The organism is Pseudomonas sp. HLS-6 TE3448 (assembly GCF_053629555.1).
On record NZ_JBRJIO010000001.1, the window covers coordinates 1 to 165,000 of the forward strand.

Consider the following 165,000-nt stretch of genomic DNA (forward strand, 5'->3'; position numbering starts at 1 on the left):
CCGGAACCGCCAGCCATGATTACCGGAAGCAACATGTGTTTTTGTCCTTTGAAGTCGTACTACCAAAAAATTAATTCTGCATACCGTGCAGCACGCCCAACACATTACAACAAGAAAGAAAATTAAACCTCATCGATAAACCGAGCCAGAATCCGATCCTTGTCGAGAAAATCATGGGCATATGCTGTAGCAATCAGGTTAGGCAAGGGCATAGCCAGGCAACCCTCAATCCCCCTAAGCAATGCCTCGACAGACTCGGGCTCTACCCGTTCTGCAATACCTGGATGGTCCAGGCACAACAAACCCAGAGTGGTCTCAGGGTCTGCGGTTATCACTGCATTGCCACCTACTGCAAGGATGTTGGTCAGTTTTGATGGCAGTACCGCATCTGCAGCCCCGCGTTTCTGAATGACCAAATGGCAATCGGCACTGGCGAGCAGCGCGGGCAAGTCCTCATAAGGTTGCAAAGGTGCAAAGACCACATTCGACAGTTGCTTCGATGCTGCCAACGCTTGCAATCGGGCCTTACCTGCGCCTTCGCCAACGATCAGGAATACCAGCTCCGCCCGGCCCTTAAGGCGATCCGCAGCTTCGATTACACTTTCCAGCCCCTGCTTTTCGCCTATGTTCCCGGAGTAAAGCAGCACCTTCTTGGCTGGATCAATGCCCAGTCGCGCAAGCAATGCGTCATTACGCGCAACATTGGCAAACCGTGCGGTTTCAGACCAGTTAGGGAAAAAACGCAACTGCTCAACGCAGACACCTTTGCTCTGGGCGCGCCGCAGCATAGCCGCAGAAATGCTTGAAACACGGTCAAATGCACGCAAAATGAGCCGTTCTGCACCATAAGCAATACGTTTTAGCGCGCCGCTGTTGGCAATCCCCAGGCCAAACAATGCATCGACTTCAAAATCCTGAATGTGCAGAACGGACTTAGCGCCCGTCAGCTTAGCCAGCAGGAGCGTCTGAGGTGCACAAAATAGCGTCGGGACCACCAGAATGACCAGGTCTGGCTTCCACCTCAACTGTGCCAGCATTGCCAACGAAGATGAGATAGAAAAACTTGCCAGGTGCAACAAGCGCGTTAGTGCCGTCGGTTTAGCCGGCACATAGAGCGGGCACCGATAAACACTGACGCCCTCCTCTTGAGTACAGTTGAAACGCCAGGACGAAAACGCAGGCCACACTTTCCAATCCGGATAGTACGGTGGTGCGGTCACAACCCGCACCTCATGACCGTGCTCAGCAAGCCAGCGGGCCATTTCGCCGCTGTATTTACCGATCCCAGTCAGCTCTGGGCTGTAATTGATGCCATAAAGCAGAATTTTCATCAGTGAGTCCGAGCGTTTTGCACATTGTCGACGTACCACTGATAGGCACTCTGCAAGCCTTGCTCAAGGCCAATACTGGCTGTCCAGCCCAACGCGGCCAAACGCGAAACGTCCATCAACTTGCGCGGAGCACCGTCGGGCTTCGTCGCATCGAACGTCAGCTTGCCCTGAAATCCGGTCACTTTGGCAACTGTGTGCGCCAACTCAGCAATCGTGCAATCAACGCCCGTACCAACGTTGATGTGAGAAAGCATTGGCTGTGTGTGTGCCTGATATAGCTGGGGCTCGAGCTCCATGACATGCACGCAGGCAGCAGCCATATCGTCGACATGCAGAAATTCGCGCATTGGCTTGCCACTGCCCCAGATCACAACCTCGGTATCACCTCGCTGAGTAGCCTCGTGGAAGCGACGCAACAACGCTGGAATAACATGGCTGTTTTCAGGGTGATAATTATCGTGCGGGCCATAGAGGTTGGTTGGCATCACACTACGATAATCGCGGCCATGCTGACGGTTGTAGCTTTCACAGAGCTTGATACCAGCAATTTTGGCCAATGCATAAGGCTCGTTCGTTGGTTCAAGCACACCTGTCAGCAACGCAGCCTCCGTCATAGGCTGCACTGCCAGCTTTGGATAGATGCAGGAAGAACCGAGAAATAGCAGCTTTTGAACACCACTCAGGTGAGCAGCCTGAATGATGTTGGCCTCAATCATCAGGTTGTCAAAAATAAAATCGGCCGGATAGGTGTTATTCGCATGAATACCACCCACTTTGGCTGCGGCAAGATAAACCTGGTCAATGGCATGAGTTTGAAAAAATTGCCGAACCGCCGCCTGGTCGAGCAAATCCAACTCATCCCGCGTTGCGGTGAGGATGTTCGAGTAGCCAAGCGTCTTGAGCGTGCGAACGATGGCTGAGCCAACCATTCCACGATGGCCGGCCACAAAAATCGACTGTTCCAGATTACGGGCCACAATCAGTTCTCCACAGATACAGGCAAGTCATGGCCGTGGGACTTCAGAAGCGCATGGCGCTGAGCTGCTTTCAAGTCCTCGCGCACCATCTCTTCGCACATTTGCTGTACGGTAATTTCCGGTACCCAACCCAATTTTTCTTTAGCCTTGGTTGGATCGCCCAACAAGGTTTCCACCTCAGCAGGCCGGAAATAACGCGCATCCACACGCACAACGACATCACCTACCTTCAGTGCCGGCGCCTTGTCACCTTCAATGTGTTCGACAATCGCATGCTCTTCGACGCCTTTACCTTCAAAGCGCAGCGTAAGACCAAGCTCAGCAGCCGACCACCGCACGAACTCACGCACCGAATATTGCACGCCGGTTGCAATCACGAAGTCTTCAGGTTGTTCTTGCTGCAACATCATCCATTGCATGCGGACGTAGTCCTTGGCATGACCCCAGTCACGTAGGGCATCCATATTGCCGAGGAACAAACACTTTTCCAGGCCTTGGGCGATGTTCGCCAAGGCGCGTGTAATCTTACGTGTTACGAATGTTTCACCACGACGTGGCGACTCATGGTTGAACAAAATGCCGTTGCAGGCATACATACCATAAGCTTCACGATAGTTTACTGTAATCCAGTAGGCATACAGCTTGGCTACCGCATAAGGGGAGCGAGGGTAGAACGGTGTCGTTTCCTTTTGAGGAATCTCTTGCACCAGTCCATAGAGCTCAGACGTCGACGCCTGATAGAAGCGTGTTTTTTTCTCCAAGCCCAACAAACGAATAGCTTCAAGAATACGCAGTGTGCCCATGGCATCAACGTCTGCGGTGTACTCCGGGGACTCAAAACTCACTGCAACATGGGACTGTGCCCCCAAGTTGTACACCTCATCAGGCTGTACTTCCTGAATAATGCGGGTGAGGTTAGAAGAGTCACTCAAATCGCCATAATGCAAAACAAAATTGCGATTATCTACGTGCGGGTCCTGGTAGATATGGTCAACACGCTGAGTATTAAAAGACGAAGCACGGCGCTTAATACCATGTACTTCATAGCCTTTCTCCAAGAGAAACTCAGCCAAGTAAGAGCCGTCCTGCCCTGTAACGCCGGTAATAAGTGCTTTTTTCATACCATTCCTCATTTAAACTGCCATCCGGCTACTGACGTCATTTCTAGGAAGAAACAACATCGCAAGAAAAAAAACATGCGGTACAAAATACTGACCAGCCAAAAGATGAGTATCCATACAAAAAGCTAAAGAATAAAAAACCAATAACGCTATAGAAAAAGAATCCGCATCACGAGAACTCGCTTTGAGCGCCAAAAGAAACGCATAAAACCAAGACAAAATGAAAATCACAAACCCAAAGAAACCATACCCCCAAGCAATAAACAAATAAAAATTATGTGGATGATCTACAACCCCTCCGTACTCTAGCGTGGTAATTACCCTACCGACACCGCCCCCAAAAAATAAAGCCATAGGATCCTTAACTATCATTTCAATGGCCATACGCCAAATCATGAGGCGATTACTGCCACCTGTAGCCTGAACATCTTCTACAATATTAGATTTTGTGTAAACCCAATCAGGGACGGCCACATCACTAACAGCAAAAATCACTAAGAAAGCAGTTAAGATAAGGCTTAAGAAAAAAAGCAAACTCAACTTTTTTCTTACCAAGAAAAACAAGGAGAACAACAAAGAAATGATTGCCGCACGAGAAAAGCCCATCAACAAAACAACACCATAAAAACCGACAAGCAACAGAAAAACAAAAAAAGGCATCTCCCGCTTAAATCGCAACAAAAAAACAATTGCCAAGGAACAAAAAACACCTAACACATTTGGCGAGCCGAATAAAGGATCATACATACGCCCGGAATAAGAGAACCAATCACCCTCTTTGAAAAACAAAAAGAAAATCAAAAAACAAACAGGAAAAAAAATGCAATACCCCTTTAAAATCCTAACAATATCATCACGAGGACACGTTTGAGATATAACAAAAACAGAAAATATTAACATAAAAAACTTTAAAGAATCCTGAACAAACCTATGCCCTTCAGAACCCAAGACACCTACAAAAAAATTTATTACGAAAAGCAAAAAAACAAACCCGAACAACAAAAGCGCTTGAGATGTTATTTTTTTTGCCACAAAACTAAAAAACACCCAGAAAATAAAAAAGACATGCCCCCACATCAAGTACCAACCATCTAGAACGGGAACAAAAATGGCAAACAAAAAACCCAAAAAAACATCAAGCCTTCCGGTAACAACGCGGTCACTCATCATGATGTAACACTTTAAAAGCTGGCGACAATTTATTCGCAACCGAAATATCAACACCACTCTGGGCGAGTGTCTTTTTCAAAAAAACCAAAGCATCAGAAAGAGAATACCGGCCCGTGTTCGTTTTATGAACATCACCTAAGGCTACTGGCTTTTCCTTCTTAATAAGGCTCAATATTTCACCTACCAACGGATCGCTAGGTAGGTGATCATCATAAAAATGAGGGCCACCGAAATCTATACCATGCAACTTTATATTTTTGAAGCCTAGCTGAACCGCGATATCTACACAGATCAATACAGTGGAAATACTTTGCACATATACTTTAGAGGTACTAGACAAGAGCGCACGAGCATAAAGACCAGCACTCTTATCTCCAGTTATTTTTGTAGCACAATCATTTAAAAAAACAACACCACCACCATAGTGCCTGGCAAATGAAAAGATACTATTCTTACTTTCCCACAAGTTTTTAGCGAAAAACTTTGCGCCCGATTGCTCCGCCTTTAATTTATGCACCAACAGCTTCTGAGCCTTACTAATCTTAAATCTACGCTCATCATCACTACACAACTCATACAAATACAAGTCGAAATCGATAGGTATTAAACCGGAAAAATTAAAACCGACGACATAATCTTTTTCAAAATCTATATCTTTAACACTATCGACAGCAGACCAACCCGAACCAATTATATGGCAAGCACCCGCCTTTGTATTACCAACATATAACGGCAAGTCAGACTTATTAAGCCTCTTCCACCCCCACAAAACATGCCCAATACAAAATTTCAAATTAGAAATCAATAAGGTTATCAGCGCATAAGCTCTAAAAATCAAATACTCTTTGAAAAAATCAAAAAATTTCATGACCCCTCCCTGAAAACTAAAAACCCACATCTTTTTTTGTTACTGGAGTCCCAGCTTTTACATCAAACAGAACAGACTTACCTAGCAAATCATCGAGAAACTTAGGAGCCAGACCATATCCCGGCCTCACACTCCTAACACAATCTTCATTTATAACATCACCAGCATACATATCTTTTACAAAATAAAGAGAGCGACGGAACTGCACATTACCAACCTCGCTTGATTTACGACCATAGTTTACTGCACCAAGTGAGGCCCAAGCTGTTTTACTATCACGGCACAGTGCTAGCAATTCTGCCGGCTCCAGTGAAAAGCTATCGTCAGGGCCGCCACCCTCTCTATCTAAAGTGAAATGCTTTTCTATTATCGATGCGCCAAGAGCAACACTAGCAATAGCGGTTGTATTATCAAGGGTATGATCTGATAACCCGGTTACCAAACCGTAACGCTGGGCCATGTCAGGAAGGGTTCTTAGATTATAATCACCTGCAGGAGCAGGATATCCACTTACACAATGAAGAATTGCAAGTTCCTTACACCCTCCAGCTCGAGCTGCGTCAATCGCTTCTGCAATTTCCTCAGCATCCGCCATGCCAGTGGAAATAATCATTGGCTTCCCGGTGGAGGCGACATAACGTATCAAAGGAAGATCGACGGCCTCAAATGATGCAATCTTATATGCCGGAGCATTTAGACTTTCTAGCAAATCTACGGCTGTACTATCGAATGGAGAACTAAATATAGTAATCCCTAATTTTTTTGCATATTCAAAGAGTTGCGAATGCCATTCCCAAGGCATATGTGCTTGCTGATAGAGATCATAAAGAGTACGACCATCCCACAGTCCACCACGAATTTTGAACTCTTCAGCATCGCTATGCAACGTTATGGTGTCTGCAGTATAGGTCTGCAGCTTGATGGCATCGGCACCAGCCTTATGTGCCTCTTCAATAATGCGCAGGGCTGTTTCCAGCTTGCCATTATGGTTGGCGGACAGCTCCGCAATAATGTAGGGCGGTTCGTCTACAGCGATGCGACGACCAGCAATGCTGATACTAGGGTTGCTCATAATCATGCCTCTGGTTGGAGGGCTTGCCACTCTTCGCGCAGCAGGCCGAAATGAATGACGGATTGATAATTTTCGCCGTCAAAATGCTGATCGCGCAGGACACCTTCTTGGATAAAACCCAGTGCATGGTGGAAACGTATCGAACGCTCATTGAAGCCTAGCGCCTGACCACAAACCTTGTGCAGGCGAAGGCTCACAAAGGCGAATTCCAACGCTGCCTGCCCCAGCGAGCGCCCTGTTCCGCGTGGTGCCTCTGGCGCCAAATAAAACCCCCAATCGGCAATCCGGCCGGGCGTACCTTCCGTTATGCTCACGAAGCCCAACGGCACACTCAATTGCTCAAAAATCAGCAAGTGTCGTGCAGCATTACACTGACTGCTCTCAAACCATCGACGATGCTCGTCCAGACTAATCTCATGCTGGGTATACATGTAACGGCGCACATCGGGGTGGTTGCGCCATTGCAGCACCATTTCCAGATCGCCGGTTGTCATGGCCCGGATTACAGTCATTCGGATATCTCCATTGCTGCCAGCAATCGTTCTACCCCACGACCATCAGTAATCTGACTGGCCGCGATTGCCATCGAGTGAAGTACTCCACTCTTGCTCAAACGAGTGAATGCTGACTGTAACTGCTTAGTAAGTGGTATTGTCAGATCAATCATCTGAACCCCACCAGTAGCTTCAAGCGCTAGAGCAGCCGCTTTTTGATTTTCAGCCAAAACAACCAACAAGGTTGGCAAGCCAAGGCAGCAACGCTCCCAAGATGTTCCTCCACCAGCACCAATTGCCAGATCAGCGACAGCCATTCGCTCGGCCATATCGCTAATATCGCAGAGTACTTCTACTGGCCAGGGACATGTGATTGCCATATCACGTACTGCCTGCAGATGTGGCGCGGTTGCACCCAACACTACGGTGAAACGAATACCTTCAGGCAAGTCACAGCACTTTAGCGCCTCAAGAATGGCTCCAGTCTGGTTATGCTGATCCACACCTCCCAATGCGATTAGGACTTGATGCAATGGCCTAGCAGCGCGACAAGACAAGCTCTCGTACCGCAACTTAGAAAACTCAGGACGCAATAGTGCATTATGCGGCCCAGCCAGAACAGCGCAGCCCTCAGGAACCCAAGGTCGGTAATGATCTGCCTGCCTGCCAAGATTCTGGTCAAGTAGCAAATCACATTGGTGTACTCGATCTGCAAGATCGTCGATGACCAGGAAGCGACAATGAGGAGGCCTAACGGCCTCCTCCCAACGCTTATCTAAAGCATAGTGGTCTACAACCAGCCAATCGGGCCGGAAGTTTTCAATTGTGCTGCGGCAAGCCTGGGCATCTTCTTGCTGTGAGGCACCCAGCCAGTGGGCATGGTAAAGCTCGCTGTCCTGCGACTGCCCCAGTGGCAGCCTAAACACCTCGAACCCTTGGCTCTGGACAAAAGCATTCAGATTTCCAAGATGCTCTCGACCGACGAACAAGCTTCGATGCCCTCGTTCACGAAGTGCCCGCGCCAAGGTGAGGCAACGCATGACATGACCAGTACCTATAGCTATTGAAGCGTCGACCCTAAAAAGGATGTTCATGCACAAGACTCAGCAGCTTGCAGGGCCTTGAACATCCACTCGGCGCGCACCCAATCCTCGGGGGTATCAATATCTTGTACTCGGTGTCGAGGCAGAAGTACCGCTGCCGATTCTTTAGAAAACAACGGGGTCTCGGCCAACCATGCTGCGACTTTCCCCCAATAGAACTGACCCGCGTCATGAAAAGCTTCTTCTAGATCCTGAGATCGAGTATTAAAGTGCGCTGGCTCGAACATAGACACTCGGCCATCGGGATCAAGATGCACGGCACGCTGGATTGGAAACGCATAGCTAGTAACCGAGAACGCGTAGCTCGCACAACTCTGCTCAAGTATTTCAAGACCGCGTCGCAAATCCTCTGGTGTCACGAAAGGGGCCGTAGCATAAATACAGCACACATGATCGATTTTCAGTCCCTGATGCTGCATAGCTTCGACGGCTTGCCGGATCACGGGTAAGGTACCCGTATGATCATCAGCTAAACTGGCCGGCCGCATAAACGGAACGTCTGCTCCAAATTGCCGGGCCACCTCCGCGATCTCGACGTCGTCAGTCGAGACTATAACCTTATCGAAACACCCACTCGACAATGCCGCCTCAATAGACCAGGCAATCATTGGCTTACCACAGAACAACTTAATGTTCTTCCGTGGAATACGTTTGCTTCCTCCACGAGCAGGGATTACTGCAAGCTTCATGGCTTCAGTGCTCGCTCAACCGCTTCGACCACCTTATCCTGCTGCTCCAATGTCATACTCTGGAACATCGGCAGGCTGATTGCATCACGGTAATAGGATTCGGCCTGCGGGAAGTCACCGGCCTCAAAACCCATACGTGCGTAATACGGCTGAGTGTGTACGGGAATATAGTGAAGATTGACGCCGATCCCCTGCTCACGCAGCGACTCGAACACCTGACGGTGGGACACGCTGACTTTGTCCAGCTCGAGACGAACTACATAAAGGTGCAAACCGGAGTAGCTGTCAGGGTGCTGCCAAGGGGTTACCAAGGGTAAATGTGCAAGCTTCTCATTGTAACGACGAGCCAAAACATGGCGACGCTCAACGTAACTATTCAGCCGCGTCATTTGACTGACACCCAATGCAGCCTGCAACTCGGTCATTCGGTAGTTCAGGCCCAGTTCGATTTGCTGGTAATACCAAGGCCCATCAGATTCATGCGTCATGAGCGATGGATCACGGGTGATACCATGGCTACGCAGCAAGGCCATTTGACTAGCCAACTGATCATCATTGGTCAAGGCCATACCGCCTTCAGCAGTTGTGACTATCTTGACCGGGTGAAAGCTGAACACCGTAATATCGCTATAACGGCAGTTTCCGATAAACTCACCTCGGTACTTACCACCAATAGCGTGTGAGGCATCCTCAATAACCTTGAAGCCGTAACGCAGGGCCAACTCATGAATGGCCTGCATGTCGCAAGGCTGACCACACAGGTGTACAGGAACCACTACCTTAGGTAGGCGACCTTCCCGCTCAGCCACTTCCAGCTTTGCAGCTAACGCCTTGGGGCACAGGTTATAGGTGCTCGGGTCGATATCGACAAAATCCACCTGAGCACCACAGTACAGACCACAGTTGGCTGATGCGACGAATGTAACGGGCGAAGTCCACAGCCAGTCGCCTGGCCCCAACCCCAACGCCAAGCATGCAATGTGCAGCGCCGAGGTGGCACTATTGACCGCCAGCGCGTGCCCTGCACCCACATGCTCTGCGACGCTCTGCTCAAAACGCGGAACCATTGGCCCCTGGGTCAGAAAGTCAGATTGAAGCACCTCGACCACGGCCTCGATATCTGCTTGGGTAATGTCCTGTCGACCGTACGGGATCATGAATCAGATGCTCCCAATCTTGTGTTGGTTGGCTTCGATCCAGGCCTGCAACTGAGCATCAGTCATCCACTCGCTGTTGTTGTCACTGGCATAAACGAAACCTTCCGCCACTTTCTTGCCATCCTTGATACGCTTCTCGCAAGTAGCCCAGTCATTGATCACTGGCAGAATCTTGAAGTGCTCAGGGTATTCAAACGTGGTGTAGGAGTCCTCGGCGCTGATCATCTGTTCATGGAGTTTCTCGCCCGGACGGATACCGACGATTTTCTGAGTAGCATCAGGTGCTACTACACGTGCCAGGTCAATAACCTTCATGGATGGGATCTTTTTGACGTAAATCTCGCCGCCTTCCATATCATCAAAGGCATGCCAAACCAACTCGACACCTTCCTCAAGCGAGATCATGAAGCGCGTCATACGCTCATCGGTAATCGGCAGCTCCCCCTTGTCCTTGATCGACATGAAGAATGGGATTACAGAACCGCGGGAGCCCATGACGTTACCGTAGCGCACCACAGCCATACGGGTTTCATGGCCGCCAGCATAGGAGTTGCCAGCAACGAACAGCTTGTCCGAAGCAAGCTTGGTAGCACCGTAGAGATTGACCGGGCTGCTGGCCTTGTCAGTGGAAAGAGCGACAACACGCTTGATACCCCGATCAATACAGGCATCGATGAGGTTCATGGCACCGTTGATGTTGGTCTTGATGCACTCGAATGGGTTGTACTCAGCGGTCGGAACGATCTTGGTTGCCGCGGCATGTACAACATAATCGACGCCATCCAGGGCGCGGTAAAGGCGCTCTTTGTCGCGCACGTCACCGATGAAGAAGCGCACTCGGGAATCGCCTTCGAATTTCTTGGCCATGTCCCACTGCTTCATTTCATCACGGGAGAAGATGATGATCTTCTTCGGGTTGTACTTGGCCAGCGTCATCGGTACGAAGGTGTTGCCAAAGGAACCGGTACCGCCGGTGATGAGGATGGTCTTGTTGGTCAGCATACTGCGTCTTTCCTAGATGGCGGCCTGGCGATCTGCAGGACGGAATGAACGAAAAGGTGCCGGAGTCAGTCGATAGAACGACCAGGTTTTCCAGCACAGGATGAAGAGGAAGGCTATACATAGGCCAATGGGTACGGCGAGCCCGCCGAGCCACGGCGATAACGCAGCAGTGGCCAGAACAAAGATCACCAAGCTTATGATGTGGCTACGGATGATCGGCTTATCCAGAGACTGCGCGTAAAGCGCGTAGTGGGGAATCATACCTAGGGCATACAATACCGCGCCAGCCAGTATCCAAGGGAAAAGGTACAAATGGTCGAGGTAAAGCGGCTTGTCAAGCCAAACCAGCAAGGGGTGGATAACAACCAACGCACATACGACGAATCCGACTGACAGCACAATCGTTTGGAAAAATAGCTTACGCATGCCACTGACGAACGCTGCCGGGTCTTGCGCATGGAAGGACTTGATCAACGCGGGATAAATGAACGCGAATACACCAGCATCAAGGAATGATATCAGAGCATTACAGATACCGGCGAACAGCACATAGACCCCTAGGGTATTGAGATCGACTAATGCCTGGAACCAGTAACGATCAAGCGTGAACAGCCCACGCAAAGACAAGGTGGCGATCACTAAAGGCGTAGCAACAGCAACCCCACGACGAACCCATGTCCAATCTATAGCGCTACGCCACTGACCAATACCTAGACCATAAAGACGCCATACCCCGATAACTCCCCCTACAGCCGCACCCAATACCCAAGCCTGGAGCACGCACTCCAGGGTGCGCCATCGTGGGTCGAGAAACATCAAGACAGTGATCAAAACTGCCCAAAGCCCGGAGCGAAAAAACAGAATTATGCTCGCACTCATGGGCTGGCCAATGGCAATCAAGAGACGTCCGATTTCCTGATTGACATGCTCAAGCATAAGCAGTGCGAAGAACCAAGACAGCAAAAACCAAGGCATCCAGCCAGCCCAAAACAGTACGACTACGACAGGCGCTAGAATTGCGTACAGGATCAAGCACAGTGCTGCATGAGCCTTGAGGTAGCCGCCCCAGGCAGTTGGTTGGTACTTTAAAAGCTCACGGGTAGAGTAGGTGTAAAAATCCAGACCAACGACAAACAAAGCATAGCCCACTGTAGCCGCGAGCAATCCGTAAAGCCCAACGTCGCCTGGCGCAAGAAAGCGAGCTAGAAAGAAGACCAGCAAAAACTTGCCCAGCAACGTCGAGGCGCGCAGTGAAATATTCAATAACGGAAGCAAGCGTATGATTTGCACAGAAATTACCAAAAATTACATTTTGACATCATTTTGCCAGCCATTGCCATCAAAAACCAAAACCACAATACGCAAAAATTTACAACACCCAGCGCAACCCAAAATTCTGGAATATCTACAAGCTGACACAAGAAGCCCGCTTGAGCAATCATCTGAGCGAGTAGCAAATTGGCTATACCCTACAAAATCGCAAGCCATCGCGGCTAACACCGCGCATCACACCCTTCAGCAGCCACGCTATAGTCAAGTTACTTTAATTAAAGAAACTTCAAACATGCCACTCCAAAATATCTTTCAAACTAAATGCATACTCTGCCCTAACGCTATATCAATAGCCATTTGACACACTAGCTTAAAGCAATCAGTTATTCCCCCTTATGACCTATATTACGTATTGGCGCAGAATAACTCGGGAGACAGTTCAAAGAGATAACCTCTCCCAGAGCGAATATCTTCCAAAAGCAATCAGCGCTCTCTGGCTTTGACTGAGGCATCAGCTTCAATAATTTTGGACAATGGTGCAGGGTTAATTGCAGACATATGCACGCGGTGCGCAAGCAGGAAATGACGCAGCAAAGCCAGAATGATACCCAATACCCCCCCAAGCATTAGACCCAAGCCCACAACAAGGGCCTTTTGAGGGCTGGCCGGATTAGCTGGCTCGAGGGCCAAACGGTCAACATTAACCAGACTCAATCCACGCATATCGGTACTGATGCTCGACAAGCGCACACGCTCAGCTCTAAGTGGCGCGATATCACTCAAAAACACTTCTTCATTTTCCCGCTGGTTGAGCACCTCAACCTGGCGGTTCGTGTTCAACAACAAGAGCTCCTTGCGAATTTGTGCTACCCGCGGGTCGGCAAAATCGTCAGACGTACGTTGGCGCAAGGCTTTACGCTCTGCCTCGAGGGCGTCGGTGCCCATGAAGTACAGGGGGATTTGCTGGTTGTTGACTTCGGTTCGAATGATGTTGCTGCCCGACTCACCTTCGCTGGCCATGGACGATGGCGTTGACGGTTTTTTCAGGCCGAGCGAACGCGCAATGCTGATGGCTTCATCCAGTTGGGCGATACGGTCTTCACGGCGTACTTTTAGCTGCACGCGCAGCGCCTTGAGTTCGTCCTGCAACTGCGCACGCTTGAGGTTATCGGCCTCCAGCAACGCTGCAATCTTGCCTTCTTTCTCGGCATCATAGGCAGCACGGGCGGCGTCCAGCTTGGTGTCCACTTCGCTCAAGCGGTTACTGATGATGACCTTCAGGTCGTCAGCGATCTGTTTACGTTCATTTTCAATGGCGTATTGAACAAACCCATTGAGAATCTCATCACCCTCTACCCCTTTGGGGTAGCGCATCTCCAAGCCGATATAGGCGCTCAGCAGGTCAGCCTTTTTAGGGTCTGGCTGTACCAGCTTGAGTGAGTCGCGGTTGAACTCCTCAAACACCTGCTCGGGCGACTGCCCTGCCTTGCCGAATGCTTCAAACAGTTTGGGGTTGGCACGAAAGTAACTGAGGCGCGTGTCGTAGGAGTCCAGCGCTGCACCTACTCGCACCAAGGCCTTGCCAGGCGGCAGGGAATAGACCTCGGTACGGTTCAAGGCATCCAGGTCGTTGAGGGCTGCAGGGCGCAGCAGCGTGCTCACTTCATACTCAGGCGTGGCCAAAAACGCATAAGCGCCGGCAATGGCGCCCACGAACAACGCCGTAGCCGCAATCAGCTTTTTTTGCTTCCAGATGGACTGAATCATTGCAAAAAGGTCAATTTCATCGTGGGCGACAACGGAAGGTACGCGGGTAATACTGGTCACACCAAATGCCTGTCTGATTGAGTTGAACTGACTCGCCCAAGACAGGCAAAAAACGTCCATCGTCATCGCTGCCGACTACGATCCTCGGACACTCCCTGTCGTCAGACGACGAATGGCGGCATTGTGACAGTTTCTGTAAAAGTGGACCACCCTTGAAACTAAGTAACGCTAACGACTCTCGTTCAGGTGCCCGCTAATGGGGAGCGCCTCGGCCTGAGCACTTGCCGGAACAAGTGGCGCATCAAGGCCAACCCCACACCCACCACCACACCTGCAACCAGGCCAAGCAGTACAATCAACAACTTCTTGGGTTTTACCGGCTTGTCTGGCAGCTCTACCACACCGTCCTGCCGGTAAGCCGCAACCAACGCAGGGTCGATGCTCAGGTTGCGATAAAACGTCAAGGCTGCCTGTTGCTGGCGAAGGTTCTGAATAAACGGGTCATCGGACTGGCGCTTCTGCAGGTTTTCAATTTCTGCCTCCAGTGCCTTGCTGCCACGCATATAGGTCAGCGAACCTTCCATGCCCGCAGACACTTCAGTAGAGAGATTACCGGAAATGATCGGCGGCTTTTCCAGGCCAATGGACTTGGCGACCTGAAGCGCCTCTTTCAATTGCACGATGTCATCTTCGCGTTGCTTGCGTGAGCTTTCCTGCGCGGTCAGGATTTGCCGCTGCAGGTTGTTGGCCTTTACCATGGCATCGCTTTTGATGTTCTTGAGCACTTCCTGCTTGGCGCGCTCCCCTGCCAACTGGGCATAGTTAGTAACCCATTCGGCAGCCTGCTGCGGGCTGTAAACGTTCGCGGTAATGGCAAAGCGCGTAGGGGTGTCCTTGGCGGCGACCGCCACAACCAGCAGCTTGTTGAAATCGCTGTACAAGAGATCCTGGGAACCTTTGCGCTCCTGCTCTGTGAGCGTAGGCAGGTAGGCGGTCTGGAAAAAGCTACGGCGCAGCGACTCGGACTGCAGGTGTTTCACGTAGACATCGTAGATATCCTTGACCGTAAGCGTGTCTAGCCCGGTGTCGGGGCCGCGCCCATAGTTGAGGTGCGCGATGTCATTCTGCGTCGGGGGCTGGACGAATACCTTGGCTTCATAAACAGGCCTCGCCAGAAGCGCATAGGCAAGGGCTGCCAGAAAAATCACGGCGGTCGTGACCATAATCAGCATTTTCTGCTGCCATAAGCCTTTGATCAGCTCAATCAGGTCGATGTCATCGGATTCGATCAAGCGTTCGCGGTCTTGGGCCATTTATTCTTTTTTTCCTGGATCCAAATTGTAAATGAGTTGTGATATCAACTCCTAAAACGTTCAGGGCACTCGCGAGCTGGAAATGACAGGAAATATGGCAATAAGCCATGAATTGAATAACTGCCTTTTACCTTGCTTGTTTCTGACCTTACCGCTCGGTTTTTCTCCTGGTACCACGCAGTAGGGCCCCCGCTTTTTTGCGCTCTATTTACAACTGTTCCATGTCAGAAAAATACAGGTTAATACGACTCGCCAGATGAAGTGAAGTTCATTTCACCTGGCTGCCGATCGTCGAAAAAACTGCATTTATCATTAATGATAATAACTAGCAGTAGCGCTATTAACCTCGGGCCTTTATGCGGGTATTTCCACCGAAAGTGCCTTTCCTTGCTCGTTGTAACGGCACTTCAATGCGTGCGCCAATGCGGCCTTGGCCCGCTTCTCTCCGTGCACCAGCAGCACCCTTTCAGGCCACTGCTGCATTCCGGTGACGAAATCCACCAGGCCTTTTTGGTCGGCGTGAGCCGAGTAGCCACCCAGCGTTGCGACTTTGGCCTTGATTTCGTACATCTCTGCATCCAGATCAATCATCACAAAGCCTTCGGCGCCCTCGCAGGCCTGGATCACCGCACCCGGCGTGCCCCTAGCCTGATAGCCAACAAACAGCACCTGGTGCCGCGGGTCGCCGAGCATGGCCTTGAGGTAGTTAACGATTCGCCCACCTGAGCACATGCCGTTACCTGCAATGACGATAGCAGGCCTGCCGGTGCTCGCCAGGTAGTTGACGGTTTTCTGGTGCTGCACATGGCTGTCGAGGGTGATCAGTTGCCTGAAGCGCAGCGGTTTTCGCCCCTCGCTAAGGCGTTGTTGGGCTTCATCGTTCCAGAAGTCGTTGAGTTCACGGTAGGCCTGGGTGAATCGGCTGGCCAGGGGCGAGTCAAGAATGATGGGCAGTTGTGGCCAGTCAATGGGCAGCCCGTGCCGTGCTTCCCGCTCGCCCGTGCAAGGCTCGGCAGGCAGCAGCGCCTTGCGATGGAGGATGTCTTCGATTTCGTAGAGCAGTTCTTGGGTGCGGCCGGCACTGAATGCCGGAATAAGGATGGTGCCATGGTCAGCCAAAGCCTGGTCTATTGCCTGTTCGAGCCGTTGCTGGCGGTGAGTGCGGTCTTCATGCAGGCGGTCGCCGTAGGTGCTTTCCAGCACCAGGATGTCGGCGCGCTCTGGCGATTTGGGCGGCTGCAACAACGGTGTATGGGCCGCACCAAGGTCTCCGGAGAACACGACGCGCTTGCTGGTCGCGGCTTTCGGGTAGTGGATATCGCACTCGATGTAAGCAGACCCCAGCACATGCCCCGCACGCTGAAGGCGGATGTTGCAGACCAGCTCCGGGGTATTGATGAGTGCATGCCACTGGTCATAGGGCACGGCAATGATGGCTTGCTCTACGCGCTTGAGGTAGCGGTCTACCGTGTTCTGGTCACGGGTAACGCTGAGCTTGAAGGCATCTTCCAACACCAGCGGCAGCAGCTTGGCAGAAGGCTGACTGCAGATGATCGGGCCATTGAAACCTGCGGCGAGCAGGTTGGGAATGCGCCCTACATGGTCGATGTGAATATGGCTGATCAGCAGGGCCTCGATGCCCTCGACCGGGAAGTCGACTTCAAGGTTGGCCGCAGGGCTCGACTCGTCACCCTGAAACAGGCCGCAATCGATCAGCAGGCTGTGGGCAACATCAAGATGAAGCTGGTGACAGGAGCCGGTTACGCCTTGGGTGGCGCCGTGGTGGGTAATAGCGGGAAAAACCATACGAGCCCGCTCCGTGCGTGTTTATGGAGCGCTATTACTCCACAGAAGCGTGCGGGCACGGTGCCAGAATCGGAGGGGATGGTTGTAGGAAAAGCCCTATTTTTTAGTGCTCTCCAGTATTCCGCTGCCTGAAACCAGGCTGGCTTCAGACACTGGAGCGGCGAGCACGGCCTTTGGCGCGCAGGGCGATGTACATTCCCAGCAGTGGGCCTACGGCGAGCCCCATCAACAGCGCCACCAGCACAATCACCGCAACGGGCAAGGCCGGTGCAGACCAACCAAACAAAACCAGCGCCACGGATTGTTGGTTTTCCAGCACAAACAGCAGCACAACCGCGGCCACCGCCAGAACGAACAGCACCAGCAGCAGGCGTTTAAGGTTGCGCATGTTTATCTCCTTTTCCAGACAGTATCACGCCTGTTCCTCGTCTTCATTGACCCGATCCCGTAACTCTTTACCGGGTTTGAAATGCGGCACGAACTTGCCATCAAGGCTGACAGACTGACCGGTCTTGGGGTTGCGCCCTACGCGGGGTGCGCGGTAGTGCAGCGAGAAGCTGCCGAAACCGCGAATTTCAATGCGGTCACCCGTCGCAAGGCACTGGGACATTTGCTCAAGCATGGTCTTGATGGCCAGCTCCACATCTTTGGACGAGAGCAGCCCCTGATGGGTGACAATACGTTCGATCAACTCGGACTTCGTCATATTTTTCCCTTCTTTATCAAGCAGCTAGATCATTGCTTCTTCTGTTTGTAGCATGCTCGGAGGGATTTGAACAGGGTGGATCTTGACTTAATCAAAAATTCAAAATTGCACCATGGTGGGGATGGCCCAGGATGATGGGCTGGCATCAGGAAGCGGGGGCCGATCTGCGAGGGCTGGGTTGAGGCTGATGACGCTATCGCGGGCAAGCCCGCTCCTACAAAGGCCGTGCAAGCTATAAGAGCCGGGCCTGCCCGCGATGCAGACGCCGCGAACTTACTGGCACCGCGCCGACGCCATCGCGGGCAAGCCCGCTCCCACAAGGACCTGCTCAGGGGTGTTTTTTGCGGGCACAAAAAAGGGCGACCGAAGTCGCCCTTTTTCTTAACCAGTCAGAACTTAGTTCTGCTTGGCCATTGCCTCGCGCAGCAGGGCAGCCATGGTGGTGTCACCAGTGACTTCTGGAGCGGTTTTCAGGCTTTGGATCGCTTCGCGCTCTTCTGCATCGTCTTTCGACTTGATGGACAGGTTGATTACGCGGCTCTTACGGTCGACGCTGATGATCTTAGCTTCGATCTCTTCGCCTTCTTTCAGGACGTTACGCGCGTCTTCAACGCGGTCACGGCTGATTTCGGAGGCTTTCAGAGTAGCTTCGATGTCGTCAGCCAGGGTAACTACAGCGCCCTTGGCGTCAACTTCTTTCACGATACCTTTGACGATAGCGCCCTTGTCGTTGACAGCAACGTAGTTGGAGAACGGATCGTCTTCCAGCTGCTTGATGCCCAGGGAGATGCGCTCGCGCTCTGGGTCAACCGACAGAATGACGGTTTCCAGCTCGTCGCCCTTCTTGAAGCGACGTACGGCTTCTTCGCCGACTTCGTTCCAGGAGATGTCCGACAGGTGAACCAGACCGTCGATGCCGCCGTCCAGACCAATGAAGATACCGAAATCGGTGATCGACTTGATGGTGCCGGAGATCTTGTCGCCCTTGTTGAACTGGCCAGAGAAGTCTTCCCATGGGTTGGACTTGCACTGTTTGATGCCCAGGGAGATACGACGACGCTCTTCGTCGATGTCCAGAACCATAACTTCCACTTCGTCGCCCACTTGAACGACTTTCGATGGGTGGATGTTCTTGTTGGTCCAGTCCATTTCGGAAACGTGTACCAGGCCTTCCACGCCTTCTTCCAGCTCTGCGAAGCAGCCGTAGTCGGTCAGGTTGGTGACGCGCGCCATGACGCGGGTGCTCTCTGGGTAACGTGCCTTGATAGCAACCCATGGGTCTTCGCCCAGTTGCTTCAGGCCCAGGGATACGCGGTTACGCTCGCGATCGTACTTCAGAACCTTGACATCGATCTCGTCGCCAACGTTGACGATTTCCGATGGGTGCTTGATACGCTTCCAAGCCATGTCGGTGATGTGCAGCAGGCCATCGACGCCGCCCAGATCAACGAATGCACCGTAGTCGGTGAGGTTCTTGACGATACCTTTGACTTGTTGGCCTTCCTGCAGCGATTCCAGCAGAGCTTCGCGCTCGGCGCTGTTTTCGGCTTCCAGGACGCTGCGACGGGAAACGACAACGTTGTTGCGCTTCTGGTCCAGCTTGATGACCTTGAATTCCAGCTCTTTGCCTTCCAGGTGGGTGGTGTCGCGCACTGGGCGGACATCAACCAGGGAACCTGGCAGGAAGGCGCGGATGCCGTTGACGTCAACAGTGAAGCCGCCTTTGACTTTACCGTTGATAACGCCCTTGACCACTTCTTCGGCGGCGAAAGCTGCTTCCAGAACAATCCAGCACTCGGCGCGCTTGGCTTTTTCACGGGACAGTTTGGTTTCGCCAAAGCCGTCTTCGACCGCGTCCAGCGCAACGTGAACTTCGTCACCGACCTTGATGGTCAGCTCGCCAGCTTCGTTGTAGAACTGCTCGAGCGGGATGACGCCCTCGGATTTCAGACCGGCGTGGACAGTAACCCAGTCACCGTCGATATCAACAACGATACCGGTGATGATCGCACCTGGTTGAAGGTTGAGGGTTTTCAGGCTTTCTTCAAAAAGTTCTGCAAAGCTTTCGCTCATTTTAATTCCTGTAGATTAGGGCGAAACAGACGCCCAGCAACCACACTCCAGACAATGTGGGTTTCGTTCATAGTAAGGGCAGCCTGCAGGACGTTGACTGGTGGACCTGCAAACCTCCCTGATCACCCGGCGATGTCGCGCAGTGCGACTTCACTCATGATGCGTTCCAACACCTGCTCGATGGACAATTCCGTGGAATCCAGCTGAATTGCGTCGGGCGCCGGCTTGAGCGGGGCCACTGCGCGCTGGGTGTCGCGCTCATCGCGCGCACGTATCTCATCTAGCAGACTCGACAGACTAACATCATCGCCCTTGGCCTTCAACTGCAAGTAGCGTCGACGCGCACGCTCCTCGGCACTGGCCGTCAGGAAAATCTTCAGCGGGGCATCGGGAAACACCACGGTGCCCATGTCACGACCATCAGCGACCAGCCCCGGCGATTCCTGGAATGCACGCTGGCGCTGCAACAATGCATCCCGTACGGCCGGCAGTGAGGCTACCATGGAGGCACCCGCCCCCACGGTCTCGTTGCGAATGACATCGCTGACGTCGTCGCCTTCCAGAATAATACGCTGCGGCTGGCCATCGCTGGCAGCGATGAATTGCACATCCAGATGAGCGGCCAGCGCCTTGAGCAGTTCTTCGTTGGTCAGGTCGACACCGTGGTTGCCAGCCGCATAGGCCAGCAAACGGTACAGCGCGCCCGAGTCGAGCAGGTTCCAGCCCAGGCGCTTGGAGAGCAGCCCGGCAATGGTGCCCTTGCCGGAGCCGCTAGGCCCGTCGATGGCGATGACTGGTGCTTGCTGGTTCACGACTTGCCCTCTTCAGCAACACGGATGCCGACTTCGGCACACAGCGCCAGGAAGTTCGGGAACGACGTGGCGACGTTGGCACAATCATGGATGCGAATCGGCGCATTTGCACGCAACGAGGCAACACTGAAGGCCATGGCGATACGGTGGTCACCGTGCCCATGAACTTCGCCACCGCCGATAGGGCCGCCATCGATGATGATGCCATCCGGGGTCGGCTCACATTTCACGCCCAGGGTCAGCAGGCCATCGGCCATGACCTGGATGCGATCGGATTCCTTGACCCGCAACTCTTCGGCGCCACGCAGTACGGTACGGCCTTCGGCACAGGCAGCCGCCACGAACAATACCGGGAATTCGTCGATGGCCAGCGGTACCAGCGCCTCAGGAATTTCGATGCCCTTGAGCTTGGCGCCACGCACGCGCAGGTCTGCCACAGGCTCGCCGCCGACTTCGCGCTGGTTTTCCAGGGTGATGTCGCCGCCCATCAAACGCAGGATGTCGATAACACCGGTGCGGGTCGGGTTGATGCCAACGTGTTCAAGCAGCAACTCGGAGCCTTCGGCAATCGACGCTGCCACCAGGAAGAACGCCGCCGAGGAGATGTCGGCAGGCACTTCGATCGACGTGGCGGTGAGCTTGTGGCCGGACTCCAGCGATGCGGTCGCCCCCTCAACCGTGACCGGGTAGCCGAAGCCACGCAGCATACGCTCGGTATGGTCGCGGGTCGGTGCAGGTTCGGTAACGGTGGTCTTGCCTTCGGCATACAGGCCCGCCAGCAGCAGGCAGGATTTCACCTGGGCACTGGCCATTGGCAGGGTGTAGTTCAGCGCCTTGAGCGTGTGACCACCGCGAATGGTCATCGGCGGACGACCTTCAGCAGCGGTTTCAATGACTGCACCCATTTCGCGCAGCGGGTTGGCCACACGGTTCATCGGACGCTTGGACAGCGAGGCATCACCGGTCAGTACGGTATCGAAGCTTTGCGCGGCCAGCAGGCCGGACAGCAGGCGCATCGAGGTACCGGAGTTACCCAGGTAGATCGGCCCAGGTGGCGGCTTCAGGCCATTGAGGCCAACGCCATGGATGGTCACGCGGCCGTGATGCGGGCCCTCGATCACCACACCCATGTCACGGAAGGCCTGCAGGGTAGCCAGCGCATCTTCGCCCTCAAGGAAACCTTCCACCTCGGTGGTGCCTTCGGCCAGCGAGCCGAGCATGATCGAGCGGTGGGAAATCGATTTGTCGCCTGGTACGCGAATACGGCCGGACAGGCGACCACCAGGATTTGCCAGGAAAATCAGATCGTTGGAGTTCATAGCGTCCACATAGGCCCGGCGGGCCAGGATTTTACTGAAATGCTCGCGAGCTACCCGAGCGCGGGTGAACACACCCAGCAGCTGGTGCCCGTCCCCTGCATCGACCGCATCGCGCAAGGCGTCGAGGTCGCTGCGAAATGTATCCAGTGTGCGCAGAACAGCTTCGCGGTTGGCGAGAAAAATGTCGTGCCACATTACCGGGTCGCTTCCGGCGATTCTCGTGAAATCGCGAAAGCCGCCCGCAGCGTAACGGAAGATATCCAGGTTTTCGTTGCGTTTTGCCAACGAGTCGACCAGACCAAAGGCCAACAGGTGCGGCAGATGACTGGTTGCCGCGAGCACCTCGTCGTGGCGCTCGACCTGCATGTGCTCGACGTCGGCACCCAGCGCACGCCAGAGGCGATCAACCAGCGCCAAGGCGGCGGGATCGGTCTCGGCAAGCGGGGTCAAGAATGACTTTGTGTCGACGAAACAGCTCGGCATTGGAGGCTTCCACGCCGCTTTGCTCGGAGCCGGCAATCGGATGCCCTGGCACAAAGTTCGGCAGGCGTGAGCCAAAGGCCTCGCGCGCTGCGCGCACGACATTGCCCTTGGCGCTACCGACATCTGTCAGTACCGCCTGCCCCAGTTCGAGCTGCGCGAGTTTGGCCAGGAGCTTTTCCATGGCCAGAATCGGTACGGCCAATTGAATGACATCGGCACCGACACAGGCCTTGGCCAGGTCGTCTTCGCAGCGATCGACTACACCCAGCTCAACCGCCAGCTTGCGCGACTGCGGGTCGAGATCGACCCCGACCACTTCACGGCACAGACCGCTTTCGCGCAGGCCCTTGGCAAAGGACCCACCGATCAGGCCCAGGCCGACAACGACCAGGCGCGTAATAATGGGCTCAGCCTTTTCTACTGTCACGTCAACCACAAACCGGCACCCTGTTCAGAACATCACGCATGGCTAAACCTCAGAGTACGGCTTTCGGATAGGAACCCAGTACTTTCAGGGCCACCGCCTCCTGGCTGATCTTCTCCAGCACGGCCTTGATCAGCGGATCGCGGTGGTGCCCGACGAAGTCGATGAAGAAGACGTAGGTCCATTTGCCGCTGCGCGACGGACGGGTTTCGATGCGGGTCAGGTCGATACCGTTCTCGTGGAACGGTACCAGCAGTTCATGCAGCGCACCCGGCTTGTTGCTCATCGAGACGATGATCGAGGTCTTGTCGTCGCCCGTCGGCGGGACTTCCTGGTTACCGATCATCAAGAAGCGCGTGGAGTTGTCCGGGCGGTCTTCGATTTTTTCCGCCAGACGGGTCAGGCCATAGAGCCCAGCCGCCATGTCACCGGCAATCGCCGCGGAGTTCCATTCGCCCTTGACCCGCTTGGCCGCCTCGGCGTTGCTCGATACAGCAACGCGCTCGACGTTCGGGTAGTGCGCATCCAGCCACTTGCGGCACTGGGCCAGCGACTGGGCATGGGAGTAGATACGGCTGATGCTGTCGGTCTTGGTGTTCTCGCCCACCAGCAGGTGGTGGTGAATACGCAGCTCGACTTCACCACAGATCACCATGTCGTGTTCGAGGAAGCTGTCGAGGGTGTGGTTGACCGCACCCTCGGTGGAGTTTTCCACCGGCACGACACCGAAGTTCACGGCACCGGCTGCAACCTCGCGGAACACCTCGTCGATTGCCGCCATTGGCTTGCTGATCACGGCATGGCCAAAGTGCTTCAGGGCCGCCGCCTGGGTGAAGGTGCCCTCTGGGCCGAGGTAAGCCACTTTCAGCGGCTGCTCCAGGGCCAGGCAGGAGGACATGATTTCGCGGAACAAACGCGCCATTTCCTCGTTGCCCAGCGGCCCCGGGTTGCGTTCCATGACCCGCTTGAGCACTTGCGCTTCACGCTCGGGACGATAGAACACCGGGGTTTCGCCTTCGCTCAGGGACGCCATCTTGACCCGTGCAACTTCCTGGGCGCAACGCGCACGGTCGCTGATCAGCTCGAGGATTTTCTCGTCGAGGCTGTCAATGCGCACGCGCAGCGCCTTGAGCTCCTGTTCGGACATCAGGCGTGTTCCTTCTCGAATTCAGCCATGTAGGCCACCAGTGCCTCGATCGCTTCAAGGCCCAGTGCGTTGTAGATCGACGCACGCATGCCGCCCACCGAGCGATGGCCCTTGAGGTTGAGCAGGCCACGGGCATCAGCACCAGCCAGGAAGGCTTTGTCCAAACGCTCGTCCGCCAGGCGGAACGGTACGTTCATCCAGGAACGGGCGTTGTGCGCAATCGGGTTGGTGTAGAACGCGCTGCTGTCGATGAAGCCGTACAGGCGGTCTTTCTTCGCCCGGTTACGACGCTCCATGGCCTCGACGCCGCCCTGCTCCTTGAGCCACTCGAAGACCAGCCCGGAGAGGTACCAGGAGTAGGTCGCCGGGGTGTTGTACATCGAGCCGTTGTCGGCTGCGACCTTGTAGTCGAGCATGGTCGGGCAGCTGCTGCGGGCATGGCCCAGCAGGTCTTCACGGACGATGACCACCACCAGACCGCTCGGGCCGATGTTTTTCTGCGCACCGGCATAGATCATGCCGAACTGCGAGACGTCGATCGGGCGCGAAAGGATGTCCGAAGACATGTCGACCACCAGCGGCACGTCACCGGTTTGCGGAACCCAGTCGAACTGCAGGCCGCCGATGGTTTCGTTGGAGGCGTAGTGCAGGTAGGCGGCGTCCTTGGTCAGGTTCCACTCGTTCTGCCCAGGAATGGCCAGGTAATCGTATGGCTTGGCGCTGGCGGCAACATTGACGTGACCGAAGCGGCGCGCTTCTTCAATCGCCTTCTTCGACCAGATGCCGGTTTCCACGTAGTCCGCAGTGCCACCTTCGGGCAGCAGGTTCAGTGGAATTTCAGCGAATTGCTGACTGGCACCGCCCTGCAGGAACAGGACCTTGTAGTTGGAGGGAACAGAGAGCAGATCACGCAGATCCTGCTCGGCTTTCTCGGCGATGGCCACGTAGTCGTCGCTACGGTGGCTCATTTCCATGACCGACAGGCCTTTGCCGTGCCAGTCCAGCATCTCGGCCTGGGCACGCTGCAGCACAGCATCAGGAAGCGCAGCAGGGCCTGCGCAGAAGTTAAAGGCTCGTTTGCTCACATCCACTCTCGCTCTGCTCTTGATGTCTGCGGGATTCGCTGCGAGGCCGATTGCCAGCCCCGCAGGCCCTCCCACATAAAATCCGCGTTTACACTATTCCTGCGGCGCTTCGTCTGCGTCCGCGTCCGCATCAACGTCGGTATCAACGTCTGCATCTGCATCGACGGCGGTGTCGGCTTCACCTTCGAAACCTTCCTCGTCACCCTCCTCTTCGGAAGGCTCCTGCACGCGCTCAAGGCCCACCAGAGTCTCGTCGCTCGCCAGTTTGATCAAGGTTACGCCCTGGGTATTACGACCCAGGCTGGACACTTCGCTGACGCGGGTGCGTACCAAGGTGCCCTGGTCGGAAATCAGCATGATTTCCTCACCGTCCTGCACCTGAACTGCACCGACCAGGCGGCCGTTACGCTCGTTGCTGACCATGGCGATTACACCTTGGCCACCGCGCTTGTACTCTGGGAACTCGGTGATCGCCGTACGCTTGCCGTAGCCACGCTCGGACGCGGTGAGGATCTGGCTGCCCTCCTCCGGAATGATCATCGAGATCAGTTTCTGACCTTCGCCCAGACGCATGCCGCGCACACCGCGCGCGGTACGGCCCATGGCACGCACGTCGGACTCTTTGAAGCGTGTCACCTTGCCCGCGTCGGAGAACAGCATGACCTCACGCTCGCCATCGGTAATGGCAGCGGAAATCAGGATATCGCCCTCGTCCAGCTCCAGCGCGATCAGGCCAACGCTGCGCTGACGGCTGAACTGCTCCAGCGGGGTCTTCTTCACGGTACCATTGGCGGTCGCCATGAAGATGAAGTGGCCTTCGGTGTATTCCTCGACCGGCAGCATGGTGGTGATGTGCTCACCCTCATCCAGCGGCAGCAGGTTGACCAGCGGACGACCGCGGGCGGCACGCGAGGCCTCAGGGATTTCGTAGGTCTTCAGCCAGTACACCTTGCCCTTGCTGGAGAACAGCAGCAGCGTGGTGTGGCTGTTGGCAACCAGCAGGTGCGAGATGTAGTCCTCGTCCTTGACGCCGGTCGCCGACTTGCCTTTGCCGCCGCGACGCTGGGCCTGGTAGGCCGCCAGCGGCTGGGTCTTGGCGTAGCCGCCATGGGAGATGGTCACAACCCGGTCTTCTTCCGGGATCATGTCACCCAGGGTCAGGTCGAGGCGTGCGTCGAGAATTTCGGTGCGGCGCACGTCGCCGTATTCGGCACGGATCAGTTCCAGCTCTTCGCGGATCACTTCCATCAGGCGCTCGGCGCTGTTGAGGATGCGGATCAGCTCGCCGATCTGGTTGAGAATCTCCTGGTACTCGGCCAGCAGCTTCTCGTGCTCCAGGCCTGTCAGGCGGTGCAGACGCAGGTCGAGGATCGCCTGAGCCTGTTCAGGCGACAGGAAGTACTTGCCGTCGCGCAGGCCATATTGCTCGTCGAGGGTTTCCGGACGGCAGGAATCGGCGCCAGCGCGCTCGACCATGACCTGCACGGCACTGGACTCCCAAGGGGTGCTGATCAGCGCTTCCTTGGCCTCGGACGGGGTTGGCGATGCCTTGATCAAGGCGATGACCGGGTCGATGTTGGACAGGGCAACCGCCTGGCCTTCAAGGATATGGCCACGTTCACGCGCCTTGCGCAGCTCGAATACGGTACGACGGGTAACCACTTCGCGGCGGTGACGGACGAACGCCTCGAGCAGGTCCTTGAGGTTCAGAACCTTCGGCTGGCCGTCGATCAGCGCGACAACGTTGATGCCGAACACGCTTTGCAGCTGGGTCTGGGCATAGAGGTTGTTGAGGATGACCTCAGGCACCTCGCCGCGACGCAGCTCGATCACGATACGCATACCGTCCTTGTCGGACTCGTCACGCAGCTCGGTGATACCTTCGAGTTTCTTTTCCTTGACCAGCTCGGCGATCTTTTCGATCAACCGCGCCTTGTTCAGCTGATACGGCAGCTCGGTGACCACGATCTGCTGACGACCACCGACCTTGTCGATGTCTTCGACGGTGGAGCGGGCGCGCATGTAGATGCGGCCACGGCCCGTGCGGTAGGCCTCGATGATGCCGGCACGGCCGTTGATGATGGCCGCGGTCGGGAAGTCCGGACCCGGGATGAACTGCATCAGTTCATCGACCGTGATGTCCGCGTTATCGATCAGCGCCAGGCAACCGTCGATGACTTCGCCCAGGTTGTGCGGCGGAATGTTGGTTGCCATGCCCACGGCGATACCGCTGGAACCGTTGACCAGCAGGTTCGGGATACGGGTCGGCATGACCGCCGGGATCTGCTCGGTGCCGTCGTAGTTGGGCACCCAGTCGACGGTTTCCTTGTGCAGGTCGGCCAGCAGCTCGTGGGCCAGCTTGGTCATGCGCACTTCGGTGTAACGCATCGCGGCGGCGTTGTCGCCGTCGACCGAACCGAAGTTGCCCTGGCCGTCGACCAGCAGGTAGCGCAGGGAGAAAGGCTGAGCCATACGTACGATGGTGTCGTAGACCGCCGTGTCACCGTGAGGGTGATACTTACCGATCACGTCACCGACCACACGGGCAGATTTCTTGTACGGTTTGTTCCAGTCGTTACCCAGCTCGCTCATCGCAAACAGAACACGACGATGCACGGGCTTCAAGCCATCACGCGCATCGGGCAGTGCTCGCCCGACAATGACGCTCATCGCGTAGTCGAGGTAGGACTGTCTCAGTTCGTCTTCGATATTGACCGGGAGGATTTCTTTGGCCAGTTCGCCCATGAGAAGCCTGATTCCTTTTTCTGGTGAAACTCCGCCACATCCATGATCGGACGAACGAAGCTCGCCGCCGCAAAGCTGCTGCCCTGCAACGACTTACGACAAATCAACGAGTTAAGCCATGGATCTGCGCAGTAAAGACAGCCAAATTGAGCGGTCTTGGAAACCGTCGGATGTTACCACAGTCGCCGAGGGCTTGGGAGTACGGCAAAGCGTCGCTGGTGCAGGCACCCTAGCACCCGCGACGATAAAGGCCGCCAAGGGGCACTCAGTCAATGCAGGCGCTTGCGGCACATCAATTGGGCCATTTTCGCGGTATCCGGGCGCTCGACGATGCCTTTCTCGGTGACGATGGCGTCGATAAGGTCCGCCGGGGTCACGTCGAACACCGGGTTGAAGGCATCGACATCGGCACCGACGCGCTGCCCGCCGACGTCCAGCAACTCACTGCCGGCACGCTCTTCGATCGGGATGTCATCGCCACTGGCCAGGCTCATGTCGATGGTCGAGCTCGGCGCCACCACCATGAAACGCACGCCATGGTGCATGGCGTTGACCGCCAGCTGGTAGGTACCGATCTTGTTCGCCACGTCGCCATTGGCGGTGATGCGGTCTGCCCCGACGATGACCCAGGTAATGCCCTTGGTCTTCATCAGGTGAGCCGCCGCCGAATCGGCATTCAGGGTCACCGGAATGCCTTCGTTGGCCAACTCCCAGGCGGTCAGCCGCGAGCCTTGCAACCAGGGCCGGGTTTCATCGGCGTAGACGCGCTCGATCATACCCTCTAGCCAAGCACCGCGAATCACCCCCAGCGCAGTACCAAAACCACCCGTTGCCAGCGCACCCGTGTTGCAGTGGGTGAGTACCGCCTGCTCACTGCCCTGATGCTTGCGAATCAGCTCGACACCCAACTGAGCCATGGTCAGGTTGGCCTCGCGGTCACTTTCGTGAATCGCGATGGCTTCAGCCTCCATGAGCGCCAGCGGGTCATCGGTGCTCTTCAGGCGTTCCAGGCGCTCGCGCATGCGGTTCAGTGCCCAAAACAGGTTGACTGCGGTTGGCCGCGACTCGGCCAGAACAGTGAAATCTTCTTCCAGCGCCGCTTTCCAGTCGCCACCGACGGCCAGGCGCTGACGCACGGCCAAAACGATGCCATAGGCAGCGCTGATGCCAATTGCAGGCGCGCCACGCACCACCATGGAACGAATCGCCTCGGCCACACCGTGCGCATCGGTATACGCCAGCCAGGTTTCCTCCGCTGGCAGGATGCGCTGGTCGAGCAGGTACAAGGCACCGTCTCGCCAATCGATGGCCTTTACCTTCTCTGCAGCCAACAGTCGATCGCGCATGCCTCACCCCACCATTCAGACATCAAAAGCGAATGATTATAACGATCCCCAGGCGCGGGCGCTCGGGTATACTTCGCCCTTACTCCTTTAGCCCTTGGATTTTCTACCATGCCCAAGCTTGCCACCCCCCTCGACCTGTTGCTCCTGCCAACCTGGCTGGTGCCCGTCGAACCGGCCGGGGTGGTGTTCAAGGACTACGGCCTGGGCATCCGTGACGGCAAGATCGCCTTCGTGGGCCCACGCGAAGACGCCCTGCGCCACGGCGCCGGGGAGATCCGCGAGTTGCCAGGCTGCCTGCTCAGCCCCGGCCTGATCAACGCACACGGCCACGCGGCAATGACCCTGTTCCGTGGCCTGGCCGACGACCTGCCGTTGATGACCTGGCTCGAAAAGCACATCTGGCCGGCCGAGAGCCGCTGGGTCGACGAAGCCTTCGTGCGCGACGGTACCGACCTGGCCATCGCCGAGCAGCTCAAGGGCGGCATCACCTGCTTCTCGGACATGTACTTTTTCCCGAAGATTGCCAGCGAGCGCGTACACGAGAGCGGCATTCGCGCACAGATCGCCATTCCCCTGCTGGACTTCCCGATTCCTGGCGCACGCAGCACCGATGAAGCGCTGCACCAGGGGGTCGAGCTGTTCGGCGACCTGCGCCACCATCCCCGCATTACCGTGGCCTTCGGCCCGCACGCGCCTTACACGGTGAGCGACGAGAACCTGGAGAAAATCCGGGTGATCGCCGAGGAACTGGACGCGCCGATTCACATGCATATCCAGGAAACCGCCTTTGAGGTCCAGCAGTCGCTGGAGCAGCGTGGCGAGCGCCCTCTGGCACGCCTGGCCCGCCTCGGCCTGCTTGGCCCGCGCCTGCAGGCGGTACACATGACCCAGGTCAGCGACGAAGACCTGGCGCTGCTGGTAGAAAGCAACACCAACGTTGTCCACTGCCCGGAATCGAACCTGAAACTGGCCAGCGGCTTCTGCCCGGTCGAACGCCTGTGGCAAGCCGGCGTCAACGTCGCCGTTGGAACCGACGGCGCGGCCAGCAACAACGATCTCGACCTGCTCGGCGAAACCCGCACTGCGGCCCTGTTGGCCAAGGCAGTGGCTGGCTCGGCCACCGCACTGGACGCACACCGTGCCCTGCGCATGGCGACCCTCAATGGTGCACGCGCACTGGGCCTCGACGCGATTACCGGCTCACTGGAGCTGGGCAAGGCCGCCGACCTGACCGCCTTCGATCTTTCGGGCCTGGCTCAACAGCCGGTCTACGACCCGGTTTCGCAACTGATCTACGCCTGCGGCCGTGACTGCGTGAAGCATGTCTGGGTCAACGGCAAGCAACTGCTGGACGAGCGGCGCCTGACGCGCCTGGACGAACAGGCCCTGAGTAGCACAGCCCGCGCCTGGGGCCAGCGCATTGGCGGCCATCACGAATAACCCGTCGCCAGCCCCGCTGCCGACCCGTAACGTATTATTGAAGCTTCAGAGGACTGTTCCATGAGCAACGTCGACCACGCTGAAATCGCCAAATTCGAAGCCCTCGCCCACCGCTGGTGGGACCGCGAAAGCGAGTTCAAACCGCTGCACGACATCAACCCGCTACGGGTCAACTGGATTGACGAGCGCGTCAAGCTGGCCGGCAAGAAGGTGCTCGATGTTGGCTGCGGCGGCGGCATTCTCAGCGAATCCATGGCCCAGCGCGGCGCGACCGTCACCGGTATCGACATGGGTGAGGCACCGCTGGCCGTCGCCCAACTGCACCAGCTGGAATCGGGCGTGAACGTTGAGTACCGGCAGATCACCGCCGAGGCCCTGGCCGAGGAAATGCCAGGCCAGTTTGACGTGGTCACCTGCCTGGAGATGCTGGAGCACGTCCCTGACCCGTCCTCGGTGATCCGCGCCTGCTACCGCATGGTCAAACCGGGTGGCCAGGTATTTTTCTCGACCATCAACCGCAACCCCAAGGCGTACCTGTTTGCGATCATTGGCGCCGAGTACATCATGAAGTTGCTGCCGCGTGGCACCCATGACTTCAAGAAGTTCATCCGCCCCTCGGAACTGGGCGCCTGGAGCCGTGAAGCCGGCCTGAGCGTCAAGGACATCATCGGCCTGACCTACAACCCGCTGACCAAGCATTACAAGCTGGCAGCCGATGTCGACGTCAACTACATGATTCAAACCCTGCGCGAGGAATGAGCATGCGTTTGCGAGCCGTACTTTTCGACATGGATGGCACCTTGCTGGATACGGCGCCGGACTTCGTCGCCATCTGCCAGGCCATGCTGGCCGACCGCGGCCTGCCCCCCGTAGACGAACAGAGAATCCGTGATGTGATTTCCGGTGGTGCCCGGGCCATGGTCTCTGCAACCTTCGCGCTGGACCCGGCCGACGCGGCGTTCGAAGCACTGCGCCTGGAGTTCCTTGAGCGCTACCAGGCCAACTGCGCGGTCCACAGCTGCCTGTTCGACGGCATGGCCGAATTGCTGGCCGACATCGAAAAAGGCAACTTGCTGTGGGGTGTGGTCACCAACAAGCCCGTGCGCTTCGCCGAGCCCATCATGCAACAACTCGGCCTGGCCGAGCGTTCGGCGCTGCTGATCTGCCCGGACCATGTAAAGAACAGCAAGCCCGATCCAGAGCCACTGATCCTGGCCTGTAAAACCCTGAACCTGGACCCGGCCAGCGTGCTGTTCGTGGGCGACGACCTGCGTGACATCGAGTCGGGGCGCGATGCCGGCACCCGCACCGCTGCCGTGCGCTATGGCTATATCCACCCCGAAGACAACCCGAACAACTGGGGTGCGGACGTGGTGGTCGACCATCCACTGGAACTGCGCAAGGTGATCGACAGCGCACTCTGCGGCTGCTGATAGCGACTATTTAGAGGTAAACACCATGTTCGACTACTCCGCCCGCCCCGACCTGCTCAAAGACCGGGTCATCCTTGTCACCGGCGCCGGTCGCGGCATCGGCGCAGCCGCCGCCAAGAGCTTCGCTGCCCACGGTGCGACGGTGCTGCTGCTGGGCAAGACCGAAGCCAACCTGACCCAGGTCTATGACGAAATCGAAGCGGCCGGGCATCCACAACCGGTGGTCATTCCGTTCAACCTGGAAACGGCGCTGCCACACCAGTACGACGAACTGGCGGTGATGATCGAGAATGAGTTCGGTCGGCTCGACGGCCTGCTGCACAACGCCTCGATCATTGGCCCACGGACACCGATTGAACAGCTGTCTGGCGACAACTTCATGCGGGTGATGCATGTCAACGTGAACGCCACGTTCATGCTGACCAGCACCCTGCTGCCGCTGTTGAAGCTGTCGCAGGACGCTTCGGTGATCTTCACCTCCAGCAGTGTTGGCCGCAAAGGCCGCGCCTACTGGGGCGCCTATGGGGTGTCGAAGTTCGCCACCGAGGGCCTGATGCAAACCCTGGCAGATGAGCTGGAGGGCGTTGCCCCTGTGCGCGCCAACAGTGTCAACCCAGGCGCAACCCGCACCAGCATGCGCGCCCAGGCCTACCCGGGCGAAAACCCCGAAAGCAATCCGCTGCCGGCCGATATCATGCCGGTGTATCTGTACCTGATGGGCCCGGACAGCGCCGGCATCAACGGCCAGGCGTTCGACGCGCAGTAAGCTTCAGCCTTGCACCAGAGCCATCCGTTCGCGGGGGCTCTGGCGCTCATGCGACACTTCCATTTGCATGCAGCGCTCAAGGAACAGGTACATGTATTCGTAACTCTTGCAGATGGCCTGCCGCAGCTCGGCCTGCAAGGCCTTGGACGGGTTGTTGCCAGCCAGCGTGCAGATGATCTCCAGCGCCTCCCATGGGTGCGCATCGTCATACTGAGCGTGCAGATTCAGCCACTTCATGGCGCGCTTGCGCTGCGCTTCCGGAAACGCCTCGGCATAGGCACCGGTAGAGCAGACCAAGGCCGACCACTCGCCGGTAGCCCCTTCAATGGCATAGTTGGTCGCTGCAATCGCGATGATCAGCGGGTCTGCCGAGCTGGTGTGCCAGCACCAGTGGCTCAACGCCTGCAGCTCTGTCGGCACCTGCTGCGCCTGCAGGTCGTCGAGGCTGACGCCATGGGCATGGCACCAGTTCAGCCAATAATCGGCATGATTGAGTTCGACGCGAATGTTGCGCATCAGCCAGCGCCGCGCCAGGTCCTCTCCGGGATGGCGGGCAAAGCGGGTCTTGGTCAGGTTCTGTGCCATGTACAGGGCGAACTGTTCAACCACCGGCCAGCCACCAATCAGGTACTGACGCATCGTTCGAGCCCCCAACCGGTTATCTCGCATGCGCTGGTAAAGCTCGTGCTCGACCACCTTTCGCTTACTTTCGCTGCAGGCTTCAATCAACTGTTGGGCCCAGAGCGGGTAACTGGCGGGATCCATCAACGGACCGATTCGAACAAATGCATCATTCACTGTCAGCTCCTTTTCCTTGTGATTGTTAATGTTCAGCGAAACGTTCCTGGCGCCTTCATCATCTGAGCGCGCTCCGGCGCACGTTTGCGCTGCAGGCTGTCGCACGAAAACACCGCCGGACGCTCGATGAGGTACCCCTGTGCGTAGTCCACGCCAATTTCCCGCAAGGCCTGTTCAATCAGCGGGGTTTCGACGAACTCGGCGATCGTGCGTTTGCCCATGACATGGCCAATGTGGTTGATCACTTCGACCATCGCCCGATTAATCGGGTCATCCAGCATGTCCTTGACGAAACTTCCGTCGATTTTCAGGAAGTCTACTGGCAAATGCTTCAAATATGCGAACGACGACATGCCTGCGCAGAAGTCATCAAGCGAGAACCTGCAGCCCAACCCCTTCAAGTCGTTGATGAAACGAATGGCGCTACCCAGGTTGGCAATGGCACTGGTTTCAGTGATTTCAAAGCAGATCAACTGCGGTGGAATCGCAAACTCGCTGAACATGCGGTGCAGGTATTCAAGGAAGTTGTCGTCGCCGATACTGCTCCCGGACAAGTTGATCGCGCACATGGCCAACGGCCCTTGACGCGGCCTGTCCAAGGCTTCACGAATCACCTGAAACACGTTGCGCACGACCCAGCGGTCCAGTGCGGTCATCAACCCATAGCGTTCTGCGGCCGGGATAAAGCTATCAGGCAGGATGATGCGCCCACTCTCATCGTGCAGCCGCAGAAGAATCTCAAGGTGCCCACCGGCATTGCCAGGCTCACCCAATGCCGCAATTTCCTGGGAGTAAAGGCAAAAGCGGTTTTCTTCCAATGCGACGTGCAAACGCTGAATCCAGGCCATTTCACCAACGCGCATGGACAACTCGGTGTCGTCGGCATGGTAGACCTGAACGCGGTTGCGCCCCTTCTCCTTGGCCATGTAACACGCCATGTCCGCGGCTCGCAACGATGCTTCCAGGGTCGCCGGTGGCTGGCTGAGGTGAACCAGACCAATACTGACCGTGGTCATGAACGGGCGCCCTTTCCAGACAAAGTGCAGGCTCTGCACTGTCTGGCGAAGGTTTTCGGCAATGCGCTCGGCTTGCTCCGACGGGCAGTTTTCCAGCAGGATGCCGAACTCATCGCCCCCAAGACGCGCCAAGGTGTCCCCTTCACGCAACCCGCCCTGAAGCAAGGCACAAATGTGCCGCAGCAGCTCATCGCCCGCCGCATGGCCACAGGTATCGTTGACCAGCTTGAACTGATCCAGGTCCAGGAACAGCAATGAATGGCGCGCCGTACTTCGGCTCAGGCCCGCGAGCGCCTGCTCCAGGCGGAACTCGAATTCCCGGCGGTTGGCCAACCCTGTCAGGGCGTCATGGGTGGCCTGCCAGGACAGGTTGGCAATGTATTGGCGCTCCTGGGTCATGTCATGCAGCACCACTACAACGCCACTGATACGCCCTTCGTTGACTATCGGCGCGCCCACCAGGGCGACGGAAACGGTGCTGCCATCGAGCCGCTGAATCAGCTTGGCATGCTCACCGCCTTCATGCAGGGTGCCGTTGAGAATGTGCTCAATCAGCGTCAGGCTGTCCTTCTCGGCATGCTCATCAAGCAGATTGAACAGTGCCGCCAAGGGCAAGCCCTGCGCCTGCTGGGCATCCCAGTGGGTCAACTGCTCGGCAGCCGGGTTCATGTAGGTAATACAGCCATCGACGTCGGTGGTTATCACACCATCGCCAATCGACGCCAGGGTGACTTGCGCACGCTCTTTTTCAACCTGCAGCGCACTGGCAAAGGCTTGGCGCTGAACCAGCAGCTTGTGCGAGCGCTTCCAGGCCAGGGCAATCAGGAACAATGCGGTCGCCACGTTGATGAACAGCAACAGGCGCAGGAGCACCCGCGAGCCTTCGCTCAAGGCATCGCTGAACGCCTTGGCGGCCGGCGCCACGCCCTCATTGATCGAGGCAATCCTGGCCTTCCAGTCGGCCACATTCCTGGCCGAGGCCTTCCCACGCGCAAAGCCTTGGCGTATTTCCTGGGCAAGAGTGTCGAGTTGCTGCACGAAGCCATCGCCGACGGCCCACAGTTGAATGGCCTTTTCCAGGTAACTGACATGACGAAAATTCAGGTACAACCAGATCACACTGGAGACGTCATCGGGGTGGTTGCCACCCTGCAACATGCCCTTGCGAGCCGCTGCGATGTCCGGTGTCGGCAAATCCAGTGCGGTGCGCAGCTCATGCCCCCCCATGGGCACGGCGATAGCCCGCTGGTACTTCTCGAACGCCGCCTGATCGCCACTGTCGGCATACAGCGTAAGGTAGTAGATGGCGTCCTTCTGGCCCTTGGACCAGAGGCTTTCGCCACCCACGTAACCACGCACAGCCGAGAGCGCGTAAAGGCTGATGCTTCCTAGCAACGCCTGAAACAGCACGACCGCGACAAATGGCCAAATGATGCCCAGCAACCTTGGCGCTTCGAGAGTCCGTTTTCCCTTCATGAGGTCCCTTGCTTGTTGCAGAGCCGTATGAGTCTAAACCTACAACAGACTAGGATATTTGCCACCAGGGCAAACGGCCTTTACCTCAAAATTCGCTTTTCCCGCTCAACTTTGTTGCAGATGCCCGTACAGTTTGGCGTATAAACCGCCGTCAGCGATGAGCTGCTGATGGCAACCGTCCTCGGCAACATGCCCCCCATCGAACACCAGAACACGGTCTGCCTGCTTCACCGCCGACAGACGGTGGGCGATGATCAAGGTCGTGCGGGCACTGAGAAAACGGGCCAGGGCCTGATGCAGGTTGTACTCGGTCGCCGCGTCCAGGGCCGACGTGGCTTCATCGAGGATAACCACCTTGGGCTCGGCCAGTACCATCCGGGCAATGGCCAGACGCTGACGCTGCCCACCGGACAGGCGTACCCCGGAGCGCCCTACCACGCTGTCCAGGCCCTGAGGCAGCGCAGCAATGGTGCCATCTAGCTGGGCAATGCCCAATGCCTGCCAGCACGCCTCGTCGGTGCAGTCGCGGCCCATGGTCAGGTTGGCGCGCACGGTGTCGTTGAACAGCGAGGGGTGCTGCAACACCACGGCCACCTGCTCACGCAAGGTTTCCAGGCCAATTTCCTGCAAGGTCGCGCCACCGAAGCGGATCGTCCCGGCTTGCGGTGTGTAGAGCCCCAGCAACAACTGCACCAGGGTGCTCTTGCCGCCACCGCTGGCACCGACTATCGCCACTTTTTCGCCGGGTGCGATCGACAGGTTGAGCTGGTCGAGCACCGGCTCCTCGCCGTACGCGAAACGCAGGCCGCGCACGTCGATGCCAACGGTGTCACGGCCCTTGAACGGGTCGACGCCCCCGGCAAACTGCGGTTCGTCGTCACGCGCCAGCAGTTCGTTGATGCGGGTCAGCGCACCGCCAGCGGCGTAGTAGGCGTATTGCAGGTTCAACAACTGCTCCACCGGCCCGATCATGAACCACAGGTAGCTGAACACGGCCAGCATCTGGCCAATGGAAAGGTCGGAGAACAGCACGGTGAGCATTGCCGCCGCGCGGAAAATATCGATACCAAACTGGAACAACAGGCCACTGGCACGCCCACTGGCGTCACTCTTCCACTGCGAAGCGACGGCATAGTTACGCACCTCCTGGGCACGTACGCCCAGCCGCCCGAGGAAATAGCCCTGACGGTTACCTGCTCGAATTTCCTGAATGGCATCCAGCGTTTCGGCCAGCGCCTGGGTAAACCGCGAGGTGCTGTCGTTCTCCAGTTTTTTCAGGTGCTTGACCCGCTTGCCCAATTGCACGGTGGCAAAAATCACCAACGGGTTGAACAGCAGGATCAACAGCGCCAACTGCCAATGCATCCAGATCAGGATGCCGGCCGTACCGGTCAAGGTCAGTACCGCCACCAGGAAGCGGCTGAGGGTTTCACCGACAAACTTGTCCAGGGTGTCGAGGTCGGTCACCAGGTGCGTCGTGACCGTTCCGCTGCCAAGGCTTTCGTACTCGCTCAGGGAGATGCGCTTGAGCCGCTCGATCAGGCGGATACGCAAGCGGTAGACAATGTCTTTGGCCAAGCCGGCAAACAGCCTGGCCTGAACCACGTTGAATGCCAGCGCGAATACCCGCAGGCACAGGGTCACCAGGAGCATCAGGCCGATATAGCCAGCGGGCACGTGCCAAGCCTGCGGCAGAAACTGATTCATCCATTTCAGCGCGGCGTCGCCATGCCCCAGCAGCACTTCGTCGACGAGCAGCGGCAGCAACAGCGGGATCGGCACACTGCACAGCGCCGCCAGCACGGCAACGCCATTGGCGATCCACAGGGCTTTTTTGTGTTGCAGTGCCAGGCGACGAATTTCAGCCCAGCTCAGACGATCGCCATGACTTGCCGGTGAACCCGGCACCGGGTCGGGTGAGCCCGGCAGGTCAAGCATGAGCGGCACGCTCCAACCAACGACCGAGCAACGGCGCCAATGCGTCTTGAGGCTGGTAGCCGTTGGTCAGCAGCGCCAACTGGCCATTGCGCTCGGCCAGCAGGGTCGGGAAACCGGCAATACCCAAATCCTGCACCCAGACGAAATCGGCAGCCGTGGCCTGGCGTTGTTCAGCGCTGGTGAAGCGCTCGGAGAACACCGCACGCTCAAAGCCTGCCTGGGTAGCCAGTTCGACCAATTGCGGCGCACGGGTGACATCTTCGCTGCGCTCATAGAAGGCCTGCTGGATAAGCGTGAGCAGGCCCCAGGCGCGTTGCGGGTCAAGGCTGCGCGCCGTCACCAAGGCGCGGCACGCAGGTTCGGTGTCGTAGACGAAACCCTCGGGCATCGCCCCTTCAATGCGAAACGGCTGGCCAGTCGCTTCGTGCACCGCTTGCCAGTGCTCGAGGATGTAGCGTCGGGTAGACACATCAAGTGCGCTGCTACCGCTACGCAGGCCACCGACCACCAGATGGGTCGGCACCCCCGCCGCCTGCGCCTGGGCGATCAGGGCCTCGGCCACTGGTGCAAAACCCCAGCACCAGGAGCACATCGGGTCCATCACATAGAGCAGGCGAGCGGACATCATCAAACCTCGGCAGCCTTGCGGTAATTATGGCCAATCGGGTGCGGCTGGTTGCGGGCCTTGGCCAGTTCGATCTGCTTCTGCCGGTCGATGGCGCTGCGGCGCGTCTTCTCGCTCAGGCTGTCCCAGCAGTGCGGGCAGCTGATACCTGGCGAGTAGTGCTCCGAAGCACGGTCTTCCACGCTGATCGGCGTGCGGCAGGCGTGGCACTGGTCATAATCGCCTTCGCTCAGGTCATGACGAACGGTGACCCGGTTGTCGAAGACGAAGCACTCGCCCTCCCAGCGGCTCTCTTCCTGCGGTACTTCCTCAAGGTATTTGAGGATGCCACCCTTGAGATGATAGACCTCTTCGAACCCCTCGCCGAGCATGTAGCTGGAGGCTTTTTCACAGCGTATGCCGCCGGTGCAGAACATGGCGACTTTCTTGTGGCGGCTTGGGTCGAAGTTGGCCTTGATGTACTCGGGGAACTCACGGAAGGTCGTGGTTTTCGGGTCGATCGCCCCTTCAAAGGTGCCGATGGACACTTCGTAATCGTTACGGGTATCGATCAACAGCACTTCCGGGTCGCTGATCAGTGCGTTCCAGTCCTTGGGCTCGACGTAGGTACCGACCTTCTTGTTCGGGTCGACGCCCGGAACACCCAGGGTGACGATCTCTTTCTTCAGTTTGACCTTGGTGCGGTAGAACGGCTGTTCATCGCAGTAGGACTCTTTGTGGTCGATGTCTACCAGGCGCGTATCGCTGCGCAACCAGGCCAGCAGGCCATCGATGCCTTCACGGGTACCGGACACCGTACCGTTGATGCCTTCTTCAGCCAGCAACAGGGTGCCTTTGACGCCATTGGCGGTCATCGTTTCGAGCAGCGGTTCACGCAGCTCAATGTAATCTTCGAGGGTAACGAATTTGTACAGCGCCGCCACGACGATAGCTTGGGTCATGCCTTGATTCTCCAGGTGGCTGTCCTCGCAAAGGACGAACCGGGTGTCAAAAAAAACGCGCCGACGAGCGGCGCGTTGCACATTCTAACAAAAACCCGGCAGCAAAATCAGTGTTTGCTACCACCGGCACAGGTTGGCGAGGCCGGGGCTGCACCGACCTTTTCCCACTCCTGCGGCGTGTAGGTATGCAAGGCCAAGGCGTGGAACTGGCTCATCAACTCCCCCAGGGTGGCGTACACCTTCTGGTGGCGCTTGACGCTGTTCAGCCCCTCGAACTGCTCACTGACCAAAATCGCCTTGTAGTGGGTTTCCTGGCCACGGCTGTGCATGTGGCTTTCGTCACGTACTTCAAGGTGCTGCGGGGCCAGGGCGGCCAGGCTTTGCTCAATTCGTTGCTGCATCGACATGACGGGCTCCGCTTACGGCTTCTTGGCCGGCGCGGCCTTGCCCGCGGACGGGTCCAGTTCGGTGGTCATGTCAGACAGCAGCTTGTTGACCACCGGTACTGCGCTTTCCAGTTTCTGCTGGGTCAACTGAGCCGACTGCTGGGTGACCATCGGCATTTTTTCCAGGACTTTCTTGCCCAGTGGCGACTCGTAGAACTTCACCAGGTCTTTCAGCTCGCTTTCGCTGAAGGTGCTGGTGTAGAGCTTAACCATATCGGGCTTGAGCTTGTTCCAGCCGATCGCCTGGTCAAGGGCGGCATTGGCCTTGGCCTGGTAGCTGTCCAGCACAGCCTTTTTCGAAGCGGGTGCCTTGGTCTGTTCAAAGCGCTGGGCAAACATCTGCTGCACTTGCATGTAGACCGGGGTTCCGAGCTTGTCGGCGTGCGCCAGCTTAAGGAAGGCTTCGGCGCTGGCATTGTGGCTGGCAGTATCGGCAAGCACCTGGCCGCTGGCACAAACCAGTACAACTGCGGTGCAAAGGGCGCGAAGACGGGTCATCGGAAATCCTTAATTGTCGGAAGAGGTGGCACCTCAGAGTAGAGCATTCTGCGCCGACTCGGGCTGAGCGCTCAAGTGGATCGACACGTAAAGAAACCGCCGTGTCGAATCAGGACCTAAACTGCGGAATCAGACGACAAAGGAGTGACCGCAGCATGAGCCGTAACGAGACAGACAGCCTGGGAACGGTCGAAGTTCCGGATCAGGCCTACTGGGGCGCCCAAACGCAGCGCTCGCTGATCAACTTCGCAATTGGCAAGGAACGGATGCCGCTGGCTGTCCTGCACGCCCTGGCGCTGATCAAAAAGGCGGCCGCCCGGGTCAACGTGCGTAACGGCAACCTGCCAGCCGACGTTGCCCGGCTGATTGAGCAAGCCGCTGACGAGGTACTGGCCGGGCAACACGACGAGCAGTTTCCGCTGATGGTCTGGCAGACCGGTAGCGGCACCCAGAGCAACATGAACGTCAACGAGGTGATTGCCGGCCGCGCCAACGAGCTCGCCGGCCAGGGCCGAGGGGGGAAAACCCCGGTCCACCCCAACGACCACGTCAACCGCTCGCAGAGCTCCAACGACTGTTTCCCCACCGCCATGCACATCGCCGCAGCACAGGCAGTACACGCGCGACTACTGCCGGCGATCAGCGAACTGGCTGCGGGCCTGGCAGAACAGTCGGTACGTCATCAGCACCTGGTCAAGACCGGGCGCACCCACATGATGGACGCCACACCGATTACCTTCGGCCAGGAACTGTCGGCCTATGTCGCCCAGCTCGACTACGCACAACGGGCGATCCGCTCGGCACTGCCGGCAGTCTACGAGCTGGCACAGGGTGGTACGGCAGTCGGTACTGGCTTGAACGCGCCGAAAGGCTTTGCCGAAGCCATCGCCGCAGAGCTTGCGGCCCTGGCCGGGCTGCCCTTCGTCAGCGCACCGAACAAATTCGCCGCGCTGGCCGGGCATGAACCACTGACGCTCCTGGCCGGGGCGCTGAAAACCCTGGCGATCACCCTGATGAAACTGGCCAACGATTTGCGCTTGCTCAGCTCCGGCCCGCGCACCGGGCTGGCGGAAGTGCGGTTGCCGGCCAACGAGCCGGGCAGCTCGATCATGCCCGGCAAGGTCAACCCGACCCAATGCGAGGCGCTGTCGATGCTGGCCTGCCAGGTGCTGGGCAACGACGCCGCGATCGGCTTTGCCGCCAGCCAGGGGCACCTTCAGCTCAACGTGTTCAAGCCGGTGATCATCCACAACCTGCTGCAGTCGATCGAACTGCTGGCCGACGGCTGCCATAACTTCCAGCAGCACTGTATTGCCGGGCTTGAACCGGATCCTCAGCAGATGGCCGACCACCTGGAACGTGGGCTGATGCTGGTAACGGCGCTGAACCCGCACATCGGCTACGACAAAGCCGCCGAGATTGCCAAAAAAGCCTATGCCGAAGGCAGTACCCTACGCGAGGCCGCACTGGCGCTGGGCTATGTCAGCGACCAGCAGTTCGACCAATGGGTACGGCCAGAACACATGCTCGATGCGGGCGACAACGGCTGAGTCAGCGTGCCAGGCGCACGCGCCTGGCACGCCAACCGGCAATCAGTGACGGCCCCAGCGCAATCAGCACCGAGCCAAGCACCACGATCACGGCACCAATGTACGCCAGGCCATTGATCTGCTCGGGTTGCACATAACCTGGCCAGAGCATGGCTGCCAGGGCAACACAGCCGAACGTCACCAGCGGGGTGATCGCCAGGGTCGCACTGACCCGCGATGCTTCCCAGTGGGCCAACGCTTCAGCAAAGGCACCGTAGGCAACCAGCGTGTTCAGGCAACAGGCCAACAGCAACCAGCCTTGCAGCGGGCTCAGTTGCAGCGCCTCCAGTGGGTGTGCCCATGGCGTCAGGATCAAGGCACAGATCAGGTAGATCACCATCATCACCTGTGGCGAGCTCCACACGGTGAGTAACTGCTTCTGGCCCAAGGCATAGAACGTCCACACCGCAGCGGCCAGCAGGATAATCAGAATGCCCTTGGTGTACGTGCCCAAGGAGGTCAGCAGCTCGTCCAGGCGCTGATTGAAGAACAACCCGAAGCCCAGCAGCAGAATGACCAGGCCGATCCCCTGCCCCAGGCTGAAACGTTCCTTGAAAACCACAACACTACTGATCAACAGCAGCACCGGTCCCATCTGGATCATCAGTTGCGCTGTACCGGGGCTGAGCATGCTCAGACCGATCAGGTAGAGCACATAGTTGCCGACCAGCCCGCCCACGCAGAGCAACAGCAGAAAACGTCCGTTTCGACCCAGGGCACGCACGGACGGCAGACGCCGCGTGGCGCCAAGAAAGGCCAGCAGCAGGCCGCCAGAGACCAGCAGGCGGAACCAGGTGACAGTGACCGGGTCCATCACCAGCAACACCTGCTTGAGCTTGACCGGAAGGATGCCCCAGAGCACGGCCGTCAACAACGCCAGGAACAGACCGTATACCCAGCGTCCGGAAGAAATATGCATGACCGCCTCGAAAAACCCTATGGTGGGGGGAGGCTTGATTCTACGGCGGCCACCGCAACTTACACAGTTACAGATATGGAAAAGAATTCAGCATCTCATTCCATGAAAGCCTGCAAGTACGCGGCGCCTGCAGCCTGCTCGGCCTTTGTTGGGGCAGGTGGGGTGTCCGTGGGTTCGCGCCGTTTGTATCGCGGGCAAGCCCGGCTCCTACAGGTTACGCGGGCTCTGTTGGGGCAGGCTTGCCTGCGATGGCGTCGGTGGGATGTCAGTGGGTTCGCGGTGTCTGCATCGCGGGCAAGACCCGCTCCTACAGCTGGCGCGGGCGCTGTTGGAGCAGGCGGGGTGTCAGTGGGGTCGCGGCGCCTGCATCGCGGGCAAGCCCGGCTCCTACAGGTTACGTGGGCTCTGTTGGGGCAGGCTTGCCTGCGATGGCGTCGGTGGGATGTCAGCGGGTTCGCGGTGTCTGCATCGCGGGCAAGACCCGCTCCTACAGCTGGCGCGGGCGCTGTTGGAGCAGGCGGGGTGTCAGTGGGGTCGCGGCGCCTGCATCGCGGGCAAGCCCGGCGCCTACAGGCTGCACAGGCTGCAATGGTGTCGATGGCTATTTCTTGTCGTTCTTGAACGCCGCTTCCAGCGCTTCGTTGATGGTGCGCAGCACTTTTACCCGGGCCCAGCGTTTGTCATTGGCTTCGACCAGGGTCCAGGGCGCAATTTCGGTGCTGGTACGGTCAACCATATCGCCCACCGCTTCGGCGTATTGCGGCCACTTGTCACGGTTGCGCCAGTCCTCTTCGGTGATTTTGAAGCGCTTGAAGGGGATCTGTTCGCGCGCCTGGAAGCGCTCCAGTTGGGTCTGCTGGTCAATCGCCATCCAGAACTTGACCAGCACCACGCCAGCGTTGTTCAACTGTTCTTCAAAATCATTGATCTCGCCATAGGCCCGCATCCAGTCTGCCTGCTGGCAAAACCCCTCGACTCGCTCCACCAGCACCCGGCCGTACCAGGAGCGATCGAACACGGTGAATTTGCCGCGCCCCGGGATGTGCCGCCAGAACCGCCAGAGGTAAGGCTGCGCACGTTCTTCTTCGGTCGGGGCGGCAATCGGCACGATACGGTATTGACGCGGGTCCAGTGCTGCGGCCACGCGACGGATCGCACCGCCCTTGCCCGCCGCGTCATTCCCTTCGAACACGGCCAGCAAGGCATGGCGGCGCATGCGTTTATCACGCAGCAGCCCGGCCAGACGTGCCTGCTCGGTAATCAGTTGCTCCTGGTATTCGTCCTTGCTCAGTTGCTTGCTCAAATCCAGGCTGCCCAACAAGCTGCGCTGATCAATGCTCTGGCTCAACGGCGCGATGTTACTCGGACGAACCACGCGCCCTTCGGTCTTCAGCGCGTTCTGCAAGCCTTCAAGCAGAATGCGCCCGACTGCCAGGCTTCGGTAATAGGGGTCGACACCCTCTATGACATGCCATGGCGCATAGTCTCGGCTGGTACGGCGCAACACTCGCTCACCAAAACGCACGAAGCGGTCATAGGTCTGTGACTGTTGCCAGTCCAGCGGGCTGATCCGCCAACTGTGCAGCGGGTCGTCCTGCAGGGACTTGAGGCGGGCTTTCATCTGTTTTTTGGACAGGTGGAACCAGAACTTGAAGATCAGCGCACCTTCATCACAGAGCATCTGTTCCAGGCGCTCGGCACCACCAATGGCCTGGTCGAGCACGGCGTCCTTGAACACACCATGAACCCGCCCCTGCAACATCTGGCTGTACCAGTTGCCGAAGAAAATCCCCATCCGCCCCTTGGCCGGCAAAGCCCGCCAGTAGCGCCAGGCCGGTGGATGGGCGAGCTCTTCATCGCTTTGCTGATCGAAGGTACGGACCTCGATCAACCGAGGGTCCATCCATTCGTTAAGCAGCTTGACCGTCTCGCCCTTGCCTGCACCTTCGACGCCATTGATCAATACAATGACCGGAAACCGTGCCTGCTGCTTGAGTTCGAACTGCGCTTCAAGCAACGCTTCTCGCAACGCCGGGACTTCAGCGTCATAGGTGTCCTTGTCGATGGCGTGACCGATTTCAGCAGATTCGAACATGTACCAGGCTCCCTTGGTTGATAAGCAAGCCTAGCGGATCAGCGCGGCTTTTGTCGGCAGAAAAATCAGTACCATGCGCCAAGTCAAACAGCGTTCAACCGATCGGCTAAAATGCCGGTCTTGCCGTTTTCGAGCCGAACATGATCGACGTAACCAACTATGCCCAGATTGACTGGGACGACCAGGGACGCCCGCATTCGCGGCAGTACGATGACGTCTATTTCTCCAAGGAACAGGGCCTTGAAGAAACCCGTCATGTATTCATTGAGCAGAACAACCTGCGTCAGCGTTTCAGCGCCCTTCAGGACAACCAGTGCCTGGTGATCGGCGAAACCGGTTTTGGTACCGGGATGAATTTTCTTTGCGCCTGGCAGCTGTTCGCCGAATGCGCCGGCCCTGGTGCTCGCCTGCATTTCGTGACGGTCGAGAAATACCCCCTGAGCCGCGCCGATCTGGCCAAGGCCTTGGCCCTGTGGCCGGAGCTGGCAGATTTCGGCAATGCCCTGTTGGCCGAGTATGTGGCGGTGCATGAAGGCTTCCAGCAGTTTGTCTTCGAGCAGGGTCGGGTCACGCTGACCTTGATGGTGGGCGATGCGCTGGAACAGTTGCCGCAACTCGATGCCCGGGTCGACGCCTGGTTCCTTGATGGTTTTGCCCCGGCGAAAAACCCGGAAATGTGGACCCCGGAACTGTTCGCTCAGTTGGCCCGGCTCTCGGCCGAACAGGCCACACTCGGCACCTTTACCAGCACCGGCTGGGTTCGTCGCGGGTTGATGGCTGCCGGTTTCGCACTGAAAAAGATCCCCGGCATCGGCAAGAAGTGGGAAATCGTGCGTGGCGTCTATGAAGGTTGCCCACCCGAGCAGGCTGCTCCGGCAACTGTTGTGCCTTGGTACGCCCGCCCACCTGCCCTGCTGGGCCCGCGCCAGGCGCTGGTGATTGGCGCCGGCCTGGCTGGCTGTGCGACGGCCGCAAGCCTGGCGGCACGGGGCTGGCAGGTCAGCCTGCTGGATCGCCATGCCCAACCGGCCAGCGAGGCCTCGGGCAACCCGCAAGGTGTGCTCTACCTGAAGCTCTCAGCCCACGGCACCGCCCTGTCGCGGTTGATCATCAGCGGCTTCGGTTACACCCGACGCTTGCTGGAACAATTGCAGCGCGGCCGTGATTGGGACGCCTGCGGTGTGTTGCAGTTAGCCTTCGACGACAAGGAAGATCAGCGCCAGGCCAAACTGGCCGAGGCCTTCGACCCGACATTACTGCAACGCCTGAACCGCACCGACGCCGAAACCATGGCGGGCATCGGTCTGGCCAGTGGCGGCCTGTTCTACCCTGAAGGTGGCTGGGTTCACCCGCCGGCGCTGTGCGCCTGGCAGGCCAAGCATCCGAACATCCGCCTGCTGATGCATCACCAGGTGCTGGAACTGCGCAAAGCCGATGGCCAGTGGCAGGCCTGGGAGGGCGAGCGCCTGTTGGCCAGCGCGCCGCTCGCGGTGTTGGCCTGCGCGGCGGAGATCCATCGGTTTGAGGGCTGCAGTGAACTGCCGCTCAAGCGCATTCGCGGGCAAATCACCCGCCTGCCGGCCACTGGGCAGAGTTCAACCTTGAGCACCGTGGTCTGCGCCAAGGGTTACGTTGCCCCACCGCGCCTGGGTGAACACACCCTCGGCGCCAGTTTCGACTTCACCGCCACCGAGCTGACGCCCACCGCCGCCGAGCACCAAGGCAACCTGGCGTTGCTACAAGAGATCTCCGCCGACCTGGCGATGCGCCTGGGCGCCGATCATCTCGACCCCGAGGTGCTGGAAGGCAGGGCCGCGTTCCGCTGTACCAGCCCGGACTACCTGCCAATCGTTGGCCCGCTGGCTGATCAAAAAGCGTTCGCTCAGGCCTATGCGGTGCTGGCCAAAGACGCCCGGCAACAACCGAGCACGCCCTGCCCTTGGCTTGAGGGCTTGTACATCAACAGCGGCCATGGCTCGCGTGGGTTGATCACCGCACCGCTTTCAGGCGAGCTGGTTGCTGCCTGGGCTGACGGTGCGCCGCTGCCACTGCCCCGTGCAGTCGCCGAAGCCTGCCATCCGAACCGCTTCATGCTGCGTGAACTGGTTCGCGGCAAGCGCAGACAGGGCGAAGCCAGCCAGTAACGATTCGCGTAGGATGTGAGCACTCTTAACTACGTCCAAGTCCTTTTATGCTGATTCCTTACGACCAACTGGAAGCTGAGACCCTGACCCGCCTGATCGAGGATTTCGTCACCCGCGACGGTACCGACAACGGTGACGAAACCCCGCTCGAAACCCGCGTACTGCGGGTTCGCCAAGCGCTGCTCAAAGGTCAGGCCTTTATCCTCTTCGACCTGGAAAGCCAACAGTGCCAGTTGCTGCCCAAGCACGAAGTCCCTCGGGAACTGCTGGACTGAATCAGTCCGTGCTCATCTTCTTGCCGGCCTGCTCGACAATACGCCGGTAGATTTCCGCCCTGTGCACCTCGATATGCCGTGGAGCGCTGATACCAAAACGTACGGTACCGCCTTCCACGGACAACACTTCGATCCTGATCTGACCATCAATGGCGATCACCTCACCTACCTCACGTCCGATAACCAGCATCGCTTTTTCCTCCAGCTTTTGGCGAATCTGGAGACTGCTGCATGGGCAAGGTGCCATCAATGCTGCGAGCGGGATTTAGACAGTTCCCACCGCACTTTCAGATTTTCCCTACAAATAAACTTAAAAAAGAGGCTTTCAGGCGCTGTGAAAACGCGGCCCCAATACAATGAGGGTGGCGCCCAGCACACACAGCAGCGCGCCCATCCAGTCCGTGCTCAACGGCCTGGCGCGTTCGATGACTGCCAACCAGATCAACGAGGTGACAATGTAAATACCGCCATAAGCCGCGTATGCCCGACCGGCATAGGCCGCCTCGACCCGGGTCAGGATCAGCCCAAACAGGGTCAGGCTGAACAACGCTGGCGCGATCCACCACGCGCTCTTGCCCAGTCGTAGCCAGAGATAGAAGGCATAACAACCGCCAATCTCAAAGACTGCAGCGAGGAAGAACCAGAAGTAATTGATCACGCCAGGACACCTTGGGTTGTTCAGCAAAGGCGCCCAGAATACCTGAGGCGAACGCTCAAGCCTGCGTCGAGCGAGCCTTGCCGCACATTTTCTCGGCCATTGTGGCCATCTCGTCATACAGCGCCTGAGGGTTTTGCTGCTTGAGTTGCCAGGCCTGGCGACCTTGTTCGTGAGGGAGGATCATGAATTCGCCTTGCGCGACGCGCTGGAAGATATAGTCGGCGATGTCACTCGCCGTAATCGGCGAGCTTTCCAGCAACTTGCCCACTTGCGCTTTCATTGCTGGCGTCGGGCCACGGAACGAGTCCAGCAGGTTGGTCTGGAAGTACGAGGGGCACACCACGTGCACAGCGACCTCCTGTTGGCGCAACTCCACCAGCAGGCTTTCCGACAGGGCCACCACGCCCGCCTTGGCCACGTTGTAGTTACTCATGGCAGGGGCCTGCATCAAGGCCGCCATGGACGCAATATTGATGATCCGCCCCTTGCTGCGGGTCAGCAGGGGCAAGAACGCCTTGCAGCCCTTGACCACGCCCATCAGGTTGATTGCCAGTTGCCAATCCCAGTCCTCCAGCGACAACTCGGCGAAAAAGCCGCCAGAGGCAACGCCGGCATTGTTGACGACGACATCAACGCCACCGAAATGCTCTTCGCAGGCCTGCGCCAATGCTGTCAGCTGGCTGTAGTCGCGCACGTCGCAGCGCTGGGTAAAGCCTGTTCCACCGGCCTCACGCACCAGGGCCAGGGTGTCCCGCAAGCCGGCCTCATTGACATCGGCAAGTGCCAGTTGCCAGCCCTCACGCGCCCAACGCAACGCAATTTCCCGGCCCAGCCCCGATCCCGCGCCAGTGATCATCATGCGGTTTTGCATAGACGGATGCCTCGTTCAACCATGGATACGTTCGGCGAGTGTAGCGAAGGCATGGGCCGGCCCCATCCTTCATCAGGTTGCTGAATGGCGCAGGCTAAATGAACGGTGTGACCTGAAAGCACCGCAGGGCTGGAGGCTTGAAACCAGCAACTGCGACGCAAAAACCCCAAAAAAAATGCCAGTCAATTGACTGGCATTTTTCTGTGGCTTAACCGCTCAGCGTCTTAGTGCGATACCGCACCGCTGGCGCCCAGGCCGGTTTGCGAACGAACGAACTGCGGGTAGAACAGTGCACGTTCTTCATCAGCTGCTTTGGACTTGTCGGTGATCGAGAAGAACCAGATACCGACGAAGGCAATCAGCATCGAGAACAGCGCTGGATACTCGTACGGGTAGATGGCTTTCTCGTGACCGAGGATCTGTACCCAAATGGTTGGGCCGAGAACCATCAGGCCTACTGCGCTGACCAGGCCCAACCAGCCGCCGATCATGGCGCCACGGGTGGTCAGTTTCTTCCAGTACATCGACAGCAGCAGTACCGGGAAGTTGCAGCTGGCAGCGATGGAGAACGCCAGGCCTACCATGAACGCGATGTTCTGCTTCTCGAACAGGATGCCCAGGAAGATTGCCAGTACCGCCAGAGCGATCGTGGTGATCTTCGAAACGCGGATCTCGTCCTTCTCGTTGGCGCGGCCTTTACGGAACACGCTGGCATACAGGTCGTGGGACACTGCCGAGGCACCGGCCAGGGTCAGGCCTGCAACCACAGCCAGGATGGTCGCGAACGCCACCGCCGAGATGAAGCCGAGGAAGATGCTGCCGCCCACCGCTTTGGCCAGGTGGATAGCTGCCATGTTGTTACCGCCCAACAGCGCGCCAGCCGCGTCCTTGAAGTCCGGGTTGGTGCTGACCAGCAGGATCGCGCCGAAGCCGATGATGAAGGTCAGGATGTAGAAGTAGCCGATGAAGCCCGTCGCATACAGCACGCTCTTACGCGCTTCCTTGGCGTCGCTCACAGTGAAGAAGCGCATCAGGATGTGCGGCAGGCCAGCGGTACCGAACATCAGTGCCAGGCCCAGCGAGAACGCCGAGATCGGATCTTTCACGAGGCCACCCGGGCTCATGATCGCTTCACCTTTAGGGTGAACGCTGATCGACTCGGAGAACAGCATGTTGAAGTCGAAGTTGACGTGTTTCATGACCATCAGTGCCATGAAGCTCGCACCGGACAGCAGCAGTACCGCCTTGATGATCTGTACCCAGGTGGTCGCCAGCATGCCGCCGAACAACACGTACAGCGCCATCAGGATGCCCACCAGGATCACCGCAACGTGGTAATCCAGGCCGAACAGCAGTTGGATCAGTTTACCTGCACCCACCATCTGAGCGATCAGGTAGAACGCTACCACCACCAGCGAACCGGAGGCCGACAGGGTGCGGATTTCCTTCTGCTTCAGGCGATAGGAAGCGACGTCGGCAAAGGTGTATTTGCCCAGGTTACGCAACCGCTCGGCGATCAGGAACAGAATGATTGGCCAGCCGACCAGGAAGCCGATCGAGTAGATCAGGCCATCGTAGCCAGAGGTGTACACCAGTGCGGAAATACCCAGGAAGGACGCCGCGGACATGTAGTCACCGGCGATTGCCAGACCGTTCTGGAAGCCCGTGATACGACCACCCGCAGCATAGTAATCCGCTGCCGAGTTGTTGCGCTTGGATGCCCAGTAGGTAATGCACAGGGTAGCGCCAACGAAAACCACGAACATCACAATGGCAGAGATGTTCAGGGGTTGTTTGTGGACCTCACCGGTCAGGGCTTCTCCCGCCCAGACGGCCGGCGCGAATACGCCGAAGGCCAGTGTTGCCAGTAAACGCCGGATCATTGCTGAGCCTCCTTGAGAATCGCGTTGTTCAGGTCGTCGAACTCACCGTTCGCGCGACGTACGTAGATCCCAGTGAGAATGAAGGCCGCCACAATAATGCCGACACCCACAGGAATGCCCCACGTAATCGAACTCTCAGGGCTGATCTTGGCACCCAGAATCTGGGGACCATAAGCGATAAGCAGGATGAAGCCAGTGTAAAGCCCAAGCATGATCGCCGATAGAATCATGGCGAACCGCTCCCGTTTCGAAACCAGCTCCTTGAACCGCGGGCTGTTTTGTATCGAGAGGTAAATGCTGTCGTTCATTGTTTTTGTCCTCGCAGCACAGAGTAGAAAGAACTCACCGCTACTTTATGCTGCCTTGGGACGCACTCCAGACGACCTTAGTCTTAGATGTAAAACTCTTTTGCAGTTTCTGTAACAGCCAAAAATGCAAAGGGCTGCATGATCGCAACGATTCATGCAGCCCTGGAGCCCCGAAAAAAAGGCTTGAAGCCGTTACTTGGCGGTCCACTCCGCGACGCGCTCAGGGTGCTTGGCAACCCAATCCTTGGCGGCGGCCTCAGGCTTGGCGCCCTCCTGAATCGCCAGCATGACCTCGCCGATTTCGTCTTTCGACTGCCAGGAGAACTTTTTCAGGAACGTGGCGACTTCTGGCGCCTTGGTCGCCAGCTCTTTGCTGCCAATGCTGTTGACGGTTTCAGCAGCGCCGTACACCCCTTTTGGGTCTTCAAGGAAGCGCAGTTTCCACTTGGCGAACATCCAGTGCGGTACCCAGCCGGTGACCGCAATCGACTGCTGCTTGGCATAGGCACGCCCCAGCTCAGCCGTCATCGCCGCACCAGAACTGGCTTGCAGCTTGTAGCCGGTCAGGTCGTAGTCCTTGATCGCCTGATCGGTCTTGAGCATCACGCCGGAGCCGGCATCGATACCTACAATCTTTTTCTTGAAGCTGTCGTCCGTCTTCAAATCGGCCAGCGAAACAGCCTTGACGTACTCCGGCACGATCAGGCCGATCTTGGCGTCCTTGAAGTTAGGGCCGTAATCGACCACGTTGTCTTTGTTCTTGCTCCAGTACTCGCCGTGGGTGACCGGCAGCCAGGCGGAGAGCATGGCGTCCAGTTTGCCGGTGGCGACGCCTTGCCACATGATGCCGGTCGCAACGGGCATCAGCTTGACGTCGTAGCCGAGTTTTTCCTTGATCACTTGTGCCGCGACAAACGTCGTCGCGACGCTGTCCGACCAGCCATCGACGTAGCCGATGCTCACTTCCTTGGCCATCGCTTGCGTGGCGCCCATTGCCAGTACCAGAGCGGAGGCCGCCCCCAGGAGTCGTCGCATTTTCATCAAAGCTTCCCCTCGTTACTTCACGGAAAGTGCAGCGCCCGACGATGGTCGAGCATCGTCACGTTGTTTTGGTGCATGGCGCCCCCGTCACGCCCACTTACCAGGACAGCCGAAGCATCAGCGGAGTACTGATGCAAGGCATCATCAACCGACACGTCCCGCGATCCTGCTCTGGCAGCGACCTCAAGACACCGAGAAACGACATCATCAGGCCAGCAGGCCGGGGCGTGGTTCGAACGGCTGCCGGTTATGCCCGAACTTTGCATGCCAAGGCTTTAGTGGGCGGCGTTTGCGGGTACTATTGGCGGCTTTGTTACCAGACGGCGTCGATTAATGTCCTCCACCGCCCGCTTCCCCGTGCTGCCTTACCTGTTCGCCTGCCTGCTCGGCCTGTTCGCCCTTGCCGGGCTTTGGTACGGGCTGGGGAAACCGGTGGTACTGCCCGATGCGGCCAGTGCCACGCACAAACTCCAATGCGCGTCCTATACGCCGTTCGATAAAGACCAATCCCCGTTCGACCAGCCTTTCCAACTGCGCCCGGCGCGCATGGATGCCGACCTGGCATTGCTGGCCAAGCGTTTCGAGTGCATTCGCACCTACTCAATGACCGGCCTCGAGGCGATCCCTGAACTGGCACGCAAGCACGGCCTGAAGGTAATGCTGGGTGCCTGGATCAACAGCAACCCGGTAGACACCGAGAAGGAAATCCAGGCACTGATTGCCTCGGCCAATGCCAACAAGGACGTCGTTCGTGCGGTGATCGTCGGTAATGAGGCGCTGCTGCGCAAGGAAGTGACCGGCCCGCAACTGGCCGGCCTGATTGCCCGGGTGAAAAGCCAGGTCAGCGTGCCGGTGACCTATGCCGATGTCTGGGAGTTCTGGTTGAAACATCCTGAGATTGCCCCGGAGGTGGACTTTCTGACCATCCACCTGCTGCCCTACTGGGAGGACGATCCGAAGCGAATCGACGACGCCCTCGCCCATGTCGGCGAGATCCGCCAGGTGTTCGGCAACCGCTTCGCGCCCAAGGATATCCTGATTGGTGAAACCGGCTGGCCCAGCGAAGGTCGCCAGCGCGAAACCGCCCTGCCCAGCCGGGTCAACGAGGCACGCTTCATTCGTGGTTTCGTGGCCATGGCCGAGCAGCAGGGCTGGCATTACAACCTGATCGAAGCCTTTGACCAGCCGTGGAAACGCGCCAGCGAAGGTGCCGTCGGCGGTTACTGGGGGCTGTATGACGCAGACCGTCAGGACAAGGGCGTGCTTGAAGGGCCGGTGTCGAACCTGCCGCTCTGGCCGCAGTGGCTGGGCTTCGGTGGCGTACTGTTCCTGATCACGCTGTGGCTTGCCGGCCCCGTGCGCGGCACCCGCTCGGCCTTGCTGCTGCCGTTGCTGGCAGCAACGGGTGCCGCCAGCATCGGGCTGTGGGGTGAGCTTGCGCGAATCAACAGCCGGTTTGCCGGTGAGTGGTTGTGGGCGGGCCTGTTGGTCGGCCTGAACCTGCTGGTGCTGGCCCATGCGGCCTTGGCACTGGCGACACGTGAAGGCTGGCGTGATCGCGCCTTCAACTGGCTGGAGGCCCGGGCGGGATGGTGGCTGGTAGCGGCAGGCTTTGCGGCAGCGGTAAGCATGCTGGCGCTGGTGTTTGACCCGCGTTACCGCAGCTTTCCAAGCGCGGCATTGGTGTTGCCGGCACTGGTCTATGCCCTGCGGCCGGTACGTGCGCCACGGGCGGAGGTCGGCGTGCTGACGTTTATCATCGGGGCCGGTATCGCGCCGCAACTGTTCCGTGAGGGCCTGGGCAACCAGCAAGCGTGGATCTGGGCGGCGGTCAGTGTGGTGATGGTGGTGGGATTGTGGCGGAGTTTGAGGGTGCGTCAGTAACGTACAGACGCTACCACAGCTGGCGCGGGCTCTGTTGGAGCTGGCTTGCCTGCGATGGCGTCGGCGCGGTGCCCGTGAGTGCGCGGCGTCTGCATCGCGGGCAAGCCCGGCTCCTACAGGTTGCGCGGGCGCTGTTGGAGCTGGCTTGCCTGCGATGGCGTCGGTGGGGTGTCCGTGAGTTCGCGGCGTTTGTATCGCGGGCAAGACCCGCTCCTACAGGTTACGCGGGCTCTGTTGGAGCTGGCTTGCCTGCGATGGCGTCGGTGGGGTGTCAGCAAGTACGCGGCGTTTGTATCGCGGGCAAGACCCGCTCCTACAGCTTGCGCGGGCTCTGTTGGAGCTGGCTTGCCTGCGATGGCGTCAGTGGGGTGTCAGTGAGTACGCGGTGGCTGCATCGCGGGCAAGCCCGGCTCCTACAGGTTACGCGGGCGCTGTTGGAGCTGGCTTGCCTGCGATGGCGTCGGTGGGGTGCCTGTGAGTGCGCGGCGTTTGCATCGCGGGCAAGCCCGGCTCCTACAGGTTGCGCGGGCGCTGTTGGAGCTGGCTTGCCTGCGATGGCGTCGGTGGGGTGTCAGTGAGTACGCGGTGGCTGCATCGCGGGCAAGCCCGGCTCCTACAGACTGTGCGGGCTCTGTTGGAGCAGGTTTGCCTGCGATGGCGTCGGTGGGGTGTCCGTGAGTTCGCGGCGTTTGTATCGCGGGCAAGCCCGGCTCCTACAGGTTACGCGGGCGCTGTTGGAGCTGGCTTGCCTGCGATGGCGTCGGTGGGGTGCCTGTGAGTGCGCGGCGTTTGCATCGCGGGCAAGACCCGCTCCTACAGCTTGCGCGGGCTCTGTTGGAGCAGGTTTGCCTGCGATGGCGTCGGTGGGGGGGCAGTGAGTTCGCGGCGTTTGCATCGCGGGCAAGCCCGGCTCCTACAGACTGTGCGGGCGCTGTTGGAGCTGGCTTGCCTGCGATGGCGTCGGTGGGGTGTCCGTGAGTTCGTGGCGTCTGCATCGCGGGCAAGACCGGCTCCTACAGCAGGCTTGCCTGCGATAGGCTCAACACGGTCTCAGGGGGTACGCGGCGCCTGCCTAACCAGGCGCAACGCCGCCAGCACCACGGCAAACACGGCCATACTGGCGGTGTACAAGACCAAGGCCGGAATCCCGAACAGTAATGCCAACACCGCCATACGCCAGCCGGCACGCCCCGGGATCAGCATCGCCAGCAGTGCCAGGCCCAACGCCGTCCAGGCCAGTACACGCCAGTGGATCATCAAACCCAACGTCGAACGCACCTGACACGACCAGGTCGTCGCCTGCTCCAGGCACAGGCCAACCCACTGTGGGTCTTCCATCAACACGTAACGCACCCCGTAGCTCGCGGCCAGCCACAACGACAGCAAAACCAGCAAAGCGACAAACGGTAACAAGCGGGGCATGCGCAACTCCAAAATCCTGAAAATCGGCACCCAGCATAATCGTCCAAACGGTCTATGCAAGGCGAAAGCGCCAGCCTGGGCTACTTTACCCCTATGACCAATCAAACCTGTTGTTGCAGCAACAGATACCGCAACGGCACTATCGGCTGCGATGAATGCAACACCGCTTGGCAACTTTGCCAGCCTCAGGGTTGTCCTAACCTGCGCATTTCGCTTGTATTTTCTGGGGACTCGTCATGCTTCGATCACTGCACCTTGCCACCTTGTTGGGTGGCCTCCTGCTGAGTGCGTGCGCCTTGGCGGCCGATATTGATGCCGCCAGCTACGGTTACCCACTGACCAATCCCTTTGAAGCGACTATCGCCTCGACCCCGCCCGAGCTGCGCCCGGAGCTGCCCAGTGATGAGGATATCCGTCAGTCCGATTACAGCCTGAACCTCAGGCCTGAGCGGGCGTTCAGCCTGCCCGACAATTTTTGGCCCGTGAAAAAACTGCGCTATCGAATGGCACGTCAGGACCACCCCGCACCGCTGATTTTCCTCATTGCCGGCACCGGTGCGCCTTACAACAGCAGCCTCAACGAGTACCTGAAGAAGCTCTACTACAAGGCCGGTTACCATGTAGTGCAGTTGTCGTCGCCCACGAGTTTCGACTTCATGACCTCGGCTTCGCGCTTCGCCACCCCCGGGGTTTCCAAGGACGACGCCGAAGACATGTACCGGGTGATGCAAGCAGTAAGGGCTCAGCACTCACATTTGCCCATTACCGACTTCTACCTCACCGGCTACAGTCTCGGCGCCCTGGATGCTGCGTTTGTCAGCCATCTGGATGAAACCCGACGCAGCTTCAACTTCAAGCGCGTACTGCTGCTCAACCCACCCGTGAACCTCTATACCTCCGTCAGTAACCTCGACAAGTTGGTGCAGACGCAGGTCAAGGGCATCAACAACAGCACCACGTTCTACGAGCTGGTGCTGGGCAAGCTGACCCGTTACTTCCAGCAAAAGGGCTACATTGACCTCAACGATGCCTTGCTTTACGACTTCCAGCAGTCGCGCCAGCATTTGTCCAACGAGCAGATGGCCATGGTGATTGGTACCTCGTTCCGCTTTTCCGCGGCCGATATTGCCTTCACTTCGGACTTGATCAACCGCCGCGGCCTGATCACCCCGCCCAAGTACCCGATCACCGAAGGCAGTAGCCTGACGCCCTTCTTCAAGCGCGCACTGCAGTGCGACTTCGATTGCTACCTGACTGAGCAGGTTATCCCGATGTGGCGTGCCCGTACCGACGGCGGCAGCCTGCTGCAACTGATCGATCAGGTCAGCCTGTATGCCTTGAAGGACTACCTCAAGGGCAGCTCGAAAATCGCCGTGATGCACAACGCCGACGACGTGATCCTAGGCCCCGGCGATATCGGTTTTCTGCGTAGCACCTTTGGTGACCGCCTGACGCTTTACCCACATGGAGGCCATTGCGGCAACATCAATTACCGCGTCAACAGCGACGCCATGCTGGAGTTTTTCCGTGGTTAAAAAACTTCTATTCCTATCGGCGCTGTTCACCGCCGGCCTGGCCCAGGCCGACGGCCCTTCGAACCAGACGCGTACGGCGGACGCGGATGGTTTTACCCAGCCGCTCAAGACCCTGAAGTTCAACCCGGGCCTGGACCAGCGCGAATTTGAGCGTTCGACGCTCACCGCCCTGAACGTCTACGACCCATGGGAATCCTGGAACCGCCGGGTATACCACTTCAACTACCGCTTCGATCAGTGGGTGTTCCTGCCTGTGGTCAATGGCTATCAGGCGATTACGCCAGGCTTCGTACGTAGCGGCGTAAGCAACTTCTTCAGCAACCTGGGCGATGTACCTAACCTGTTCAACAGCCTGTTGCAACTCAAGGGCAAGCGCTCGATGGAGGTCACCGCGCGCCTGTTGCTGAACACCACGATTGGGGTCGCAGGGTTGTGGGATCCGGCCACCAAAATGGGCCTTCCGCACCAAAGCGAAGACTTCGGCCAGACACTGGGCTTCTATGGTGTGCCCGAAGGCCCCTACCTGATGCTACCGATCCTCGGGCCGTCCAACCTGCGTGATACCGGCGGACTGGTGGTGGACTATAGCGGCGAGACGCAGATCAACTTCCTCAACGTTGCCGAGGTCAGCAGCAATCACCCGGAACTGGTCGTGCTACGCGCGGTCGACAAGCGCTACACCACCAGCTTCCGCTATGGCCAGACGAACTCGCCATTCGAATATGAGAAAGTGCGCTACGTCTACACGGCAGCACGGCAACTGCAGATCAATGAGTGATCAGAGCCCGAGAAACCGGCTGAGCTGCGAACGCTTGGCCAGGGCATCGCGCCGCCCCAGTTCAATCAGCTCACTGCAGTAGCTGGCCTCGAACAGCAGGTAGCTGAGCACTCCGGCGCCGCTGGTCCTGGTCGCCCCCGGCCCACGCAGGAACAGGCGCAATGCTGCTGGCAACTCGCGCCGGTGACGGGCTGCGATTTCATCCAGCGGCTGGCTGGGCGCGACCACCAGCACTTCCACTGGCGTCAACCCCAAGTGCTTGGGGCGTCGCTCGGACGGCAACAGGTGGCTCAGGTGGTTAAGCCGCTGCAGTAACTCCAGGTCGTCTTCCAGGCTGTCAATGAAGGTACTGTTGAGCATGTGCCCGCCAATTTGCGCCAAGCTCGGGTGCTGGCCTCTGAAGCTGCGCTGATGCGGGTGAGGTACCGATGGCTGCTGGGGGTTACCACTGACCCCGACCACCAGTACCCGGTTCGCGCCCAGGTGCAGCGCCGGGCTGATCGGCGCCGACTGGCGCACCGCACCATCACCATAGAACTCCTGGCCCAGCATGACCGGCGCAAAAAGCAAGGGGATCGCCGAGCTGGCCAGCAGGTGCTCGATGGTCAAGCGCGTGGGCATGCCGATGCGTCGGTGGCGCAACCAAGGGTCGATAGCACCACGCCCCTGATAGAAGGTCACGGCCTGCCCCGACTCGTAACCGAAGGCGGTCACCGCCACGGCGTGCAGGTGTTTTTGCTCGATCGCCGTGGTAATGCCATTCAGGTTCAAATGCGTATTGAGCAGACCGCGCAACGGGGAGCTGTCGAGCAACGCAACCGGTACTGGCCTACCCAGCCCCAACAGGCTGTGAAAGACAAAGCGCGCGGCCTGGCGCACCACGCCTGGCCAATCACTGCGCAGCACCTGACTGCTGCGAAAGCCTTGCCAAAGCTCGGTGAGCCGGTGAATCGTCTCGGAAAACTGCATGGCGCCGCTGGCCAGGGTGACGGCATTGATGGCGCCGGCCGAGGTACCGACAATCACCGGGAAGGGATTGGCGGCACCCGCTGGCAACAGATCGGCAATCCCGGCCAACACCCCGACTTGATAAGCGGCACGGGCACCGCCGCCGGAAAGGATCAGACCGGTGACCGGTTCTGCTGCTGCCATGCTGTTGCTCCCTGAGAACTCGCTGGAAAGTCCGTATATGGACTAACGCCGTTTTTCGTAAAGCTTCGGCGCCCCTGGTGGCCGCGATTTGAAGCGTCGATGCGCCCAGAGGTACTGCTCAGGGCATTCACGGACCGAGGCCTCGACCCACTGGTTGATGCGCAGGCAATCGGCTTCTTCGGTCTCACCGGGGAAGTCGGCCAGCGGCGGATGGATCACTAACCGGTAGCCGCTGCCATCGGCCAGGCGCTGCTGGGTAAAGGGGATCACCCTGGCCTTGCCCAGGCGGGCGAACTTGGTGGTTGCCGTCACGGTCGCAGCCTCAATGCCGAACAGCGGCACAAACAGGCTCTGCTTGGCGCCGTAGTCCTGGTCTGGCGCGTACCAGATCGCCCGGCCGGCACGCAGCAGTTTGAGCATGCCGCGCACGTCTTCACGCTCCACCGCCAGCGAGTCGAGGTTGTGCCGCTCGCGCCCCTGGCGCTGAACAAAGTCGAACAGCGGGTTCTTGTGTTCGCGGTACATGCCGTCGATGGTGTGTTTCTGGCCAAGCAAGGCCGCACCGATCTCCAGCGTGGTGAAATGCAACGCCATCAGGATGGCGCCCTGGCCATCACGCTGCGCGGCCTGCAGGTGTTCCAGCCCTTCGATGTGCGCCAGGCGTGCCAGGCGGGCTTTTGGCCACCACCAGCTCATGGCCATCTCGAAGAATGCGATACCGGTGGAGGCGAAATTTTCTTTGAGCAGGCGAGTCCGCTCGTCGGACGACAGCTCGGGGAAACACAACTCGAGATTGCGTGCGGCAATACGCCGACGCTCGCCAGCGACGCGGTACATGGCCAGCCCGAGGCCACGGCCGATAGCCAGCAATACCCGGTAAGGCAACTGTACGATCAGCCAGAGCAGGCCCAGGCCCAGCCACAACGGCCAGAAGCGCGGGTGCAAAAAATACGGACGAAAGCGCGGGCGATCCATTCAAGATTCCGGAAAGACAAAGGCCGCGCATTCTACAACGGTTCGGTGCGGGTTGCGGCTAACGAACGATCTCGTTATAAGTCTGGGCACTTTTTCGTAACAAGTCGCCCGATGCAGACCATGAGCCAAACTCAGACGCCCGACCAAGAACCCGTGTTCCAGCTCAAGGGCAGCATGCTCGCCATTACTGTGCTTGAGCTTGCGCAAAACAACCTTGAGGGCCTGGATCGGCAATTGGCCGCCAAGGTTGCCCAGGCCCCCAATTTCTTCAGCAATACGCCGCTGGTACTGGCCCTGGACAAGTTGCCCGCCAGTGAGGGCGCCGTGGACCTGCCGGGGCTGATGCGCGTCTGCCGTCAGCACGGTTTGCGCACCCTGGCGATTCGCGCCAGCCGTATCGAGGACATTGCTGCCGCAATAGCCATCGACCTGCCCGTGCTGCCGCCTTCCGGTGCCCGTGAACGGCCCGTGGAGCTGCCAGAGCCGGTGGTCGAGAAGAAAAAGCCCGAACCACCGGCAGAACCTGCGGTAAAACCGACCAAAATCATCACTTCGCCTGTACGCGGCGGCCAACAGATCTATGCTCAGGGCGGCGACCTGGTGGTGATTTCATCGGTCAGTCCGGGGGCGGAACTTCTTGCCGACGGTAATATCCATGTGTACGGGGCAATGCGGGGACGCGCCCTGGCAGGGATCAAGGGGAACACCAAGGCACGGATTTTCTGCCAGCAAATGACCGCTGAACTGGTCTCGATCGCCGGGCAATACAAGGTCTCCGAAGACCTGCGCCGCGATCCGCTGTGGGGGGCCGGGGTACAGGTCAGCCTGTCCGGCGACGTGTTGAACATCACCCGTCTTTAACGGATACTGCCGCCATTTTCCGCGCAACTTTTTTCGACGTTGCCGTTTTGTATTTTTTGGGACTGAACGTCCTTTTTCTTTAGGGGTGATACACCTTGGCCAAGATTCTCGTGGTTACATCCGGCAAGGGTGGTGTGGGTAAGACCACCACCAGCGCCGCTATCGGTACCGGCCTCGCTCTGCGTGGCCACAAGACAGTCATCGTCGACTTCGACGTCGGCCTGCGTAATCTTGACCTGATCATGGGCTGTGAGCGCCGCGTGGTGTATGACTTCGTCAACGTCGTGAACGGCGAAGCCAACCTGCAACAAGCCCTGATCAAAGACAAGCGCCTTGAAAACCTGTACGTACTGGCTGCCAGCCAGACCCGTGACAAGGACGCGCTGACCCAGGAAGGCGTCGAAAAAGTCCTGATGGAACTCAAGGACTCGTTCGACTACGTGGTCTGCGACTCGCCGGCCGGTATCGAGAAAGGTGCCCACCTGGCCATGTACTTCGCGGATGAAGCGATCGTCGTGACCAACCCGGAAGTCTCCTCGGTACGTGACTCCGACCGTATGCTCGGCCTGTTGGCGAGCAAGTCGCGCCGCGCCGAAAACGGCGAAGACCCGATCAAGGAACACCTGCTGATCACCCGCTACCATCCAGAGCGCGTGAGCAAGGGCGAAATGCTCGGCGTCGAAGACGTGAAGGAAATTCTCGCCGTGGCGCTGCTGGGCGTTATCCCTGAATCCCAGGCGGTGCTCAAGGCATCCAACCAGGGCGTTCCCGTCATCCTCGATGACCAGAGCGACGCTGGCCAGGCGTACAGCGATACCGTTGACCGCTTGCTGGGCAAAACCGTGGAGCATCGTTTCCTCGATGTACAGAAGAAGGGATTCTTCGAGCGCCTGTTTGGAGGCAACTAATCAATGAACCTTTTTGACTTCTTTCGTGCCAGCAAAAAAGTAAGTACCGCCTCGGTTGCGAAAGAGCGTCTACAGATCATCGTGGCGCACGAGCGCGGTCAGCGCAGTACCCCGGACTACCTGCCAGCCTTGCAGAAGGAGCTGGTGGAGGTGATCCGCAAGTACGTCAACATCGGCAACGATGATGTGCAGGTCGCTCTGGAAAACCAGGGCAGCTGCTCGATCCTGGAACTCAACATCACCCTGCCCGACCGCTAACAGGCAGCCGGGCAAGCCACCACGGCGGCCGCCGGGCCTTCGCAGTGCGAGGGCTCGACGGTCGCCGTTGGTGTTTACAGAGAGCACGCAATGCCGCTGTCCAACGTCCACATCCTGCACCAGGATGCCGCTGTCCTGGTGGTCAATAAACCGACCCTGCTGCTGTCCGTCCCGGGCCGCGCCGAGGACAACCGCGACTGCCTGATTACCCGCCTGCAGGAAAACGGCTACCCGGAAGCCCGTATCGTCCATCGCCTGGACTGGGAAACCTCCGGGATCATCCTGCTGGCACGTGATGCCGACAGCCACCGCGAGCTGTCCCGACAGTTCCATGACCGGGAAACCGAGAAGGCCTACACCGCACTGTGCTGGGGGCAACCGGAGCTGGACAGCGGCAGTATCGACCTGCCCCTGCGCTACGACCCGCCAACCAAGCCACGCCATGTGGTGGACCATGAACAGGGCAAACATGCACTGACCTTCTGGCGTATCGTCGAGCGTTGCGGTGACCATTGCCGGGTTGAGCTGACGCCGATTACCGGCCGTTCGCATCAGTTGCGCGTGCACATGCTCTCCATCGGCCATCCGCTGCTGGGCGATCGCCTGTACGCCAACCCCGAAGCATTGGCGGCCCATGAACGGCTGTGCCTGCATGCGAGCATGTTGAGTTTTACCCATCCGGTGACCGGCGAGCGGTTGCGCTTCGAGTGCCCGGCGCCGTTCTGATCGATTGCATCGCCTCTATCGCTGGCAAGGCCGGCTCCAGCACCCTTGCTGGAGCCGACCTTACTGGCGATTCGGGCCGCCCCAATCCCCAAGCAATACGTTAAACTCGCGCCACTGCTGTCTGGAGTGACTTATGCGCGATGCTCTGAATCAAGGCCTGATCGATTTTCTGAAGGCCTCCCCCACGCCGTTCCATGCCACCACCGGCCTTGCTTTACGCCTTGAAGCGGCGGGTTTCCAGCGCCTTGACGAGCGCGACAGTTGGGCCACCACCGCTGGCGGCCGCTACTACCTGACCCGAAACGACTCCTCGATCATCGCGTTCAAGCTCGGTCGACACTCGCCCTTGATCGACGGTATCCGTCTGGTCGGCGCCCATACCGACAGCCCGTGCCTGCGGGTCAAGCCACAGCCGGAACTGCAACGCCAGGGCTTCTTGCAATTGGGCGTGGAAGTTTACGGCGGCGCGCTGCTGGCGCCGTGGTTCGACCGCGACCTGTCCCTGGCCGGGCGGGTAACCTTCCGCCGTGACGGCAAGGTTGAAAGCCAACTGATCGACTTCAAGCTGCCGATTGCGGTGATCCCAAACCTGGCGATCCACCTCAACCGCGCCGCCAATGAGGGCTGGGCAATCAACGCCCAGACCGAGCTACCGCCTATTTTGGCCCAGGTGGCCGGCGACGAGCGCGTAGACTTCCGCGCTCTGCTCACCGATCAACTGGCGCGTGAGCACGGCCTGAACGCCGACGTGGTGCTGGACTACGAACTGAGCTTCTACGACACCCAGACCGCCGCGCTGGTTGGCCTGAACGGCGACTTTATCGCCGGGGCGCGGCTGGACAACCTGCTGTCCTGCTACGCCGGCCTGCAAGCCCTGCTCGCCGCCGACAGTGACGAAACCTGTGTGCTGGTGTGCAATGACCACGAGGAAGTCGGCTCTTCCTCGGCCTGTGGTGCCGATGGCCCGATGCTGGAACAAACCCTGCGCCGCCTGCTGCCTGACGGCGATGATTTCGTCCGGACCATTCAGCGCTCGCTGCTGGTCTCGGCCGACAACGCCCACGGCGTTCATCCGAACTACGCCGACAAGCATGACGGCAACCACGGCCCCAAGCTCAACGCCGGCCCGGTGATCAAGGTCAACAACAACCAGCGTTACGCCACCAACAGCGAAACCGCGGGTTTCTTCCGCCATTTGTGCATGGCCGAGGAAGTGCCGGTGCAGAGCTTCGTGGTACGCAGCGACATGGGTTGCGGCTCGACCATCGGCCCGATCACCGCCAGCCACCTGGGCGTGCGTACCGTCGACATCGGCCTGCCGACCTTTGCCATGCACTCCATTCGCGAGCTGTGCGGCAGCCATGACCTGGCGCATCTGGTGAAAGTACTGACGGCGTTCTACCGCAGCCGCGACCTGCCGTAACACCCGGCCTGCAGAAGCAGGCCTTGCTGGGTATTTGAACCGGGCCGTGTGGGATCAAGCTTTGCCAGCGATGCGCCTATCGCGCACTGGCTGACAGGCCGTTGATCCCATCGTAGGCAAGCCTACTCCACAGGGATCTGCGCAGAACACTGCATTTTCTGTGGTAGCAAGGCTTGTCTGCGATGCTGCCTTTTGCCGGGCCAACCACTGAAATGCATCAACCCTCTGCCATCAGTTCCCAAATGGAGAACTCGGCAGGGAGTTTGCCGAGGCGTTGTTCTTCCTTGGCAAGCAGGCGTTCAGCGATCTCGCGATCACCCGCCGGATATCGAAAACGCTCTACAGGGCTGAGGCTATCCAGTAACTCTATGTAGCTGCGATAGGCAGGGCGCGCATCACCGCCAGAGGAAATAAAGCTGGCTACTACCTTAAAACACTCGAAGTCCAAGTCACTTTTTGCGTGAAGCGCCACATAACGCTCTTCATCCGTATACTCACCGCTTTCGTCCTCCACGATCGCCGCAAGCTCCGGACGGGACAGCCCTGCAAACGGGTTAGCCGGCTTACCCTTTCCCTCATGAATGGACAGCAGAAAATCAAAAGACCTCTGCTTTCGAGACAGTTGCTCAGGCGAGCTCTCTACCGATACCTCTGACTGTTTGAAAGCCTCTGCGCCATACATCCTCACCCGCAACCAAGCTGTTTTACCAAGGCCATGGGCACCGTAAACTCTTTCGTATTTATCTCTGGCTTGATCATTCTGGCCATCGACCTGCGCCATGCTGGCGCTCAACTTCAACCCTTCTGCCGAGAGGCTTACACTCTCCTTCGTATTTGAGGTTGAAAGGTCTTCTGTGGGTGCTGGTTTTGGTGGTGCTCTAACAATAGTTGCCGATGATGGAACGGTGCCTATCTTCATGTTGTTCTCCCTAACCTAGCGAATACCATTACGCAGTCGGCAGCTACGAACTACCGCAATCCCGGCCGACGCATACGGTGTCAACCACTGAAACGCATCAACCCGCTGTTGGTATTTCCTTGTCCAGGCGTCGCTCCTCCTGTGCCATAAGCTCCCAGATGGAAAATTCGACAGGAAGTTTGCCGAGGCGTTGTTCTTCCTGGGCGAGAAGGCGCTCGCTCATTTCACGATCACCTGCGGGGTATCGTAAGCGCTCTGCAGGGCTGAGGTTGTCTAGAAAATCGATGTAGGCGCGAGACAAGGGACGCCCATCGTTACCAAAATTCATGGCTGCGCTAAAGTAGCTAAAGTCCAGTGCACTTTTTGCATACACCGCTGTATAACGCTCTACGTCGGTGTATCGTCCGGTTTCATCTTCAACAATGGCGACAAGCTCTGAGCGTGACAAACCTGAAAATGGATTGTCCGTAATTTTTCGCTGTTCATTGATAATCAGTAAAAATTCAAACGACTTTTTTATCTGGGTCAGTTGCTCATCCGAGTAATCATTGGGAGACTCAGGTATGACCGGCGTGTCCCTGCCTTGCTCTCTGATTTGCGCCCACAGTTTGTCTCCAAAATTGTAGCGACCATAGATACGCTCGTATTTCTCCCTAGTTTGGCTTTCTAGCTCCTTAGCATCCGCAATATCGCTTTTTTCCTGAAGATTCAGCGCTATCGCTTCTTGGGAAATACTGACGTTCTCTTGGGTATCTGTCATAGGCGATGACGCCGTAGACGGTTGCGGTGGTGCTAATCGTACGGGCAAAGCTGACGGAGGGTTAATGTTGATTCTCATGTTGGCATCCTGAGTAAACGAACGCGACGAGGCGCTGATTACAGCGCCTCACCTTACCGCTACTTGATTGTGAACCTCACCGTGTAATTGAAGGGCAGACTGGAGTCCATCCCAACCAGTGTTGCGGTGCAAGTTGCACGACTGGAACCTATGGACTGTGCGTCTTTTTTCCAGCTTGGTATATACCCACCCATACTTGGGGTACCCGCATGAGACGCTGAGAATCGACATTTCTTCGACCCAGAGCTGTAAGTAAAGCGCATACCGGAAGCGATATCACTCCCGCTAGTCAAACTAAATTTAACGGCATCTCCAGCCACTATATCGGATGGCGCAGGCTGCGCACTTCCAAAAAGATGCTCATATGTATAGATTGCTTTCTCATTAGTTTGATTTTCAACAATGACAGTCGCTAGGTTTCCCGCTTGAGCCCCACCCACCGAGCCCCCCAACACCACCAAAGAACCCAACAACACTTTCTTGATATTTATCATTCGCGACATCCTTTCAAAGGTTAACGACACGCAGCTGTTGCTACATGTCCGTGCCAGGGCGATTCATCAATCGCTCATGACGCTTTTAACCAGTCGGCAGGAAGCCTTGGGCGCTGTATCAGACGCGGTCTGATATCGATGTAGGAAATTTCTCTGCTGTTAGAATCAGCACGGGCCGTGCCCACGCTGACCTCCATCAACCCCAGCCCAGCGATTCCGGCCTATGCTTGCCCCATGAATTTCCACGCTTTGAGAAGGTTCTTGCGCATGTCAGAGTTCCAGATGATGTTCCTCCCGGTGATCGCCGGCCTGATCCTGTTGACCGTCGGCTTCAACATGCGTGAGCGCAATATCGGGGTGCTGATGATGTGGATCGGAACCTTGGGCATGATTGGCATCATGGCCTGGAAGATCCTTGAGAAACTGAACTGACAAATACACTACACTCGGGCGATTGATTGCCTGAGGTCGATTTGCCAGTGCCTGCCTTTTTCCGTTTTTTCGCGCTGTTTCTGATACTGCTGGCGCCCGTCAGCCTGGTACAGGCGGCAGGTTTGCCGGGTTTGCTCGGCAGTAGCAAAGCCCAGCCCGAGGCCACCGAGCCGCTGAGCCAGTCCCTGGACGAGGTCATCAAGCGCCTGGAAAACGATCAGCAACGTGCCAGTTTGCTGGCCGACCTGAAGAAGCTGCGCGACAGCACCAAACAGGCGCAGCCGTCGGTAGAGCAAGGCGTACTGGGGGTGATTGGCAACACCGTGGCCAGCCTCGAGAAGCAGTTCAGTGGTGACGCCAGCCCCTTCACGCGGTGGTCGCAGGAGCTGGACCAGGCTCAGGAGGAACTGGCCGCCCTGATGGTGCCGGTGAAAGAGTTGCCCGCCATACTGTTCGGCTTTGCCGCGGTCATCGCCCTCTGGAGCCTGTTGGCTTACGGTTTTATCTGGGTCGGGCATCGGGTGCGGCTGCGCTTCGGCCTGACCGAGGAACTCCCCCATCACCCCAAAACCTGGGACATGGTGCGCTTCGCCTTGCGTAAGCTTGGCCCTTGGCTGGTGGCGCTGATCATCACCCTGTACCTGAGTTTTGCCCTGCCCTCGTCACTGGGCAAGTCAATGGCCATGGTGCTGGCCTATGCGCTGGTGGTCGGTACCTGTTTCTCGGCCATTTGCGTGATTGCCTTTTCCTTGCTCGACGGCCCGCACCGCCATCATGCGCTGCACATTTTACGGCGCCGCGCGTTCCGCCCGCTGTGGCTGATCGGCAGTTTTGCCGCGTTCGGTGAGGCGATGAACGATCCGCGCCTGGCCACTGCGCTGGGCACCCACCTGGCGCATAGCCTGGCAACGCTGGCGAATGTGCTGGCGGCCCTTTCCAGCGGGCTGTTCATCCTGCGTTTCCGGCGCCCTATCGCTCACCTGATCCGCAACCAACCGCTGTCGCGTCGCCTGACCCGGCGCGCCCTGAGCGACACCATCGAGATTCTCGGCAGTTTCTGGTACCTGCCGGCGTTGGTGCTGGTGGCCATCTCATTGTTTGCCACCTTTGTTTCCGCAGGCGACACCAGCACCGCACTGCGTCAGTCGCTGATGTGCGCCGTACTGCTGGTGCTGTGCATGGTGATCAACGGCCTGGTCCGTCGCCATGCTGCAAAACCGCACCGGAGCAACCGCCGCCAACCGCTCTACTACGAGCGGCTCAAAAGTTTTGGCTACACCTTGGTACACCTGACGATCTGGCTGCTGTTCATCGAGTTGGGGCTTCGGGTCTGGGGCTTCTCGCTGATCGGTTTCGCCGAGGGCGACGGCCATGACGCCGCCATGCGCCTGCTTGGCCTGGGCGGCACGCTGCTCGCCGCATGGCTGGTGTGGATACTCAGCGATACCGCCGTGCACCATGCCCTGACGCGCTCACGCAAAGGCGCGGCCAATGCCCGTGCACAAACCATGATGCCGCTGATCCGCAACGTGCTGTTCGTGGCCATTTTCATCATTGCGGTGATCGTCGCCCTGGCCAACATGGGCATGAACGTCACGCCGCTGCTGGCGGGTGCAGGGGTGATCGGCCTGGCGATCGGTTTCGGCGCGCAGTCGCTGGTGGCCGATTTGATCACCGGCCTGTTCATCATCATCGAGGACTCCCTGGCCATTGACGACTATGTCGATGTCGGCGGCCACCTGGGAACTGTCGAAGGCCTGACTATCCGTACCGTACGCCTGCGTGATATCGACGGTATCGTCCATACCATCCCGTTCAGCGAGATCAAAAGCATCAAGAACTACTCGCGGGAGTTTGGTTACGCGATCTTCCGCATCGCCATTCCCCACAGCATGAACATCGATCAGGCCATCAGCCTGGTTCGCGATGTTGGCCAGAAGCTGCGCAACGACCCGCTGCAACGCCGCAGTATCTGGTCACCGCTGGAGTTGCAAGGCGTGGAGAGCTTCGAGTCTGGCTCGGCCATCCTGCGGGCGCGGTTCAAGACCGCACCGATCAAACAGTGGGAGGTTTCACGGGCGTTCAACCTGGCGCTCAAGCGCGAGCTTGATGAAGCCGGCCTGGACCTGGCCACTCCGCGCCTGTCGGTGCAGGTGATCACCGCCGGTGGCGGTGCCCAGGGCAACAACGCTTAACCGGCATCGGCTCGAATGCGAATCGCATCATGCCGCCAATACTCCAGGTCGCAGTCGATCAAGCGCCCGTGCTGATCGCTGTTGACCCGAGTGATCTGCAGCCCGGGGCTGCCCGACGATACTTTCAGGGCCATACCCGCGGCGACGGGCAATGCCGTAGGCAGAATTTCAAAACACACCCGGCCGTACTGGATCCCGTAGTGCTCGGCGTACAACTCAGTCAATGACTGGCCCAGGTCGAAGCTGAGGATATCCGGAAAGTACTCAGGGTTCAGGTAGTGCTCGGCATACAGCACCGCACGCCCGTCGATACGCCGTAACCGACAGATCTGAATCACGCTGGACAGCGGCGACAGTTGCAAGCGCGCACAAATCGCGGCGGGCGCAGGTTGCAGACGTGCCGACAACAACTCGGTAGCCGGCACCCGTCCTTGGGCACGCACCATGGCGTGAAAGTGGCTACGCTCGATCAGGTCATAGGTCAATCGCTCGGGTGCAACGAACCAGCCACGACGCTCCTCACGGTAGATCACCCCAAGGGCTTCAAGCTGCACCAGCGCTTCACGCAGGGTAATACGCGTCGTGTCGAACACTTCGCTGAGCTTGCGCTCGGCCGGCAACTTGCAACCGGCGGCCAGCAGGCCGTGCTCGATCTGTTCCTGCAACGCCTGGCATATGGCTGTTACTGCGCGTGGTGGCAGTGGACGCATCAAAGGTTACCTATCTGGACTAGTCCAGCGCCAATACTGAGCAGTAAATCGCACAGAAAGGGGCGCTCGGGAATACTTCAAGACTAGGCAATGCAGATGAACGCCAGATGACATTACCGCTCAACGGTCATCAAAACCCTCTCGATCAGGGCCTTCAGGCGTTGCGGATCAAGCACTTGAATCTGGTCTACGCTGTATTTTCAGAGCCAACTGCCATGCCGGAACAACCCGCATCGACATCAAAATGTCATGCACCCGGCCTACCTTGGCTCAGGTATTGCTGACCTAGACCAACCGAATCGCAACAACGTGCAACACCCCATGCGTTTTGCAAGGCACCCAATAAGGAGCTTCGGATGAAACAGCTTTTCCTGGCGTCACTGTTAGGTTCTACCATTGCCCTGTGCACCTCGGCGATGGCCGCCGGTACCGACTTGAAAGCCCTGGAGGACGCTGCCCGTAAAGAGGGCGCGGTCAACAGCGTCGGCATGCCCGACGCCTGGGCCAACTGGAAAGGAACCTGGGAAGACCTGGCCAGCAAGTATGGCCTCAAGCATATGGACACCGACATGAGTTCGGCTCAGGAGGTGGCCAAGTTCGAGGCAGAGAAAGACAACGCCAGCGCTGATATCGGCGACGTTGGCGCCGCCTTCGGCCCGATTGCCGCAGCCAAGGGCGTGACCCAACCCTACAAGCCCAGCACCTGGGATCAAGTGCCTGCGTGGGCCAAGGACAAGGATGGCCATTGGGCGCTGGCCTATACCGGCACCATCGCCTTCATCATCAACAAGCAGTTGGTGAAGGAAGCCGACATGCCAAAAACCTGGCATGACCTGGAAAAGGGCAAGTACAAGGTCGCCATCGGTGATGTCGGCACCGCCGCCCAGGCGGCCAACGGTGTACTGGCTGCCGCCATCGCTTACAAGGGTGACGAGAAGAATCTCGAGCCGGGCCTGCAACTGTTCACCAAGCTGGCGCAGCAGAAGCGTCTGTCGCTGGCCAACCCCACCATCCAGACCCTGGAGAAGGGTGAAGTGGAAGTGGGTGTGGTCTGGGACTTCAACGGCCTGAGCTACCGCGAGCAGATCGATCCGAAGCGCTTTGAGGTCTTGATCCCGGCAGATGGCTCGGTGATCTCGGGCTACACCACCATCATCAACAAGTACGCCAAGAACCCCAACGCCGCCAAACTGACCCGCGAATACATTTTCAGCGATGCCGGGCAAACCAACCTCGCCCGCGGCAACGCCCGGCCGATTCGTGCCGAGCACCTGAAACTGCCCGCCGATGTACAGGCCAAGCTGCTGCCCAATGAGCAGTACAAGGCCGCTCAGCCGATCAAGGATGCCGCGGCCTGGGAAGCCACCTCGAAGAAACTGCCGCAGATGTGGCAGGAGCAAGTGATCATCGAGATGGAGTGAGGCTGTGGGCGCAACCGGGAAACCGTGGCGCCCCGATCGCCGGCAAACCAGTTCCCACAAGGCTCATGTGGGCGCTGGCTTGCCAGCGATGAAGCCCTCCCGCGTACTTCGGAGAAATCATGAAACACAACGTCATTCTGGTCCTGCTTGATGGCCTCAACTATCAGGTCGCACATCACGCCATGGGCCACCTGCATGCCTATGTCGAAGCTGACCGCGCAGCCCTGTACCGCCTCGAATGCGAGCTGCCGGCACTGTCCCGCCCGCTGTATGAGTGCATCCTTACCGGCGTAGCCCCCATCGACAGCGGTATCGTTCACAACAACGTCACGCGCCTGTCCACACAGCGCAGCATCTTTCATTACGCCCACGAAGCAGGCCTGAGCACGGCGGCAGCGGCCTACCACTGGGTCAGCGAACTGTACAACCGCTCACCGTTCGACCCGTTGCGTGATCGCCACACGCACTCGCCGAAACTGCCGATTCAACACGGCCTGTTTTATTACGTCGATCACTACCCGGACTCGCACCTGTTTGCCGATGCCGAGTACCTGCGACGCCGGCATGCACCGAACTTCCTGCTCGTGCATCCGATGAACATTGACGACGCCGGCCATCGCCACGGGCTGGACAGCCGTCAGTACCGTAACAGTGCACGCGGCGCCGACATCCTGCTGGCCGACTACCTGCAAGGCTGGCTCGACAGTGGCTATCAGGTACTCGTCACCTCTGATCACGGCATGAACAATGACCACTCGCACAATGGCCTGCTGCCTGAAGAGCGCGAAGTGCCGCTGTTCGTGTTTGGCGATGCCTTCAGCCTCGACCCTGCCGCCAAACCCTTGCAGACCGAGTTGTGTGGCACGATTTGCGAACTGATGGGCATTGCCCATGACAAGCCGGTGTGCCGGGAGCTACTCACGTGAACGCGCTCACTCGCGGTAAATACCTGGCGCTGCTCTGCCTGCTGCCCTTTGCGGTGTTTTTCCTGGTCTTTCAAATTGCCCCGCTGGCCTGGGTCGCCATACACAGTGTTCAGGCCGAGAGTGGCTGGGGCCTGGACAACTTCAGCAAGGTGTTCAACTCGAAGTTCTACCGCCAGGCTATCCAGCACAGCCTGGAGATCAGTTTCTGGTCGAGCCTGTTCGGCATCCTGATCGCCATCCTCGGCAGCTACTCGCTGCGCCGGGTCGATTCGCGGCTGCGCGACTTCGTCAACGCCTTCGCCAACATGACCAGTAATTTCGCCGGGGTGCCACTGGCCTTCGCCTTCATCATCCTGCTCGGTTTCAACGGTGCCCTGACCATGCTGCTCAAGCAGGCCGGGATCATCGAAGACTTCAACCTGTACTCCAAAAGCGGGTTGATCATCCTCTACACCTACTTCCAGATCCCGCTGGGTGTGCTGCTGCTCTACCCGGCATTTGACGCCCTGCGTGAAGACTGGCGTGAGTCCGCCGAGTTGCTCGGTGCCAACGCCTGGCAGTACTGGCGGCACATCGGCCTGCCGGTGCTGACCCCGGCCCTGCTCGGCACCTTCGTGATCCTGCTGGCCAACGCGCTGGGGGCTTACGCCACGGTGTACGCCTTGACCACCGGCAACTTCAACGTGTTACCGATCCGCATCGCCGCGCTGGTCGCGGGCGACATATCCCTGGACCCGAACCTGGCCAGTGCCCTGGCCATGATCCTGGTCGGCTTGATGACGCTGGTTACCCTGGTCCATCAATGGCTGCTGAAGAGGAGCTACCATGTCGCGCGCTGAACCCGCTTCGACCCACCTCTATCATCGGTTGGTGGTCTACGCCCTGTTTCTGCTGTTGCTGTTGCCCCTGGCCGGCACCTTGCTCTACTCCCTGGCCACCAGTTGGTCAGCGAGCATTCTGCCCAGTGGGCTGACCCTCAAGTGGTACCTGGCCTTGTGGAGCGACCCGCGCTTTCTTGCCGCATTCGGCCAATCGCTGCTGGTATGCGTGGGGGCGTTGATTCTCTCGGTACTGCTGATTCTGCCGTTGCTGTTCGTGGTGCATTACCACTTCCCCCGGCTCGACGCGCTGATGAATATCCTCATCCTGCTGCCCTTCGCGGTACCGCCGGTGGTGTCCTCGGTGGGCCTGCTGCAGCTCTATGGCTCGGGGCCGCTGGCGATGGTCGGTACGCCATGGATCCTGATCGGTTGCTACTTCACCGTGGCCTTGCCCTTCATGTACCGGGCAATCACCAACAACCTGCAAGCCATTAACCTGCGTGACCTGATGGACGCCGCCCAATTGCTCGGTGCCAGTACCTTTCAGGCCGCGCTGCTGGTGGTACTGCCCAACCTGCGCAAGGGCCTGATGGTCGCGCTGCTTTTGTCGTTCTCGTTCCTGTTTGGCGAGTTCGTCTTCGCCAACCTGTTGGTCGGCACGCGCTATGAAACCCTGCAGGTGTACCTCAACAACATGCGTAACAGCAGCGGCCATTTCAACAGCGCCCTGGTGATTTCCTATTTCCTCTTCGTGCTGGTGCTGACCTGGGCAGCCAACCGCCTGAACAAGGACAAGTCGTGATATGAGCTTCGTCAGTGTGCAAAATCTGCAGAAACGTTATGCCGGCAACCCGGTGTTCAATGACATCAACTGCCACATCGAACGCGGTGAGTTCGTCACCCTGCTCGGCCCTTCCGGCTGCGGCAAATCCACCCTGCTGCGCTGCATCGCCGGGCTGACGGCAGTGGACAGCGGCAAGATTCTTCTGGACGGCCAGGACCTGGTGCCTCTGAGCCCGCAGAAACGCGGGATCGGCATGGTCTTTCAGAGCTATGCCCTGTTCCCCAACATGACCGTGGAACAGAACGTCGCCTTTGGCCTGCGCATGCAGAAGGTTGCCCCCGAAGAAAGCCGCAGCCGCGTGCTTGAGGTACTGCAACTGGTCGAGCTGCAGGACTTCGCCAGCCGCTATCCGCACCAGCTTTCCGGTGGCCAGTGCCAGCGTGTGGCCCTGGCCCGCTCACTGGTGACCCGGCCACGCCTGCTGCTGCTCGACGAGCCGCTGTCGGCCCTGGATGCGCGGATCCGCAAGCACCTGCGCGAACAGATCCGAAATATCCAGCGTGAGTTGGGCCTGACGACCATCTTTGTGACCCATGACCAGGAGGAAGCACTGATCCTGTCGGATCGCATTTTCCTGATGAACCAGGGGCGTATCGTCCAGAGCGGCGATGCCGAAACCCTCTACACCGCCCCCGCCGATGCCTTCGCCGCCGGTTTTATCGGCAACTACAACCTGCTCGATGCCGACAGCGCCAGCCGCTTGCTGCAACGACCGATCAGCAGTCGCCTGGCCATTCGCCCGGAAGCCATCGTCCTGAGCCTGAACGGCGAACTGGAAGGCCAGGTACGCAGTCATAGTCTGCTGGGCAACGTGATCCGTTACCGGGTCGAGGCCCGGGGTGTCGAGTTACTGGTCGATGTACTGAATCGCTCGTCTGCCGATCTGCATCCCAATGGTCAACGGGTATCCTTGTCCATCGATCCCACCGCCCTCTGCGAAGTTGCCTGAGGGTTGCACAGGAGTTTGAGTGAAATGGCTTTAGCGATTTTCGATCTGGACGAAACCTTGATCCACGGTGACTGCGCCTCGCTGTGGAGTGAAGAAATGGCCCGCCTGGGTTGGGTCGATGGTGAGTCTTTTCTGCGCCGCGACCGTGAGTTGATGGATGCATATGGCCGTGGCCACTTGGCCATGGAGGACTACATGGCGTTCAGCCTGGAGCCCATTGCCGGGCGTACCCAGGAAGAACTGCAGCACCTGGTGGAGCCTTGGGTCGAGAACATCATTGAGCCGATCATCTTCAGCGAAGCCTGCAAACGGATCGCCGAACACCGCAAGCGTGGCGACCGGGTGCTGGTGATATCGGCCTCCGGCACCCACCTGGTAGCACCCATTGCGGCGCGGCTGGGTATCGACGAATTTCTCGCCATTGATCTTGAGGTCGTGAACGGCGTGTACACCGGCAAGACCCGGGGCGTGCTGACTTACCGCGAAGGCAAGATCACCCGCCTGCTGGAGTGGCTGGATCAGGAAGAAGAGAACCTTGAGGGTGCCAGTTTCTACTCGGACTCGCGCAACGACTTGCCGCTGCTGCTCAAGGTGGACCACCCCATCGTGGTGAACCCCGACCCGGTACTGCGCGGGCACGCCGAGCAACACGGCTGGCCAATCCTGAGCTGGAGCTGACCAGGGCTGTTCACTTGAGCCCTTGGAGTGCTTGATACGTCAATCAACCACATCAATGAATGGGTATGTTCACGAAGTGAGTGCCAATAGCCACAAACATGCGTCGCCCCTGATGACGGCAGGCATATCCATTCGCGATGTTGGGCCCGATGCCCCGTTCCGCCTTTACGGCGTGTCACTTTTGTCGGGGCAAAAGTGGGTCGCCGTAAAAGGCGAAACCAGCCGGTGGTGCCGCTGCCGGGAATGGATATGTCCGCGAGACAAGTGCCACAAATCACAAACCTGTATCGCCGCTGATGCAAGCAGGCATATCCATTCGCGATGTCGGGCCTGATACCAGGCTATGCCGTTTCCTTGCGCAACGAATTACACAAGGCTTTCGTCAATCACCAGCACCAGCTTGCCCGACACCTGGTTACCCGCCAGTTCGGCAAAGGCAGCCTCGGCATCCTTGATCGGGTAACGACCGACCAATTGCGGCTTGAGCCGCCCTTCAGTGAACAACGGCCACACCTGCTGGCTCAGATCACTGAGCAGGTCGGCCTTGAACTGATCATCACGGTTACGCAACGTCGAACCGGTCACCTGCACGCGCTTGGCCAGCACCTGGGCCAGGTCCAGCTCGGCTTTGCGACCGCCCATCAGGCCAATGATCACCCAACGCCCATCACGCGCCAGCAACTTGAGGTTCAACGCCGCGTAATTGGCCCCGACCGGATCGAGAATCACGTCAAACGGAGCGAAATCGTTCAGGCTTTCCAGGTCGTCACCACGCACTACACCGCCCGTGGCGCCGAGGCCCTGGCAGTAAGCCAGCCGATCGGCTGAGCCCACGCTGACCCAGCATGGGCTACCAAACGCCTTGCACAGCTGGATTGCCGCCGAGCCGACACCACTGGCGCCCGCGTGCAACAGCACCTTCTCGCCCGGCTTGAGCGCCCCCAGCTGGAACAGGTTGAGCCAGGCAGTGGCATACACTTCAGGGATCGCTGCCGCTTCGTGCAGGCTCAGGCCTTCGGGCACGGGGAGCACGTGGCGGGCATCGACCACCACTTCTTCGGCCATGCCGCCACCGGACAATAACGCGCAGACCCGATCACCGACCTGCCAGGACGCGCCAGGGCCGACTTCGACGATCACCCCGGAACATTCCAGGCCCAGGTACTCGCTCGCGCCCGGAGGTGGCGGATAAAGCCCGGCTTTTTGCAGTAGATCGGCCCGATTGAGGCCCGCAGCCGCAACACGGATTCGTACTTGACCTACATCGCAGGTTGGACTTGTCGTCGTAACCCACTCCACATGTCCGTCAACGCCTTGCAATGCCTTCACAGTGCCTCCATAGTTGTGTTATCACGAGCCCGAGTGCAAATGCGTCGGGCTTTTTGCAGTATGCGTCCGGTTTTTATGGAACCGGCGAATTCAAAGACGGCCTAATATGCGTGATCAATTGCCCTTACGTCGAATCAGCATGAAGCATTTTCTGCCCAGTACCGCCCTCGCATTGTTGATCGGCCTTGGCAGCCTACCGCTGGTGGGCAATGCTTATGCCGCCAACAGTTGGGACAAACTGCAACCCGACCGTGACGAAGTGGTCGCCAGCCTGAACGTGGTCGAGTTGCTCAAGCGCCATCACTACAGCAAACCGCCGCTCAATGACGCTCGCTCGCTCATCATCTACGATAGCTACCTGAAGCTGCTCGACCCGGCGCGCAGCTATTTCCTGGCCAGTGATATCGCCGAATTCGACAAGTGGAAGACTCAGTTCGATGACTTCCTCAAAAGTGGCAATCTCGATCCTGGTTTCACGATCTACAAGCGCTATCTGGACCGCGTCAAATCGCGCCTGGACTTCACCCTCGCGCAATTGGACAAGGGCGTCGACAGCATCGATTTCAACACCCAGGAAACCTTGCTGGTCGACCGCAAGGACGCCCCGTGGCTGAAAAACGAAGCCGAGCTTGATGACCTCTGGCGCAAGCGCCTGAAGGACGAAGTGTTGCGCCTGAAGATCGCCGGCAAGGAACCCAAGGCCATTCAGGAACTGTTGACCAAGCGCTACAAGAACCAGCTGTCGCGCCTGGACCAGACCCGTGCCGAGGATATTTTCCAGGCCTACATCAACACATTCGCCCAGTCCTACGACCCGCACACCAACTATTTGTCGCCCGACAACGCAGAAAACTTCGATATCAACATGAGCCTGTCGCTCGAAGGTATCGGCGCAGTCCTGCAAAGCGACAACGATCAGGTCAAGATCGTCCGCTTGGTGCCGGCTGGCCCTGCCGCCAAGACCAAGCAAGTCGCGCCAGCCGACAAGATCGTCGGCGTGGCCCAGGGCGACAAGGAAATGGTCGACGTGATCGGCTGGCGCCTGGACGAAGTGGTCAAGCTGATCCGCGGCCCGAAAGGCTCGGTGGTGCGCCTGGAAGTGATTCCAGCCAGCAATGCGCCTAACGACCAGACCAGCAAGATCGTCTCCATCACCCGTGAAGCGGTGAAGCTGGAAGAGCAGGCCGCGAAAAAATCGGTGCTCAAGCTCAAGCAGGATGGCCGTGACTACAAGCTGGGCATCATCGAGATCCCGGCCTTCTACCTGGACTTCAAAGCCTTCCGCGCCGGCGATCCAGAGTACAAGAGCACCACCCGTGACGTGAAAAAGCTGCTGACCGAGCTGCAGAAGGAAAAAGTCGACGGCGTGGTCATCGACCTGCGCAATAACGGCGGCGGTTCCCTGCAGGAAGCCACCGAATTGACCAGCCTGTTCATCGACAACGGCCCGACCGTGTTGGTGCGCAACAGCGATGGTCGAGTCGATGTGCTTGAGGACGAAAACAACGGTGCCTTCTACAAAGGCCCGATGGCCTTGCTGGTCAACCGCCTGTCGGCTTCTGCTTCGGAAATTTTCGCTGGTGCCATGCAGGACTACCACCGCGCACTGATCATCGGTGGCCAGACCTTCGGTAAAGGCACGGTGCAGACCATTCAGCCGTTGAACCATGGCGAACTGAAGCTGACCCTGGCCAAGTTCTACCGTGTTTCTGGCCAGAGCACACAGCATCAGGGCGTACTGCCAGACATCGACTACCCGTCGGTGATCGACACCAAGGAAATCGGCGAGAGCGCCCTGCCCGAGGCGATGCCATGGGACACCATTCGCCCGGCGATCAAGCCTGCAAGCGATCCGTTCAAGCCGTTCCTGGCTCAGCTCAAGGCACGTCATGACGAGCGCAGCGCCAAGGATCCAGAGTTCGTCTACATCCGCGATCGCCTGGCCCTGACCCAAAAGCTGATGAATGAAAAATCCGTGAGCCTGAACGAAACCGAACGTCGTGCCCGACACGCCACGATCGAGGGCAAACAACTGGCGCTGGAGAACACCCGGCGTAAAGCCAAGGGCGAGGAACCGCTCAAGGAACTGAAAAAAGAAGACGAGGATGCTCTGCCGGCCGAGCCGGATGACACCAAACCCGAGGATGACGCCTACCTGGCTGAAACCGGGCGCATCCTGTTGGATTACCTGAGCCTGAACTCAGCGGTGGCCAAGCATTGAAGCACTAATGGCAAAATAATATGGCTGGACGCTGGCGCGTCATTAAACAGTCATTTATCTGTCGTGAAATAAGGGGCTGCGTACCACGGGTACGCAGCCCTTTTTTCGTAAGGAACGCCTGACATGACCGTGACCGAACAGCTTAGCGCGCTGAGCTCCATCCTGGCTCAAAGCGGCTTGCACAGCCTGTTCCAACCCATCGTCTGCCTATCAGAACGGCGTATTCTCGGTTATGAAGCCTTAAGCCGCGGCCCTTCCAACAGCCCGCTGCACTCCCCCATCAACCTGTTCGCGGTGGCCCGTCAGGCGGGTCGGCTGACTGAGCTGGAAGTGGCCTGCCGAGAAAGTGCCTGTCGTCGCTTCAGCCAGCAAAAACTGGAGGGCAAGCTGTTCCTCAACGTCTCGCCGGAGTCGTTGCTGGAGCCGCAGTATCAGTCGGGGCGCACCCTGAAAATGCTGGAAGACATGGGCCTGTCACCAAGCCGGGTGGTCATTGAGTTGACTGAACAGACCCCCACCGATGATTTCCAACTGTTGTTCAATGCCCTGCACCACTACCGCGACATGGGTTTTTCCATCGCCCTGGACGACCTCGGTGCCGGTTACTCGAGCCTGCGGTTGTGGTCGGAACTGCGTCCGGACTACGTGAAGATCGACCGCCACTTTATCGATGGCATTCACCTGGACGCGGTCAAACGAGAGTTCGTCGGTTCTATCCTGCAAATTGCCAAAGCCTCGCGGGCGCAAGTGATTGCCGAAGGCATCGAGTTGGCCGAAGAGCTCAGAGTGCTCACCGAAATGGGGGTGGACCTGGTTCAGGGCTACCTGCTGGGCCGCCCTCAGGAACAGCCGCCGCGCAGTATCCAGAACGTGCTGCCAAGCCAGACGAACGTCAGTCAAACCCTCAACGAGGAAAGTAGCGACCTTGAGGCGCTGTTGATCGACCAGCCGGCGGTGATGGGCGATACCCCTACCGCACTGGTACTGGAATCGTTCCGCCGCCAGGCCAACCTGAACTCTCTGGCCGTGCTGGATGCCAACCAGCGCCCCTGCGGCATCGTTCACCGGCATGCGTTCTCCGACGCCCTGCTCAAGCCCTTCGCGACCGACCTGTTCGCACGCAAGCCAATCAGCCGGCTAATGAGCGAGGACTTTCTTGCCGTGGAGCTTAGCCAGTCTCTGCAGCAGGTCAGCCGACTGCTGACCAGCCGGGCACGCCAACGCATCGAGGAAGACTTCATCATCACCCAGAACGGGCAGTACCTGGGCCTGGGGCGGGTCATCGACGTGCTCAAGTTGATCACCGAGCAAAAAATCCAGCAGGCCCGCTACGCCAACCCCCTGACCTTGCTGCCGGGCAACGTGCCGATCCAGCAATGCCTGACGCACCTGCTGCAGCAGCAACGTGAGGCAGCCATCTGCTACGTGGATATCGATAACTTCAAGCCGTTCAATGACATCTACGGCTATGCCCGTGGTGATGAGGTTCTGCTGTGCCTGGCGCAGTGCCTGAGTGAACGGGTAGACCCCAGCCGCGACTTCGTCGGGCATATTGGCGGCGATGACTTCATGCTGGTGCTCAGTGCCAGTGACTGGCACACACGTTTGAAGCAACTACTGGAAGACTTTCAGAAACAGTGCCGACGCTTCTACCGCGCCGAACACCTGGAGGCGGGATGTTTCGTGGGCCATGACCGTCAAGGGCAGCATCAGGCCTTTGAACTGTTGTCGCTGTCCATCGGCGTGGTAAAGCTACACGCACAAGCGGGCATGCAGCTCAATGCCGGGCAACTGGCAGAGTTGGCCTCCAAGGCCAAGCACTATGCCAAGGACATCAAAGGCTACAGCCTCTACGTGATCGAAACCGCCGAACTGGCTCAGGCCTCAGCCTCGGCCGGGTAACTGTACTCGAACACCCGAACCACTTCTGACGCATGCCAGGACGCAGCAGCCATGCCATCGGACGGCCCGGAAAAACGCCCCAGGCGTTCGACACACTCGAAAAAGCCGGTGCGTGGCAAGCGACTGGCGCCTTGGCTGATCACCAGCGAACTGCGCAGCGGCTGCTCGGCACGAGCATCCAGCACGGCCAGGTACTCCAGCGCTGCGGTGAGGGTCTGCATGGCCGGGCTCGGCAGTTGCAGGCGCTCAAGCAAGGCGCGATAGGTCAGTAGATGGCGCTGCCGACGCGCGACGTCCAGCTCGCCCAGCAGGCTTTCCCACTGCTGGCGGCTGATCCGCACGCTGCTCACGATGGATCACTCCAGCCAGGCACACCAAGCTCCCACGCCAGGCTACGGCGAATGGCGGCATCGGGCTGGCGCTCGCCACGCTCAATCATGCCCAGGTAGGCCGGGCTGATACCCACGGTTCGTGCCAGTTGCTCCGGGGCCAGGCCCTTGGCCTGACGCAACTGAGCCAACTCACTCAAGCTCGGAACACGGGCCGGTGCCGACTCGACAACCGGCTCGCAGGTGACCTGCTGGCCGCTTGAATCAACCGCAGGCTGACCGGCGGCCTTGAGCAGGGCCTGGTAGTGCTCCCAGGGTACGACCGCATATTCCGGTTGGCCGTCCCGGCTGATGACCTGAATACCCATTACAACCCCCTCGTAGGACAACTCGCATGTAATCGGTAGGCATAATCCTTATGCCAATTATATTACCAGCCAACGGAAGCGTGCGGCGTCAGCTTTTTTTATGCTCCAGGGACAATGCCTCAGGCGAATCAGGCAAACGTTCTACAACGCGCAGCTTCTCCGGAGCCTGCCGATCACGCCAGGCACGAAAAGCCGCCATTTCATCGCCCACCGCCTTGAGCACCCAGGCCAGCACCGCGATGTCATCGAGCAAGCCCACCCCCAGCAACCAGTCTGGAATGGCATCCAAAGGGCTGACAAAGTACAACAGGCCCGCCACTACCGTGACCATGGCCTTGGGGCTGATTGCCCGGTACTCGCCGCGCCACCAGGCCAGGCACAGCGCCTGCAACAGGCGTACATCATCTTTCAGCTTGCCCAGCTGCGGCCCTTTGCGGGCCACGGCAAAAATCAGCGCAGGGAGCCGCCCACGGCTGAGCAAACGCTCGGCCAAAGGCAGAAAACGAGTGAAATTCCACGGAGCTTTCATGGAGCCTCCAAGCAATACCTCAGGGAAGGTTATCCACAATTATTGTGGATAACCTTGTGAACAGACCCGCTTTTGAGGCTCAGGGTGCCCGTAGCACAAGGGCCTTACTCAAATCGGGCGTTTTTTACACACCTGTTTAAATACGCAATCGTTCGGCTGCAGCGTCAACAGGTTGGGCGATTCAGACCTCGCCCTGCATGGGCCTGATGGTACAGGGAAATGTCGCCCTGCCCCAGAAACGACAACGCCCCGTGAGTACGGGGCGTTGTCAGTACAGGCGTAAACTTACTTGGCGTCAGCTTCGGCTTCTGGCTTCGGCTGATCCTTGATGCCCAGCAGTTCCAGCTCGAATACCAGCACGGAGTTGGCCGGAATCATCGGGCTTGGGCTCTGTGCGCCGTATGCCAGATCGGACGGGATGTACAGCTTGTACTTCTCGCCAACGTGCATCAGTTGCAGGCCTTCGACCCAACCCGGGATCACGCCGCTGACCGGCAGGTCAATCGGGCTGCCACGCTCAACCGAGCTGTCGAAGACCTTGCCGTCGATCAGCTTGCCTTCGTAATGAACAGTGACCACGTCGGTCGGCTTGGGCTGAGCGCCATCGGCCTTCTTCACGACTTCGTATTGCAGGCCGGAAGCGGTGGTGACAACACCCGCCTTCTTGCCGTTTTCTTCGAGGAACTTCTTGCCGGCAGCGGCCGACTCTTCGCTCATCTTGACCAGACGTTCTTCGGCACGCTTCTGCAGTGCGGCGAAGGCTTCGACCAGTTCCTCGTCCTTGATTTTCTGCTCTTTCTTGCCGACAGCATCTTCGATGCCTTGGGCGACCGCCTTGGAGTCGAGGTCGTCCATGCCTTCCTGAGCCAGGCTCTTGCCCATGTTCAGGCCAATACCGTAGGAGGCTTTCTGTGCCGGAGTTTTCAGCTCGACGCTGGTCTGCGAATCGCAACCCGCCAGTACCAGGCCAACCAGGGCAACCGCAGCCGCCAACCGATGCTGTTTCATGCTATTTCCTTGTTCATGCGCCAATAGGGCAATCGAGTAAAGCCGCGAGCTTATCAGGCCGCCACGACCAATGGCTACCGGCATGAGAGCGAGAAAACGGGGATAAGTTCAGACAGATAAAACCTTCTTCATCCAGATAACGGCCAATGGCCGCTATCGCTCAGCGCGATACGCTCCGGCAACCTCGCGCAGCACCTCGCACAACCACTGTGCAGGCAGTGACGGGGGCAAGGCGGCATTGCTGCAAATACCGACCGAACCGCCCGGCTCACGCACGCCCAGGTCCAGTTCGCACAGCTCACCCGCATCAAGATCGACCCGTACGGCATCGCGTGGCGCGACCCAGACCGCATCACTGCCCAATACATACCGGCGGCTCAAGGCCGGGGAAAGGGTTTCCAGGCGTTGCAACGACGGCTCGATCGCGCACTGCACGAACAAACTGTCGGCATGTTTGCGGATGGTGGTCCCGGCCAACGGTAACACCAAGGGGTAGTCGCCGACACGGTTGCGCTCCAACGGTTGACGCTGCAACAACGGATGGCCCGGACGCACCACCAGGGCCATCGACTCGCTGTACAGGTGCTCGAAGATCAGGCCCTGGATTTGCGGGCTGTCGGTCATTCGGCCAATGACCAGGTCCAGCTCGCCGACATGCAACTGCGCCAAGAGGTAGGCACCGGGGCCGGTGGCGACACTGACCACCAACGCCTCATGACGCTGGTGCAAACGGCAGAGCGCCTCGGGCATCAACAGGCTTTCGACCGTGGACAGCACCCCGACCCGCACCTGCGGCGGTGCGTGCTCCTCACCGCGCACGCTGCTCACGCCCTCACGCAAGGCCTGCACGCTAGGGCCTGCATAACGCATGAAGCGAAACCCGGCCGGGGTCAGTTCAACGCCCTGCTTGCCTCGCTCGAACAAGCGCGCCTGCAGCAAGTCCTCCAGTTCCTTGAGGGTTTTGGAGGTCGCAGGCTGACTGATTGCCAGGACATCGGCAGCCTTGGCGAAACTGCCCTGCCGGGCGATTTCGAGAAAGCACAGCAGATGGCGGTATTTGATACGGGTGTCGAGGTTCATGCCAGGCAGTGTAACGGCCTGCCGCGCAGGCGGCGACTGCTTTGAACAGCCACCACCGCCCGCTCAAAAGCCGCCGTGGCCGACGTGTGCTAAGGGGCAGCCACCTCGACGCAGTCGCCATTGAAGCGCACAGCCCATACCCGCAGTACCTGCTGCGGGTCTTCCAGACAGCGCCCGTCCAGCAGACTGAAGTGCTGTTTGTACAACGGCGCCGCCACGACCGGCTGCCCGTTGAGGCTGCCAATGATTCCACGTCCGATCACATTGGCGCCGGACTGCGGGTCATGGTTGTCCACGGCATACAGTGCCTGCGCGGCCTCCGGCAAGTAGAACAGGGCCACCTGGGCGTCACCCAAGCGGGCCACCACCCCTGAATTGGGTACCAGGTCATGGCGGCTGCACACCGCCTGCCAGTCTTGCAGGTCAACACGTACCGCTTGATTCGACGGGTTCATCACAGCACCTCTTCAGTGGTCGGGATCAGGTGAAGCTCGGCCTTGCCCACCGGCCGGCGCTGGCCGCGCTCCTTGACGAAATGAATCGCCGGATCTGCACGGTGGTCATTGACGAAAGTACGGAAGCGCTTGAGCTTCTCGGGGTCTTTCAGGGCATTGGCCCATTCACACTCGTAGCGATCGACTACCTGCTGCATCTGCGCTTCCAGCTCGGCGCCCAAGCCCAGGCTGTCGTCGAGGATCACCGCCTTGAGGTAATCCAGCCCGCCCTCAAGGCGCTCGCGCCAGACCGACGTGCGCTGCAGTTTGTCAGCGGTACGGATGTAGAACATCAATACGCGGTCGATGGTGCGAATCAGGCCGGCATCGTCCAGGTCCGTGGCGAACAGCTCGGCGTGCCGTGGACGCATGCCGCCGTTACCGCAGACATAAAGGTTCCAGCCCTTCTCGGTGGCAATCACGCCGATGTCCTTGCTTTGCGCCTCGGCGCATTCGCGGGTACAGCCAGACACGGCGAACTTGAGCTTGTGTGGCGAACGCAGGCCCTTGTAGCGGTCCTCCAGGGTGAGCGCCATGGCCACGCTGTCCTGCACGCCGTAGCGGCACCATGTGCTGCCGACGCAGGACTTCACCGTGCGGGTTGATTTGCCATAGGCATGCCCGGTCTCAAAGCCAGCGGCGATCAACTCGGACCAGATCTCCGGTAACTCATGCAACTGCGCGCCGAACAGGTCGATGCGTTGGCCGCCGGTGATCTTGGTGTAGAGGTCGTACTTCTTGGCCACCTGACCAATCACGATCAACTTGTCCGGTGTGATTTCCCCACCCGGAATACGCGGCACCACCGAGTACGTGCCGTTTTTCTGCATGTTGGCCATGAAGGTGTCGTTGGTGTCCTGCAACGGCACCAGCGCGGCATCCATGATCGGCTGGTTCCAGCAGGATGCGAGTATCGAGCCTACCGTCGGCTTGCAGATATCGCAGCCCAGGTGGCCACGACCATGACGGGCGTGCAGGTCTTCGAACGTCGTAATGCCCTCGACCCGCACCAGTGCATAGAGCTCCTGACGAGTGAAGGCAAAGTGCTCGCATAGGCTCTTGTCCACCGCCACACCGCGGGCGCTCAGCTCATGTTCGAAGACCTGCTTGAGCAAGGCGGCGCAGCCACCGCAACCGGTGCAGGCCTTGGTCTGGCCCTTGAGTTGCGCCAGGTCGCTACACCCCCCGTCGATGGCCGCACAGATCGCGCCCTTGCTGACGTTATGGCACGAGCAGATGGTGGCGGCGTCTGGCAAGGCATCTGCACCCAGTGCTGGCGTGGCGCTGCCCAATGGCAGGATCAAGCCGGCGGGGTCCGCTGGCAGGGCAATAGCATTCTGCACGTACTGCAACAGGGTGTCGTAGTAACGGTTATCACCGACCAGCACCGCCCCCAGAACGCGCTTGCCCTCGGCGTCGATCACCAAGCGCCGGTAGGCGCTGCCAGCCTCGTCGATAAAGCGGTAGCTGCGCGCACCGGGGGTCGCCGCGTGTGCATCGCCAATGGAACCGACATCCACCCCCAACAGCTTGAGCTTGGTCGACATGTCGGCACCGGCAAAGGCCTCGAATGGCTCACCCGCCAAGGCTGACGCCAGGTTGCGGGCCATGCTGTAACCCGGGGCCACCAGGCCGAAGACGCTGCCGTTCCATGAGGCACACTCGCCGATGGCAAAAATCCGTGGGTCGCTGGTGCGGCATTCGCCATCGATCACGACCCCGCCCCGTGGCGCGATTTCCAGACCGCAGCCACGGCCCAGGCTGTCCTGCGGGCGAATGCCAGCCGAAAACACAATCAGGTCGGTTTCCAGGAACTGGTCGCCATCGAAATTCATCCGGTAACGGAAGTCGCTGCCTTCAACAATGCTCTGGGTGGCACGAGACAGGTGTACACCGACACCCAACGCCTCAATCTGGGCGCGCAGGGCCGCACCGCCTTCAGTATCCAGTTGCACCGGCATCAGGCGCGGTGCGAATTCCACCACATGGGCTTCAAGCCCCAGGGATTTGAGGGCGTTGGCTGCCTCCAGGCCCAGCAGACCACCACCGATGACCACGCCACGCTGTGCGCCATAGGCCGCCGCGCGAATCGCATCCAGGTCGTCCAAGGTTCGATAGACCAATCGCGCCGCACCGTCCGGCCCGGGGATCGGCGGCACGAAGGGATAGGAGCCGGTGGCCAGGATCAACCGGTCAAACGGGTAGCGGCCCTGCGCCGTCACCACTTCACCGGCCTCGCGGTCGATCTCGACGACCGCCTCCCCCAAGTGCAGCCGCACGCCATGCTCGGCATACAGTTGCGCATCACCCAAGGCCAGGGTTTCAGCATCGCTGCCACTGAAGTACTCCGACAGGTGCACGCGGTCGTAGGCACGCTGACGCTCCTCGCCGAACACCCGCAGGTCGAAGCGGGCCAAGGCGCCGCGCTCGATCAGTTGTTCGACGCAATGATGGCCCACCATGCCGTTGCCGACGATGATCAGACGTTCCCGTTGCTCGATGGTCGCTTGAGCGTTCATAGCGTTTCCTCACACTGGCCGATCACGGCGGCCGGAAAAACACCCACAAAAAAAGGCGCCTGGAGCCGAAGCTCCAGGCGCCTTTGCCTGGTTGTTCATAGTCGTGGTCCGTGGGGCGGATCGCCGTTGATCACCCCTGGACGTTGTAATGTGTCTTCAGCAGATACCGTGCCAACTGCACAAACCCCGCCTATTCAAGGGCATCGCCGCAAACACTAGGCCTCCCGCGGCGCCATCCTGGTGCAGTGCTACCCGTTCTGGGGCATTTCAGTACACATCTCGCCGGTAGCGTTTGGCCTGGCCTAACGCCGCAACATATTCGCCGGCCTGCTCGGTGCTCATCCCACCGTGCTCGGCCACCACCTGCTGCAGCGCGGCCTCCACATCCCGCGCCATGCGTCCGGCATCGCCACAGACATAGAAGTACGCGCCCGCCTCCAGCCAGCGCCACAGCTCGGCGCCCTGCTCCAGCATGCGCTGCTGTACATAGACCTTCTCTGCCTGGTCACGGGAGAACGCCGTGTCGAGCCGCGTCAGGTGGCCATCGCGTTGCCAGGCCAGCAACTCGTCGCGGTAGTAAAAATCACTGTCAGCGCGCTGCTCGCCGAACAGCAGCCAGTTGCGCCCTCGGGCGCCGCGCGCCTGACGCTCCTGGAGAAACGCCCGGAACGGTGCGATCCCGGTCCCCGGCCCGACCATGATCAGCGGCGCCGTATCATCGCTCGGTACGCGGAAATGAGCCGAGGGCTGCACAAAGATCCCAACCTGCCCGGCTTCGGCACGATCAGCGAGGAAGGTCGAACACACACCTTTACGCTGGCGGTAGCGCACCGTCGAAACCGTCAGGTGAACCTGCTGCGGGTGCAACAACGGGCTTGAACTGATGGAGTACAAACGCGGCTGCAGGGGTTTGAGCAGGCTCAGCCAGGTGTCGAGCGGCATGCTTACGGGAAACTGCTGCAGCAGATCGACCAGTTGCCGCCCCCATAGCCAGTCCTGCAACGCGGCGTTGTGCGCCGGCTCCAGCAGGCGTTGCAACTCAGGCTCAGCACTGCAGCGGGCGACCTGTTCGAGCAGCGCAGGCGTGATACGGGCAATCTCCAGTCGATCGCGCAGTGCGCTACGCAACGGCATGGGTGGCTGGCCCTTGAGGCTGACACTCGCCTCCCCGTCAAGTTTCATGGCACTCAGCAGCTCTTCGACCAGTGCCGGGCAGTTGCGCGGCCAGACGCCCAACGCGTCGCCCGCCTGATACGTCAGGCCGCTGCTCGCAAGATCGAACACCACGTGCCGGGTTTCCTTGGCGGCACCGGGCGCATTGAGCAGGCGGTTTTCCACCACCCTTACCGGCAACGGCTGCTGCTTGCTGAAGGTTGGCGCTGTCGCCGCCGGGGACGTGACCGCTGGTGCCGACTCAATTGAAGCCTGCCCAAGGGCCGTCACCAGCGTGCCCAGCCACTGTTCGGCCGGCTCGTCGAAGTCCGGCTCGCACTCGACCCGCTCCAGCAGGCGCACAGCGCCAAGCTCCGCCAGACGCTGGTCCAGCTTGCGGCCGAAACCACAGAACTCTGCGTAGCTGGAGTCTCCCAGGGCCAGTACCGCGTAACGCAGCCCTGTGCAGCGGCTGGCAGACGCAGCCTGCAGGGCCTGCCAAAAGGCCTTGGCGCAATCCGGTGCCTCACCATCGCCAAACGTGCTCGCCACCAGCAGCAGGCTGGCGGCGTTGCTCACCTGCTCAAGGCTGACCTGCTCCATGCTGCTCACCTGAACAGCCAGACCGGCCTCCCGCAAACGCTGCGCACAGTGTTGCGCCAGAGCCTGGCCGTTGCCGGTCTGCGAAGCCCAGAGCAGCCAATGGCTAGTGGCTTCGGCAGGCTCCGGGGCCTGGATTGCAGGGGCCTGTACCGAGGTACTGCGCGAAAACAACCCCGCCAGCAACCCTTCCACCAACAGACGCCGCGCCGGCGCCAGTGGTGCATTGACCGGCAAGCTCGGTACGCCCTGCTGAGGGCTGTTACGCAGACCCAGCACATAACCCTGCATATACAGTTGTTCATCCTCGGCCAAAGCCAGTTCAACGCGGTTGTTCAGGCCGAGCAGTTGGCTGAGGGTTTCGATCGGCATGGTCGCAGACTCCTGAAGCGTGTGGGCCGGCAGTTCAACAGCGGCAATACGTTCACCGGCAACCCGGCTGAGGGCCACGGCGCAGTACTTGAACGCAGGTTGCAGGGAAACCGGGTCGATGGCATCGCTGGTCAGTGCATTGATCGCCAAACGCTCGCCATAGACATCATTCCAGTGAAAGGGGGCGAAGCAGTTGCCAGGCAGTACCCGCTCACTCAGGCGCGCCGGCAATAACGCCTCACCACGCCGGGAGCGAACCTGCACCTGATCGTGCTCAGCGATACCCAATTGCCGTGCATCTTCGGGGTGAATCTCCAGGTACGGGCCAGGCTCCAGCGCATTCAACGCGCTGACCTTGCCGGTCTTGGTCAGGGTGTGCCAATGGTGCTGTACCCGCCCGGTATTGAGCACCAGCGGGTAAGCTTCGTCCGGTAGCTCCGCTGGAGGCAGGTAGGGCCGGGCAAAAAAGCGTGCTTTGCCGCTGGCCGTAGCAAAGGCGAGTGACGGCCGCTGGCCTTGGGCGTCCTCGTGCAGCCGCTGACTGATACCGTCATTCAGGTAGCGTTGCGGGTGCCGTGTATCAGCCTGATCGGGTGCACAGGGCCATTGCCGTGGCGCCTGGCGCAACAAGGGGTAACTGATACCGCGCAGGTCGTAACCTGTGTCGGGGTTCCAGGCCTGGCGCAGCTCATCGAAAATCTGTTCGGCACAGGTGTAGCTGAACGCGGCCTCATAGCCCATCGCACAGGCCACTCGGGCGATGAGTTGCCAGTCCGCCAGGCTCGCGCCCGGTGGCTCGACGGCCTGCGCCGTGAGGGTCAGGTTGCGCTCGGAGTTGACCATTACCCCATCGGCTTCAGCCCAGAGCGCTGCCGGCAGGAGGATATCGGCATAGCGATTGGTTTCGGTATCGAGAAAGGCGTCCTGGGTGATGACCAGCTCGGCCGTTTGCAGGCCCTCGATCACCTGCTGACGGTTGGCGACACTGGCCACTGGGTTACTGCAGATGATCCAGCAGGCCTTGATCCGCCCGGCAGCCATGCCCTCGAACATGGCGACGGTGCCGTCTCCGGCATCGGCCCGCAGGCTGCCACGCGGCACCTGCCAGAGGTCCTCAACGAAATGACGGTCAGCCTCTGACAGCGCCGAACGCTGGCCGGGCAACCCCGGCCCCATGTAGCCCATCTCACGTCCGCCCATGGCATTGGGCTGGCCCGTCAGCGAAAACGGTCCGCAGCCGGGGCGGCAGATCGCCCCGGTGGCCAGGTGCAGGTTGCACAGCGCATTGGTCTGCCAGGTGCCGTGAATACTCTGGTTCAGGCCCATGGTCCAGCAGCTGAGCCACGCGGGTGCTTGGCCGATCCACTCGGCGGCCTTGCGGATATCGGCTTCGGCCAGGCCAGTAATCTGCGCCACCTGCGCCGGCGCATAGTCCTGCAGGAAGTCCGGCATGGCCTCCCAGCCCTCGGTAAAGCGCTCAACGAACGCCGTATCCACCGCGCCGTTGATCAACAACAGGTGCAACAGACCATTGAGCAGTGCCAGGTCGGTACCGGGTTTGATCTGCAAGAACAGGTCGGCCTTTTCCGCTGTCGCGGTGCGCCTGGAGTCGACCACAATCAGCCGGGCGCCGGCCTTGCGCCGGTCAAGCAGGCGCAGAAACAGGATCGGATGACAGTCCGCCATGTTGGCGCCAATGACAAAGAACAGCTCGCTGTGGTCGAAGTCCTCATAGCTGCCAGGCGGGCCATCCGCGCCCAGCGAGAGTTTGTAGCCACTGCTGGCGCTGGCCATGCACAGCCGCGAGTTGGACTCGATATGCCGGCTGCGCACGAAGCCTTTGGCCAGCTTGTTGATCAAGTACTGGGCCTCCAGCGACAGTTGCCCGGAAACGTAAAACGCCAGGGCATCCGGGCCATGCTCGATGAGGAGGGTCTTCAGGCGCCGGGCCGCCTCGTCGATCGCCTGATCAATTGCGGTCTGCACCGGGTCGCGCTGACGCGAGTGACGGACAAAGGCCTGCTCCATGCGTCCCGACTCGCGCAGCGGCTGATGGCAGGTCTGCCCTTTGGTGCAGAGCCGCCCGAAATTGCTTGGGTGCTGTTTGTCACCACTGACCTTGATTACCCGGTTTTCGGCCACGGTCATGACAATGCCGCAGCCGACGCCGCAATAGGGGCAGACGCTGCGCACGGTTGTCTGGGTCATTACCCGGTCTCCTGCTTAGGCAAAACAAAAAGGCGCCCTGCCGCCCCTGCTTGCGTTGCAAGCGGGAGCGACACGGCGCCTTTGTCGTGAATTGAGCAATCTGCGTTGATTGCCTGATGAACAAGCCAAAGCAAGGGCCGCGCCAAACTGCAACAGCCCGTCATCTGCGGCGTCAAACCAACACCACAGGGGTAGCAACGCACCATTGCGGAACAACCCGCACCAGTGCGAGGCAGGCGCTGAAGACTGCAGTTTGCCGCTAACCAGCCGGGTCTCTACAATTCGCGCCAATTAGTGCCGGCGCTCTCCACTCCCCCGCCGGCTCAGGAGCATTTTTCATGGAAGAAATAGAACAGCGCTGGCTGTACGCCCTTTCTGCCCCCATGGCAGCCCTCAACGGTTCCAGTTACACCGCCCCGGACTACATCGAGATGGACCTGCAGGACGGCTGGGGCATCAGCAATCGCGAGCAGTTGCTCGAGATGCTCTACATGGCCGACCGTGGCCATGCCAGCGGGATGCTCGAGGCTTACTGGAACTGGCAGCGCTGCCTGCCCAGTGAATGGTCGGCCCTGCTCGACAGCCTGGCGCCACGGCAACGCGCGCTGCATGAGTTTGCCAGTCGGACCTTCAGCGAATGCGGCCACGGAGGCATTCGTGCCTGGGACCTGGGGCGCATGGGTTTCCTGCTGCGCAACGGCCTGCGCAGCGGCTGGATCAACCTTGATGAAAGCCTCTGGCTACACAGCCGACTGGCCTTGAGGGCACGTCATTACTACAACAGCTGGAGCACCTACCTGGGCGGCTACATGACCGGCCGCATGTACTGGTGCTGCCTGGACAGCGCAGACGACGAGCTCGGCCACGCCCTGGACCGCGAAGGCTACGCCTACTGGAGCCGCTGCAGCGCTCGCGCCCTCGCTCAGGACGCCGCCGAACTGTTTGCCGAACTGCCTTGGGACCTGCCCCTGAACCTGCCACAAAAACCTGACTCGCTTGCGGAGTTCAACTGGTCATGAGCTGCTGGATATCCCTGGGCATCGAGCCTACCCGCGATCAGGACGCCATCCGCAGCGCCTACCGTACGCGCCTGCCAGAGCATCATCCGGAAACCGACCCACAAGGTTTTCAGGCCTTGCGTGAAGCCTACGAGGCCGCACTGAAGGAAGCCCGTAGCGTCGAAACCGCAGACGCCGACGATGAGCAAAGCCCGGCCCGCGAGCTGCTGGACGCATTCGACGAACTGTTCAGCGACGGCGCACGACGTTTCGACCCGGCCGCCTGGCGGAGCTATATCGAACGCTTCGACAGCGTCTCACTTGAGGTTGTCGAAGCGCTGCGCTGGAGCCTGCTGGAGCGGCTGATCGACAGCGGGCCGATCTCCAACAATTGCGCACGCCTGTTGGCCGAGCGGCTGGACTGGCAGGGCAACCTGCTGCGTATCGATAACGTCGAGCAGGTCGAAGCATTTATCGAACGCATCGCGCAGCCGGACCTCTTCGATACCGCAACGATCTCGTCCTGGCCACCACCGGCACAGATCGAAACCCTCTGGTACCTGAACACTCTGGAACACCTCTATCAGGAACGGCCTTTGGACGAGTTCCGCGACTTCGTCAACCAGCCTACCTGCCTGCCACTGCCGAACGACGACGCCTGGCTGCAGCGTCTGCTGGTACAACTCACCCAGGCCGATGTTGCAAGCAAGACCCTCTACGCACTGTGTGCGGAAAAACATCGGCACGCACCGGATGATGTCGACTGGCTGTACCTGCTGGCCCGTCAGTGCAGTGCCCTTGGCCTGGAAGAGCAAGCCCTGAGCGGCTGGGTGCGCTTGTGGCGCGAGCACCAGCATCCGCAGGCTGCACAGTGGCTGCTCGAACTGTGCGGCAAACACCAGCCACAGCGCCTGCCGCTGCTGATTCAAGCGTTCGACCGCCGCGAGCATTTCCGCGACTGGCCGAACAACCTGAGTGAGCCAGCCCAGGCCTGGGGCAGCCCGGCGCAGCGCCCGGAGACGTTGACCCGCTGGCTCAATGCGGGTCGCCAGAACCTCGGAGGCCTTGCCGGAGCTTATGTGAACTGGCGCCTGGACGGCGATGAACTGCCATTGCTGGCGTTACTGCTCGATGAGCCTGGCGATGCGGTGTTAACGAACCTGTATCGCCAGGCCTGGGCATTGCACCGTGGCGACACCGCCCTGCTGGAACGCCTGCTGGCCGAACCCGACAGCAACGATGTGCTCGATGCACTGGTGCTGGAAGGCCTCAAGTACCAGGCCGAACAACACCTGTACTGGCTGCAGCACGCCCCCATTCCACAGGCGTTGACAGCCTTTATCAACGCACCGGATGACAGCGTGCAACTGAACCCGCTGTTGGGTCAGGGCCTGGCACTGGACGTCACCCAACATTGGCTGCGCCGGCTCAAGGCCTTTACTGCAGCGCAATGGACGCGCCTGGACAGCGCCTTTGAACAGGAGCTCATTGCCTCGCTACCGTTTGGGGTAAAGATGCTCGCAGTCCTCAATCGCGAGGGCGTTGTATTGCCGCCCCAACCTGACGGTGAACAGCTGTGGGAATGGCACCGGCAAGCGCTGTTCTTCATTGCCCTGATGTCCGACCCGCTGCGCTGGCTGACACTGATTTCCCCTGCACTGCTTCACAGCATGCGTGCCGACACCGGGCATCCACTGTCGCGCGTACTGCCGCTGTTGCAGCGCGTGCATCAACAGGAAGGCCACTTCAATGGCTTGCTGGGCTGGCTGTCAGAAGAGGAGCCTGTGCAGAACGACGTCGCACTGAACCTGCTCACCGTGCCTCAGGCGTTGGGCAGTGCCAGGCTGCTGAGCAACACACGCCTGTACGACTGCGTCGTGAGCGATTACGACACCTTCAGCGATGATCTGCTGGGCTTGATGTTGCTCTGTGGCGTGCTCTATCAGGACCCGACCCTGGATGCCGAGCAGCACCGTGTACTGCTGAACAATATCGCCGGGATCGCCTGCTCCGATGCCTGGTTCGAGTCATTCCGGGATGGCTTGATCAAGGGCGAACCGGTACGCCCACCCCGGGAGATCCTCGAAGAGCAGCAAGGCATCGACAGCAGCGCCTTCTATCTCGGCGTCGATACCCTGCGCAGGCTGGTGCTGGTGGAGAACCGTACCGGCGTGCCGCGCACCAAGGTTCTGCGCCAACTGCAGCAGGCCAAGGATGATCCGCGCCATGGACCAGGCCTGCGCCTGGCCTTGGCGGCGCTGTTGTCCTGGAGCGAGCGCCTGATGCTGGCCAGATCGGGCAGCCAACCGGTATCAGAATGGCACATGCTGAGCCTGAACAGCCGCCTGGGGCGTGTTGCCTGCGCCCAACAGAGCCTGATGTGCCAGGGATTGGCTGTTTTTCTGAGCCTCGCCAGCGGCAACGCGCAGGTGGCGCTAGGGATCGTGGCCGTTACCGTGCTGGTGCAACTGAGCATCATCCTGCGGCGGCTGCATGACATCGGGTTTGGCGTAGCCATGCTGCTGATTGGCATGGCCCTGACCATCGTGCTGCCGTTCCTGCCGTTGGTGCTGCTGGTCTTGCCCGGCGACAGCCTGCCGAACCGTTACGGTGTACCACCCGGTGGCGAAAAGCATGCACTGGAAGGCGGCCTGCAAGCCGCCCTGCGGCGCCTGAACGCTTAGCGGCTCAGAGGCCCTGCTCGTCCAGCGCTGTATTCAGGCGCTGGCGAGTGCTGTTGATGTCCTGCGCATGCTGGTTACCCAGCACTGCAGTAAAGGCTTCAAGCCACTGACCGACCTGATCACGCTGCTCACCCAGGCATTGCATCCAGGCACGCTCCAGACGCGCCAGCAGTGCACGGTTGGGCAGCGCATCGCGCGGGTGAATCTTCAACGCCGCCAGGCGACCATGGCTGGCCGCCCGGGCCGCGTCGTCGAGCCCTGCGGGGCTGCGGTCGATCACATGACTGTGGCGCTCGCCGTCCTCCAGGGCAACATCCACTTCCAACAGGCCATTGATGTCGTAGCTGAAACGCACATCCATGGACTGAATCCGGCCGGCCTGCGGCAACTCGATATCGAATGCATCGATGAAGATGTTGTCGCTCACCCAGGGTCGCTCCCCCTGATAGACCTCGATGCGTACGGTTTTCTGTTCGGGATGAGTACTCTGAAAGCGCTCGACCCGCGAGGTTGGAATGACTGTATTACGCTCGATGATCGGCACAAATGCTTGGCGCCGGCTTTCACCGCGCATGGCTGCAACACCCAGTGTATAGGGGCACACATCGGTCAGGATCAGCTCTTCGATGGCCTGGTCACGTGCCCTGCACGCGGCCTGGCTGGCCGCCCCCAAGGCAACGATGGTGTCGGGGTCCAGGTGCCGGTAGGGCAAACGCCCAAACAAGGTGGCAACCATCTGCTGGACCACCGGCATACGCGTGGCGCCTCCCACCAGCACCAGGCTATCGAGGTCGCGCGGGTTCAGCCGGGCATCACGCAACGCCTGCTCCACCGGGGCGCGCAGGCGCGTCAGCAAAGGTTCCCAGATCTTTTGCGCACGCGCTTCATCCAACGACCACTCGCGCAGCTCACCGGCACAACGCCACTGCACGTGCTGCGGGCCTTCGCCGAGCTTGCGCTTGATCTGCTCCAGGGCGTCGTACAGCGAAGCCAGGGCTTGCGGCTCAACGCTGTCGGTCGCCAGTTGCAGGTCCTTGAGACAAGCCTGCAGCAGTGCATGGGTAAAATCCTCGCCACCCAGGTAGTTGTCGCCGGTGGAGGCATGCACCTCGATCAGCGGTAAGGCGTACTCCAGTACGGTCACATCGAAGGTGCCGCCACCCAGGTCGAAAATCAGCGTGCGCTCGAATTTCTGCTCATGCAGACCGTAGGCCATGGCGGCAGCGGTAGGCTCGTTGATCAGGCGCTGTACCTTGAGCCCGGCCAGCTCGGCAGCAAAACAGGTGCGTTTACGCTGTTCATCGCTGAAGTAAGCCGGCACCGAAATCACCGCCTCGCTTACCGGGCAACCCAGCCAGGCTTCCGCGTCCTGTTTGAGCGCACCGAGCACCAGTGCAGACAACTCTTCAGGGCTGAAGGTCTGGCCGGCAAGCTCCAGACGTTTTTCACTGCCCATAAAGCGTTTGAACGCTGCTGCGCTACGTTCCGGGTGCGTGGTCAGCCGTGAGCGAGCCGCCTGACCGACCAGAATACTGCCATCCTCATCGATGCTGACTGCGGACGGGGTAAGCCATTCGCCAAGGGCGTTGGGGATCAACTGCGCTCGCCCGTCCTGCCAGACGGCAATCAGGCTGTTGGTGGTACCCAGGTCGATACCCAGCAAGGGCGTACGGGGGGTGCTTGCATCCTGCATCATGGGACTCTTCCTGAGTAGCGGGAATGAGAAACAAAAAAAGCGACCCTAAGGTCGCTTTCTTTGTGGCTTCCGGGTGTTCAGTGGGCCCTGGAAGCTTGAATATGGCGCAGCGGACGGGACTCGAACCCGCGACCCCCGGCGTGACAGGCCGGTATTCTAACCGACTGAACTACCGCTGCGCTAACACTGAGAAGTGGTGGGTGATGACGGGATCGAACCGCCGACCCTCTGCTTGTAAGGCAGATGCTCTCCCGGCTGAGCTAATCACCCATCGTCTCGGTGTGGTGCGCATTCTACGGAGCACCTTAGAGTCTGGCAAGCACTTTTTTAAAAAAATTTTTCAAGCCTTCCAACGACTTAGCAGACTTGGCCTGAGACGGCTGCTCGGAGAATAATGCCCCCCTTATGTGTTAAGGAGAGATGCACCCCATGTGGTTCAAAAACCTGCTGATCTATCGCCTGACCCAGGACATCCCGTTTGACCCCGAGGCGCTGGAAACCGCTCTGGCCAGCAAGCCAGCGCGCCCTTGTGCCAGCCAGGAATTGACCACCTACGGATTCGTCGCGCCATTTGGCAAGGGTGAAGACGCTCCACTGGTGCATGTCAGTCAGGACTTCCTGCTGATCGCCGCACGTAAAGAAGAACGTATCCTGCCTGGCAGTGTCGTGCGCGATGCGGTTAAAGAGAAGATCGACGAGATCGAGGCCGAGCAAATGCGCAAGGTCTATAAAAAGGAACGTGATCAGATCAAGGATGAAATCATCCAGGCGTTCCTGCCACGTGCCTTTATCCGTCGCTCGGCAACCTTCGCCGCCATCGCCCCCAAGCAGGGCCTGATTCTGGTCAATGCCTCCAGCGCCAAGCGTGCCGAAGACCTGCTCTCCACCCTGCGTGAAGTGATGGGCTCGCTTCCCGTACGACCACTGAGCGTGAAGATCGCCCCAAGCGCGACCATGACCGAGTGGGTGAAAACCCAGCAAGCCGCCCCGGACTTCTATGTCCTGGACGAGTGCGAGCTGCGTGACACCCATGAAGACGGCGGCATCGTTCGCTGCAAACGTCAGGACCTGACCAGCGACGAGATCCAGATGCACCTGGGCACTGGCAAACAAGTCACCCAATTGTCGCTGGCCTGGCAGGACAAGCTGTCCTTCGTGCTCGACGACAAGATGGTGATCAAACGCCTGAAGTTCGAAGAACTGCTGCAGGATCAGGCCGAGGAAGACGGTGGTGATGAGGCCCTGGGCCAACTCGATGCCAGCTTCACCCTGATGATGCTCACTTTCGGTGAGTTCCTGCCGGCCCTGTTTGAAGCGCTGGGTGGCGAAGAGATCCCCCAGGGGATCTAAGCGCAACGTCTAGATCGCGAGCAAGCCAGTTCACCTGCATGAGAGCGGGTGGCTGGTGTTGCCCGTGATAGAGGCACCACGCACTCACTGGCACCTCACCGATTCCATCGCAGGCATGCCTGCTCATAACCGCGTGAGGCGAGTGCCACAAATCACAAACCTTTATCGCCGCTGATGCAAGCAGGCATATCCATTCGCGATGTCGGGCCTGATACCCCGTTCCGCCTTTACGGCGGGTCACTTTTGTCGGACAAAAGTAACCAAAACCCTCGTCCCAACATCCGGCCCTCCGCTGCGCTGCGGGTTCTCTCACTCCGGCAGTGCTCCCGCCGGGACCGCGCTGAAGGGCCTTCCTGGCCCTCAGCCCTTGCCAGGCATCCCTGCCTGGCACCCGACTACGCACTGCCTGCGTTCGACCTCCTGAAGGGACAATTTGGCGGCGCCCGCGAGGTCAGCGTATGGAAAAGCATCGGCGCCAAGGTTGGCGCCTTGATGGATAGCGTCGATTTCCTGCGTGGGCTTTGTTTGTCAGTGCGCGCAGTGGCAGGCGCTGCAGGGTGTCCCTTCAGGAGGCTGAGTGGAGCCGTCGCGTAGTGGGGTGCGAGGTAGGGATGCCTCGCAAGTGCTGATGGGCCATGGATGGCCCGTCGGCGCGTCCACACGGGAGCGATGGCGTAAGGAAGGAACCCGAAGCGCAGCGTAGGGCCGGATGTCGGGACAGGGCGTTTTGCCCACTTTTGTGCCCTTCAAAAGTGGGTCGCCGTAAAAGGCGAAACCAGCCGGTGGTGCCACTGCAGGGAATGGATATGTTCACGAAGCGAGTGCCAATAGCCACAAACATGCGTCGCCCCCTGAGGTACTCGCCGGCGTATTGCCCTACCCCTCGAGTTTGTGCACTCTATATGCCCACAGTGAGGACGACCTCACGACGCATCGCGTGATCAATCCGGGGACGGCCCCATCACCTGATGGAGACACTGCATGTCCTGGATCATTCTGTTTTGTGCCGGCCTGTTCGAAGTCGGCTGGGCTGTCGGCCTGAAGTACACCGACGGCTTTACCCGCCCATTGCCAACCCTGCTGACCATTGCAGCCATGCTGGTCAGCCTGGGTTTGCTTGGCCTGGCCATGAAGGAGCTGCCGCTCGGCACGGCCTATGCCATCTGGACCGGCGTCGGCGCAGTGGGCACGGTGATCGCCGGGGTTATCCTGTTCGGCGAATCCATGGCCCTGATGCGCCTGGCCAGCGTTGCCCTGATCGTCACCGGCCTGGTCGGGCTGAAGGTCAGCGCCAGCTGACCTGCCCTACCCGGGTCAGCGCACCGTGCCACGCAACGCGCTGACCCGCTCGCGCAATACGGCCGGCTCTGCCGCCTCAACCGGGACGGCGGTACCGGCCACCAGGGTCACCCGCGACCACAAGCGACGGAAGAAGCCCTTGGCCGGATCCCGGCTGAAGAAACTCCCCCACAAGCCCTGCAAGGCCATCGGGATCACCGGCACGGGTGTCTGCTCGATGATCAGGCGTACACCGCCTTTGAACTCATCGATTTCACCGTCCGAGGTCAGTTTGCCTTCCGGAAAGATGCACACCAACTCACCCTGCCGCAGGCACTCGGCTATTTTCTCGAAAGCCCGTTCATAAATGTGCGGGTCTTCCTTGCGCCCGGCAATCGGGATGGCCCCAGCGGTGCGGAAGATGAAGTTGAGCACCGGCAGGCGGTAGATCTTGTAATACATCACGAAACGGATCGGCCGCCGCACCGCACCACCGATCAACAATGCATCGACGAAGGACACGTGGTTGCACACCAGCAGGGCTGCACCATCATCGGGAATCAACTCAAGGTCGCGGTGTTCGACACGGTACATGGAGTGGCTGAGCAGCCAGATCATGAAACGCATGGTGAATTCGGGGACGATCTTGAAGATGTAGGTGTTGACCGCGATGTTCAGCAGCGAGACCACCAGGAACAGCTGTGGAATGCTCAGCTTGGCCACACTCAACAGCACAATGGTGACGATGGCCGAGACCACCATGAACAGTGCGTTGAGGATGTTGTTCGCAGCAATGACCCGGGCCCGCTCATTCTCGGCGGTACGCGACTGGATCAAGGCATACAGCGGCACGATGTAGAAGCCGCCGAACACGCCCAGCCCGAGGATCGACAGCATGATCCACCAGGCCTGACTCATACCCAGCAGGGTCAGCCAGTCGTGCGGCTGCGCCCCGGCCACGACATCGCCCGAATGCCACCACCAGAGCAGGCCAAACAGGGTCAGGCCAAAAGAGCCGAACGGCACCAGGCCGATCTCGACCTTGCGTCCGCTAAGCCGCTCACACAACAGCGAACCGAGCGCGATACCCACTGAGAACAGGGTCAATACCAAGGTGACCACGGTCTCGTCGCCGTGCAGCCAGTCTTTGGCGTAGGCAGGAATCTGGGTGAGGTAGATCGCCCCGACAAACCAGAACCAGGAGTTGCCGACGATCGAACGCGACACCGCCGGGGTCTGATTCAAGCCCAGGCGCAGGGTCGCCCAGGACTGGGTGAAGATGTTCCAGTCCAGTTTCATCTGCGGCGCAGCAGCAGCGGCACGCGGAATCCATTGACTGGACAGGTAACCGAGCGCAGCCACCGATACCACGGCGGTCGCAACCACAGGGGCATAGTGACCACTGGACATCATCACACCCGCGCCAATGGTGCCCGCCAGGATGGCGAGAAAGGTGCCCATCTCAACCAGGCCGTTACCCCCCACCAACTCTTCCTCATGCAGCGCCTGCGGCAAGATCGAGTACTTGACCGGGCCGAACAACGCCGAATGGGTGCCCATGGCAAACAACGCCAACAGCATCAGCGCCAGGTGATTGGTGAGAAAACCAATGGCACCGACCGCCATGATGCCGATCTCGGCCAGCTTGATCACACGGATCAATGCGTCCTTGGCGAACTTTTCGCCAAACTGCCCGGCCAGTGCAGAGAACAGAAAGAACGGCAGGATAAACAGCAGCGCACACAGGTTGACCCAGATCGACCGGTCACCCTCGATGCTGAGCTTGTAGAGAATGGCGAGAATCAACGACTGCTTGAAGATGTTGTCATTGAAGGCACCCAGCGACTGGGTAATGAAAAACGGCAGAAATCGCCGTTTGCCGAGCAATGTGAATTGCGAGGGGTGACTCATCGTCCGTGTACCTGCGTGGGGCTTTGTTATTGGAGGTCAGCTGTGCCGTAAAAGCCACAGTTGTAGCATAAACGCCCTTGCAGGAGCCGGTCTTGCCAGCAACCGAGCCACCTGCAAGACCAGCACCTACAGAGCACTCAGGCCCGAAGATCCGCAATACACGGCGACACGAACAGCTCACCACGCCAGGCGCCACGCAGCGTCCGGCTGGCCACCAGCAGCCAGAGGCCGATCAGCGCCAGCACCAACACACTGCCGATGACCTGAAAGAAGCCCAATTCAAGCCAGGCGGCGAGCTTCAGCGTTGCCAGGGCATACACCCCCAACGGAAAGGTAAAGCCCCACCAACCAAGGTTGAACGGCATGCCGTGGCGCATGTATCGCAGGGTAATCAGCACCGCTGTCAGCAACCACCACAAGCCGCAGCCCCACAGCACGATGCCGGCGATCAGGCCAATACCCCGGGCAATTTCGCCGAGCTCGCCCAGGCCGTTGGCGGCAAACACGGCAGGTGCATCGCTGCCCAGCAACAACATGCCCAAGGCGCCGGTACCAATCGGCCCCAAGGCCAGCCAGCTTGAAGCCGCCATGCTGGCATGGGGCAACTTGTGCAGGGCCATGCGTAACAAGAGGATGGTAAGGATGCTGAACGCCACCGGCAGCGAGACTGCCCACAACACATAGCTGACGATCAACACCTGGAACTGCTGATGAGGATCCGCCAGATGCGGCGCCAACAGGCCACCGCTGGCCGCCGCCACCTCGGCAGCCACCACCGGCAATAACCAGACGGCGGTCATCTGATCGATGCTGTGCTCCTGACGAGTAAACATCAGGTACGGAATGGCCACGCCGCAGAGCACGGCCAGTGCCACGTCGAACCACCACAGCGCCTCGACCCACGACAAGATTCCCTGCCCCCAGCGTTCAAGGCCGAACAGCAGGGCACCATTGAGAATCGTTGCCAGGCCCATCGGAATCGTCCCAAAGAACATGGAAACCGTAGAGTGGGCAAAGATCCTGCGTGCCTCATGGAAGTACAACAACCAACGCGCCGCATAGACGCCGCTGAATAGAATGAACAAAGCGATCGTCAGCAGCCACAAGGCCTCGGCCACACCACTCAGCGCTGGCATCGCCTGCTTGAGTGCCAAGGCAAGAACGCCGGTCCCCATGGTGACGGCGAACCAGTTGGGTGTGAACTGGCGAATCACTTCGCGGGGATGGGCCAGTTGATGGAACGGACGCAGCGACACTGCGCTGCTTGTCGGGCATGGCATGGTTTGCACTCCTGTCCTCTGGTGAGGTAGAGCCCATGGTAGAGGCGCCTTTAATATCTATAAAACGGGTATTTTCTCTAACTGTTATCTATTTTGCCGATACAACCTGATAATTCGTGGTGTGCTTCAGACCCCGGCATTGCGATGGCCTTCAATCGGCTGCTGATCACGGTGCAATGGATGACCCTCCGTGATGCCCCTGCGACGCTGCGCCACTGCTACCATGGTCGGCACTGACTAAGCACGAACGGCATGCCAGACTGATAGATCGAGGTATACCGTTAGGCTGGAGGTGTACTCCCCCTTTTCTTCGGAGTTGTCATGTCGCTGTCCAGTGGGCTGATCGCCTTGGTCGCCCTGGCCTATATGGCCATCATGTTCGCCATCGCTTTCTACGGCGACCGCCGCAGCAAGCCGCTGCCCCCGCGCCTGCGTGCCTGGGTGTACAGCCTTTCGCTGGCCGTGTACTGCAGCAGTTGGACATTCTTCGGTTCGGTCGGCCAGGCCGCCGAACAACTCTGGGCATTCCTGCCTATCTACCTCGGCCCGGTGCTGCTGATGCTGTTTGCACCCTGGGTGCTGCAGAAGATGGTGCTGATCAGCAAGCAGGAAAACATCACCTCGATTGCCGACTTCATCGCCGCCCGTTACGGCAAGTCGCAGGCACTGGCCGTGGTGGTCGCACTGATCTGCCTGGTGGGTGTGCTGCCGTACATCGCCTTGCAACTCAAAGGCATCGTATTGGGGGTCAACCTGCTGATAGGCGCAGGCGCCGACGCCACTGGCAGCCGAGTGCAGGACACCGCCCTGGTGGTCTCGCTGGTGCTGGCACTGTTCACCATCGTCTTCGGTACTCGCAGCCTGGATGTCACCGAACACCACCGTGGCATGGTGCTGGCCATTGCCTTTGAGTCGCTGGTCAAACTGCTGGCGTTTCTCGCCGTCGGCGCCTTCGTCACCTTCAACCTGTATGACGGCTTCGACGACCTGTTCAGCCAGGCACGATTGGCACCCCGCCTGGAAACCTACTGGCAGGAAACCATCAATTGGCCGTCGATGGTAGTCCAGACCGGTGTGGCAATGATGGCGATCATCTGCCTGCCGCGGCAGTTCCATGTCACCGTGGTGGAAAACATCGACCCTCAGGACCTGCGCCTGGCGCGCTGGGTGTTTCCGGCCTACCTGATCCTCGCCGCACTGTTCGTAGTCCCGATAGCCCTGGCCGGGCAGATGATGCTGCCCGACTCGGTCATCCCCGACTCGTTCGTGATCAGCCTGCCGCTGGCCGAAGCCCACCCGGCCCTGGCGTTGCTGGCATTTATCGGTGGCGCATCTGCGGCTACCGGCATGGTGATCGTCGCCAGCGTGGCGCTGTCGACCATGGTCTCCAACGACATGCTGCTGCCGTGGCTGCTACGGCGTAACAACGCCGAGCGCCCCTTTGAAGTATTCCGCCACTGGATGCTCTCGGTTCGCCGGGTATCGATCGTTGCGATCCTGCTGCTGGCCTATGTCAGTTACCGCCTGCTCGGTTCCACGGCAAGCCTGGCAACCATCGGCCAGATTGCTTTTGCCGCCATCACCCAACTGACCCCAGCCATGTTTGGTGCGCTGTACTGGAAACAGGCCAACCGCCGTGGTGTTTTTGCCGGTCTTGCAGCCGGTATTTTCATCTGGTTCTACACCTTGGTTCTGCCCATCGCCGCTCACAGCCTCGGCTGGTCGCTCAACCTGCTCCCAGGCTTGGCGTGGCTGCACAGCAACCCACTGAACCTGCCGATAACCCCGCTGACGCAGGGTGTGGTGTTGTCGCTGGCCGGTAACTTCACCCTGTTCGCATGGGTGTCGATCCTCTCCCGCACACGGGTATCAGAGCACTGGCAGGCAGGCCGCTTCATCGGCCAGGAAACCAACGCCCGCCCGAGCAACCGCTCGCTGCTGGCAGTACAGATCAACGACCTGCTGAACCTGGCAGCCCGGTTTGTCGGCGAAGAGCGTGCGCGCCAAAGTTTCATCCGCTTCGCCTACCGCCAGGGCAAGGGCTTCAACCCTAATCAGAACGCCGACGGTGACTGGATCGAGCATACCGAACGACTGCTCGCAGGCGTGCTCGGAACCTCTTCGACCCGGGCCGTGGTCAAGGCGGCCATCGAAGGCCGCGACATGCAACTCGAAGATGTCGTGCGTATCGCCGACGAGGCTTCCGAGGTGCTGCAGTTCAACCGGGCACTCTTGCAGGGCGCCATCGAAAACATCAGCCAGGGCATCAGTGTGGTCGACCAGTCACTGCGCCTGGTGGCCTGGAACCGCCGTTATCTGGAACTGTTCAATTACCCGGACGGCTTGATCAGTGTCGGCCGGCCAATTGCCGACATCATTCGCTACAACGCCGAACGCGGCCTGTGCGGCCCCGGCGAGGCTCAGGTCCATGTTGCCCGACGCCTGCACTGGATGCGCCAGGGCCGCGCCCACACGTCCGAGCGCTTGTTCCCCAATGGCCGGGTCATCGAACTGATCGGCAACCCGATGCCGGGTGGCGGGTTCGTCATGAGTTTTACCGACATCACGCCGTTCCGCGAAGCCGAACAAGCCCTGAAGGATGCCAACGAGGGCCTCGAGCAGCGGGTTGCTGCGCGAACCCACGAACTGTCGCAACTGAACCTGGCCCTGACCGAAGCGAAAAGCCACGCCGAAGCCGCCAACCAGTCCAAGACCCGTTTCCTCGCGGCGGTCAGCCACGACCTGATGCAGCCACTGAACGCCGCCCGGCTGTTCTCCGCCGCGCTCTCCCACCAAGGCGACGGGCTGTCCACCGAGGCACAGCAACTGGTTCAGCATCTGGACAGTTCGCTGCGCTCCGCCGAAGAATTGATCAGCGACTTGCTGGACATCTCCCGCCTGGAAAACGGCAAGATCACCCCCGACGCCAAGCCGTTCGCCCTGAACGAGTTGTTCGATACCCTGGGCGCCGAGTTCAAGGTACTGGCCCGGGAACAGGGCCTGGACTTCCGCGTGCGCAGTAGTCGTTTACGGGTGCAAAGCGACATGAAACTGCTGCGGCGGATTCTGCAGAATTTCCTGACCAACGCCTTCCGCTACGGCAAGAGCCCGATCCTGCTTGGCGTAAGGCGTAGCCAGGACAACCTGTGGCTGGAAGTCTGGGACCGCGGCCCGGGCATCGCCAACGACAAGCTGCAGGTGATTTTCGAGGAATTCAAACGCCTGGACAGCCACCAGACCCGCGCAGAAAAAGGCCTCGGCCTGGGCTTGGCGATCGCTGACGGTCTCTGCCGCGTATTAGGCCATCCGCTGCAAGTGCACTCATGGCCCGGCAAAGGCAGCGTATTTCGGGTCTGCGTACCACTGGCCACGACGCCAGTCGCACCACCCGCGCCTGTTGCCGAACAAGCCGGACAACCCCTGGCGGGGATGCAGGTGCTGTGTGTCGACAACGAGGACAGCATCCTTATCGGCATGAACAGCCTGCTCAGCCGCTGGGGTTGCCAGGTCTGGACTGCGCGCAACCGCGACGAATGCGAGGCACTGCTGGCCAAAGGGCTGCGCCCGCACTTGGCACTGGTGGACTACCACCTGGATGATGGCGAAACCGGTACCGAACTGATGGCCTGGTTACGTACACGCCTCGGCGAACCGGTACCGGGCGTGGTGATCAGTGCCGACGGTCGGAGCGAAATGGTTGCCCAAGTGCATGCCGCCGGCCTCGACTACCTGGCCAAGCCGGTCAAGCCGGCAGCGTTGCGCGCCTTGCTCAATCGGCATCTGAGCCTGGTCCAGTAAGCACCTCGGCAGCCAGGCCATCGTTGTCGCTCAGTGCCCGCTCAAGCAGGTCGGCGGGCAGGCTCTTGCTGGCCCGGGCACCGAGCAGCTTGAGCTGCTCGCTGCGACTGATCAGGTTGCCGCGCCCCTCGCACAGTTTGTTGCGCGCCGCCGCATACGCCTTGTCGACCTGCTGCAGACGACTACCGAGCTCATCCAGGTCCTGGATGAACAACACAAACTTGTCGTAGAGCCAGCCTGCACGCTCGGCAATTTCCCGTGCGTTCTGGCTTTGCCGCTCCTGCTTCCAGAGGCTGTCGATTACGCGCAAGGTCGCCAGCAGGGTGGTCGGGCTGACGATCACGATCTGCCGATCAAAGGCTTCCTGGAACAAATTGGGCTCAGCCTGCAGCGCCGCCGAAAACGCCGCTTCAATAGGCACGAACAACAGCACAAAATCGAGACTGTGCAACCCCTCAAGGCGGTTGTAGTCCTTACCGGATAACCCTTTGACGTGGTTGCGCAAAGACAGCACATGCTGCTTGAGCGCCGCTTGAGCGATCTCGTTGTCAGCCGCTGCCACATATTGCTGGTAGGCCGTGAGGCTGACCTTGGAGTCGACGACCACCTGCTTGTCGCCCGGCAACATGATCAACACATCGGGCTGGAAACGCTCGCCGTCAGCACTCTTGAGGCTGACCTGGGTCTGGTACTCACGCCCTTTTTCCAACCCTGCGTGCTCAAGTACCCGCTCAAGAATCAACTCGCCCCAGTTACCCTGGGTTTTCTGCCCTTTGAGCGCCTGCGTCAGGTTGGTAGCTTCGTCACTCAGGCGCTGGTTCAACTGCTGCAAACGCTCCAGCTCTTTTGCCAGGGAAAAACGTTCGCGGGCTTCCTGTTGGTAGCTGTCTTCAACACGCTTCTCAAACGCCTGGATTCTCTCCTTGAGCGGGTCGAGCAGTTGCCCCAGGTGCTGCTGGCTGGTCTGTGCGAAACGCTGCTCACGCTCGTCGAAGATCTTCGTGGCCATCTCGGCAAACTGGGCACGCAGTTCATCACGCGAGCCCTGCAAGTCCTGCAGGCGCTGCTGATGGCTGTCCTGCTGCTCACGCAGCTCGGCAGCCAGCGCGGCACAGTGGGCATCCAGCCGGCGTAGCTCAGCCTCCTTGGCGGCGCGCTCAAGTTGCCAGGCATGAGCGGCATCGCTGGCGTTGTCACGTTCGATCTGCAGCAGTTCGAGCTCTCGCGCCTGTGCGGCCAGAGTCGCCTGCTTGGCGGCATTGGCCTGCCCCAGGTCACTGACCTCATCACGGCAGGCATCCAACTGCGCAACCAAGCCCTCTTGGGCCAACTGAGCATTGCCCAGCCGCTCCTCAAGCAGCGCACTTTCAGCCTGACGAGCAGCCAAACGACGCTGCAACTGCAGGACCAGGCCCAAACAGGGCAGCGCAGCCGCCAATACGCCCAGCAAAATACTGGTCAGATCCACCGCCATAGCCATCTCCCAAGGAAAAACTGCCCCAGCTTAACAGCCCCGGACAGCGCGCTGTATCTAGCGCTCGAGCAATTGCTTGAGCAGGCGTGCGGCCTCCTGCGAGCCCTGGCCTGCAGCCTGCTCCAGCCAGTGACGGGCCTGCTCAGGCGCGTTGAACTGAGGCTGGGCGCAGAGTCGGCCATATTCCAACTGAGCACGGCGATCACCGGCACGGGCGGCCTGGCGCAAAAGTTCATGACCGATTCGTCGGTCGCGGGCATTACCACAATCGCGGCAGAGCATTTGCCCCAAGCGACTTTGAGCAACCACTACGCCCTGGCGAGCGGGCTGTTTGAGCAGACGACCCGCAATGTGCTTGATGTTGCGGTTATCACCCAGGCGCGGGCTGTCGAGCAACCACAGGGCAACCTTCAGCGACAGGCGCCGTGGTTCGGGAAGCGGCATTTGGACAAGGCTGGACGCGGGGACTTTACTGCGAAACTTCATAAAAACGATGGAGGTAACCCGAGAGGCGCGCCACTCTACTCCTTTTATTCAGCAATGGCTCAACCGGACTCGACAGTTTTTTTTCGTCCGTTCGGCACATTTTTTCTTGACGCTTTCACAGAGACATTTCACACAAACCACCACCACCCCGGATTGTCGGACAGCAGGCAAAAAGCTGGAACGCCCGTCCTAGAGCAAGCGCTCGGGACAATCCACAGAAGCTGTGGATAACTCGGTGGACAACCCCCCTTCACACCCCGCAAAGCCCCATAGAATGTGGGCTTCAGTCAAACTGTCGATTTTTTCACCAGCTAAAAAAAGTGTTTTTTTTCATTGACTTGTCCCTGAGAGCGAGTCATTGGCCGGCCACCGAACACCTGTTGCATCGCTGCGACAGTGCGTGCTCCATGTGTGTACAACCGCCCTAAAGAAAGGCGACCCCCTGCACGGATTTGGCACAACGCCTGGCACAGAGGCTTCACAGGAGGCCCAAAAGCAGAGATACTGGCCGGCTCGCCAGAAACAAACCAATAGCGCTTGCCAAACCGAAGCCGGCACGGTAGTCTTGCCACCGTTAGTACCAAGCTGAAATTCAATTCTGGCCAAAGCGGTCCTTGCAGGCGATGCTCATCTCAAACGATAGCGCGCGCTGCTGAAACCAGGACCGGCCACCTGATGGTTCGCACACAAGTCTCTTTGTTCGCATGAACCAACCTGCAGATTGAGCAGTATTTCTCTCACCCAGCGTCCAAGAACCTTGACTCTGGCGTGTTGCCTGCCCTCTAAGTACCTACCAGTCAGCCCAAGCGCCACATGATAATGCGCTCCAAACTGGCTGCCCTGTTCCAGTCAGGTTCTTCGCACCGGCCTAAAGCCAGGCGTTACTGGAACGTTTAAAGCGTACACGGCTCCGTTGCCGTGTCTTTTGCAGGAACTTCCAATAATGATGAAACATAGCACCCATACTCAGGCTGCGATTCGCACCCTAAGCCAGGCATTTGCCCCCCTGAACTGCTTGATCCTTGCTTCACGCAAGGGCAGCTTCAGCTTCACCCTGGTCAATGAACACGGTATCGCTCAACACACCGAGCGACTGTACCCGGACCAGTACACCGGCGCCAAACCGCTGCAAGCGGTCATCGACCGCGCACGCCAGTCGCTGGTTGCGTAACCCGACGTTACGCAATACCCCCAAGCCCCGCCCTTGCAGCGGGGCTTTTTTTTGCCCGCAGCGCGCGCACCAACGATCACCGACTAAGCACCCAAGTGCATATGCGTTATAACCACGCGCTAGAAATGATTTAAAAACAGCCCTTTACACCACGAATATGACACTACACTTCAACTCAAGCGGTACAGACCGCTTCCGGCGGGCCTGACCGATTCACCAGCTGCCAAGCACCAGCGCCCCGCCGGCCACTTTCAAGTGCGAGGGCATTATGGGTATCGCCGCGAGCGAGTTAAGCCAGCACGTGATCCGCCCCACGCTGCTCTATCTGAATCGCCACTGCGCCAGCGCAGAGGCACTGCTACTGGGCATAGCGGCCAGCCAATCCAGGCTTGGCGACGCCCTTCACGATCGTCGCGGCCACGGCCTGTATCGAATTTCCGAGCCGCGCCACCAATCGCTCTGGGACCGCTTCCTCGCCCGCGACCCCGAACTGGCCAGCCTGATCCGCGGCCTTGCCAGCCAGCATGCATTCCTCGCCGGACCTCACCTGGAACTGACAGTCAACTTACGCTATGCCACTGCTATCGCCTGGATGTTGATCGAAGAACAAAGCCCACAATTGCCAGACGCCGATGACCTGCTGGGCCTGGCACGCATCTGGCGCCAGATCTTCCAGCCCCAGGGCCGCCTGCGCGACTTCACCCAGGCATGGCACCTGTGCATCGACCCGGTACACCTTCAAGCCTGCTGAGAACCCCTTGCCATCGAAACGCAAAAAAAAGGAATTTTGGTCAGATTGTCCTACAAAAGCGCGCTATCTCCCGGGATATGCCCTATAGCGCGACGGACAAAATGTTGGTAGTTTGCGAGCCGGTGATCCCAAGGAGTTCTAATAATGAAAAAAGCAATACTCAAAACGTCGCTAGGTCTCGCTGTCACGCTCGCGTCCACTCAACTGCTCGCCAGCGGCTTTGCTCTTAACGAACAAAGCATCAGCAGCATGGGAACCGGCTTTGCGGGTCGCTCTTCTTCTGCCGATGATGCCAGCACCGTATTCGGTAACCCTGCCGGCATGTCGCGCCTAAAGCGCGAACAAGTGACCGTTGGCGGCGCCGCTGTCATCGCCAAGTCCGATATCGAGGGCCGCAGCAACCTGGGCGGTACCAGCGACGGCGATATGGTGCCGGTGGTTGGCGTACCCATGGGGTACTACGTCAAGCCAATCGACGAACACTGGAGTGTCGGCTTCGGCGTCTACGTACCGTTCGGCCTGGTAACTGACTACGAAAGCACTGCTGCCAGCCGCTACTACGGCAAGAAAAGCTACGTGGAAGTCATCACCTTCCAGCCAACCGTCAGCTATGCGTTCAACGACAAGGTTTCTATCGGTTTCGGCCCGACGATCAACAAGATCAAAGGCGAGCTGAGCTCCAACACTGTCAACCCGTTCACGCCGGGCAGCAACGATGGTGAAGTCAAGGTCAAAGGCGACGACACCGCCGTCGGCTACAACATCGGTGTCCTGGTTCAGGCTACCGACAACACGCGCCTCGGCCTGACCTACCACTCGATGGTCGATTACAAGCTTGAAGGCGACACCAAGATCAACAATGCCTTGATTGGCCCTTTCAGCGGCAACAAATACGACGCCGAACTGAAGATCAAGACACCAGAATCACTCGACTTCTCGCTCACCCACGAGTTGAACGATCAGTGGACCCTCTACGCCGGTAGCACCTGGACCCGCTGGAGCCGCCTTGAGTCCATCATCATCAACAGCGATGTTCCTGCGCCGCTGACCGCTCGCTTCGGAACCATCACCGAAGAGCAGAACTGGCACGACACCTGGGCACACGCCATTGGTGCTGCGTACAAGCTGAACAAGGAGTGGACACTGCGAACCGGCTTTACCGTCGACCAGTCGCCGACCAACAACACCGACCGCTCGCCGCGCATCCCGACCGGCGACCGTAAAGTCTTCAGCCTGGGCGCCGGCTGGAGCCCGAACGACGACATGACCATCGACGTGGCTTACTCCTACCTGTGGGAAGAAGACGTCAGTATCAACTTGAGTAGCCCAACCAAAGGCACCTACAACGCCAAGTACGAGAACAGCGCACACGGTGTGGGTGCATCGCTCACCTACCGCTTCTGATCTCATGCACGCGGCAGGTTACTGCCGCCCGTGCAATACAAACGCCCCGACGAACTAGGGGCGTTTGTGTTTCCAGGCCTGCCCTGCCGGCACCCGGTAGTCTTCCATCGGCTCGGTCTGCCCATAGGCCCTCAGGGCTGTGAAGCAATGGCCTTGTCGATGGCCGCCTTGAATTGCGGGTCATCCGGCTTGGTCAGGCTGGAGAAACTGGCGACGACCTTACCTTGACGGTCCACAACATATTTATAGAAGTTCCACTTCGGCGCACTGCTCTGGCGTGCCAGCTCTTGGAACAGGTGCGTAGCATCGTCGCCACGTACGGCCTGCGGTTCGGTCATGGTGAAGGTCACGCCGTAGTTGGCATAACAGACTTTTGCCGTCTCGACACTGCTGGCAGCTTCCTGCTTGAAGTCATTGGACGGCACCCCGAGCATTTCCAGGCCTTGCTCATGATAGGCCTGGTAAACCGCCTCAAGGCCTTCAAACTGTGGCGCAAAGCCGCAATAGCTGGCGGTATTGACCACCACCAGCGGCTTGCCGGCAAACTGTTCACACAGGTTGATCTGCTCCTTGGCGCGCAACTTGGGCAGCTCACCTTGCAACAATTCAGGGCATTGGCCGGCAACAGCCGCTGCCCCGGAAACAAGCGTTAACAACGGAATCCACAACCAGCGTGTACGCATCATGCCTCTCCTGTGAATGCAGTCCGAGGGTTCAGAATACGCCTAGCAAGCGCCCATGCCCAATTGCATCAACGCCAACCCGCCCTGATGCCAGCCCCACCAGGCAAGCCCAAGCACCAACAAGCCGCCTGCCAGCGCAAGCCAGCGCAACGCCTGGGGGCTCACGCCGCCCCCACTTGCGCTTGCAGCCGCGCAACCGGACGTTCGCGCACAGGCCAGTTGAGCGCCGCAGCCAATAGGCTGAGGAGGATCGAGATCTGCCAGACCAGGTCATAGTTACCCGTACGGTCATACACCACACCGCCCAGCCAGCCGCCCAGAAACGCACCCAACTGGTGGAACAGGAAGACAATCCCACCCAACATCGACAGGTTACGCACACCGAACAAGGTGGCGACGGTGCCATTGGTCAAGGGCACCGTGGACAGCCAGAGCAAGCCCATGGCGATACCAAACAAATAGGCACTGACGGCCGATACCGGCACCCAGATGAACAGCACAATCACGACGGCACGCAACAGGTAGAGTGCCGTCAACAGGCGCGGCTTGGACATCCGGCCACCAAGCCAGCCGGCCGTGTAGGTACCGAAAATATTGAACAGGCCAACCAGCGCCAGCACCGTGGTGCCGATAGTAGCAGGCAGGTGCTGGTCAACCAGGTACGCCGGCAAGTGCACCCCGATAAACACCACCTGAAAACCGCAGACAAAAAAGCCCAGCGCCAACAGCCAGAACCCTGAGTGCGAACAGGCCTCGCGCAAGGCTTCGCCCAAGGTCTGCTCATCTGCGTGGCTCGGCAATGGACGGTCGCGCAGCATGCCCACCAGTGGCACGATCAATGCGACCAGCAGCCCCAGTACCAGCAGTGCCGCTGACCAACCGAGCCAGCCAATCAGGCTCAGCGTTCCTGGCAGCATCGCAAACTGGCCAAACGAGCCAGCAGCACTGGCAATACCCATGGCCACACTGCGCTTCTCTGCGGGTACCGCACGGCCCACGACCCCAAGGATCACTGAGAACGAGGTGCCTGACAGGCCAATGCCAATCAACAGACCAGCGCTGAGTGATAACGACAGGGGCGAATCGGCCATGCCCATCATGAGCAGGCCGACGGCATACAGAACCCCGCCGCTAATCACTACCCGGGCGGCGCCCAGGCGGTCAGCCAGGGCGCCGGCAAAGGGCTGCGCCAGGCCCCAGATGAGGTTTTGCAGGGCGATGGCAAAGGCAAACACCTCGCGCCCCCAACCGAACTCGGCGCTCATTGGCGCCAGAAACAGGCCAAAACCGTGTCGCACACCAAGCGATAACGCCAAAATCAGGGCTGCGCCCAAAAGTATCCAGCCGCTCGTTCGCCATACCGTGGTCATTATTATTGTCTCCTGACTGCCGCAAGGTTACGCGGGTATATACCCGCGTTTAGGGTCATGTTTCACGCCAACTGCTTCAGCAAGCGCACCAGTTCGTCGCGTTGCGCTTCGCCCAACGCCGCCAGCATCTTCAACTGCGCCTGCTCCCAGGCAGGCTCAGCAGCCGACAGCCGCGCCTTGCCCTGCTCGGTGAGCAGTACCAGGCGATTACGCAAGTCATCACCCTCAGCCAGCGCCACCAGGCCATCGGCCTCCAGCACCCGCAGGTTGCGCCCCAAGGTGCTGCGGTCCAGGCCCATGGCTTCGGCCAGGCTGGAGATGCTCGGACGGTCGAGGCGCTGCAAGTGCCGCAACAAGGAAAATTGGGCAACATTGATGCCGAAGCCTTCAAGGGCTTCGTCATAACGGCGGCTCACCCCTCGGGCAGCGCGACGCAAGTGGGTACAGAGGCATTGGCTGGTCAACATGGTACGTGTATATACCCGCATCGGCTTCAACACAAGCATTAACGCAGAACATCGCGCGATCACAGGCCAACGGCAGGCGGCAATCGCTACAACGCCAAGCCGACCAGTACCGCCAACTCAAGCAGCTCCAGCAAGGCGCCAGCCGTGTCACCCGTGGTGCCGCCCAATCGGCGAACCATCAGGCTGCGCAGCCAAAAGAACACAACACATGCCAGCAACAGTGCCTGCACACCCTGCCAGCCAGCGAGCAGCACACAGGCCACGCCACTGAGCACCAAGACGATGTACCCGCTGCGCCGCGGCAGATGCTCGGCCAAGGCCTGGCCCAGCCCGCCAGCACGTACATAAGGCGTACAGAGGAACAACCCAAGCATGGCCGCACGCCCGATCAGAGGCGCCAGCAGCAACGCCATGCTCTGCCCGGCCTGAACCAGCGCCAGCAACGCCGTGAACTTCAACAACAACACCAGAACCAGGGTAACCACGGCAATTGGCCCGCTGCGCGGGTCTTTCATGATCGTCAGGGTTCGTTCACGATCACCAAAGCCACCCAGCCAGGCGTCAGCACTGTCAGCCAACCCGTCCAGGTGCAACGCGCCACTGAGCAACACCCAGAGCGTCAGCAGCAGCGCAGCATGCAGCAGCAACGGGCTTGCGGCCAGCAGGCTGTCAAAGGCCCACAGCAGCACGCCGAACAATAGCCCCACCACGGGGTAGAACAGCAATGAACGCCCCATTTGCTCGGCAGCCGGCATGCCCGGCAGACGCACCGGCAGGCTGCTGAGGAACTGCAAGGCAATCCAGAAGGGCAACATCAGCGGGCCTCTTGCCATTGTCCATCGGCATCCAGCACCAGTCGCACCAGCGCCCCGTGCCCGACCTCGACCTGCAACAACTGCTCACGTGGTAACCCTCTGGCACGCGCCAGCAACAGCCGCATCACCCCACCGTGGGTGACCAGCAACAGGTGCTCGCCCAGATATCGCTGCTGCAAGCGCGCCAAGGCACGCAGCACTCGGGCCTCAAACCCTGCAACCGGCTCGCCACCGGGTGGGGTAAACGCATAGGGATCAGCCCAGAACTGACCCAGTTCCTGCGCATGGGTTTCCATCAACGCAGCCGCGCTGCGCCCCTCCCACTCACCAAAGTGCAGCTCCTGCAACTCTGGCTCCAGCTCACATGGCACGCCCAGTTGCCCGGACAGGGCCTCGGCAAAGCGTGCACAACGCTGCAGTGGCGAACTGATCAGCCGTTGCCACGGTGCGCGGCTGGCGGTCGCCGCGCGCATCTGTGCCCATCCCTGATCTGTCAGGGCGTCATCAAGGCTGCCACGCAAGCCGCCCCCCTGTTCGGTTTCGCCATGACGCAGCAGGTCAATGATCATGCCGGACGATCCGCAACGGCGGCCTCGGCAAAGGTCGCCATCTGCCCATGCAGCTCACAGGCAAGACGCAGCAGCGGCACCGCCAACGCAGCACCACTGCCCTCTCCCAACCGCAAACCGAGCTCCAGCACCGGTTCGGCATCCAGCTGCGCCAATACCAGGCGATGACCTGGCTCGGCACCACGGTGCCCGAACAGCAGCCAGCAGTGTGCCTGCGGGTTCAGACGAACCGCCAGCAATGCGGCGACTGTGCAGATGAATCCATCGACCAGCACGGCGATACCTTCCTGAGCGCAGGCCAGGTAAGCACCCACCAACGCGGCGATCTCAAAACCGCCGAAGCAAAGCAGAACCTGCAGAGGATCATCACCGGAAACGGCATGCTGTTTCAGGGCCCGCTCAATCACTTCGGCCTTGTGCCGCACACCTGCCGCATCCAGACCAGTTCCTGGGCCGCTGAGGTCGCTGGCCGCACACCCGAGCAACGCACATGCCAGGGCACTCGCGGCGGTGGTGTTGCCAATGCCCATTTCACCGCCAATAAACAACTGCGCGCCGTTCGCAGCGGCCCGCAAAACGCTTTCGCGCCCAGCCTGCAAGGCCAGCAAGCCCTGCTCAAGCGTCATCGCCGGCGCCTTGGCGAAGTTGGCTGTCCCCGCGCCAATACGCACATGTCGCACGCCCGGCAAGTCGTCTTGCAGGGTGGCTGTACCGAGGTCGACCACCTCCAGACGCGCGTCCAGCTGGCGCGCCAGAACGCTGATCGCCGCACCACCGCTGACGAAGTTCTGCAACATTTGGGCAGTGACGGCCTGCGGATACGCAGAGATGCCTTCCGCGACAACGCCATGATCCCCCGCGAAGATCGTGATCCAGACCTGTGCCAAGTCAGGCTTGAGCCGCCCTTGCAGGCTGGCCAACTGCACCGCAAATGCCTCCAGACGGCCCAGCGAGCCCGCCGGTTTGGTCAATTGTTGCTGTCGCTCCAGTGCTTGCTGGTGGATCGCTTCATCCGGTGCCTGGCAGGGGTTCTGCCACCAGTTCTGACTCATAGTGCAGGTCCTTTCAAAACAAGGGGCAAGCCGGCAACAGTCAGCACCACACGCTGACAGCGCTCGGCAATGGCTTGATGCAGCCAGCCGGCTTCATCGACATAACGGCGGGTCAGTTCGCCCATGGGCACAACCCCCAGGCCAGTCTCATTGCTCACCAGAATGATCTCGCCCGGCAGGTTGGGCAGACAGTCAAGCAACGCGTTGCGCTCATCGTTCAAGCGCTGCGTGTCTTCAAGCATGAGCAGGTTGGTCAGCCAGAGGGTCAGGCAGTCCACCAACAGGCAACGCCCGGGCGCTGCGTTGTCGATCAAGGTTCGGGCCAGTGCCAGAGGCTCTTCAATCAGCCCCCATTCAGCAGGCCGACGCTCGCGGTGCAGTTGCACCCGAGCATTCATTTCGCCATCCAGCGGCTCGCTGGTGGCAATGTAGGTCACCGGCAAGGCGCTGTGCTGCGCCCGTTGTTCAGCCAGGCGGCTCTTGCCAGAGCGGGCACCACCGAGGATCAGGTTGAGCATGTCAGTCAAGCCCACACAATTGTCGTAACCGAGAGGTATCCAGATGCCTGTCGACCAGGTCGGCCAGGCGCTCGATGTCCAGTTCACGCAGGGCGTGATAGTCGACCTGTTCAACGTCGTCCAAGCCTGCCCAGCGCAACAGTGCGCTGCAGGAAGCGGGCGACTCGAACAAGCCGTGCAGGTAGGTACAGAGGATCTGCCCGTCGGCACTGATCGCACCATCATGGCGACCATCGCTCAAGTACACGGCGGGCTGCTCCAGTGCCGGGCCACGGCTGACCCCGGCATGGATTTCGTAGCCGCTGATCGCCGCGGCTTCCAGCGACAACTGACCGGCGACATTGCGCAACTGCTTCTCAGCTTCCAGTTCGGTGACAAAGTCCAGCAAGCCCAGGCCCGGGCTGGAACCGGCGGTACCTTCCAGGCCCAGCGGGTCGTCCACCCGCTGACCGAGCATCTGCAAGCCGCCACAGATGCCCAATACTTTCCCGCCGTAGCGCAAATGACGCGCGATAGCCGCTTCCCAGCCACGCTCACGCAATTGCGCCAGGTCGCCGCGCACGCTCTTGGAGCCCGGCAGGATAATCAGGTCGGCAGGCGGAATCGCCTGGCCGGGGCCGATGAACTGCAGGTCAACCTGCGGGTGCAGGCGCAACGGGTCGAAATCGGTGTGGTTACTGATACGCGGCAACACCGGGACAATCACCTTGAGTACCTGCGCGACCTTGTCGCCCTGACGCTGATCGAGACCGTCCTCGGCCTCCAGGTGCAGGTCCATCACATAGGGCAACACACCCAACACCGGCTTGCCGGTGCGCGCTTCCAGCCAATCGAGGCCAGGCTGAAGCAGGGCGATGTCACCACGAAAACGGTTGATCACAAAGCCTTTGACTCGCGCCTGCTCCGTTAGCGACAGCAGTTCCAGGGTGCCGACCAGGTGCGCAAATACCCCACCCCGGTTGATGTCGGCGATCAGGATCACCGGGCAATCCACCGCCTCGGCAAAGCCCATATTGGCAATATCGCCGGCACGCAGGTTGATTTCCGCCGGCGAGCCCGCCCCCTCGACCATCACCACGGGATACGTCTCGCTGAGCCGCCGATGCGATGCCAACACCGCCTGCATGGCGATGGCCTTGTAGTCGTGATACGCCACGGCGTTCATGTTGGTGACAGCACGCCCATGGACGATGACCTGGGCACCGGTATCACTGTTCGGTTTGAGCAGCACCGGGTTCATGTCGGTGTGCGGCGCCAGGCCTGCAGCCTGGGCCTGTACAGCCTGGGCTCGACCAATCTCGCCACCGTCGGCGGTTACCGCGCTGTTGAGCGCCATGTTCTGCGGCTTGAACGGTACGACGCCAACCCCCTGGCGTACCAGCCAGCGGCATAACGCGGTCACCAGGGTGCTCTTGCCAGCATCCGAGGTGGTGCCTTGCACCATCAGGGTCGTCATGGCTGCTCCTTGCAGTAGTCATTCAACGCGAGGCTCAAGCGCTGCCAATCGTCTTCCGTATCGGGCAAACCAAACCGCAAGCTGGCCGGTTGCTCGAACACGCGCAGCAAAATACCGCGTCGTGCCATGAACTCATGGATGTGGGCCGCCCGCTCAGTCACCAGGTACTGGAACAGGTCACAGCCACCACTGGGCGGCAAGCCGACCGCCTCCAGCAAAAGGGCCAGGCGCCGGCTCGCATCGGCACAACGCTTGATCTGCAATTGATGAGCGGCCCGGTCCTGCAGGCAGGCCTGCCCCAGCACACGGGTTGGCCCACTGACCGCCCACGGCCCGAGCTGCTCAGCCAGCAGTTGCAGCATTTGCCGCTCGGCCACGACAAACCCCAAACGCACCCCGGCAAGCCCGAAGAACTTGCCGAACGAACGCAACACAATCAGGCCGGGGCGATCCGCGTAAGCCGCAATGCTCTGCGCGGGGGTGTTGTCCATAAACGCCTCGTCAACCAGCAACCAGCCACCATGCTGGGCCAGGCGCGCATGCCAGTTCAGCAGCTGCTCTGGCGACACGACGCGCCCGGTCGGGTTGTTGGGGTTGACCACCACCAGTACATCAAGGCTGTCGAGGTAGTGTTCGATCTGCGTCTCGTCCAGCTCACGCACCCGGTGCCCGGCACGCCGCCAGCCCTCGGCATGTTCGGCGTAACACGGCGACAGCACGCCGACCTTGCCAGTACGCCGCAGGCGCGGCAGCGCCTGAATAGCCGCCTGGGAACCCGCGACCGGCAGCAGGCGCTTGACGCCATAGTATTCGGCGGCAGCCTGCTCCAGGCCATCGTCGGTCTCCGGCAGCCGTGCCCAGGCCCGCAACGGAATCGGCGGGACACTGAATGGCCAGGGCGCGATGCCACTGGACAGGTCAAGCCAGCACTCCTGAGCAATACCGTACTGCTGGATCGCCCGCTGCAGGCGCCCTCCGTGTTCAAGCATAGAATTCTGCTCCCAGGCACAACACCAGCAACCACAACCAGACACCACGGCACACCAGTTGCCAGCCACGCTCGATAGCGTCGGCATCGGCTGCAGGGCCCTCGCCCAACTGAGCTCGCTCATGCAGTTCGCCATGGTAGACCGCCGCGCCACCCAACTCGACACCCAGCGCGCCGGCCCCGGATGCCATCACCGGCCCGGCGTTCGGGCTGTCCCATTGCGGCGCCTGGCGACGCCAGCAGCGCAAGGCCAGGCGAGTCTTGCCCAGCACGGCATAGGTCAGGGCCACCAACCGAGCAGGAATATAATTGAGTACATCGTCAATGCGCGCCGCCGCCCAACCGAAGCGCTCAAAACGCTCGTTGCGATAGCCCCACATGGCATCCAGGGTGTTGCTCAGCCGATAGAGCACCACTCCCGGCGCACCGGCGACGACAAACCAGAACAAGGCGGCAAACACGGCATCGCTGCCATTTTCCAACACCGACTCGGTAGCCGCCCGGGCGACGGCCGTCTCGTCCAGCTCACGGGTCTCGCGACTGACCAGAAAACCGACCCGACGCCGTGCCTCGTCAAGGTTGCCTTGGCGCAAGGCATCGGCCACGGGCATGACATGCTCGCCGAGACTGCGCAGCCCCAAGGCACAATAGAGGGCGAGGATCTCCACCCCCCATCCGATGTAGGGCAACCAGGACAACAGCGTAGCCGCCAGGGTCAGTGGTACCACAGCAAGAAACCAGGCCGTGACACCATGGCTGCGCCAGCCACGCCCACCCGCATTGAAACGCTGTTCCAGGCGCGAGGCGAAGCGCCCGAAAGCGACCAGCGGATGGCGGCGCTTTGGCTCACCCAGCAGCGCATCCAGCGCCACACCGGCCACGCTCAGCAAAGCCACACTCATCAACGCTCTCCCCAATGGTTTTCATACAGCATGTCATCGAGCGGACGCGCCTTGGTCCAGCCTTCCAGTTCAAGCATTGGCGCAGGATAAAATGCCGCCACCGGCCCCAGGCAGAGCACGGCCAACGGCTTGGCCCCTTCCGGCATCCCCAGCAAATCCGCCAGTGCCTGTGGCTCGAACAACGATACCCAGCCCATCCCCAGCCCTTCGGCCCGCGCCGCCAACCAGAGGTTCTGGATAGCGCAGGAGAGTGACGCCAGGTCCATTTCCGGCAGCGTACGGCGACCGAAAATATGCCCCTCGCGCTTATCCATCAATGCTGCCACCAACACCTCGGCACAGTCGCTGATGCCTTCGACCTTGAGTTTCATGAAGTCGTCGGCACGCTCGCCAAGCGCTTCGGCTGTGCGCACCCGCTCCTGCTCCACGACCACCTGGATACGCTGACGCAAGCTGCGGTCAGTAATACGGATAAAGCGCCAGGGTTGCATCAAGCCAACGCTGGGGGCCTGGTGCGCAGCCTGAAGCAGGCGCGCCAGAAGCTCAGGTGCCACCTTGCCGCCGATGAAGTGACGCATGTCACGGCGCTCGGCAATCACGCGGTACACCGCCGCCCGCTCGTCCGCGCTGAAATCGTGTTCGCTCATGGTGCCAGTAGCGCCGCCGACGCGTGGGGGTTGGAAGGAAAATAGAAATGCACATAGGAGGCGGTCAGCCGCCCACAGCGATAGACCGCTTCGGCTCCACGCCCACCATTGGGGCTCTGCCCGCGAGCAATCGGGGTCAACTCGGTCTGGGTCAACGAATGGTGGTAGGTGTGCCCGCGCAAGGTGCCTTCCGGCAATGCCACCGCTTGCAACGCCAGCGCGGCCAAGCGCTTTTGCATGACGGCTTCACCGGGCAACAGGCCGAGCAACTCGGCACGCTCACCCGCCACATCAGTGAGGGCATCCAGCAGGTAGAGCATGCCACCGCACTCGGCCAACAGCGGCTTGCCCAATTGATGATGGGTACGAATGGCCGTCAGCATGGGTCTGTTGGCCGCCAGGGCCTGATGGTGCAGTTCAGGGTAGCCGCCCGGCAAATAGAGGCTGTCGGCCTCCGGTAAATGCTCGTCATGCAACGGCGAGAAAAAGCTCAACTGCGCGCCCATGTCGCGGAGCACATCGAGGTTGGCGCCATAGGTAAAGGCAAACGCCTCATCACGGGCCACGGCGATGCGGACACCGGCCAACAAAGGCTCAACCGTGTGCGGTTGGGGGGCTGAAAATGCTACGCTCGGTGGCAACGCCGATTCGCAACTTCCCCCCAGCGCCTCGGCAGCCGCATCCAGGCGCAGGTCGAGGTCGTTCAGTTCACTGGCCTGAACCAGCCCCAGGTGACGGCTCGGCAACTCGATGGCGGTTTCCCGTGACAGGCCGCCATACCAGCGCAGCCCCTCGGTGAGGCTACCCTCCAGCAGTTGTGCGTGGCGCAATGAACCGACGCGGTTGGCCAGTACGCCAGCAAATGGCAGGTCTGGCTGATAGCGTGCCAGGCCCAACGCCAGCGCACCGAAGGTTTGCGCCATGGCTGTACCGTCGATCACCGCCAGCACCGGCACACCAAAGTGCCGAGCCAGATCGGCACTGGATGGCGTACCGTCAAACAGGCCCATGACGCCCTCGATGAGAATCACATCGGCTTCAGCCGCTGCTTCCCACAGCAAGCGTCGGCTCTGCTCGGCGCCAATCATCCACAGGTCCAGCTGGTAGACCGGGGCGCCGCTTGCACGCTCAAGGATCATCGGATCGAGAAAGTCCGGGCCACATTTGAACACCCGCACCTTGCGACCCTGGTTGCGGTGCAGCCGCGCCAGCGCCGCAGTGACCGTGGTCTTGCCCTGACCGGACGCCGGCGCCGCAATCAATACTGCCGGGCAATGCCGGGTTTCACTCATAGCTCGACGCCTTTCTGGGCACGAATACCGGCCTGAAATGCATGCTTGATCATGCCCATCTCAGTGACGGTATCGGCCAGTTCGATCAGCTCCGGCTTGGCACCGCGACCGGTAACGATCACATGCTGCATCGGTGGCCGGGCCTGCAGGTCGGTGAGCACCTGATCCAGGTCGAGGTAGCCATGTTTGAGTGCGATGTTCAGTTCATCGAGCACCACCAGGCTGATGGTCGGATCCTGCAGCAACTCGCGCGTCACCACCCAGGCGGCTTCAGCCGCGGCAATGTCACGCTGCCGGTCCTGGGTTTCCCAGGTAAACCCCTCGCCCATCACGTGATAACGCACCTGCTCGGGAAAACGCCGGAAGAACAGTTCTTCTCCGGTGCTATTGCGGCCCTTGATGAACTGCACCACGCCGCACTGCATGCCGTGGCCCATGGCGCGGGCAAGCATGCCGAACGCCGAACTGCTCTTGCCCTTGCCATTGCCGCTCAATACCAGCAGCAAGCCGCACTCGTTCGGGGAATTGGCAATACGCTCGTCGATCACCGCTTTTTTACGCAGCATGCGCGCCAAGTGGCGTTCGTCACGCTCGGTGGATTCAGTCATCGCTAGTCTCCGCAGGCAACTGTCGGCCGGGCACCACAGGCCATCGTCAGCAACGACGACCGGCACGGGCTGGGGTTTGGAAAGGCCACTGGGCGGCGCGACAGATGAATGGACAAAGCACACGAAAAACGCGCAGGGCTGCGGCCAGAGGCCGGCGTACCGCGCATCACCCTCCGTGATGCCGTTGGCTGTAACAGGCCGGTCTCCGGGCTTGTGAGCGGGGTCATGCACACCCTGGCGACGCGCCTTCCCGGGTCGTAGACCCCGTGGCCCTGCGTAACCTTGACTCACCTACCGTTGCGGGGGCAGCGCCGGAATCGCGCTGCAAGCGCCCACCGGCTTCCCTGTTTCACCCTGCCAACCGCCACGGCTGCAGAGCACCTGAAACAAGTCGCGAAGGTTAGAGGGTTGGGCCGGGAGCGTCAATTAAAGCTGTCAGAACACCTGCTGACGCCGTGCCATGCGCGAGGCGCGACAGACACGTTCAGCGCTTGCGGCATAAGGTCAGCCCATCCCCCAGCGGCAGCAACGACAAATCCACCCGCAGGTCGTCCTTCAATGCCGCGTTCAGCGCCTGGATTGCACGGGTGTCTTCACTGTCCGGTACGACCTGAAGCACGCGCCCACTCCACAGGGTGTTGTCGAACACCACCAGGCCACCCGGACGCAGCACGCGCAAGGCTTCCTCCAGGTAACGCGGGTAATTGGCCTTATCGGCATCAATGAAGATCAAGTCGAAGGATTCTGCATCGAGTGTTGCCAGGGTTTGCAGCGCCGGCCCCAGGCGCAACTCGATACACTCGGCAACACCGGCCTCTTGCCAGTAGCGCTGTGCCGTGGCGTTGTAATCGCCTGGCAGGTCGCAACACAGCAGATGCCCCCCATCCATGGCTTGCGCCATGCACAGGGCGCTGTAGCCAGTGAAGGTACCCACTTCGATGACTCGACGGGCACCGATCAACCGTATCAGCAAGGCGAGTAACTGCCCCTGTTCGGGCGCAACCTGCCAGCGCGCCTCTGGCAACGCCTGGGTTTCAGCACGCAGACGCGCCAACAGCGGCGTCTCACGCAGTGAAACACCTTGCAGGTAGTGATAGAGGGCATCGTCGAGGTAGAGCGTCTGACCGGTCATCGCCCACCTCGATTCAGATCAGGGGTTGCGTGCCAGGTTCGGCTGCGGCGGCTGCAGCACACGCTTGGCGTTCAGGTAAGCCTTTTGCCAATAGCTGTTCGCGAGGTAGTCCAGTCGCACCGTACCACCGGTACGAGGCGCATGGACAAAACGCCCTTCGCCCACATAGATACCGGCATGGCTGACCTCGGAGCCACCATTGGTGGCAAAAAACACCAGATCGCCAGACTGCAGCGCATTACGTTCGATGTTCGGCGCACGAATGCCGATCATCTCGCGGGTAGAACGCGGCAGGGAAATACCTGCGGCATCACGATAAACATAGCCGATCAGGCCGCTGCAATCGAATCCGGAGTCCGGCGTGTTGCCACCCCAACGATACGGCGTACCCACCAGGCCCAAGGCGCGGAACAGTACATCTTCGGCAACCGGGGAGAAATAGACTTGCGGTGCCATGACCGCAGGCTCGACCACTCGCGGGGCCGGAGCCTGGGTTGAGCAGGCGCCCAGCAGGGCTGCCAGGGCAAGTACAGCGAAACGCGCCATCATCGACATAGTCAGAGCATCCTGTCTGAAGCCGGCTGGCACTTGGCCAGAAAATAGTGGTAGTAAAGATTAGACGCTTTCTAAAAACAAGTACGGCGACGCACCCGAGGGCTACGTCGCCGTGTCAAACCTGATCGAGGCTCAGTTACGCGAAATGGTGGTCGGACCCGCCATTGCCAGCGCGCGCTTGGCTTCGATGAAGGTTTTGCTCCAGTAGCGATCGCCAAGGCTGTCGATTCGCACACCACCGCTACGACGGCTGCTGGAGTGAATGAACTGATCGTCGCCCAGGTAGATACCGGCGTGGCTGACACGGCCGCGACCATTGGTGCTGAAGAACAGCAAATCGCCAGGCTTGAGGTTGTTACGCGCAACCTGTGGTGCCTTGACGTTGATCATCTCGCGGGTAGAGCGAGGCAGCTTCATGCCAGCTTCTTCACGAAACAGATAACCGATGAAACCGCTGCAATCGAAGCCCGAGGCCTCGGAAGTACCGCCGAAACGGTAACGGGTACCGATCAGGGACATACCGCGCTCAAGAATGTTATCGGCCAGCGCAGGCAGCTGGTAAGGCTTGCTGCTGCCGAACTCGCTCAGCTCTTCTTCAGTAGCCAGTTCTTCATCAAACACCGAAGAGGTGCCAGAGGATTTGACCGAACCGTGATGAGCAGCGATGGATTGCTGCTCCTGCTGCTGCGATACAGGGCTATGCGCCGCGCAGCCAAAAAGCAGGGTTACAAGTGCGAGGGGCACGAGGGGTGCGAAGCGATTTAGCATGGGCACGACCGTGTCTAGAGTTCAATGAGGGGGAAACTATGCCCTCTATCGAGTCGATTTGCAAATTCAATCGAAAAAAATGTGACTTTTATGTGCCGAGGCTCTAGATCGCCGCTACCAGCCCAGGGTCTCCTTTAAAAAGGGGATCGTAAGCTTGCGCTGCGCTTGCAGCGACGCCTGATCGAGGCGTTCGAGCAGATCGAACAGCGCACTCATGCTGCGGGTGCCACGGGTAAGAATGAAGTGCCCAACCTCATCGGTCAGGTGCAGGCCACGGCGCGAAGCACGCAGTTGCAGGGCGCGCAGCTTGTCTTCATCGGACAATGCACGCATCTGGAAGATCAGCGCCATGGTCAGGCGCGACTTGAGGTCAGCCAGCTTGATCGGCAGCTCGCGAGGCGAACTGGACGCAGCAATCAACAACCGTCGACCGCTGTCACGCAGGCGGTTGAACAGGTGAAACATCGCCTCTTCCCACTCTGGCTTGCCGGCAATGGCCTGCAAGTCGTCGAGGCAGACCAGCTCGTACTGTTCGAGGTTATCCAGCAGTTCTATGCCACGGTCGAGCAACTGCGCCAGCGGCAGATAGACCGCCGGCTCGCCCATCTGCTCAAAACGCAGGCAGGCCGCTTGCAACAGGTGAGTGCGACCCACGCCCTGTTTGCCCCACAGATAGATAAGGCTTTCGGTCCAGCCGGCGTCGGCTTCGCAGAGTCGCTCGACGTAGCCCAATGCTGCGGCGTTGGCACCCGGATAGTAGTTGATGAAGGTGGCGTCATCACGTAGACGCACACCCAGGGGCAACTGGATCGGTTTCATGCTGGCTGGGCGGCTTGGGAAGCCGCAAAGGGCCTTTCTTGAAAAGTCTGCAAAGTTTATACCCGTGAGGTCACTCGCACAATCGCAGAAGACCATAAGCAAAATCAAAGGCTTGCATTAGATGCCTGACACGAGTGCAAGCCTTCTGATATCAGCCTAAAGATCAGGATCGATCTGGCCCGCATAAATATCGGATTCTTTATAAAGGTCATGGACATGCCGCACCAAAACCATGATCACCGCCGCAACGGGCAAGGCCAGCAACACACCGGTAAAGCCGAACAACTCACCGCCGGCAAGTATGGCGAAAATCACCGCCACCGGGTGCAGGCCAATGCGATCGCCGACCAGCATGGGCGTCAACACCATCCCTTCGAGCATCTGGCCAATCATGAACACGGCGACAATGCCGAGCAGCGGATACAACTCGCCGCCAAACTGGAACAGCCCGGCTACTAACGCAGCACCAATGCCGATGATAAACCCCATGTACGGCACGATGGCGGCCAGCCCGGCCAGCACACCGATCAACAAGCCGAGCTCAAGCCCGACCAGCATCAACCCGGCCGCATAGATCACGCCCAGCGCCAGCATTACCAGCAACTGGCCACGAACGAACGCCCCCAGCACTTCGTGACACTCGCCAGCCAGCACGACCACTTGGGCCTCACGCTGACGCGGCAACAGGCTGCGCAACCGGGCCATCATCAGGTCCCAATCGCGCAGCAGGTAGAAACCCACCACTGGAATCAAGACCAGGTTGGCCAACCAGCCGAGCAACGCCAGGCCCGATGCCGTCGCCTGAGACAACACCACACCGACGATGTCGCTGGTTTGCCCCATATGCGCACTGATCGCGGCCTTGACCTTGTCGAAACGCCAGAAACCGTCCGCCAGCCCCAGGCGCGCCTGCACCCAGGGCAATGCTACGTGTTGCAACCAATCCAGCATCTGCGGTGTCAGCTCATAGAGCCGCACCAGTTGCTTGGCCAGCATGGGAATCAACACCAGCAACAGGGCCAGCAACACCAGTCCGAACAGGCTGAAGACCACTACCACACCCCAGGTGCGTGACAGCCCTGCACGTTCCAGCCGATCAACCAGCGGGTCGGCCAGGTACGCCAGCATGATCCCGACCAGGAATGGCGAGAGAATCGCGTGCAACCAATACACCAGGGCTGCACAGAGCAACGCCATGCCCAACCACACCCAGCGGCGCGTACCCGTCATCAGTAACTCCCTTTACCAGCGAAAACGCAGGCCATTGAACGGCTGAACAGACGCAGCGCTTGTACCGGCAACCGCCGGATCAGCGCTGACCCGCGCAGTCGCGATCGGCGTGCTTGCAGGCACCTCCTGCAACCTGGCCAGGCCAAGCTGGGCACGCAGTTGCTCACTGCTACCGGTGACCGAGTAGGTCAGTACGTCCTTCTCGGCACTGACCAAGCGTGCACCAAATGGCTCCAGCACACGGCCCAACTCGGCATAACGCTCCAGATTCGCACCTTGCACCTGTAGCTGCATTTCACTGCTGGCTCCCGGGCGCGCAACGAATCGCGACGCCAAACGACTGCTCACTGCCAGCATTACCGCATCGGCCAGGGCTGCTGGGTCCGCACCCTCAACCTTGCCCTGCTCACGCTGGTCGCCCTGCCAGAGGCGCCAGGTACCCTGCCATTTGCCGTCGGCCTCGGTGGCATGCACTGCCAACAACGCATCGGCACCATAACGCTCGGAGGCATCGCGCAACGGCGCCGGGTCGGTACCTTCCAGGTTTTTCGCGGTAGCGACCAACTGCTCGCCCAGATCACCCAGCGGCAAGCGCAGAGGCAGACCACGGTGCTGGGCCGCACGACGCAACGCCGCGGCACTGCTTTGCCCGTCGCCGACCAGGTTCGAACCTTCAGCGCTATCGTTCAACCACCAACCGAGAATCGCCGGACGATTATTCCCCCACAGGGCCAAGCCCGCCTGGCGCAGCGCCCGATCAGTTGTGCCCGGGTCGAAGTCCACCAACAGGGTTTCGGGCGGGCCGGCTTCATAGCCAAACTGACTGATGATCTGTTGCGGGTCTTTGCGAAGGGCCACGACGGCGGGGTTCTGCAGGGCTTTACTGTCACCGGTCAGGCGCAACACCAGGGTATTGAGCGCCTGTTCGGTAGCCTGGGTGCGTGCCTCGGCGCCTTGGCCGCTGACCGGTTGACGCACCTGGTACAAACCGGAGAGGGTTTCGGCCTGAGCGGTCAGGCCAAACAGCGCGACACAGCCGAGGACCAGATATGAGCACAAACGCATGTGGGACTCCCGTCCATTCATAAATAGAGGCACCGCTTGACCGCGCCCGGGGTTGAGACCACAGGCCCCGGTAAAACATTCAATCGTCACGGCATTTTCATCAGTACACCATGGCTATACCTTATACAGCCCATGGCGCGGCAACCAGTCGCAGGTGGTTAATCATCATTTTTCTATCGATTGAGGCTCTACCCGTCGGCCTGAGGATGGCCGCTACCCGGTAACCCTGATAAAATCGCGCGCCTTCGCAGACCGGCGACGGTCAGGCAGCAGGAAAACCTCCGCTTTGCCTGGCAGGTCACGGTCGATTCCCCCGAATCCCTCCCCCCTAAAGGCCTGGATCATGAGCAAGCAACCCTCCCTGAGCTACAAGGACGCCGGTGTAGACATCGACGCCGGTGAAGCATTGGTCGAACGCATCAAAGGCGTGGCCAAGCGCACGGCGCGCCCGGAAGTCATGGGCGGCCTGGGCGGTTTTGGCGCCCTCTGCGAAATCCCGGCCGGCTACAAACAGCCGGTTCTGGTCTCGGGTACCGACGGTGTCGGCACCAAGCTGCGTCTGGCGCTGAACCTGAACAAGCACGACAGCATCGGCATCGACCTGGTCGCCATGTGCGTGAACGACCTGGTGGTCTGTGGCGCCGAGCCACTGTTCTTCCTTGACTACTATGCCACTGGCAAGCTCAACGTCGACACCGCAGCCCAGGTGGTTACCGGTATTGGCGCGGGTTGCGAACTGGCTGGCTGCTCGCTGGTCGGTGGTGAAACCGCCGAAATGCCGGGCATGTACGAAGGCGAAGACTACGACCTGGCAGGCTTCTGCGTCGGCGTGGTCGAGAAAGCCGACATCATCGACGGCTCCCGTGTTGCCAACGGCGACGCGCTGATCGCCCTGCCATCGTCCGGCCCGCACTCCAACGGCTACTCGCTGATCCGCAAGATCATCGAAGTCGCTGGTGCGGACATCGAGAACATCCAGCTCGACGGCAAACCGCTGACCGACCTGCTGATGGCCCCGACCCGCATCTACGTCAAGCCACTGCTCAAGCTGATCAAGGAGACTGGCGCGGTCAAGGCCATGGCGCACATCACCGGTGGCGGCCTGCTCGACAACATCCCGCGTGTACTGCCAAAAGGCGCCCAGGCGGTTGTCGATGTCGCCAGCTGGGAGCGTCCAGCCGTGTTCAACTGGCTGCAAGAGCAAGGCAACGTCAACGAGACCGAAATGCACCGCGTACTGAACTGCGGCGTCGGCATGGTCATCTGCGTGGCTCAGGACGATGTCCAGCGCGCGCTGGACGTGCTGCGTGAAGCCGGCGAGCAGCCATGGGTGATCGGCCAGATCGCCGCCGCTGCCGAGGGCGCTGCCCAGGTCGAGCTGAAAAACCTCAAGGCGCACTAATGCCGAGCACGCTCTGTGATGTAGTGGTACTGCTGTCGGGTTCCGGCAGCAACCTGCAAGCGCTGATCGACAGCACCCGCACCGAGGGCAACCCGGTGCGGATCCGCGCGGTGATTTCCAACCGCGCCGATGCCTACGGCCTGCAACGCGCCCGCGATGCAGGCATCGACACCGCCGTACTCGACCACAAGGCCTTCGATGGCCGCGAGGCGTTCGATGCGGCGTTGATCGAGCTGATCGACGGCTACTCACCGCAACTGGTCGTACTGGCCGGGTTCATGCGCATTCTCAGTGCCGGATTCGTCCGCCACTATCAGGGCCGGCTGTTGAACATCCACCCCTCCCTACTGCCCAAGTACAAGGGCCTGCACACCCATCAACGCGCGCTGGAAGCCGGCGATCGCGAACATGGCTGCAGTGTCCACTTCGTCACCGAGGAACTCGACGGCGGACCACTGGTCGTACAAGCAGTAATACCGGTAGAGTTGGACGACACGCCAGAAAGCCTGGCACAAAGGGTTCACCGCCAGGAACATCAGATTTACCCGCTGGCTGTTCGCTGGTTCGCTGAAGGTCGTTTACGCTTGGGCGAAACCGGTGCGTTAATGGATGGCCAGCCTCTGGCGGCCAGCGGCCACTTGATTCGACCCTAGGAGATTTTATGCGTCGCGCCCTGCTTTTCGCCCTCGCCGTGCTTGCGTTACCGCTTCAGGCAGCCGAACTGAAGCCCTACTCGGCCAGCTACACCGCCGACTGGAAACAGCTGCCCATGAGCGGCACCGCCGAGCGCAGCCTGGTCAAGAATGCCAACGGTACCTGGAGCCTCAACTTCAAGGCCGCGATGATGATCGCCAGCCTGACCGAGCAAAGCACCTTGCGCATGGACAAGGACACCCTGCTGCCACAAACCTACCACTTCGAACGTGGCGGCTTGGGCAAGGCGAAAAAAGTTGATCTGGACTTCGACTGGTCAAGCAACATGATCACCGGCACCGACCGTGGAGATGCCGTAAAGCTGCCACTCAACCGTGGCGTGCTGGACAAGTCCTCGTATCAGCTTGCACTGCAACATGACGTTGCCGCTGGCAAGAAAAGCATCAGCTACCAAGTGGTCGATGGCGACGAGATCGACACCTACGACTTCCGCGTCCTGGGCACCGAGAAAGTCTCGACCAAGGCCGGCCAGGTTGACGCCATCAAGGTCGAGCGCGTACGCGACCCAAGCCAGAGCAAGCGCATCACTGAACTGTGGTTCGCCAAGGACTGGGACTACCTGCTGGTACAACTGCGCCAGGTTGAAACCGACGGCAAGGAATACGTGATCATACTGCAGGACGGTACGGTCGACGGAAAACCTGTCAAAGGCAACTGAAGCCCGACAGCACACCTGAAAACCCCGCGCTGTGCGGGGTTTTTAGTATCAGCGCCAATAACGACAAACCCCGCCGAAGCGGGGTTTGTCGCTTTACCACATCAGATCATCAGGGATCTGATAGGCCGCGTACGGATCATCGGCATCCGGCTCCTCAACCTGAGTGTTGAGCAGGACGATACGCTTGGGATCACGCTCCTGGATCTTCAGCGCAGCTTCACGTGGAATCACTTCGTAACCTCCACCGTGATGAACGATAGCCAACGAGCCACTGCTCAGCTTGCTCCGCATCAGGGCGTTGACCGACAGGCGCTTGACCTTCTTGTCGTCCACGAAGTTGTAGTAGTCCTCAGTGTTCAGCTTGGGCAAGCGCGACACTTCAATCAGTTGCTTGACCTGAGCAGCACGGGCCTTCTGCTCGGCCTTCTCCTGCTGCTGACGGTTCAGTTCCTGGTCGCGCTTGGCCTTCTCGGCCATGGCTTCCTTGGCCAGCCGCTGCTGGGTGTCATCAACTTCTACCTGGCCTTTATGCTCCAGGCGTTTTTGCTTCTTCTGCTCTTTGGTGACCTGCTTGACCTGCTTCTGGTTGACCAGACCGGCCTTGAGCAATTGGTCACGAAGGGAAAGACTCATGGATGCTTACTCACTTATGCAACAGTTCAGCCGCAGCTGGACAGGTTCTTTTCCTGACGTTTGGCCTCGCCCCAGAGCGCGTCCAAGTCTTCGAGGGTGCAATCTTCGATCGGACGGCCCATATCGCGCAATGCCTGTTCGATAAAACGGAAGCGTCTTTCGAACTTGCCATTGGCGCCACGCAGCGCGGTTTCCGGATCGACTTTCACATGCCGCGCCAGATTGACGGCGGCAAACAACAAGTCACCCACCTCGTCGGCCAATGCCGCCGGGTCATTGTCGGCCATGGCCTGGAGCACTTCATCGAGCTCCTCACGGACCTTGTCCAACACAGGCAAGGCATCAGGCCAGTCAAAGCCGACCTGAGCCGCACGTTTTTGCAGCTTGGCCGCTCGCGACAAGGCCGGCAAGGCTGCCGGCACGTCATCGAGCAGCGACAACTGCTCAGGCTCGGCCTTCTCGGCGCGCTCCTGAGCCTTGATTTCTTCCCAGCGCTGCTTGACCTGGCCTTCATCGAGGCGCGGCGTATCCAGCGGCGCATACAGCTCCCCCGTTGGAAACACATGGGGATGACGACGAATCAGTTTGCGAGTGATGCTATCGACTACAGCCTCAAACTCGAAGCGCCCCTCCTCCCGCGCCAATTGGCTGTAATACACCACCTGAAACAGCAGATCGCCCAACTCACCTTGCAGGTGCTCGAAATCACTGCGCTCGATGGCATCAGCCACCTCGTAGGCTTCTTCAAGCGTGTAGGGAACAATGCTCGCGTAGGTCTGCTTGAGGTCCCACGGGCAACCGTACTGCGGATCACGCAGGCGCGCCATGAGATGAAGCAAGTCGTCTAGGGTGTACATCTTGGGTTCTCTGTGTCGGAGGGCTTGGCATCATCGCCCGCACTGCAGCTCCCGGGGAAACTGGCAGTGCGGGCGAAAGCACCTCAGGAAGTACGATTACGCCGCGTCTCGATGATGTTCGGCAACTGCGAAATACGCCCCAACAAGCGTCCTAGTGCATCAAGCCCCGGAATTTCGATGGTCAGCGACATCAGCGCAGTGTTGTCTTCCTTGTTCGAGCGGGTGTTGACCGCCAGCACGTTGATCTTCTCGTTAAGCAGCACTTGAGAGACGTCACGCAGCAAGCCCGGACGGTCGTAGGCACGGATGACGATATCCACCGGATACGTCTGCACCGGTACCGGCCCCCAGCTTACCTGGATGATCCGCTCCGGCTCACGCCCGGCCAACTGCAACGCCGAAGCGCAATCCTGACGGTGGATGGTCACGCCGCGGCCCTGGGTGATATAGCCAACGATGGCATCCCCCGGCAGCGGCTGGCAGCAACCCGCCATCTGCGTCAGCAGGTTACCCACGCCCTGGATCTGGATATCACCGCGCTTGCCCGGTTTGATACCGGTCGCCTTGCGGGTGATGAACTCCAGTTGCTCAACACGCTCCGGTTCCACCAGTTGCTGTGCGGCGTTGACCAAATGGGCCAGGCGCAAGTCGCCGGCGCCCAACGAGGCAAACATGTCCTCGGCGGTCTTGACGTTGGCTTTTTCCGCCAGGCGCTCAAAGTCCACCTGGGGCAGACCGAGCCGCGTGAGCTCACGCTCAAGCAAGGTCTTGCCTGCGGCAACGTTCTGATCACGGGCTTGCAGCTTGAACCAGTGTACGATCTTGGCCCGTGCCCGCGAGGTGGTGACATAGCCCAGGTTCGTGTTCAGCCAGTCCCGGCTCGGATTACCGTGCTTGCTGGTGATGATTTCGACCTGCTCACCGGTCTGCAGGCTGTAGTTGAGGGGTACGATCCGCCCATTGATCTTGGCGCCGCGGCAGTTGTGGCCAATTTCGGTATGCACGCGGTAGGCGAAGTCGAGCGGGGTCGCGCCCTTGGGCAGGTCAATGGCATGCCCGTCCGGGGTAAAGACATAGACCCGATCCGGCTCGATGTCGACCCGCAACTGTTCAGCCAGGCCACCAATATCGCCCAGCTCTTCATGCCACTCGAGGACCTGACGCAGCCAGGAAATTTTCTCTTCATAGTGGTTGGAGCTGGATTTGACATCCGTGCCCTTGTAGCGCCAATGCGCACAGACGCCGAGCTCGGCCTCTTCATGCATGGCGTGGGTACGGATCTGAACCTCCAGTACCTTGCCCTCTGGGCCGATAACCGCAGTATGCAGGGAGCGGTAACCATTCTCCTTGGGGTTGGCGATGTAGTCGTCGAACTCCTTGGGAATGTGCCGCCAAAGGGTATGCACGATACCCAGCGCGGTGTAACAGTCGCGCATTTCCGGAACCAGCACGCGCACCGCCCGCACGTCGTAGATCTGGCTGAACTCCAGGCCCTTGCGCTGCATTTTGCGCCAGATCGAATAGATATGCTTGGCACGGCCACTGATGTCAGCCTTGACCCCGGTAGCCAGCAGTTCGTTCTGCAGCTGATTCATGACATCAGAAATGAAGCGCTCGCGATCCAGCCGGCGCTCATGCAGCAACTTGGCGATCTGCTTGTACTGTTCAGGCTCCAGGTAGCGGAAGGACAGGTCTTCCAGCTCCCACTTGATATGCCCGATACCCAGGCGATGCGCCAACGGCGCGTAGATATCGAACACTTCGCGGGCGACCCGGTGGCGCTTCTCGTCGTCGGCACTCTTCACCGCACGGATCGCACACGTGCGCTCAGCCAGCTTGATCAGGGCCACGCGCACATCGTCGACCATGGCCACGAGCATCCTGCGCAGGTTTTCAACCTGCGCCTGAGAGCCAAGTACCAAGGAATGACGCGGATTGAGGCTATCGGTGATGGCCGCCATACGCAGCACACCATCGATCAGCTTGGACACGACCTGACCAAAGCGCTGGCCCACCTCGGCCAGGGTTACCTTGCCTTCGCGCACAGAGCGATAGATGACCGCGGCCACCAGAGAATCCTGATCAAGCTTCAGATCAGCGAGAATTTCCGCGATCTCAAGCCCGGCCTGAAAACTCGACGTACCGTCGGCCCAGGAATGCTTGGCCGGGTTGCCCTTTTTCTCGACATCCTGGGTGAACTCACAGGCGGCCTTGAGGGCTTCCCGGTCCAGCGCCGTATCGACGCTGACCACATGATCCAGCCATGCCTCGAGATTGATACTACCGTCGGTGTTGACCGGCTGGTGCACTCTCACCTGTACCATCTTTGTTTACCTTTCCCTACCGCGCATACGTAATGCGCTTGAAATCACAGGCGTTGCCCCTGCCGGATCCAAGGGGCAACCGCCGAACGGGCTTGCTACGCTAGCCCGCCTCGAATAACGCCATGGCCTCGACATGGGCCGTCTGAGGAAACATGTCGAGTATCCCGGCACACTTTAACCGGTAACCCTGCCCGAGCAACGCTTGGGTATCGCGCGCCAGAGTGGCCGGGTTACACGAAACATAGACCAGACGCTTGGCACCCAGGTTCGCAATATTTCTGACCACCTCAAGCGCACCGTCCCGTGGTGGATCCAAGAGTACCGCAGAAAAGCCCTCACCGGCCCACTCCATGCCTGCCAGAGGTTGGGACAAATCGGCCTGAAAAAAGCGCACGTTATGCAAATTATTACTGCGGGCGTTTTCCGCGGCACGCTCGACCATGGTCTGCACCCCTTCCACCGCCACGACTTCGCGGGCTTGTCGGGCGAGTGGCAAAGCGAAGTTACCCAGGCCGCAGAACAGGTCAAGCACACGCTCGTCATTCTGCGGTGCCAACCAGGCCAGTGCCTGTTCGATCATCGCGGTATTGACCTGGGCATTGACCTGAACGAAGTCACCTGGGCGGTAAGCCAGCTCCAGGCCCCACGGCTCAAGAACAAAACCCAACGCCTGGCTCGGATCAACCGCGGTCGGCTCACCCTCTCCCTGCAACCAGAGTTGCACGCCAGCGTCGTTGCAGAACGCCTGCAGTTGCTGTAGATCGCCCTCCGCCAGCGGAGCGGTATGGCGCAGCAACAGCGCCAGCGCCGTACCGCTGAACAATTCGACATGGCCGATCACTTGAGGTTTGCGCAAGCCGCGCAACACGGCAGGCAACTGCTGCATGATCGGCTGCAGGGCGTCGACCAGCACCGGACATTCATCGATCGCAACGATATCCTGACTGGCCTCGGCACGGAAACCAACCTCCAGGTGCTTGGCGCGGGCATCCCAACGCACTGCAACGCGCGCACGCCGCCGGTAGCCGAACTCAGGCCCACTCAGCGGCGGTGCCCAGTGCTCAGGCTCAACGCCCGCTACACGCTGCAACTGTTCGGCGAGCAGGCGCTGCTTGAGCGCCAACTGCTCGGCATGGGGCAGGTGCTGCAGGTTGCAGCCACCGCAACGGGCCGCATGCGCGCAAGGGGCCGTACGCCGCAGCGGGCTGGCGCTGAATACACGCTCCAGACGTGCCTCGACCACCTTGCCATGGGCGCTGAGCACCCGCGCTTCGACCTCTTCACCCGCCAGCGCACCGCTGACAAACCAGGTACGCCCCTCAACAAATGCGATGCCACGGCCGTCGCCGGACAAGCGTTCGAGTGTCAGGCGCTGCTTCTTGCCAACAGGAACCTGTGGGGTACGGCTGCCGCCGGCCGGCTGAAAGCGCAGGCCGCTATTACGTTTATTCTTGGACATCAGTTACCAGCGTCAAAAATGCCGGTCGACAGGTAACGGTCGCCACGGTCGCAAATGATCGCCACCATGACCGCGTTCTCTACCTCGCGAGACAGGCGCAACATGGCCGCCACGGCACCGCCAGAGGACACGCCACAGAAAATACCTTCTTCACGGGCCAGACGGCGGGTGGTGTCTTCTGCCTCGGCCTGGGACATATCGACCACACGGTCAACGCGCTCGGCCTCGAAGATTTTCGGCAGGTACTCGTGCGGCCAACGGCGAATGCCAGGAATAGCAGAGCCTTCCATCGGCTGCAGGCCGACGATCTGCACCGCCGGGTTCTGCTCCTTCAGGTAGCGCGAGCAGCCCATGATGGTACCGGTGGTACCCATGGAGCTGATGAAATGGGTAATGGTGCCCTGGGTCTGGCGCCAGATTTCCGGGCCAGTGCTGACGTAATGGGCTTCAGGGTTATCACCATTGCCGAACTGGTCGAGCACCTGGCCACGGCCTTCGGCCTGCAGCCGCCCGGCCAGATCGCGGGCACCTTCCATGCCCTCTTCCTTACTGACCAGGATCAGCTCGGCACCGTAGGCGGTCATGGCCGCCTTGCGCTCGGCGCTGGAGTTGTCCGGCATGATCAGAATCATCTTGTAGCCCTTGATCGCCGCTGCCATGGCCAGGGCAATCCCGGTATTACCCGAGGTCGCTTCGATCAGGGTGTCACCCGGCTTAATCTGCCCGCGCAGTTCGGCACGGGTAATCATCGACAACGCTGGCCGGTCCTTGACCGAGCCTGCCGGGTTATTGCCTTCAAGCTTGAGCAGGAGGGTGTTGCTCGTATCGCCAGCAATGCGCTGCAGGCGAACCAAGGGCGTGTTGCCGACGCAATCGGCGATCGTAGGGTACTGCAAGGTCATGGCGTATTCGCAATCCAGACTGCGGGGGTGTTCATCATACCGGCAAACGGCGTGCGCCCATATCACGCAATGTATGCTCCTTATAGCCTTGAGCTATAAGCTCGGTTGCAGCAGGCAATTGCATCAGCAGCCGCAGACCTTCATCAGTATTCTGCGCCCATAGCTGCCCGCCTTGGCGCGTCAGCGCATTGCGGGCGATGCTCAACCCCAGGCCAAAGCCGCCATCACCGGGGCGTGAACCATCCAACCGGGCAAAAGGATCAAAAATACGTTCCAGTTCGCCCTTGGCCACGCCGCCCCCCTGATCGTCTATCCAGAGTACCCACAGGCTGCCGCTACGGCGCCCACTCAGGCGAATCACACCTTCGGCAGGTGAATGCCGGATGGCATTGCGCAGAATGTTTTCCAATGCCTGGGCCAGGCTGTTGAGGTTACCCAGCACCCAGCAGGAGCTGTCCAGCGAGCACTGCAGTTGATCCGCCGACCAGCCACTTTCAAAGCAGGCATCCTCGACCAGCATCTCCCACAGTGCCTGTACCTGGATCGGCTCTCTGGTCAGAGGGCTTTGCTCAGCATCAAGCCATGCCAGTTGCAGCGCATCTTCAACCAGCCGCTGCATGCCGTCGACCTCGCGGCTCAAGCGCTCACGCAAGCCCCGCTCATCAACCTCCGAGTCACAGGCAACACGCAACCGACTGAGGGGCGTACGCAACTCATGAGACAAGTCTCGCAGCAACTGCTGCTGCAGAGTAACGGTACGTTGTAGCCGTTGGGCCATATCATCGAATGCACGCCCCAGCTCGCCAAGTTCATCACGCCGGCTGGTGGTCGTACTGGCTACCCGCGCTGAAAGCTGATTGGCCCGCCAGGCGTTGGCCTGGTGACGCAGTTGGTTCAACGGCATGATCAACATGCGGTAGAGCCCGACACAGAACAGTAACGTCAACAGACCAGGAATCAGCCCGTTGATAACCATGGCCCAGAGCAACGTGACATGGCGCTGGGGCATCAATCGCTGCGGCAACTCGATGACCAGACTGCCCTGAGTGGCGTCCAGGGGAAAAGGCAGCTTGATCCAGGGGGGCTGCGTGGCGCGGCGACTGATCGGCCAATCAACCCCGCGCAGGGCGGTCAGGCGCTGGCTTTCGGCGTCACTCAAAGGCAGGCTGCCAAGGGATTGCAAATCACGGCCAATGACCCCGACCCAGACACCTTCACGGCGACGCACACCTTCCAGCCAAGCATCGACCGCCGCCTCTGAGCCGCCTCGCCAGGCCTGTTCGGCGTCTGCTGCATACGCCTCGAGCGTTGCTCGTGCGGTGCTTGAGAGAAAGGCTGTACGGGTCTCCATTTGACGGCCCCAGGTCCAGCTCAACGCGATCATCAGCAGGCAGAAGCCCACCAGCAGAACGGCCAGCTTCCAGAACAGTGAATAACGACCGGGCACTTAACCGGCCTCGACAGCGCTGAGCCGGTAGCCTTTGCCCCAAACAGTCAGCACTTGCCGCTCCAGGTAACCAATGCGCTTCAGTTTCCGGCGAATCTGGCTCACATGCATATCCAGGCTACGGTCGTGCCGGGAGTAACCGCGCTGCAGTACCTGCTGGTAGAGGAACGGCTTGCTCAGTACCTCTTCGACATTGCGCTGAAGGGTTTCCAGCAGGCGATATTCACTGGGGGTCAGCCCGGCCCAGCGTTGCTCGAAACACACATCAGTGATCCGCTCATCGAACAGCAGCCCGCCTGAAAGCATCGGCTCGGGTTGCTGGTGGCGTCGCTCCAGTGCAACCCGGCGCAGGATCGCTTCGACCCGCACCCGTAACTCAGCAATGCTGAAAGGCTTGGGCAAGTAATCGTCCGCGCCTCGCTGAAAGCCACTGATACGGTCGGCCTCCGCGCCCAGGGCGGACATCAGAATGACCGGTGTCGAACTGCACGCACGCAACTGCGACAAGGCATCCAGGCCATTCAATCCCGGCAGCAGGATATCCATCAACACGACATCGAAAGGCTCACGCGTTGCCAGCGCCAAGCCCTCACCGCCATCCCGGCACCAGGTCACCCGAAAGCCACTGCGTTGCATCTGTTCATGCACGTAGCTACCCAGGATCGGGTCGTCTTCAATTGCAAGAATGTTGGGGACAGGCGTAATTACGGGACTCATTGGTAGACGCTAGTAATTCTCAATAACATGATTATTCAGATTACATACGCATCAAGCAACCAATTACCGACAAACATCTAGGAAAATTCCCACAGAAAGATAAAAGTAGATACAAATGAGTGCATTGCTTCGATAGTCGCGGTAATTTTCCGACTTGGGCCGCCACTTCGATCTTACGGCGTCTTACAGCAATTGCCTGAGCACAGGAGAGTGGCGTGCTGAATAGATTGGGTATCAGAAGCCGTGTGCTGTTGCTCGCGCTCTTGCCGACCAGCCTGATGGCGCTGGTACTGGGTGGCTATTTCACCTGGCTGCAGCAAAACGAGTTGCAGTCCCAACTGCTGCAACGCGGCAAGATGATTGCGGAGCAACTGGCCCCTCTGGTGGCACCGGCACTGGTCAGCAACAACCCCGCACAACTGGAGCGCATCGCCGCCCAGGCACTGGAACAAGCCGATGTACGTGCGGTAGGTTTTCTTGCGCCCGACCGCAGCAGCCTTGCCCATGCCGGACCGAGCATGCTCAACCAGGCACCCAATGGCGACACAACCCAGTTGTTGCAGCGCAGCGGCAGCGACGCGACGCGCTACCTGCTACCGGTATTTGGCCGCCATCGCGATCTGGCGGGTGAATTGATTCCCGGCGAATCCCACCGCCTGCTCGGCTGGGTGGAAGTCGAACTGTCCCATGACGGCACACTGCTACGGGGCTACCGCAGCCTCTTTGCCAGCATGCTGCTGATTTTCATCGGCCTGGCTGTAACCGCTCTGGTTGCCTTGCGCATAAGCCGGACCATCAACGGCCCTTTAGGGCAGATCAAGCATGCGGTGAACCAGCTCAAGGACGGCAACCTGGAGCAACGCCTACCTACGCTGGGGAGTTACGAACTGGACGAGCTGGCCGACGGCATCAACCGCATGGCCCAAACCCTGCAAAACGCCCATGAAGAACTGCAGCACAGCATCGACCAGGCGACAGAGGATGTTCGCCAGAACCTGGAAACCATCGAGATCCAGAACATCGAACTGGACATGGCGCGCAAGGAAGCCCTGGAAGCCAGCCGGATCAAGTCAGAGTTTCTGGCCAACATGAGCCATGAGATCCGCACCCCGCTCAACGGCATCCTCGGTTTTACCCACCTACTGCAGAAAAGCGAGCTGAGCCCGCGCCAGCTTGAGTACCTGGGCACCATTGAGAAGTCTGCCGACAACCTGCTGGGCATCATCAACGAGATTCTCGACTTCTCGAAAATCGAGGCTGGGAAACTGGTGCTCGACAGCATTCCGTTCAACCTGCGCGACGTCATTCAGGAAACCCTGACCATTCTCGCCCCTTCGGCCCACGCCAAGCAGCTTGAACTGGTCAGCGTGATTTACCGCGACACCCCGTTGTCGCTGGTTGGCGACCCGCTGCGACTGAAGCAGATCATCACTAACCTGGTCAGCAACGCCATCAAGTTCACGCGTGAGGGCACCATCGTCGCACGTGTGATGCTAGAGGATGACGACGATGATCAGGAGGACAGTGTCCACCTGCGCATCAGCGTTCAGGACACAGGCATCGGGCTGTCGCCGCAAGACGTGCGTGCCCTGTTCCAGGCATTCAGCCAAGCCGATAACTCCCTCTCCCGCCAGCCAGGTGGAACGGGGCTAGGGCTGGTGATTTCCAAGCGACTGATTGAACAGATGGGCGGCGAAATTGGTGTCGACAGTACCCCGGGCGAAGGCTCTCAGTTCTGGGTCAGCCTACGCTTGCCTAAAGCCCTGGATGATGCTGAAGACCTGCCGCCATCGTCGCTGCAGGGACGCCGCACCGCCATAATCGACCCGCACCCCCTGGCGTGCCAGGCCCTGCAGCACCAACTGCAGGACTGCGGGCTGAGCATTACGGTGTTCAACACGCTCGATCAGTTGCTCAATGGCATGGATGCGGCTCGCCTGGCCGGCCAGCCATTTGAGCTGGCGGTGCTCGGCGTAAGCCTTGCCAACCTGTCCCCTGAGCGACTTGGACAGCACGTGCAAACCCTCGAAAAACAGGGTTGCCAGACCATGGTGCTGTGCCCGACCACCGAGCAACGCGCGTTTCAAGCCTGCCTGCCGAACCCGCACAGCCAATTGCAGGTCAAACCAACCTGTACCCGCAAACTGCGCCGCGCCCTGCTGGATTTGACCGAACCACGACGCAGTGAGGCAGAACTGACGCGTCAAGTGCCGGGGCAGCGCCAACCCAAAGTGCTGTGTGTCGACGACAACCCTGCCAACCTGCTCCTGGTACAAACACTGTTGGAAGACCTTGGCGCCTCGGTAGAGGCCGTCGATAGCGGCAGCGCGGCGATCAAGGCGGTACAGGAGGACTGCTTCGACCTCGTTCTGATGGACGTACAGATGCCGGGCATGGACGGGCGCGAATGCACCGAACAAATACGTCTCTGGGAAACCGCAAACGATAGCTCAGCGCTGCCGATCGTGGCACTGACCGCCCACGCGATGGCCAACGAAAAACTCGCCTTGCTGCACAGCGGTATGGACGACTACCTGACCAAGCCAGTCAGTGAGCGGCAATTGGCCCAGGTCCTGCTGAAATGGACGGGGCTCTCACTGGCCAAGCCGCCTGTAGAACGTTTCAGCGAGCGCCCGGTCGACAGTGCCGAACTCAAAGTACTCGACCCGGAAGAAGGCCTGCGTCTGGCCGCTGGTAAACCGGACCTGGCGGCTGACATGCTGGCAATGCTGCTGGCCTCACTGGACGCCGACCGCGATGCCATCCGTACCGCACGCCATGCGAGTGACCGCACCGCGCTGATCGAACGGGTTCACCGTCTCAATGGCGCCACCCGCTATTGTGGTGTGCCGCAACTGCGCGCCGCCTGCCAGCGCTGCGAGACGTTACTTAAACAAAATGCGCCGCAAGCCCAACAGGCCCTCGACGAACTGGATCGCGCCCTTGCCCGGCTCAGCGCCCAGGCGCGACTGAGCGTCTGACCTGAGGCAAAGCCAGCGGCGTGGCTGTTGTTTAAACTGGCGGCATTCGATGCCAAGGAGCTTTGCCATGCGCGCACTATTTTTCAGCAGCCAGACATACGACCAGGAGAGTTTCCGTGCCGCGCCCGCCATGGAAGGGCTGACCCTGAACTTCCAGGCTGCGCGCCTGACCGAGGCTACCGCCATGCTGGCGGCAGGCCATGAGATTGTCTGCGCCTTCATCAACGATGATTTGTCAGCACCGGTGCTGGAGCATCTGGCGGCCGGAGGCACGCGGCTGATCGCCTTGCGCTCGGCCGGCTATAACCACATTGACCTGAAGGCCGCCAAACGCCTGGGGCTGAGCGTGGTGCGCGTGCCAGCCTATTCACCGCACGCCGTCGCCGAACACGCCGTGGCATTGATTCTGGCCCTCAATCGACGCCTGCACCGGGCCTATAACCGCACCCGCGAAGGCGACTTCAGCCTGCATGGGCTGACAGGCTTCGACCTCTACGGCAAAACCGTCGGGGTGATCGGTACCGGCCAGATAGGCTTGGCCTTTGCACGAATCATGGCCGGCTTCGGCTGCCAGCTACTGGCCTACGACCCCTTCCCCAACCCTCAAATGCAGGATCTTGGCGCACGCTACCTACCGTTGCCGGCGTTGTTGGCTCAGGCACGCATCGTCAGCCTGCATTGCCCCTTGACCGAGCAAACCCGCCACCTGATCAATCAGCAGAGCCTGGCGTTGATGCAACGCGGGTCGATGTTGATCAACACCGGCCGTGGCGCGCTGGTGGACACCCCAGCTCTGAGTGATGCCCTGAAAAGCGGCCAGCTCGGCTACCTGGGCCTGGACGTCTACGAAGAAGAAGCACAGCTGTTCTTTGAAGACCGCTCCGACCAACCACTACAGGATGATGTGCTGGCGCGGCTGCTGACCTACCCCAACGTGATCATCACCGCCCACCAGGCGTTCCTTACTCATGAAGCCCTGGCCGCCATTGCCCAGACCACCTTGGAGAACATTGCCCGCTGGGCGGTCGGGAATCCGCAGAATCTGGTCGAAGGTTGATGCTAGGATACGCGGCAGATTTGGAGGACCCATGGTCGAACACGATTTCCGCTACAACCTGTTTAATCCGCAACACACCCTGATCGAATGCCGCTCTCTGGCACCAGGTCGCTACCAGGTCACTGGCAATGGTGGCTCAATCCACAATGACGATGTCTTGCTGGTGACCCTCAAGGGCAGCAAGAGCCTGTCAATGCGCCTGACCGTGGAAAAAGTACGCCACCTGATCAACCCGCCCGGTCAATGGGTAGCCGTGGCCAGTGGCCCGGTCTTCGGCGAACTGGCGATCCATCAGTGGCAAGTCAACTGCGACAGCTGCCAGGCCAGCCTCGACTTCGAGTTCGCGGTAGACGCCAAGCTGGGCAACAAGGCCCAACAACCCGCCGCCGTGGCGCGTATTGCCGAACTGGGTTGGACCACCCAGGGCGACAAACATACGTGCCCGAAATGCCGGGGGCAGGCGCAGTGAAACAACTTCTGTTATCGGCCCTGGCAGCCGCAGGCCTGGTCGGCTGCGCTGCCGAGCCAATGAAGCTTGAGCAGGAGCAAAGCTACATACTGGAATGGATTGGCGAACGGCCACTGATGGACTACAGCCACCTGACGCTGACCTTGGCAGCCGATGGCCGGGCGTATGGCAATGCGGGCTGCAACCACTGGTTCGCGCCGTATCAGCTGGACGGAAACAAACTGAGCTTCGGTAAAATTGGCAGCACCCGCAAGCGCTGCGCACCGGCACTGATGGAACAGGAGCAACGTTTCCTGCAGGCATTGGGAGAGGTCGAACGCTGGGACATCTCGCCAATCGAACAGGTACGGTTCTGGCCAGCACAAGGCAAGCCACTGCGTTTTTGGCCTGAAGAAGGCTAAGTACCCGTCATGTTCTGCAGGGGCCGGCATTGCTGGCCCCTGCAGGGACGCGCAAACCACTGCCTGGCTGCGCGGGATACCGACGGATCAGGCGCCCTTGAGTGCGGTCAGCTTCTCGGTAATGCCCGCTGCGGTCTGCTCACCCAGCAACTGCTCGCGCACCTTGCCCTTGTCGTCAATGATGTAAGTGACCGGCAAACCCTCACTGCGCGGCAACTCAAAGCGCTCGGCCGGGTCGTCAGCAAGCACGGTGAACCCTATCCCCAGCGCATCACTGGCCTTTTTCAACTCATCACCGCGCAGGCCGTCGAAATTCACCCCGAGCACCGTCACGCCCTTGGCCTGCAGGTCTTTGGCCACCGCATTGAGCTCCGGAATCTCCGTACGGCACGGGCCACACCATTCAGCCCAATAGTTGAGCACCAGCCAACGCCCATCCACGTGTTCGGCCGCCACTTTGCGGCCATTTTGATCCAGCCCATAGTCTGCGCCGCAACCGCCGAGCAACAGGCTCGTAGTGATCGCCAGTACTGCTGCCAATCGCCTTGTCATGGGTCAATCCTTATTGAATATTCAAGCAAAATGCGAAGTCGCTGCGGTTAGAATAGCCGCCACTTCATGCTGGATGCGACCCGAACATGACCGACTTGACGCTTTACCATAACCCACGCTGCTCCAAATCCCGTGGTGCGCTGGAACTGCTCGAGGCCCGTGGCCTGGCGCCAACCGTAGTACGCTACCTGGAAACACCACCCGACGCGGCGACGCTGCGCAGCCTGCTCGGCAAACTGGGAATCACAGCCCGTGAACTGCTGCGCAGCGGCGAAGACGAGTACAAGAGCCTCGACCTGGCAAACCCTGCCCTATCCGAAGATGAACTGATTGCCGCCATGGTCAGCCACCCGAAACTGATCGAGCGACCGATTCTGGTCGCAGGCGACAACGCCGTGATTGGCCGGCCACCCGAAAAGGTGCTGGAGATCCTTTCGTGAGCACGCCCTACATCCTCATTCTGTATTACAGCCGCCATGGCTCCACCAGTGAGATGGCCCGGCAGATTGCCCGTGGCGTTGAACTGGGCGGCCTGGAAGCCCGTATTCGCACCGTACCGGCCATTTCCAGCGAGTGCGAAGCCGTTGCCCCGAGCATCCCGGAAAACGGTGCGTTGTATGCCAGCCTTGACGACCTGCGTAATTGTGCCGGCCTGGCACTGGGCAGCCCGACTCGCTTCGGCAACATGGCCGCACCTCTCAAGTACTTCATCGACAGCACCAGCAGCCTCTGGCTGAGCGGCGGCCTGGTCGGCAAACCCGCCGCGGTGTTCACCTCCACTGCCAGCCTGCATGGCGGCCAGGAATCGACGCTGCTGTCCATGCTGCTGCCGCTGATGCACCATGGCATGTTGATCATGGGCCTGCCCTACAGCGAGTCGGCACTGCTGGAAACCCGTGGAGGTGGCACCCCTTATGGCGCCAGCCACCACGCCGGAGCTGACGGCAAGCGCGCCCTGGACGCCGATGAAATCGCCCTGTGCCGGGCGCTAGGCCAACGCTTGGCGAGCACCGCTACGCTACTGGAGAACGGCCGTGGCTAAGAAGCCGAAAGTACTGCCCCCACTGGAGTGGTTGGCTCCACGTGTGCGTATCAGCCGGGCGCTGAGCCTGGCGACATTCGTCGGCTTGATCGCCCTGTTGAGCGTCAACACCCTGCTGTTCGCCGAGCTGCATGGCGCGCGCTCCTGGGTGATTCTCGGCGTCGAACTGGTACCGTTGCTGATACTGATGCCGGGCATACTGCTGGGCAGTGCCCGCGCTCATGCCTGGATCTGCTTCGTGGTAAACCTGTATTTCATCAGCGGTGTACAGGCCACCTTCGTCCCGGACCGGGCACTGTTCGGCTGGCTGGAAGTGCTGCTGAGCCTGGCGCTGTTCATCAGCGCCTTGCTGTATGTGCGCTGGCGGTTTCAGTATGACCGCAAACTGGCGGGTGAAGGCTCGGCGCAACACTGAGCCCAGCGATCCCCCACCCGCCTTGACCTCAATGGTTAACGGTATGCGCCAGCATCACTGAGAGCTGACACAGTGGCCGCCCGCTTTCGGCGTGCCACTGATTGAACGCCGCCTGCACCCGCGCCAGGTCCCGCAGGCTGGTCGGCGCCTTGTCGATGATGTCCTGAGCCACAAGGGCCGCAACCATGTCGTCGGTAGGGATAAACGTATCCTTGCCGACCATGCGCAGAAAACGAGGTGCCGACAAGCCACCAAGCTGGTTGCCATGCTTGGCCAGGTACTTCCACAAACCGACGATGTCAGTCACTGGCCAGTCGGCGATCAAGGCGCCAAAGCTCCCCCTCTCCTTTGCCACATCCAGCACCATCTGCGCATTGCGAGGCACGCTCTTGAGCTTGCCCAGGTGACGGATGATGCGAGTGTCCTGCATCAACCGTTCCAGATGCTCAGCGCCCATCAGCACGACCTTTTCCGGGTCGAAACCGAAGAACACCTGCTCAAACGCCGGCCACTTGGCATCCACCAGGCTGTGCTTGAGCCCGGCACGAAACACGCGCAGGGCCAGGGTAGACAGATAGCGGTCGTCACTGATCGCACGCAACTGCGCCGGGGTGCGCGGCACCGGCAGATACGCCTCCAGTGCAGCGGCAGAGCCGAATCGGTTCAGGCAGTACTCATGCAGCCATTGATAATCACGCATGGCGGTTCCTTGCCGAGTGGTTCGTCAGATGTTCAGCACGTCGAGGAAACGCGGCGTCGCGGTGTCGTCGATGCGCAGATTGACGAAATCGAACAGGTTGCGGTCGGCCAGTTGCGACGGCACCACGTTCTGCAGGCCACGGAAGATACTCTCGGTACGCCCCGGCGACTTGCGTTCCCACTCCTGAAGCATGTCCTTGACGACCTGACGCTGCAGGTTTTCCTGCGAACCACAGAGGTTGCACGGGATGATCGGGAATTCTTTCATGTCCGAGTAGGCCTGAATGTCCTTCTCGCTGCAGTAGGCCAACGGCCGGATGACCACGTTGCGGCCATCGTCGGCCAGCAGTTTTGGCGGCATGGCCTTGAGCGTGCCATTGAAGAACATGTTGAGGAAGAATGTCTCGACAATGTCATCACGGTGATGACCCAGGGCCATCTTGGTCGCGCCGATTTCGTCAGCGAAGGTGTACAGGGTGCCACGACGCAGGCGCGAGCACAGCGAGCAGGTGGTCTTGCCTTCCGGGATCAATTCCTTGACCACCGAGTAGGTGTCCTTCTCGACAATGTGGTACTCGATACCCAAGGTCTTGAGGTAGGCCGGCAGCACGTCCTCGGGGAACCCCGGTTGTTTCTGGTCCATGTTCACCGCAACGATCTCGAACTTGATCGGTGCCACCTTCTGCAGGTGCAGCAGAACATCGAGCATGGTGTAGCTGTCTTTGCCGCCCGACAGGCAGACCATGACCTTGTCACCGTCTTCGATCATGTTGAAGTCGGTGACAGCCTCACCCGCCAGGCGGCGAAGGCGTTTTTGCAGTTTGTTCTGATTGACCGAAAGGGTGCCCATAGCGCTTGGAATCCGCGAGGTATGACAAAAGCCGGCTATTTTACGCATAAACCGACTGGCGGCGTAGGCCAATCCGATAAAGACTGCATCGTGATTAATACATCGCCTGACAGCGCAATTTGCTCTAAAAAACCCGGTTTTATGCAGCGAACTCCTTCCTATACTGCCACATAGGGCCACCGTGTATGTGACCTGGTCGTATGGCCCGAACCTCGGGCCAGCAAGCGCTCCTCTGGGGGGCGATGGCAACAACGAAAGGAGTGACTGGCATGATCCATCACGTTCTGGGGCTGTTTACCCATCCCGATCAGGAATGGCGAGAGATTCGTGGCGAAGAGGAAAGCATCAGCCACATGTACTTGACCCACACGTTGATACTGGCGGCCATTCCCGCCGTATCGGCATTTATCGGCACTACCCAGGTAGGCTGGGTCATCGGCGAGCGTGCGCCCGTCATGCTGACCATGGAAAGCGCGCTCTGGATGAGCATCATGTCGTACCTGGCCATGCTTGGCGGTGTTGCCGTCATGGGCGCGTTCGTCCACTGGATGGCCCGCACCTATGATGCCAACCCCAGCCTGGCGCAATGCATCGCGTTTGCAACCTACACCGCCACCCCACTGTTCGTCGGGGGTCTGGCGGCGCTTTACCCACACCTGTGGCTGGGGATGATTGTCGGTACGGCAGCCATCTGCTACACGGTCTACCTGCTCTATGTAGGCCTGCCGACCTTCATGAACATACCCTCGGACGAAGGCTTCCTGTTTTCGAGTTCAGTGTTGGCGGTGGGACTGGTGGTGCTGGTAGCCATCATGGCCTTCACGGTAATCGTCTGGGGACTGGGCGTGGGCCCCGTCTATACCAACTAGAAACACAGCAACATAGGTGCAACAAACCTCAGGCCGCCGCAAGGCGGCCTGATGCCGTGCATGGACCGGCGGTCTCGGCAGTAATGCTCAGGTTGCGGCATAATCGCCGGTCAGGAGTGTTCCCCGATATGCCCGAGCAACTCAAATCCCGCGTCGAAACTTGTTTCCAGCAGGCTGAAGCCTTTTTCAAACGCCCCTTCCAGCGCCCCGAAGTCAGTTTCAAGCTGCGTGGGCAGAAGGCCGGCGTGGCACATCTGCATGAGAACCTGCTGCGCTTCAACCTGCAGCTGTACATGGAAAACCGTGAAGACTTCCTGAAACAGACTGTCGCCCATGAAGTGGCCCACCTGGTTGCCCACCAACTGTTCGGAGGCAGCATTCAGCCCCATGGCGAAGAGTGGCAGTTGATCATGCGCGGGGTTTACGAACTGCCGCCGAATCGCTGTCACAACTACGCGATAAAGCGCCGTAGCATGACCCGCTATATCTACCGCTGCCCCTGCGCAGGTAGCGACTTCCCCTTCTCTGCCCAGCGCCATGGCCTGGTACGCCAAGGGCGGCGCTATCTGTGCAGACGCTGTCGGCAGACCTTGGTGTTCAGTGGGGAAACACGGGTGGAATAAACGACATCGCCGGCAAGGCTGGCTCCTGCATGAGGAGCCGACCTTGCCGGCGATGAGCACACCCCAGAATGCTTAGCGGGCAGCGCCTTCAGCCACACCCAGGTCATCGACTGGACGGGTGTCGATGATCGACGTGCCACCAGAGGCCAACTCGGCCTGCAGCTTGTCTTCGTCCAGTTCATTGACCCACTTGGCCACTACCACTGTCGCCACGGCGTTGCCAATCAGGTTGGTCAGAGCGCGGGCTTCGGACATGAAGCGGTCAATACCCAGGATCAGCGCCAGACCGGCAACCGGCAGGTGGCCAACGGCCGACAGGGTAGCGGCCAGAACGATGAAGCCGCTACCGGTCACGCCAGCAGCACCTTTAGAAGCAACCAGCAGCACCAGCAACAGGGTGATCTGGTGCGTGATGTCCATGGTGGTGTCGGTGGCCTGAGCAATGAACACGGCAGCCATGGTCAGGTAGATCGAAGTACCGTCAAGGTTGAACGAGTAACCGGTTGGGATCACCAGGCCGACAACCGACTTCTTCGCACCCAGGCGCTCCATCTTGATCAGCATGCGTGGCAGGGCCGACTCGGAAGACGAAGTACCCAGCACGATCATCAGTTCCTCACGGATGTAGCGGATCAGTTTGACCACGCTGAAGCCGTGGGCACGGGCGATACCGCCAAGCACCACCAGAATGAACACCACACAGGTGATGTAGAAGCAGACCATCAACTGGCCCAGTTGAACCAGCGAGCCCACGCCGTACTGGCCGATCGTGAAGGCCATGGCACCGAACGCGCCGACCGGTGCCAGCTTCATGATCATGTTGATGATGTTGAACATCACATGGGCGAAGCGGTCGATCAGGTCCAGCAGTGGCTTGCCATAAGCGCCCAGGCGATGCAGGGCGAAACCGAAGATCACCGAGAACATCAGCACTTGCAGGATGTCGCCGTTGGCGAAGGCACCGACGACCGTGTTCGGGATGATGTTGAGCAGGAAGCCAACGGTGGTCTGCTGTGCGCCCGCTGCGGCATAGGCCGCGATGCTGCTGGCGTTCAGGGTCGACACGTCAATGTGCATGCCAACACCCGGCTTGACCACGTTGACCACAACCAGGCCAATGATCAGTGCGATGGTGGAGACAATCTCGAAGTACAACAGCGCGTAGCCGCCGGTCTTGCCAACCGACTTCATGTTCTGCATACCCGCAATGCCGCTGACCACGGTGCAGAAGATGATGGGGGCGATGACCATCTTGATCAGCTTCACGAACCCGTCACCCAGTGGCTTGAGCGCCACACCGGTCTCAGGATAGAAGTGACCCAGCAGGATACCGATGGTGATCGCTACGATCACCTGGACATACAACGATTTGTACAGCGGCTGACGCGTCGTCATGGCTAATTCCTCAAGCGTACCGACCATCATCCTTCCCAGGATGCGGTGGTACCAAAAGCGCGAACCCTCCTGCACTGGAGGGATTTGTTTTGTCGAGCTGCCTGGCAGGACTCCGAAGGCTATTTAGCAATCACGATGCCAACGTGCGCTTTCTGGGTGCGAACCGCCGTTTCTCGGGGCTTGCATGCACTAGGAGGTGGCATAAAAAACGCTGTGCATTGGCGGATTTCCGCACGCAACCGGCGAAAAAACCTAACCAATGGCGGTAATCCGCCCACGCAGCCAGGGTTCGCCCTCACCCCGTTGCAGGATGGAGTGCGGAAGCTAGAGTAAGCAGGACATCCTGAACCGTCGCTGAGCGCTGTCCAAACAGCGGCTGAACACGATGGATCGACTCAAACGAGGAGTACCCGCCATGCGTTACCTGCTCGCACTTGCCTTGATCGGCGCCACAAGCCTGGCCCAGGCCGCTGTACAGACCCGCGAAATTGCCTATCAGGATGCCGACGGCAAGCGCCTGGTTGGCTATTACGCCTATGACGACAGCGTCGAGGAAAAGCGCCCAGGCGTGGTGGTGGTGCACGAGTGGTGGGGCCTGAATGACTATGCCAAACGCCGTGCGCGCGAGTTGGCGGGGCTAGGCTACAGCGCACTGGCCATCGACATGTACGGCGATGGCAAGCACACCGAGCACCCGGCAGACGCCATGACCTTCATGCAGGCGGCCATGAAAGACCCTGACGCTGCAGCCAAACGCTTCGATGCCGGTGTAGAGCTGTTAAAAATCCAACCGCAAACCGACAACAATCGAATTGCCGCCATCGGCTACTGCTTCGGCGGAAAAGTGGTGCTCGATGCCGCCCGCCGAGGCGAGCCTCTGCTCGGAGTCGTCAGCCTCCATGGCCCGCTGGCAACCAGCAACCCGGCAACACCCGGTAGCGTAAAGAGCAAGATTCTGGTGGAGCACGGTGCAGCAGACAGCATGGTCCCCCAAGAACAGGTGGATAAATTCAAGGACGAGATGAATGCGGCCGGTGCATCCTATGAATTCGTGAGCATCCAGGGCGCCAAGCATGGCTTCACCAACCCGGATGCTGACCGCCTCAGCCACGGCGAGCACGGCGGACCAGACATTGCCTACAACAAAAGCGCCGACGAAAGCGCTTGGGCAGACCTGCAGGTTTTCTTGAAGAAGGTGTTTACGCTGAACTGAAGTGCTGAGGAACGGCGCTTTGGCAGAAACGATGGGCTGGAAGGGGCGCTGGCCTGACGCCATGGATCGCGGCACAATACGGCCATGAAACGACTCCCATCTTGCTGCGCACCACTCCAGTACCACTGGCCTCTGCCTCGCGCAGTACCCGGCGCAGCACTGGTCAGCTGCTCGTTCGACCCCGCTCAACTGGCTGCCGATGACTTCGTCCTGGCGGGTATAGAACACACCAGCAGCCTGCAACGCTCAGTGGCCAAGCGTCAGGCCGAGTACCTCGCTGGCCGGGTCTGCGCCCGTGCAGCACTGCAAGCGCTGGATGGTCGGGAGTACATCCCCGGTACCGGCGAAGACCGTGCGCCGATCTGGCCAAGCGATATTAGCGGATCCATCACCCATAGCCACGGCTGGGCCGCTGCGGTGGTTGCCCCTAGTCACCAGTGCGCGGGCATTGGCCTGGATCAGGAAACCCTGCTCAGCCACGAACGCGCTCAGCGCCTGGCCGCAGAGATCCTCACAACCGATGAACTTCATCGAATGGACCCGGACCTGGCTGCCTTGGCGGTCACCCTGACCTTTTCCCTGAAGGAAAGCCTGTTCAAGGCCCTCTACCCTATCGTGCAGCAGCGCTTCTACTTTGAACACGCGGAGGTACTGGAATGGTCCACCGATGGCCATGCACGCCTACGCCTGTTGAAAGACCTGTCCACTGACTGGCGCCAGGGCCACGAACTGGAAGGCCAGTTCAGCGTACAGAATGACCAGGTACTGACCTTGATCAGCGTCTGAGTCAGGGGTTGAGCGGGCAGTGCGTACAGTGCCCCACCCACGCCACCTTGTAACTCAGGCAACAGGTTCGCCGACGCCGCAGGCCGTGCGCATCGTAGCTGACTGCCGCAAACAACGGGCCGCCAGGGCGATCCAGCAGGTCACGCGCCTCAACGAGGTCGACCTCCAGGGCCTGCAGGCACTGCTCCAGGCAATCGCCAGCATTCCCCCAGAGCACGGCAACCGGCACCGAGCCCAAGGCTGCCAGTTGCTGGACCAATGGCGTCAGGTGGTGCTCCAACAGGGCCTGCAAGCTATCGCTGCCTGTGGCCAGCGGCTCAAACGCCAACGGCAGACCACGATCGTCCAGGCTCACGCCGACATTGTTCGACAGCGCCAGCCCTCGCCCAGCACACCGGGCTGACACGGCCTCGCGCCAGAACAGCGCGAAATAGTACTTGGACCACTGCGACACCAGCACAGGCAACTGGGCTGGCATCAACTCAGGCCCATAGAGCGCCAGCAGCAGCCTGTGAAAGTACGCCGGACGTAGCAGCTCACTCAGCGTCACGGTCTGCTTCATGATGCACCAGAGGCCTGGCTACGCGGCCAACTCAGGCTGAAACACGCCCCACCCAGGCGCTCGCTACGGCTGACCGAGGCCCGCCCTGCATGCCAATAGATAATCCTGCGTACGATGGACAAGCCCAGACCGTGCCCACCGGAAGCCCGGGCGCGGCTGTCGTCGAGGCGAGTAAAGGGGGTAAAGATTCGGTCCCAGGCAGGCTCGGGGATGCCAGGACCATCATCTTCCACATCAATCCGGCAGCGCTGGGCACCTAATTGATAGCTCAGACAGACCTGTGACTCAGCATGGCGCATGGCGTTGCTCACCAGGTTCTGCAAAGCCCGGTGCAAGTAGCGTGGCTCCGCCTCCACCCATGCGCCGTCAGCCTCTTCTGCCCTCTGGCAGGGGCCGCGAACCACGCTCACCTCGCGACGCAATGGCGCCAGCTCTGCGATCACCTGGTCGAGCAGCGCATCCAGGTCGATCAACTGAAAATGCAACGCCGGTGAGCCCTGCTCCAGACGGGCATAGGTGAGCATCTCGTCGACCAGTTTATCGAGGTCCTGAATGTCACCATCCATGCCCTCCAGGTACTTTTCCCGAGCCTGATCGTTGCTGGCCCCGGCGATCATCTCCAGGCCGAAACGTAAACGGGCCACTGGCGTGCGCAGCTCATGGGACACGGCACGCACCAGCTCACGCTGAATACTCAACGACCGTTGCAAATGCTCCGCCATGCCATTGAAAGCCGCAGCCAATCGTCCAACCGAGTCATCATCATCGGCCGTCACACGGGTTTCCAGGCTACCCTGGGCGATGCGTGTGGCAGCAAACTCCAGGGTCGACAGGCGACGCTCCAGCTGACGCACCAGCAAATAGACGATCAAACCAATCAGGCACAAGCCCAGCACGGCAATCACTGCCAGCAACTGGGGTGGGTAGGCATTCATCTGGTACAGCGGGCCGAGCTCCAGCACCCAGGGCGTACCGGCAAGGCCGGAAAATACACGAATCGAGTCACCGTCCTTGCCCAGGGCCATCACCGTGTCGCCCTCCTCGACCCGTCGACGCTGGTCGTCATCCAGGTCAGCCTTGGTCATCGAAAGCAAGCGCAGGTCAAAGCCAAAACCCTTGGCTTCCTTCAATTGCGCAAGCCGCCCAGGCTGCTCCGCAACCGGATAACGCACCAACTCATCCGCCAGCAGGTAAATCGTGGCGCGGGCCAACTGCTCACTGATCTGCTTGACTTCACCCATGAGCAAAAACGGCTGGTCGCCAACCTGACGCATCACCCTGGCCGCATGAGGCCCGGTCTTCTCTACCAGTACCTGGCCACGCTGCAACAAGCTACGCTGACGCCCATCGAGCCCGGTGTGGGCCAAGGACTCCAACGCCAAGGGAATGCCCAGCAAGCGCTCCCAGATCGCCAGCGCACGCGTACGCTCCACCTCGCTGAGCGGCACCAGGTTGTCAGCCATCAGGGTGAAGGTCCCGTGAGCAAGCCGCTCACGGTATTGATCCGCGCGCACCTCGTTGAGCAGGTGCAGGCTCAAGGCGCCGAGCATTGCCACCAGCACCAGAGCGCTCAGCATGCCGCCGTAGATGCGCAGGAAAATCGAGTTCATGCCTCACGACCCATGGCCTGGGCCGCCTCGGCTACAAACAGGTAGCCTTTGCTGCGCAGGGTCTTGATCATCTTCGGATGGATTGGATCGTCACCGATTTTGGGGCGAATGCGTGAAATACGCACATCGATAGAGCGGTCCTGACCGTCATAACCCACACCTCGCAACGAGGTGAAGATCTCCTCGCGGGACAACACACGCCCGGCATTGCTCACGAGTAGCCAGAGCAGGTCGAACTCGGCGCTGGTCAACTCGATGCTCGCGCCCCGCAGCCAAGCCTCGCGCAGGGTGTTATCGACCCGCAACGGGCCGAACACCAATGCCTGGTGCTCACTACTGGGGGCATCACTGCGACGCAACAGAGCATTGATCCGGGCCAACAACAAGCGGGGACGCACGGGCTTGACCACATAGTCGTCGGCCCCCAGGTCCAGCCCCTGCACCTGATCAAGATCGTCGCTGCGTGCGGTGAGCATCAGAATTACCCCCGCATAGCGCGGGCGTACCTTGCGACAGATGCTCAGGCCATCCTCGCCAGGCAACATCAGGTCAAGGATCACCAGATCAGGCTGCTCATCAATGATGCGCTGGGCCGCCTTGGCACCGTCGCCCTCCACCGCTACCTCAAAGCCGTTGGCCTGCAGGTACTCGCCCGTGAGGTCGGCCAATCGCTGGTCATCCTCGACGATCAACACCTGACTGCGCTGCTGCTCCACGGACACCTCTGCTGGGCTTGTTGTTCTTGGAAGACCGCCCGTCAACAAAGGGCAATAATGGCACCGGATACTACGACGCGAACCCACACATTCCAACCGCCACCAACGGCACTGAAAAGCCGTGCCAGGAGCGCTGGACAATGGGGCTTTTTGTGATAGGGTTCGCGCCCGCAAAATTCCGTGTTCGGGGCGTCGCCAACGTAAAAAAAGAGTGACCAACGGCACAATGGCGGTGAGACGCGGCCTACAAGGCGTTGCCCGGAATCACTCACAAAATACGCACAAGTTATCCACAGAGCATCGCCTTGCAATACCCCCGATACCGCATTATCTTGTATCCCTATCGAAACAAAACACTATATCTTGGGTTTTCACATAATTCCCAAGCACAAGTCGAGCATTAAACTCAAGCCTTGCAAAATGCTTTTTTTGCTTGAACTTTGAAAGAAATCAGCAGCCAAACCGCTCCTGCGGAGGCGACCGTTGCAAGTTCACCAGAGGGCTTGTTTCGGGTACGGGTGTTGCACACTAAGGCACATCCGACAGCAACAGTTTTGGGCCCCGGCCCGAGACCTTTGACTTCGGCCAGGGAGCGGCGAGCGATTGCCCCTTTTTCCTGATCTGTCCCGAAGTAGGTAAGCCCTGCCCCGCACGCTGCCCTTGCGTATGCCTGCGGGTCGGTTGTCGAGCTTTTGGACGGAACGGTTGGCACCTACCCGGTGCCTAAACAAACATAGAAAACGTGGAGACCCCCATGCAAACCGACACAACTCGCGAGAACCCGCAGGCCAAGGCGCCGCAGGCCGCTGATTCGAACCAGGATCTGGCTGCCACCGCTCCGGGCCAACTGCGTGTGATCAAGCGTAACGGTACTGTCGTCGCCTACACCGATGACAAGATCACCGTTGCCATCACCAAGGCGTTCCTTGCAGTTGAAGGCGGCACTGCTGCTGCCTCGTCGCGTATCCACGACACCGTTGCCCGCCTGACCGAACAAGTGACAGCGACCTTCAAGCGTCGCATGCCATCGGGCGGCACCATCCACATCGAAGAAATCCAGGACCAGGTCGAACTGGCCCTGATGCGTGCTGGCGAACAGAAAGTGGCCCGCGACTACGTGATCTATCGCGACCAACGCGCCAAGGAACGTGCCACCCGCAGCAACAACGACGTAGCGGTACAGCCACACCCAAGCATCCGTATCACCCTGGCCGATGGCAGCCTCGCGCCTCTGGACATGAACCGCCTGAACACCATCATTTCGGAAGCCTGCGAAGGCCTGGCTGAAGTCGATGGCGAACTGATCCAGCGTGAAACCCTGAAGAACCTGTACGACGGCGTGGCCATCAAGGACGTCAACACCGCTCTGGTGATGACCGCCCGTACCCTGGTCGAGCGTGAGCCGAACTACTCCTTCGTGACCGCTCGCCTGCTGATGGACACCCTGCGTGCCGAAGGCCTGAGCTTCCTGCAGGTTGCCGAAAGCGCGACCCACCACGAAATGGCCGACCTGTACGCCAAGGCCTTGCCGGCCTATGTCGCCAAGGGTGTGGAGTTTGAACTGCTCAACCCAGCCATGGCCGACTACGACCTGGAAAAGCTGGGCAAGGCGATCAACCACGAACGCGACCAGCAGTTCACCTACCTGGGCCTACAGACCCTGTACGACCGTTACTTCATCCACAAGGATGGCGTACGTTTCGAACTGCCACAGGTGTTCTTCATGCGTGTGGCCATGGGCCTGGCGCTGGAAGAGAAAGACAAAGAAGCCCGCGCGATCGAGTTCTACAACCTGTTGTCGTCCTTCGACTACATGGCCTCGACCCCGACCCTGTTCAACGCCGGCACCCTGCGTCCACAGCTGTCGAGCTGCTACCTGACCACCGTACCGGACGACCTCTCGGGCATTTACCACGCGATCCACGACAACGCCATGCTGTCGAAATTCGCCGGTGGCCTGGGCAACGACTGGACGCCAGTACGTGCGCTGGGTTCCTACATCAAGGGCACCAACGGCAAGTCCCAGGGCGTTGTACCGTTCCTGAAAGTGGTCAACGACACCGCCGTTGCCGTAAACCAGGGTGGCAAGCGCAAAGGCGCTGTCTGTGCCTACCTGGAAACCTGGCACCTGGACATCGAAGAATTCATCGAGCTGCGCAAGAACACCGGTGATGACCGTCGTCGTACCCACGACATGAACACCGCCAACTGGATCCCTGACCTGTTCATGAAGCGCGTCTTCGATGACGGCAAGTGGACCCTGTTCTCGCCTTCGGAAGTGCCAGACCTGCACGACCTGACCGGCAAGGCCTTCGAAGAGCGCTACGAGTACTACGAAGCGCTGACCGAGTACAACAAGATCAAGGTATTCAAGACCGTCCAGGCCAAAGACCTGTGGCGCAAGATGCTGTCGATGCTGTTCGAAACCGGTCACCCATGGTTGACCTTCAAAGACCCGTGCAACCTGCGCAGCCCGCAGCAGCACGTGGGCGTGGTCCACAGCTCGAACCTGTGCACCGAAATCACCTTGAACACCAACAAGGACGAGATCGCGGTATGTAACCTGGGCTCGATCAACCTGCCGAACCACATCGTCGACGGCAAGCTGGACACCGCCAAGCTGCAGCGCACCATCAACACCGCTGTGCGCATGCTCGACAACGTGATCGACATCAACTACTACTCGGTACCGCAGGCGCGCAACTCGAACATGAAGCACCGCCCGGTCGGTCTGGGCATCATGGGCTTCCAGGACGCGCTGTACCTGCAGCACATTCCTTATGGTTCGGACGCAGCCGTCGAGTTCGCCGACCGCTCCATGGAAGCGGTCAGCTACTTCGCCATCCAGGCCTCCTGTGACCTGGCCGACGAACGTGGCGCCTACGAGACCTTCCAGGGCTCGCTGTGGTCCAAAGGCATCCTGCCGCTGGATTCCCAACAGATCCTGATCGAAGCCCGTGGCCAGAAGTACATCGACGTCGACCTGAACGAGACCCTGGACTGGGCACCGGTTCGCGCACGCGTTCAGAAAGGTATTCGTAACTCGAACATCATGGCCATCGCGCCGACCGCGACCATCGCCAACATCACCGGCGTATCGCAGTCCATCGAGCCGACCTACCAGAACCTGTACGTGAAATCGAACCTGTCGGGCGAGTTCACCGTGATCAACCCGTACCTGGTTCACGACCTGAAGGCTCGCGGCCTGTGGGACGCGGTCATGATCAACGACCTGAAGTACTACGACGGTTCGGTTCAGCAGATCGAGCGCATTCCGCAAGAACTCAAAGAGCTCTACGCGACTGCCTTCGAAGTGGAAACCAAGTGGATCGTCGACGCTGCCAGCCGTCGCCAGAAGTGGATCGACCAGGCTCAGTCGCTGAACCTGTACATCGCCGGCGCCTCGGGCAAGAAACTGGACGTCACCTACCGCATGGCCTGGTACCGTGGTCTGAAAACCACCTACTACCTCCGTGCCCTGGCCGCGACCAGCACCGAGAAATCGACCATCAACACCGGCAAGCTCAACGCCGTGTCCAGTGGTGGCGACAGCGCCCCGGTGCAAACCGCCCCGGCGCCAGCACCCGTGCCTAAGGCCTGCGCGATCGACGAACCCGACTGCGAAGCCTGCCAATAAGGTGCGCACGGCCGGCTCCGACAGGAGTCGGCCTTGTCGGCGAAAGGGCTGCCAGGCAGCCCCCTTCGCCACCAGATACAAAGGCCTGGAGCACCAACGGCTCCAGGCCACCAGAGGGGCCTCCCCCTCAAGCATTCAAAAGTTTTGCGTGCACTGCTGTACCCGACGCGAGCTACGCAACCCAAGATCCATCAGGCCATACTGAACATGGCCCTCACGCAGGAGACCCACCATGCTGAGCTGGGACGAATTCGACAAAGACGACGGCGAAGTCGCCGCTAAAAACGCTGGTGCTGCCCAATCGATTGAAAACGGTATCGACAAACTCGACAGCGCTGGCGGTGCCGCCGCCCTCGAGGCCCGTGCCGTCACCGCAGCTGACTCTGCTGCCGTAATCCGTGCCAAAGCGGCACTGGATGAACTCGACATCGCCGAAGGCCTGGCCGAGCTGGAAGGCTCTGCAGCCCGTGTAGCCGTTGATGAGAAGCGCATGATCAACTGCCGAGCCGACCTCAACCAACTGGTTCCATTCAAATACGACTGGGCCTGGCAGAAGTACCTGGACGGCTGCGCCAACCACTGGATGCCGCAAGAGGTCAACATGACCGCGGACATCGCCCTCTGGAAAAATCCGGAAGGCCTGACCGACGACGAGCGCCGCATCGTCATGCGTAACCTGGGCTTCTTCTCCACCGCCGACTCCCTGGTTGCCAACAACCTGGCACTGGCCGTGTATCGCCTGATCACCAACCCAGAGTGCCGCCAGTACATCCTGCGCCAGGCCTTCGAAGAAGCGATCCACACACACGCCTACCAATACTGCATCGAATCGCTGGGCATGGATGAAGGCGAAATCTTCAACATGTACCACGAGATCCCATCGGTCGCGAAAAAGGCCGCCTGGGGCCTGCGCTACACCCGCTCGATCTCCGACCCGGAATTCGATACCGGCACCGTCGAGACCGACAAGGAACTGCTGCGCAACCTGATCGCCTACTACTGCGTACTCGAAGGCATCTTCTTCTACTGCGGCTTCACCCAGATCCTGTCCATGGGTCGCCGCAACAAGATGACCGGTGTTGCCGAGCAGTTCCAGTACATCCTGCGTGACGAATCCATGCACCTGAACTTCGGTATCGACGTGATCAACCAGATCAAGATCGAAAACCCGCACCTGTGGGATGCCGAAATGAAGGAAGAAGCCACGCAGATGATTCTGCAGGGCACCCAGCTGGAAATCGAATACGCCCGTGACACCATGCCACGCGGTGTACTGGGCATGAATGCCGCGATGATGGAAGACTACCTGAAGTTCATCGCCAACCGCCGCCTGTCGCAGATCGGCCTGAAGGAAGAGTACCCAGGTACCACCAACCCGTTCCCATGGATGAGTGAAATCATGGACTTGAAGAAAGAGAAGAACTTCTTTGAGACCCGGGTTATTGAGTATCAGACCGGTGGGGCTTTGAGCTGGGATTGATTCTGGCTTGGGTTCACAAGAAGGCTGCCGAAAGGCGGCCTTTTTTGTACCCGGAAATACTGCTGTATTGCAGGAGATCCAGGCACACGCCTTGCAGCAGGCTTACCTGCAGCCGTCAATCCGATTCCGTGCCGTGATCTTGAGTCTTATACCAGGCGGCCTTGGTTCCGACATGCAGGTGCTTTTGATGGCCAGGCGTGAAAGAGGTGTCCAGGCAGCCCAGGGCTATTGAGACCCATCCAGAAAATTCACCTTCACTTGTCGACCAAAACAACGACGAGCCACAGTGGCAACAGAACTGCCGCACAACGGTTGCAGAGGACTGGTAGCCCTTGAGGCTCTCGCTCCCCTTGGTGATGTGCAGGTCGGCGCGAGGCACACTGCCATAGCTGGCAAATGCCGCGCCATGCCCTTTTCGACACTGGCTGCAATGGCAGTGAGATACCGCTTTGGGGCGAGACGACACTCGATACGCCACCGCGCCGCACAGGCAGCTTCCCGAGAAAATACGCGTCAATGCAATAGCCCTTCTTGAAGAAACAGTACTTTAGCCAGCAAGGCTGCACGCCTACGCTTACTACCAGTTCATCACCAGCGGCAAGCCGGGCCGCAAGTCGCGTGTCTGCCCTTGAACACCGTGGTCGATCTCCAGCTCCATCAGGTGCTCGTTACCCTGGATGATCTCAAATTCGCTCAGGTGATTTGCACAAGAGGCCGTTGCGGAGAACGCTTCGCCGCTGGCTGTTGTGACCCGTACTGCGGTGATTTGGCGAAAGCCATTGGCATGCTCAATAGGCTGAGCTCGCTCGGGCGGCATCTGGTCTGGGCGTTTGGCAAAAGACAGAAAGAACCACATGGGCTCAGAGACAGGGGCTCGACCTACGTCTACTTTAAGGCTGGCTGGCAAGTAAGCAGGGCGATACTCCCAGGCGGGAAAAGGCAGCGCCTCGTTTGCCGTAGTAGGCCTGAAGCACACGCCAAAGGGTGATACCTGGCTATCTGTTGCGCTGAGGCGCTCGAAGAGCTGCGTGGGGGCCGTTAATGGGCTTTGCGCTTCCTGGGCATCCGTGAGGTACAACAACTCAATGAATGTGTTTTGGAAGAAGAACCTGCGGTTCGCGGTCCCTTGCCCAGGGTGAACGTTCGGTGTGCCTTCGACAAGACCCAGGGCGCTCAAGGCGGCGGCGCTTTGGGTGGGATTGGTTACGCAGATAAAAAGGTGATCAACTTCCATGTCTAATTCCTTTTAGGGCAACTTGGCTACGGCCAGCTATCAAAAACGCCACAAAGACAAAACCCCTACCTGCATGTGCAGATAGGGGTTTCGGAATTTAATCTTGACGATGACCTACTCTCACATGGGGAAACCCCACACTACCATCGGCGATGCATCGTTTCACTACTGAGTTCGGGATGGGATCAGGTGGTTCCAATGCTCTATGGTCGTCAAGAAATTCTGTGTACCAGACCGTCTTTCGACGCTCCAGCAAATCGGGTATGTGATAGTTGTGAGTCGCAAACTTTCGGTTCGTTTCGTCTTCACAACACCGCAATCTGGCCTTTCGACGCAAATTGCTTGGGTGTTATATGGTCAAGCCTCACGGGCAATTAGTATTGGTTAGCTCAATGCCTCACAGCACTTACACACCCAACCTATCAACGTCGTAGTCTTCGACGGCCCTTCAGGGAGCTCAAGGCTCCAGTGAGATCTCATCTTGAGGCAAGTTTCCCGCTTAGATGCTTTCAGCGGTTATCTCTTCCGAACATAGCTACCCGGCAATGCCACTGGCGTGACAACCGGAACACCAGAGGTTCGTCCACTCCGGTCCTCTCGTACTAGGAGCAGCCCCTCTCAAATCTCAAACGTCCACGGCAGATAGGGACCGAACTGTCTCACGACGTTCTAAACCCAGCTCGCGTACCACTTTAAATGGCGAACAGCCATACCCTTGGGACCGGCTTCAGCCCCAGGATGTGATGAGCCGACATCGAGGTGCCAAACACCGCCGTCGATATGAACTCTTGGGCGGTATCAGCCTGTTATCCCCGGAGTACCTTTTATCCGTTGAGCGATGGCCCTTCCATACAGAACCACCGGATCACTAAGACCTACTTTCGTACCTGCTCGACGTGTCTGTCTCGCAGTCAAGCGCGCTTTTGCCTTTATACTCTACGACCGATTTCCGACCGGTCTGAGCGCACCTTCGTACTCCTCCGTTACTCTTTAGGAGGAGACCGCCCCAGTCAAACTACCCACCATACACTGTCCTCGATCCGGATGACGGACCTGAGTTAGAACCTCAAAGTTGCCAGGGTGGTATTTCAAGGATGGCTCCACGCGAACTGGCGTCCACGCTTCAAAGCCTCCCACCTATCCTACACAAGCAAATTCAAAGTCCAGTGCAAAGCTATAGTAAAGGTTCACGGGGTCTTTCCGTCTAGCCGCGGATACACTGCATCTTCACAGCGATTTCAATTTCACTGAGTCTCGGGTGGAGACAGCGCCGCCATCGTTACGCCATTCGTGCAGGTCGGAACTTACCCGACAAGGAATTTCGCTACCTTAGGACCGTTATAGTTACGGCCGCCGTTTACCGGGGCTTCGATCAAGAGCTTCGCGTTAGCTAACCCCATCAATTAACCTTCCGGCACCGGGCAGGCGTCACACCCTATACGTCCACTTTCGTGTTTGCAGAGTGCTGTGTTTTTAATAAACAGTCGCAGCGGCCTGGTATCTTCGACCGGCATGGGCTTACGGAGCAAGTCCTTCACCCTCACCGGCGCACCTTCTCCCGAAGTTACGGTGCCATTTTGCCTAGTTCCTTCACCCGAGTTCTCTCAAGCGCCTTGGTATTCTCTACCCAACCACCTGTGTCGGTTTGGGGTACGGTTCCTGGTTATCTGAAGCTTAGAAGCTTTTCTTGGAAGCATGGCATCAACCACTTCGCGCTCTAAAGAGCACTCGTCATCAGCTCTCGGCCTTAAGATCCCGGATTTACCTAAGATCTCAGCCTACCACCTTAAACTTGGACAACCAACGCCAAGCTGGCCTAGCCTTCTCCGTCCCTCCATCGCAATAACCAGAAGTACAGGAATATTAACCTGTTTTCCATCGACTACGCTTTTCAGCCTCGCCTTAGGGACCGACTAACCCTGCGTCGATTAACGTTGCGCAGGAAACCTTGGTCTTTCGGCGTGGGAGTTTTTCACTCCCATTGTCGTTACTCATGTCAGCATTCGCACTTCTGATACCTCCAGCAAGCTTCTCAACTCACCTTCACAGGCTTACAGAACGCTCCTCTACCGCGTCACCTAAGTGACACCCGTAGCTTCGGTGCATGGTTTGAGCCCCGTTACATCTTCCGCGCAGGCCGACTCGACTAGTGAGCTATTACGCTTTCTTTAAAGGGTGGCTGCTTCTAAGCCAACCTCCTAGCTGTCTAAGCCTTCCCACATCGTTTCCCACTTAACCATGACTTTGGGACCTTAGCTGACGGTCTGGGTTGTTTCCCTTTTCACGACGGACGTTAGCACCCGCCGTGTGTCTCCCATGCTCGGCACTTGTAGGTATTCGGAGTTTGCATCGGTTTGGTAAGTCGGGATGACCCCCT

The 165,000-nt window shown here is 59.6% G+C and carries 142 protein-coding genes, 2 tRNA genes, 2 rRNA genes, 3 pseudogenes and 1 riboswitch (1 of these 150 only partly in view); of the genes and pseudogenes, 49 read left to right on the plus strand and 100 right to left on the minus strand.

Translation table 11 applies throughout. From position 1 onward, the window contains the following. Window positions 1-122: 122 nt before the first annotated feature. From AB7M23_RS00005 to mtnA, 24 genes and pseudogenes are all read right to left on the minus strand, one after another. Entirely contained in the window at window positions 123-1,331 is a 1,209-nt protein-coding gene (locus AB7M23_RS00005; RefSeq protein ID WP_454239987.1) for a WcaI family glycosyltransferase, read from the minus strand. Further along, on the minus strand, window positions 1,331-2,308 hold the full coding sequence (fcl, locus tag AB7M23_RS00010) for a GDP-L-fucose synthase (protein WP_330523847.1): 978 nt from the start codon (window positions 2,306-2,308) through the stop codon (window positions 1,331-1,333). Before fcl ends, AB7M23_RS00005 begins: the two co-directional genes overlap by 1 nt. Window positions 2,309-2,310: 2 nt before the next feature. Next, complete coding sequence (gmd, locus tag AB7M23_RS00015) at window positions 2,311-3,429, minus strand: GDP-mannose 4,6-dehydratase (RefSeq protein WP_330523848.1); 1,119 nt, start codon at window positions 3,427-3,429, stop codon at window positions 2,311-2,313. Window positions 3,430-3,441: 12 nt separating this feature from the next. After that, complete coding sequence (locus AB7M23_RS00020; RefSeq protein ID WP_454239988.1) at window positions 3,442-4,599, minus strand: O-antigen ligase family protein; 1,158 nt, start codon at window positions 4,597-4,599, stop codon at window positions 3,442-3,444. Then, window positions 4,589-5,467 (minus strand): hypothetical protein, encoded by an 879-nt coding sequence (locus AB7M23_RS00025; protein ID WP_454239989.1) that lies wholly within the window; start codon window positions 5,465-5,467, stop codon window positions 4,589-4,591. The genes AB7M23_RS00020 and AB7M23_RS00025 overlap by 11 nt, the downstream gene beginning before the upstream one ends. Window positions 5,468-5,483: 16 nt before the next feature. Then, on the minus strand, window positions 5,484-6,539 hold the full coding sequence (gene pseI, locus AB7M23_RS00030; RefSeq protein ID WP_454239990.1) for a pseudaminic acid synthase: 1,056 nt from the start codon (window positions 6,537-6,539) through the stop codon (window positions 5,484-5,486). A 2-nt stretch (window positions 6,540-6,541) separates the two neighbouring features. Continuing rightward, the gene (gene pseH / locus AB7M23_RS00035) at window positions 6,542-7,051 is read right to left on the minus strand and encodes a UDP-4-amino-4,6-dideoxy-N-acetyl-beta-L-altrosamine N-acetyltransferase (RefSeq protein WP_454239991.1); all 510 of its coding nucleotides are present in this window, start codon (window positions 7,049-7,051) and stop codon (window positions 6,542-6,544) included. Beyond that, entirely contained in the window at window positions 7,048-8,127 is a 1,080-nt protein-coding gene (gene pseG, locus AB7M23_RS00040) for a UDP-2,4-diacetamido-2,4,6-trideoxy-beta-L-altropyranose hydrolase (protein WP_454239992.1), read from the minus strand. The genes pseH and pseG overlap by 4 nt, the downstream gene beginning before the upstream one ends. Continuing rightward, window positions 8,124-8,825, minus strand: coding sequence for a pseudaminic acid cytidylyltransferase (gene pseF, locus AB7M23_RS00045; RefSeq protein ID WP_454239993.1), 702 nt, complete (start codon window positions 8,823-8,825; stop codon window positions 8,124-8,126). The genes pseG and pseF overlap by 4 nt, the downstream gene beginning before the upstream one ends. Next, window positions 8,822-9,982, minus strand: a complete 1,161-nt coding sequence (gene pseC, locus AB7M23_RS00050; protein WP_454239994.1) for a UDP-4-amino-4,6-dideoxy-N-acetyl-beta-L-altrosamine transaminase — start codon at window positions 9,980-9,982, stop codon at window positions 8,822-8,824. Before pseC ends, pseF begins: the two co-directional genes overlap by 4 nt. Before the next feature lie 3 nt (window positions 9,983-9,985). Continuing rightward, window positions 9,986-10,984, minus strand: coding sequence for a UDP-N-acetylglucosamine 4,6-dehydratase (inverting) (gene pseB / locus AB7M23_RS00055; protein WP_454239995.1), 999 nt, complete (start codon window positions 10,982-10,984; stop codon window positions 9,986-9,988). A gap of 12 nt (window positions 10,985-10,996) precedes the next feature. Then, window positions 10,997-12,274, minus strand: a complete 1,278-nt coding sequence (locus AB7M23_RS00060; protein WP_454239996.1) for a lipopolysaccharide biosynthesis protein — start codon at window positions 12,272-12,274, stop codon at window positions 10,997-10,999. A 465-nt stretch (window positions 12,275-12,739) separates the two neighbouring features. After that, a complete protein-coding gene (locus AB7M23_RS00065; protein ID WP_454242133.1) occupies window positions 12,740-14,143 on the minus strand; it encodes a Wzz/FepE/Etk N-terminal domain-containing protein in 1,404 nt (467 codons plus the stop codon). Between the two features lie 122 nt (window positions 14,144-14,265). After that, the gene (locus AB7M23_RS00070; protein ID WP_454239997.1) at window positions 14,266-15,336 is read right to left on the minus strand and encodes an LPS O-antigen chain length determinant protein WzzB; all 1,071 of its coding nucleotides are present in this window, start codon (window positions 15,334-15,336) and stop codon (window positions 14,266-14,268) included. A 354-nt stretch (window positions 15,337-15,690) separates the two neighbouring features. Further along, window positions 15,691-17,142 (minus strand): MBL fold metallo-hydrolase RNA specificity domain-containing protein, encoded by a 1,452-nt coding sequence (locus AB7M23_RS00075; protein ID WP_454239998.1) that lies wholly within the window; start codon window positions 17,140-17,142, stop codon window positions 15,691-15,693. Window positions 17,143-17,287: 145 nt separating this feature from the next. Further along, window positions 17,288-17,530: a LapA family protein gene (locus AB7M23_RS00080; protein ID WP_102053165.1), complete on the minus strand. Its 243-nt coding sequence runs from the start codon at window positions 17,528-17,530 to the stop codon at window positions 17,288-17,290. Between the two features lie 24 nt (window positions 17,531-17,554). After that, window positions 17,555-17,848 carry an integration host factor subunit beta gene (gene ihfB / locus AB7M23_RS00085; RefSeq protein WP_099775518.1) on the minus strand — a complete coding sequence of 98 codons (294 nt, stop codon included), beginning with the start codon at window positions 17,846-17,848 and terminating at the stop codon, window positions 17,555-17,557. A gap of 396 nt (window positions 17,849-18,244) precedes the next feature. Further along, window positions 18,245-19,921: a 30S ribosomal protein S1 gene (gene rpsA / locus AB7M23_RS00090; protein ID WP_065760855.1), complete on the minus strand. Its 1,677-nt coding sequence runs from the start codon at window positions 19,919-19,921 to the stop codon at window positions 18,245-18,247. Window positions 19,922-20,043: 122 nt separating this feature from the next. After that, the gene (cmk, locus tag AB7M23_RS00095) at window positions 20,044-20,733 is read right to left on the minus strand and encodes a (d)CMP kinase (protein WP_454239999.1); all 690 of its coding nucleotides are present in this window, start codon (window positions 20,731-20,733) and stop codon (window positions 20,044-20,046) included. Next, window positions 20,730-22,938 (minus strand): annotated as a pseudogene (locus tag AB7M23_RS00100) (bifunctional prephenate dehydrogenase/3-phosphoshikimate 1-carboxyvinyltransferase). Before AB7M23_RS00100 ends, cmk begins: the two are co-directional and overlap by 4 nt. Before the next feature lie 73 nt (window positions 22,939-23,011). After that, complete coding sequence (pheA, locus tag AB7M23_RS00105; RefSeq protein WP_065760853.1) at window positions 23,012-24,106, minus strand: prephenate dehydratase; 1,095 nt, start codon at window positions 24,104-24,106, stop codon at window positions 23,012-23,014. Beyond that, window positions 24,106-25,191, minus strand: coding sequence for a 3-phosphoserine/phosphohydroxythreonine transaminase (serC, locus tag AB7M23_RS00110; RefSeq protein ID WP_102053764.1), 1,086 nt, complete (start codon window positions 25,189-25,191; stop codon window positions 24,106-24,108). The genes pheA and serC overlap by 1 nt, the downstream gene beginning before the upstream one ends. Before the next feature lie 93 nt (window positions 25,192-25,284). Further along, the gene (gene gyrA / locus AB7M23_RS00115) at window positions 25,285-27,936 is read right to left on the minus strand and encodes a DNA gyrase subunit A (RefSeq protein ID WP_454240000.1); all 2,652 of its coding nucleotides are present in this window, start codon (window positions 27,934-27,936) and stop codon (window positions 25,285-25,287) included. Between the two features lie 269 nt (window positions 27,937-28,205). Then, on the minus strand, window positions 28,206-29,282 hold the full coding sequence (gene mtnA, locus AB7M23_RS00120; RefSeq protein WP_330523863.1) for an S-methyl-5-thioribose-1-phosphate isomerase: 1,077 nt from the start codon (window positions 29,280-29,282) through the stop codon (window positions 28,206-28,208). Between the two features lie 108 nt (window positions 29,283-29,390). Here mtnA and AB7M23_RS00125 point away from each other — a divergent pair, with 108 nt between their 5' ends. From AB7M23_RS00125 to AB7M23_RS00140, 4 genes are read left to right on the plus strand one after another with little or no spacing between them, the layout of a single operon-like run. Then, entirely contained in the window at window positions 29,391-30,722 is a 1,332-nt protein-coding gene (locus AB7M23_RS00125; protein WP_454240001.1) for a TRZ/ATZ family hydrolase, read from the plus strand. A 60-nt stretch (window positions 30,723-30,782) separates the two neighbouring features. Further along, window positions 30,783-31,481 (plus strand): bifunctional 2-polyprenyl-6-hydroxyphenol methylase/3-demethylubiquinol 3-O-methyltransferase UbiG, encoded by a 699-nt coding sequence (gene ubiG, locus AB7M23_RS00130; protein WP_065760849.1) that lies wholly within the window; start codon window positions 30,783-30,785, stop codon window positions 31,479-31,481. A 2-nt stretch (window positions 31,482-31,483) separates the two neighbouring features. Continuing rightward, window positions 31,484-32,155: an N-acetylmuramic acid 6-phosphate phosphatase MupP gene (mupP, locus tag AB7M23_RS00135; RefSeq protein ID WP_102053758.1), complete on the plus strand. Its 672-nt coding sequence runs from the start codon at window positions 31,484-31,486 to the stop codon at window positions 32,153-32,155. A gap of 25 nt (window positions 32,156-32,180) precedes the next feature. After that, the gene (locus tag AB7M23_RS00140) at window positions 32,181-32,921 is read left to right on the plus strand and encodes a YciK family oxidoreductase (RefSeq protein ID WP_454240002.1); all 741 of its coding nucleotides are present in this window, start codon (window positions 32,181-32,183) and stop codon (window positions 32,919-32,921) included. A gap of 3 nt (window positions 32,922-32,924) precedes the next feature. On the opposite strand, the gene AB7M23_RS00145 is transcribed toward AB7M23_RS00140, so the two are convergent. The 7 genes from AB7M23_RS00145 to AB7M23_RS00175 form a co-directional block, all read right to left on the minus strand. Then, on the minus strand, window positions 32,925-33,719 hold the full coding sequence (locus tag AB7M23_RS00145) for a TenA family transcriptional regulator (RefSeq protein WP_454240003.1): 795 nt from the start codon (window positions 33,717-33,719) through the stop codon (window positions 32,925-32,927). 32 nt (window positions 33,720-33,751) lie between these two features. Beyond that, the gene (locus AB7M23_RS00150; RefSeq protein ID WP_454240004.1) at window positions 33,752-36,211 is read right to left on the minus strand and encodes an EAL domain-containing protein; all 2,460 of its coding nucleotides are present in this window, start codon (window positions 36,209-36,211) and stop codon (window positions 33,752-33,754) included. A gap of 105 nt (window positions 36,212-36,316) precedes the next feature. Further along, a complete protein-coding gene (locus AB7M23_RS00155) occupies window positions 36,317-38,149 on the minus strand; it encodes an ABC transporter ATP-binding protein (RefSeq protein ID WP_102053755.1) in 1,833 nt (610 codons plus the stop codon). Then, on the minus strand, window positions 38,142-38,774 hold the full coding sequence (locus AB7M23_RS00160) for a DsbA family protein (RefSeq protein ID WP_065760843.1): 633 nt from the start codon (window positions 38,772-38,774) through the stop codon (window positions 38,142-38,144). The genes AB7M23_RS00155 and AB7M23_RS00160 overlap by 8 nt, the downstream gene beginning before the upstream one ends. A gap of 2 nt (window positions 38,775-38,776) precedes the next feature. Continuing rightward, window positions 38,777-39,715 carry an oxygen-dependent tRNA uridine(34) hydroxylase TrhO gene (gene trhO / locus AB7M23_RS00165; RefSeq protein ID WP_454240005.1) on the minus strand — a complete coding sequence of 313 codons (939 nt, stop codon included), beginning with the start codon at window positions 39,713-39,715 and terminating at the stop codon, window positions 38,777-38,779. Window positions 39,716-39,822: 107 nt separating this feature from the next. Beyond that, on the minus strand, window positions 39,823-40,122 hold the full coding sequence (locus AB7M23_RS00170) for a BolA family protein (protein WP_065760841.1): 300 nt from the start codon (window positions 40,120-40,122) through the stop codon (window positions 39,823-39,825). Between the two features lie 12 nt (window positions 40,123-40,134). Beyond that, window positions 40,135-40,659 (minus strand): DUF2059 domain-containing protein, encoded by a 525-nt coding sequence (locus tag AB7M23_RS00175; protein WP_065760840.1) that lies wholly within the window; start codon window positions 40,657-40,659, stop codon window positions 40,135-40,137. Window positions 40,660-40,814: 155 nt separating this feature from the next. Between AB7M23_RS00175 and AB7M23_RS00180 the strand changes: the two genes are divergently transcribed. Beyond that, window positions 40,815-42,209, plus strand: a complete 1,395-nt coding sequence (locus tag AB7M23_RS00180) for a class II fumarate hydratase (RefSeq protein WP_454240006.1) — start codon at window positions 40,815-40,817, stop codon at window positions 42,207-42,209. Between the two features lies 1 nt (window position 42,210). Here the strand turns inward: AB7M23_RS00180 and AB7M23_RS00185 are convergent, their stop codons facing one another. Further along, window positions 42,211-43,167: a DMT family transporter gene (locus AB7M23_RS00185; RefSeq protein WP_409279479.1), complete on the minus strand. Its 957-nt coding sequence runs from the start codon at window positions 43,165-43,167 to the stop codon at window positions 42,211-42,213. A 601-nt stretch (window positions 43,168-43,768) separates the two neighbouring features. Then, window positions 43,769-45,262 (minus strand): polyphosphate:AMP phosphotransferase, encoded by a 1,494-nt coding sequence (pap, locus tag AB7M23_RS00190; protein WP_454240007.1) that lies wholly within the window; start codon window positions 45,260-45,262, stop codon window positions 43,769-43,771. Window positions 45,263-45,402: 140 nt separating this feature from the next. Here pap and mnmC point away from each other — a divergent pair, with 140 nt between their 5' ends. Both mnmC and AB7M23_RS00200 read left to right on the plus strand, forming a co-directional pair. Next, window positions 45,403-47,406 (plus strand): bifunctional tRNA (5-methylaminomethyl-2-thiouridine)(34)-methyltransferase MnmD/FAD-dependent 5-carboxymethylaminomethyl-2-thiouridine(34) oxidoreductase MnmC, encoded by a 2,004-nt coding sequence (mnmC, locus tag AB7M23_RS00195; protein ID WP_454240008.1) that lies wholly within the window; start codon window positions 45,403-45,405, stop codon window positions 47,404-47,406. Between the two features lie 47 nt (window positions 47,407-47,453). After that, on the plus strand, window positions 47,454-47,681 hold the full coding sequence (locus AB7M23_RS00200; RefSeq protein WP_065760398.1) for a YheU family protein: 228 nt from the start codon (window positions 47,454-47,456) through the stop codon (window positions 47,679-47,681). A 1-nt stretch (window position 47,682) separates the two neighbouring features. On the opposite strand, the gene csrA is transcribed toward AB7M23_RS00200, so the two are convergent. From csrA to AB7M23_RS00230, 6 genes are all read right to left on the minus strand, one after another. After that, window positions 47,683-47,871 carry a carbon storage regulator CsrA gene (gene csrA / locus AB7M23_RS00205; RefSeq protein ID WP_065760399.1) on the minus strand — a complete coding sequence of 63 codons (189 nt, stop codon included), beginning with the start codon at window positions 47,869-47,871 and terminating at the stop codon, window positions 47,683-47,685. A 135-nt stretch (window positions 47,872-48,006) separates the two neighbouring features. Then, on the minus strand, window positions 48,007-48,339 hold the full coding sequence (locus AB7M23_RS00210; protein ID WP_102053875.1) for a YnfA family protein: 333 nt from the start codon (window positions 48,337-48,339) through the stop codon (window positions 48,007-48,009). 55 nt (window positions 48,340-48,394) lie between these two features. Then, window positions 48,395-49,210 (minus strand): SDR family oxidoreductase, encoded by an 816-nt coding sequence (locus AB7M23_RS00215; protein WP_065760401.1) that lies wholly within the window; start codon window positions 49,208-49,210, stop codon window positions 48,395-48,397. A gap of 224 nt (window positions 49,211-49,434) precedes the next feature. Next, window positions 49,435-51,093, minus strand: a complete 1,659-nt coding sequence (locus AB7M23_RS00220; RefSeq protein WP_454240009.1) for a cation acetate symporter — start codon at window positions 51,091-51,093, stop codon at window positions 49,435-49,437. Next, window positions 51,090-51,401: a DUF485 domain-containing protein gene (locus tag AB7M23_RS00225; RefSeq protein WP_454240010.1), complete on the minus strand. Its 312-nt coding sequence runs from the start codon at window positions 51,399-51,401 to the stop codon at window positions 51,090-51,092. The genes AB7M23_RS00220 and AB7M23_RS00225 overlap by 4 nt, the downstream gene beginning before the upstream one ends. A gap of 192 nt (window positions 51,402-51,593) precedes the next feature. Continuing rightward, window positions 51,594-52,442, minus strand: coding sequence for a glycine betaine ABC transporter substrate-binding protein (locus AB7M23_RS00230; protein WP_102053877.1), 849 nt, complete (start codon window positions 52,440-52,442; stop codon window positions 51,594-51,596). Window positions 52,443-52,775: 333 nt separating this feature from the next. Between AB7M23_RS00230 and AB7M23_RS00235 the strand changes: the two genes are divergently transcribed. Beyond that, on the plus strand, window positions 52,776-54,326 hold the full coding sequence (locus AB7M23_RS00235; RefSeq protein ID WP_330523985.1) for a glycoside hydrolase family 17 protein: 1,551 nt from the start codon (window positions 52,776-52,778) through the stop codon (window positions 54,324-54,326). A 1,050-nt stretch (window positions 54,327-55,376) separates the two neighbouring features. Here the strand turns inward: AB7M23_RS00235 and AB7M23_RS00240 are convergent. Beyond that, entirely contained in the window at window positions 55,377-55,748 is a 372-nt protein-coding gene (locus AB7M23_RS00240; RefSeq protein WP_454240011.1) for a hypothetical protein, read from the minus strand. A gap of 236 nt (window positions 55,749-55,984) precedes the next feature. On the opposite strand from AB7M23_RS00240, the gene AB7M23_RS00245 reads away from it, so the two are divergent. Further along, on the plus strand, window positions 55,985-57,283 hold the full coding sequence (locus AB7M23_RS00245) for a serine/threonine protein kinase (protein WP_099775529.1): 1,299 nt from the start codon (window positions 55,985-55,987) through the stop codon (window positions 57,281-57,283). Continuing rightward, the gene (locus AB7M23_RS00250) at window positions 57,276-58,061 is read left to right on the plus strand and encodes an MlaA family lipoprotein (protein WP_454240012.1); all 786 of its coding nucleotides are present in this window, start codon (window positions 57,276-57,278) and stop codon (window positions 58,059-58,061) included. The genes AB7M23_RS00245 and AB7M23_RS00250 overlap by 8 nt, the downstream gene beginning before the upstream one ends. On the opposite strand, the gene AB7M23_RS00255 is transcribed toward AB7M23_RS00250, so the two are convergent. Then, on the minus strand, window positions 58,062-59,213 hold the full coding sequence (locus tag AB7M23_RS00255; RefSeq protein ID WP_099775531.1) for a patatin-like phospholipase family protein: 1,152 nt from the start codon (window positions 59,211-59,213) through the stop codon (window positions 58,062-58,064). A gap of 42 nt (window positions 59,214-59,255) precedes the next feature. Beyond that, the gene (locus AB7M23_RS00260) at window positions 59,256-60,188 is read right to left on the minus strand and encodes a lipid A biosynthesis lauroyl acyltransferase (protein ID WP_065760410.1); all 933 of its coding nucleotides are present in this window, start codon (window positions 60,186-60,188) and stop codon (window positions 59,256-59,258) included. 120 nt (window positions 60,189-60,308) lie between these two features. On the opposite strand from AB7M23_RS00260, the gene minC reads away from it, so the two are divergent. The 5 genes from minC to AB7M23_RS00285 all read left to right on the plus strand — a co-directional run bounded on the left by minC (window position 60,309) and on the right by AB7M23_RS00285 (window position 64,364). Beyond that, window positions 60,309-61,049 (plus strand): septum site-determining protein MinC, encoded by a 741-nt coding sequence (gene minC, locus AB7M23_RS00265; protein ID WP_065760424.1) that lies wholly within the window; start codon window positions 60,309-60,311, stop codon window positions 61,047-61,049. 95 nt (window positions 61,050-61,144) lie between these two features. Further along, window positions 61,145-61,957, plus strand: coding sequence for a septum site-determining protein MinD (gene minD, locus AB7M23_RS00270; protein WP_065760411.1), 813 nt, complete (start codon window positions 61,145-61,147; stop codon window positions 61,955-61,957). A 3-nt stretch (window positions 61,958-61,960) separates the two neighbouring features. Next, window positions 61,961-62,215, plus strand: a complete 255-nt coding sequence (gene minE, locus AB7M23_RS00275) for a cell division topological specificity factor MinE (protein WP_065760412.1) — start codon at window positions 61,961-61,963, stop codon at window positions 62,213-62,215. Window positions 62,216-62,305: 90 nt separating this feature from the next. After that, entirely contained in the window at window positions 62,306-62,941 is a 636-nt protein-coding gene (locus AB7M23_RS00280; protein ID WP_065760413.1) for an RluA family pseudouridine synthase, read from the plus strand. A 133-nt stretch (window positions 62,942-63,074) separates the two neighbouring features. Beyond that, window positions 63,075-64,364, plus strand: coding sequence for a M18 family aminopeptidase (locus AB7M23_RS00285; RefSeq protein ID WP_065760414.1), 1,290 nt, complete (start codon window positions 63,075-63,077; stop codon window positions 64,362-64,364). A 217-nt stretch (window positions 64,365-64,581) separates the two neighbouring features. On the opposite strand, the gene AB7M23_RS00290 is transcribed toward AB7M23_RS00285, so the two are convergent. Both AB7M23_RS00290 and AB7M23_RS00295 read right to left on the minus strand, forming a co-directional pair. Beyond that, window positions 64,582-65,283: a hypothetical protein gene (locus AB7M23_RS00290; protein WP_454240013.1), complete on the minus strand. Its 702-nt coding sequence runs from the start codon at window positions 65,281-65,283 to the stop codon at window positions 64,582-64,584. Window positions 65,284-65,380: 97 nt separating this feature from the next. After that, a complete protein-coding gene (locus tag AB7M23_RS00295; protein WP_454240014.1) occupies window positions 65,381-66,121 on the minus strand; it encodes a hypothetical protein in 741 nt (246 codons plus the stop codon). A gap of 761 nt (window positions 66,122-66,882) precedes the next feature. On the opposite strand from AB7M23_RS00295, the gene AB7M23_RS00300 reads away from it, so the two are divergent. Next, window positions 66,883-67,047, plus strand: coding sequence for a hypothetical protein (locus AB7M23_RS00300; RefSeq protein ID WP_167524074.1), 165 nt, complete (start codon window positions 66,883-66,885; stop codon window positions 67,045-67,047). A gap of 41 nt (window positions 67,048-67,088) precedes the next feature. Next, a complete protein-coding gene (locus AB7M23_RS00305) occupies window positions 67,089-69,242 on the plus strand; it encodes a mechanosensitive ion channel family protein (protein WP_454242134.1) in 2,154 nt (717 codons plus the stop codon). On the opposite strand, the gene phnR is transcribed toward AB7M23_RS00305, so the two are convergent. After that, window positions 69,239-69,952 (minus strand): phosphonate utilization transcriptional regulator PhnR, encoded by a 714-nt coding sequence (gene phnR / locus AB7M23_RS00310; protein ID WP_099775534.1) that lies wholly within the window; start codon window positions 69,950-69,952, stop codon window positions 69,239-69,241. The two genes, AB7M23_RS00305 and phnR, sit on opposite strands and share 4 nt — an antisense overlap. A gap of 356 nt (window positions 69,953-70,308) precedes the next feature. Here phnR and AB7M23_RS00315 point away from each other — a divergent pair, with 356 nt between their 5' ends. The 6 genes from AB7M23_RS00315 (at window position 70,309) to AB7M23_RS00340 (ending at window position 75,591) form a co-directional block, all read left to right on the plus strand. Then, complete coding sequence (locus AB7M23_RS00315) at window positions 70,309-71,373, plus strand: ABC transporter substrate-binding protein (RefSeq protein WP_065760418.1); 1,065 nt, start codon at window positions 70,309-70,311, stop codon at window positions 71,371-71,373. A gap of 119 nt (window positions 71,374-71,492) precedes the next feature. Further along, window positions 71,493-72,299, plus strand: a complete 807-nt coding sequence (locus tag AB7M23_RS00320; RefSeq protein ID WP_065760419.1) for an alkaline phosphatase family protein — start codon at window positions 71,493-71,495, stop codon at window positions 72,297-72,299. Further along, window positions 72,296-73,138, plus strand: coding sequence for an ABC transporter permease (locus AB7M23_RS00325; protein WP_065760420.1), 843 nt, complete (start codon window positions 72,296-72,298; stop codon window positions 73,136-73,138). The genes AB7M23_RS00320 and AB7M23_RS00325 overlap by 4 nt, the downstream gene beginning before the upstream one ends. After that, entirely contained in the window at window positions 73,125-73,922 is a 798-nt protein-coding gene (locus AB7M23_RS00330; protein ID WP_065760421.1) for an ABC transporter permease, read from the plus strand. Before AB7M23_RS00325 ends, AB7M23_RS00330 begins: the two co-directional genes overlap by 14 nt. Before the next feature lies 1 nt (window position 73,923). Next, window positions 73,924-74,913, plus strand: a complete 990-nt coding sequence (locus tag AB7M23_RS00335) for an ABC transporter ATP-binding protein (protein ID WP_065760422.1) — start codon at window positions 73,924-73,926, stop codon at window positions 74,911-74,913. Window positions 74,914-74,937: 24 nt separating this feature from the next. Beyond that, window positions 74,938-75,591: an HAD family hydrolase gene (locus AB7M23_RS00340; RefSeq protein ID WP_454240015.1), complete on the plus strand. Its 654-nt coding sequence runs from the start codon at window positions 74,938-74,940 to the stop codon at window positions 75,589-75,591. A 366-nt stretch (window positions 75,592-75,957) separates the two neighbouring features. Here the strand turns inward: AB7M23_RS00340 and AB7M23_RS00345 are convergent, their stop codons facing one another. Further along, window positions 75,958-76,920: an NAD(P)H-quinone oxidoreductase gene (locus AB7M23_RS00345; RefSeq protein WP_102053509.1), complete on the minus strand. Its 963-nt coding sequence runs from the start codon at window positions 76,918-76,920 to the stop codon at window positions 75,958-75,960. Between the two features lie 139 nt (window positions 76,921-77,059). Between AB7M23_RS00345 and AB7M23_RS00350 the strand changes: the two genes are divergently transcribed. Then, a complete protein-coding gene (locus AB7M23_RS00350) occupies window positions 77,060-79,141 on the plus strand; it encodes a carboxy terminal-processing peptidase (protein WP_454240016.1) in 2,082 nt (693 codons plus the stop codon). 123 nt (window positions 79,142-79,264) lie between these two features. Further along, the gene (locus AB7M23_RS00355) at window positions 79,265-81,043 is read left to right on the plus strand and encodes a bifunctional diguanylate cyclase/phosphodiesterase (RefSeq protein ID WP_454240017.1); all 1,779 of its coding nucleotides are present in this window, start codon (window positions 79,265-79,267) and stop codon (window positions 81,041-81,043) included. Here AB7M23_RS00355 and AB7M23_RS00360 read toward each other — a convergent pair. The 9 genes and pseudogenes from AB7M23_RS00360 to AB7M23_RS00400 form a co-directional block, all read right to left on the minus strand. Continuing rightward, window positions 81,019-81,393, minus strand: a complete 375-nt coding sequence (locus tag AB7M23_RS00360) for a hypothetical protein (protein ID WP_065761454.1) — start codon at window positions 81,391-81,393, stop codon at window positions 81,019-81,021. The two genes, AB7M23_RS00355 and AB7M23_RS00360, sit on opposite strands and share 25 nt — an antisense overlap. Next, window positions 81,390-81,578 (minus strand): annotated as a pseudogene (locus AB7M23_RS00365) (helix-turn-helix domain-containing protein); the annotation flags it as partial. The pseudogene AB7M23_RS00365 and the gene AB7M23_RS00360, both read right to left, overlap by 4 nt. 69 nt (window positions 81,579-81,647) lie before the next feature. Then, window positions 81,648-81,740, minus strand: a pseudogene (locus tag AB7M23_RS00370) (transcriptional regulator); the annotation flags it as partial. 88 nt (window positions 81,741-81,828) lie between these two features. Continuing rightward, complete coding sequence (locus tag AB7M23_RS00375; RefSeq protein WP_065761452.1) at window positions 81,829-82,269, minus strand: YkvA family protein; 441 nt, start codon at window positions 82,267-82,269, stop codon at window positions 81,829-81,831. Window positions 82,270-82,554: 285 nt separating this feature from the next. Further along, window positions 82,555-83,277, minus strand: a complete 723-nt coding sequence (locus AB7M23_RS00380; protein ID WP_065761451.1) for an FKBP-type peptidyl-prolyl cis-trans isomerase — start codon at window positions 83,275-83,277, stop codon at window positions 82,555-82,557. Window positions 83,278-83,430: 153 nt separating this feature from the next. Continuing rightward, complete coding sequence (gene pcaQ / locus AB7M23_RS00385) at window positions 83,431-84,357, minus strand: pca operon transcription factor PcaQ (protein WP_330522860.1); 927 nt, start codon at window positions 84,355-84,357, stop codon at window positions 83,431-83,433. Window positions 84,358-84,446: 89 nt separating this feature from the next. Then, entirely contained in the window at window positions 84,447-84,812 is a 366-nt protein-coding gene (gene nirD / locus AB7M23_RS00390) for a nitrite reductase small subunit NirD (protein ID WP_099775538.1), read from the minus strand. Further along, complete coding sequence (nirB, locus tag AB7M23_RS00395) at window positions 84,812-87,370, minus strand: nitrite reductase large subunit NirB (RefSeq protein WP_454240018.1); 2,559 nt, start codon at window positions 87,368-87,370, stop codon at window positions 84,812-84,814. Before nirB ends, nirD begins: the two co-directional genes overlap by 1 nt. A 267-nt stretch (window positions 87,371-87,637) precedes the next feature. After that, entirely contained in the window at window positions 87,638-91,702 is a 4,065-nt protein-coding gene (locus tag AB7M23_RS00400; protein ID WP_454240019.1) for a sulfite reductase subunit alpha, read from the minus strand. 338 nt (window positions 91,703-92,040) lie between these two features. Between AB7M23_RS00400 and AB7M23_RS00405 the strand changes: the two genes are divergently transcribed. Both AB7M23_RS00405 and AB7M23_RS00410 read left to right on the plus strand, forming a co-directional pair. Next, window positions 92,041-92,721 carry a DUF1266 domain-containing protein gene (locus AB7M23_RS00405; protein WP_454240020.1) on the plus strand — a complete coding sequence of 227 codons (681 nt, stop codon included), beginning with the start codon at window positions 92,041-92,043 and terminating at the stop codon, window positions 92,719-92,721. Next, window positions 92,718-95,384 carry a DUF805 domain-containing protein gene (locus AB7M23_RS00410; protein WP_454240021.1) on the plus strand — a complete coding sequence of 889 codons (2,667 nt, stop codon included), beginning with the start codon at window positions 92,718-92,720 and terminating at the stop codon, window positions 95,382-95,384. The genes AB7M23_RS00405 and AB7M23_RS00410 overlap by 4 nt, the downstream gene beginning before the upstream one ends. A 4-nt stretch (window positions 95,385-95,388) precedes the next feature. On the opposite strand, the gene AB7M23_RS00415 is transcribed toward AB7M23_RS00410, so the two are convergent. From AB7M23_RS00415 to AB7M23_RS00425, 3 genes are all read right to left on the minus strand, one after another. Beyond that, complete coding sequence (locus AB7M23_RS00415) at window positions 95,389-97,077, minus strand: Hsp70 family protein (RefSeq protein WP_454242135.1); 1,689 nt, start codon at window positions 97,075-97,077, stop codon at window positions 95,389-95,391. Window positions 97,078-97,182: 105 nt separating this feature from the next. Continuing rightward, window positions 97,183-97,259, minus strand: a tRNA-Asp gene (locus tag AB7M23_RS00420). A 15-nt stretch (window positions 97,260-97,274) separates the two neighbouring features. Continuing rightward, a tRNA-Val gene (locus tag AB7M23_RS00425) sits at window positions 97,275-97,350 on the minus strand. 159 nt (window positions 97,351-97,509) lie between these two features. On the opposite strand from AB7M23_RS00425, the gene rdgC reads away from it, so the two are divergent. Next, window positions 97,510-98,430: a recombination-associated protein RdgC gene (rdgC, locus tag AB7M23_RS00430; RefSeq protein ID WP_102053282.1), complete on the plus strand. Its 921-nt coding sequence runs from the start codon at window positions 97,510-97,512 to the stop codon at window positions 98,428-98,430. A gap of 981 nt (window positions 98,431-99,411) precedes the next feature. Next, window positions 99,412-99,729, plus strand: a complete 318-nt coding sequence (gene sugE, locus AB7M23_RS00435) for a quaternary ammonium compound efflux SMR transporter SugE (RefSeq protein ID WP_065760536.1) — start codon at window positions 99,412-99,414, stop codon at window positions 99,727-99,729. Window positions 99,730-99,744: 15 nt separating this feature from the next. On the opposite strand, the gene AB7M23_RS00440 is transcribed toward sugE, so the two are convergent. Both AB7M23_RS00440 and AB7M23_RS00445 read right to left on the minus strand, forming a co-directional pair. Further along, complete coding sequence (locus AB7M23_RS00440) at window positions 99,745-101,619, minus strand: MFS transporter (protein ID WP_099775544.1); 1,875 nt, start codon at window positions 101,617-101,619, stop codon at window positions 99,745-99,747. A 137-nt stretch (window positions 101,620-101,756) separates the two neighbouring features. Beyond that, window positions 101,757-102,899 carry a TDT family transporter gene (locus AB7M23_RS00445; protein WP_454240022.1) on the minus strand — a complete coding sequence of 381 codons (1,143 nt, stop codon included), beginning with the start codon at window positions 102,897-102,899 and terminating at the stop codon, window positions 101,757-101,759. A 321-nt stretch (window positions 102,900-103,220) separates the two neighbouring features. On the opposite strand from AB7M23_RS00445, the gene AB7M23_RS00450 reads away from it, so the two are divergent. Beyond that, window positions 103,221-106,697, plus strand: coding sequence for a PAS domain-containing hybrid sensor histidine kinase/response regulator (locus tag AB7M23_RS00450; RefSeq protein ID WP_102053280.1), 3,477 nt, complete (start codon window positions 103,221-103,223; stop codon window positions 106,695-106,697). Here AB7M23_RS00450 and rmuC read toward each other — a convergent pair. Further along, window positions 106,669-108,057 carry a DNA recombination protein RmuC gene (rmuC, locus tag AB7M23_RS00455; protein WP_454242136.1) on the minus strand — a complete coding sequence of 463 codons (1,389 nt, stop codon included), beginning with the start codon at window positions 108,055-108,057 and terminating at the stop codon, window positions 106,669-106,671. The genes AB7M23_RS00450 and rmuC overlap by 29 nt on opposite strands. A gap of 171 nt (window positions 108,058-108,228) precedes the next feature. Continuing rightward, window positions 108,229-108,657 (minus strand): tetratricopeptide repeat protein, encoded by a 429-nt coding sequence (locus AB7M23_RS00460; RefSeq protein WP_065760531.1) that lies wholly within the window; start codon window positions 108,655-108,657, stop codon window positions 108,229-108,231. A gap of 946 nt (window positions 108,658-109,603) precedes the next feature. Between AB7M23_RS00460 and AB7M23_RS00465 the strand changes: the two genes are divergently transcribed. From AB7M23_RS00465 to AB7M23_RS00475, 3 genes are all read left to right on the plus strand, one after another. Continuing rightward, entirely contained in the window at window positions 109,604-109,828 is a 225-nt protein-coding gene (locus AB7M23_RS00465; RefSeq protein ID WP_099776760.1) for a hypothetical protein, read from the plus strand. A gap of 268 nt (window positions 109,829-110,096) precedes the next feature. Further along, window positions 110,097-110,579, plus strand: coding sequence for a hypothetical protein (locus AB7M23_RS00470; protein WP_409279122.1), 483 nt, complete (start codon window positions 110,097-110,099; stop codon window positions 110,577-110,579). 144 nt (window positions 110,580-110,723) lie between these two features. Beyond that, a complete protein-coding gene (locus AB7M23_RS00475) occupies window positions 110,724-111,983 on the plus strand; it encodes an OmpP1/FadL family transporter (protein ID WP_454240023.1) in 1,260 nt (419 codons plus the stop codon). A gap of 131 nt (window positions 111,984-112,114) precedes the next feature. Here AB7M23_RS00475 and AB7M23_RS00480 read toward each other — a convergent pair whose 3' ends face one another. The 20 genes from AB7M23_RS00480 to AB7M23_RS00575 form a co-directional block, all read right to left on the minus strand. Continuing rightward, complete coding sequence (locus AB7M23_RS00480) at window positions 112,115-112,666, minus strand: glutathione peroxidase (protein ID WP_454242137.1); 552 nt, start codon at window positions 112,664-112,666, stop codon at window positions 112,115-112,117. Window positions 112,667-112,708: 42 nt separating this feature from the next. After that, window positions 112,709-112,831, minus strand: a complete 123-nt coding sequence (locus AB7M23_RS00485) for a hypothetical protein (protein WP_256587517.1) — start codon at window positions 112,829-112,831, stop codon at window positions 112,709-112,711. Further along, window positions 112,828-114,036 (minus strand): MFS transporter, encoded by a 1,209-nt coding sequence (locus tag AB7M23_RS00490; RefSeq protein WP_454240024.1) that lies wholly within the window; start codon window positions 114,034-114,036, stop codon window positions 112,828-112,830. Before AB7M23_RS00490 ends, AB7M23_RS00485 begins: the two co-directional genes overlap by 4 nt. A 62-nt stretch (window positions 114,037-114,098) precedes the next feature. After that, window positions 114,099-114,503 (minus strand): MarR family winged helix-turn-helix transcriptional regulator, encoded by a 405-nt coding sequence (locus AB7M23_RS00495; RefSeq protein WP_065760537.1) that lies wholly within the window; start codon window positions 114,501-114,503, stop codon window positions 114,099-114,101. Between the two features lie 86 nt (window positions 114,504-114,589). Then, window positions 114,590-115,318 carry an adenosylcobinamide-GDP ribazoletransferase gene (locus AB7M23_RS00500; protein WP_099775552.1) on the minus strand — a complete coding sequence of 243 codons (729 nt, stop codon included), beginning with the start codon at window positions 115,316-115,318 and terminating at the stop codon, window positions 114,590-114,592. Beyond that, window positions 115,318-115,887, minus strand: coding sequence for an alpha-ribazole phosphatase (cobC, locus tag AB7M23_RS00505; RefSeq protein ID WP_099775553.1), 570 nt, complete (start codon window positions 115,885-115,887; stop codon window positions 115,318-115,320). Before cobC ends, AB7M23_RS00500 begins: the two co-directional genes overlap by 1 nt. Continuing rightward, a complete protein-coding gene (cobT, locus tag AB7M23_RS00510; RefSeq protein ID WP_102053275.1) occupies window positions 115,884-116,939 on the minus strand; it encodes a nicotinate-nucleotide--dimethylbenzimidazole phosphoribosyltransferase in 1,056 nt (351 codons plus the stop codon). Before cobT ends, cobC begins: the two co-directional genes overlap by 4 nt. Further along, window positions 116,936-117,457 (minus strand): bifunctional adenosylcobinamide kinase/adenosylcobinamide-phosphate guanylyltransferase, encoded by a 522-nt coding sequence (gene cobU, locus AB7M23_RS00515; protein ID WP_065760523.1) that lies wholly within the window; start codon window positions 117,455-117,457, stop codon window positions 116,936-116,938. The genes cobT and cobU overlap by 4 nt, the downstream gene beginning before the upstream one ends. A 1-nt stretch (window position 117,458) precedes the next feature. Beyond that, a complete protein-coding gene (locus tag AB7M23_RS00520) occupies window positions 117,459-118,913 on the minus strand; it encodes a cobyric acid synthase (RefSeq protein ID WP_454240025.1) in 1,455 nt (484 codons plus the stop codon). Continuing rightward, window positions 118,910-119,902, minus strand: coding sequence for a threonine-phosphate decarboxylase CobD (gene cobD, locus AB7M23_RS00525; protein ID WP_102053273.1), 993 nt, complete (start codon window positions 119,900-119,902; stop codon window positions 118,910-118,912). The genes AB7M23_RS00520 and cobD overlap by 4 nt, the downstream gene beginning before the upstream one ends. Then, window positions 119,895-120,803, minus strand: a complete 909-nt coding sequence (cbiB, locus tag AB7M23_RS00530) for an adenosylcobinamide-phosphate synthase CbiB (RefSeq protein WP_065760520.1) — start codon at window positions 120,801-120,803, stop codon at window positions 119,895-119,897. The genes cobD and cbiB overlap by 8 nt, the downstream gene beginning before the upstream one ends. Beyond that, window positions 120,803-121,450, minus strand: a complete 648-nt coding sequence (bluB, locus tag AB7M23_RS00535) for a 5,6-dimethylbenzimidazole synthase (RefSeq protein ID WP_065760519.1) — start codon at window positions 121,448-121,450, stop codon at window positions 120,803-120,805. Before bluB ends, cbiB begins: the two co-directional genes overlap by 1 nt. Next, window positions 121,447-122,742, minus strand: a complete 1,296-nt coding sequence (locus tag AB7M23_RS00540) for a cobyrinate a,c-diamide synthase (protein WP_454240026.1) — start codon at window positions 122,740-122,742, stop codon at window positions 121,447-121,449. Before AB7M23_RS00540 ends, bluB begins: the two co-directional genes overlap by 4 nt. Beyond that, window positions 122,739-123,350 carry a cob(I)yrinic acid a,c-diamide adenosyltransferase gene (gene cobO / locus AB7M23_RS00545; protein WP_102053271.1) on the minus strand — a complete coding sequence of 204 codons (612 nt, stop codon included), beginning with the start codon at window positions 123,348-123,350 and terminating at the stop codon, window positions 122,739-122,741. The genes AB7M23_RS00540 and cobO overlap by 4 nt, the downstream gene beginning before the upstream one ends. Before the next feature lie 179 nt (window positions 123,351-123,529). Further along, window positions 123,530-123,750: riboswitch (cobalamin riboswitch) on the minus strand. An 84-nt stretch (window positions 123,751-123,834) separates the two neighbouring features. Continuing rightward, window positions 123,835-124,482: an O-methyltransferase gene (locus AB7M23_RS00550; protein ID WP_099775560.1), complete on the minus strand. Its 648-nt coding sequence runs from the start codon at window positions 124,480-124,482 to the stop codon at window positions 123,835-123,837. Window positions 124,483-124,500: 18 nt separating this feature from the next. Continuing rightward, the gene (locus AB7M23_RS00555) at window positions 124,501-125,037 is read right to left on the minus strand and encodes a C40 family peptidase (protein ID WP_099775561.1); all 537 of its coding nucleotides are present in this window, start codon (window positions 125,035-125,037) and stop codon (window positions 124,501-124,503) included. A gap of 132 nt (window positions 125,038-125,169) precedes the next feature. Next, complete coding sequence (locus AB7M23_RS00560; RefSeq protein WP_065760514.1) at window positions 125,170-125,805, minus strand: C40 family peptidase; 636 nt, start codon at window positions 125,803-125,805, stop codon at window positions 125,170-125,172. 114 nt (window positions 125,806-125,919) lie between these two features. Next, window positions 125,920-126,624: a DnaA regulatory inactivator Hda gene (gene hda / locus AB7M23_RS00565; protein WP_065760513.1), complete on the minus strand. Its 705-nt coding sequence runs from the start codon at window positions 126,622-126,624 to the stop codon at window positions 125,920-125,922. 156 nt (window positions 126,625-126,780) lie between these two features. Further along, the gene (locus AB7M23_RS00570; RefSeq protein ID WP_065760512.1) at window positions 126,781-127,854 is read right to left on the minus strand and encodes an AI-2E family transporter; all 1,074 of its coding nucleotides are present in this window, start codon (window positions 127,852-127,854) and stop codon (window positions 126,781-126,783) included. 12 nt (window positions 127,855-127,866) lie between these two features. Then, the gene (locus AB7M23_RS00575; protein WP_454240027.1) at window positions 127,867-128,919 is read right to left on the minus strand and encodes a DUF2066 domain-containing protein; all 1,053 of its coding nucleotides are present in this window, start codon (window positions 128,917-128,919) and stop codon (window positions 127,867-127,869) included. 343 nt (window positions 128,920-129,262) lie between these two features. Here AB7M23_RS00575 and purM point away from each other — a divergent pair, with 343 nt between their 5' ends. The 3 genes from purM to AB7M23_RS00590 are packed head-to-tail and all read left to right on the plus strand — an operon-like array spanning window position 129,263 to window position 131,693. Further along, window positions 129,263-130,321 (plus strand): phosphoribosylformylglycinamidine cyclo-ligase, encoded by a 1,059-nt coding sequence (gene purM / locus AB7M23_RS00580; protein WP_099775564.1) that lies wholly within the window; start codon window positions 129,263-129,265, stop codon window positions 130,319-130,321. Next, window positions 130,321-130,974 (plus strand): phosphoribosylglycinamide formyltransferase, encoded by a 654-nt coding sequence (purN, locus tag AB7M23_RS00585; protein ID WP_099775565.1) that lies wholly within the window; start codon window positions 130,321-130,323, stop codon window positions 130,972-130,974. Before purM ends, purN begins: the two co-directional genes overlap by 1 nt. A gap of 8 nt (window positions 130,975-130,982) precedes the next feature. Next, on the plus strand, window positions 130,983-131,693 hold the full coding sequence (locus AB7M23_RS00590; RefSeq protein WP_065761445.1) for a DUF3108 domain-containing protein: 711 nt from the start codon (window positions 130,983-130,985) through the stop codon (window positions 131,691-131,693). A gap of 93 nt (window positions 131,694-131,786) precedes the next feature. Here the strand turns inward: AB7M23_RS00590 and AB7M23_RS00595 are convergent, their stop codons facing one another. The 7 genes from AB7M23_RS00595 to AB7M23_RS00625 all read right to left on the minus strand — a co-directional run bounded on the left by AB7M23_RS00595 (window position 131,787) and on the right by AB7M23_RS00625 (window position 140,032). After that, window positions 131,787-132,326, minus strand: a complete 540-nt coding sequence (locus tag AB7M23_RS00595) for a DUF2058 domain-containing protein (protein ID WP_065761444.1) — start codon at window positions 132,324-132,326, stop codon at window positions 131,787-131,789. A 26-nt stretch (window positions 132,327-132,352) separates the two neighbouring features. Next, complete coding sequence (mazG, locus tag AB7M23_RS00600) at window positions 132,353-133,183, minus strand: nucleoside triphosphate pyrophosphohydrolase (protein WP_065761443.1); 831 nt, start codon at window positions 133,181-133,183, stop codon at window positions 132,353-132,355. A gap of 83 nt (window positions 133,184-133,266) precedes the next feature. Beyond that, window positions 133,267-135,507, minus strand: a complete 2,241-nt coding sequence (relA, locus tag AB7M23_RS00605) for a GTP diphosphokinase (RefSeq protein WP_065761442.1) — start codon at window positions 135,505-135,507, stop codon at window positions 133,267-133,269. A gap of 100 nt (window positions 135,508-135,607) precedes the next feature. Further along, window positions 135,608-136,966: a 23S rRNA (uracil(1939)-C(5))-methyltransferase RlmD gene (gene rlmD / locus AB7M23_RS00610; RefSeq protein ID WP_330522868.1), complete on the minus strand. Its 1,359-nt coding sequence runs from the start codon at window positions 136,964-136,966 to the stop codon at window positions 135,608-135,610. Continuing rightward, window positions 136,966-137,868: a cysteine synthase CysM gene (gene cysM, locus AB7M23_RS00615; protein WP_065761440.1), complete on the minus strand. Its 903-nt coding sequence runs from the start codon at window positions 137,866-137,868 to the stop codon at window positions 136,966-136,968. The genes rlmD and cysM overlap by 1 nt, the downstream gene beginning before the upstream one ends. 34 nt (window positions 137,869-137,902) lie before the next feature. Then, the gene (locus tag AB7M23_RS00620; protein WP_454240028.1) at window positions 137,903-139,315 is read right to left on the minus strand and encodes a sensor histidine kinase; all 1,413 of its coding nucleotides are present in this window, start codon (window positions 139,313-139,315) and stop codon (window positions 137,903-137,905) included. Beyond that, window positions 139,316-140,032, minus strand: a complete 717-nt coding sequence (locus AB7M23_RS00625; RefSeq protein ID WP_102053267.1) for a response regulator transcription factor — start codon at window positions 140,030-140,032, stop codon at window positions 139,316-139,318. A 215-nt stretch (window positions 140,033-140,247) separates the two neighbouring features. Between AB7M23_RS00625 and AB7M23_RS00630 the strand changes: the two genes are divergently transcribed. The 4 genes from AB7M23_RS00630 to AB7M23_RS00645 all read left to right on the plus strand — a co-directional run bounded on the left by AB7M23_RS00630 (window position 140,248) and on the right by AB7M23_RS00645 (window position 144,940). Beyond that, complete coding sequence (locus AB7M23_RS00630) at window positions 140,248-143,013, plus strand: response regulator (protein ID WP_102053266.1); 2,766 nt, start codon at window positions 140,248-140,250, stop codon at window positions 143,011-143,013. A 67-nt stretch (window positions 143,014-143,080) separates the two neighbouring features. Further along, the gene (locus AB7M23_RS00635; RefSeq protein ID WP_454240029.1) at window positions 143,081-144,070 is read left to right on the plus strand and encodes a 2-hydroxyacid dehydrogenase; all 990 of its coding nucleotides are present in this window, start codon (window positions 143,081-143,083) and stop codon (window positions 144,068-144,070) included. 31 nt (window positions 144,071-144,101) lie between these two features. Further along, entirely contained in the window at window positions 144,102-144,539 is a 438-nt protein-coding gene (locus tag AB7M23_RS00640) for a hypothetical protein (RefSeq protein ID WP_065761435.1), read from the plus strand. Next, on the plus strand, window positions 144,536-144,940 hold the full coding sequence (locus AB7M23_RS00645) for an META domain-containing protein (protein WP_065761446.1): 405 nt from the start codon (window positions 144,536-144,538) through the stop codon (window positions 144,938-144,940). Before AB7M23_RS00640 ends, AB7M23_RS00645 begins: the two co-directional genes overlap by 4 nt. A gap of 87 nt (window positions 144,941-145,027) precedes the next feature. Here the strand turns inward: AB7M23_RS00645 and AB7M23_RS00650 are convergent, their stop codons facing one another. Continuing rightward, window positions 145,028-145,492, minus strand: coding sequence for a TlpA disulfide reductase family protein (locus tag AB7M23_RS00650; protein WP_099775570.1), 465 nt, complete (start codon window positions 145,490-145,492; stop codon window positions 145,028-145,030). 86 nt (window positions 145,493-145,578) lie between these two features. Here AB7M23_RS00650 and arsC point away from each other — a divergent pair, with 86 nt between their 5' ends. Genes arsC through AB7M23_RS00665 form a run of 3 tightly spaced genes read left to right on the plus strand, consistent with a single transcriptional unit; the run spans window position 145,579 to window position 146,949 of the window. Next, on the plus strand, window positions 145,579-145,932 hold the full coding sequence (gene arsC / locus AB7M23_RS00655) for an arsenate reductase (glutaredoxin) (RefSeq protein ID WP_065761846.1): 354 nt from the start codon (window positions 145,579-145,581) through the stop codon (window positions 145,930-145,932). Next, window positions 145,929-146,534, plus strand: a complete 606-nt coding sequence (gene wrbA, locus AB7M23_RS00660) for an NAD(P)H:quinone oxidoreductase (protein WP_065761847.1) — start codon at window positions 145,929-145,931, stop codon at window positions 146,532-146,534. Before arsC ends, wrbA begins: the two co-directional genes overlap by 4 nt. Beyond that, window positions 146,527-146,949 carry a DUF2069 domain-containing protein gene (locus tag AB7M23_RS00665; RefSeq protein WP_065761848.1) on the plus strand — a complete coding sequence of 141 codons (423 nt, stop codon included), beginning with the start codon at window positions 146,527-146,529 and terminating at the stop codon, window positions 146,947-146,949. Before wrbA ends, AB7M23_RS00665 begins: the two co-directional genes overlap by 8 nt. 28 nt (window positions 146,950-146,977) lie before the next feature. Here the strand turns inward: AB7M23_RS00665 and AB7M23_RS00670 are convergent, their stop codons facing one another. After that, window positions 146,978-147,649 (minus strand): DNA-3-methyladenine glycosylase I, encoded by a 672-nt coding sequence (locus AB7M23_RS00670; RefSeq protein ID WP_099775571.1) that lies wholly within the window; start codon window positions 147,647-147,649, stop codon window positions 146,978-146,980. 24 nt (window positions 147,650-147,673) lie between these two features. Further along, the gene (ttcA, locus tag AB7M23_RS00675; RefSeq protein WP_065761337.1) at window positions 147,674-148,498 is read right to left on the minus strand and encodes a tRNA 2-thiocytidine(32) synthetase TtcA; all 825 of its coding nucleotides are present in this window, start codon (window positions 148,496-148,498) and stop codon (window positions 147,674-147,676) included. A 269-nt stretch (window positions 148,499-148,767) separates the two neighbouring features. Between ttcA and AB7M23_RS00680 the strand changes: the two genes are divergently transcribed. Together AB7M23_RS00680 and AB7M23_RS00685 are read left to right on the plus strand one after the other, a co-directional pair. Then, a complete protein-coding gene (locus tag AB7M23_RS00680; protein ID WP_330522874.1) occupies window positions 148,768-149,367 on the plus strand; it encodes a Yip1 family protein in 600 nt (199 codons plus the stop codon). Window positions 149,368-149,495: 128 nt separating this feature from the next. Next, a complete protein-coding gene (locus AB7M23_RS00685) occupies window positions 149,496-149,990 on the plus strand; it encodes a SprT family zinc-dependent metalloprotease (RefSeq protein WP_454240030.1) in 495 nt (164 codons plus the stop codon). A 72-nt stretch (window positions 149,991-150,062) separates the two neighbouring features. Here the strand turns inward: AB7M23_RS00685 and AB7M23_RS00690 are convergent, their stop codons facing one another. Beyond that, entirely contained in the window at window positions 150,063-151,385 is a 1,323-nt protein-coding gene (locus AB7M23_RS00690) for a dicarboxylate/amino acid:cation symporter (protein ID WP_102053260.1), read from the minus strand. A 415-nt stretch (window positions 151,386-151,800) separates the two neighbouring features. On the opposite strand from AB7M23_RS00690, the gene AB7M23_RS00695 reads away from it, so the two are divergent. Then, a complete protein-coding gene (locus AB7M23_RS00695) occupies window positions 151,801-152,598 on the plus strand; it encodes a dienelactone hydrolase family protein (RefSeq protein ID WP_454240031.1) in 798 nt (265 codons plus the stop codon). Window positions 152,599-152,682: 84 nt separating this feature from the next. Further along, window positions 152,683-153,384 (plus strand): 4'-phosphopantetheinyl transferase family protein, encoded by a 702-nt coding sequence (locus tag AB7M23_RS00700; RefSeq protein ID WP_454240032.1) that lies wholly within the window; start codon window positions 152,683-152,685, stop codon window positions 153,382-153,384. 1 nt (window position 153,385) lies between these two features. Here the strand turns inward: AB7M23_RS00700 and fhuF are convergent, their stop codons facing one another. The 3 genes from fhuF to AB7M23_RS00715 are packed head-to-tail and all read right to left on the minus strand — an operon-like array spanning window position 153,386 to window position 156,272. Beyond that, the gene (gene fhuF / locus AB7M23_RS00705; RefSeq protein WP_454240033.1) at window positions 153,386-153,946 is read right to left on the minus strand and encodes a siderophore-iron reductase FhuF; all 561 of its coding nucleotides are present in this window, start codon (window positions 153,944-153,946) and stop codon (window positions 153,386-153,388) included. Continuing rightward, entirely contained in the window at window positions 153,943-155,556 is a 1,614-nt protein-coding gene (locus AB7M23_RS00710; RefSeq protein WP_102053256.1) for an ATP-binding protein, read from the minus strand. The genes fhuF and AB7M23_RS00710 overlap by 4 nt, the downstream gene beginning before the upstream one ends. Continuing rightward, a complete protein-coding gene (locus tag AB7M23_RS00715; protein ID WP_065761345.1) occupies window positions 155,553-156,272 on the minus strand; it encodes a response regulator transcription factor in 720 nt (239 codons plus the stop codon). Before AB7M23_RS00715 ends, AB7M23_RS00710 begins: the two co-directional genes overlap by 4 nt. Before the next feature lie 754 nt (window positions 156,273-157,026). On the opposite strand from AB7M23_RS00715, the gene AB7M23_RS00720 reads away from it, so the two are divergent. Both AB7M23_RS00720 and AB7M23_RS00725 read left to right on the plus strand, forming a co-directional pair. Beyond that, window positions 157,027-159,909: a ribonucleoside-diphosphate reductase subunit alpha gene (locus tag AB7M23_RS00720; RefSeq protein WP_454240034.1), complete on the plus strand. Its 2,883-nt coding sequence runs from the start codon at window positions 157,027-157,029 to the stop codon at window positions 159,907-159,909. 232 nt (window positions 159,910-160,141) lie between these two features. Continuing rightward, complete coding sequence (locus AB7M23_RS00725; protein WP_065761999.1) at window positions 160,142-161,389, plus strand: ribonucleotide-diphosphate reductase subunit beta; 1,248 nt, start codon at window positions 160,142-160,144, stop codon at window positions 161,387-161,389. 115 nt (window positions 161,390-161,504) lie between these two features. Here AB7M23_RS00725 and AB7M23_RS00730 read toward each other — a convergent pair whose 3' ends face one another. The 4 genes from AB7M23_RS00730 to AB7M23_RS00745 all read right to left on the minus strand — a co-directional run. Next, entirely contained in the window at window positions 161,505-161,906 is a 402-nt protein-coding gene (locus AB7M23_RS00730) for a GFA family protein (RefSeq protein ID WP_454240035.1), read from the minus strand. A 60-nt stretch (window positions 161,907-161,966) separates the two neighbouring features. Then, on the minus strand, window positions 161,967-162,623 hold the full coding sequence (locus tag AB7M23_RS00735) for a VOC family protein (protein WP_454240036.1): 657 nt from the start codon (window positions 162,621-162,623) through the stop codon (window positions 161,967-161,969). Between the two features lie 101 nt (window positions 162,624-162,724). After that, a 5S ribosomal RNA gene (rrf, locus tag AB7M23_RS00740) occupies window positions 162,725-162,840 on the minus strand. A gap of 136 nt (window positions 162,841-162,976) precedes the next feature. Next, a 23S ribosomal RNA gene (locus AB7M23_RS00745) occupies window positions 162,977-165,000 on the minus strand; it runs 867 nt beyond the window's last position.

Excerpts from the sequence above, each read along its gene's own strand:
- rlmD (WP_330522868.1), bottom strand. The coding sequence starts at position 136,966 with ATGTCCAAGAATAAACGTAATAGCGGCCTGCGCTTTCAGCCGGCCGGC.
- pseC (WP_454239994.1), bottom strand. The coding sequence starts at position 9,982 with ATGATCCCGTACGGTCGACAGGACATTACCCAAGCAGATATCGAGGCC.
- mazG (WP_065761443.1), bottom strand. The coding sequence starts at position 133,183 with ATGTACACCCTAGACGACTTGCTTCATCTCATGGCGCGCCTGCGTGAT.
- AB7M23_RS00340 (WP_454240015.1), top strand. The coding sequence starts at position 74,938 with ATGGCTTTAGCGATTTTCGATCTGGACGAAACCTTGATCCACGGTGAC.
- AB7M23_RS00245 (WP_099775529.1), top strand. The coding sequence starts at position 55,985 with ATGCTTCGATCACTGCACCTTGCCACCTTGTTGGGTGGCCTCCTGCTG.
- AB7M23_RS00375 (WP_065761452.1), bottom strand. The coding sequence starts at position 82,269 with ATGAAAGCTCCGTGGAATTTCACTCGTTTTCTGCCTTTGGCCGAGCGT.
- AB7M23_RS00160 (WP_065760843.1), bottom strand. The coding sequence starts at position 38,774 with ATGTCCGCTCGCCTGCTCTATGTGATGGACCCGATGTGCTCCTGGTGC.
- AB7M23_RS00670 (WP_099775571.1), bottom strand. The coding sequence starts at position 147,649 with ATGCGTGATTATCAATGGCTGCATGAGTACTGCCTGAACCGATTCGGC.
- purM (WP_099775564.1), top strand. The coding sequence starts at position 129,263 with ATGAGCAAGCAACCCTCCCTGAGCTACAAGGACGCCGGTGTAGACATC.
- AB7M23_RS00080 (WP_102053165.1), bottom strand. The coding sequence starts at position 17,530 with ATGCGCAACCTTAAACGCCTGCTGCTGGTGCTGTTCGTTCTGGCGGTG.
- pheA (WP_065760853.1), bottom strand. The coding sequence starts at position 24,106 with ATGTCCGAACAGGAGCTCAAGGCGCTGCGCGTGCGCATTGACAGCCTC.
- AB7M23_RS00380 (WP_065761451.1), bottom strand. The coding sequence starts at position 83,277 with ATGAAACAGCATCGGTTGGCGGCTGCGGTTGCCCTGGTTGGCCTGGTA.
- nirB (WP_454240018.1), bottom strand. The coding sequence starts at position 87,370 with ATGAACGCTCAAGCGACCATCGAGCAACGGGAACGTCTGATCATCGTC.
- ihfB (WP_099775518.1), bottom strand. The coding sequence starts at position 17,848 with ATGACGAAGTCCGAGTTGATCGAACGTATTGTCACCCATCAGGGGCTG.
- AB7M23_RS00540 (WP_454240026.1), bottom strand. The coding sequence starts at position 122,742 with ATGAGTGAAACCCGGCATTGCCCGGCAGTATTGATTGCGGCGCCGGCG.
- AB7M23_RS00460 (WP_065760531.1), bottom strand. The coding sequence starts at position 108,657 with ATGAAGTTTCGCAGTAAAGTCCCCGCGTCCAGCCTTGTCCAAATGCCG.
- AB7M23_RS00350 (WP_454240016.1), top strand. The coding sequence starts at position 77,060 with ATGAAGCATTTTCTGCCCAGTACCGCCCTCGCATTGTTGATCGGCCTT.
- AB7M23_RS00550 (WP_099775560.1), bottom strand. The coding sequence starts at position 124,482 with ATGACCGGTCAGACGCTCTACCTCGACGATGCCCTCTATCACTACCTG.
- AB7M23_RS00290 (WP_454240013.1), bottom strand. The coding sequence starts at position 65,283 with ATGAAGATAGGCACCGTTCCATCATCGGCAACTATTGTTAGAGCACCA.
- AB7M23_RS00625 (WP_102053267.1), bottom strand. The coding sequence starts at position 140,032 with ATGAGTCCCGTAATTACGCCTGTCCCCAACATTCTTGCAATTGAAGAC.
- AB7M23_RS00475 (WP_454240023.1), top strand. The coding sequence starts at position 110,724 with ATGAAAAAAGCAATACTCAAAACGTCGCTAGGTCTCGCTGTCACGCTC.
- AB7M23_RS00735 (WP_454240036.1), bottom strand. The coding sequence starts at position 162,623 with ATGGAAGTTGATCACCTTTTTATCTGCGTAACCAATCCCACCCAAAGC.
- AB7M23_RS00320 (WP_065760419.1), top strand. The coding sequence starts at position 71,493 with ATGAAACACAACGTCATTCTGGTCCTGCTTGATGGCCTCAACTATCAG.
- AB7M23_RS00520 (WP_454240025.1), bottom strand. The coding sequence starts at position 118,913 with ATGACGACCCTGATGGTGCAAGGCACCACCTCGGATGCTGGCAAGAGC.
- AB7M23_RS00065 (WP_454242133.1), bottom strand. The coding sequence starts at position 14,143 with ATGGACGTTTTTTGCCTGTCTTGGGCGAGTCAGTTCAACTCAATCAGA.
- AB7M23_RS00415 (WP_454242135.1), bottom strand. The coding sequence starts at position 97,077 with ATGCAGGATGCAAGCACCCCCCGTACGCCCTTGCTGGGTATCGACCTG.
- phnR (WP_099775534.1), bottom strand. The coding sequence starts at position 69,952 with ATGCGTCCACTGCCACCACGCGCAGTAACAGCCATATGCCAGGCGTTG.
- cobO (WP_102053271.1), bottom strand. The coding sequence starts at position 123,350 with ATGACTGAATCCACCGAGCGTGACGAACGCCACTTGGCGCGCATGCTG.
- AB7M23_RS00400 (WP_454240019.1), bottom strand. The coding sequence starts at position 91,702 with ATGACCCAGACAACCGTGCGCAGCGTCTGCCCCTATTGCGGCGTCGGC.
- AB7M23_RS00440 (WP_099775544.1), bottom strand. The coding sequence starts at position 101,619 with ATGAGTCACCCCTCGCAATTCACATTGCTCGGCAAACGGCGATTTCTG.
- sugE (WP_065760536.1), top strand. The coding sequence starts at position 99,412 with ATGTCCTGGATCATTCTGTTTTGTGCCGGCCTGTTCGAAGTCGGCTGG.
- AB7M23_RS00695 (WP_454240031.1), top strand. The coding sequence starts at position 151,801 with ATGCGTTACCTGCTCGCACTTGCCTTGATCGGCGCCACAAGCCTGGCC.
- AB7M23_RS00445 (WP_454240022.1), bottom strand. The coding sequence starts at position 102,899 with ATGCCATGCCCGACAAGCAGCGCAGTGTCGCTGCGTCCGTTCCATCAA.
- pseB (WP_454239995.1), bottom strand. The coding sequence starts at position 10,984 with ATGCTGACCAACAAGACCATCCTCATCACCGGCGGTACCGGTTCCTTT.
- AB7M23_RS00180 (WP_454240006.1), top strand. The coding sequence starts at position 40,815 with ATGAGCCGTAACGAGACAGACAGCCTGGGAACGGTCGAAGTTCCGGAT.
- AB7M23_RS00495 (WP_065760537.1), bottom strand. The coding sequence starts at position 114,503 with ATGTTGACCAGCCAATGCCTCTGTACCCACTTGCGTCGCGCTGCCCGA.
- AB7M23_RS00635 (WP_454240029.1), top strand. The coding sequence starts at position 143,081 with ATGCGCGCACTATTTTTCAGCAGCCAGACATACGACCAGGAGAGTTTC.
- AB7M23_RS00075 (WP_454239998.1), bottom strand. The coding sequence starts at position 17,142 with ATGGTTTTTCCCGCTATTACCCACCACGGCGCCACCCAAGGCGTAACC.
- AB7M23_RS00575 (WP_454240027.1), bottom strand. The coding sequence starts at position 128,919 with ATGCGTTTGTGCTCATATCTGGTCCTCGGCTGTGTCGCGCTGTTTGGC.
- csrA (WP_065760399.1), bottom strand. The coding sequence starts at position 47,871 with ATGCTGGTTATCGGACGTGAGGTAGGTGAGGTGATCGCCATTGATGGT.
- cobD (WP_102053273.1), bottom strand. The coding sequence starts at position 119,902 with ATGCTTGAACACGGAGGGCGCCTGCAGCGGGCGATCCAGCAGTACGGT.
- AB7M23_RS00295 (WP_454240014.1), bottom strand. The coding sequence starts at position 66,121 with ATGAGAATCAACATTAACCCTCCGTCAGCTTTGCCCGTACGATTAGCA.
- rdgC (WP_102053282.1), top strand. The coding sequence starts at position 97,510 with ATGTGGTTCAAAAACCTGCTGATCTATCGCCTGACCCAGGACATCCCG.
- AB7M23_RS00315 (WP_065760418.1), top strand. The coding sequence starts at position 70,309 with ATGAAACAGCTTTTCCTGGCGTCACTGTTAGGTTCTACCATTGCCCTG.
- AB7M23_RS00480 (WP_454242137.1), bottom strand. The coding sequence starts at position 112,666 with ATGCGTACACGCTGGTTGTGGATTCCGTTGTTAACGCTTGTTTCCGGG.
- AB7M23_RS00335 (WP_065760422.1), top strand. The coding sequence starts at position 73,924 with ATGAGCTTCGTCAGTGTGCAAAATCTGCAGAAACGTTATGCCGGCAAC.
- AB7M23_RS00725 (WP_065761999.1), top strand. The coding sequence starts at position 160,142 with ATGCTGAGCTGGGACGAATTCGACAAAGACGACGGCGAAGTCGCCGCT.
- gmd (WP_330523848.1), bottom strand. The coding sequence starts at position 3,429 with ATGAAAAAAGCACTTATTACCGGCGTTACAGGGCAGGACGGCTCTTAC.
- AB7M23_RS00215 (WP_065760401.1), bottom strand. The coding sequence starts at position 49,210 with ATGCAAAACCGCATGATGATCACTGGCGCGGGATCGGGGCTGGGCCGG.
- pseF (WP_454239993.1), bottom strand. The coding sequence starts at position 8,825 with ATGAAGCTTGCAGTAATCCCTGCTCGTGGAGGAAGCAAACGTATTCCA.
- AB7M23_RS00570 (WP_065760512.1), bottom strand. The coding sequence starts at position 127,854 with ATGACGGGTACGCGCCGCTGGGTGTGGTTGGGCATGGCGTTGCTCTGT.
- AB7M23_RS00175 (WP_065760840.1), bottom strand. The coding sequence starts at position 40,659 with ATGACCCGTCTTCGCGCCCTTTGCACCGCAGTTGTACTGGTTTGTGCC.
- mnmC (WP_454240008.1), top strand. The coding sequence starts at position 45,403 with ATGATCGACGTAACCAACTATGCCCAGATTGACTGGGACGACCAGGGA.
- AB7M23_RS00020 (WP_454239988.1), bottom strand. The coding sequence starts at position 4,599 with ATGATGAGTGACCGCGTTGTTACCGGAAGGCTTGATGTTTTTTTGGGT.
- AB7M23_RS00155 (WP_102053755.1), bottom strand. The coding sequence starts at position 38,149 with ATGCTTGACCTGCCGGGCTCACCCGACCCGGTGCCGGGTTCACCGGCA.
- gyrA (WP_454240000.1), bottom strand. The coding sequence starts at position 27,936 with ATGGGCGAACTGGCCAAAGAAATCCTCCCGGTCAATATCGAAGACGAA.
- AB7M23_RS00490 (WP_454240024.1), bottom strand. The coding sequence starts at position 114,036 with ATGACCACGGTATGGCGAACGAGCGGCTGGATACTTTTGGGCGCAGCC.
- AB7M23_RS00125 (WP_454240001.1), top strand. The coding sequence starts at position 29,391 with ATGCCCAAGCTTGCCACCCCCCTCGACCTGTTGCTCCTGCCAACCTGG.
- cysM (WP_065761440.1), bottom strand. The coding sequence starts at position 137,868 with ATGACCTTGCAGTACCCTACGATCGCCGATTGCGTCGGCAACACGCCC.
- mupP (WP_102053758.1), top strand. The coding sequence starts at position 31,484 with ATGCGTTTGCGAGCCGTACTTTTCGACATGGATGGCACCTTGCTGGAT.
- AB7M23_RS00680 (WP_330522874.1), top strand. The coding sequence starts at position 148,768 with ATGATCCATCACGTTCTGGGGCTGTTTACCCATCCCGATCAGGAATGG.
- AB7M23_RS00150 (WP_454240004.1), bottom strand. The coding sequence starts at position 36,211 with ATGAAGGGAAAACGGACTCTCGAAGCGCCAAGGTTGCTGGGCATCATT.
- AB7M23_RS00200 (WP_065760398.1), top strand. The coding sequence starts at position 47,454 with ATGCTGATTCCTTACGACCAACTGGAAGCTGAGACCCTGACCCGCCTG.
- AB7M23_RS00235 (WP_330523985.1), top strand. The coding sequence starts at position 52,776 with ATGTCCTCCACCGCCCGCTTCCCCGTGCTGCCTTACCTGTTCGCCTGC.
- AB7M23_RS00650 (WP_099775570.1), bottom strand. The coding sequence starts at position 145,492 with ATGACAAGGCGATTGGCAGCAGTACTGGCGATCACTACGAGCCTGTTG.
- AB7M23_RS00700 (WP_454240032.1), top strand. The coding sequence starts at position 152,683 with ATGAAACGACTCCCATCTTGCTGCGCACCACTCCAGTACCACTGGCCT.
- ttcA (WP_065761337.1), bottom strand. The coding sequence starts at position 148,498 with ATGGGCACCCTTTCGGTCAATCAGAACAAACTGCAAAAACGCCTTCGC.
- AB7M23_RS00025 (WP_454239989.1), bottom strand. The coding sequence starts at position 5,467 with ATGAAATTTTTTGATTTTTTCAAAGAGTATTTGATTTTTAGAGCTTAT.
- AB7M23_RS00240 (WP_454240011.1), bottom strand. The coding sequence starts at position 55,748 with ATGCCCCGCTTGTTACCGTTTGTCGCTTTGCTGGTTTTGCTGTCGTTG.
- AB7M23_RS00720 (WP_454240034.1), top strand. The coding sequence starts at position 157,027 with ATGCAAACCGACACAACTCGCGAGAACCCGCAGGCCAAGGCGCCGCAG.
- AB7M23_RS00170 (WP_065760841.1), bottom strand. The coding sequence starts at position 40,122 with ATGTCGATGCAGCAACGAATTGAGCAAAGCCTGGCCGCCCTGGCCCCG.
- rpsA (WP_065760855.1), bottom strand. The coding sequence starts at position 19,921 with ATGAGCGAAAGCTTTGCAGAACTTTTTGAAGAAAGCCTGAAAACCCTC.
- AB7M23_RS00450 (WP_102053280.1), top strand. The coding sequence starts at position 103,221 with ATGTCGCTGTCCAGTGGGCTGATCGCCTTGGTCGCCCTGGCCTATATG.
- AB7M23_RS00280 (WP_065760413.1), top strand. The coding sequence starts at position 62,306 with ATGCCGCTGTCCAACGTCCACATCCTGCACCAGGATGCCGCTGTCCTG.
- cbiB (WP_065760520.1), bottom strand. The coding sequence starts at position 120,803 with ATGAGTGTGGCTTTGCTGAGCGTGGCCGGTGTGGCGCTGGATGCGCTG.
- minE (WP_065760412.1), top strand. The coding sequence starts at position 61,961 with ATGAACCTTTTTGACTTCTTTCGTGCCAGCAAAAAAGTAAGTACCGCC.
- AB7M23_RS00555 (WP_099775561.1), bottom strand. The coding sequence starts at position 125,037 with ATGTCGATGATGGCGCGTTTCGCTGTACTTGCCCTGGCAGCCCTGCTG.
- pseH (WP_454239991.1), bottom strand. The coding sequence starts at position 7,051 with ATGACTGTAATCCGGGCCATGACAACCGGCGATCTGGAAATGGTGCTG.
- AB7M23_RS00405 (WP_454240020.1), top strand. The coding sequence starts at position 92,041 with ATGGAAGAAATAGAACAGCGCTGGCTGTACGCCCTTTCTGCCCCCATG.
- AB7M23_RS00220 (WP_454240009.1), bottom strand. The coding sequence starts at position 51,093 with ATGATCCGGCGTTTACTGGCAACACTGGCCTTCGGCGTATTCGCGCCG.
- AB7M23_RS00255 (WP_099775531.1), bottom strand. The coding sequence starts at position 59,213 with ATGGCAGCAGCAGAACCGGTCACCGGTCTGATCCTTTCCGGCGGCGGT.
- AB7M23_RS00140 (WP_454240002.1), top strand. The coding sequence starts at position 32,181 with ATGTTCGACTACTCCGCCCGCCCCGACCTGCTCAAAGACCGGGTCATC.
- AB7M23_RS00595 (WP_065761444.1), bottom strand. The coding sequence starts at position 132,326 with ATGAGTCTTTCCCTTCGTGACCAATTGCTCAAGGCCGGTCTGGTCAAC.
- AB7M23_RS00500 (WP_099775552.1), bottom strand. The coding sequence starts at position 115,318 with ATGTTGCCCTTCTGGATTGCCTTGCAGTTCCTCAGCAGCCTGCCGGTG.
- AB7M23_RS00355 (WP_454240017.1), top strand. The coding sequence starts at position 79,265 with ATGACCGTGACCGAACAGCTTAGCGCGCTGAGCTCCATCCTGGCTCAA.
- AB7M23_RS00410 (WP_454240021.1), top strand. The coding sequence starts at position 92,718 with ATGAGCTGCTGGATATCCCTGGGCATCGAGCCTACCCGCGATCAGGAC.
- AB7M23_RS00710 (WP_102053256.1), bottom strand. The coding sequence starts at position 155,556 with ATGAACTCGATTTTCCTGCGCATCTACGGCGGCATGCTGAGCGCTCTG.
- ubiG (WP_065760849.1), top strand. The coding sequence starts at position 30,783 with ATGAGCAACGTCGACCACGCTGAAATCGCCAAATTCGAAGCCCTCGCC.
- cobU (WP_065760523.1), bottom strand. The coding sequence starts at position 117,457 with ATGCTCAACCTGATCCTCGGTGGTGCCCGCTCTGGCAAGAGCCGCCTG.
- pcaQ (WP_330522860.1), bottom strand. The coding sequence starts at position 84,357 with ATGAACCTCGACACCCGTATCAAATACCGCCATCTGCTGTGCTTTCTC.
- arsC (WP_065761846.1), top strand. The coding sequence starts at position 145,579 with ATGACCGACTTGACGCTTTACCATAACCCACGCTGCTCCAAATCCCGT.
- AB7M23_RS00470 (WP_409279122.1), top strand. The coding sequence starts at position 110,097 with ATGGGTATCGCCGCGAGCGAGTTAAGCCAGCACGTGATCCGCCCCACG.
- AB7M23_RS00330 (WP_065760421.1), top strand. The coding sequence starts at position 73,125 with ATGTCGCGCGCTGAACCCGCTTCGACCCACCTCTATCATCGGTTGGTG.
- AB7M23_RS00640 (WP_065761435.1), top strand. The coding sequence starts at position 144,102 with ATGGTCGAACACGATTTCCGCTACAACCTGTTTAATCCGCAACACACC.
- bluB (WP_065760519.1), bottom strand. The coding sequence starts at position 121,450 with ATGAGCGAACACGATTTCAGCGCGGACGAGCGGGCGGCGGTGTACCGC.
- pap (WP_454240007.1), bottom strand. The coding sequence starts at position 45,262 with ATGTTCGAATCTGCTGAAATCGGTCACGCCATCGACAAGGACACCTAT.
- pseG (WP_454239992.1), bottom strand. The coding sequence starts at position 8,127 with ATGAACATCCTTTTTAGGGTCGACGCTTCAATAGCTATAGGTACTGGT.
- cobC (WP_099775553.1), bottom strand. The coding sequence starts at position 115,887 with ATGATCATTGACCTGCTGCGTCATGGCGAAACCGAACAGGGGGGCGGC.
- purN (WP_099775565.1), top strand. The coding sequence starts at position 130,321 with ATGCCGAGCACGCTCTGTGATGTAGTGGTACTGCTGTCGGGTTCCGGC.
- cobT (WP_102053275.1), bottom strand. The coding sequence starts at position 116,939 with ATGAGTCAGAACTGGTGGCAGAACCCCTGCCAGGCACCGGATGAAGCG.
- AB7M23_RS00185 (WP_409279479.1), bottom strand. The coding sequence starts at position 43,167 with ATGCATATTTCTTCCGGACGCTGGGTATACGGTCTGTTCCTGGCGTTG.
- AB7M23_RS00685 (WP_454240030.1), top strand. The coding sequence starts at position 149,496 with ATGCCCGAGCAACTCAAATCCCGCGTCGAAACTTGTTTCCAGCAGGCT.
- AB7M23_RS00285 (WP_065760414.1), top strand. The coding sequence starts at position 63,075 with ATGCGCGATGCTCTGAATCAAGGCCTGATCGATTTTCTGAAGGCCTCC.
- minC (WP_065760424.1), top strand. The coding sequence starts at position 60,309 with ATGAGCCAAACTCAGACGCCCGACCAAGAACCCGTGTTCCAGCTCAAG.
- AB7M23_RS00300 (WP_167524074.1), top strand. The coding sequence starts at position 66,883 with ATGTCAGAGTTCCAGATGATGTTCCTCCCGGTGATCGCCGGCCTGATC.
- relA (WP_065761442.1), bottom strand. The coding sequence starts at position 135,507 with ATGGTACAGGTGAGAGTGCACCAGCCGGTCAACACCGACGGTAGTATC.
- AB7M23_RS00070 (WP_454239997.1), bottom strand. The coding sequence starts at position 15,336 with ATGGCCCAAGACCGCGAACGCTTGATCGAATCCGATGACATCGACCTG.
- AB7M23_RS00230 (WP_102053877.1), bottom strand. The coding sequence starts at position 52,442 with ATGAAAATGCGACGACTCCTGGGGGCGGCCTCCGCTCTGGTACTGGCA.
- trhO (WP_454240005.1), bottom strand. The coding sequence starts at position 39,715 with ATGACCCAAGCTATCGTCGTGGCGGCGCTGTACAAATTCGTTACCCTC.
- AB7M23_RS00260 (WP_065760410.1), bottom strand. The coding sequence starts at position 60,188 with ATGGATCGCCCGCGCTTTCGTCCGTATTTTTTGCACCCGCGCTTCTGG.
- fhuF (WP_454240033.1), bottom strand. The coding sequence starts at position 153,946 with ATGAAGCAGACCGTGACGCTGAGTGAGCTGCTACGTCCGGCGTACTTT.
- pseI (WP_454239990.1), bottom strand. The coding sequence starts at position 6,539 with ATGAGCAACCCTAGTATCAGCATTGCTGGTCGTCGCATCGCTGTAGAC.
- AB7M23_RS00465 (WP_099776760.1), top strand. The coding sequence starts at position 109,604 with ATGAAACATAGCACCCATACTCAGGCTGCGATTCGCACCCTAAGCCAG.
- AB7M23_RS00005 (WP_454239987.1), bottom strand. The coding sequence starts at position 1,331 with ATGAAAATTCTGCTTTATGGCATCAATTACAGCCCAGAGCTGACTGGG.
- AB7M23_RS00690 (WP_102053260.1), bottom strand. The coding sequence starts at position 151,385 with ATGACGACGCGTCAGCCGCTGTACAAATCGTTGTATGTCCAGGTGATC.
- AB7M23_RS00225 (WP_454240010.1), bottom strand. The coding sequence starts at position 51,401 with ATGAACGACAGCATTTACCTCTCGATACAAAACAGCCCGCGGTTCAAG.
- AB7M23_RS00590 (WP_065761445.1), top strand. The coding sequence starts at position 130,983 with ATGCGTCGCGCCCTGCTTTTCGCCCTCGCCGTGCTTGCGTTACCGCTT.
- mtnA (WP_330523863.1), bottom strand. The coding sequence starts at position 29,282 with ATGCGCGATCGACTGTTGGCTGCAGAGAAGGTAAAGGCCATCGATTGG.
- nirD (WP_099775538.1), bottom strand. The coding sequence starts at position 84,812 with ATGAACCCGTCGAATCAAGCGGTACGTGTTGACCTGCAAGACTGGCAG.
- AB7M23_RS00560 (WP_065760514.1), bottom strand. The coding sequence starts at position 125,805 with ATGCTAAATCGCTTCGCACCCCTCGTGCCCCTCGCACTTGTAACCCTG.
- hda (WP_065760513.1), bottom strand. The coding sequence starts at position 126,624 with ATGAAACCGATCCAGTTGCCCCTGGGTGTGCGTCTACGTGATGACGCC.